This window comes from Streptomyces sp. NPDC050619 (genome assembly GCF_040654815.1).
In the GTDB taxonomy this organism is placed as follows: domain Bacteria; phylum Actinomycetota; class Actinomycetes; order Streptomycetales; family Streptomycetaceae; genus Streptomyces.
Genome location: NZ_JBFAIR010000005.1, coordinates 56,033 through 282,473 on the forward strand (window position 1 = coordinate 56,033; position 226,441 = coordinate 282,473).

The following is a 226,441-nucleotide window of genomic DNA, read 5'->3' on the forward strand; positions in this document are numbered from 1 at the left end:
TCGTGGCCGCCGCGACCACCTCGCTGCCCGAGGAGATCGGCGGGGTGCGCAACTGGGACTACCGCTACTGCTGGCTGCGCGACTCCACCCTCACCCTGGGCGCGCTGTTGTCGTGCGGCTATGACGAGGAGGCCGAGGCCTGGCGGAACTGGCTGGTGCGCGCGGTCGCCGGCGACCCGGCCGACCTCCAGATCATGTACGGCCTGGCGGGCGAGCGGCGGCTGCCCGAGTCCGAGGTGCCGTGGCTGTCCGGCTTCGCCGGCTCGACGCCCGTACGGATCGGCAACGCGGCGGTGAAACAGCTCCAACTGGACGTGTACGGCGAGGTCATGGACTCGCTGTCGCTGGCCCGGAAGGCGGGCCTGTCCGCCGAGCCGCACATCTGGGCGTTGCAGGTCGCTCTGATGAAGTTCCTGCGGTCGGCCTGGCGGCAACCGGACGAGGGACTGTGGGAGGTGCGCGGGGGCCGCCGGCACTTCGTCCACTCGAAGGTGATGGTGTGGGTGGCCGCCGACCGGGCCGTACGCACGCTGGAGACGCACCCGAAGCTGCGCGGCGACCTGGAGGGCTGGCGCGCGATGCGCGACGAGGTGCACCAGGAGGTGTGCGAGAAGGGCTACGACGCCGAGCGGAACACCTTCACGCAGTACTACGGCTCGCGCGAGCTCGACGCCTCGCTGCTGCTCATCCCCCGCGTCGGCTTCCTGCCGCCCGACGACCCGCGCGTGGTGGGCACCATCGACGCGGTCCGCGACGAGCTGGGCCACGGCGGCCTGGTGCACCGCTACAGCGCCGAGGAGACCGACGTCGACGGGCTGCCGGGCGGCGAGGGCACCTTCCTGGCGTGCTCGTTCTGGCTCGCGAACGCGCTGCACATGACGGGCCGTACGAAGGAGGCACGGGAGTTGTTCGAACGGCTGGTCGGCCTCGCCAACGACGTGGGGCTGCTGTCCGAGGAGTACGACCCCGGGGCGGGCGTCCAGCTGGGCAACGTCCCGCAGGCGTTCAGTCACATCGGTCTGGTGAACACGGCCCTCGCCCTGTTCGGGGACGACGAGGCAGGATAGGGGCCATGGATCTTGGACTGAGGGACCAGGTGTACGTCGTCACCGGCGCCACGCGCGGACTGGGCAACGCCGCCGCGCGTGAGCTCGTCGCCGACGGCGCGAAGGTGATCATCACGGGGCGGGACGAGAAGAGCGTCACCGAAGCGGCCTCCGCGCTGGGCGCGAACGCGGTCGGGGTGGCCGCGGACAACGCCGACGCCGCGTCGCCCGCGCGCCTGATCGCCGCCGCGCGAGAGCACTTCGGGGGTTTCGACGGCATCCTCGTCAGCGTCGGCGGGCCGACGCCCGGGTTCGTCGCCGACAACACGGACGAGCAGTGGCAGGCGGCGTTCGACTCGGTGTTCCTGGGTGCGGTTCGGCTCGCGCGGGCGGCGGCGGCCGAGCTGGAGGCGGGCGGGGTCATCGGGTTCGTGCTGTCCGGGTCGGTGCACGAGCCGATTCCGGGGCTGACCATCTCCAACGGGCTGCGCCCGGGGCTTGCCGGGTTCGCGAAGTCGCTGGCGGACGAGTTGGGGCCGCGGGGGATCCGGGTCGTGGGGCTGCTGCCGGCCCGGATCGACACGGATCGCGTGCGGGAGCTGGACCGGCTGTCCGCCGATCCTGAGGCGACTCGGGCCGCGTACGTGGCGCGGATTCCGTTGCGGCGGTATGGGCTGCCGGAGGAGTTCGGGCGAACGGCCGCGTTCTTGTTGTCGCCGGCGGCTTCTTATCTGACGGGGATCATGGTGCCGGTGGACGGTGGGATACGGCACGGGTTCTGACCTGCGGGCCGGGCGGATCGGCGGGGCGGTCGGGCTGACGGGGCGGTCGGGGCGGTTGGGCGGGGGCGGGCCGGGCGGTCGGGCGGATCGGGCGGTCGGACGGATCGGGCGGTCGGACGGATCGGGCGGTCGGGTAGACCAGCGGACCGGACGGACCAGGCGCACCGGCGCACCGGCGGACCGGGCGGTTGGGCGGACCAGGCAGACCAGCGGACCGGACGGTCGGGCGGTCGGACGGGCCGGGCGGGGGCAATTGGGCGGACCGGGCGGAGGGCGCTTGGGCGGACCGGGCAGGCCAGGCGGACCGGGCGGGGGCGGTCGGACGGGCCGAACGAATCGGGCGGTCGGACAGACCAGGCGCACCGGACGGACCAGGCGCACCGGCGCACCGGACGGACCAGCCGGCCCAGGCGGTCGGGCAGACCAGGCAGACCAGGCAGACCAGCGGACCGGACGGTCGGGCGGTCGGACGGGCCGGGCGGGGGCAATTGGGCGGACCGGGCGGGGGGGCGCTTGGGCGGACCGGGCAGGCCAGGCGGGCCGGGCGGGGCCGGTTGGCCGGGCCGAACGAATCGGGCGGTCGGTCAGACCAAGCGGGCCGGACGGACCAGGCGCACCGGCGGACCGGACGGACCAGGCGGCCGGACGGACCAGGGGCATCAGGCGGCCCGAACGCCTCAACTCACCCTCTCCGCGCGGTGCTTGACCTCGTGCAGTCGGACCTCCGCCGGAAGTGACGCCAGTCCCGCCGAATCGCGGGCGTGGGCCAGCGCCACCGTCGCGAGGTCGTGCAGCGCCGTTCCGGGATCCACGTGCGGTTGCAGCCGGAGCCGTACCCGGGTCTCGGGGGCGCCGGTCCGGCCGGTGAGCAGTACGTGAGCGTGGGCGACGCCGTCCAACTCGCCCGCCTGCCGGGCCAGTACGTCCTCCAGTGCCCGCCCCCGCAGCAGTGCGCCCGCGCCGTCGCCGGTGTCGACGAGTACCTCGGCGAGTCGGTGCCTGCGCAGGACCGCCGTCAGCCACCACAGGGCGAGCAGCACGAGGACCGCGAGCACGGCGAGCACGGTCGGCCACCACCAGCCGTCGTCCCGCCACCGGGTCCGCTCGGCATCGGAGAGCAGCACGTCGTGCCGTCCGTCGTGGATCCACCACGAGGGTGCCGCGGCGCCCAGCCCCACGGCGAGCACGGAGCCACCGAGGACGACGAGCACGAGGCCGACTGCTCCGAGAAGCACACGGTTGACGGTCCTGAGCATCGCAGTCACCCCTTCCGGTCGGGCCGTGCCACACGCACCGTGAGCGCGGGCGGCCGGGCCAGCCCCAGCCCGCTGACCGCCTCGGCGAGCGTGGCGTCCAGGTCGGCGCGTACGTCGTCCGGTGCGCGGAAGTGCGAGAGCGCGCGGACCTCGGCCCGCGCGCGGCCCATCCGCACCCGTACGGACTGCACGCCGGCCACCTCCATGGCCCGGTCGCGCAGCACCATGGCGGCCGCCTCCCGATGCAGCCCGGCGCGGACGTCGGCGTGGGTGCGCCGCATCGGCAGTACGGCCCGCAGGCCGGGCGTGACGGCCAGCACGATCAGCCACAGGCCGAGGGCCGCGGCTACGCCCGCGCCGACGAGCACCCAGATGTCGTCGAGGGGCCGCTCGGCGAGCTGCCGGGCCAGTTCCCGGCGCCAGGCCAGGGCGTCCCGGTCCGCGCGCACGGCGGCGACGTCGTACAGGAAGGCGCCCGCGACGAGCAGGAGCAGCAGCGCCACGATGCCCGCGGGGACGCGGCGCGCCGACCAGAAACGGCCGCTGCCGCCGGCCGCGTCTTCTTCGCCGGCCGGGACAGGTGGAGCCTCGTACGCCCCGCCTGTCTCCCCGGCTGTCTCACCGCCGGTGCCCCCGCCGGTGTCGGCCGCCTTCTCGATGACCGGCAGTCGCTGTGTGGTGCCCTCGGCGCGCTCGGCGCCCTCGGAATCCTGGGACTCGCTCATCGCGTCCTCCCCTGTGCCACACCGTGCGCCTGTGCCGGATGCAGCCGCTCCACCTGAACGGCGACCTCCAGCACCTCCATGCCCACCAACGCGCCTACCCGCTCGACGACATGACGACGCACCCGACGGCACCGGGCGCCGATGTCGCAGGGATAGTCGAGTTCCAGGTGCACGCGGACCCTGGCGGTCTCGTGGTGTACGACGACGGTGGCGTGCGGGGACGCGGCCTCGGCGGGCAGCTCACCGACGGCCTCGCGCGCCGCCTGTCCGGCGATCTTCGCGACGACCCGGTCGGCGATCCGCGTTGCGCCGCGCTCGCCCGGCGCAACGACAGGCGGCGGTCTGCGGAGCTCCTCGGCCCCGCTGCTCACGGACGTCATCGCCGCCGGTCACGCCGGTCGTCACGGGTACGGAAGAGGTCGCCGAGCTCCAGGTCCCCCTCCAGGAACCGGCCGACGACGAACCCGACGGCTCCCAGGGCGGCCACCAGCAGGAAGGCGCCGAACCCGCCGAAATACCCGGCGAAGCCCAGCGCCATTCCGGCGATCATGCCGACCACGGCCCTGCTCATGGTGCGCTCCTCAGCTCATCAGATCTTCGGTGTGGTGCGCGTCACTGGAGCCGGGTCTCCGGCTCCTCGTCCTCTTCCTCCGGCAGCTTCACATCACTCACCGCGATGTTGACCTCGACGACTTCGAGGCCGGTCATCCGCTCCACCGCCGCGATGACGTTCTCCCGCACAGCTTGGGCCACATCGGCGATCGCCACGCCGTAGTCGACGACGATCTCCAGGTCGAGCGCGGTCTGCACCTCACCGACCTCGACCTTGACCCCGCGCGTCACCGACTTCGCCCCGCCCGGGACGCGGTCCCGCACGGCTCCGAAGGTGCGGCTGAGCCCACTGCCCATCGCGTGCACGCCGACGACGTCCCGGGCGGCCATCCCGGCGATCTTCTCCACGACTCCGTCGGCAATGGTCGTCCGCCCCCGGCCGGCCGGGTCGCCGCTGCCGCGCTTGACGGCCTTGCGGGTCTGCACCGGCGTCTCGATCTCGCCCTCGGGGCTCCTCGTCCGGTTCCGATCCGTCACGTCGCTCATGGCTCTACGTCCCTTCGCATCGTCGTCCTTCGACCAAGGTAAGCGGGGTTGCGCGATCGCGCGCCCGCGATGCGGCAGGCTGGAGGAATGACGGTGGACCGGTGGACGCAGGCCGTACGGCATCAGCTGGGGCTCGGCAGATTCCTGCCGCTGGGCGGCGCGCGCGACGGGGCGTGGATCACGGAGGAGGCGGCCGGCTCGGTGCTGCGGCGCGCGGCCGGGGACATGCGGGGTGCGCGCCTGGGCCGGTTGCGGATCGGGCTCGCGGATCCTCAGGACGCGCACGACCCCGCCGTACCGCCTCCGCCGAGCGCCCTGCCCCCGGGCCCGCTGCGGGTGACGGCGGAGTTCGCCGCCACGGCGTCCGAGCCGCTGCCCACGACGGCGGAGCGACTGCGTGCGCTTGTGGCGACTGCGGCGGACGGCCTCGGACTGGCCGTGGCGGAGGTCGACCTGCGGGTGACGGCTCTGCTGGACGAAGAACCGGACGAAGACGAGGGGGAGCCGGGGTCCCTTCCCGTACGGCCCCCGGAGCCGGCCCCCGCCGAGCCGCGGGGCGACGGCGACAGCGACGAGGGCCGGGCGGCAGGCGCGGCGCTGAGCGTCCCGGGCGTGTCCCGTCTGACGGGCATCCTGGGCAGGCCGGTGCACATCGAGGAACGGCAGGACGCGACCGGCGCCCTGCCACGCCGGCACGTGCGCCTGGAGCTGGCGGTGGGCGCGGACCACCGGGCCTTGGATGTGGCCCGAGCGGTCCGCGTGAAGGTGGAGAAGGCGCTACCGGATCACCCGACGGTGGCGGTGCTGGTGACCGCGGTCGGCTGAGGGCTCATTGGGCTCATTCGCCGAGGCCGGCCAAGTCCCGCAACCGCCGCGCCTGGGCCGCCCGTTCGGCGCTGCGCTGCTCCTCGTAGGTACGGTCCTGCGCACCCTGCAGCAACGCCTTGGTCTCGATCACCGCGTCCCGGGGCGCGGCCAGGATCGCCGAGGCCAGGTCCCGTACCGCGTCCTCGAGCTGGTCCGAGGGCACCGCGAGGTTCGCCAGCCCCGTGCTCACCGCTTCCTCGGCCAGCACGAAGCGCCCGGTGGCGCAGATCTCCAGCGCCCGGGCATAGCCGACCAGCCCCGTCAGTGGATGGGTACCGGTCAGGTCCGGCACCAGTCCCAGGCTGGTCTCGCGCATGGCGAACTGCACGTCGTCAGCGACGACGCGCAGGTCACAGGCGAGTGCGAGCTGGAAGCCCGCCCCGACGGCATGCCCCTGCACCACGGCGATGGACACGATGTCGCTCCGCCGCCACCAGGTGAAGCCCTCCTGGTACTCGGCGATGGCCGCGTCCAGCTCGGCGTCGCTGCCACGCGCGAGGTCGATGAACGACGGCTCGCCGTCGAAACCCTCGGGCGTGAACGCCTGCCGGTCGAGCCCGGCCGAGAAGGACTTGCCCTCGGCACGCAGCACGACGACCCGGACCGACCCCGGAAGGAGCCTCCCGGCTTCGCCCAACGCGCGCCACAGAGCGGGGCTTTGCGCGTTGCGCTTGGCCGGGTTGGTCAGCGTCACCGTGGCGAGCGCGTCGTCCACGGTGAGCCGTACGCCGTCCTTGTCGAGTACCGGACCGAGGTCCTGGTCGGGCGAAGCCATGGAGTGCCTCCGATGCGTGCGGTCGACAGAGCGATGCTAAGTGACTGCACAGTAACCACCCGGCCGATCAACCGACCGACCGGGTGGTCACCATCGAAGAGACGGGCCGCCCGGGTTCAGGACGAGGCGGCCTTCTTGCCACGCGTCGCCCCGCCACGCCCACGAAGCGTGACGCCCGACTCGCTGAGCATCCGGTGGACGAAGCCATACGAGCGGCCGGTTTCCTCGGCCAGTGCCCGAATGCTCGCACCGGAGTCGTACTTCTTCTTCAGGTCTGCCGCGAGCTTGTCGCGCGCGGCGCCGGTTACCCGGCTGCCCTTCTTCAGAGTCTCGGCCACCCGTGCCTCCTCATGGGAAGTGCGCTCTGGTCTCCTCATGATCACCCCTCTCGGGCTTCATGGCCACCCATTCGGCAAGGTCCGTGAGAGACGGTTTTGACGACAGGGGCGCGTCCCCACATACGGAATCTGCAATTCCACGCGTTGGCGTTCGTACCGCCGAACGGGTTCTTCCGCGAAGTGCCAGGTCAGGGACGCGCGACGGCCGAGCCCCGGTGGGTAAAGGGCTCGGCCGTGAAATCGATGTAGGACACACCTCGGTACGAGGAGATCTCACACAGATGATGGATCACCGATGGGCCGAATGATCCATACGCAGTGGATCACGCCTTCGATCAAGCGGCGCTGACCCTCAGCTGACCCCCAGCCGACCCTCAGGCGAGGGCGACGAGGTCCGCGTAGTCCGCGCCCCACAGGTCCTCGACGCCGTCCGGCAGCAGGATGATCCGCTCCGGCTGGAGCGCCTCGACGGCGCCCTCGTCGTGGGTGACCAGGACGACCGCGCCCTTGTAGGTGCGCAGCGCGCCGAGGATCTCCTCACGGCTGGCGGGGTCGAGGTTGTTGGTCGGCTCGTCAAGGAGCAGGACGTTCGCCGACGACACCACCAGGGTCGCCAGCGCCAGGCGGGTCTTCTCGCCGCCGGAGAGGACACCGGCCGGCTTGTCGACGTCGTCGCCGGAGAACAGGAACGAGCCGAGCGTCTTGCGAACCTCGACCAGGTCCAGGTCGGGATTGGCGGAGCGCATGTTCTCCAGGACCGTGCGCTCCGGGTCGAGGGTCTCGTGCTCCTGCGCGTAGTAGCCGAGCTTGAGACCGTGGCCCTGCACGACCTCGCCGGTGTCGGGCGTCTCCACGCCGCCGAGGAGCCGCAGCAGGGTGGTCTTGCCGGCGCCGTTGAGACCGAGGATGACCACGCGGGAGCCCTTGTCGATGGCCAGGTCGACGCCGGTGAAGATCTCCAGCGACCCGTACGACTTCGACAGGCCCTCGGCCGTGAGCGGCGTCTTGCCGCAGGGCGCGGGCTCGGGGAAGCGCAGCTTGGCGACCTTGTCGGAGACCCGTACCGCTTCGAGGCCGGCGAGCAGCCGGTCGGCACGCTTGGCCATGTTCTGCGCGGCGACGGTCTTGGTGGCCTTGGCGCGCATCTTGTCGGCCTGCGTGTGCAGCGCGGCGGCCTTCTTCTCGGCGTTCTGGCGCTCGCGCTTGCGGCGCTTCTCGTCGGCCTCGCGCTGCTGCTGGTAGAGCTTCCAGCCCATGTTGTAGACGTCGATCTGGGAGCGGTTGGCGTCCAGGTAGAAGACCTTGTTGACGACCGTCTTGACGAGGTCTTCGTCGTGGGAGATCACGATGAAGCCGCCGCGGTAGGTCTTCAGGTAGTCGCGCAGCCAGACGATCGAGTCGGCGTCGAGGTGGTTCGTCGGCTCGTCCAGGAGCAGGGTGTCCGCGTCGGAGAACAGGATGCGGGCCAGCTCGATACGGCGGCGCTGACCGCCGGAGAGCGTATGGAGGGGCTGGCCGAGCACGCGGTCGGGCAGATTCAGCGCGGCGGCGATGGTGGCGGCCTCGGCCTCGGCGGAGTACCCGCCCTTGGTGAGGAACTCGGTCTCCTGGCGCTCGTACTGCCGCAGCGCCTTCTCCCGGGTGGCGCCCGAGCCGTTCGCGATGCGCTGCTCGTTCTCCCGCATCTTGCGGATGAGGGTGTCCAGTCCGCGCGCGGAGAGGATGCGGTCGCCGGCGAGCACGTCGAGGTCGCCGGTGCGGGGGTCCTGCGGGAGGTAGCCGACCTCGCCGGAGCGGGTGATGGTGCCGCCCGCGGGGATGCCCTCGCCGGCGAGGCATTTGGTGAGGGTGGTCTTGCCGGCGCCGTTGCGACCGACCAGGCCGATGCGGTCGCCCTTGGTGATGCGGAAGGTGGCGGACTCGATGAGGATGCGGGAACCGGCGCGCAGCTCGATACCGGAGGCGGAGATCACGGACAGACTCCAGGGCGGATGGGATGACGGGAAGGGGCGGCTGAGGACGTTCCCGCCGTCTAATGCGCGAGGAGAATGGCCATGGGGCCAGTCTAACGGGGCCGTGCAACCACTTTTTCTGCGTTCGGGTGTTCGGGACGCCTGGCGGGGATGTCGTTGCCGAGAGGCGTGCGGTGCCGGGTGCTCCGGGCCGGGCCGTCGAGGGCGATGAGCTGGGCGGTCGAGGCCGCTTCCGCTTCCGCCGGTGCGCGGGGCCGGGCGGGGAACGGTGCCGCGCCGTGACGTACGGCACTGCCCGGGCTCGAGGGCGCGGCCCTTGCGGTGTCGGTGACGAGGCCGTCGTCCGTGATCCCTCGTTCGGGTGAGCGGCCGGTGTTCCGCCCGGGTGCGGAATGGTGCGGGATCCAGAAGCGGTTCCGGGGGTGCGGCCCCTTCCGCCGCGGGGCGAGGCACGGTCCGCGGGCCGTTGTCAGTGGTCGCTGCGAGACTGGGCAGCAGGTGATATTTCCGGCGGTGATCACAAGGGAGTGATCGGTATGGCAGGCACGAGCGGCGGGCGTCCCAGCATCTTCCCGACCCTGGTGTACGCGGACGCGAAGACGGCGATCCGGCAGCTCACCGAGGCCTTCGGCTTCACGGAACTCTCGGTGTACGAGGGCGAGGACGGCGCGGTCCTGCACGCCGAGCTGGTGCAGGGCAACGGCGGGGTGATGCTCGGCTCCAAGGGCAGCGGCGGCGTCTTCGACACGGCGATGAAGGACGCGGGCCCGGCCGGGGTGTACGTGGTGGTGGACGACGTCGACGCACACCACCAGCGCGCCGTCGACCACGGCGCGGAGATCCTGATGCCCCCGACGGATCAGGACTACGGCTCCAGGGACTACATGGCCCGGGATGCCGAGGGCAACATCTGGAGCTTCGGCACCTACGCCCCCGAGATAGGAAGCTGAGGGCCGGGCGCTCAACTGCCCCCGGTGTGCACCTGGAAGGCGGCGCGGCGCACGGCCTTGGCCAGGGCCGGGTCCGGGTGCGCGGCGGCGAGCGCGACCAGGACCTGCACGGTGCGGGGGTGACCGACGGCGCGCACCTCGTCGAGCAGCGCGGGGACGGTCGGCTGCACGGCGGACTCCAGGTGCCGTACGAGCATCGGGGCCTCGCCGTGGTCGGCGACGGCGGCGGCGGTGTCGACCCACAGCCACGTGGCCTCTTCCCGGGTGAGGACCTCGTGGGCGTCCTCCGCGTCGTACCCGTCGTGCTCGGCGAGCCACAGCAGGGCGTACGGCCGCAGCGTCGGCTCGTCGGCCACGGAGCGGACGTCGGGCTCGGCGGGGGCGCCGACGACGCGCAGCGCCTCGAAGGCGAGGCCGCGCAGCAGGGCGTCCTCACCGCGGGCGGCGGCCAGGAGTTCGGTGACGGCGCTGCCGACGGGGCGGGCGGCGAGCCAGGCGCGGTACTCGGCGCGGGCCGCGTTCGGGCGCAGCTGCGCGCAGCCGCGGAGCATGTCCTCGGCCGCCTGCTCGATGTTCCCGGCGGGGCTCTGGGCGGCGACGCAGATCTGCTCCAGCTTGACCCAGACCGCCCAGCTGCCGAGCGGGGTGAGCGTGGCCTGTCCGCCGCCGTAGGTGAGCGCGCCGACGGACGCCACGGCACGCAGGGCCCATTCGAAGAGGGGGGCGAGGGGTGCGAGGGGGGCGTCTGCGGGGTCGGGCTGCGCCGGCTCGCGGCGTACCGGTTCGGGCTGCGGGCCGTACGGGATTTCGCAGCGCTCGGTGCGCAGTTCGGTGACCCGCTGTTCCAGGAGGTCGAGGAGCTGCTCGACGGGGACGGGTCCGGCGGACAGCTGGAGGAAGGAGAGCACCTGCGGCATGGCCGAGACGACCTCGGCGACGGCGGCCGGCTCGTGGTCGGCGGGCTCCGGGGAGGCGATCGACCAGGCGTCGAAGAGGGCGACCCAGCCGCGCAGTACGGCGCTGTCGTCGCGGTTCCAGGCGCGCAGCCGCCAGCCGGGGCGGGCGGTGTCGCCGTGCACCTCGATGAGTCCGGCGAGGCGGGCGGTGTCCCAGTCGGCGCGGATCTGAGCCGGGGTCAGGCCCAGGTCGGCGGCGGCCTGTTCGGCGGTTCCGTCGGAGAGGGCGCCCTTGCCGTCGGGGCTCGCGCCGTCCCGGCCGGGGCGGAGGGCGGCGTCGGCCCAGTGGGCGACGCGGGCCGCGGCGGCAAGACCGGAGCGCGCCATTCTGGCCAGCTCCGCGCGGGCCGGGGTGCCCTCCGGGGGGCGCGGTGCGGGGCGGGGCGGGCGGCGTTGGTTCACAGCTGTGGGGGCGGCGGCCAGGGGTCGCGGACGGACGAGTCGAAGCCTGGAGTCGCGCGGGATACGGGACGTCACGGGTGCAGTCTTCCGGTTGACGGTCCGAAAACCCAAACGGAATGGCACGGCGGGCGACGGGGGAACCGACGCCGGGCCCGCACGAAAGGCTGTTGGCCGAGATCAAGCCAGTGGTACGGCGTTAAACGGAATCTGTGGGACCGCAAGAGGAGGACGGGCATCGTGGCCGAGCACCGTTGCCACTGCGAGTGCCACAGTGCTTGCCACAGTGCTGAGGAGGTCGTGTCACATCAGCGGAGTCAGGAAGCGGCGCAGCTTTTCTTCGTAGTCCTTCGGGTCGGCGTTCCACATGGCCGCGTGGGGGGCGTGGCGGACCGTGTGCAGGGTCACCCGGCCGGGGTGGTCGGCGGCGAAGCGGCGGGAATGGTCCCAGGGGGCCACCCTGTCGTCCGGGCCGTGGAAGATCAGGGTCGGCGCCAGGGGCAGATCGGGGCCGGCGGTGCCGGCGGCGGCGAGGCGGTCGCCGTACATGCCGGTGCGGCCCTGCGCGGCGCGCACCGCGAGCGGCAGCAGGACGCCCGGTGTGCGGCGGGCCGAGACGAGGGCGCGCAGCGTGGTCTCCCAGCTGAGGACCGGGGAGTCCAGGACGAGTCCCGAGATCCGCTCGTGCAGCCCCGAGTGCTCGGCGGCGCGCAGCGCCATGGTGGCGCCGGTGGACCAGCCGTGCAGGATGACCTGCCGGGCGCCGTGGCGGACGGCATGGCGGATCGCCGCGTCCAGGTCGCGCCACTCGGTCTCGCCGAGGTGGTTCAGGCCGTCCGGCGGGCGCGGGGCGCCGTGGTCGCCGCGGTAGGCGAGGGCGAGCACCGGGAAGCGCTGGCGGTGCAGGAACTCCATGATGTTCAGGGGGTGTTCGCGGGTGGCGCCCAGGCCGTGCACCGTGATCACCCAGGTGTCGCGCGTGCCGGGCAGGAACCAGGCGGGCAGGGTGCCCAGTTCGCCGGGGATGTCCATGTCGGCGTGGTCCAGGCCGAGGGCGGTGCTGGGGTTGCCGGCGTGCACGTTCGGGGTGAGCCAGACCTTGTCGCCGGGTTTCAGGGTGCCGTGCGTGACGCGTTCCAGGCGGCGGACGACGGTGTCGGCGGAGTGGGGCTCCGTCCCGAGGACGGGGCCGACGACCGCGTGCGAGTCGTCACCGCGGAGGCCGTAGGTGCCGGGGCGCAGGGCGGCCAGGTCACGGCTGAGGGCGATGCGCCCGGCGGCCGTCGCGTGCACGGTGAGGCGGGGTTCGGTGGGCAGGGGCCGGCCCGGCGGTGCCTTGAGCGCGGCGTCGCTGGCGAGCCGGCCGACGGCGATACCGGCCGCGCCGGCGGCCAGGGCTGCGGTGGCGGCGGCGGCCGTTGCTTTGACAGTGCGCACGCGTCCAGTGTCCTGGCGGAACGGGGTGGCGGCCAGCGGGAGGACGGCCCGGAGTGACGCGCCCTGTCGACTACCCCCGCTTACTCCCGCTGCCCATACCCCCGCAGCCGCTCCGCCGCCTGCGCCAGCTGCTCTTCGGACAGCAGGGTCGGAGTCAGGCCCGGTACCGAGGACGCCGTCAGCCACAGGCGGCACATCCACTCCAGCTGGGCCGTGCGGTCGTAGGCCTGGTCCAGGGTGGCGCCGTAGGTGAGGGTGCCGTGGTTCTGGAGGAGGCAGCCGGAGCGGTCGGCGAGGGCGTGGAGCATGTTCTCGGCCAACTCGTCGGTGCCGTATGTGGCATACGGCGCAACTCGGACGGGGCCGCCGAGCGCGCCGGCCATGTAGTGGATCAACGGGAGCTCGGGGACGAGCGTCGAGACGGCCGTGGCGTGCACGGCGTGGGTGTGGACGACGGCGAGGGCGTCGGTGGTGCGGTAGACGGCGAGATGCATGGGCAGTTCGCTCGTGGGGCCGAGGGTGCCGAGGACCTGCCGGCCGTCGAGGTCGACGCCGGTCACGTCCTTCGGCGCGAGCCGGTCGTAGGGCACGCCCGACGGCGTGACCAGGACGGTGTCCCCGACGCGCACCGAGACGTTGCCGGAGGTGCCGACGACCAGTCCCTCGGACACGGTGCGGCGGGCCGTCGCGACGAGCGCCTCCCAGGCGTCCGCCTCCTCGGCGCGCACGCTCCTCCCCGACGGCTCGGGGCGCACCTGTGCGCCCTCCTGGTCACCCCGTGCGCCCCGTGGGTCCCGCTGCTGCTCGGTCATGCGGTGATCCTGCCAGGCATGGCGTCAACCCGCCCCCGGGCCGGGGCACTTTAGGCCGGAACCCCAGCTTCCGGAAGAGCGCATATGGGCATACATAGCCTTCTTCGATCGCTTGGCCGGAGATCGCCGAGGATTCGATGATCTTCCAGTAATCTCTGGTGGATTTGTCGTGCACGTCGCCATTCCGGGGGGACATATGGCCCGTGATCGCACACCGTCCCGTCGCCGCAGCCGCGCCCTGGCGGCCTCCGTGGCGGCGCTCTTTGTCGGGGGGCTGGCGCTCACCGAGACGCCGGCCTCGGCGGCGAGCCGGCCGAAAGGACACGACGTCTCTTCCCACCAGAAGAACGTCGACTGGCGCAAGGCCAAGTCCAAGGGCGCCAGGTTCGTCTACATCAAGGCGACCGAGTCCACCACCTACCGCAACCCGTACTTCGGCCAGCAGTACAACGGGGCGCGCGACGTGGGCATCATCCGCGGGGCGTACCACTTCGCGCTGCCGAACAGGTCGTCGGGCAAGGCCCAGGCCTCGCATTTCGTGCGCAACGGCGGCAGTTGGAGTGCCGACGGCTGGACGCTGCCGCCCGCGCTCGACATCGAGTACAACCCGTACGGCGAGAAGAAGTGCTACGGCCTGAGCAAGGCGAACATGGTCAGCTGGATCAAGTCGTTCAGCGACGAGGCCAAGCGGCTCACCGGCCGCAGACCGGTCATCTACACGACCGCCCACTGGTGGAACACCTGCACCGGCGGCAGCCGCGCCTTCGCCTCGAACCACGCGCTGTGGGTGGCCCGTTACGACTCGGCGGACGCGGGTGCGCTGCCGGCCGGGTGGTCGTTCTGGACGCTCTGGCAACACGACAACGGCAGCGGCAGTCTGCCGGGTGACCAGAATCTCTACAACGGGTCGATGACCCAGCTGAGGAAGTTCGCCAGGGGGCACTAGTCGTGCGGCGCCCGGGCCGCACGGAGCGGGCGGGGTACAGCGGTGCCAGAACCGTCGACTCCGGACACCGTGCGGCCTGCCCCAGTTCATCTTCCGTTCACTCAGGTTACCTACGTTCGTCCGGCCAATGACCTCGAACGATTGCCTGGGTAAATGGAAAACTTCTCGCTGATCCTCGCGATTGTGGTCGTAACCGCACTCGCGTTCGATTTCACGAACGGTTTCCACGACACCGCCAACGCGATGGCCACCACCATCTCGACCGGTGCCCTCAAGCCCAAGGTCGCGGTGGCCATGTCCGCCGTACTGAACCTTGTAGGCGCCTTCCTCTCCGTGGAGGTCGCCAACACGATCTCCAAGGGTCTCGTCGATGAGACCGGCATCCGTCCCGAGGTCATTTTCGCCGCCCTGGTCGGCGCGATCCTCTGGAACCTGCTGACCTGGCTGGTCGGGCTTCCGTCCAGTTCCTCGCACGCCCTCATGGGCGGTCTGATCGGCGCCACCATCGCCTCGGCCGGTATGGGCGCGGTGCACGGTGACGCCCTGGTCACCAAGGTGCTGATCCCGGCGATCGCGGCCCCGCTGGTCGCGGGCCTGGCGGCGATGTTCGCCACCCGCCTGTCCTACTCCCTCGGCAAGAAGGCCGACGGCAAGGCCGCCGCGAAGGGCTACCGCACCGGCCAGATCGCCTCCGCCGGACTGGTCTCCCTGGCCCACGGCACCAACGACGCGCAGAAGACGATGGGCATCATCACCCTCGCCCTGGTCGCCGGCGGCGCCGTCGCCCCCGACTCCGACCCGCCCACCTGGGTCATCCTCTCGGCGGGCCTGGCCATCGCGCTCGGCACCTACCTCGGCGGCTGGCGCATCATCCGCACCATGGGCAAGGGCCTGACCGAGCTCCAACCGCAGCAGGGCTTCGCCGCCCAGACCAGCGCGGCGACGGTCATCCTGGCCTCCTCCCACCTCGGCTTCTCCCTCTCCACCACGCACTCGGTCTCCGGTTCGGTGATGGGCGCGGGCCTGGGCCGCAAGGGCGGTGTGGTCCGCTGGTCCACGGCGACCCGCATGTTCGTGGCCTGGGGCCTGACCCTGCCCGCCGCGGCACTGGTCGGCGCGCTGGCGGAGTACGTGACGGGCTTCGGCACATGGGGCACGGCCCTGGTCGCCGTCTTCCTGATCGGCTCCAGCGTGGCCATCTGGAAGCTCTCCCGGCGCGAGGTCGTGGACGCCTCGAACGTCAACGAGCCGGGCGAGACCGCGGCGCCGGCCGGCGTGGTGACCGCGGCGATCGCCACCGTGACGCCGCCGCCGCCCGCCGGCACGGCGGCCGAGGACCTCATGGCCACGATCCCGGCCTCGTCGTCCGCGACCAACGACCCGACGCCTTCACAGGCCACCGTCTGAACCCCAGCACCCAGTTACTCAGCCACTCAGCCACTCAGCTACTCAGCCACTCAGCTACTCAAGGAAGAAGCGACATGAAGATCGACTGGGCAGCTCTCGGCTCCGTCTTCGGCGTCAGCCTCGTGGTCACCGTGGGCCTGGTGGCCGTGTTCACGCTCGGCATCGTGGGGCTGTCCCGCCAGGAGCGGGCGGCGGCGCGGGGCGGCTCCGCGGCCTTCGCGGTCACGGGCGCGTACGCGTGCTTCGCCGCGTGTGCGGCGGCGGTGGGGTACGGGATCTACTTGATCGTGGCCTGAGGGCTCGCGCGCATTTCCTCGCCCGTTCTGCTCGGCCGCCTCACGGGTGGTGCGGGCAGGGCGGGCTCTTTTCCGCGTCCGGTGGGAACTTGAGCGTGGTCAGGAGGGATGTCCAGGCGCCCGGAGGGAGCGGGGGAAGCAGCCCGCAGACCTCGGCGGCGGTGGTACGGCCTGCGACGTGGTCGAGGTCGTAGGTGACGGGGCCCAGGGGGGTCTCGCCCCGAAGGAGATGCCCGTCGAAGCCCCATGTCCAGGCGAAGTCGGAGGCGTAGAGCTTGACCGGGTCGCCTCCGCTGTCCTTCCAGAGCTGGGCCTTGCCGTCGTCCGAGGACAGTACGAGGAAGCCCTGCTCGTCGTAGGCATACACCCCCGCGATTTCGTTCGTGACGGGCGTGGGTTCCTTCTCTCCGATCCGCCACACTGAGACGCCTGCCTCGGTGGTCACCGCGACCGCGCGTCCGTCAGACCGGAACACCGCCGCTCGTCCTGTCGCCGTGTACTCCGCCAAGGGGCTGAAGACCTTCTCGTCGATCTTCTTCACGCTGCCGTCGCGCCGCAGTTCCCGCAGCTCCGCGGTTCCGTCGGCCCTCAACACGAGGAACTGCGCGGGATGGTCCGGGCGCCCCACAGCCGTGACGCACGCGCGGTAACTCGTCGCCGAGGTCCACGCGCAACTCCCGTTGTCCAAGCGCCGGACATCGCCTGTCGCACCGTCGATCCGGGCCAGTCCCTTGCCATCGAGCAACAGGAAATCCTTCTTTCCGAAGCGCTGTACGGACTTGATGCTCATGTCACTGTCGGGTCTCGGCGTGTCGCTCGCGGAAGACGGTGATTTCTCGTTCTTGGACGTGAAATCGGCCGTGGTGCGCAGATTCCAGCCGTATTCGCTCCACTCGACGAAGCTCAAGCCGTCCTCGCTGACGACAACGTCGCTCAACCGGTCTGAGTCCGCTTTGTGGATCCGGCGACCCCGCTCGTCGAGAACCGCCTCGTAGACGGCTTCCTCTTCCCCTTCTTCGATCTGGATGCTGGTCAGGGCCACAAGCATGGTGCCCCGGGCGAGACGGTCCACCGCAGAGGTGCCGGTGGATCCTCCCCACCCGAGCGGGTAGACCGTCCTACGCATATCGAACGCCAGCACGTCACGGCCGAGTACCGCATGGGCGAGAACTTTCTTGCCCACGTGTGTCATCACCGTGCCTTCGCCGTCGGCGGTGCCCCAGGGAAGGACCGCTGAACGGCGCAGGCCAGTAATCGGGTCCTGCATGACCAGCCGCAGCGCGTCGGGGTCACCGTCCATGTTGATGTTGCCGGCATCCATGGTCAGGTACCGACCGGTGGCGTCGGTACTGAATTCCTCGGACCACTGCCCCTTGGACTTCCGGTTGTCCGAAGCGGGCAGTCGGGACTGCCACAGCAGCCCGTTCCTCGCCTTCGTCCCCATGACTCGGCCACCGGCACCGAGCGTCGCGCCACCCAAGTCCCACTGCTCCTTGTCGATCCGTCCTGTCGACAGCTCCACCGAACGAACCGCGTAAGTCGTCTCCGTGTCGCCACTCCGATCCGTCGTCACGTTGTCGGCCACCACTGTCAGATGATCAGGCTCCGCGGATCGCAGGCCGATATCTGACAAGCATTCCCCCGCCTCCATCACCTCGTCGGGCGGCGACATTCCCTGTCCTTTCATGGCCTTCGGTTCGACCTTCACCGCGCGCACCCAGGGCTTCAGGTCGGTCCCCTCGCACACCGAGGGGACGATGGACGATTCGACGTGATGCAACAGCCAGGTCCCGTCCGCCGAGAAGTCCAGCTTGTCGGTGATATCCGCGAAGTCGCCCTTCCCCCACTTCCACGACAGGGGCTTCTTTTCCGGCTCCCCGTTCTCGATGTGCCATACCCGCACATCCCCGTATCCCGCCGCCGCGGCGACCTTCGTCCCGTCGTCACTGACGGCCACGGAGTCCATCGATACCGGGGGCCGGGGCAGTTCCCGGGCCTTCGGAGCTCCTCGGTCCAATCCCGTCACGACATACGCCCGCGTCCCGCGCGGGCGGGCTTTCAGCACCGCCATCACCCGACCGTCCGCGGCTGCGGCGACCCCCCTCACCTCCCCTTCCGGAAGGATCCGATGGACGGACACCAGCGAGCTCAACGGCCACGCATGCCGCATCAACGCCGCCTCCGTCTCCGGCAGATCACTCGTGTGATGCGCCGCCGCGGCCAACAGCGCGGCGTCGACGGGTTCGTCGAGCGCCCGGTCGGCGGCGTATTCGACCAGCGCCCTCGCGGCCTCGTTCTTCTTGTCCTGGTTCTCGTCGCGCTGCAGGCCGTACAGGAAATAGCCGAGTGAACCGGCCAGCAGCGCCAGACACGCGACCAGAGCGACCCCCGTACGGCCCCGCCGCACCGAGCGACGGCGGTGCTGTCGGCTGAGGCGGATGAACTCCGTTTCAGCGGTGGAGAGTTCGGCTGGCCGCAGCGCAGCCGACGTCCGCGCGGCCGACAGCTCCCGGCCGCGCAGCAGCAGGTCCGGGTGCTGGTCCGCCTCCTCCCACTCCCGCAGCCGCCCGCGCAGCTTCTCGTGCCAGGTCAGGAACGCCCGTGATGCGTCCAGCCAGTCCCGCAGGGTCGGCCACTGCCGCACCAGCGCCTCGTGTGCCAGCGCGACGGTCTCCTTCCCGGAACTGTCACGGGCGATGACGAGGAGCCGGGTGTTCGCCAACGCCTGGGCGGTGGTGCGGAGTTCCGGCGAAAGCTGGTCGAAGCCGCGAGCCGCGCGAGCGTACTCCCTGCCCTTCACCGGGCGCACCAGGCATTCGAAAAGGCGGCGGGCTACGGCCGGTTCCGGACCGCCGGGTGCCTTGCAGACCTGGGCCAGCTGGTGGTCGGCGTACCGGGCCAGCGCTCCTTCGACACCGCCGATCTCCCGGTACGCCGCATGGGTGAGACGGCTGTGCTCCTGTCGCTCCCACAGCTCCGCGAGCGCGAACTCCACCAGGGGCAGGGCGCCCGGTTCGCCGCCCGCTTCGGCCACGACCAGTTCGGCCAGGCCCGGTTCGAACTCCACTCCGGGAATGGCGTCGATCGGGCGCCGCACCACCTCGTCCAGTTGTCCGGACGTCATCGGCGCGATCATCTGGACCGTCCCGCTGAGCGCCTCCGCACGGCCTCCAGTGACGAGTTCCTCCAGGGAGGCCGAGCGCAGGGTCGCCAGTACGCACAGACGGCGGCCGGCCGGGTGGACGGCGCGGGCCATCGGGAGCAGCACATCCAGCAGCGCCCGGGCGTCGGCCGGGCGGGCACCCACCGTCTCCTCGAACTGGTCGAGGAGGATGACGTGGCCTGCCGTACCGGCGTGTTCGAGGATGCGGGCGCCGAGCAGGGTGGCCGCGTCCGGGTCGCCGCCGAGGTGTCGTGCGAGGTGCCGTACGGGAGGGAACTGGTCGCCGAGGGCCTCCGCCAGGGTGCGTACGGGGTCGGTGTCCGGCTGGCCGACGAAGTCCGTGACGGTGTGGCCCGCGGAGCGGAGCAGGGGCAGCACGCCGGCGCGCACCAGCGAGGACTTGCCCACTCCCGACGCCCCGGCCACCGGCACGAAGGGGTGGTCGCGGAGAGCGGCGGTGATGCGTTCGCTGTCCGCCCGGCGGGCGTAGAAGACCGCCGCGTCCTGCTCCCGGAAGGGTTCCAGGCCGCGGAACGGGCAGACCCGCAGCGACGGGTCGAGCCCGAGCAGCAGGGCGGCGGGGATCAGGTACGCAGTCGTCGCCCCGGTGCCGACGTCCGCGGCCACCGTCATGCCGACGACCCCGCCCTGCTCGGTGTCCCACACCGGCGCTCCGCTGAACCCCTGTTCGACGGCCGTCCCGTGGGACTCCATGGAGGTCCAGCCCTTGCCGACGGGCGCCCGGAGCCGGCCGTGCGCCCACACCCCGTGGTCCTCGGTCCGGGACGGGAAGCCCAGCACCCGGAACGGGTGGTCCCACACGGCCGTACCGCCCGCGAACCGGACCGGAGCGGTCCCCGGCACCGCCGCGTTCAGGGTCAGCAGAGCGATGTCGCCGCCGCCGTCTCCGGTCACCGGACGCCACTGGGTCACGGTGGCCCTCAGCCGGGAGGAGGGCGGGGTCAGCAGGGGGAAGTCGACGGCCACGGGAGCGGTGGGCGGCACCGGGTCCGCCTCGCCGGTGCCGAGCGCGTCCGCGACGACGTGCGCGCACGTGCACAGGGTGCGCTCCGCGATCAGAAAGCCGCAGCCGGCGACCTGCCCGTCCGCGCTCCAGAACCGTGCGATACCCCGCGGGAGTTCGTCATCAGGAGCGGTCGTCGCCATCACGCTGCCCCGGGATGACGGACTCGTCCGGATTCGCCCACTGCATACTCACCGTGAAGTGCGCCTCGGTCGCCCCCCGCGCCACCACGACCCCCGCCTCCGCGCTGAGCGTGATCCCGAACTCGACGGTCACCGATCCGGGCGGTCTCGGCAACGCGCGGGCGCCGTCGACCACCGCGCCGAGCGCGGGCCGCACTCGGGCGAGGGCCTGCTGGAGGGTCTCGGCCGCACCCGCGACCACTGCGCCGCGCGACACACGCCGCACCCCGGCCGGCCCGTCCCCGGCCACCTCCAGCAGCACGATCTGACCGTCGTCGAGGAGCATCTCGCCCACGTACGCCACCGTGCGTCCCCTCCCGCATCCACCGCGCCCCCGTATGAGGCATGGGTGATATTGCAGGCGCTCACGTTCCGCGTTCACAAGCGGGTTCGTCGAATGCCGCCCGTGGAGGGGAATTCCGTTCAAGCAGGTCCCGTCGGCCGCCCCGCCGTGCTAGCGATGTGGGCCTCAGCACACTCCGCTCTCGCAGGTCAACAGCAAGTTGACGGCCCTTCCAACCCCGTGGTGGACTGCCGGAGCCAATACGGCGGCAGGAGAGGAAGCCGGTGCGAATCCGGCGCGGTCCCGCCACTGTCACCGGGGTAGGAAGCCCCGGGAGCCAGGAACTCTCGCCGCCGGTCTCGTCGAACCAGGGCGTGGACACCCTGAGTGAGGACATATCGCCATGTGCGGCTGCCTGTTGAGGTTCACCACCAGCACCCTGTCTGTGACAGCGGTCGGCTGAGTCCATGCGTGCCGATCGCGTCTTCGCGTACGGCGCCGCCGCCGGCCTCCTCGGTGACCTGCTCCTCGGCGATCCACGCCGCGGGCATCCGGTCGCCGCGTTCGGGCGGGCCGCGGGTGCCGTGGAGCGGGTGTTGTGGCGGGACCACCGGGGGTGGGGCGCGCTGCATGCCCTCGTGTGCGCGGGTGGTGCCATGGCGCTCGGCGCCGTCGCCTCTCGTGCCGTACGGACGTCCCCTGCCGCCTCCGTCGCGCTGACCGGTGCCGCCACCTGGGCCGTCGTGGGCGGGACTTCGCTTGCCCGGGAGGCGCGTGGCATCGGGGGTGCGCTGGAGGCGGGGGACATCGAGGCCGCCCGGGCGCGGCTGCCGCGGTTGTGCGGGCGGGATCCGCAGGCCCTTGATGCCGATGGGATCGCTCGGGCTGTGGTGGAGTCCGTTGCTGAGAACACGTCCGATGCGGTGGTCGGGGCGCTGGTGTGGGGGGCCGTAGCCGGCGTACCCGGGCTGCTCGGGTTCCGGGCCGTGAACACCCTTGACGCCATGGTCGGGCACAAGTCGCCCCGGTATCGGCGGTACGGGTGGGCCTCCGCCCGGCTCGACGACCTCGCCGGGTGGCCGGGAGCGCGGCTGACCGCCGTACTGAGCGCGGTGGCGGGTCCGGATCCGCGCGGGGCCGTGCGGGCCTGGCGGGCGGACGCGGCGAAGCATCCGAGTCCCAACGCCGGGCCCGTGGAGGCGTCGTTCGCGGGGGCGCTCGGGGTACGGCTGGGCGGGACGTTGTCGTACGGCGGGCGGGTGGAGCATCGCCCGGTGCTGAACGGAGCGGGCCGCGCCGTCACCACAAAGGATGTCGAACGGGCCGTACGACTCTCGCAACGCGTCAGTTGGCTCGCTCTCGGCGGGTGCGTGGCCGCACGGCTTCTCACGAAGGGGCGTACCTCATGAACGGCGGTCTCCTCGTCGCCGGTACCACCTCCGACGCCGGCAAGAGTGTCGTCACCGCCGGGATCTGCCGGTGGCTGGTGCGGCAGGGGGTCAAGGTCGCTCCCTTCAAGGCGCAGAACATGTCCCTGAATTCGTTCGTGACGCGGGAGGGCGCCGAGATCGGGCGGGCGCAGGCCATGCAGGCGCAGGCCTGCCGGGTCGAGCCCACCGCGCTGATGAATCCCGTGCTGCTCAAGCCGGGGGGCGAGCAGAGCAGTCAGGTCGTGCTCATGGGGAAGCCCGTGGGTGAGATGAGTGCCCGTGGCTATCACGGCGGGCGGCAGCAGCGGCTGCTCGGGACCGTTCTCGACTGTCTCGCCGAATTGCGGGGCACGTATGACGCGGTGATCTGTGAGGGGGCCGGCAGTCCTGCCGAGATCAATCTGCGGCGGACCGACATCGTGAACATGGGCGTGGCGCGCAATGCGCGGCTGCCCGTGCTCGTGGTCGGTGACATCGACCGCGGCGGGGTGTTCGCCTCCTTCTTCGGGACCGTCGCGCTCTTGTCGCCCGAGGACCAGGAACTTGTCGCCGGGTTTCTGGTCAACAAGTTCCGCGGGGATGTCAGCCTGCTGGAACCAGGGTTGGAGATGCTGCACGGGCTCACCGGGCGGCGGACGTACGGCGTGCTGCCCTTCCGGCACGGGCTCGGCATCGACGAGGAGGACGGGCTGCGCGTGTCTCTGCGGGGGACGGTGCGGGAGTCGAACACCGCCCCGCCCGTCGGCGAGGACGTGCTGCGGGTCGCCGTCTGTGCCGTTCCCCTCATGTCCAACTTCACCGACGTGGACGCGCTGGCCGCCGAACCGGGTGTCGTCGTGCGGTTCGTGGACCGGCCGGAGGAACTGGCCGACGCCGATCTGGTGGTGATTCCGGGGACGCGGGGTACGGTCCGCGCACTGGAGTGGCTGCGGGAGCGGGGGCTGGCCGACGCCCTCGTCCGCAGAGCCGCCGAGCAAAGGCCCGTCCTCGGCGTCTGCGGTGGCTTCCAGATCCTCGGCGAGCACATCGAGGACGAGGTCGAGAGCCGGCAGGGTCGTGTGGAGGGGCTCGGGATCCTTCCCGTCCGGGTGCGGTTCGCCCGCGAGAAGACCCTCACCCGGCCCGTCGGCGAGGCCCTCGGCGAGCGCGTCGAGGGGTACGAGATTCATCACGGGGTCGCCGACATCAGCGGCGGACTTCCCTTCCTGGACGGCTGCCGGGTCGGGCAGAGTTGGGGCACCCACTGGCACGGCTCACTGGAGTCGGACGGGTTCCGGCGGGCGTTCCTGCGCGAGGTGGCCGCCGCCGCGGGCCGCCGTTTCGTGCCGGCCGCCGACACGTCGTTCGCCGCGCTGCGCGAGGAGCAACTCGACCGGCTCGGCGACCTGATCGAACAGCACGCGGACACGGACGCGCTGTGGCGGCTCATCGAGTCGGGCGCGCCGCAAGGACTGCCTTTCATTCCACCGGGAGCGCCCGCATGAGCACAGTGTTGTTGTTGTCGACCGCCGACACGGACCTGCTGGCGGCGCGTGCCGCCTCCGGTGCCTCGTTCCGGATCGGCAATCCGACCCGGGTGGACGTGGCGGCGGATCTGCCCGCGCTCCTCGAGGGCGCGGACATCGCCGTCGTACGGCTGCTGGGCGGCAAGCGCGCCTGGGAGGACGGGCTCGCCGCCCTCAAGGCGTCCGGGATTCCGACCGTGCTGCTCGGCGGGGAGAGCGTGCCCGACGCGGAGCTCATGGCCGAGTCGTCCGTGCCCGCGGGGGTCGTGGCAGAGGCGCTGCGGTATCTCGTCGAGGGCGGCCCGGAGAACCTGACTGAATTGTCCCGCTTCCTCTCGGACACCGTGCTGCTGACGGGCGAGGGGTTCGTCGAGCCGCGGAAGATGCCCGAGTACGGCGTCCATGGCTCGCCCGCGCCGCAAGAGGGGCGCCCGACCATCGGCGTGCTCTTCTACCGTGCGCACGAGCTGTCCGGCAACACCGCCTTCATCGACACGCTGTGCGACGCGATCGAGGCGCACGGCGCCAACGCCCTTCCCGTCTACTGCGGTTCGCTGCGCGGCGCCGAGGAAGGCCTGTACGACATCCTCGGCCGGGCCGACGCCCTGATCGCCACCGTCCTCGCCGCCGGCGGCACGCACGCCTCGCAGGCGTCGGCGGGCGGTGCCGAGGAGGCCTGGGACATCGGAGCGCTGGCCGACCTCGACATCCCCGTGCTGCAAGGGCTCTGCCTGACGTCGTCCAAGAGCGCCTGGGACGAGTCCAGCGCCGCCCTCTCCCCCATGGACGCGGCGATGCAGGTCGCCATCCCGGAGTTCGACGGGCGGCTCATCACGGTTCCCTTCTCCTTCAAGGAGCAGGGTCCGGACGATGTTCCGGTCTACGTCGCCGACCCGGAGCGGGCCGCGCGGGTCGCCGGGATCGCCGTACGGCACGCGCGGTTGAGGCACAAGCCGAACCACGACAAGAAGCTCGCGCTCGTCTTCACCGCCTACCCGACCAAGCACTCGCGCGTCGGCAACGCGGTGGGACTGGACACGCCCGCTTCGGCGGTACGGGTGCTGGACGCGCTGCTAGACGCCGGGTACGGCGTCACCGAATACCCCTCCGGCGGCGACGAGTTGATCCACCGGCTCATCAACGCCGGCGGTCACGACGTCGAGTGGCTGACGGAGGAGCAGCTGGCCTCCGCGCCCGCGCGCGTGCCGCTCTCCGACTACCGGGCCTGGTTCGACAAGCTCGACCCCGGGCTGCGGGACTCGATGCTGGAGGCATGGGGCGAACCGCCCGGCAGCCTGTACGTCGACGGGGACGACATCGTGCTCGCCTCCCTCCAGTTCGGGAACGTCGTCGTGATGATCCAGCCGCCGCGCGGCTTCGGGGAGAACCCGATCGCGATCTACCACGACCCCGACATGCCGCCGTCGCACCACTACATGGCGGCGTACCGGTGGCTGGAGCATTCGTTCGGCGCGGACGCCATCGTGCACATGGGCAAGCACGGCACGATGGAGTGGCTGCCGGGCAAGGGGCTCGGGCTCAGCGGCGGTTGTGCACCGGACGCCGTGCTGGGTGATCTGCCGCTCGTCTACCCCTTCATCGTCAACGATCCCGGTGAGGGCACCCAGGCCAAGCGGCGCGGGCACGCCACGGTCGTCGACCACCTCGTGCCGCCGATGGCCCGTGCCGACACCTACGGCGACCTGGCCAAGCTGGAGCAGCTCCTCGACGAGTACGCGCTCGTCTCCGACCTGGACCCGACCAAGGCGCCGGCCGTGCGCGCGCAGATCTGGACGCTGGTCAAGGCGGCCGAGCTGCACCACGACCTGCATGTGGACGACCAGCCGGATGACGACGCGTTCGACGAGTTCGTCATGCACATCGACGGCTATCTGTGCGAGATCAAGGACGTGCAGATCCGGGACGGGCTGCACATCCTGGGCGGCGGGCCGGTCGGCGAGCCGCGCGTCAACCTGGTGCTCGCCGTGCTGCGCGCCTCGCAGGTGTGGGGCGGGCAGGCGAACGCGTTGCCGGGGCTCAGGGCCTGTCTGGCGGGTCATTTCGGGCTCGTGGAGAAGGAGTTGCTCGCCGAGCCGGGGGCGCCGGCGAAGGTGCCGGTGGAGCTGACGGAGCTGGTCGAGGGTCCGGCCCGGACGGCCGCCGATGCCATCGACCTGCTGGAGCAGTTGTGCCGGCGGATCGCGGAGGGCATGGAGGAGCGCGGCTGGGCGGTCGCCGAGAGTGCGCCGCTGGTGAGTGAGGTGCTGGGGACCGAACTCCCCGATGCCGTCCGGGTGGTGGAGTTCGCCTGTGCCGAGGTCGTGCCGCGCCTGGAGAAGACCACCGACGAGATCGGGCACATCCTCAAGGCGCTGGACGGCGGTTACGTCCCGGCGGGTCCGTCCGGCTCGCCGACCCGTGGGCTGGTCAACGTCCTGCCGACCGGCCGCAACTTCTACTCCGTCGATCCCAAGGCCATTCCGTCCCGGCTGAGTTGGGAGGTCGGGCAGTCGCTCGCCGACTCGCTGGTGCAGCGGTACCTGGCCGACACCGGGGAGTATCCGAAGTCGGTCGGCCTGACGGTGTGGGGTACGTCCGCGATGCGCACCCAGGGCGACGACATCGCCGAGATCCTGGCGCTGCTGGGGTGCCGGCCGGTGTGGGACGACGCGTCGAGGCGGGTGACCGGGTTCGAGGTCGTGCCGGTGGAGGAGCTGGGCCGGCCTCGCATCGATGTCACGGTCCGGATCTCCGGGTTCTTCCGGGACGCGTTCCCGCACGTGGTCGGGCTGATCGACGACGCGGTGCGGGCGGTGGCCGCGCTGGATGAGCCGGCCGAGTCGAACTTCGTGCGGGCGCACGTGGACGAGGATGCCGCTGAGCACGGGGACCGGCGGCGGGCTACGGCTCGTATCTTCGGGTCCAAGCCGGGGGCTTACGGGGCGGGGTTGCTGCCGTTGATCGATGCGCGGAACTGGCGGTCGGATGCGGATCTGGCCGAGGTGTACGCGGTGTGGGGCGGCTATGCGTACGGGCGGGGGCTCGACGGGCGGGCGGCTCGGGGGGACATGGAGACGGCGTTCAAGCGGATCGCGGTGGCGGCGAAGAACGTCGACACGAGGGAACACGATCTTGTCGACGCGGACGACTATTTCCAGTACCACGGCGGCATGGTCGCGATGGTGCGGCATCTGACGGGGGCGAGCCCCGAGGCGTACGTGGGGGATTCGGCGACCCCGGATCAGGTGAAGACGCGGACGCTGGGCGAGGAGACGCACCGGGTTTTCCGCGCCCGCGTGGTCAACCCGCGCTGGATGGCGGCGATGCGGCGGCACGGCTACAAGGGTGCCTTCGAGATGGCGGCGACCGTGGACTACCTGTTCGGGTACGACGCCACGGCCGGGGTCGTGGACGACTGGATGTACGAGAAGCTCAGCGCGGAGTACGTCTTCGATCCGGAGAACCAGGACTTCATGAAGCGATCGAATCCCTGGGCGCTGAGGGGCATCACCGAGCGCCTGCTGGAGGCGGCTGACCGAGGGCTCTGGGCGGAGCCGGACCAGGAGACCCTGGACCGGCTCCGAGCGACCTACCTCGAGCTCGAGGGCGATCTGGAGGGAGACGCGTGATCTCCCTGGAAACCCCCGCAGCGGCGGGGAGCAAGTCATGCCGCGCAAAGCCCACGGGTTCGACTTCGGACCACCCCCGCGTCAGCGGGGATCACGGCAACAGCCTGGCACCCCTCAAAACCCGCGGTGCCTTGCCATCTCATCAGCCACTCGAAGGAGTGATCGCGGCATGAGTACCCCGTTCCCGTTCACGGCCGTCGTCGGCCAGGACGACCTGCGGCTCGCTCTGTTGCTCAACGCGGTTTCCTCGCGAGTCGGCGGCGTTCTCGTGCGCGGTGAGAAGGGCACCGCGAAGAGCACGGCCGTACGTGCCCTTTCGGCGCTCATGCCCGAGGTCGACGTCGTCGCCGGGTGCCGGTTCTCGTGCGACCCCGCCGCACCCGACCCGGCGTGTCCCGACGGACCGCACGAGGCCAGTACCGGCGGGTCGCGGCCCGCGCGCATGGTCGAACTCCCCGTCGGCGCATCCGAGGACCGGCTCGTCGGTGCCCTCGACATCGAGCGGGCCCTGTCCGAGGGCGTGAAGGCCTTCGAGCCGGGGCTGCTCGCCTCGGCGCACCGGGGAATCCTGTACGTCGACGAGGTCAACCTCCTCCACGACCACTTGGTCGACCTCTTGCTGGACGCCGCCGCCATGGGTGCCTCCTACGTCGAACGCGAAGGCGTCTCCGTACGGCATGCCGCCCGCTTCCTGCTCGTCGGCACCATGAACCCCGAAGAGGGCGAACTGCGGCCACAGCTCCTCGACCGTTTCGGGCTGACCGTCGAGGTCGCGGCCTCGCGGGAGCCCGATCAGCGGGTCGAGGTCGTACGCAGGCGGCTCGCGTACGACGACGATCCCGACGGGTTCGCGGCGCGGTGGGCGGACGAGGAGTCCGCCGTACGGGCGCGGATCGTGGCCGCGCGGGAGCTGTTGCCGTCGGTGCGGCTCGGGGACGGGGCGCTGCGGCAGATCGCGGCGACCTGTGCGGCGTTCGAGGTGGACGGGATGCGGGCCGACATCGTGATGGCGCGGACGGCCACCGCACTGGCCGCGTGGGCCGGGCGGACCGAGGTGCTCGCGGAGGACGTGCGGCAGGCCGCGCTGCTCGCGCTGCCGCACCGGAGGCGCCGTAACCCCTTTGACGCGCCGGGACTTGACGAGGACAAGCTCGACGAGACGCTCGAGGAGTTCGGGGGCGGGTCCGGCGACGAGGATCCGGATCCCGACGGGCCCGGTGGGGGCGGTGGGCAGCCGCCGTCGGAGGACGGTCCCCAGGAACCTCAGGAAGGTGACTCCGGTGCGCAGCCCGAGGCCGGGGAGGGCGGCGAGCCGCAGCCTTCCGGCGGTGGCTCGGGTGAGCAGCAGCCGGCGCGGGCCTCGGAGCCCTTCCGTACGAAGGTGCTGAGCGTGCCCGGTCTCGGTGAGGGTGCTGCCGGGCGGCGTTCGCGGGCGCGGACCGAGCACGGACGTACGACCGGGGCACGGCGGCCCCAAGGGGCGCTGACCAAGCTGCACCTGGCGGCGACCGTCCAGGCGGCGGCGCCGCATCAGCGGGCGCGGGGACGGTCCGGGCGGGGGCTGATCGTGCGGCGGGACGATCTGCGGCAGGCGACCAGGGAAGGGCGCGAGGGGAATCTCGTGCTGTTCGTGGTCGATGCCTCCGGCTCCATGGCGGCCCGGCAGCGGATGAGTGCCGTGAAGGGGGCTGTGCTGTCGCTGCTTCTTGACGCTTATCAGCGGCGGGACAAGGTGGGGCTGGTGACCTTCCGGGGGTCGGCCGCAGATCTCGCGCTGCCGCCGACCTCGTCGGTCGACGCGGCGGCGGTTCGGCTGGAGTCGCTTCCCACCGGGGGGCGGACTCCGCTTGCCGCCGGGCTGCTCAAGGCCCATGACGTGCTGCGGGTGGAGCGGCTGCGGGATCCGGCTCGACGGGCGCTCGTCGTGGTGGTGACCGACGGGCGCGCCACCGGTGGCCCGGAGCCGGTCGCGCTGGCCGGGCGTGCGGCTCGGCTGTTCGCCGCCGAGGGGGTGGCCTCCGTGGTCGTCGACTGTGAGTCGGGGCCCGTGCGGCTGGGGCTCGCTGGGCAGCTCGCGGGTGAGCTGGGCGGTACGGCTGTGACGCTGGACGAGTTGCGGGCGGACTCCATCGCCGGGCTGGTCAGGAATGTGCAGGGGACTTCTAGGAGGGCCGCGTAATGCCTCAGGGGCAGCCGAGTGTCGTGCCGGAGGACGGGCTGACGACACGGCAGAGGAGGAATCGACCGCTTCTCGTCGTGCACACCGGGGTCGGCAAGGGCAAGTCCACCGCCGCGTTCGGGCTCGCGCTGCGCGCCTGGAACCAGGGGTGGCCGATCGGGGTGTTCCAGTTCGTCAAGTCGGCCAAGTGGAAGGTCGGCGAGGAGCGGGCGCTGAGGGTGCTCGGGGACTCCGGCGAGGGCGGGTCCGTCGCCTGGCACAAGATGGGCGAGGGGTGGTCCTGGGTTCAGCGGGACTCCCAGATGGACAACGAGGAGAAGGCCCGGGAGGGCTGGGAGCAGGTCAAGCGGGACCTTGCTGCCGAGACGTACCAGCTGTACGTGCTGGACGAGTTCGCCTACCCCATGCACTGGGGATGGATCGACACCGATGAGGTCGTCTCCGTGCTGCGGGACCGGCCGGGGACCCAGCATGTCGTGATCACCGGGCGGAACGCGCCCGAGAAGCTGGTGGACTTCGCCGACCTGGTGACCGACATGTCCAAGGTCAAGCACCCCATGGACGCCGGGCAGAAGGGGCAGAGGGGTATCGAGTGGTGACTTCTGTGCCTCGGTTGATCATTGCGGCGCCCTCTTCGGGGAGTGGCAAGACGACCGTCGCTACGGGGCTGATGGCCGCGTTCGCCGCGCGGGGGCTCGCCGTGTCGCCGCACAAGGTCGGGCCGGACTACATCGATCCCGGGTATCACGCGCTCGCCACCGGGCGGGTGGGGCGGAACCTCGACGCGTATCTGTGCGGGCCGGAGTTGGTCGGGCCGTTGTTCGCGCATGGGTCGCGCGGGTGCGACATCGCCGTGGTCGAGGGTGTGATGGGGCTGTACGACGGGGCCGCCGGGGAGGGTGAACTGGCGTCCACCGCTCATGTGGCGAAGTTGCTGCGGGCGCCGGTGGTGCTGGTGGTCGACGCGTCGTCGCAGTCGCGGTCGGTGGCGGCGCTGGTGCACGGGTTCGCTTCGTGGGATCCGGAGGTGCGGGTCGGGGGCGTGATTCTGAACAAGGTCGCGTCGGATCGGCATGAGGAGTTGTTGCGGGAGGCGTTGGATCAGGCGGGGGTTTCTGTTCTCGGGGTGTTGCGGCGGGTGGGGCAGGTGTCGACGCCGTCGCGGCATTTGGGGCTGGTGCCGGTTGCCGAGCGGCATTCCTCGGCGGTGGAGGCTGTTGCGGCGATGGCTGCGCAGGTGCGGGTGGGGTGTGATCTGGAGGGGTTGGTGGGGCTGGCGCGTAGTGCGGGGGCGTTGTCTTGTGCGGGGTGGGATGCGGGGGAGGTCCTGGTTTCTTCGCCCCCTCCGCCCCTTCCCGTCCCGTCTCTGGGGGCTGCCGCCCCCAGACCCCCGCTTTCGGCCCTGAAGGGGCCTCGTCCTCAAACGCCGGACGGGCTGAGTGATGCGGGCCCGCGTTCGAAGGCGCCGGACAGGCTGAATACAGCAAGCCCCGAACGGAAGGTGGTCGCCGTCGCCGGTGGTGCCGCCTTCACCTTCTCCTATGCCGAGCACGTCGAACTTCTCACCGCCGCCGGTGCCGAAGTCGTCCCCTTCGATCCTCTGCGGGATGAGCAACTGCCCGCCGGTACGGGCGGGTTGGTCATCGGCGGCGGGTTTCCCGAGGTGTACGCCTCCGAGCTGTCCGCCAATGAGCCTCTGCGTAAGGCCGTTGCCGCGCTCGCGGAGAGCGGCGCTCCCGTCGCCGCCGAGTGTGCCGGGCTGCTCTACCTGTGCCGTGAGCTCGACGGGCAGCCCATGTGCGGGGTGCTCGACGCGACCGCCCGGATGGACGAGCGGCTCACCCTCGGCTACCGGGACGCCGTGGCCGTGAGCGACAGCGTGATCGCCGTGGCCGGGACGCGGATGCGCGGGCACGAGTTTCACCGGACGGTCGTCGAGCCCGGCTCTGGGGACGCTCCCGCCTGGGGTGTGCGTGCTCCGCGACGGCGGGTCGAAGGTTTCGTACAGCGAGGTGTGCACGCCAGTTATCTGCACACGCACTGGGCATCCGAGCCCGGTGTCGCCCGTCGGTTCGTGGAGAGGTGCCGGACGTCATGAGCAACAGGCTGATCGGAGTCGGGGTGGGGCCCGGGGATCCCGAGCTGGTGACCGTCAAGGGCGTCAACGCTCTGCGCGCCGCCGACGTGGTCGTCGTACCCGTCATGGACAGCGGTGAGCGGGGGCGGGCCGAAGCCACCGTCCTGCACTACGTGTCCCAGGAGAAGGTCGTCCGGGTGGTGTTCGCGCTCAACGAGCGCAGTGACCGGGCGCGGCGGGAGGCCGCGTGGGACGCGGCCGGGGAGCGGGTCGCCCAGCTGCTCACCCAGCACGGTTCGGTCGCCTTCGCGACCATCGGTGACCCGAACGTGTACTCCACGTTCACCTATCTCGCGCAGACCATCGTCGAGTCGGTACCGGGTGTCGTCATCGAGACCGTGCCAGGGATCACCGCCATGCAGGATCTGGCGGCGCGGTCGGGTGCGGTGCTGACGGAGGGGACCGAGCCGCTGACGCTCGTTCCCGTGACCGCGGGGGCCGCCGTGCTCAAGGACGCGCTGCACGGGCCCGGGACCGTCGTCGCCTACAAGTTCGGACGGCAGGCGCAGGAGGTGGCCGAGGCCCTGCGGGAGAGCGGGCGGCTCGACGACGCCGTATGGGGGTCGGCGCTCGGGCTGCCGGAGGAGTCCGTCAAGCCGGCCGCCGACCTCGACGGCGCTCCCCTGCCCTACCTGTCGACGCTCATCGCGCCTCCGCCGCGCGACGGCGGGCGGGGCGGCAAGCTGTGACCGGCCGGACCGCCGTCGGATCAGCCCGCCACTCCCACCACCAGCCAGATGAACGCGGCGCCCGCGATCGTGCACAGCAGGGTCGAGTGGGCGGGGTGTTCGTGGTGGGCCTCGGGGAGGATCTCGGCCGCCGCCAGATACAGCAGCACTCCGCCGAAGAGGCCGAGGTAACCGCCGAGTACCCCCTCCGGGATCGTGAAGAAGAGCGTGGAGGCCGCGCCCGCCACGGGGGCCACCGCGTCCGCGAACAGCATCGCGAGCGCCCTGCGGCGGGCGTTCCCGTACAGGCTCGTGATCGTGTAGGTGTTGAAGCCGTCCGCGAAGTCGTGGGCGACGACGGCCAGGGCCACGGCCGTTCCCATGCCGCCGCCCACTTGGAAGGCCGCGCCGATCGCCACGCCGTCCATGGCGCTGTGACCGACCATCGCGGCCGCCGTCGTCAGGCCGACCTCGGGAGTCCTGCCGTCGGCTTCCTCGGCGCCGTGCGCGGCCTGGCGGTGGGCCAGCAGACGTTCCACCAGATGGGCCAGCAGGAAGCCGGCCACGAAGAGCAGCAGCGCGGCCGGTACGCCGAAGACCTCCGTGCCCGCCGCCTCCAGTGCCTCCGGCAGCAGGTCCAGGCCGACCACGCCCAGCATCAGGCCACCGGCCAGGCCCAGCACCAGATGACGACGGTCGGTCACGCGCAGTGCCGTCCAGCCGCCGGCCAGCGTCATCAGGAACGCGCCGAGCGCGACGAGGACCGCCATGTGCCCTTCGTATCCGATCAGGCCCCGGTCACGCACATCCGGCGTCGGCACACGTACTACTCGTAAGACCTGGCACTCCCTCGCACCACCCGTGAGACCTCGCAAGACCTCGTACGACCGTGAAGAGAGGACCGTTCCCATGGCCGAAGCCCCCACCGGCAAAGTGACCTTCGTCGGTGCCGGCCCCGGCGCCGCCGATCTGCTGACGTTCCGTGCCGCGCGTGCCATCGCCGAGGCCGACGTCGTGATCTGGGCGGCCAGCCTGGTCCAGGCGGAGGTCCTCGAGCACGCGCGCGAGGGCGCTCAGATCCTCGACTCGGCGACGATGTCGCTGGAGGACGTGGTGGCCGTGTACGAGCGGGCCGCCGTCGAGGGCCTGCGCGTCGCCCGTATCCACTCCGGCGACCCCGCCCTGTGGGGCGGTACGCAGGAGCAGGTCGACCGGTGTGCCGGGATCGGCATCGAGACGGAGATCGTCCCCGGGGTCTCCGCCTTCTCGGCCGTCGCCGCGCTCGCGCAGCGTGAGCTGACCATCCCGGAGGTCGCGCAGTCCGTCGTGCTCACCCGGCTCGGCGGCGGCAAGACGCCGATGCCGCCCGGGGAGGAGGTGCGGGAGTTCGCCAAGCACGGCACCACCATGGCGATCTTCCTGTCCGCCGCCCGCAGCGGTCAGCTCGTGCGGGAGCTGCTGGAGGGTGGATATCCGACCTCCACTCCGGTCGTCGTGGCGTACCAGGCGACCTGGCCGGAGGAGCTGGTCGTGCGGTGCACGATCGAGACGCTGGAGGAGACGGTCAAGGAGCACAAGCTCTGGAAGCACACCCTGTTCCTCGTCGGCCCGGCCCTCGACGCGCGGGGCACGCGCTCGCACCTCTACCACCCCGGTCACTTCCACGGGTACCGCAAGGCCGACCCGGAGGCCCGCAAGGCCCTGCGCGCGCGGGGTGCCGGCACGTGATCACGGTGGTCGGTACGGGGACGGGGGCGCCGGTTCCTGCCGAGGTGCTGGCCGGGGCGCGGCTCGTCGTGGGCGGCCGGCGTCATCTGGCCGCCGCTCCGGTCCCCGAGGGCGCCGAGCAGGTCGTCCTCGGTGGGTTGGCGCCCGCGTTGGACGTCATCGAACGGCATCTGGACAAGCGGAGCCCGGTGGTCGTGCTGGCCTCCGGGGATCCCGGGTTCTTCGGGATCGTGCGGGCGCTGGCCGAGCGGTTCGGTGCCGGTCGGCTCGCTGTCCTGCCCGGTGTGTCCTCCGTGGCTACCGCCTTCGCGCGGCTCGGGCTGGCCTGGGACGACGCCGTGGTGGTCAGCGCGCACGGGCGGGATCCACGGACGGCCGTGAATGTGTGCCGGGCGCACCCGAAGGTCGCCGTCCTGACCGGGCCCGGCGCCGGGCCCGCCGAGCTGGGCGCCGCGCTCGCCCGCACCGCCCCGGAGCGGGTCCTCGTCGTCGCGTCCGCGCTGGGCTCGGCTCAGGAGCGCGTGGAGCGGGTGACGCCGGCCGAGGCCGCGGCCCGCGACTGGGGTACGGCGGTGAGCGTCGTGCTGTGCCTGGACGAGGCGCGGGCGCCCGGCGCCGTACGGACGCTCGCTGGGCCGGCCCAGCGGCCCGCCGGGTGGGCTCTGGACGAGGGCGACTTCGCCCACCGCGACTCGATGATCACCAAGTTCGAGGTGCGGGCGCTGGCCCTGGCCCGGCTCGGCCCGCGCCCCGGCGACCTGGTCTGGGACGTGGGCTCCGGCTCGGGTTCCGTGGCCGTGGAGTGCGCGCGGCTCGGCGCCGCCGTCAGCGCGGTCGAGAAGACCCCGGACGGGGTCGAGCGGATCCGCGCCAACGCCGGCGCGCACGGCGTCGACGTGCATGTGGTGCACGGCCTGGCGCCCGAGGCCCTGGCCGGACTCGACGATCCCGACGCCGTGTTCGTCGGGGGCGGCGGGCGCGAGCTGCCCGGCATCGTCACCGCCTGCGCGCGGCGGGCCCGGCGGACCGTGGTGGTCGCCATGGCCGCGCTCGACCGGGTCCCGGCGGTGCGCGCCGCGCTCGCGGACGCCGGGTTCGGCTGCGACGGGGTGCTGTTGCAGTCGTCCCGGCTGGCGCCGCTGCCGGGTGACGTGACCCGGCTCGCGGCGACCAATCCCGTATTCCTGCTGTGGGGCGTCAGGCCTCACGTACGTACCGAAGAAGGAGTCGCCCAGTGATCGGCCTCATTTCCGCCACCGCGGCGGGGGCGGCTGCCCGCGACCGGCTGGCTGCCGCGTGGCCGGACCGCACGCGGGTGTACGACGGCCCCGTCGCGGATGCCGTACGGCGGGCGTTCGCGGAGTGCGAGCAGCTCGTGTGTTTTCTGGCGACGGGGGCGGTCCTGCGGCTGATCGCGCCGCTGCTCGGGGACAAGGCGTCCGATCCGGGTGTGGTGTGCGTCGACGAGGGCGGGCGGTTCGCCGTGTCGCTGGTGGGCGGGCACGGCGGCGGTGCCAATGAACTCGCTTGTGAAGTGGGTGAGTTGCTGGGGGCCGAGCCGGTGGTGACGACGGCGACGGATGCCGTCGGGATCCCCGGTCTGGACACCCTGGGCCTGCCCGTGGAGGGTGACGTCGCCGGTGTGACGCGGGCCCTGCTGGACGGGGAGCCGGTCGCGCTGGACGCCGAGGTGCCGTGGCCGCTGCCGCCGGTGCCGTTCGCCGCCGAGGGTGCGTACACCGTCCGGCTGACGGACCGGGCGATCGCACCCGGCGAGGGTGAGGTCCTGCTCCGGCCGCCGTCCCTCGTCGTCGGCGTCGGCGCCTCCAAGGGCGCCCCGGTCGACGAGGTGCTGAAGCTGATCAAGACGGCGTTGGGCGATGCGGGCCTGTCCGTTCGCGGCATCGCCGAGCTCGCCACCGTCGACGCCAAGGCCGGGGAGCCGGGGATCGTCGAAGCGGCCGGGCGCCTCGGTGTGCCCCTGGTGACCTACTCCGCCGAGGAGTTGGCCGCCGTGGCCGTGCCGAACCCCTCCGACGCGCCGCTCGCCGCCGTCGGCACCCCTTCCGTCGCCGAGGCCGCCGCCCTGGTCCGTGGCGGCGAACTCCTCGTCCCCAAGCGGAAGTCGGACTCCCGTCCGGCGATGGCGACCTGTGCCGTCGTACGGCGTCCCGCGCGCGGGCGGCTCGCGGTGGTGGGGCTCGGGCCGGGCGCCCGGGACCTGCTGACGCCCCGCGCGAAGTCCGAACTCCAGCGTGCCTCCGTGCTCGTCGGGCTCGACCAGTACGTCGACCAGATCCGCGATCTGCTGCGGCCGGGCACGCGAGTCCTGGAGTCGGGGCTCGGGGCCGAGGAGGAGCGGGCCCGGACGGCCGTCGAGGAGGCGCGGAAGGGTCAGGCCGTCGCGCTGATCGGCAGCGGGGACGCGGGCGTGTACGCCATGGCCTCCCCCGCGCTCGCCGAGGCGTCCGACGACATCGACGTGATCGGCGTGCCCGGCGTCACCGCGGCGCTGGCCGCCGCCGCGATCCTCGGTGCGCCGCTGGGCCACGACCATGTGTCCATCAGCCTCTCCGACCTCCACACGCCCTGGGAGGTCATCGAGCGGCGGGTGCGGGCGGCGGCCGAGGCCGACATCGTCGTGACCTTCTACAACCCGCGCAGCCGGGGCCGGGACTGGCAGCTGCCGAAGGCCCTCGCGATCCTCGCCGGGCACCGGGAGCCGACCACGCCGGTCGGTGTCGTACGGAACGCGTCGCGGCCGGACGAGTCCGCTCGGCTGACGACACTGGCCGCGCTGGACGCGGCGACGGTCGACATGATGACGGTCGTGACCGTGGGCAACACGGCGACCCGCGAGATCGCGGGGCGCATGGTGACGCCGCGCGGCTATCGCTGGCAGGAGGAGCCCAAGTGAACCGCGTCGTCCATCCGATCGAGGAGGAGTCCTTCCGGCGGCTGCGTGCCCGCCTGGACACCTCGCACTTCCCGCCGCTGACCCGGGCGGTGGTGGAGCGGGTCATCCACTCCGCCGCGGATCTGGAGTACGCGCGCGATCTCGTCCTGGACGAGGGCGAGTTGGCGAAGGCGCATGCCGCCCTGCACGCCGGGGCGGCCGTCGTCGTGGATGTGGAGATGGTCGCCGCCGGCATCACGCGCCGCGAGACCGTCTGCCGTCTCAAGGAGGCCAAGGCCGGGCCGGGGCTGACCCGTTCAGCGCAGGCCGTTCGTCTGGCGTACGCGGAGGTCGGGCCCGGCGCGGTGTGGGTGATCGGCTGTGCGCCGACCGCCCTGGAGGAGTTGCTGACGCTCGACGCCTCCCCCGCGCTCGTCATCGGTCTGCCCGTCGGTTTCGTCGGCGCGGCCGAGTCCAAGGCCGCGTTGCGCGCGAGCGGGCTGCCCGCCGTGAGCAACGTGTCCGAGAAGGGCGGTTCGGCGGTCGCCGCCGCCGCGCTCAACGCCCTGCTGTATCACCCCACTTCGTCAGCTGACGCGCAATCCGAGGAGAAACAGTGACCACCCCGCCGCCCGCCCTGCTCATCGCCGGCCATGGCACCCGGGACGACGCCGGAGCCGAGGCGTTCCGCGACTTCGTACGGGAGCTGGGCAGCCGCCACCCCGAACTGCCCGTCGCGGGCGGCTTCATCGAGCTGTCCCCGCCGCCGCTGGGCGACGCGGTGGCCGAGCTGGTGGAGCGGGGGGTGCGCCGTTTCGCCGCCGTTCCGCTGATGCTGGTGTCCGCCGGGCACGCCAAGGGGGACATCCCGGCGGCGCTGGCCCGCGAGAAGGAACGGCACGCCGGGATCTCGTACACGTACGGGCGTCCGCTGGGCCCGCACCCCGCGCTGCTGTCCGTCCTCGAGCGGCGGCTGGACCAGGCCCTCGGCCAGACGGTGCGCACGCCCGCCGACCGGGCCGACGTGACCGTGCTGCTGGTGGGGCGCGGGTCGACCGACCCGGACGCCAACGCCGAGGTGCACAAGGCGGCCCGGCTGCTGTGGGAGGGGCGCGGGTACGCGGGTGTGGAGACGGCGTTCGTGTCGCTGGCGGCGCCGGACGTGCCGAGCGGGCTGGACCGGTGCGTGAAGCTGGGCGCCCGGCGGATCGTCGTCCTGCCCTACTTCCTGTTCACCGGCATCCTGCCCGACCGGGTCCGGGCGCAGACGGAGGGCTGGGCGGCGGCGCATCCCGACGTCGAGGTGCGGTCCGCGGACGTGATCGGCCCGGAGCCGGAGCTGCTCGACCTGGTGATGGAGCGGTACGCGGAGGCCGTCGAGGGCGATCTGCGGATGAACTGCGACTCGTGCGTGTACCGGATCGCGCTGCCCGGTTTCGAGGACAAGGTGGGGCTGCCGCAGCAGCCGCACTTCCACCCGGACGACGACGGCCACCATCACCACGGACACCACCATGGCGCACACACCCATGCCCGCTGAGGGGCACGACCTGCGGCACCACGGGGACGCCGAGGTGCGCGACGACGGTTCGCGACTGGTCGACCTGGCGGTGAACGTGCGCGCCGACACGCCCCCGGCGTGGCTGCGGGAGCGGATCGCCGGGTCGCTGAGCGGGCTGGCCGCCTATCCCGACGGGCGCGCGGCGCGGGACGCGGTGGCGGCGCGGCACGGGCTCCCGGCTCAGCGGGTGCTGCTGACGGCGGGCGCCGCGGAGGCCTTCGTGCTGCTGGCGCGCGCCCTGAAGGTCCTCCGGCCGGTCGTGGTGCACCCGCAGTTCACGGAGCCGGAGGCGGCCCTGCGGGACGCGGGCCACTCGGTCGACCGGGTGCTGCTGCGGGCGCGGGACGGCTTCCGGCTGGATCCGGCGGCCGTACCGGAGGACGCGGACCTGGTGGTGATCGGCAATCCGACGAACCCGACGTCCGTGCTGCACCCGGCCGCCACGATCGCCCGGCTCGCCCGGCCCGGGCGGACGTTGGTCGTGGACGAGGCGTTCATGGACGCGGTGCCGGGCGAGCGGGAGGCGCTGGCCGGGCGGACGGACGTGCCCGGGCTCGTCGTGCTGCGCAGCCTGACCAAGACCTGGGGGCTGGCCGGGCTGCGGATCGGGTACGTGCTGGCCGCCCCGGAGACGATCACGGACCTGGAGCGGGCCCAGCCCTTGTGGCCGGTGTCCACGCCCGCGCTGGCGGCGGCACAGGCGTGCGTGGAGCCGCGGGCACTGGCGGAGGCGAACCGGGCGGCCCACCGCATCGCCGTCGACCGGGCCCATCTGGTCGCGGGCCTGGAGGAGTTCACCGCCGACGGGCTGCGGGTGGCGACGCCGGCCGAGGGCCCCTTCGTCCTCGTACGGCTGCCGCGGGCCGCCGCCGTACGACGGCACCTGCGCGACCTCGGTTTCGCGGTCCGGCGCGGGGACACGTTCCCGGGGCTGGGCGAGGAGTGGCTGCGGCTGGCGGTGCGGGACCGGGCGACGGTCAACTCCTTCCTCCAGGCTCTGGACCAGGCGGTGACATCGGCGCGTCGCTGAGCCCGGGCACCCGCTCCAGGGTGCCGTCCGGGAAGCGGATCGTGACGGTGCCGTCGGCGTCGGCCGAGGCGGTCGTGCCCGTGCGCAGGGTGTGCGGGTCGCCGTACACCGCCGGGTCGGCGCTGAGCACCACGAGGGTGACCAACAGCGGTACTCCGTCGCCCAGTTCGAGGTAGGGCGTCGCCGAGTGGTGGCCGACGGCGTTGGTGTCGAGGGCCTTGGCGACCGTGCCCTCGGCGTCGCTCCAGCCGTACAGGCCGACGACCGCGCTGGTCAGGCCGTCCGTGCGGCGGGCCAGCGCCCAGCCGGGGCCGGTGCGGATGAGGGGCGGTGCGGTGTCGTCGGCGACGGCCCAGCCGCCTTCGCGTACCGGAGTGCCGAACGGCGGGTCGAGGCGGTGCACCCGCACCTCCCAGGGGCCCTGCACCACGCTCACCGTCTCGATGCGCCGCCCCCGCGCCCGGTGCCAGGAGGCGGCCCGGCGGCCCGACGCGCCCAGCGGATGGATGCGGCCGCGCGGGGACGGAGTGCCGTCGGGGGCGAGCAGGGCGAGGTGGTTGTCGGGGCCCGCGTCCGGGGCTTGCGGTGTCTGCGGGGCGGCGGCGCTGGAGTAGGCGAACCGGGCGTAGTGGGGGCTGTCGTCGGCGGTCGCGGGCGGGGGCGGGAGCCGGTCGCTGCCGTGGTTGACGAGCCGTACGATCCCGTCGGCCGCGGTGGAGTGCAGCAGCCACCCGGGCGCGGGCAGGGCGAGGCGGACGTCGGCCGTGTCGACGGGTGCGGGTTCCTCGGGTGCCGTCCACACCGGGTGGTCCTCGGGCAGGAGCAGCCCGAGGAAGGCCTTGCTCGCCCAGTACGGGGAGGCGGGGCCCGAGTAGCGCTGGGTGACGGGGAGGAAGGGCCGGTACCAGCCGAGGCTGAGCAGCCCCCGCTCGTCGGGCGCGCCGCGCTCGGCGAAGTGCTTCAGGGCGCCCGAGGCCAGGCGGCGGGTGCGGCCGGGCGGCAGCGGGCTGGCGTCGGCGAGGGCGCCGGCCCACAGCGGGGCGGTGGTCCCGAAGCGGTAGGTGAGGGAGCGGCCCTGGTGGACGGGGGCGCCGTCGGAGCCGAAGAAGTGCTGGTGGGTGGTGAGGAACTCGGACAGGCGGTCGCGGTGACGGGTCACCGTGTCCGGGTCGGCGCGCGGTCCGGCGATGCGGGCCCACAGGACCGGGTACAGGTGCAGGGCCCAGGCGTTGTAGTAGTCGAACTTGCGGCCGTCGCCGTCGGTGTACCAGCCGCCGCCCCGGTACCAGTCGTCCAGGCGGGCGAGCCCGGCGTCGATCTCACCGCGGCTGTGCGGGGCGCCGACGGAGGCCAGGAACTCCTCCGTGATGACCTGGAACAGCCGCCAGTTGGAGTCGTTGACGTCCGCGCCGACGAAACCGCCCAGCCAGTGCGCGACGTGCTCGCGTACCCGGTCGTCGAGGTGGTCCCACAGCCAGCGGCGCGACTCGTGCAGCGCGATGGAGATCGACGCGGCCTCGACCATGGGCTGGGCCCGGTCGGTGATGGGCGGCCAGCGCTCCTCGCCGCGCGGGTCGGTACCGGCGGCGAGTCCGGCCGCGTACCGCTCGATGAGCGCGGGTCCGACCCGGCCGTCCGAGCCCGCGACCCGGAAGGCGGCGAGAAGGAAGGAGCGCGCGAACCCCTCCAGTCCGTCCGACCAGGGCCCGGAGTGACTGGGCGGCCCGGGCAGCCGGTACTGGGCGAAGCCCGGGGAGGCGTACGGCAGCAGCCCGTCCAGCAGACGGTCGGCCATCGCCTCCCAGTGGGCGCGGGTCCAGCCGGTGATCGGCGAGAGGAGGGGGTCGAGCTCGGGCAGATGCGTCGGGTGGTCGGGAAGCGACACGTGCGGCGCGGTCATACGGGGTTCGGTCCTCCTAAAATCGGGGGCAGCCATAGCGCCCCTTCAGGGGCGCGGGGAACTGCGCGACCAGCCACGAATCACCCGCAGATTCAGGACGGCCTTTCCAGCGGAGCAACACTCCGGCGCACGACGATGTGCGTGCCCAGCAGATGGTGGCTCCCGGCAGCATGCTCGGGATCACGCAAAGCGATCCGCACAGCCGCACGCCCCAGTTCCTCGGCAGGCGTCCGCACAGTGGTGAGCGGCGGATTGAAGTCCTCGGCAAGCGGAATGTCGTTGTACCCGACGACCGAGATGTCGTCAGGCACGCTCAACCCCGCATCGGCGATAGCCCGCAACGCACCCGCCGCGACCATGTCGTCCCCCGCGAACACAGCAGTGAACTCCCGCTCCTCCTTGAGCAGTTCACCCATCGCCCGCAAGCCGGCCGCACGGCCCAACCCACAGTCGACAACCCGCGCAGCCGCCGCGGGCAACCCATGCTCCGCGAGCGCCGCCCGATACCCGGCGACACGTGCGTCCAGCGCGGTGTTCCCAGGCAGCCCCCCGAGGAAGACGATCCGGCGGTGACCGGCCGACAGCAGATGCCCGGTGATCGCCCGCGCCCCCGCCTCGTTGTCGAACTCGACGACCAGCGCGGGGATGTCGGGATCCGGCGCGGGCCGCCCGCACAGCACCAACCGGGCGCCGGTGGCGTCCAGGGCCTGCGCGTAATGGGCGACGCGGGAGCGGTACGCGTCGTCCTCGACGACCCCGCCGACCAGGATCACCAGCCGCGCGCCCTCCTCCCGCATGAGCTGCACGAACTCCATCTCGCGCTGCGGATCTGAGCCGGTGGCGCCGACCACGCACAGCCAGCCCCGGTCGGCGGCCTCCGCCTCCACGCCCTCGGCGACCTGGGCGTAGAAGGGGCTGGTGACCTGGCGGACGACGACGGCGGCCATCTTGCGGCCGCCGCCGACCAGGGCGCGGGCGTGCGCGTTGGCGACGTAGTCGAGGTCGCGCGCGGCACGCAGAACGCGGGCCCGGGTCGCGGCGGGCACCGGATGGTTACCGCTCAGCGCACGTGACGCCGTGGCCGTCGACACGCCCGCCCGCTCGGCGACCTCCCGGATCGTGACCCGCCGCTTGGACTCCATGCCGTTTCCCATCCCCCGCGCCTCCTCTTTCACCGGCAGCCTCTACCGGCAGCCGTTCACGTGTTGGCCGCGTAGTCCTTCGCGAACTCCTCGGCCATTGTGTCGCCGCCCCGGGACCGCCATGTCTTCACCACCCCGTCCCACTCCGACAGCGGCAGGCGGCCGGCGATGATTCCGGTGACGGCGTCCTCGAGGAGCGCCTTGAGCGTGGTGCCCTGGGAGTTCTTCGTCCGGGACTGCAGGCCCCAGGAGGCGTTGCGGATGGCGTGCGGGACCGTCTTCTGCTGCCAGGCGTGCAGCGCCCGTACGGCGTCGGGCATGCCCGGCACGAACAGCACCTGGGGGCCTTCGGCGAGGTACTTCAGCGGCAGGTTGGTGTTGTTCTCGATCTCGCCGAGTTTGGTGGGCGTCGGGGAACCGTCCTTGCCGCGGGTGAAGTGGGTGCCCTCGACGCCGTAGTGGACGAGTTCCCACTCCTCGCTGCCGAAGGGGGCGGCGAGGTAGTCGAGGATGCGCAGCAGCAGTTCGATCCGTTCCTTCTTCGCCTTCTTCAGCACGGTGTAGCCGAAGGAGCGGCGGGCGGCGATGATGCCGCCCGCCTCGCCGCCGACGCTGTACGGCAGGGCGGCGGCCGGGGTCAGCTTGCCCTGGGATTCGCGGTACTTGGGCAGGTAGGCGCCGAAGCCGTCCTGCATGGAGCCGACGGTGCCGTTGTAGTAGAGGGTGGTCAGGTCGATCTGGGAGATGGACGTGGCGTCGGGGTGGTACGAGCCGTTCTTGCGCAGCTGGGCCTGGAAGGCGATCGTCGCCTTGAAGCGTTCGTCGGCCCAGCCCGGCAGGAAGGTTCCGTCTTCGGTGACGGCCCACTCGTTGGGCGCTCGGTGGGAGGCGGCGTGCATGCCGTTGCCGAACAGGGAGCCCTGGGCGGCACCGAGTGCGTAAGTACGGCCGCTGGTGGCCTTCTTGGCGACGGCCGCGAAGTCCTCGGAGGTCCAGCCCTCCTTCATGCCCGCGTCGGTGAACATGTCCTGGTTGAGCCAGAGGGTGGAGCCGGGCAGCGGGCGCTCCAGCGGGATGCCGTAGAGACGGCCGCCGATGCGGCCCATGTCCTGCCAGGCGTGCGTGGGGATGTTCGCGAGGTTGGGGTAGTCGGCGATCGCCTCGCCGGAGAGGAACGGTGTGAGGTCCTCGGCGCGGCGCTGCACGAACTCGCCCTCGCGGGGCAGGACGAATCCGGAGAAGAGGTTGATGATGTCCGGCAGGGTGTCGGTGTCGCCGGCCATCACCGTGGCCATCTTCTTCTGGTAGTCGGCCTGGGAGATGATCGTGTACTCGATCTTGACGCCGAGGGCCTTCTCCACGGCCGCCCAGAACCGGTTGGCGGAGGCGGGCTTGGGCGGGGTGCCGAAGGACACCGACATGACCTTGACGGTGGATCCGTCGCCCGGGGTGCGCGAGACGGACTTGACCAGGTCGGCGGGGTAGCTGGTGTATCCGGCCTGGACGCCTGCCTCGGTGGGGGCGAGGTCCGGCTGAGGACCCTTCCCCGGACGGTAGGCGGGCCAGGGGGCGAGCTTCTTCCCCGCGTTGGAGACGTCGCTGTCGCCGGAGCTGGTGGAGCAGGCGGTCAGCAGACCGGGGACGGAGACCGCGGCGCCACCCGCGGCCATGGAACGCAGCAGGGTACGGCGGGACATGCTGGGCATGGGCAAGTCACCTTTCTACACACGGCTCTTGATGACGTGTCGGCCGGCAACGGGCCGGTCAGCTCTTGATGGCGCCGGTGAGCACGCCCTTCGTGAAGTACTTCTGGAGGAACGGGTAGACGAGCAGGATCGGCACGGTGGCGATCACCAGCACCGCCATCTGCACGGTCTGCGGGGCGGTGATCGTGCCCTCGCCGGTCGTCGCGTCGGTGAGTCCGGAACCGGCCACCACGTAGGTGCGCAGGACCTGTTGGAGGGGCCAGTGGTCGCTCTCCAGGTAGAGCGAGGCGTAGAACCAGGAGTTCCAGTACGCCACCGCGTAGAAGAGGCCTACGACGGCGAGCGCGGCCTTCGACAGGGGCAGGACGACCGACCACAGCACCCGCCAGTCCCCCGCCCCGTCCAGCCGGGCCGCCTCGTACAGCTCCTCGGGGATGCCCTGGAAGAAGCCGCGCAGGACGACGAGGTTGAAGACGTTCACCAGGACGGGCAGGACGATCGAGGCGTAGTTGTCCAGCAGGCCCAGTTCCTTGACCAGCAGGAAGCTGGGGATCATGCCGGGCGGGAAGAGGAAGGTGAACAGGATCAGCAGCAGCGCCGGCTTGCCGCCGAAGACGCCGGGGCGGGACAGCGCGTAGGCGAGGGTCACCGTGCAGGCGAGGCTGAGCAGGGTGCCGACGATCGTGACGCCCGCGCTGACGCCGAGGGCGTGGGTGACGATGCCGCCGTCGAGGATGTCGCGGTAGGCGTCGAGGGTCGGCTCGGTCGGCCACAGCACCCAGCCGCCGTTGTCGACGACCTCGTCGGTGGAGGCCAGCGAGGTCGACACGATGACGAGGAACGGCACGCAGACCAGCAGGACGACGGCGACCAGCGCGAGGGCTTTGGCGGCCTGGGTGAGCGGCTTCGGCTTCTCCATCCAGCCGGGCCGAACAGCGGTGCGGGTGCGGGCACTCACTTGTAGACCCCCTGTTCGCCGAGGCGGTGGGCGACCTTGTTGGCGGCGTAGACGAGGAGGGCGCCGATGACGCCCTTGAACAGGCCGGCGGCGGCCGCGAATCCGTAGTCGCCGCCGACGATGCCCTGGTAGTAGACGAAGGTGTCGATGATCTCGGAGGCCTCCGGGCCGACCGCGTCGCGCTGGAGCAGCATCTGCTCGAAGCCGACGGAGAGGATGTCCCCGAGCCGCATGATCAGCAGCAGGATGACCACCGGGCGGATGGCGGGCAGGGTGACGTGCCAGAAGCGCCGCCAGGGGCCCGCGCCGTCGATCGCGGCGGCCTCGTACTGCTGCTCGTCGACCTGGGCGAGTGCGGCGAGGAAGATGATCGTGCCCCAGCCGGCGTCCTTCCAGATGACCTGGGCGACGACGAGCGGCTTGAAGGCGTCGGGGTTGCCGATGATGTCGGCGGTGCGCAGTCCCATGCCGTCCAGCGAGGAGTTGAGCAGCCCGGTGTCGCCCAGCACCTGCTGGAAGAGGGCGACGACGATCACCCACGAGATGAAGTGCGGCAGGTAGGCCACCGACTGCACGAAGCGGCGCACCGAGCTCCAGGTCAGGCTGTGCAGGAGCAGGGCGAGGCCGAGCGGCACCGGGAAGTAGAAGGCCAGTTGCAGGACGGCGATCCAGACGGTGTTGAGCACCGCGTCCCAGAAGGCGCCGTCCTCGAACATCCGCTGGAAGTTGCCCATGGCGACCCAGGGGCTGCCCCAGAGGCCGTCGAAGGGGACGTACTCCTTGAAGGCGATGACGTTGCCGACCAGGGCGCCGTAGTGGAACAGCAGGAAGTAGGCGAGGCCGGGCAGCATGAGCAGAAAGAGCGTGCGCCCACCACGTCTCTGAAAACGTTTTCGCTCCGGACGTAAGCCACCTGTTCGGCGAGGAGTTGCGTCAACCTCCTCTGTACCTGCGTGTTCCCGTAGTACAGCGGCCACGGGTCCCCCTCAATCTCGAAGTCTGAGTGAGGGGAAGTTAAAACGTTTTCATTGGTCAGTCAACAGCCCTGACACACAAGGCTGCTGACTGTCGAAAACGTTGGGTGCCCGGGCGGGTCAGCTCCTGCGGCGCCTCGCCAGCGTCAGCGCTCCGCCGCCCGCGACGAGGAGCGCGATCGCGCCGCCCGCGATGTACGGCGTCGTCGAGCTGCCACCGGTATCGGCCAACCCTGCGTCGGCCGGGGTGACTTGGCCGCTCTGGGGCTTCACATCGCCCGCCGGATCTTCACTCGGCGCGGCCGACGACCGCGCCGGCGCCGCCGGGGCCTCGCAGGTGGCCTCGGCCAGGGTCAGCGTCCCCTCCACTTCGGCCACGTTGAGCTTCAACGGGTTGATGGAGACCTTGAGTTCGAGGGCGGTCGCGGCGGCCGTACGCGAGGCGGTCTGCTCCTTCGACAGGTCCAGGCGCACCTCGCCGACTCCGGGCACCTTCACGTCGGTCGTGGCGCCGGCCGTCAGCGTGACCTTCTTGCCGAGTACGGTCACCGCCCCCAGCAGGTTCGACGAGGCGACCGGGGTCTTCCCGGCCTCGCAGGTGGCCTTGGAGGTGACCTGGTCGAGCTCGATGAGCGAGAGCAGCGGCAGGCCGGGCACGTGGAGCCTGGCCTGGGCCAGGCTGGTGGAGGCCTCGGCCCCGGTCGCGGAGACCGTCGCCTTCGCATCCGCCACGTTCGCGCGCAGCACGCTGAAGGGCTGTCCGCCGTCGACCCCGTCCAGCTGTGCCGTCAGCGCGGTCCGCTGAGCGCTCTGCGGCGCCTGGACCGCGTTGAGCGAGAGGGCGAGCGGGACGTTCACGGTCTTGTTGAGCAGGGACACATCGAGCCCGGCGCGCAGGACGACGGCGTTCGCGCTGCCTTCGTCATCGGTCGCGTGGGCGGAGCCCGCGGTGGCCAGGACCGCGGGACCGGTGGCCAGGGCGGTGGCCGTCGCGATGACGGCGAGGCGGCGGGCGGGCATACGGAAGGTATTGCGGTTCAAGGGTGGGACTCCCAAAGAGAACAAGCGTCGGGACCCGGAAAGGATGTCGCATCGGGGGGCAACCGGCAGTAACCCCAGGGGAGTTCACACGAACGTGGCGCATCCGTGCACGTTTTCGAGATGTCCTCCACAGGCCGGAACTCGCCCTTTCAATTTGGCATGTCGTTGACACGCCTTTGCGGGACCTTGGTACAAGAGTGTGCCCGTCGATTCCTGTGCGACTCCTGTGCCCATGGGGGCAGGAGCCCTCCCGAGGAGCCATCCATGGCAGCCTTCGGCCACACCCGTGTCCGTGTCCCTCTCCGACGCCTGCGCCGACTCCGCCTCCGCGCCGCCGTGGTCACCGCCGTAGCCACGGCGTTGATCATGAGCAACGCGCCGGCGACCCCCGCCCGCCCGGGAGAAGACAGACCCGCGGCCGCCTCCAGACCCGATACCAGCGACCCGCGCGAGGGCTGGCGTCCCAACAGCGAACGCGCGAAGGACGACGACGGCTTCTGGAGCGACCTGCTCGGCGACGACGAAGCCAAGGACCTCAACCAGCGCGACGACGACAGCCGGCCGCCCCGCCTCACCCTCGACCGCGCCCACGGCGCCGCCTCCCTCACCCACCCGCGCCCGGCGGGCGAGGCCGACGGCGTCCGCATCGGCGCGCCCCGCGCCGCGCACGCCACCGGCGCCGACCTCTCCTGGAGCGCGTACGAGGGCAAGGACCTGCTGGAGTACGAGGTCCACCGCTCCACGAAGAAGGACTTCACCCCGACCGCCGAGACCCTCGTCGCCCCGGTCGACCGCGGCACCCGCACCTTCACCGACCGCAGCGCGCGCCCCGCGCTCAAGGGGGACGGCCCCGCCTACCACTACCGGATCGCCGTACGCACCAAGCAGGGCAAGCTGCTGACCGGTCCCGAGCGCACGGTCGGCCTGCCCGCCGTCGGCCAGGTCTCCGAGGGCGCCAAGCTGCTCGCGGCACCCGAGGGCGAGACGTACTTCCTGCCGTACACGCCGGCCCGGATGATCCCGGGCGAGACGGCCACCGTCGAGGCCACCCTCACCAACACCACCGCCACGGCGTGGAAGAAGGGCGAGCGCGTCCTGTCGTACCGCTGGACGCTGGACGGCAAGGACGTCACCAACCTCCTCAACAAGGACGCCACCCCGCTGCCCGAGGACGTGCCGCCCGGCGGCACCGTCACCTTCGACGCGCAGCTGAAGGCGCCGGTGCTGATCGACCCGCTCGACAAGCGGCTGACCTTCGGCCTGGAGTGGGACCTGCGGGAGAAGGCCACCGGCAAGTGGCTGTCCGAGACCGACGGCGTGCCGCCGTCGAAGCATGAGGTGACCGCCGAGTACCCGACCTCCGACCAGCTGGGCCTGGAGGACTTCTACTCCTACGCGGGCAAGAACACCGGCGCGAACTCGGCGCTGATGAGCAACCTGTACGCCGGCAACGCGGTCTGGTCGTACAACGCCTTCAGCAACCCGTCCCTCGGCTTCTCGACCTTCCTGCGCCTGGCCTACAACTCGCAGGACGCCTCCAGCTCTCCGGCCGGTCCCGGCTGGTCGTTGCAGGCCTCCTCGCCGGTACGGCTCGGCACGCCGCTGGACTTCCATCCGGCCCAGCTGCTGCCGAAGCAGATCACGCTGACCGACGGCGACGGCACGAGCCACACCTTCTCCAAGAACAAGAAGGGCGAGTGGGACTCCCCGGCCGGCGTCCACTTCCGGGTCAGGCAGTTGGAGAAGCTCTGCCTGCTGAACCCGCACGAACGGGAGGCCTGGGAGTTCCTGCGCCCGGACCGCACCCGGTTCCTCTTCGACTGCCAGGGCTATCCCAGCGCCATGGTGGACAAGAACGGCAACCGGATGGAGTTCACCTACGAGGACCGGCTGCTCGGGCCCAAGCTGCTGAAGTACGTCACCGACGCCGAGGGCCGGCGCACGCTCACCATCGACTACTTCGAGAAGCTCAAGCCGTACACGTACGTCGACAAGGACGGTGAGGTCCGCGAGGGCGAGCACCTCCTCAACCCGTTCATCATCGACAAGGTCCGCTCGGTCACCGACGTCTCCGGACGGCGGATCGACTTCACCTTCGCCGAGAAGGGCCAGCTGGCGCGGCTGACGGACGGCGCGAACGCGCCGGCGGAGCTGCGCAAGGTCTTCACGTTCGGCTACGGCAAGGAGCTCGACCTCCCGAGCATGAAGCTGGCCGAGGTCACCGACCCGCGCGGCAACACCACCAAGCTGGACTACGTCGGCCCGCACGACGACAAGGACCAGCTGCACTACCTGGGCTACACCAAGTCGGTCACGGACCGGCTCGGCGGCCTCACCCGCTACCGCTACGAGGACGCCGACGGCCACGACGGCAAGGCGGTCCAGACCGTCGTCACGGACGCCGAGGACAACCCGGCCACCCAGCTGATGGACGGCTACGGCCGCCCGGTGAAGCTCACCGACGCCAAGAAACAGACCACCAAGCTCGGTTGGGACGCGGACAACAACGTCACGCGCCTGGAGGAGAACAACGGCGCCGCCCGCACCTGGAAGTACGACCCGAAGACCGGCTATCCGCTGGAGACGAAGGACGCGGAGTCGGTCGAGAACGACCGGCCCGCCGCCACCTTCGCGTACGCCACCGGCGAGGACGGCTACATCGCCGACCTGTCCCGGCGCGTCAGCCCGGAGGGTCGCGCCTGGTCCTTCGGCTACGACGACCGCGGCAACCTGACCTCCATCGTCGACCCCAAGGGCGTCGAGAGCGAGCCCGAGGGCGACTACACCTCCACCAGCACCTACGACGACCGGGGCCGGCTCACCGCCGCCACGGACGCCAATGAACACACCACGAAGTTCGAGGACTACGACCCCTCCGGCTATCCGCGGGCCATCGTCGACCCGCTGGGCAACCGCACGGTGACGACGTACGACGTGCGCGGCAACGTCACCGAGGTGGAGGAGGCCGACGGGGCGACGACCACGCAGACGTACGACGTGTTCGGGCGTCCGCTGGAGAACCGCAGGCCGAAGGACCAGGAGGCGGGTGACTTCATCGTCACCCCCGCACCGGAGTACGACAAGAACGACAACACCCTCGAGTTCACCGCCCCGAACGAGGTGACGAGCACCAGCGAGTTCGACGCGGCGGACCAGCTGCTGAAGTCCACCCAGCCGGGCGACGAGGAGGGCTCACCGGCCCGGGTGTCGTCCTTCACCTACGACAAGGTCGGCAACCAGCTCACCTCGACCGAGCCGAAGGGCAACCTGACCGAGGAACCCGGCGACTTCACCTCGACGACGAAGTACGACGAGATCTACCAGCCGATCGAGGCGGTCAACGCGGCGGGCAAGCGGGCCACCGCCGTCTACAACGACGTCGGTGACCTGGTGAAGGTCGTCGACGCCCGCAAGAACGACACCGAGGACCCGGACGACTACACCTCCCGGTTCCGCTACGACCTCGACCACCGGTTGCTTCAGACCACCGACGCGGCCGGCAAGTCGACGACGAGCACCTACGACTGGGACGGTCAGACCACCGCCACCACCGACGCCGAGGGCAACCGCACCGAACTGGTCCTGGACGCCCGCGCCGCCCTGGTGGAGGCGCGCGTCCCGCACGACGGGGACGGCGACGACGCGGTCGTGCGCACCACCCGCTTCGAGTACGACGAGGTCGGCAACCAGACCCGCGTCATCACCCCGCGCGGCGTGGAGACCGGCGACGACCCGCGGGACTTCGCCTCCGAGACCGTCTACGACGAGCTGAACCGGGTCAAGGAGACCCTGAGCCCCTACGACCCGGACGACGGCCGCTACAACACGCCGGACCGGACGACCTACGAGTACGACGCACTGAGCCGGGTGACGAAGGTCAGTGCCCCGCCGTCGGAGGGCCAGAGCGTCCGCAACGACACGGAGTACACCTACTTCGACACCGGTCTGATCAGGACGTCCACCGACGCCTACGACATCAAGAACACCTACGAGTACAACGAGCTCGGCCAGCAGATCCAGAACACCCTGAGCAGCGCGGGCGGTTCGGTCACCCGGACCCTCAACTCCTCGTTCTACCCGAGCGGCGCCCTCAAGTCCCGCTCGGACGACGGGGTCCCGGTCGGCCTCCAGGTCGCGCTCGTCGACAACTCGGACATCAACAACACGGCGACGCAGGGCACTTGGGACGCGGCGAACGTCGCGGGCTCGTACGGCTACAACACGCACACGCACGCGGCCGGTTCCGGCGAGGCCCGTTTCGCCTGGCAGCTGACGATCCCCCAGGAGGGCGACTACACCGTCTACGTCCGCTATCCGAAGGTCGACGGGGCGGCGAAGGACGCCACCTACGAGATCAAGCACAAGGACGGCACCGAGACCAGGACCCTGGACCAGACCGAACTCCCGGGCGAATGGCGGTCCTTGGGCAAGTACGCCTTCACCGAGGACACCGGCCAGGCCGTCACCCTCACCGACAAGGCGACCGGCACGGTCGTCGCGGACGCGGTCCGGCTGGTCCGTGACAACTCCCAGGACACCGACAACGAGGAGAAGGACTTCTCCTACCGCTACGACGCCAACGGCAACCAGATCGAGGTCACCGACCGCAGCCCCGGCGTCGAGGTCGACCGCTACAGCCTGGAGTACGACGAGCTCAACCAGCTCGGCAAGGTCGTGGAGCACGACGGTGACGCCGTGCGCAACACCACCGAGCTGACGTACGACGCCAACGGCAACACGCTCACCACGAAGCACGACCTGACCTGGAGCAAGCTGGACTACGACGCCCTGGACCGGGTCGAGCGCATCACCAACGCGGCCTCGCCGACGGCGGACGACCAGCAGATCACCGCGCTGGAGTACACGGCTCGCGGCGAACTGGCCAAGCAGACCAAGCCCAACGGCAACGTCCTGTCCGTGGACTACTACCGCGACGGTGCGACGAAGAAGACCACCGAGAAACAGTCCGACGACACGCTCGTCGCCGAGCACGCCCTGAAGTACAGCGCCAACGGGCACAAGGTCGAGGACGTCCTGAAGCTGATGGACGCCGACGACCACGGCGACACCGTCGACAACACCTACGCCTACACCTACGACCCGCAGGACCGCATCGCCAAGGTCGCCAAGACCGGCGACGACGACACGACGGAGGAGTACCGGCACGACGCGGCCGGCAACGTGGTCTGGCAGAACGTCGACGACACGACCACGACCCACCGCTACGACCGCAACCGCCTGCTGACCTCCACGGCGGACGGCGCCTCCTCGACGTACAACTACGACCCGCTGGGCCGCCTCGACACCGTCTCCTTCGGCGGCGAGACGATCCAGAAGTCCCGCTACGACGGGTTCGACCGCCCGGTGTCGATCACGGCGGGTGCCGGGGACGCGGCGAAGACGACGCGGACGACGTACGACGCCTTCGACCGGACCGTCCGGGAGGTCAAGGGCAGCGGCGACGACGCGAAGACGACGCTGTTCACCTACCTCGGCATCACGTCGAACTCCCTGCGGGAGGAGGTGACGGACGAAGGGGTCACGTCCTTCCAGTACGCCTCCTGGGGCCAGAAGCTGACCCAGATCAAGGACGAGGAGGACGAAGCCCCGGAGACCACGCAGTACCTGTACCACCCGCACGGTGACGTCGAGGCGCTGACCGACAAGGACGGCGACACCAAGACGACGTACGGGTACACGGCGTACGGCAAGAACGACCCGGCGCAGTTCACGGGTACGGACAAGCCGGGCGAGAACGGCGAGGAGTCCGAGGACCCGTACAACTCCTACCGCTTCAACGGCAAGCGCTACGACACCGCGTCCGGCACCTACGACATGGGCTTCCGGAACTACGACCCGGGCCTGAACCGCTTCCTGACCCGTGACATGTACGGCGGCGCGCTCGCCGACATGGGTCTGACCACCGACCCCTTCACCGGCAACCGCTACGCCTTCGCGGGCGGCAACCCGGTCTCGTTCATCGAGATCGACGGCCACCTGTTCGGCCTGTCCTGGTCCGACATCGGCCACGCGGCCCTCGATGTGGCCGGCCTCATCCCGGTCGTCGGCGAGGCCGCCGACCTCGCCAACTGCGGCTGGTACGCGGCCGAGGGCAACGCCGTGGACGCGGCCCTGTCCTGCGCCTCGGCCATCCCGTTCGCGGGGTACGGGGCGACGGCGGCGAAGGCCGCCCGCTACGGCGACCGCGCCCTGGACGCCATCGACACGGCGGGCGACACCGCACGCGCGGCGGACAACGCGACGGACGCGGGGCGCGCGGCGGACAACGCCACACCGCCGAGCGCGGGCGGCAACCCGCCGTCCTCGGGAGGCAACCCGCCGTCCGCAGGCGGCAACCCGCCCTCGTCGGGCGGCAACCCGCCGTCCGCCGGGGGCAACCCGCCCGCCGCACCGGCGGCACCCGCACCGGCCCCGCCGAAGCCTCCGGAGGCCCCGCCGAGCAGCGGCGCGACCTGCAAGCTCGGCAACAGCTTCGTGCCGGGTACGAAGGTCCTGATGGCCGACGGCAGCACGAAGCCGATCGAGGACATCAAGGCCGGGGACAAGGTCGCCGCGTCCGACGTGGAAACGGACGACGCCCAGACCCGCACGGTCACCCGCACGATCAAGGGCGAGGGCACCAAGCACCTGGTCAAGATCACCATCGACACGGACGGCAGGGCAGGCGCCAAGACCTCCACACTCACGGCCACCGAGGGCCATCCGTTCTGGCTGCCGGACGTGGGCCAGTGGGTGGAGGCCGGCGATCTGGAGCCGGGCCAGTGGCTGAGCACGGGTAGCGGCAGCTGGATCCGGGTCACGGCGGTCGAGGCACGGACGGCCGAGGCGACGGTCCACAACCTCACGGTCGCGGGTCTGAACACCTACTCCGTGCTGGCCGGCGATACGCCAGTACTCGTACACAATTGCGGTACCACGTACGTGACCTACACAAAGACCCATCCGACGACCGGAGCGGTGTACACCGGGCGGTCACGAGGCGTGGGTACGCCTGAACAAATCGTGGCCGCCCGGGAATCGGGCCACCATATGAATGACCAGGGCTTCGGTCCGGCGGTCCTGGACCAGTTCGCGGAAGGCACTCTGCCGGTGGCGCAGCGCCACAGCGACCCCGCCTACCAAGCCATCCGCGGACGCGAACAGCAATTGATCGACAACTTCGGTGGCGCTCAACGCCAAGGCGGAACCTCGGGTAACGATATTCGCGGCGTCGCCGAGGACAACCCGTTGCTCGGAACCTTCCTCAACGCGGCGACGCGCAGGTTCGGCAGTCCTTCCTGATCGGTGATCTCCTGGACGGCCCGTCGGTTTCACCGGCGGGCCGTCCGAGTGTGGTACGAGTTGACAGCGGCCGAGAAACGCGGTGGAAGGGGTAGGGAAATGACGGTCCGGTTTTCTCCGGGTGGGGTGCTTCGTGTGCCCGTCATGGAGGGGCGGTCGGCCTGTGCAGTGATGCTCGGAGTGCGTCCGTACGTCGCCTTCTTCTCCGATGAGCAGGAGGATCGTCTTACTGACGCCGGAATTCCCGAGGGTGATCCCCTGTTTGTCGTCGCGGTGCACAACAAGGCCTATTCACGCGACAGGTGGGGCTCCGTCCTTCGTCGCGTCGCCCCCGATGCGCTGCCCGAAATTCCGCATTTCTTCCGTCAGAACGTTCTGAATCCGGAGGACTGTCAGATCACCGACGCCATCGGGGGCGTGCGAAAGGCTACGCCCGAGGAGTGCGTCGGGCTGGAACGCAGCGCGGTCTGGGACGCCGAGCACATCGAGCAAAGGATCAGTGACCTCTACGCGGGGCGCCCCAACCCCTTCGTGGAGTCGATGAAGGTCACACTCTGACCCTCCCGTCCAGCACCACCCGCAACGGGACCCCCAGCACACGCACATCCGTGCGGGGGTCCCGTTCGTACACCACCAGGTCCGCCGGCGCCCCCTCCTCCAGCCCAGGCCGCCCCAGCCACTTCCGGGCGCCCCACGTCGTCGCCGACAGGGCGTCCACCGGTGGGATCCCCGCCGTCACCAGCTCCGCCACCTCCGCCGCCACCAGCCCGTGCGGAAGCGTGCCGCCCGCGTCCGTGCCGACGTACACCGGGATGCCGGCGTCGTAGGCGTCGCGGACCGTGTCGTAGCGGTGTTCGTGCAGGCGGCGCATGTGGGCCGACCAGCGGGGGAACTTCTCCTCGCCGCCGGCGGCCAGCTGCGGAAACGTCGCGATGTTCACGAGCGTCGGGACAATCGCCACCCCGCGGGACGCGAACAGCGGGATCAGGTCCTGCGTCAGGCCCGTCGCGTGTTCGACGCAGTCGATGCCCGACTCGACCAGGTCCCGCAGCGAGTTCTCGGCGAAGCAGTGGGCCGTCACCCTCGCACCCAGGCGGTGGGCCTCCGTGATCGCCGCCTCGGCGGCCTCCCGGGGCCAACTGGGTGCCAGGTCGCCCACCTCACGGTCTATCCAGTCGCCCACCAGCTTCACCCAGCCGTCCCCGCGCCGGGCCTCCTGGGCGACGTACGCGACGAGGTCCTCCGGTTCGATCTCCCACGCGAAGTTGCGGATGTAGCGGCGGGTGCGCGCGATGTGCCGGCCCGCCCGGATGATCTTCGGGAGGTCCTCGCGGTCGTCGATCCAGCGGGTGTCGGAGGGCGAGCCCGCGTCGCGGAGAAGCAGGGCGCCCGCCTCCCGGTCGGTCAGCGCCTGCTTCTCCGCGACGTCCTGGTCGACCGGGCCGTGCGGGCCCAGGCCCACATGGCAGTGCGCGTCGACCAGGCCGGGCAGCGCCCAGCCCTCCACCCTGCGGACGTCGCGGGCGCCGACGGGACGGTCGTAGGAGATCCGGCCGTCGACGATCCACAGCTCGTCGCGGACGTCGTCGGGCCCGACCAGGACCCGCCCCTTCACATGCAGCACCGCGCGATCTCTCATGGACGGCACCCTAACCAGCCCGGGATCACTGCTCCCAGGGCGGTGGTCCCTCGAAGGCCAGCCAGTACACGTCGAAGAGGGCCGCGGCCTCGACGCCGAGGGCGGCTCCCGCCTGTCGGGCCACCCAGGTCAGGAAGGCGCGGGGCTCGAAGCCCGCCGCCCCGAGGCCCTTGGTGTACTCGGCGTGCGCGGCCAGTGAGGCGATGCCCCGCTCCAGCGGTTCGCCCGACACGTCCACGCCGTGGGTGGGGCGCTCGGCGCCGTTGAAGCACACGAAGCGGACTCCGCCCCAGGGTTCGAGGCCCTCGTCGGCGAGTTCCGGGAAGATCCACCGGTTGCCGGCGTCCCGTGCCGCGTCGAGCGCGGCGAGTCCCACCGCGCGGTGGTCGGCCTGGTTGACCACTCCGGAGACCATGCGCACCGTGTACGCCCCGGTCACCACGATCTCGGGCCGGTACCGCCGGATCGCCCGCACGATGTCGCGGCGCAGGGCCGGCCCGTACTCGACGGCCCCGTCCCGGTGGTCGAGGAACTCCACGCTCTCCACGCCCACTTCGCGGGCCCCGGCCCGCTCCTCGGCCTCCCGCAGCGGGCCCGCCCGGTCCGGGTGGAGTCCGTCGATACCGGCCTCGCCCCGGGTGGCCAGCAGGTAGGTGATCCGCTTGCCCTGAGCCGTCCACCGGGCGACGGCGGCCGCCGTCCCGTACTCGATGTCGTCCGGGTGCGCCGCGACGGCCAGGCAGCGTTCCCAGTCCTCCGGCAGCGGGGGCAGCGGAGGCGGCGGGGTGCCGGCTCCGAGGCCGCCCGCGTCGTCGTGAGTCGTCATGCCCGAATGATGACGGTTACGGCGCCTTGAACGACAGAGGTGCGTATGTCCCGTTTCTCAGGCGCTGCTCAGGCGTCGCTCAGGCGCCGTCGCCCACCTGGTCCGACGTCTCCTCCTCCACGTCCGCCATCGCGGGGTCGAGGAGGCGGGAGAGGAAGTGGCGGGTGCGTTCGTGGCGGGGGTTGCCGATGACCTGCTCGGGGGTGCCGTCCTCGACGATCACCCCGCCGTCCATGAAGACGACCCGGTCGGCGACCTCGCGGGCGAAGGTCATCTCGTGGGTCACGACCATCATCGTCATGCCCTCGTTCGCCAGCATGCGCATCACCGCCAGCACGTCCCCCACCAGCTCCGGGTCGAGCGCCGACGTCGGCTCGTCGAACAGCATCACCTCGGGGCCCATCGCCAGCGCGCGGGCGATCGCGACCCGCTGCTGCTGGCCGCCGGAGAGGGAGGCGGGGTAGGCGTCCGCCTTCTCCGCGAGGCCCACCCGCTCCAGGTTCTCGGCGGCGATCCGGGCAGCCTCCACCTTGCCGCGCCGCAGCACCCGGCGCTGCGGAAGCGAGAGGTTCTCCGTCACCGACAGGTGCGGGAAGAGGTTGAACTGCTGGAAGACCATGCCGATCCGGCGGCGTACGGCGTCGATGTCCACGTCGGGGTCCGTCAACTCGATGCCTCCGACGAAGACTTGGCCCTTCGTCGGGTCTGCCAGCAGGTTCACGCACCGGAGCAACGTCGACTTGCCCGAGCCCGACGGGCCGATCACGCACACGACCTCACCCTGGTTGATCTCCAAGTCGATGCCGCGCAGCACCTCGTTGTCGCCGAACGACTTGTGCAGGCCGCGAACTTCGATCTCCGGACGGCTCATTTCACGGCCTCCTGGGCCTTCGCCTCCATACGGCGTACGACGAAGCCGAGCGGGATCGTGACCAGCAGGTAGCACAGGCCGGCGACCAGGATCGGTGTGGAGTTGGCGGTCGTACTGGCCAGGTCGCGGCCGTACTTGGACAGTTCGCGCTCCTCCAGGGTGACGCCGAGGAACAGCACCAGAGAGGAGTCCTTGAAGAGGAGCACCAGTTCGTTGGTGAGCGGCGGCAGGATGATGCGGAACGCCTGCGGGATGATGATCGAGGCCATGGCCCGGGCGGGCGAGAAGCCCAGCGAACGGGCCGCCTCCATCTGCCCCTTGGGCACGGCCTGGATGCCCGCGCGGATCGTCTCGGCCATGTAGGCCGCCGCCACCAGACCGAGCGCGAGGGCGACCTTGCCGTAGGTGCCGCCGATGATCTCCGTGCCGGGGAAGGCCAGCGGGACCGCCACGCCGATGAAGATGAAGATCAGCAGGGCGGGCAGCCCGCGGAAGATCTCGATGTAGATGCCGGCGAGCCAGCGGTACGGCCCGACGGACGACAGCCGCATCAGCGCGATGACCATGCCGAGGCCCAGACCGACGAGGAAGCCGGACAGGGTGTAGAGCACGGTGTTCTTCAGCGCCAGCGTGATGACGTCCGGGAACATCTGCTCGGCGATGTCGGCCTGCGCGAACTGGTTCTTCAGCCGGTCCCAGTCGGCCGAGACCGCGAAGGCGATCAACGCGGCGACGAAGACGGCGTACTGGACGCTCCGCGAGAGCCTGCGCTTCTGACGCCGTGTCAGGCCCTTTTTCTTCGGCGGGACTTGTACGTCTGTATCGGTCATGAGGCGGACGGGGAAGCGGATGCCGCCGACTCGTCGTACGGGCCGATCCACTGCTCGTAGAGCTCCTTGTACGTGCCGTCGGCCTTGGCGTCCGCGATGGCCTTGTTGAGGGCGGCGAGGAGCTTGGTGTTGCCCTTCTTCACCGTGAAGCCGTACTGCTCGCCGGTGTTGAGGTTGTCGACCACCTTGAAGGCGTCGGCGTTGGCCTTGTCCTTGAGCCAGCCCTGGACGACCGGGTAGTCGATGACGACGGCCTTGACCTGGCCGGAGCGCAGGCCGTTGAGGACGGCGTCGGAGGACTCGAAGGAGACCGGGTCGAAGCCCTGCTTCGTGACGTAGTCCTCGCCGGTGGTCTGCGCCTGGGCGCCGAGCTTGGCGCCCTTGGACTTCGCGTCGGCCAGGGAGCCGAGCCCGCTGTCCTTGTCGACCAGGACGGCCTGGGTGGCGTCGAAGTACGGGTCCGAGAAGTCGACGTTCTTCTTGCGCTCCTCGGTGATGGTCATGCCGGCCGCGGCGAGGTCGCACTGGCCGGCGTTGAGGGAGCCGCCGGTCTTGAAGTTCTCGAAGGGCTGGTCGACGACCACCTGCCGCACGCCCAGGTCCTCGGCGGCCAGGTCGATCAGCGAGACGTCGAAGCCCTGCACCTTGCCGTCGATCTCCGACTGGAAGGGCGGGTACGGCAGGTGCGTGCACGTGGTGAGCTGTCCGGCCTTGACCAGCTCGACCCCGCCGGCGGCGGTCTTCGAGCCACTGCCGCCGTCGTCGCTGGAGGTACAGCCGGAGACAGCGACGAGCATCAGCCCGGCCGTCGCGGTGGTCGCGGCCAGGACGCGGGTCCGGCGCCCAAGGAGCGTGTTCACGGCGGGCCTTCCTGTGGGAGAGCTGTGGATTCTGGTGATGGGTTCTGATTATAAGGAGAAGTTTGACCCTCTCAAACCAAACCGATGGCTGCGGAGCCGTCCGGCCTAAGAAGTCGCCGGTCAGTGGTGCGAGTCGATGGCCGGTTACTCTCGATCCCGTCTACCCCAGTGAGCGAAGAGAGCACCCTCGTGACCCATCCCTTCCTGGATCTCGCCCCGCTGAGCGCCGCCCGCTTCGCCTCGATCGAGGACCGGGTGGCGCGGCTGCTCGACACCCGGCAGGACATCGTGACCATGCAGGGCGAGGCGCTGCTGCCGCTGGAGGGCGCGATTCGCTCCGCCGCCGGACCGGGCACGACGGCTCTCAATGTCATCACCGGTCCATACGGGCAGACCTTCGGGGACTGGCTGCGGGACTGCGGCGCGACGGTGATCGATCTGGCGGTGCCCTTCCATACGGCGGTGACGGCCGAGCAAGTCCGTGAGGCCTTCGCCGAGCACCCCGGGATCGACTTCGTGTCACTGGTCCACGCGGAGGCGGCGACCGGCAACACCAACCCGGTCGCGGAGATCGGCGAGGTCGTACGGGAGCGGGGCGCGCTGCTGTATCTGGACGCCGTCGCCTCCATCGGGGCCGAGCCGGTGCTGCCGGACGCGTGGGGCGTGGACCTGTGCGTGATCGGGGCGCAGAAGGCGATGGGCGGGCCGGCCGGTGTGTCGGCGGTGTCGGTGAGCGAGCGGGCGTGGGCGCGGATGGCGGCGAATCCGGGGGCGCCGCGCCGGTCGTATCTGTCGCTCCTCGACTGGAAGCAGCGGTGGATCGACGGCGGCCGCAAGTCGCTGCCGCACGCGCCGGCGCAGCTGGAGATGCTGGCGCTGGAGGCGTGCGTCGAGCGGATCGAGGCGGACGGGCTGAACGCCGTGATGGCACGGCACCGCTCGGCCGCCGAGGCCGCGCGGGCCGGGGCGCGGGCCCTGGGCGGAGGCCTGGAGCCGTATGTGTACGAGGACCGGGACGCCGCGCCGGTCGCCACGACGCTGCGGGCGCCGTCGGGGGTCGTCGCGTCGGAGCTGGTGGCCCAGGCTCTGGAGTCGGACCCCGCGGTGCCGCTGGCCGCGGGCGGGGGCGCGTTGGCCAAGGAGATGATCCGGGTCAACCACTACGGGGTGGACGCGACGCGGGGAGCGGTGCGGGCGAGCCTCGCGGCGTTGGGGGCGGCGTTGACCTCGAAGGGGCTGACGGTGGATGTGGAGGGGGCGTTGCGGGCGGTGGACGACAACCGGCGGTCCCGGCGCGCAGGGTGACGAGACGTCATTGTCAGACCCCCGTGGCATCCTCCCCGCATGACGACGAACACACCTCTCACCCTCCCCGACGGCCGCCCCATCCCCCACCTGGCCGGCGATGAACGCCCCATGCTCGAAAGCTGGCTCGCGTTCCACCGGGCCACGCTGGAACTCAAGTGTGCGGAGTTGGACGACGCTCAGGTGCGGGCCGCGTCGGCCGAGCCGTCCTCGCTCTCGTTACTCGGCCTGGTGCAGCACCTCACCGAGGTGGAGCGGAACTGGTTCCAGCGGGTGGCCGCGCGCCTCGACGTACCGCCGGTGTACGGCAAGGGGAACGGATACGTCCTCGATCCCGAGCGCGGACTCGACGAGGCGCTGGCCGCCTGGAAGCGGGAGATCGCCCGGGGCGAGGAGCTGTGCGCGGGGCGGTCGCTGGACGACTTGGGGCGGATCGCCGACGGACCGATGGCCGGCCTCGAGGTCAGTCTGCGGTGGGTGTACGTCCACATGATCGAGGAGTACGCGCGGCACAACGGGCACGCGGACATCTTGCGCGAGCGGATCGACGGAGTAACCGGAGCCTAATTCCAGCGGAATTCTGGAGTTTATCCGAGAGCAGCTTCCCGTTTTCTTCTTCCCGCTTTCTCCGGACCTAAACACAAAGATTTAGCGAACGTCCAGCGGTGTAATTCGGGGGGATCTCGTGGCGATTACATGGCTGTGACGCGTTACACATCGGGGTCGATTTGCCCCATATTTACCATACAAACCGGTAGATTTCGCCCCCTCACCACGTGTCCGGACGCGCCCGCGCGATAACACATAGCCCACCCGTACGTAACCCCGACCGGCGATGCAATTTTGAATTTCTCTCGGTAAATTTAATCCGCATGACTGCCGCACAAGCAGACCTGCAAATCGACCGTCCGTCGGTGGCGGACGGAGCCGCGCTGTGGCGGATGGCCAAGGACTCCAAGGTCCTCGACCTGAACTCGTCCTACAGCTATCTGCTGTGGTGTCGTGACTTCGCCGCCACCTCGGCCGTCGCACGCGACGAGCGCGGCGAGCCGGTCGGCTTCGTCACCGGTTACGTCCGGCCGGACCGCCCCGACACCCTGCTCGTCTGGCAGGTGGCGGTGGACGCCGCCCATCGCGGGCGCGGCCTCGCCGCCGCCCTGCTGGACGGGCTCGTCGCACGGACCTCGGCGCAGCACGCGCTGACCACCGTCGAGACGACCATCACGCCGGGCAACACCGCCTCCGAGCGCCTGTTCACCTCCTTCGCGGGGCGGCACGGCGCCCGCCTGGAGCGCGAGGTGCTGTTCGACGCGGGGCTGTTCCCCGACGGCCCGCACGATCCCGAGGTCCTGTACCGCATCGGTCCCCTTTCCTTCACTCCCTCTGCCTGACCCCCCGCGGAACATCCCACGGAACTCCCACGGAACTCCCACGCAATGAGGAGCGATTCGTCGTGACCATCACCCAGCCCGACCTCAGCGTCTTCGAGACCCTCGAGTCCGAGGTGCGCAGCTACTGCCGCGGCTGGCCCACCGTCTTCGACCGTGCGCAGGGCAGCCGTATGTACGACGAGGACGGCCACGAGTACCTCGACTTCTTCGCCGGAGCGGGGTCACTGAACTACGGCCACAACAACCCCGTCCTCAAACGCGCGTTGATCGACTACCTCGAGCGCGACGGCGTCACGCACGGGCTCGACATGTCGACCACCGCCAAGCGCGCCTTCCTGGAATCCCTCCAGAACCTGGTGCTCCGGCCGCGCGACCTGCCGTACAAGGTCATGTTCCCGGGGCCGACCGGCACCAACGCCGTGGAGTCCGCGCTGAAGCTGGCGCGGAAGGTGAAGGGGCGCGAGGCGATCGTGTCGTTCACCAACGCCTTCCACGGCATGTCGCTCGGCTCGCTCGCCGTGACCGGCAACGCCTTCAAGCGGGCCGGCGCGGGCATCCCGCTCGTCCACGGGACGCCGATGCCGTTCGACAACTACTTCGACGGCAAGGTCCCGGACTTCCTGTGGTTCGAGCGGCTGCTCGAGGACCAGGGATCCGGGCTCAACAAGCCCGCCGCCGTGATCGTCGAGACCGTGCAGGGCGAGGGCGGCATCAACGTCGCGCGCCCGGAGTGGATGCGTGCGCTCGCCGAGCTGTGCGAGCGCCAGGACATGCTGCTCATCGTCGACGACATCCAGATGGGCTGCGGGCGCACCGGTGCCTTCTTCTCGTTCGAGGAGGCGGGCATCACCCCCGACATCGTCACCGTCTCCAAGTCCATCAGCGGCTACGGCCTGCCCATGTCGCTGTGCCTGTTCAAGCCCGAGCTGGACATCTGGGAGCCGGGCGAGCACAACGGCACCTTCCGCGGCAACAACCCGGCCTTCGTCACGGCCACCGCCGCCCTGGAGGCGTACTGGGCGGACGGTTCCGCGATGGAGAAGCAGACCCAGGCGCGGGGCGAGCAGGTCGAGCAGGCCCTCATCTCCATCACCGAGGAGAACCTCGCCGACGTGAAGGAGTACCGGGGGCGCGGGCTCGTGTGGGGCATGGAGTTCCACGACAAGGAGCGCGCCGGGCGCATCGCGAAGCGAGCCTTCGAACTCGGGCTGCTCATCGAGACGTCGGGGCCGGAGAGCGAGGTCGTGAAGCTGCTGCCGGCGCTCACCATCACGCCCGAGGAACTGGACGAGGGGCTCAGCGTCCTCGCCCGCTCGGTCCGCGAAACGGCCTGACCACCTGACCACCTGACCACCTGACCACCTGACCACCTGACCCAATCAGCACATCCACCTAGGAGGCGTCGCAGCACCGTGATCGTCCGTTCGTTCAAGGAGATCGAAGGCACCGACCGGCACGTGAAAGCGGAGTCCGGCACGTGGGAGAGCAAACGCATCGTCCTCGCCAAGGAGAAGGTCGGTTTCTCGCTCCACGAGACCGTCCTGTACGCGGGTACGGAGACGTCGATGTGGTACGCGAACCACATCGAGGCCGTCGTCTGCGTCGAGGGCGAGGCCGAGCTCACCGACGACGAGACCGGGCAGAAGTACACGATCACGCCCGGGACCATGTACCTCCTCGACGGCCACGAGCGGCACACGATGCGGATCAAGGAGGACTTCCGCTGCATCTGTGTGTTCAACCCGCCCGTGACCGGACGGGAGGACCACGACGAGAACGGCGTCTACCCGCTGCTCACCGAGGAGGTGTGACATCACCATGACCACCGCGACCAGGATTCCCGATCTCTACCCCAGCCGTGGCGCCACCGAGGTGTCGATCCCGCGCAAGGACCCGGTCGTCTGGTCGGCGCCCGGTACGCCCGGGCCGATCGCCGGCGCCGAGCTCCAGTCGCTCGAGCGGGATGGCTTCCTCGCCGTCGACCAGCTCGTCGGCGCGGACGAGATCGGCGTCTACCAGCGGGAGTTGGAGCGTCTCGTCACCGACCCCGCGATCCGCGAGGACGAGCGCTCGATCGTCGAGCCGAAGTCCAAGGAGATCCGCTCGGTCTTCGAAGTGCACAAGATCAGCGAAGTGTTCGCGCGGCTCGTGCGGGACGAGCGGGTCGTCGGACGGGCGCGGCAGATCCTCGGCTCGGACGTCTACGTCCACCAGTCGCGGATCAACGTCAAGCCGGGCTTCGGGGCGAGCGGCTTCTACTGGCACTCCGACTTCGAGACCTGGCACGCCGAGGACGGCCTGCCGAACATGCGGACGGTGTCGGTCTCGATCGCACTCACCGAGAACTACGACACCAACGGCGGTCTCATGATCATGCCGGGGTCGCATCGGACGTTCCTCGGGTGTGCGGGGGCCACGCCGAAGGACAACTACAAGCAGTCCCTCCAGATGCAGGACGCGGGCACGCCGTCCGACGAGGCGCTGACCGCCCTGGCGAGCGAGTACGGCATCAAGTTGTTCACGGGGAGGGCCGGTTCGGCGACCTGGTTCGACTGCAACTGCATGCACGGCTCGGGCGACAACATCACGCCCTTCCCGCGCAGCAACGTCTTCATCGTGTTCAACAGCGTGGAGAACGCGGCGGTCGAGCCGTTCGCGGCGCCGGTGCGGCGGCCGGAGTTCATCGGGGCGCGGGACTTCACGCCGGTGAAGTGAGCCCAGGGCCCGGTGGAGCGGGCGGTGTCACAGGCCTGGCCAGTGACACCGCCCGCTCCCATTGGTCAGCGGCGGGCCGTTGACGCCGACAGGACGTCCAGCAAACGGTCGACGTCCGCCGGGGTGTTGTAGAGGTGGAAGGCGGCCCGCAGGTTGCCCGCGCGGTCGGAGAGCTCGATTCCGGCGTCGCTCAACTCGCCCTGCCGGTGGCCGAGTCCGGGCACCGACACGATCGGCGAGCCGGGCGAGGGGATCGGGGTGTGTCCGAGGTCGTGCAGGCCGGCGCGGAAGCGGTCGGCGAGGGCGAGGTCGTGGGCGCGTACGGCGTCCACGCCCAGCTCCTCCAGCAGGGCGAGGGAGTGGCGGGCTCCGGCGTAGGAGAAGAGGGCGGGGCTCTCGTCGAACCGGCGTGCGGAGTGGGCGAGTTCCTCGACGGGGCCGTAGCAGGCGTCCCAGGGATGCTCCCCCGCCACCCATCCGGCGAACAGCGGCGACAGGTCGCCGAGGTCCTCCGGAACGACCAGGAAGGCCACTCCGCGCGGGCAGACGAGCCACTTGAAGGCGACGGAGGCGGAGTAGTCGTAGGCGTCCGCGTCGAAGTCCAGCCAGCCGGTGGCCTGGGATACGTCGATGTAGGTACGCGCCCCGTGCGCGTTCGCTGCCTCGCGGATCGCCGGCAGGTCGGCGATCCGGCCGTCCGCCGACTGCGCGGCGCTGACCGCGACGAGTGCGGTGCCGGGCCGCACGGACTCGGCGATCCGCTCCAGCGGCACGCTGCGCACCTTGAGGTCGGTGCGGATGTGGAAGGGGTTCACGACGGAGCTGAAGTCGTCCTCGGCGGTGAGGACTTCGGCGCCTTCGGGGAGCGAGGCGGCGATCAGGCCGCTGTAGACGGCGACCGAGGCTCCGGCCGCCACCCGGCCGGCGGGAACCCCCGTCAGCCGGGCGAAGGAGGCTCGGCTCGCCTCGACGTCCGCGAACATGTCGGTCGGCTGCCCGGCCGCGGCGGCCTCCACGGCCGTGTGCATGGCGGCCACGGTGCGGGCCGGGACGAGGCCGGTGCTCGCGGTGTTCAGATAGGTGTTCTTCGGGGCGAACTCGGTTCGGACGCGGCTCTCGAAGGTCTCCATGCAACCACTGTGAGCCCCGGACATCTCCCCGTCCATTGCGGATTTCTACGTGATTCCGCCAAGGAACGCTTATACGTCCGCCCCGACCTGCGGGTTTCCGCGGGCCCGCCGCCGCTCAGTGCTGCGGCACCTCGCACCCGTCCGGGCCGCACGCCTGTGCGTCGCTCTGGTCGATCAGCTTCAGCGGCGAGCGTTCGCCCCAGGCCTGGGTCAGGGCCTGGGTGAAGACCTCGGCGGGCTGGGCGCCGGAGATGCCGTACTTGCGGTCGAGGACGAAGAAGGGCACGCCGTTGGCGCCGAGTTCGGCGGCCTCGCGCTCGTCGGCGCGGACCTCTTCGGCGTAGGCGGTGGGGTCGGTGAGTACCTTGCGGGCGTCGTCGGCGGGGAGGCCGGCGGCGACGGCCAGCTCCAGCAGCCGTTCCTCGCCCTCGGTGAAGACGGACCGCTCCTCGGCGAAGTTCGCCTGGTACAGCGCGTCCAGCAGCTTGTCCTGCTTGCCGTGTTCCTTGGCGAGGTGGAGCAGGCGGTGCATGTCGAAGGTGCTGCCGTGGTCGCGGCCCCGGGTGCGGTACTCCAGGCCCTCGGCGGCGGCCAGCTCGCCCAGGTTGTCCTCGCCGGCGTGGGCCTGCGCCTCGCTCATGCCGTACTTCTTGGTGAGCATCGTGATCACGGACAGGGTGTCGTCCTTGGCGCGGCCGGGGTCCAGCTCGAAGGAGCGGTGCACCACCTCGACGTCGTCGCTGTGCGGGAAGGTCGCCAGGGCCTTCTCGAAGCGGGCCTTTCCGACATAGCACCAGGGGCAGGCGATGTCCGTCCAGATCTCGACGCGCATGGTGGTGGCTCTCCAGGTCATGTGGGTGCGGAGGCTTCCGCCGGGTGATGGATGAACGTTCAAGCAACGGGTTTCATTCCTGGGTGCACCTGCGGATGCGGTTGGCGGCCTCGTAGCGGTCCCACAGCCGGCGGGCCGGGCACGATCCGCCGGACAGGGTCGAGACACGCGTGGTGCGCCCCCGGCCGTGGCCGAGGGCGCACTGGGGGCCCTACGCCCCGCCTTCGGCAGTCCAGATCCGGCTGCGTAAATCCCTTCCGCGCAGCACCTGCACCCGCCACGGCTCGATGCGCAACACGTGGTACTCCGGGTCCGTCGGTCCGCCGCGCCAGTAGCCGCGGGGGTCGTAGCCGACCCCGGGTGGGCTGCCCTTGCGGTAGAGCTCCCACGCGTGGCGTTTGGTGGGCTCGTCCTCGACCCACCTGGAGACGCTGTCGATGAACACGGCGTTCTGCCGTGCGTTCCAGTAGGAGTAGGTGGTGTGCGGATTGTTCGCCAGGTGCGCCGACTTCACCGGTGTCTTGTAGGCGGCGAGCCAGCCGACGGGGCGCCCGTCGATGACCTCCCAGATGGGGAGGAGTATGCGCGCCCGGGGGCGGCCCTGCTTGTCGACGGTGATCATGGTCGCGTATGCGATGTCGCCGATGTACTGGAAGAACTCGCTCTCCACGTCGGAGAAGGAGCGCGCTTTCAGTGCCACGTCGCCACCTCCGTCCCTGCGGGGCTCATCGCGCCGCCTCTGCTGTCTCGGCGCTTTCGGCGCTTTCGGCGGGGGCCGGCGCGGCCCGCGGGACATCGTCATCCGTCGCGCGGGGGCGATCGCGGAGGCCGAACGCGCTGATGAGCGCGGCGACGGCGGCTGCGACGAGTGGGACGAGCAGGGCGGCGTGGTAGCCGTCGAGCAGGGCCTTGGGGGATCCGTCGTCAGCGGTGGAGGCGACATTGACGGCGGTGACGGTGGACAGACCGAGGGCGGCGCCGAACTGGAAGGAGGTGTAGAGGAGGCCTCCCGCGAGTCCCTGTTCCTCCTCGTCAATACCCTCGGTGGCTGCGATGGTGAGTGGGCCGTAGGCCAGGGAGAACGCCAGGCCGAGGGTGATGAAGCTGGGGAACATCGCCGCATACGTCCAGTCGTCGCCGACCGGCAGGAACAGGGCGTACGACAGCACGGCCAGCACCAGGCCGCCGAAGATGACCCGGGCGTTGCCGAAGCGGTTGACGAGTTTGGGGGTGAGGGTGGGGGAGAGTGCGGCGTCGATGCCGATCACCAGGAGCGCGAGGCTGGTCTGAACCGTGGACCAGCCGCGCAGCTCCTGTAGATACAGCACGGCGATGAACTGGAAGCCGAAGAAGCCACCGGAGAAGAGCAGCGCGGCGAGGTTGGCGCGCACCAGGGCGCCGCTGCGGAAGATACCCAGCCGCACAAGCGGGGCAGCCGCCCGGCGTTCGGCCAGTACGAAGACGGTGAGGAGCGCGAAGCCCGCGGCGAGAGTTCCCAGTGTCTGACCCACACCGGTATGGGCGGCGCGTTCGACGGCGAAGACGAGGAGCACGATCGCGCCGGTCACGGTGAGCGCCCCAAGCACATCGACACGCTGCCCGGCGCGGTCGGGCCGCTCGGACTTGGGGATGAGGGCGAGGGCGGCGATCAGGATGAGGAACGACAGGACGACGGGGGCGAAGAACACCCAGCGCCAGTCGGCCGAGGTCAGCAGCCCTCCGACGACCAGGCCGATGGAGAAACCTCCGGCCGCGGTGCCGGAGTAGACCAGGAGGGCCTTGTCACGCTGCGGCCCCTCCGCGAAGCCGGTCGTGATGATGGACAGCCCGGCCGGAGTCATGAACGCGGCGGCGACCCCCGTCACGAAGCGGGCGACGATGAGCGTGCGTCCATCGTCGGCGAAGCCGCCCAGGCCGGAGAAGAGCAGGAACACGGTGAGCCAGAACAGAAACATCTGTCGGCGGCCGAAGAGGTCAGCCGCTCGTCCGCCCAGCAGCATGAACCCGCCGTAACCAACGACGTACGCGCTCATCACATACTGAAGCTCACCGGTGGACAACCCCAGGTCTGCACGGATCGATGGCAGGGCCACATTGAGCATGGCCACATCGATGCCCTCCAGGAAGATCGCTCCACACAGTACGAAGAGCACTCCCCAGGCACGCCCGGTCAGGGGGGCGGCGCCGGGCTCCGGCGGTGGTGACATGGACGGCGTGGACACAGGACGGCTCCTTGAAGCAATCAGGGAAGGAAGAGGAGAAAGGGAGACAAGAGAGAACGAAGACGTCCAGGCGGTTACCGAACCGCCTGTCGGTTCCCTCTTGTTACCGCCTCGATCCTGGTGCACCCTGAACGACCATGGAAGAAGGCACTTTGAAGTCACCGAGTCACTGCACGGGAACCGATGACGACCAGGCCCGCCAGTGGGACACCCGAGAGGGCTGCGAGGTCCGTCAGATTCTCGACCGCGTGGCCGACAAGTGGTCGCTGCTCGTCATCGCCCTGCTCGACCGACGTACCCTGCGCTTCACCCAACTGCGGCGCGAGATCGACGGAATCAGCCAGCGCATGCTGACTGTGACACTGCGCCAGCTGGAGCGCGACGGGCTGGTGCGCCGCACGGTGCATCCGGTCGTCCCGCCGCGCGTGGACTACCAGCTCACTCCGATGGGCGCGACGCTGCACGACACCATCCAGGCGCTCGTTGCCTGGACCGAGGACCACCAGGACGCGATCGCCGCAGCGCGAGCCGATTACGACCACCAGCGCGAGGCCGAGCTCGAGAGCGTGCAGATGGCGATGGACGGGGTCTGAGCCGGGCTTGGCGACGCGGCCGGCGCACGACCGCCCGTGGTCGCCTGCGCGCCGTGGGCGGATCGAGGGCGGAGCCCTCAGGGGTGTGTGGGCCTGCGCAGGTAGAGGTGGTGATCCCCCGCGGCGGGCGGGTTCTCCGGGTCGGGGGTCCAGCCCTGGCGGGCGTAGAAGGCCTGCGCCCGGCGGTTGTCGACGTGCACGTCGAGCACAGCGGTGCGCTTGCCGTCGGCCCGCCACTCCTCCACGCAGGCAGCGTGCAGGGCCGTACCGACGCCGGAGCGCCAGTGGTCGGGGTCGACGTGGAACTGGAACAGCTTGACCGTGTCCGCGGGGGCGCCTTCCGGGGTCCGGAAGGAAGCGAGGCCGATGATCCGGCCGTGCTCGACGACGCACAGCACATGGCCGTCCGGCCGGGCGACGGCGCCCCGCCAGGCGGCGAGCCAGTCGGTGTCGTCGTCCGGGATCCCGTCCGGGTAGTACGTCGCCCGGGCCCGCGCGTGCAGGGCGGTCAGGGTCTCCGTCTCGGCGGGCACGGCGGTGCGGATCACCCGGGTGGCGAGGGTCGCGACGGCTGCGTCACTGGTCATGCCGCCGAGGACGTGATCGCCATCGGCCCGGTTCCCAGGCGGCTGAACTGCGTCCGGTACGCGCTCGGGGTCAGTCCGGTTCGGCGGACCAGGTGACCGCGCAGTGAGTCGGCCGTGCCGAGGCCGCAGGCGCGGGCCACCTGGTCCATGGGCAGGGCGCTGGTCTCCAGGAGTTCCTTGGCTCGCTCGATGCGCTGGTGGAGCAGCCACTGAAGTGGGCTCACCCCGCTCTCGGCGTGGAAGCGGCGGGTGAGGGTGCGGACGGAGACTCCCGCGTGCCGGGACAGATCGGTGAGGGTGAGCGGCTTGTCGAGGTTGCGCATGGCCCAGCCGCGGACGTCGGCACAGGCGTTGCCGCGCTCGGGCGGCAGCGGGGTCTGGGTGAACTGGGTCTGGCCGCCGGGGCGGACGGGGGCGACCAGGGCGAGGCGGGCGACCTGGTTGGCGATGGCGGCGCCGTAGTCGGTGCGGATGATGTGCAGGCAGAGGTCGATGCCGGCGGCGTAGCCGGACGCGGTCAGGATCTGGCCGTCCTGTACGTACAGCACGTCTCCGCGCAGGTCGACCTGTGGATAGCGGCGGCGCAGCGCCTCGCTGTGCACCCAGTACGTCGTGGCCTTGCGCCCCTGGAGCAGGCCCGCCTCGGCGAGTTGGAAGGCGCCGCTGCACAGGGAGGCGATCCGCTTGCCGTCGGCGGCCGCCTCGCGGACGGCGGCCACGATCCGCGACTCCGGCTCGTACGGCGCCCCGGTCCCCGCGACGAGCACCGTGTCCGCCTCCCGCACGGCGTCGAGGCCGCGCCGTACGTGCAGGTCGAGGCCGCTGGTGGTGGGCAGCGGTCCCGGCTCGGCGGTGCAGATGACCACCTCGTATCCCGGCCGCCCGTCCACCTCGACCTTCTCGAACAGCATCTCCGGGATGGCGAGGTTGAACATCGAGACGGGCGAGGGCGCGATGACGGCGATGCGGTGCGGGGTCAGCCGCTGGGACATGGCCAGAACCTCCGGGAGCGTGGCATTCGGGCCAGTAGTGTACGACGGCGGCGGTCCGCAGCATGGAGACATGCCAACGAAACCGACCGTTCGGGGCGGCCAACTCGCCGCCGGTGGAAGTGTCTTGAAGCCCTCGCCGTCACCGTCCTCCGCACTTACTCTCACCGCCGCCCTGCTCGGCTTCGCGCTGATCTGCCTCGACGCGTCCGTGGTGAACGTGGCCCTGCCCGCGATCGGTTCCTCCCTCAGCAGCGGGATGTCCGGACTCCAGTGGGTGGTGGACTCCTACACCCTGGCCTTCGCCGCCCTGATGCTGTCCACCGGTGCCTTCTCGGACCGAGTGGGGGCGAGCCGCGCGTACGCGCTGGGCACCACCGTGTTCACGCTCGCCTCGGTGGCCTGCGGACTGGCGCCGAACCTGCCGGTCCTGCTCGGCGCACGGGTGGTGCAGGGCGTGGCGGCGGCCGTCGTGCTCCCGGCCTCGCTGGCCCTGGTGCGGCAGGCGTACGCCGATCCGGCCCGGCGGGCCCGCGCCGTGGCCCTGTGGGCGGCGGGCGGTTCGGCGGCGGTGGCGCTGGGTCCGGTGGTGGGCGGGGCGCTGACCACGGCCTGGGACTGGCGCGGGATCTTCTTCGTCAACCTGCCGGTGGGCCTGCTGATCCTGGCCCTGCTGGTCCGGGCCCCGCGCTCCGAGCGCCGACCGGCACCGCTGGACCTGCCCGGCCAGGTGACGGCGGTGGTGGCGCTCGCGGCCCTGGCGTTCGCGGTGATCGAGGGCGGCAGGGCAGGCTGGGTGGCGCTGGCGGTGGCCGTCGCGGCTGCCGTCGCCTTCCTCCGGTTCGAGGCGCGCAGCCCGCATCCGGTCGTTCCGCTCGGTCTCTTCCGCAACCGGACAGTGACCGCGACGGTCGCTTCGGGAGCGGCGGTCAGCGTCGCCTTCTACAGCATGGTGTTCGTCTTCTCGCTCTTCTTCCAGCAGGTCAAGGGGCTTTCCCCGCTGTCCGCCGGGCTGATGTTCCTGCCGATGACCTGCCTGATCGGGGTGACGAACCTGGTGGCGGGCAAGCTCGCGGGCCGCTACGGCCCGCGGCTGCCCATGCTGGTGGGGCAGGGGCTCGCCGTTCCGGGACTGCTCGTCCTGCTGTACGTCGACTCCGGCACGCCCGCGGCCCTGGTGGCCGTGCTTCTCGTCCCCATGGCGCTGGGCTGTGCGCTGACGGTGCCGCCGCTGACCGCGGCGATGATGGACGCCGTACCGGCGGAGCGAGCGGGTCTGGCGGCCGGGGTCCTCAACGCGGCACGCCAGGTGGCGGGCGGTCTGGGGATCGCCGTCTTCGGGGCGTTGGTCTCCGACGGTTTCGAGGCCGGGATGCGCCTGAGCCTGGTCATCGGCGCGGCCCTGCTCGCGGTGACCTTCGCCCTCAGCTTCCGTCTCTCAGGTCCTTCGGCCAAGTAGGCCGGAACTCTATGTGGTCGTACGTCACCACGCACCCCTCCCCTATCGGCGACTGCGTCATGAAGCCGACCAGCGCGGCGCCGGTCTCCTTCTCCTCGCCCAGGGTGAACAGACGCACGAAGGTCCAGCGCTCGCCGTCGCGGGAGGCGTGGAAGGCGAACGCACGGCCGGTGCGGCTCACCCGCAGCCAGACGGAACTGCCGTCCACGGTGAAGGAGTTGGCGTCGTCGGAGTGCCCCCGGGTGACCACCGTGCAGACGGTGGCCACATCCGGGGAGTACTCCAGACACAACTTCGCCCAGGCCCGCTCGCCGACATGCACGTACAGCACCCCGGCATCGAAGGCCGCCCCGAACCCGACGGTGACCCGCGCGACCAGCTGAAAGTCCCCTTCGGGCGCCCCCAGCAACCTAGGCGCGTCCGAGGCGGGGTCCACCTCTTCACCGGTAGGCGTCACGAACCGGTCCTGCCGGGGCCCGGCCCATCCGGTAAGGACGCCGTCCTCGTAGGACCAGTGCCCGTCAGGCCCGTAATCACGGAGCGGGAAGGGCAGTTCGGTGAATCGGACGTCCATTGCCTCTTCATTCCAGGGATCAGTGCACGTGCTCAGGGGCGCGGGGCTGTATCAATATGCGGCTCCGCCGCGTGGGCGCGACCAGCCACAACGGACCCGCAGCCGGCAGATAACCCGCACCCCTACGGCGCTACCCCGCGGAGCGCTACCGCTCCAGCCGCCCATTGAACCGCCGAGGCAACCCCAGCGAATTCTCATCCCGCAACTCCACCGGCAGCAGCGCCGCAGGCGCATTCTGATACGCGACCGGCCGCAACCACCGCTCGATCGCCGTCCCACCAACAGACGTGGACGTCGACGTCGTAGCCGGGTACGGCCCGCCGTGATGCTGGGCCGGCGCCACAGCAACCCCCGTCGGCCACCCGTTCACCAGCACCCGCCCGGCCAGCGGCGTCAGCTCGGCCAGGATCTCCGCCCCGCGCCCCTGCCCCGCGGCCTCCTCCGCCGACAGCTGAACCGTCGCCGTAAGGTTCCCCGGCAGCCGGGACAGCACGGCCCGCGCCTCGGAGTCGTCCTCGTAGCGGACGACCACGGTCACCGGACCGAAGCACTCCTCCAGCAGCAGATCGTGCTCCCCCTCGGCCGCCAGCCGGTTCGCCGGCACCGTCAGGAAGCCGGGGCTCACGGTGTGCTCGCTGCCCGCGCCCGGCGTCACCGGGGACTCCACGCCGGGCAGCTCAACCCGCTCGGCGACCCCCGCGACGAAGTTGGCGCGCATCCGGTGGTCGAGCAGGACGCCCGCGTCGGTGTCGCTGACGGCGTCCGTGAGCGACTTGACCAGGCCGTCGCCCGCGGCGCCGGACGGCACCAGCACCAGGCCCGGCTTCACGCAGAACTGGCCGACACCCAGCGTCATGGATCCGGCGAGCCCCGCGCCGATCGCCTCGGCCCGCTCGGCCGCGGCCGCCTCGGTCACGACGACGGGGTTCAGCGACCCCAGCTCACCGTGGAACGGAATCGGCACGGGCCGCGCGGCGGCGGCGTCGAAGAGGGCGCGTCCGCCCCGGATGGAGCCGGTGAAGCCCGCGGCGGTGATCAGCGGGTGCTTGATCAGCTCGACGCCCGCCTCCAGGCCGTGGACGAGACCCACGACGCCCTCGGGGATGTCGTGCCCGGCGGCGGCCCGGCGCAGCACGGACGCGACCAGCTCGGACAGGGCCGGGTGGTCGGGGTGGGCCTTGACGACCACCGGGCAGCCCGCGGCCAGCGCGCTCGCGGTGTCACCGCCGGCGACCGAGAAGGCGAAGGGGAAGTTGGAGGCCGAGTAGACGGCGACGACACCCAGCGGCACCTTGTAGCGGCGCAGGTCCGGGATCGGCGGGGTCGCGGTGTCGTCGGGGTGGTTGATCACGACGTCGAGGAAGGCGCCCTCGTCGACAATGTCCGCGAAGGCCCGCAACTGGTAGCAGGTGCGGGCGAGTTCGCCGGTCAGCCGGACCGGGCCGAGCGCGGTCTCGGCGTCGGCGGCCTCGACGAGGTGGTCCTTGGCCGCCTCGAGGCCGTCGGCGGCGGAGCGCAGGAAGGCCGAGCGGACCGTGCGGTCGGCGAGGGCGCCGCGCGCCTCGTGCGCGGCGCGGACGGTGGCGTCCACCTCCTGGGCTGTGGCCTCCACCGCAACCTGCTCACGCTGCTTCCCGGTTCGGGGGTCGACACTCCAGACTGGTGCTGCTGCCACGGCGGGTCCCTCCACATATGTATCGCCGTATGTATTGCCGTATGTATTGCCATGTACTGCTGCTTGCATTGCCGGTGTATCGCGCAGTATCGCCGCAGTATCCAGGTCGTCACTACTCAGGTCATCCACCAGGGTCGTTCGATATGCTGAACGCTGTCTCTGATGGTGAATATGCTGTCGGAGACTATTTCCCGTCGAACGAAGGGGTCAAGGGCGATGTCGGCAGCCGAGACAGGCGGCGGGGCGCAGGTCAAATCCGCGGTACGGACCGTTGAACTGCTCGAATACTTCGCCGGACGCCCCGGTATGCACTCTCTGGCGGCGGTCCAGGAGGCCGTCGGGTACCCCAAATCCAGCCTCTACATGCTGCTGCGCACGCTCGTGGAGCTGGGCTGGGTGGAGACGGACGCGACGGGCACGCGGTACGGCATCGGCGTCCGGGCGCTGCTGGTGGGCACGTCGTACATCGACGGCGACGAGGTGGTGGCGGCGGCGCGTCCGACGCTGGACCGCCTGTCGGACGACACCACGGAGACGATCCACCTGGCCCGCCTGGACGGCACGAACGTGGTCTATCTGGCCACCCGCCAGTCGCAGCACTACCTGCGGCCCTTCACCCGGGTCGGCCGCCGCCTGCCCGCGCACTCGACCTCGCTGGGCAAGGCGCTGCTGAGCACGTACAGCGACGAGCAGGTCCGCAAGATGCTGCCCGAGACCCTGCCCGCGCTGACCGAGAACACCATCACCGACCGGGAGAAGCTCATCGAGGAGCTGCACCAGGTGCGGGAGCAGGGCTTCGCCGTGGACCGCGAGGAGAACACGCTGGGGCTGCGCTGCTTCGGCGTGGCGATCCCCTACCGCACTCCGGCGCGCGACGCGATCAGCTGCTCGGTGCCGGTGGCGCGGCTGACGCCCGCCCACGAGCAGATGGTGAAGGACGCGTTGTTCGACGCCCGGGACCGGCTGACCCTCGCCACCCGGAGGCTCTGATCGATGGAGGTCGTACTCCGCCCGGTGCACGACAGCGACCTGCCGGTGTTCTACCGGCAGATGAACGACCCGGAGTCCCTGCGGATGGCGGCCTTCACCGCCGAGGATCCCGCCGACCGGGACGCCTTCGACGCCCTCTGGGAACGGATCCGGTCGTCGAAGGACGTCGCCCGGACGGTCCTGGCGGACGGTGACGTGGTGGGCAGCGCGGTGGTGTACGGGGAGCCGGGCGAGCGCGAGGTCACGTACTGGGTGGATCGCGCTTACTGGGGGCGGGGAATTGCCACGGCCGCGCTCGGGCGGCTGCTGGCCGAGGTGACGGAGCGGCCGCTGTACGCGCGGGCCGCGGCGGACAACGCCGGTTCGCGGCGCGTGCTGGAGAAGTGCGGATTCCGGGAGACGGCCCAGGCCCGGGGGTACGCGAACGCGCGCGGCGAGGAGATCGACGAGGTCGTGCTGACGTTGGTGGGGTGAGGGCCCTCTCCCTCGCCCGGCGGAGCCGGATCGTCGTGGCGCAAGAGGTGTCCGCCTCAGGCGGCGCGGCAGCGTGGACGCTCCCCCACTCTCGGCTCCGCTCGAGCGGGGGCACCCCCATCGCCGTCACTCGCACCCGCCACCGCTGACCCCGCTCGGCCCCTCGCCCTCGCCTGGGTCGGCTCCGGCGCCGTCGCCTGCTGGGGCGGCTGGATGTCGGTGGCCTGTCTGGTCGGGGTGGACGGTATCGCCGACCGTCCGACACAGCGGATGAACCTCGCACGCTGGCCGGATGATCGTCGGCATCCTGTTCGCCACCGTCGGCGCATACTTCCTCGCGGAGCGCTCGGCGGGGACGGCTCCGCAGCGGTCGGCGTGAGCGGGTTCGCCCGGTTCCTGTTCGGGCGGCGGGCGCGGTTGCGGTGGGTCCATCTGATCCTCGGCGGGGCGCTGGCGATGCCGTACGTCCTGGTCGGTGGGGTGGTCATCGGACCGGCCACGGGCGCCACGAACGGCAGCGGGCTTCGGGTGACGGCCACGGTCGCCGTCGCCTGCGAAGCCCTGCCGCCGGTTGCGGCACACAGCGAAAGGCATCAGTTCGCAACCCCCGCTCATGAACAACCCATGAGAATCCCGACGGAAGGGAACGTTCCGCCCATCCCCGCTCGTCAGTCCCAGCGAGATGAACAAGACGATCAGGCGCGCCTCCGTCTTCACGCTGCTGCTGGTGTTCGCTCTGCTGATCAGGGCGACCTGGGTGCAGTTCTACGAGGGCCAGGCGCTGGCAGACGACAAGGACAACCGGCGCAACGTGATCGAGACGTACGCGAAGCCGCTGGGGAACATCATCGTGGCCGGCGATTCGATCACCGGTTCCGCGCGGACGAAGGGCAGCGACCTCGAGTACAAGCGCACGTACACGAACGGCCCGCTGTATGCGGCGGTGACGGGCTACGCCTCGCAGGCGTACGCGCCCACGCAGTTGGAGGGTATTTACCAGAGCCTCCTCAACGGCACGGACAACCGTCTGAAGACCGTCATGGACACGGTCACCAACGAGCGGGCCGAGCCCGGCAACGTGGTGACGACGATCGAGCCCGATGTGCAGAAGGCGGCGTATGACGCGCTCGGTGACAAGAAGGGCGCGGCCGTCGCGATCGACCCGAGCACCGGCAAGATCCTGGCGGTCGTCTCGACCCCGTCGTACAACCCTTCGTCGCTCACCGACGCCAACACCGCCGGGTCGGCCTGGAAGCAGCTCAACGCGGACCCGGACAAGCCGCTGACCAACCGCGCGCTGCGCCAGCCGCTGCCGCCGGGCTCGACGTTCAAGCTGGTGGTGGCGGCGGCCGCGCTGGAGGACGGCCTGTACTCGTCGGTGGACGAGAAGACGGACAGCCCCAACCCGTACAAGCTGCCGCAGTCGACCGACGTGCTGGCGAACGAGAACGCCTCGGCCCCCTGCGCGAACGCCTCGATCCGCGTGGCCCTGGAGTACTCCTGCAACAACGTCTTCGCGAAGATGGCCGTCGACCTGGGCCAGGACAAGGTCCGGGCGATGGCGGAGAAGTTCGGCTTCAACGACGCGACGCAGGACGTGCCGGTGCGGGCGTACGAGAGCGTGTACCCGAAGGACATGGACCAGGCGCAGACGGCCCTGACAGGCATCGGCCAGTTCGATGTGACGGCGACACCGTTGCAGATGGCCATGGTGTCGGCCGCCATAGCCAACGGCGGCAAGCTGGTCTCGCCGCACATGGTGTCCGAGATCACCAATAGCGGTGACGACGTCCTGAAGAACTACGACGACGAGGCGAGCAGCAAGGAGATCGTCAGCTCCTCGACCGCCGAGCAGTTGCAGTCGGCGATGCAGACGGTCGTCGACGAGGGCACGGGCACGAACGCGCAGATCTCCGGCGTGACGGTGGGCGGCAAGACGGGCACCGCCCAGCACGGCGAGAACAACAGCCAGACGCCGTATGCCTGGTTCACGTCCTACGGCAAGGCCGACGGCAAGGAGGTCGCCGTGGCGGTGCTCGTGGAGCAGTCGGACGCGGCCCGCTCGGAGGTCAGCGGCAACGGGCTGGCGGCTCCGGTGGCCAAGGCGATGATGGAAGCGGCTCTGAAGAGCTGAAGAACCAGGCCCTTGGGGGCAGCCTCCGGCGAGGCTGCCCCCGGACCTCACTTCGCGCCGAGGATCTGCTCGATCGGGTCGATCGCGAAGTACACCAGGAACAGCGCGGCCGTCCCCCACAGCAGCCAGTGGATCTCCTTGGCCTTGCCGAGGACCGTCTTGATCAGGACGTAGGACAGGAAGCCGGCGCCGATGCCGTTGGTGATGGAGTACGTGAACGGCATCACGGCGATGGTCAGGAACGCCGGGATGGCGATCTCGTACTTGTCCCAGTCGATGTGCTTGACCTGGGTCATCATCAGGAAGCCGACGGCGACCAGGGCCGGGGCGGCTGCCTGGAGCGGGACGATGGTCAGCAGCGGGGTCATGAACAGGGCGAGGGCGAACATGCCGCCGGTGACCAGGTTCGAGAAGCCCGTGCGCGAGCCCTCGCCGACACCCGCCGCCGACTCGATGTAGGAGGTGGCGGAGGAGGACGAGGCCGCGCCGCCCGCGACCGCCGCGGCACCGTCGATGAGCAGCACCCGGCCGAGGTTGGGCACCTTGCCCTCCTCGTCCAGCAGTCCGGCCTCCGCGCTGATGCCGACGACGGTGCCCATGGTGTCGAAGAAGTCGGACAGGATCAGCGTGAAGATCAGCAGGACGACGGTGATGATGCCGACGCCGGACGCGTCGAAGGCGCCGAACAGGCTGAAGTGACCGATCAGTCCGAAGTCGGGGGTGTCGACGATCTTGTCGGGCCACTCGGGCGTGGTCAGGCCCCAGGCCTTGATGTCGGCGGCCGAGTTGATGATCATCGCGATGATCGTCATGGTCACGATGCTGATCAGGATGGCGCCCTTGACCTTGCGGGCGAGCAGTCCGATCGTCAGCAGCACGCCGAGGCAGAAGACGAGGATCGGCCACCCGGTGAGGTTGCCGGTGGCGCCGAGCTGGACCGGGACCGTGGTGTTCGCGATGTCGGGGATGCGGCTGACGAACCCGGCGTCGACGAAGCCGATGAAGGCGATGAACAGGCCGATACCGACGCTGATCGCCTGCTTGAGCGGTTGCGGAATGGCCCGCATGACGGCCTCGCGCAGACCGGTCACGACCAGCACGCAGATCAGCAGGCCCTCGATGACGATCAGGCCCATCGCGTCGTCCCAGCTCATCAGCGGGGCGATCTGGAAGGCGACGACCGCGTTCAGGCCGAGGCCGGCGGCGAGCGCGAGCGGCAGATTGCCGCCTATGCCCATGATGACCGTCATGACCGCGGCCACCAGGGCGGTGGCGGTGGTCAGTTGGACGGCATCCAGCTGGTGACCGAACTTGTCCTTCGCGCTGCCGAGGATGATGGGATTCAGGACAAGGATGTAGGCCATCGTGAAGAACGTGGCGAAGCCGCCGCGTATCTCACGACTGAAGGTGGACCCCCGCTCGGAGATCTTGAAGAACCGGTCGACGCTGTTCGCCCCTGGTGGCGGGGCACTCGACCGGTCGGCCACCTTCTGCGATTCGGACATGACTGCTGCTCCTTGGTGCCTGAATGATCGGTGTGCGGATGCTGGCTGGATTGTTCCTGCGATGAACTCGTTTCAGGTTTTCCCCGTGTTACGGAATCGGCTTCGGCCTCAGGCTGTATCCAAGGCCACATCACGGTCGGCCGACCATACGGCGTTCGAAGGACCGTACGAACCAGGCGCTCGATCGCTGCTACGCTTCCGGATCTCCGCCGGGACACCCCCGGATGATCACATGTCAGCCACATGACACACACAGGCGCCCTGAGGGTGCCCGAGCCGCCGTGAGGAGAGGTCGCCCGTGGGCACAGTCGTCGACGACGCCGCCTCCGTGGAGTTCCACGCCTTCTTCGAGCGCCACTACGCCGAACTGTCACGTCTCGCCCATCTGCTGACGGGTGAGGCGGACGCCGCCGACGATCTGGCGGCGGACGCGTTGCTGGCGCTGTGGCACCGCTGGGACCGGGTCCGCGCGGCCGACCATCCGGCGGCGTACGCGCGCGGGGTCGTGGCCAATCTGGCCCGCACCCGGATCCGCAGCGCGGTCCGCGAACGGCGGCGCGTCTCGCTGTTCTGGTCGCAGCGCGAGGAGAAGACCGAGAACCCGGACGTGGCGGGCGTGATCGACGTACAGGAGGCGCTGCGTAGACTTCCGTTCCGCAAACGCGCCTGCGTGGTGCTGCGGCACGCCTTCGACCTCTCCGAGAAGGACACCGCGCTCACCCTGGGCGTCTCGGTCGGTACGGTGAAGAGCCAGACCTCCAAGGGAATGGCCGAACTGCAGCGGCTGCTGGGTACAGAGGCGGCTGTTCCGCAGAAGGTGCACGCCGCGATGGCGCGCACCGGCGACGCCGGAAAGGACCGATGACGATGCGGCGGGACGTGCACGATGAGCTGCGCGCCCGGCTGCACGAGGCGGCCGGTGGGCACGAGCCGGACCGCGCGCGCATCCTGGCGCGGATCGAGCGCGGCATGACCGAACAGACCCGCCCCGACCACCGGGCGACCCGCCCGCCGGTGTTCGGCTGGGTGCGGGTCATCGCCGCCACCACCGCGGTCGCGGGCGTGCTCGGGGTCGGCGGCTACGCGGTCGCGTCCGCGGTGAAGGACGAGGCTCCCCCTCAGCAGGCGGTCGAGGTCTCCCCGACGCCCACACCCTCGCCGGACGCGACGAGCCGCGCGCCCCTCCCCCCGGTGGATCCGGCACCGAGCACTTCGCGGGAGCCGGGCGAGCCGAGCTCCCCACCCTCGAAAACGCCGGCCGTGCCCGCGCTGCCGTCCGGGGCGGGCACCGAGGACGGCCCGCTGTGGTCGGACGGTTCCGTGGACCCGCACAGCAACGACTTCTGGGCGCAGAGCGATGTGACCGTGAAGACGAGCGAGAAACTCACCGCGCTCACCGTCCAGTTGAGGATCAAGCAGACCGGCGGGGTCACCTCGGCGGGCTCCTGGCGGTCCGCACCCGAGGACGACTTCACGACGACGGTCGTCGAGCAGGACGGCTTCCTCGTCTACACCTGGGTGCTCAAGCCGGGCCGTTCGGTGTGGGCGGGCGAGTGGGTCTTCGCGGGCCAGTACGACCACGACCGCGGCGGCCGGGACGCGAAGGACGACCGCTACGCGATGACGGCCACCGCGGGCGGCGAACAGCACGCCGTGGCAGGCACCTTCGCGGCGAACGAAGACGACGAGGGCGACTCGTAAGAAATTCTTGAAGGGGCGGCAACCCTTTTCCTCACCCGTGGCGACCAGGAAGCGCAAACTTCCTCCCACGCAAGGAAATGGGCATGACTGCACCAGCCGAACAGCACGTCCGCCACCGTCGCCGGGTCACCAAACGGCGCGCGATGATCGCCGGTACCGCCGCGTTAGGTATCACGGGTGCGGCGATCGTGACCACGACGATGCTGTCCTCCGCCGGCGCCGCCTCGGCCTGGCCGACGCCCGCGGGCAACAAGTCCGTGTCCTCGACGATCAAGGTCTCGGGCACGTACGACGGCAAGCTCACGAAGTTCTCCGGCTCCGGCGACCTGGGCGGTGGCGACCAGGAAGAAGGCCAGGACCCGATCTTCCAGCTGGCCGACGGCGCCGTCCTCAAGAACGTGATCATCGGCACCCCGGCCGCGGACGGCGTCCACTGCACGGGCAGCTGCACGCTGCAGAACGTGTGGTGGCTGGACGTCGGCGAGGACGCGGCGAGCTTCAAGGGCAAGTCGTCCTCGGCCGTGTACTCGGTCACCGGCGGCGGCGCGAGGAACGCCGACGACAAGGTCCTCCAGTTCAACGGCGCGGGCAAGCTCGTCGTCAGCAAGTTCCAGGTGGAGAACGCCGGCAAGCTGGTCCGCAGCTGCGGCAACTGCTCCACGCAGTACAAGCGCACGATCAGCATCGACGACGTGGACGTCACCGCGCCGATGAACTCGATCGTCGGGATCAACACCAACTACGGGGACACCGCCACCCTGCGCAAGGTGCGCATCCACGGCGACAGCAAGAAGAAGATCAAGACGTGTGTCCGCTTCCAGGGCAACAACACCGGCAAGGAGCCCAAGGAACTGGGCACCGGCCCCGACGGAACGTCCTGCAAGTTCTCGGCATCCGACATCACGTACCAGTGAGTCGGCGTTAAACCAACGGAGCACGACAGGAACGCCCCGCCGGTAACAACCGGCCGGGGCGTTTCGCGCCCCAAAGGGGCGCGGGGCTGTGACATATGCGGCTCCGCCGCGTGGGCGCGACCAGCCACAACGAACCCGCAGCCGCCACCCGTCAGTTCATAGCAGTACCAATCGCGCTGGACCCCGTCACCAGGAACCTCGTCGAAGGCAACGACCCGTCCGCCTTTCGACCCCCATACGCCGTCGCCGCATCCACCGACTTGAAGGACGGAGTCGAAACCCCGCTGTCCCAGTTGTTCGCCGCAGAAACACCAGACGCCCCCAACTCGGACACCCCACCCTTATTACCCACAGCAAGATTCCGAGCCAACCGAGCCTTCCCCCCAGCAAAGTAAAACCCCACCCCGCCATTGGCATACGCGGTGTTCCGGTTCAACGCACTCGCCCCCGGGTTCGAGTTCTGAGTGAACCCGTTCCGCACATTGCCCCAAGCCGCGTTGCCCTTGACGAGATGCGCGACCGTAACTCCCCCGCCCCCCAGCTTGAACCCGTTGCCGTCGCCCTCAAAAGAAGAGTCCCCCCACCGGTTCACCCCGTTGCCGAAGGCCCAACCTCCCTCGACAGTGACCGGCGAGGAGAACTGCCACAGGTCGAGCCCGTCGTCCGAGTTGTTGTACAGCCGGGCGCCCGTGATCCGGTTCCCGGTGCCGGAGCCGAACTTCACGGCGATGCCGTCGGCGTTCTGCCCGTGCCCGGCCGCGTCGTAGTTGCCGTAACTGTCCAGGTTCTGCACGAGGTTGTCCCTCGTACCGTCGCCGCGCAGGGTGAAGCCGGAATCACCGTTGCCGGCCGTGACCAGGTTCTTGAAGACGCCGCCGGCCGATGAGGTGGCGACGAAGCCCTGGGCCGGGGAGTTCTGGAAGGTGAGGTTCTGGACGGTCCAGTGGTCGCCGTAGATCCCGGCGAGCCAGGAGCCGTCGGCCAGCTTGGAACCGTCGATCCGTACCTTCTCACCGCCGTACGCCTGGAGCGTGATCCGGGCCGAACCGGTGCCGTCGGCCGTGGACTTGAGGGTGGCCGTCGGATAGTAGGTGCCGCCGCGGACCTGGATGACGGTGCCGGCGGTGGCGTTCCTGACGGCCGACTCCAGCTGAGCGGTGGTGGACACGGTGACCGTGGTCGAGGGGACGGCCTGGGCTCCGTCCTCGGAGAGGCCGAGGTAGACGCCGCTTGCGCACGCGGCCATGGCCACCGCCGCGGCGATCGAGAGGGTCCGCGTCCTGCGGTGCCGTCCGGTGCCAAGACGCACAGGGCGTTCCTTTCCTGGGGGGCTTGAGGTGCTTGAGGGGCTTGGGTGACTACAGGGTGGAGGCGAAGCGGGCCGGAGGGGGCGCCCCGGCCCGCCTCTCACATCCGGTCGCCGCCCTGCCCGAAAAGGTTGCCGCCGGCCGCGAAAAGCGATCGAAACTTTCGCTCCGCCCGGCCCCGTCCGCACCGATTGACGCCCTGTCCCCCTCCTATGACACTCCCAAGGCGAACCGATCCAACAGAAAGCCCCACACTCCCACAGGATGTGTCATGCGACGCCCGAGACTCCGTACCTCCCGCACGCTCGTGGCCCCCCTCCTGGCCCTTGCGCTCTCCCTCCTCGCCATAGCCCCCAGCACCGCGCGCACCGGAGCACCACCCGTGAAGCAGCCCAAGTACGCCGGTTACCTCTTCGCGTACTTCACCGGCGAGGGCACCGCCGACGGCGAGCAGATCCGCTACGCCCTCAGCCGCGGCAACGACCCTTTGCACTGGCGGGAGTTGAATGCGGGCAAGCCGGTTCTCACGTCCACCATCGGTGAGAAGGGGCTGCGGGACCCGTTCGTGATCCGCTCCCCCAAGGGCGACAAGTTCTACCTGATCGCCACCGACCTGAGGATGTATCGGAACAGCAGCGGCAGCTGGGACGACGTCCAGCGGCACGGCAGCAAGTCCATCATGATCTGGGAGTCCACCGACCTGGTCCACTGGACCGACCAGCGCCTGGTGAAGGTCGCCCCCGACAACGCGGGCAACACCTGGGCGCCGGAGGCCTATTGGGACGACTCGCTCGGCAGGTACGTCGTCTTCTGGGCGTCCAAGCTGTACGCCGACGACGACCCCGGCCACACCGGATCGACGTACAACAAGATGCTCTACGCGACCACGAGGGACTTCCGCACCTTCAGCGCGCCGAAGGTCTGGGACGACCCCGGTTACTCGGTCATCGACTCGACGGTCGTCAAGCACAAGGACACGTACTACCGCTACACCAAGGACGAGCGGGACCCGTCCTCCAGCTCGCCCTGCTCGAAGTTCATCACCGGCGAGAAGTCGACGAGCCTGACGGACACGTCGTACGACTTCGTCTCCGACTGCATCGGCAGCGGCTCGATCGATCGCGGCGAGGGGCCGACGGTGTTCAAGTCCAACACCGCCGAGAAGTGGTACCTGTTCATCGACGAGTACGGCGGCCGCGGCTACGTCCCCTTCGAGACCACCGACCTCGCCTCCGGCAAGTGGACGATGTCCACCGACTACCAGCTGCCCGCGAGCCCGCGGCACGGCACGGTGATGCCGGTCACCGGGGCCGAGTACGCCCGGCTGCTCGCCGCGTACGGGCGATGAGCCTCAGCTGACGAAGTACGTCGGGTTCGGCAGCTTGTACGTCTGGTCGGCGTAGCCGCCGTCGAGGTCCGAGTACTGGTCGCCGAAGTTGGCGATGACCTCGTACCCGAGGTCCTTCTCGATGTGCGCCCGGGTGCCGGACTTGTACTGCACGGTCGTGCAGGTCCAGGCGCCCGGCGTGGCGCAACCGCTCAGGTAGGACGGCGGGTTGGCTGTGTCCTTGAGGAACATGTGGTCGGCGTCGAGGTTCACATCGGCGCCGATCTTCTTCAGGTTCTCGACGGCGGCCGAGCGCTGCGCCTCGCTCAGGCCGGAGTTGTAGAAGACCTCGACGCCCTTCTTCTCGGCGTACTGGACGAGTTCGGGGCTGCCGAAGACGGCCGGGCGGTCGGCCTTGTTGACGTAGGCCGCCCACGTGGCGGAGTTGTAGCCGTAGTTGTTGCGCTTCTCGTAGTCGAGGCTGAGCAGCAGGGTGTCGTCGATGTCGAAGACGACCGCGGGCTTCTCCCCCTTGTGCAGCGCCTTGCGGGCCGCCTGGTCGATGTACTTCCGCGCGGCGGAGTCGATGCGCGCGAGGTCCTTGGCGTACGGGCTGTCCACGGACGCCTGGTAGACGCCGTTCGCGTCGAGCGTGGTGCCGTAGTAGGCGTCGATGTCCTTGGCCAGGAGCCCGATGTTGTAGGGCTCGTGCGTGGAGTTCGCCGTGGACTGGCCGGCGGTGGCCGCACCGGCGCCGTACAGGGCACCGCCGGCGAGCGCACAGGCAGCGGTGGCGGCTGCGATGCGTAGTGATTTATGCATGACACAGTGTTCTACGCGCGTCACCCTGGCGGGCGCGAGAGCCGTTGCCTGATCGAGACCTCCCTCGCGGCAAAAAATGGGTCAAGCGCCCGGCTGGGTCACAGGACGCGGTCCAGCCAGGCGAACACCTCGTCCTGCATGCGGGCGACGAAGGCATGGCCGAGGTCGGGCCAGGTCTTCAGGTGCAACCGCTCCTCGGCGTGGCACGAGCGCCAGACGGCGCGCAGCTTGTCGTGGGCCACCCGTACGCCGTCGGCGGGGAAGAGGGTGTCCAGGGCGCCGTCGAAGAAGAGCATCGGTCTGGGGGCGGCGATGCTCGCCACGTCCGGGATGTCGAGGTGCCGGGCGAGCCCGGGGTGGAGCATGTAGTACGCCGACTGCCCGCGCAGCGTGTTGTTGCCGGGCACCATCATTTCCTTCAGCCCGGTCATCCAGCACACGCTCGCCGCGGCGGCGATGTCGTCGCTGAGCGCGGCCGTCTGCCAGGCGCGGTAGCCGCCCATGGAGAAGCCGACGGCCGCGACCCGGCGTGCGTCGACGCGGTCGAGGCCGGCCAGGAATCCGGCGGCGCGGGCGTCCTCGCGGGCCATGAGTCCGGCGAGCGAGGAGCCGAGGTTGTAGAAGTTGGCGGCCAGGGCCTGTTGCTGGTCGTAGGTGAGGGGGCCACGGTCGCCCCAGCCCAGCGCGTCCAGGCAGAGGACCACATAGCCGCGCCGGGCCAGCTCGTCGCCCACGAACCGCCCGCTGAAGTGCGCCTGAGCCCAGGCCTGCGCGGAGGCGAGCCGGGTCTCGTCGTACCAGGGTTGGACGAGTTTCTCCTTCCCGATGTCGAACATGGACCCGTGGTCGTGGAGGAGGAGTACGGCGGGGAAGGGTCCGGTGCCGTGCGGGGTGAGCAGGGTGCCGCGGACGCGTTCGTGGCGGGTGAGGGAGACGGTCACCAACTCCCTTGTGTATCCCTCGCCTTGGGAGCGCAGGGTGAACTCGGGGGCGTACGGCGTCCCGTTCTGCCGGTCGACGAGGAGGTGCTCCTCGACCTTGGAACGGGCGGCGCGGCGCCAGGACGTGAAGTCGCGGACCGGTGAAGTGCCCCAGGCGAGCGGGAAGTCCAGCTCGCCTTTGAGGGCGCCCAACGGCTCACGCATACGGCCTCCCGGCACCCGCGTGACGCAGGACGTGGTGCTCGACCGCCGAACGGGAGGTGAGGGCCCGGTAGTCGTAGACGCCGGCGGGATCCCAGCCGACCGCATCCGTCAGGCCGAGCCCGTTCGCCACCGCGTCGAGGCGGGCGGGGCGGCCGTTGAACCAGGAGCCGGTGTCCCGGAAGTGCTCGCCCCCGTAGTCGGCGACCGCCAGGGACGGGTTGCCGCGCGGGTACGTGAAGACGTTCCGCTCGGAGAAGATCGCGGACTCCAGGCCGACGCCGAGCGCGTACAGGGTGCCGTCCGCGCGGCCCCGGTAGACGTTGTTGACGACGTGCACCTGCCCGAAGCGGACGCGGGGGCCGCGCTGCACGATGTCGGTGAAGAGGTTGCGGGCGAAGGTGACCTTGAGGTGGCCGCGGTCACGGTCGCCGCGCCCGTCGCCCGATCCGATGAGGATCGCCTTGTCGTGGTCGGTGAACCGGCTGTCGGAGACCGTGACGAAGTCGGAGCCGTCCTCGATGTCGAGCAGCCCGTCGTGCCGCTGGACGCGTTCGCCGTGGAAGCCGAGGGGTGCCGCGCGGTCCGGGAAGCGGCCGTCGGTGAAGGTGCAGTGGTCGACCCAGATGTTCTTGCCGGTGATCACGGTCATCGCGTCGAAGCGGGCGTTCCAGCTGCCCTGGGTGCCGTCCCCCGGGGACCAGGTGGTGAAGTGGTCGACGGGAGCTTCGAGGTGGAGGTTCCGGACGATGATGTTCGTGCCGGTGTTGACGGTCAGGAACACCCCGAGCAGGCGGGCCTTGTCACCGACGCCCACGAGCGTGGTGTTGCTCGGCACGGTCAGCTGGATCTGCGCCTTCTCCCTGTTCGACCCCGACTGGCGGAGCTGGCGCTGCTGCTTGCAGTAGCCGTAGCGAGTGTCGGACCAGACGCCGCCGTCCTCGCCGAAGCAGGACATGTACTTGGCGAGGTCGTATCCGGGCGCGTAGTCCTGCTCGCCGAGCAGCGAACCATCATCCGTCTCATGGCCGTTGACGTCGCCGACGACCCGGATCACCTTGGGCGCGGTGGGGTCGCCCTGGTTGGCGAGGGCCTCCTTGAGCTGGGCGCGTGTGTGCACGGTCCAGGCCGTGCCGCCCGCGCCGCCGGTGGTGCCGGTGCCGGTCGAGGCCCAGCCGACGGGGGCGCGCTCGGCGGCGGAGGCCTGAGCCGGCCAGAGCAGGCTCAGGCACGCGGAGATCAGCACAACGGCGGCCCTACGCATGGGGCCGCCAGTCCCCGAGGTACGCCGCCTTGGTGTGCGACCCGGCTTCGGCGCGCGTCAGTCGAGGCCGGTTCTCCGGCACCGAGACGACCGCACCCGGCCCCGTGTTGCGGTACTCCCTGAACCGCATGGTCTGCCAGGGGTACGCCTCCCGCATGTTGATGTACGGCGCCACCGCGTCGATCCCGGGCCCGATCCTGGTGTCCCGGACGACCAGGGACGGCCAGGCGGTCGTCTCGTACGTCGGCACCCAGGGCCGGGCCAGTTTGTACGCGCCGTCCTCGGCGGCGGAGCTGATCCGGGAGCGGACCGCCAGGATGCCGCGGGGGTTGGCGCGGGCCGTGGACGGGGCGAAGACCATGCCCTTGGGGGTGAAGGTGACGTCCCGGCGCAGCGTGCGGAAGTGGCAGTCCTCGAAGACCGCGGTCGCCCGGCCGAAGACGAAGTCGACGTCACCCTCGATGTAACAGCGGTGGAAGTACTGCCGGTCGAAGGCGTCGAGCGCGGTCGTCTCGACGAAGAGGGTGTCCTGGTGGGCCAGGAGGCGGACGTTCTCGAAGTGGGTGCGGTCGCCGTACGTGTACGCCGCCACCGCCTGCGTTCCGGTGATCTCGGGGTGGTCGGCGCGCAGCCAGTCGTTGGCGAGGGTGAGGTCGCGGACGGTCAGACCGGGTGCCGCCGAGGTGAAGGTGGCGGAGCCCGCCGTGCCGTACGTGCCCGAACCGTCGGGCTTCTGGGTGCCGTTGGCGTTGTCGTAGACGATGACGACGTCACGCGGGTCGCGGGTGGCCCCGCGCAGGGTCAACTCACCTTTGTCGGCAGGCACTTTGACGACCTCGCGGTATGTGCCCGGGTGCACGACGATCGTCCAGCCGGGGCCGGTCACCGCGTCCACGGCCGCCTGGACCAGGTCGCCGGGGCGGACGTGCAGGACGCGGCGGCGGCCGTCGGCCAAGGCGGGCGAGGCTCCGGTGGCCACGAGTCCTCCGGCGATTCCCGTCAGGAGGGTGCGCCTGCGCATCTCAGCGCACCCCCTGCCACGGTGTCCAGTCGCCGAGATAGGCCGCACGGGTCGCCGACTTCGCCTGTTCGTCGGTGAGTTGGGGGCGGTTGGCCGGGACGGTGATCCGGGCGCCGTCGCCCGTGTTGCGGTACTCGGCGAACCGCTGGTTCTGCCACGGGAAGGCGTCCGACATGTTGGTGTAGGGCGCGACCGCGTCGATGCCGGGGCCCATCCAGGTGTCCCGGACGGTGAGCATCGGGCGGGCGGTGGTGTCGGAGCTGGGGACCCAGGGGCGGGCCAGCTTGTAGTGGCTGTCGGGGGCCTCGCTCGTGATACGGCCGCGCGCCACCAGGTAGCCGAGCGGGTTGGCGCCCGCCGTGGAGGGCGCGAAGACGAAGCCGTAGGGGGCGGCTGCCAGGTCGGTGCGGTTCACGGTGCGGAAGTGGCAGTTCTCGTAGACCGCCCTCGCCCGGCCGAAGACGAAGTCCACGTCGCCCTCGACATAGCAGTGCGCGTAGTACTGGCGCGCGAAGACGGTCAGGGCCATCGAGTCGGCGTACAGGGTGTCCTGGTGGCCGAGGAAGCGGCAGTGGTGGAAGGCGGACCGGTCGCCCTGCACCTTGATGGCGACCGCCTGGGTGCCGGTGATCTCGGGGTGGTCGGCGCGCAGCCAGTCGTTGGCGAAGGTGATCCAGCGGGCGGTGAAGCCGTCGGCCTGCACGGTCGTGGTGGCGGAGCCGGTGGTGCCGTAGGTGCCGCCGCCGGGCTTGGGCGTGCCGGCCGCGTTGTCGTAGACGACCACGACGTCACGGGGGTCCTCCGAGGCGCCGATCCAGGTCGCCTGTGTGCGGGTGGCGTCGACGGCGACCGTCTCCCGGTAGGTGCCCGGCGCGAGGACCAGGGTCCAGCCGCTGCCGGTGGTGGCGGCGACGGCGGCCCGGACGGAGGTGAAGTCGCCGCTGCCGTGCGGGTCGACGTACAGGGTCTTCGGGGTGAGACGGGCGGCCGGGGAACCGTGGCGGCCGAACGGGCGCTTGCCACCTGCGGCCCGGGCGGGGACCGACGCGAGGGCGAGGGCGGCGCCCGCTGTGACGCTCGCCGTGAGGAACCCCCGGCGGGACAGCGGAAGTTGAGGATGCGAGGGCATACGGGTGGGCTCCTTCGCGGTACGGCTCGGGTGGGCCGGGGCAGCGCGCCCCGGCCCCTCTCACGGTGCGGGTGTCAGCGCAGGCGGCCCACGCCCGCGCCGCGGTCGACGATGCCCGGGACGGCCTGGGGCGAGTCGACCTTGGTGCGCAGGGCCGGCGTCCAGCCGGCGCCGGACTGGAGGGTCTCGGCGGGGATCTCCGCGTTGTGGACGGCGATCAGGTCGGTGAGCTTGCCGTTGACGTAGTTCTTGTCGGCGGTGAGCGGCGCCTCGTTCCACTTCTTCAGCGTCTTGGCCGCGCTGACGCCGGCCGGCAGCGAGAACGCGTTGTGCGTGGCGTACAGCTGCGAGGAGGCGCCGATGCCGAAGGTGTAGCCGAACTTCTGGTCGCCGGTCACCTTGAAGTGGTTGTTGTACGAGTCGACCTGCCCGAACCGCACGCGCGGCGCCCGCTCGACGATGCCCTCGAAGCGGTTGTGGTGGAGCGTGACCTTGAGCTTGCCGGCGTCGGTCGCCCCGGCGCTGTCGCTGTTGCCGATCAGCATGGTCTTGTCGTGGTCCTCGAAGGAGTTCCACGACGCGGTCACGTAGTTGGAGCCGCGCACGACGTCGAGCAGGCCGTCGTGCTGCTGGAAGGTCTTGCCGAAGTAGGCCGGCAGGGCGCTGTCGGGGTAGCGGCCGTCGGTGAGCGTGTTGTGGTCGACCCACACATGGGTGGAGCCGTAGACGACGACGCCGTCGTACTCGGAGTTCCAGGCGCCGGTCTTGTTGTCGTCGGTCGGGTCCCACTGCGGGAAGCAGTCGATCGGGGCCTCGATGGTGAGGTTGCGCAGGATGACGTTGTCCACGGCCTTGATCTGGAGGCTGCCGCCGAGGATCCCGGAGTTCTTGCCGACGCCGACGATGGTGGTGTTGGCGGGGACGATCGCCTTGATCGCCGAGTCCTGGCTGGCGGCGGACGCGGCCCGCAGGTCCTCCTGCTCGCCGCTGACCGGGGTGTCGTGCCCCCAGACAGCCGGGTCGTAGTCGGCGAGGTACTGCTGGAAGTCGTATCCCTCGGCCGCGAAGGCCTCGCAGCCCTCGGACACGGCGTCGATCATGCCCTTGACCTTGATGATCCTGGGCGCCGTGCCGCCTGCCTCGAGCGCGGCCCGGAACTCCGCCCAGGTGGTGACCGTGTAGACGTGCTCGGCGTCGGCGGCCGAACCGCCGGTCGTGCCCGCGCCCTCGGAGGCCCAGCCGTCCTTCGCGGCGAGGACCTCACGCCCGAGGTCGCGGGAGTGCGCCTGGGCGCTGGTGCCGATGACACCGACGACGAGCGCGGTGCAGCCGACTAACGCGGCGGCCTTCACTGTCGCCCGCTTTGTGGCATGCCCATGCCATGTCTGTGCGTTCATGGTGCGGCTCTCTTTTCTGCGGGTCGGGATGGTTACGCGGCGGCCTGCGGCCAGGTGATCCAGGACGTGGGGATCTCGTCGTCGAGCCGACGTACGTCCCGCGGGGTCAGCACCCGTTCACGCAGCAGTTCCTGGGCCGCGAGCCGCGCCACGGCGATCGCGCCCGGCGGGTTGAAGTGCGTGTTGTCCTGCTCCGTCGCGGTCCAGTTGAAGTACGTCTTCGTCCCCTCGACCCCGAGCTCCTGCCACAGCGCGAGCGACAGGGCCTGGAGGTCGAGCAGCGCCACGCGCTCCTCCTGGGCGAGCGCACGCATCGCCGCCGGATAGTCGCCGTGGCTCGGCACGGCGTTGCCGCTCGCGTCGAACCTCCTGCGCTCCACGGGCGTGGCGAGCACCGGCCGGGCACCACGGGCCCGGGCACCGTCGACGTACTGGCGCAGATAGTCCTGGTACGTCGTCCACGGCTCGGTGTAACGAGTCGGGTCTTCCGCCTTCTCGTCGTTGTGCGCGAACTGAATGAGCAGGAAGTCGCCCGGCTGGATCGCGGCGAGGACGACGTCGAGGCGCCCCTCGTCGACAAAGCTCTTGGAACTACGCCCGTTCACAGCGTGGTTGGCGACCGGCCGGCCCTTCTGGAGAAAGAAGGGGAGCGCCATGCCCCACCCGGTCTCGGGGGCGGCGGCGGCGTACTTCTGGGCGGCGGTGGAATCACCGGCGATATACAGAGTGCGAGACCTTCCCGACGAGGCGAAGGCGGGCGCCGTCGAACCGACGGCGAGAGGAACGGCGGCGAAAGCCGCGGTGGTTACCTGTCTGCGGGTGAGCGACACGACGATGTGCCTTTCTGGACAGTCTTACGAAATACGGTGCCTTTCAAGTGGGGGGAACACCCCGCGCCCCAAAGGGGCGCGGGGCAGTGCCCGATATGCGGCTCCGCCGCGTGGGCGCGACCAGCCACAACAAACCCGCAGCCGGCCAAAAACCAGACACGACCGAGCTCTCAGCCGTTCTGTTCGCTCCACTCAGCCTGAGCGGTGTTCAACTGCTCGGCCAACGTGTCCAGAAATTCCTTCGCACTCATCTTCCCGAGCAGCACCTTCTGGAAGTTCGGCTCATTGTCCGACTTCGAGATCGTGCCCCAGTCCGGCAGGTAGTACGGCAGCTGCACAATGGTCGTAGAGCCATCGCTCAGCGCGGCCGCGGCCAACTTCGTCGGCTCCGCCTCGGACACCCACGGGTCCTTCGCCGCATCGGTGTTCGCCGGAACCTGCCCCGCCGACTCGTTGAACTTCGAGTTCTCCGCGTGCGAGGTGGCGAACTCGATGAACTTCCAGGCGGCTTCCTTGTTCTTCGAGCTCTGGAACAACCCGAGCCCGTCAACGGGGTTGGAGACCTGGACCCGCTTGCCGGAGGGACCGACCGGCTGCGGAATTCCCCGGAACTTGTCCGCCCCGAACGCCTTCACGTGGTCCTGGTACGACCCCAGGTTGTGGTTCAGCATTCCGATCGTGCCGGAGTCCCACTGGGCGACCATCTTGGTGAAGTCGTTGTTCAGGTCGGCGGCCGGAGTGACCTTCTTGAAGAGGGCCGCGTACTTCTCCAGGGCTTCGACGTTCTTCGGGTCGTTGACCGTGGTCTTCTCGCCGCTCGCGTCCCAGAACGACGTGATGCCGGACTGCCCGTACATCGCGTCCAGCGCCTGGGCGATGGAACCGGCGCCACCGCGGATGGTGTAGCCGAACTCGTTCTTGCCCGCGTTGGTGAGCTTGTCCGCGGCCTTGTAGAAGTTGTCCCAGGTCGTCGGCTCCGCCAGGCCCGCCTTCTCGAACAGGTCGGTGCGGTAGTAGAGGACGCCGTTGTTGGCGGAGGTCGGGATCGAGTACAGCGTGTCGTCCGCGCCGCCGGCCGCCTTCAGCGACTTGACCATGTCCTCGTTGAGCTTGCCGTTGAGGGAGGACTTGGCCAGACGGTCGTCCAGCGGCTCCAGCGCGTTCTGCGCGGCGATCGCCGCGATCATCGCCGCGCCGACACCGCCGACGTCCGGCAGACCGCCGCCCTGGATGGCGGTGTCGACCTTGGACTGGTACTCGGTGGAGGCGATCCCGACGTACTCGACGTCGATGGACGGGTTCGCCTTCTCGAAGTCGGCGATGACCTCCTTCCAGATGTCGGTGCGGACACCGCCGTTGTTGTCCCAGAAGACGATCTTGCCCTTGCCGCTTCCCTCGTCGCCCTTGTCGCCCCCCGAGCCGCTGCCGTCGTCGCCGCAGGCGGTGGCGGTCAGGGCGAGCACGGAACCCAGGGCGACGGCTATGGCAGCGCGCCTGCTTCTGCGGATGCTGATCTTCATTGGTCGGCTCTCTTTTCTGGATCCAGCGGAGATATGAAGTTGTGGGGGGTTTCAGTGGCGGGCATGGGGCGCCCAGCCGTCCGTGCCCTTGAGGTAGTTCGCGACGGTGTGTTCCCGGGCCTGGTCAGCGCTCATCTGCGGCCGGTCCGCCGTCACGGCCGCCCCCGGCCCGTAAGTCCGGTACTCGGCGAACCGCGCGTCCTTCCACGAGAAGCCGCCCATGTCGGTCCACGGGGAGGACTTGATCGCGGCGGGCAGCTCGGTGTTCTTGAACAGCACCTGGGCGACGGCGTTCGGCTCCCCGCCCGGGTGCCACGGCCGCCCCAGGTGGAAGGACCCCGCGGGCGCGTCGCTCACCACCTTCGACCCGGTGATCAGGAACCCGTACGGGTTGCCCGTCCAGGTCGAAGCGGCCGTGATGTAGCCGTTGTTGGTGCTGGAGCCCCGGCTCAGGGCGCGGATGACGGACCGCTCGATCACGGTCGTCGCCCGCCCGTAGACGAAGTCGACATCGCCCTCGATGTACGAGTCGCGGATATAGACCCGGCTGATCACGTCCAGCTTGGGGCTGTCGGTCATCAGGGTGTCCTGGTTGCCCAGGAAGGCGGTGTTCTCGAAGACGATCCGGTCGCCGGTCGTCTTCATGGCGAGGGCCTGCTCGCCGCTGAGTTCGACCGCGGCCTCGTCGAAGTCGTTGCTGAAGGTGAGGTTGCGGGCCGTGACGTCGTTCGCCGCGATCCGTACGGTCGCGCTCCCGGTGGAGCCGCCGTACGCGGCGGGCGTGTCGTAGACGATGACGGTGTCGGAGCGATCGTGTCCAGTCCCCTGCAGCACGATGTTCGGCTTGGTCGCGGGGATGAGGACCTTCGCCCGGTACGTGCCCGGCGCGACGGCGATCGTCACCGGGACGGTGTTGCCTTCGGGCACGGCGTCCACGGCGGCCTGGACGGTGGGGTAGTCGGCCGGGACGTTCAGCGTCACCGCTTCGCCGATCCGCTTCTGCGGTCCGGAGAACTTGGTCACCAACGCGGGCACGGCCGCCGCCGGGTCCAGCCGGTAGTCGTAGAAGTCACGCGGATCGAAGGCCGTACCCCACTCGTCGTGCCGGCCCGTCGTGTTCTTCAGGATCGACCCGCGCTGTACCAACTCCGCGGTGGCGTCGGCCTGGTAGGGGTGCTGGACGTCACGGTAGTAGCTGTTCTCGATGACCATCCTGGTCCGGCCGCGCGACCAGTTGCCGTACGTCCACACGGGGTCGCCAGGATCCACCTGGGCCGTCAGGTAGTTGTTGTACAGGTGCGCGTAGGCGGCGTTGTCCACGGACGGGTTGCGCTGCTTGGTGCCGGAGAACAGGTTGTGGTCGATCGTGATCTGTGTCTTGACGTTGGTCGTCCAACCCAGTCCGAAGGTCTTGTTGTTGTTCTCGAAGCGGTTGTAGGAGACGGTCACGTACTCGCTGTCCTTGCGGACGTCCAGCTGCCCGTCGCAGATGTTCGAGAAGCGGTTGTGGTCGACCCACACGTGGTGGACGGTGTCCATCTGGATGCCGTCGAAGTCGGTGTCCTTGCAGTCCCAGTTGCCCTCGACCGCCGAGTCACGGATCGTCAGATTGCGGATGATCACGTTGCTCGTACCGGGGTTGAGATGCAGCTCCCCGTGGACGATCTCGCCTCTGTCGCCGACACCGATGACGGTCTTGTCCGAGGCCACGACGATATCCGCGCCGAACGGCTCGACGGCGATCGAGCCCGCCACCCGTATGACGTACGGCTCCTCGGCCGCCGCGTACTTCGCCAGTGAGGCCTGGTCGGTGACGGTGACGACCTTGCCGCCCGCGCCGCCGGTGGTGCCGCCGGCGAGGGAGGCGAAACCGTGCGGCTGGTCGCTCCAGCGGTCCGCGGTGGCCGAGGCGGGGCCGGGGACGGCGGCCTTCGCCTCCCCGATCGCCCCGAGGCCCAGCGCGGCCACGAGGCCGACCACGGCGGCCACGATCTTGCCGTGCCCAGGTCTCGGCAAGCGCTTGCTATGGAGGTGCGTCATTGCGGCTCCCAACAGGCGTACAACTGGCGTAGGGGTGCGGTGGGTTACAGGTCGGTGATCCGGAACTGCGTGAACGTCGCCGCGCCGGCGTGCCCCGGGCCGACGGGCGCGAGGGCGAACAAGCCGAGCAGGGCACCGACCCAGCGCCAGGGGGTGGCGGCGAACACCTGGCCGGAGGGGCGCAGGCCGTCTCCGACGTCGTAGAAGAAGCGGCAGCGGGCCCCCGCGCCGATCTCGATCCGCAGGCGTGCGCGTCCCTCGGGCGCGAGCCGCGGGTGGTCGGCGTCCCGTTCCTTCTCCGCGACCTGCTCCGCGAACCGGTGCACGAGGTGGACCGGGCCGTCGGCCCCCCGCTGGAGTCCGATCCAGCTGAAGGCGTCCCCGAGGACCGCGAGTCCGGCCCGCGCCCCCGGATCCTCGCCGTGCAGCTTCAGCTCCACCTCGACGGCGCACGGGGTGCCGGGCAGCCGCTGGGTGAGCACGCTGGGCAGTTTGCGCAGGTCGTGCACGTCGGCCGAGCGGACGCAGGCCAGCCTGAGGCCGTCCCCGGAGTGCTGGGTGGCCCAGCCGTCCTGCGGGTTGGCGGTCCACTCCCACTGACGGCCGAAGCGTCCGCCGGGGAAGTCGTCGTCGGTGGCGGGCACGGCGGCCGGCTGCGGCGGCAGGTCCGGTCGCCGGTGTACGGCGACGGGGGCGCCGTCCTCGCCCAGCACCGGCCAGCCGTCCGCGCCCCAGCGCATCGGCTGGAGGTGGACGACCCGGCCGTAAGGGCCGCGCTGCTGGAAGTGCAGGAACCAGTCCTCGCCGGACGGGGTGCGCACCCAGCCGCCCTGGTGGGGGCCGTTGACGTCGGTGTCCTTCTGTTCCAGGACGACCTTCTCCTCGTACGGCCCGAAGAAGTGGCGTGAGCGGAAGGCGCCCTGCCAGCCGGTCTCCACGCTCCCGGCGGGGGCGAGGATCCAGAACCAGCCGTCGTGCCGGTAGAGCTTGGGGCCTTCGAGGGTGAACCAACCGGGGATGCGGTCGCCGTCGACGATCACCTTGCCCTCATCGAGGAGGGAGGTGCCGTCGGGGTGCATACGGTGGCCGGTCAGGCGGTTCTTGATGCCCGACCGGGACTTGGCCCAGGCGTGCACGAGGTAGGCCTCGCCGGTCTCCTCGTCCCACAGGGGGCAGGGGTCGATGAGCCCCTTGCCCTCCTTGAGGAGATGCGGGCGGGTCCAGGGGCCGCGTATCCCGGGGGCGTTGACCTGGAAGATGCCCTGGTCGGGGTCGCCCCAGAAGATCCAGAAGCGCTCGTCGTGGTACCGCAACGCCGGTGCCCAGACCCCGCAGTCGTGGCGCGGGGACCTGAACTCGCTCGCCGGTTCCAGGCGTTCGACGGCGTGGCCGACCAGGGTCCAGTTGACCAGGTCGCGGGAGTGCAGCAGCGGCAGTCCGGGGGCGCGGCCGAAGCTGGACGCGGTGAGGTAGAAGTCGTCGCCGACGCGGACGACGTCCGGGTCGGACCAGTCGGCGTTCAGGACGGGATTCGTATACGTCTCGGCGCTCACAGGCTCACCGCCTTGCGGACGAGGGCCGCGGCCCCGTCCCGGTCGAGGCGCCCGTCGGCGACCACGGTGATGATCCGCCGTACGACGGTGTCGCCGGGCTCGATCGGCAGCCGCTCCTCGCACGCCAGCGACGAGCCGACGCCCGGGTACTCGGCGGTGCGCACGAACCACGGGTCCCGGCGGGTCTGTTCGGTGGCCCCGGCGAAGACCAGGGTCCAGCCGGCGCCGGCCAGGGCGAGCCAGTCGGCGCGGGTGCCGTGGATCCGGTCCTCGCCCTCGGTGGTGGCGGTGAACACGTCCGGGGCCTCGGATTCCTTGCGGGCCCGCCAGAAGAAGCCGCCGTAGGCCGCTCCCGGCCGCCCGTTGGTGGCGGGGCTGCCGATCGACAGCGGGCGCGGGGTGACATTGGTGAGGGAGAAGGTGAAGTCCAACGCCCAGGCCGTGTCGGTGAGTTCGGTGGCCGCGACGGTACGGCGCTCGCGCAGCAGCTCGGCCGCGGCGGCCACCCAGCGCAGCTCCTCCACGAAGCCGTCGGGATCGCGCAGCTGGAACGTGGCGTGGCGCTGGGCGCCGTGGTTGTCCAGCTCGGTCGGGCCCTGGTCGCGGACGTAGGTGCGTCCGCCCCAGAAGTTGGCCCCCTCGACGTCGGGAACGGCGACACCGACGCCGAGGTGGTGGATGTGGTCGGCGGGGCTGAGTTCGGTGACCGCCGTGCCGGCCAGGGTGGTGACGGGGTGCAGATACGGGCGTGGGGAGAGCCGTTCCGGCAGCTCGGGCCGGGTGACGTACCGGCCGACCGGGCGGCCCGCGACGCGCAGCACCGGCGTGTCGTTGGCGGTCGTCATCAGGTGCTCACCTCTTTGCGTGGGGCGTTGGGGAGCGCCCAGGGGGCGCCCAGCTCTGAGTAGAGGGCGAGGGAGTCGGCGGCGGCCGCGACGAGTCCGTCGATGCCGGGGACGACCCGGCGCCCCTCGTCGGGCAGCAGGTGCCAGGCCCCGTCCGGCAGCGCGAGCGGTTCGGGGGCCGTCCGGATCGCTTCGACGACCTTCATGAAGGCGCCCGTGGCGTCCGGGGTGACCAGCAGGCCGGTGCCGTCGGCGAGGTGCTCGACGAGGTTTTCCAGCAGGTCGGTGCGGCCGTACTCGTACTCCTCGGGCCCGTGGTCGGCCCGCTGGAGCAGGACGCGGTCCTGCTTGTACCAGAAGGTGATCCGGCCGTGGTCGCCGTGCACCACGACGTAGGGCTCGTCCGGGTCCTCGGCGCACAGCGTCGCGGCGACGACGACCGGGAGGCCGCCGGCGGTCGTGACGCGGACGCACGAGCTGTCGTCGGACTCGATGTCGTTGGCGCGCAACAGCTCGGTCTCGATCTCGGTGACGTCCTCGGCGTGCCGGGCGCCGGCCAGCGCGAGGGCGGTGGCGACGGCGTGCGCGAGCGGGTTGGTCAGCACCCCGTCGATCACGTCGACGCCGTTCATCCGCCGCTTGCCCGCCCAGGGCGCCCGCCGGTAGTACGCCTCCGGCCGGGCCCAGGCGCCGGCCCCGCCGACGCCCTCCAGCTCGCCGATCGCGCCCTCGGCGATCAGTTCCCGGATCGCGGGCACCGCGTGCGAGCCCAGCGACTGGAAGCCGATCTGGCAGGCGACACCGGCCGCGGCGACCCCGTCGGCCATCCGGCGGAACTCGGCGTACGAGGGGGCGGGCGGCTTCTCCAGGAGGAGGTGCACACCCTTGTCCGCGGCCGTCAGCGCGAGGTCCGTGTGCGTCGGGATCGGGGTGCAGATCACGGCGATCCGGGCGCCGGTGGCCTCCAGCAGCTCGCCGAAGTCGGCGGACTGCTCGGGCGTGCCCAGGCCCTCGGGGATCTCGTCCGCGGTCAGCGGGGTCAGCTCGCAGATCCCCGCCAGCCGGACGATCCCCTTGTCCTGGAGCCGGCGGATGTTGTCGAGGTGCCAGCGGCCGTGGCCACGTGCCCCGGCCAGGACTACGGGTACGTTCATCTCGGTCACGGAATCCTCCCTGCGCCCGCGCCGCGTGCCACCTCACGGTCGGCCGTGGCGGCGCTGTCGATCTTTGTGTGCAGGGTAGGTGTCCAGCCGACGTCGGCCGTGAGGTCACGCTCACTGGCCGAGTTGTAGGCGTTGTAGATGGTGAGAAGATCCACCGGATAGCCGTTGAAGACGTTGCCGCTCGTGTGCAGGGCGGTGCCGTTCCAGCTCTTGACCAGGTCGGCGGCCTCGACGTGACCGGGGGTGGTGAAGGCGTTGTTCTGGGCGTGGATCGCCGATTCGGTGGAGACACCGACGGAGTAGCGGTAGTCGTGGGCGTCTTCCGGGACGACGTACCGGTTGTTGTAGAGATGCACCTGGCCGAAGCGGACGCGCGGGGCGCGCTGGACGACCGACTCGAACTCGTTGTGGTGCAGGGTCACCCGGAGCTTGCCGCGGTCGCCGACGGCCGTGTCGCCGTTGCCGATCAGCATCGCCTTGTCGTGGTCGGCGAACCGGCTCCAGGAGACGGTGACCAGGTCGGAGCCGCCTGTGATGTCCAGCAGACCGTCGTGGCGCAGGTAGTTGCGGCCGAAGTAGGTGGGTTCCTTCTCGTCCGGGTGGCCCTTGTCGGAGGCCGTGACGTGGTCGACCCAGACGTGGGTGGCGCCGCGCAGCCAGAGGGTGTCGTACGCCGTCTTCCAGTCGCCGAGGCCGCCGGTGTTGGGCTGCCAGACGGGGAAGCAGTCGTAGGCGTCACGGAGTTCGAGGTTGCGGATGATCACGTTGTCCGCGTCGCTGACCTGGAGGCTGCCGCCCTTGAGGACGGCCTTGGAGCCGAGGCCGACGATCGTGGTGTTGGAGCCGACCGGGAGGACGACCCGCTCGGCCTGCTTGGCCGCCGACGCCTGGCGGGCCTCCTCCTGCGGGCCGCTGGGCTTGGCCGCGCCCCAGGTGCGGGGATCGTAGGCGGCCAGGTACTTCTTGGTGCTGTAGCCGCCGGTGGTGTAGTCGGCGCAGTCGAGGCGGTCGCCGTCGTCGTCGGTGTTGGCGTCGATCGTCCCGGCGATCTTGATGATCTTCGGGGTGTCGCTGCCGCCGTCGAGGGCGCGGACCAGTTCGGCCCGGTCGGTGACCGTGTACACGTGGGCGTCGTCGGCCGCCGCGCCTCCGGTGGTGCCGGTGCCATACGCCGCCCAGCCGTCGTTCGCGGGCAGGGTGTCGCGGCCGAGGTCGCGGGTCTCGGCGCCCGCGGGCGTACCCAGTACGGCCAACAGGCCGACGCCAGCGGTGAGTTGAAGGACTCTGTGCATCGTCATCCCTTCACCGCCCCCGCGCTGAAGCCCGTGATCAGCCACTTCTGGATGAAGGCGAACACGATCACGACGGGCACCGCGGCGATGATGCCGCCCGCGGCGAGCGCGCCGAGGTCGACGCTGTCCGCGCTCATCAGGGTGTTGAGGCCGACGGGGATGGTCTGCTTGCTCTGGTTGTTCAGGAACATCAGGGCGAACAGGAAGTGGTTCCAGGAGTGCACGAAGGCGAAGGAGCCGACGGCGATCAGCCCGGGCCGCAGCAGCGGCAGGACCACGATCCGGAAGGCGGTGAACCGGTTGCAGCCGTCGACCCAGGCCGCCTCTTCCAGCGAGTACGGCACGTTCTTGATGAAGTTGCTGATCAGGATCATCGACAGCGGCAGCTGGAAGACCGTCTCCGCGATGATGACGCTGCCCAGCGAGTTGATCATGTTGAGCTCGGCGAAGATCTCGAACAGCGGCACCAGGAGCAGCGCGCCCGGCACGAACTGGGAGCACAGCAGGGCCAGCATGAACGCCTGCTTGATCTTGAAGTTGAACCGGGCGAGGGCATAGCCGCCGGCCAGCGCGACCAGGGTCGTCATCACCAGGGTGGCGAGGCCGACGAGCAGGCTGTTCTCGAAGTAGGTCGCGAAGCTCCGCTCCGTCCACACCTTCTCGAAGTGGTCGAAGGTCATCGGCCAGGGCACCAGCGAGGTCGAGCCGGCCGGGCGCAGCGCGAAGAGCACGATCCAGTAGAAGGGGATCAGGGTGAAGACGAGGTAGATCGACAGGGGCAGATAGATCTGCCAGCGCGGGGCCTCGTCCCAGGCGGGGCGCTTCTTGGCCGGGCGGCGCGGTTCGGGGCCCGCGCGCCGGGGAGCCGGTGCGACCGCGATGGCCTCCTTGGTGCTCACTTGTCCCCACCTCCGAACTTGCTCAGGCGCAGATAGACCATCGAGCAGAAGAGCAGGATCACGAACGCGACCGTGGTCAGGGCGGACGCGTAGCCGAAGTTGTGGGCGTCGACGCTGGTGTTGGCGATGTAGAGCGGGAGGGTCGTCGTCTCGCCCGCGGGTCCGCCGCCGGTGAGGGTGTAGAGCAGGTCGACGTTGTTGAACTCCCACACCGCGCGCAGCAGGGTGGACAGGATGATGGCGTCCTTCAGGTGCGGCAGCGTGATGTGCCAGAACTGCTTGACGCGGCTCGCCCCGTCGACCTCGGCGGCCTCGTACAGGTCCTTCGACACGGACTGGAGGTCGGCGAGGATGAGGATCGCGAAGAAGGGGACACCGCGCCACAGGTCGGCGATGACCGCCGCCGGGAACACGGTCGAGGTGTCCGACAGCCAGCTCGTGCCGTAGCTGCCGATGCCCATGTCCGCGAGGTAACGGGTGATGCCCGTCTGGGAGTTGTAGAGCAGCACCCAGATCGCCGAGGTCAGCACGCCGGAGACGGCCCAGGGCGAGAAGACCATGGCGCGTCCCAGCCCCCGGCCCACGAAGGTCTGGTTGACGATGAGGGCCAGCGCCAGACCGAACAGCAGCTGGAGCCCGACCTCGACGACGACCCACTTGGCGCTGAAGACCAGCGTGTCCCAGAACACCGGGTCTTCGGTGAAGGCGTGGACGAAGTTGTCGAAGCCCGCGTAGCCGTTGCGCCACGGTTTGGTGGGGTTGTAGTTCTGCAGGCTGTAGTAGAAGACGCTGATCACCGGGTAGGCGATGAAGCCCATCATGAGCAGGGCCGCCGGGGCGATCAGCAGGTAGGGCAGCCTGCGCGGCGTGGCGGAGGCACGGCGCCGCCGGGGTGGCGCGGGCGGTTTCGCCACGGCTGCGGCTTGGGCCATGACAGTTCTCCGTTCTGGTACGTCGTGCGTGCTTCGTGCGGGTGGTGCGGATGGTGCAGTTGTGTTGCTTGTGGTGCAGGTGGTCCGAGTTGGGCGGGTAGTGCGGGTGATACGTCCGTCGTGCGTCCGTCATGCGTTCCCGTGGAGGAAGCGCTTTCTCCCTGTACAGGGGTGTGCCAGGTCGTGCCCTGCTGCGGTGGTTCAGCCCGCGTACGGGTCCTGCACCTTGCCCGGACGGGCCAGGAACTCGAAGTCACAGCCGGTGTCGGCCTGCGTGATCTGTTCGTTGTAGAGCGCGCCGTAGCCGCGCTCGTAACGGACGGGCGGCGGTGTCCACTGCGCCCGGCGCCGCTCCAACTCCTCGTCGTCCACGAGGAGTTGGAGGGTGCGCGCCTCGACGTCGAGGGCGATCGTGTCCCCGGTGCGGACCAGGGCCAGCGGACCGCCGACGTACGACTCCGGGGCGACGTGCAGGACGCACGTGCCGTAACTCGTGCCGCTCATCCGGGCGTCGGAGATCCGCACCATGTCCCGCACGCCCTGCTTGAGCAGGTGGTCGGGCAGGGGCAGCATCCCGTACTCGGGCATGCCCGGGCCGCCCTTGGGTCCCGCGTTGCGCAGGACCAGCACACTGTCGGCGGTGATGTTCAGCGACGGGTCGTTGATGGTGCGCTGCATCGTCCGGTAGTCGTCGAAGACGACGGCGGTACCGGTGTGCTTGAGCAGGTGCGGTTCCGCGGCGATGTGCTTGATGACGGCGCCGTCCGGGCAGAGGTTGCCGCGCAGGACGGCGACCCCGCCCTCGCTCGCGACCGGGTTGTCCCGGGGGCGGATGACGTCGTCGTTGTGCACCTGCGCGCCGGCGATCTGCTCGCGCATCGTGTCGTACGCGACGGTCGGCCGGTCCAGGTGGAGCAGGTCCGGGATCCGGGAGAGGAACCCGGGCAGACCGCCGGCGAAGTGGAAGTCCTCCATCAGGTACGTCTGTCCGCCGGGCCGGACGTTGGCGAGCACCGGGACCGTGCGGGCGATGCGGTCGAAGTCGTCGAGGGTGAGCGTGACACCCGCGCGACCCGCCATGGCGATGAGGTGGATGACGGCGTTGGTGGAGCCGCCGAGGCCCAGGACGGTGGTGACCGCGTCCTCGAAGGCGTCACGGGTGAGTAAGTGGGAGAGCTTGCGGTCCTTGTGGACCAGTTCGACGATCCGCAGGCCCGCCGCCGCCGCCATCCGGTCGTGTCCGGAGTCGACGGCGGGGATGCTGGAGGCGCCCGGGACCGTGACGCCGAGGGCCTCGGCGGCGGCGGTCAGGGTGGACGCCGTACCCATCGTCATGCAGTGCCCGGGCGAGCGCGCGAGGCCGCTCTCCAGCTCGGTCATCTCGCAGTCGCTGATGAGACCGGCCCGCTTGTCGTCCCAGTACTTCCACATGTCGGTGCCGGAGCCGAGGACCTCGTTGCGCCAGTGGCCCGGCAGCATCGGCCCGGCGGGCACGAAGACGGCGGGCAGGTCGACGCTCGCGGCGCCCATCAGGAGGGCGGGCGTGGACTTGTCGCAGCCGCCCATCAGGACGGCGCCGTCGACCGGGTAGGACCGCAGCAGCTCCTCGGTCTCCATCGCGAGCATGTTGCGGTAGAGCATCGGAGTCGGCTTCTGGAAGGTCTCGGAGAGGGTGGAGACCGGGAATTCCAGGGGGAAGCCGCCTGCCTGCCACACCCCGCGCTTCACGGCCTGGGCCCGGTCCCGCAGATGCACATGGCAGGGGTTGATGTCCGACCAGGTGTTGAGGATCGCGATGACGGGCTTGCCGAGGTGCTCCTCGGGCAGGTAGCCGAGCTGGCGGGTGCGGGCGCGGTGGCTGAAGGAGCGCAGGCCCTCGGTGCCGTACCACTGGTGGCTTCTGAGCTCTTCGGGGCGCTTGCTGATCTGCTCGTTCATATGGACCACCCGGCTGCTATGGCGGCGACTTCCGCCCGCTCGTCCTCGGGCAACTGCCTGCTCGGCGGCCGGACGTCGCGACGGCACAGGCCGAGGGAGGCGAGGGCCTCCTTGACGACGGTGACGTTGTTGGCCGAGCCGTTGGCGGCGCGCAGTTCCTCGAAGCGGCGGATCTGCTCCCAGACCTTCATGGCGGCCGGATAGTCACCGGATCGAAGCGCCTCGATCATGTTCAGCGAAACGGACGGGGCGACGTTCACGAGCCCCGAGGTGAACCCGGTGGCGCCCGCGGAGAAGTACGAGGGCGCGTAGGGCTCGGCGAGACCGGCCACCCACACGAAGCGGTCGAGGCCGGCGTCGCGGGCGAACGCCGCGAACCTGGCCGCGTCCGGGACGGCGTACTTCACGCCGATCACATTGGGGCAGGCGTCGGCGAGTTCGGCGAGGCGGACACCGTGCAGCTGCGCGTTGCGGATGTACGGGACGACGCCCAGCTCGGGCACGGCCTCGGCGATGGCGCGGTGGTAGTCGACCCAGCCGCTCTGCGAGACGTACGGGTGGACGGGCTGGTGCACCATCACCATCCCGGCCCCGCGCTCGCGGGCGTGCCGGGCGGAGGCGACGGCGGTGGGGACGTCATGCCCGACGCCGACGAGGATCATGGCCCGCTCCCCCGCCTCGTCGATGGTCAACTCGGTGACGAGCTGCCGCTCTTGAGGGGTGAGGGCGTAGAACTCGCCGGTGTTGCCGTTGGGGGTCAGGGTCCTGACCCCGCCGTCGAGCAGACGACGCAACAGGGCCCGGTGGGCGGCCGGGTCGACGGAGCCGTCCTCGGCGAACGGGGTCACCGGGATCGCGACCACGTCGGCCAGGGCCGTCCGCTGGGTCTCGAACGTCGTGGTCATGCCGGACCGTCCTCTCCCTGGGCCTCGGACTCCGCGTGCGGAAAGGCCCGCTCGACGAACGACGCGATGTGGGCGTGCAGGGCGCGCCCCGCGCCGTCGGCGTCACCGGCCAGGGCGAGCCGCAGGATCTCCCGGTGCTCGCCGGCCTCCCGCTCCCAGGAGGGCGAGGCCGCCCAGGCGACGGCGGAGACGAGGGCGGCCTGGTCGCGGACCTCGTCGAGCATCCGGCCGAGCAGCGGGTTGCCGCACGGCAGGTACAGGGCGCGGTGGAACTCCCGGTTGGCCAGGGACCGCTCGGCGGTGTCGGTCGCCGCGTCGGCCCTGGTCAGCGCAGTGCGGGCGGCGTCGAGGGAGGCCCCGCGCCGGACGGCGCGCTTGAGTGCCTCCGGCTCCAGGAGCACCCGCACGTCGTAGACCTCGCGCGCCATGTCCGCGTCCACCATGCGCACCGTGACGCCCTTGTACTGGCTCATCACGACGAGCCCTGTGCCGGCCAGGGTCTTGAGCGCCTCGCGCACAGGGGTCTTGGACACCCCGAACTGTGCGGCGAGTTCGGTCTCGACCAGGGCCTGACCGGGCGTCAACTGCCCGGTGAGGATGCGGTGTTTGATCCCTTCCTGCACGTACTGCGTGCGGGAGGGGATCGGCGTGGGCACAGAGGTCATGCGCGCCTCTCGGATCTCGCGTATCGGATCTCACGTATCGCGTCTCATATATGACGTACGAAGTACGACGCGTTGAACCTAGGAGCGGGCCTGTGTTTCGTCAATGCTTCCGACAAAGGAAGTTGAGGTTGCGCTGAGGAACCGTCAGACGGTGGGGTCAGGGCCGCCTGTTCGCCATCGCGACGCGCGTCGATCGGAGCGAGCCCTCCATGGCGGGCCGGTACAGGGCGGACAGCAGGTCGGCGCTGCGGTCGGCATGCGGACGGGAGATCCGGATCGCGCTCAGCCGTGTGAGACGAGTGTTGCCGCTGCAACTCGCGAGGCTCCCGGGACGGGGGATCACGGTTTCGGCGTAACGGCCGGCGGGGGTTCGGCTTCGGCGTACGGGTGATTACGGCGTCGGGGTACGGGTGATCACGGCTTCGGCGCCCAGCCCGGGTCCCGCCCGCTCAACCCCACCGCACGGTCGAGCAGCGGAGCCTGTGACGGGACCGGGACGACGGGGCCGAAGATGCCGCCGCCGCGGGTCGGGTCGTCCGCCGACTCGAGGAGGAAGTCGTACGCCGCCCGCAACGCGGCGGGGTCGGGGTCGTACGGCCGGCCGGTCGCCCGGGCCAGGTCCCAGCCGTGGATCACGATCTCGTCGGCCGCGATGGCACCGGCGACCGCGCCGGGCAGGTCCACGCCGCCCGCGCGGGTCATGCCGGTCCAGGCGGCCGGGTCCCGCCAGGCCTCGGCCAGCTCGTCGAGCACCTGAGGAAGGGCCGCACGCCAGCCGGGCCCGATGTCCGGCAGGGAGTCGGTCGGGCTGGTGTCGGTCGTGACGCCCAGGTTCTTCCGCCCGGCGTCCCGGAAGGCGGTGGCGAGTCCGAGCAGATGCCCCAGCATGTGGTGCACGGCGTACTCCGGACACGGCGTCGGGGCGTCCAGCTGGTTCTCGGCCACCCCTTCGACGAGGCGTGCCACGATCAGGGCCTGCTGCCCCAGGTCGAGCGTCGTCGGTGTCGTAGCGCCCATGGTCGGCTCCTCTGCTGGTCACGGCGTCGTCAGTGGGTAGACCGTCGGCCGTACGAAAACTCATCGCACCCGCCCCCAAGATCATGCTCGAGAGTGCTGGTCAGGCGTTCGAGCCACCGGGATGCTCGGTATATCCGGGACATTCGGTGTCCGGGACCGCGAAGGGGAGCCAAAGCCATGAAGGCGATCGTTCAGGATGCCTACGGATCAGCGGACCTCCTGGAACTGCGCGACATCGACCGCCCCGTACCCGGCGACGACGAGGTGCTCGTCGAGGTGCGCGCGGCCGGTGTCGGCCCCGAGGTCTGGCACCTCATGACGGGCCGGCCCTATGTGGCCCGCGCCGTCCTGGGACTGCGCAAACCCAAGAACCCCGTCAAGGGCTGGGACGGCGCCGGACGCGTCGAGGCGGTCGGCGCGAAGGTGACCGACTTCAAGCCGGGCGACGAGGTCTTCGGCAACTGCGAGGGCTCGTTCGCCGAGTACGCCCGCGCCAAGGCCGCCAAGATCGCGCTCAAGCCCGACAACCTCACCTTCGAACAGGCCGCCGCCCTCCCCGTCTCGGGCATGACCGCCCTCCAGGCCCTGAGCGGCAAGGGCCGCCCGCGGCCCGGCCAGAAGGTCCTGGTCATCGGCGCCTCAGGCGGAGTGGGGTCCTACGTCATCCAGCTCGCCACGATGTACGGCGCCGAAGTCACCGGCGTCTGCGGCCCCACGGGCGCGGACTTCGTCCGCTCGCAGGGAGCCGCCCACGTCATCGACTACACCCGCGAGAACATCACCGACGGCCCGCACCGCTACGACGTCGTCGTCGACAACGCGGGCCTTCGCCCCCTGCCCGTCCTGCGCCGCGCCCTCACCCCGCGCGGCACCCTCGTCATCGTCGGCGGCGAGGGCGGCACGGCCTTCTTCGGCGGTATGAGCCGCGGCCTGCGGGCCGTCGCGCTCTCCCCCTTCATCGCGCAGAACCTCGGCAACCTCGTCTCCGTGGCCCGCCACGAGGACCTGCTGACCCTCAAGGACCTCGCGGAGAAGGGCAGGATCACGCCGGCCATCGACCGCACGTACCCGCTCGCCGAGGCGGCTGCGGCGGTGCGCCATCTGGAGAAGGGGCATCCTCGGGGGAAGCTGGTCGTCACGATCTGACGGGGTGGCCGCGCATGGCCAGGAGGAGCTAACTCACCAGTTCGGACGGCGCGATGGTGCGTGCGCGGTCGTACAGGTCGCGAGCCGATGCGTTCTTCAGGTGGGGGCGCAGGAGGCCGAACATCGTCCTGACCCGATCGTCGGCGCGGCCCGACTGGACCATGGGGTAGTCGTCGAGCGCGAGATGCCAGGTAGCACAGGCCGTTTCCAGGTGGCCGATCTCCAGCTGTCGTTCGGCCAGCAAGCCACGCCGGTGCACGCGCGTACGGCGATAAACGCTGGGGCGGAGGCTCGTCCGCCCGCTGCATGGCCTCGACGGCCCCGTCCTTGTCGCCGAGTTCGTACCGGACCTGGCTGACGTGGTAGCTGAGCGAAGACGGATCGTACGAGCCGAATGCCCTCCCGCGTGACTCCGCGCGGTCCATGGCCGCTTCAGCCTCACGGATGTACCGCAGTGCGGTCGTGCGGTCTCCAGTCTGAGCGCAGGCGTGGGCCCGCTGGCCGACGAGGAAGGCGAGCATGCGTGGCCCCGCTTTCGGCGAGGCAGCGGCAGCCGCGTCGGCCAGTTCGACGGCCTTGGTCAGGTGGTCCTCGGCCGCGCCGGCCAGTTCCAGCGCCTTCACGTAGTAGCGCTGCGCGAGCCCGTGCAGTCCCTCGTCCACGGCCATGTAGCCGGGCGGCCACCGTGTTGACCATGAACGAGGCGGCCATGGGGCGCGCATGGCGTCCGCCGAACTGATCGTCCAGTTCGGACACACGCTCGGTCATGGCAACAACCATGTTCACTTCGTTGTCGCCGATACGTGAGGCACGGCCGGACTGGACAGCCTCCGCGCGGCCGATCACATCGGGCCAGCCGGGGATCGTGAGGGCGACGGAGAAAAGACCGGCTCCCAGGACACCTCGGCGAGACGGGTCCATGTCCTGCCTCCCCAGATCGATCAGCCCTTCCACGGTATCCCTGGACGTGACGGAGTGATCGCGGGGAACAGGCAGACCCGCATCAGCATGGGTGACGGGGCGGCCGAGCCGACAGGAGAGAGCTTCGAGGATGCAACTACGCACAGGACGGCGTGGGACTGTGCCGCCGAGCCAATGACTCACCGCCGACTCGTCGGAGCGAAGCGGTGTTCCCGTTTCGGTACCGACACGGTTCACGGCGCGGGCGAACTGGCGGTGCGTCCAACGGCTCTCGGTCAGCAGACGGCTGAGCGACGTGTTCGGATCGCGCTTCGCCATTGCCCTCAACTCCCCGGTGTACCTGCCCTGCCAGTGCCCGCAGCACCGAACGGAAGCCGGAGCTACGAGCGTCGAAGAGCCGACTGAACTCCTCCCCGCCACATGAGAGGGCTCCCCACCTGTGGCATGGGAGGGCCCGCCGTCGTGACAAGGCGGGCAACCCCGTCCGGCTGCCCCGTGCAAGGGCGGTCGGCAGCAGGACAGGTCCAGCTCCGCAGCATCCGCCGCGGAGTCCGCTTCACCTAGAAGGAGACGCAATGCACGTGGACGAGCTGTTCACCGGTGACCTGGTCACCGGAGTCCCCCCCATGGAGACCGCGCTGATGGACAAGATGCCGGGCGGCGGCGACAACAACGGCGATCACTGCGCCACCAAGTGATCCATGGCTGACGTACGGCGGAGCGGGGCTGATCGGGCCCTGCTCCGTCGTACCTCGTGTGAAGGGTGATCACGTGCTTTCGATGTGCCTGCACCTGCCAGATCTCCAGACCCCTGACTGGCAGTTACGAGAGGGTCGTTGGGTGAGCGGTGCGAGCTGGATCAAGCCCGCGAGGGTGTCGGCTCTTGCAGCGGTGTTCGACGACAACCGCGCGCCGTGCATCAGTCTCACCGTGAGGGAGTACAAGCAGGGGGAAGCGGACTTCGTGGCACTCGCCATGAAACCCGGAGAAGCCCGCCTGACAGCAGGTGTGTTCGGCACCGCGCCGCTCTACCTCGTACCGGTCGGCGCCGTGCTGTACGCCTCCTGGGACCTTGCCGAGCTGCATCCGCGCCTGCGGGCCGACCGGCTCGTTCCCCGCACGGTGGCCCGGACCCTGACCAGACAGCACCGGTACACCGCAGACACGCTGTTCGAGGGGGTGTACCGGCTGACCGAACGCGCAACCGCGGTATTCACGTCGTCGGGCCTTGTCATGCAGTACCCCGAGCCTGCGGAGCATGTACTGGCGCCACGTGCTCTGCGACCCGACGTCGACCCGCTGGACGCGCGCCCTGGTCGGCGACCGTCGGCTTGCCTTCTCACGGCTCGCCGAAACCGAGACTGCCCTGTCGAAGGCGGACAACCGGCGTAACGCCGTGGGCGGTTACGACCACTCAGCGTTCGAATTCCATCGGTCGAGCGTGTTATACACCCTCGGCCCGGCATCTGTCATGATCACGACCGAGCGCACTCCGTAGTCGAGACCTGACGGTCGCGAGGTGCCCGGCTCAAATTCCCGCGCCCGACGGCCGCCCCGGTACGGAGGTCAGTCCGGCATGTCCAGTTCGGCGAGCCGGGCGCGCAACAGTTCGTTCTCCCGCTGGAGTTCGGCCATGCGCTCCCGTACCGGCCCTAGGCTCTCAGCCAGTTCCGCCTCCGAGTAGCGCGGGGTGATGTGCTGGGAACAGTTCCAGTTGAGGCCCTCGGCGGCGACCACCACCAGGCGTTCGACCCGGCCGTCGGTGCGGGTCTCGCCGAGGCGGCGTGCGAGACCGGCGTCCTCGTCGAGCGGCACGGTCCGCGCACGGCCGAAGAGCTTCAGGCGCGCCTGCCCCGCATAGTCCATGAAGAAGAGGGCCACCCGCCCGTCCGCGCGCACGTTGCCGGTGGTGATGTACTGGCGGTTGCCGCGTACGTCGGCCCAGGCCAGCGTCCGCTCGCCGACCACGTGCACGAAGCCGGGCGGGCCGCCGCGGTACTGCACATAGGGCCAGCCGGTCTCACTGACGCTGGCGAGATAGAAGCCATCCCGCTCGCCGATGAACGCCGCCTCGTCGGGGCCCAGCCGGTCCGGCCCCAGGTCCGCCTGGGCGAGGGCGCGCAGGCCGACCTGGGAGCTACCGTGCTCCTCCTGCGTCCGGCGGACGCTGTCGGTGTACGCGAGTCGCGCGTAGCGCCCCATCTAGCGCCCTCCGCCGGTGCGGGCGTCGTCGGCTTCCGTGGGCGTGGCACCGGCGGCCGGCGCGGCGTCCAGGATCGAGGCGAGCAGCCCCGGGAAGCGTCGGTCCAGTTCCTCCCGACGGATCCGGCTGACCCGGGTGTTGCCCTGCAGATGCGTCTCCAGCAGGCCGCTCTCGCGCAGGGCCCGCAGGTGATGGGAGACGGTGGACCGCTTGACAGGCAGGTCGAGCCCGCCACAGGGCGCCTGCCCCAGCTCGCTGAGCAGCCGCACGATCTGCAGCCTGACCGGGTCCGCCAGAGCCTGTAGCACGGTCCCGATCTCCACCCCGCCCAGATCCGGCTGCGGCAGCCGCACCTGCTCCAACGTTCCCATCGCCTCTCCAGTCCAGTCTCGCCGGCAACTCGGTTTCGTAGATGCCGATCGACATCTACGATACACATCGAACATCTATTGCGATGTTCATCGACATAACTGACGCTCATCGAAATGCGAGGGCATCCATGACTCCAACCGCGCAGACCACCGGCACGCAGCGGCACCCCTGGCGGGGACACGCCGCGGTACTGGCGCTGGGAACCTTCGCCGTCGGCACCGACGCCTTCGTCATCGCGGGCCTGCTGCCCGACATCAGCGACTCCCTGGACGTGTCCGTGGGCGCGGCCGGCCAACTCGTGAGCGTGTTCTCGCTGACGTACGCCCTACTGTCACCCATGCTCGCGGCCCTCACCTCCCGCTGGTCCCGGCGCACGGTGCTGATCACGGCGCTCATGGTGTTCGCCGTCGGCAACGTCGTGACCGCACTGGCACCCGACTACCCGCTGGTACTGGCCTCCCGGGTGGTCGCGGCGGCGGGCGCGGCGATGTTCACGCCGAACGCGGGCGCGACCGCGGCCACCCTGGCGGGGGCCGAGCAGCGCGGGCGGGCAATCGCGATCGTGACCGTGGGCCTGACCGGATCTCTCGCCCTGGGCGCTCCGCTCGGCACCGCCATCGGCAACGCGTGGGGTTGGCAGGCGACCATGTGGTTCGTCACCGCCCTGGCCCTGGCGGTGGCCCCGGTCATCGCCCTGCGACTGCCCGATGTCACCGTCGGCGGCCCGACCGGGCTGAGGCGGCGGCTCACCCCGCTCACCGACCGCAGGGTCGTCGGGGTGCTGGCCGGCACCTTGATCGCGTTCGTCGGCATCTACCTGCCGTACACCTACATCAGCGCCGTCTTCGAGCCCGCCACGGGTGACGACGGCGGCAAGGTGGCCGCCTTGCTGCTGACCTTCGGCCTGGCGGGCACGGTCGGGAACCTCACCGCGGGCCGACTGGCCGACCGCAAGGGGCCCCGCGCAGTGGTCGTCGGAGCGACGCTGCTACTCACCGTGGTGTTCGCCCTGACGGCCGTCTCGCACTCCTCCTACGCCACGGCCGTCGTCCTGACCGCGGTCAGCGGCATTGGATCATGGTCGGTGACCGCGCCGCAGCAGCAGCGCATCATGGCGCTGGCCGCGCCCGGCACGGAACCACTGGCCGTCTCCCTCAACGCGGCCGTGATGTACCTGGCGATCTCGCTGTCCAGCATGCTCGGCGCCGGCATCCTCGACGCGACGGACGCCGCCTACATCGCCTGGGCCGGAGCCGCGTTCGTCCTCGCCGCGGCGGCGGTCACCGCGCTCATCGGGCGCGCCGAGCGCTCGGCGAACGCCCCGACGTCCGCGCCCACACCCCAGGAGGCCACGCCCCGCCCCCGGTGATCCCGGGTTATCGCCTCGGATATTCGGCGCCATTTCGGCCGGATCCTTTCGCCACATTCCCATCACATCTGACGCATCATCAGATCCTGTCAATATCTCTTAACGGAACAACCGTTGACACTCTTCGGAGTCGACAGTAGCGTTCCGTTCGAATGCCCTATACATGGATCTCCCCCACTAGGCATTGCGGGCTATGCACGGAAGGCGCGATGGAGAGCCAAGAGACTGCAAAAAAGAGCCCATGGATACGGAAACTCGCCCCCCGCACGAACCCCTTTGTCCGCCTGGTCTGCTGCCCCTACGCGGGCGCCTCGGCCACGGCCTACCGCACATTGTCGGCCGCATTACCGGAGTCCATTGAGACACTGTCCGTCCAATACCCGGGCCGCCCGGGCAACCGGGATGAGCCGCCGCTCTCGGACATCGGACAACTCGCCGACCGGATCGTCGAGGAGCTCACGGAATGGCGCGGGGCAGCACCCCTGGCCGTGTTCGGCCACAGCTTCGGTTCGGTCGTGGCCTTCGAGGTCACCCGGCGTCTGGAGGCGGCGGGCAGCAGGCCTGTCCACCTCATCGTCTCCGGACGCCGCGCGCCTTCCGACGGGCTGGGCGCGCACACCCCGGACAGCGACGAGGAGATCGTGGCCGAACTCAGGGAACTCGGCTCGATCCCGGCCAGGCTGTTCGAGAAACCCAAGTTCCTCGAGCCCGTCCTGGCAGTGGTGAAGAACGACTACCACGCCAACTCGCACTATCTCAGCACTCCCGAGACGACAGTCGAATGTCCCGTGTCGTTCCTGCTGGCCGAATCCGACCCCTACGTGTCGGGCGGCGGCGAGCAGGGCTGGCGCCGTCACACCACTGCGGAGTTCCGCGTCATACACTTCCCGGGCGGTCATTTCTTTCTCAACGACCAAGTGTCCGCCGTAACCGAGGAAATCACGGAAATGCTTCGGGTAGAGACTCACTGATTGTCGAAAATAACAGGACGGGAAGCAGTGAAAAAGGAACTCTTACCGGCGAATCCCTCCCAAGCGCTCAGCGACGACATGGACGCGTTATGCACCGCTCCGGTGCCACGACACGACGAGATCGACGACGAACTCGCAGTCCGTGCATACGAACACGCCCTCTCGCGCCATTCGGTGACCGTGCGGGAGACGGCAGCGGCCGTCGGGGTGTCCGTCGCGACGGCCGCCTGGATCATGGACCGGCTGCGGTGCCTCAAGCTCGTCAGGTACTGCGAGGAGGGACAGACCTACACGGCCGCGGATCCGGACTCCGCTCAGGTCGAACTCGTCCTGCCGGTGGAGGCGCTGATCCATGAGAAACGGCGCGAACTTGCCTCCATCCACCGGCGGCTGGGCCGCTTCCTCAACTCCTACCAGCTGCATCAGCGCTCCCAGGGGCGCGGCGAACTGGTCGTGACTCTGGAGGAGCAGCGCGAACTGATGCTGCGGCTGGCCGACTCCATCCGCCGCAGTTCGGGCGAGATCCTGACCATGTGGCCGGTCAACAGCCACGAGACCGACCTGCTGGACCAGACCGAGGTGCTGTCGCAGGAGGTGGCCCAGCACGGTGTGCGGCTGCGCACCCTCTTCCCGCACACCGCCCGCTCCCACCCCGCCTTCCGCGCCAACCTGCACAAGAACCAGAACGCGGGGGCCGAGGTCCGCACCTCGGACGAGATCGCGCACTTCCTCGTCATCGTCGACCAGCAGACGGCGTTCCTGCCGACCGACTCGGCGGCGGAGCGCGCGCCCATGGTCACCGCCGTCTACGAGCCGGTGATCGTGAACCTCCTGCGCGGCATCTTCGAGAACGTCTGGCAGTCCGCGTGCTCCTTCAACGGCAGCACCGCCCCCGAATCGGCCCTCGACAACGTCAAGGGCTCGATCCTCAAGATGCTCGCGTCCGGCCTCAAGGACGACGTGATCGCCCGCCGGGTGGGCATCTCCTCGCGGACCCTGCGGCGCTACATCGCCGCCATCATGGAGGAACTGCGCGCAGACAGCCGCTTCCAGGCCGGAGTCGCCGCGGCCAACGCCGGCCTGGTCGACAGCCTTTCGGCCTGACCGCCCCACCCCGCGCGCCATCCCCCCGCCGGACCACGGCGGGGGGATGGCGCGTGCCTTTCACGCCCAGTCCGGCCGCAGCGCCCCGGACAGCCGAGGGCGCATCGTGGCCGCAGTGGGCTCTCCGTAGGTCTTGCCCATACGGATCGCGAGGTCGGCGGCGGACAGCTTGTACTCCTGCGTGCCCACCGACTCCAGTACGACGGTGGCCAGGGCGCAGCCGAGCCGGGCCGCGTCCTCCGGCGTCCAGTCCCAGGCCACACCCGCGAGAAATCCGGCGCGGAACGCGTCGCCGACGCCCGTGGGATCGGCCGCGCGGTCGGTCGCGACGGCGTCGATCCGCACTTCGGGCCGCCCCCGCCGGGCGATGACGACCCCGTCCGCACCGAGGGTGCTGATCCAGGTGCCGACCCGGTCGAGGACCTCGCCCCTTCCCCAGCCCGTCCGGCGCTGAATCAACGCCGCCTCATAGGCATTGGTGAACAGGTACCGGGCGCCGTCCACCAGTTCGCGGACCGCACCGCTCTCCAGGCGGGCCAACTGCTGCGAGGGATCGGCCGCGAAGGGCAGCCCCAGGCGACGGCATGCGTGGGTGTGCCGCACCATCGCCTCCGGATCGTCAGCGCCGATCAGCACCAGCTCCAGCCCGCGTCGGGCGGCCGGTGCGAGCGTGATGAGCCGGGCCTCGGTCATCGCGCCCGGGTAGAAGGTGGCGATCTGGTTCTGGTCGGCGTCCGTGGTGCACACGAAGCGCGCGGTGTGAAGGGTGTCGCTCACCCGCACCAGGCGCGTGTCCACGCCCTGCGCCTCCAGCAGGCGCCGGCGGTCGGCGAAGTCGGTGCCCACGGCGGCAGCCAGCACCGGCGTGAGGCCCAGCCGCGCCAGGCCGACGGCGATGTTGGCGGCCACCCCGCCGTGCCGGATGTCGAGGCTGTCGGCGAGGAAGGACAGCGAGACCCGGTCAAGCCGGTCCGGCACCAGTTGTTCGGTGAAACGGCCGGGATAGACCATCAGGTGATCGGTGGCGACGGAGCCGGTGACGGCGATGCGCACGGTCAGCTCTCCCCAGCCCTGCGCAGGGCATCGGGGCTCGCGTCGAGACGGCCTTCGGTCACGGATTCCGAGGTGAAAGGAGGGTGGGGCACGACTCTCCCTGGGCTGTGGCCGGTGACACCGGCGGTGACGGGGGGAAGCGTGGAGCGCCGATCGCGGCCGCCACGACCAGGCCCCGTTTGTGGGTGATGGAGACGTTGAGGTTGTCGATGCCGCGGGCGCGCGCATGCCGGGCGGCGGCCTGCGACAGCCGTACAACGGGAGCGCCGGACTCGTCGCGCAGAACGGCTACCTGACGGGGCGTCACTCCGGCGCCGACACCCGTGCCGATGACCTTCAGCGCGGCCTCCTTCGCGGCGAACCGGCCGGTGAGGAACTCGCGCGCGCGGCTCTCGCCGAGGTTGTCGGCAAGAGCCAGTTCGTCGGCGTCGTAGACATAGGCGCGGAACCAGGGCCGGCTGAGCAACCCGTCCAGTTCGTCCTCGGCGAGGACGTCGATACCGATCCACACGGCCGGCTCCCGTTCTTTGTCACTGGAGGAACGTCCCTTTCGCCACGCCCTGGAAGACCGCCAGCCGTTGGATGTGGCCGGTGCCCTCCATGAACTCGAAGGCGCGCGCGTCCCGGTACACCTTCTCCAACCACGGGTCGTCCAGGAGAGCGCCCGGCCCGAGCAGGTCAGCCGCGGCCAGCGTGACGGTCTCGGCGAGTTCGGCGGCGCGCGTCTTGATCCCCGCGATGCGGTCCGCCCGTACCGTGCCGGCGTCGATCGCGGCCGCGATCGTGTAGTTGTGCCGTCGGGCGGCGTCGAGCCGGTCCTGGATGTCCTCCAGCCGGTGCCGGGCGTCCCCCGCCAGGGTCGGCCGCCGGGCGCGCACATGGTCGAGGACCGCGCGGGTGAGTCCCAGCGCGGTGCCGGCGAGCACAGGCCGGAAGCGCTGCAGCGTACGGATGGCGCCGACCAGTCCGCGACGACTCGGCTTGAGCGTGTCGTAGCCGAGGATCTGCTCGCGCTCGACGCGTACGCCGTCGAGGGTCATGGCGGAAATGCGCGCGCCGCGCATGCCGACGGTCGGGATCAGCTCGGCGCGGTATCCGGGGTCGCTGGTGTCCACGAGGACGGCCTCGATGCCCAGCGGACCAGGCGCGCGGCGGCAGAAGACGACGCCGAGCTGGGCGAACGCGGCGTTGCCCACGTACCGTTTGGCGCCGCTGAGCCGGAAGCCATCGCCGTCGGAGGTGAGTTCGGTCAGTAGTTCGGCGGCGGCCGATCCCTTGTCGGGTTCGGTCAGGCCGAAGAAGGTCCACACGGGTTCAGGGCCCGAGAGCCGCTCGTAGTAGGCATGCCGCTGCTTGTCGTCACCGAGCGCGCCGACCGCGACGCCCGACATCAGCGGGCCCGGGCAGGCCAGCATGAACCCGGCGTCCCCGTAGCTCAGTTCCTCGATGGTGATCGTGTGCTCCAGGCACGAGCTCATGTCGTACGTGTACGGGCCGATGCGCAGCGGCGACGACAGGTACTCCATCGGGATGGTGCAGCGGCGCATGAGGCCGACGGCGGCCAGGTCGAGCCGGCGGTCGACGGCCGTGGGGTCACGGTCGAGTTCCAGGCCGAGAGGGCGCAGTTCCGCGGCGGCCTCCCGCACGTGGTCGCGCAGGAGGACGGCGCGCCGGGGCAGGGACTCAGTCATGGGCGGCCTCGGCGTGCAGGTAGGTGTTGCCCAGCAGTTCGGTCATATGGAGCAGGGTCCCGGCGCCGTCGGCGGTGAAGCCGTGGGCACCGTGCAGCCTGAGCGCGGTGCGTCCGGCGGCCACCAGGTCCCGGTGCGCGCGGTGGCGGCGTTCGGGCGTCTGTGCGGGCAGGTCCAGCAGGTCGCGCGTCCCGGAGAGTGCCAGCGCCACGTCGGCCACGGCGCCCCGGACGAGCTGGCGGCCGAGCAGCGAGGTGCCCTCGGACTCCCGCTCATCGAGGCGTCCGACCGCCGTGTCGAGCGCGTCGCGAAGGGTCTGCCAGTGCAGCCGCAGCAGCGCCGCGCAGAACACGTCCAACGCCCGCGCGTCGGCGGTCGCCGCGTTACGGCGCGCGGTGAGCAAGCCGGCCGCGCCGGGGACCGGGCTGCCGTCGGCGAGCCGCTCGGCGGAGGCGACGGTCCAGCCGGTGCGTGAGGCCACCGCGCCGCCGGGCACGGCGCGTTCGTGGCAGTCGTCGAGAGCCGACGCGAACGCGGCGAGCCGGGCCTGCCCGGTGGTCGCGGGGGCGGTCGTCATCGCTGCTCCTCCAGCACGAGGTCGGAGCGCAGTACGGCAATGCAGGTCTCGCCGGATCGCGGGTCGGTGTCGCACAGCACCACGGTGCGGTAACGCTCCCGCCAGGCCCGCCACTGACGGGCCAGGGCCAGCCACAGGCCGGTGGCGTAGGTGCCGGGGCTGACCTGGTACGACGTCGTCGTCCCGGCTGCGGCGTCGAGGGCTTCGCGGTCCGTCCAGGGGCCGGTGACGAGCAGGGTGCCGTCCGGGTCGGCGGCGGTCAGTTCCGCGAGCCGCCGGGCGGGCCGCCCGGTGGCGGAGACTGTCTCGACACCGGCCAGGTGCGGTCCGTCGTCGGTGCCGAGCACCAGGGCGACCCCGGAGTCGACGAGCCGGTTGTCGTGGACCAGGGGATGGCGGGTGGGCAGGGTGGTCTGTTCCAGTACGGCGAGGACCGCCCGTCCGGCGCGGCCGGCCCGCTGGAACGCGGTGATGGCGCGCAGCGCGGTGAACGGCGCCGCCAGCCCCTGCTGGTGGATGCCGAAGTTGACGGACCGGCCCCCGAGCAGATGGTCCAGGTGGGGGGCAACGGCGGTGAACGGGGTGAGGTCGGGCAGGGCATGAGCGACGACCACCAGGTCGGGGTCGCTGCCCTGGACGCCGTCGGCCTCGGCGAGGCGGTCCACGAGGTCCCGGTGGCTGACGTTCGGGCCGCCGCGCAGCAGGGTCTCGTCCACGGCGAGGCCGAACGGCTCGACCAGGTCGCGGTAGTGGGCGAGGTTCTCGGCGGAGTCGTCGAAGGGCTTGCGCGGCGGGGCGACCACCCCGGAGGCGGCGAGAAGGGTCGGCATGGCGAGGTGCCTCACACTCCGCTCGGGGCCTGCTGGGTCAGGACATAGTCGGTGAGGGTGCCGACCGACGCGAAGTCCTCCATGTCGAGGTTCTCCGGGTCGACGGAGATGTCGATGGCGTCCTCCAGGGCCATCAGCATCTCCAGGATCGAGGTGGAGTCCAGGTGCAGGTCCTCGAGGAGCCGGGTGTCCTCGGTGAGTCCGCTGACGGTGCGCTCCAGCACCTCGCTGAGGGCCGCCTCGACGGCGGCGACCACGGTGTGGCGTTCCATGTGCTTGTCTCCTTCGACGGCTGATGGGTGCGGGGTCAGGCGTGGCGGCCCCGGCCGAAGTCCACGGTGTGCTGCTTGGCGAGCAGGTCCTCAGCACGGTCCCGTTCGCGCACGAGGTGGGCGGTGCCCCGGTGCACCAGCACCTCCGCCGGGAAGCCGTGACTCAAGAACAGCCCGGGTGAGGCCGAGGGACCGTAGGCGCCGGAGCGTTCGACGCCGATGAGGTCGCCGGGTTCGACACGGGGCAGCCGGACCTTCTTGCCGACGACGTCGTTGGGGGTGCACAGCGGGCCGGTGACGGTGTAGATGTGCGCGGGCTGCTCGTCATGGCGGCTGAGCGAGCGGATCGGGAAGTTGCGCTTGACGAAGCTTCCGATGCCGACGGCGGCCATGTGGTGGTTGGTGCCGCCGTCGGCGATCACGAACGTCTCGCCCAGGGACTCCTTGACGTACCGGGCCTGTACGACGTACGTGCCACAGGCCGCGGCGAGATAGCGGCCGAGTTCGTTGATCAGACGGCAGCCGGGGTGGGCCTTGGCGAACGGCTCGACGACGTCGTTGATGCCTGCGACCGCGGTGTCGAGGTCGAGGTCCTTTTCGTTCTCGAAGTAGGCGACCCCGAAGCCGCCGCCGAAGTCCACCGTGTCCAGGTCGATGCCGAGGGTCCGCGCGAGTTCAGCCGACAGGGCGAGTATCTCGCGGGTGTTGTGCACGATGTCGTCCGCATTGAGAAACCGGGTGCCCATGTACGCGTGGAAGCCCCGGACCCGGACCCGGCGCAGGCCGGCGAGCTGAGCTGCCGAGCGGCGGAGCACTTCCGCGTCGATGCCGAACTGCCGCGGTTTGCCGCTCATCGCGAGACCCGAGCCCTTGGTGTGGAAGTCGGGGTTGACCCGCAGCAGGACGGGCAGGTCGGCCACGTTCCGCTCGGCGGCGATCCGCTCCAGCTCGGCGACCTCGTCGAGGGACTCACAGACCACGGCGTACAAACCGGCGGTGGCGCACGCCTCCAGTTCCGCGCGGGTCTTGCCCGGGCCGAGGAAGATGACGTCCTGCGCCGCGATGCCGGCCCTGCGGACCGTCATCAGCTCCACCAGCGAGGAGATCTCGGCGCCCGCGCCCAGCGAGCCGAGCCGGCCGCAGACGGCGACGTTGGGGTTGGCCTTGAGGGAGTAGAAGATGTCGACGGCCGGGTGCAGCCGTTCCCGCAAGCCGGAGTACACGTCGTCCAGGACGTCGGCGTCGTAGACGTAGAGCGGGGTGCCGAACCGCTCGGCGAGCTCGGTGATGTCGATGCCCTGGATACGGTACGGGCTGCTCATGAGGTCCTCCCGGTGGGGCTGATGCCGCCGAGCGCGGTGGTGACACGGCGGTCGAGTGCGTCCAGGCCCGCCCGGTCGGCCGCGAACAGCACGGTGTACAGGCGCCCGTCGAAGGAGGCGTCGGCGCCGGCCGCCTGCGCGTTGACCGTGCCGAAGCAGGTGATGACGAGGCCGTCCTGGTCCAGCGGCGGGTCGGCGAGGGGACCGAGCGCTTCGGTGATCTCCTCGAAGGGGACCGGCTCGGTCAGCCGCAGCGGGTAGTGCCGTGCCAGGGCGGCGCCGTGCTCCCGGCCAAAGCGCTCGGTGACGCGGCCCTGGTAACTGGCCATGTTCAACCGGGCGTTGATCTCCAGCACCGGGTACACCAGACCGTCCGCGCCGAGCAGCGCGTCCACGCCGACGACGCCGGTGAACCCGTCCGTGTGCAGCCGCTTGCCCAGGGCCTCGGCCGCTCCCGCGAGTTCGTCACGCTGGGCGGAGTCGAGGTCCGCGGGCATGACGTGGCCGAGGTGCACTCCGCCAGAGGTCAGCGCCTGCTTGACGAAGTCCTGCCGCACCCGGCCGTGCCGGTCGATGGTGAACTGGTGGTTCAGGTCGAACCGCTTGGGCAGGAAGGCCTCCACCACGACGTGCAGCCGGTCGTCGCCGCTTCGGCGGGCCCGGCGGTCGACCATGCGCAGCAGCCGGTCGGCCTTCTTGCGGCTGTCGAGGACGACCAGGCCGCGGCCGGAGACGCCGTAGGCGTCCTTGACGATGACCGGCCCGCCGTCGCACAGTCGCTCGTCGAGCGCGCGGTGCAGTTCGCCCACGGTCTGGCAGCAGTGGCCGGGGATGGTGCGCAGCCCCAGCTCCTCCGAGATCCGGCGGCTGTAGATCTTGCTGTTGACGTGCTCGTACGTGGCTGCGTCCGGCACCGCGAGCCGCAGGCCTGTGAGCCGGGTGATGCGCTCCTCCTGGTCCGACACTCCCATGGGCATCAACCAGGCTCCCTGCCGGGCGAGTTCGCGCAGCCTGCCGAGGAGCTCCGGCGATTCCGGCACGGCCCCGGCGGTGCCCGAGTCGCCTGCCGGTGCCCGGGTGACCAGCTCTGCGGGGGTGCCGAGACCGATGGCCTCGGCGTAGCGCCGGTAGCCGCCGTCCAGGGGCCGGTCCAGCAGCAGGTGGTCGCCCGGCTCGGCCAGCAGGGCGCCCAGCTCTTCCATACGCTGTACGGTGGCGGCCGTCGCGGAACCCTGCACGGCGGGCAGACCGGCGTACGAACGGGCCCACCGGCGCTCCACCTCGAAGTTGCACAGCCAGACGAATCGGGCGTCGCGGTCGCCGGTGAGGGCTTCCTTGAGGTCCTTGGTGTAGATGAGATCCGCGTGGTCTGTCATCCAACGTCACCGCTCCCTGTGAGTGATGACCATGGCGCCGAAGGTGGCGCCCAGGCCCACGGAGACCAGGACATAGTGCCGGCCGTCGGTCAGGCGGCCCGCCTCGCGCAGGGTCGTGTAGTTGACGAACACGTCCGAGGCATAGGTGTGGCTGTAGTGCGGGATGTTGTCGAGGAAGAACCTCGCGGGGTCGGCGCTCATCTCCTTGATCGTCTGCCGCCAGGACACCATGTTCACGTTGTGCGGGATCACGAGGTCGATGTCGTCGAACGTCAGCCCCGCCCGGGCGGCCGCCTCGTGGATGACCTCGCCGAGCACGGTGCCGTAGACCTGCCCGAAGCGCTGGATCTGCTCCTTGGCCATCTCCAGGCCCGCGGCGAACTCGCCGAGGGTACGCGTGGCGAAGGACCGCACCTCGTCCCCGCCGCCGCCGACGGTGACGAGACAGGCCGCCGCGGCGTCGGCCATGATCGCGCTGTTGGGGATCAGCTGGACCTTCGGCGAGTACGCCCTCTCACCGGTGACCATCAGCGCGTACGCCCCCTCCGGCGCCTCGGCACGCAGCAGTTCCCCCACCAGGTCGATGGCGCCGAGGCTGCTCACGCACGCCTGGTGGCTCAGGGCGAACGCCTCGGCGTCGGGCAGGCCGAGGTCCTCCCGGATCACCTGTGCGGCGTCGATGTGCGACGGGGTGACGGTCTGCACGGTGTGTGCGTAGACAACATAGGCGACGCGGTGTCCCTCGGGCAGCGCCTTGAGTGCCCGGCGAGCCGCGGGGAGCACCAGGTCGAACAGGCCGGTGTCCGGGTCGAAGCGCAGTCGGTCCAGGCCGTAGATCTTGCGGAAGACGCCGATCTCGGGGCGCCTGAGCCCGAGGCTGCCGGCGACGTCGTCGATCCGTACGCTGCGATCGGGGAGGAAGGACTCGATCCGCTCCAGCGTGGTGGCGGCTGTCATATGGACTCACTCCCCGACATACTCGGCGCGCACGAGCCAGCTTCGAGAGGCGCCCCGGCGGTCGCGCGGCTGCACCTTGTAGGGCCAGCGCCCCGCCCCGGCACCGGGTTCGCCGGGCTCTTTCACGTCCCGGGCCTTCCAGCCCGTGGCCGCGAGGAAGTCCTCGGGCTCGTCTGTGCCGAATCGCCAGGGTGTGCCGTCCTCGCGCAGCCCCTTGAGGAAGGTCTGGGAGAACGGGCTGCGCAGCAGCGCCGTGCTCACGAAGTCGACGACGAGTCGGCTGCCGGGCGCGGAGGCCGAGCCCAGGGTGCGCAGCAGCCCGGCGGCCTGATCCTCGGCGAGGAAGAACATCAGCCCCTCGGTGACCCACAGGGTCGGCCGGGCCGCGTCGAAACCGGCGGCGGTCAGCGCGGGCAGCCAGTCGCCCGCCAGGTCGGCCTTCACCTCCCGGCGCTCGGCCCGTGCGGTGGCGTTCAGCCGTCCGAGCCGGGCTCGCTTCTCGTCGATGAGCGCGTCGTGGTCCACCTCATGGACGGTGGCGTGCTCCGGCCAGGTGAGCCGGAACGCGCGGGTGTCCATGCCTGCGGCGACGAGGACGATCTGGTCGACGGCGGTGTCCCGCAGGACGGACTCGATGGCGTCGTCGAAGTATTTGGTGCGGATTGCGATGAACGGCAGCAGCCCGCCGCCGCCGTACCGGTCGAGCAGTTCGAATCCGCGCGGAGCCGCGAGCTCCCGGGCGAACGGGTCGGTGAACAGCGCGTCACCGTCGCGCTCTGACTCCACGGCCCGGGCGGCCGCGGTCCACTGGGCCGTGTAGGAAACGGCTTCCATGCTTACTGCCTCCTGGGGTCAGGCCGCCGCGAAGAACGCCTTCTCGATCGCCGAGAGCGTCTGGAAGTCCTGGATGTCGATAGTGTCGAAGTCGATCTCGACGCCGCTTGCGCCCTCGATCGTGTAGACGAGTTCGACGAAGGAGAGCGAGTCGACGAGCCTGCTCTCGATGAGGTTCTCGTCGGCGGCCACGGACGTGCGGTCCGGGTGCCGGTCCAGGATCCACGTACGTACTTCATCGATTCCTGCCGAAGCCATGTCCACTCCTCGGTTACGTCCGTTCTCGGTTCCCGTGCTGCTGTGCGCCGCAGTAGGCGACCGCGACGGCACAGGGTTCGTCGTGCGCGATGCTCACGGCGATGTGCTCGACGAGGGATGCGGCCGCCAGCCGGGCGGCGCGTCCGCGAAGGCGCACCACGGGCCAGCCACCGTCCTCCTTGAGGATTTCGATGTCCTGCCACGGCAGGGTCTGTCCGGCCGTCCGGAACAGCTTGAAGACGGCTTCCTTGGCGGCCAGTCGACCGGCGATCCCGGGGATGTCCGGTCCGTCGTCGGTGCGGGTGATCCGGAGCTCTTCCGCGGAGAGCATCCGCTTCAGCGCCGGCTGCCCGTCGACGGCCAGCAACTGGCGGACCCTGCCGTAGGGGACCAGATCGATACCGATCCGCCCCTCGTCCATGTCAGGAGGCCTGTCCGGCCGCCCGGTCCACGGCTTGCAGGGCGCGTTCGGCGTCCTGCCCGTGGTGCTCCAGCAGCACCGCCAGCCAGCGTTCGAGCCCGAAGGCGACGCAACTGGTGAAGGCGTGTTCGCCGTCCTGCGCACGGCGGATACCGCATCGCTCGCCGAAGAAGTTGCGGTGGGTGTTGACGGAGGCGATCGCCAGGTCGCCGACCTGGAACTCGTACTTCACCGGGCTGAGTTTCGCCAGCAGCGCCCGGGCGCCGTCGTTCTCGAAGAACGGGTCGCTCGCGGCCTGCTTGTCCATCCGCAGTGACAGGGCGTCCGCGAAGGCCAGGATCCGCTCCGTGAACCGGGAGACGACCTGCTGTGTGTGCTCGTACGTGCCGAGCGCGACGATCTCGCGCATCTGGAAGCTCAGCAGCCGACGCAGTCCGCTGTAGTGGTCCTCGTGCCGGAAGCAGCGGTTGACGAGGGTGACCAGGGTGTCGTCCGGTAAGCGCGTGTTCTCGTAGTACAGATAGGCGCCGTAGCAGGTGGCGTGCGGCAGCCCGAGCTGTGGGGCCTGGAGGTCGCCGGGCCGGAACCGGCCCTCGTCGGGCTTTCCGGTGCCGTGCTCCAGGTCCAGCGGGGCAGCAGCGAAGGCGAGGTGCGGGAAGTTGGTGTAGACGTCGAACTTCTCCAGGTCGCGCAAGGGGTAGACGGGCGGCGGGAGGATCTCGCTCGCGCCTGCCGCCCGACCCCATCCGGTGAAAGTGCGGTCCAGCGCGCGCAGCAGGTCGGTCTGCCCGGGCCCCAGGATCACCAGGGCGTCCGTGCCTCCGTCGCCGCGCCCGCGGGTGAAGCCCTCGGTGTGGTGCGGGGCGGCCGTCATCGGATGATCCCGGTCTTCTGCAGGTACTTGGCCGTCTTACGGAACACGGTCGCCTCGAACTCGGCGCGGGCGGGCCCTTGAAGCAGTTCCCGGCGCAGCTCCTGCGGCCTGTCGATGTCAGCGTCGCGATAGACCTGCGGGTTGTACAGCGACTCGAAGCTGAATGTCATGTAGCGCTTGAGGTAGGTGGATATGTCGTCCAGTTCCTGCTGGGTGCAGGTGCGTTGCACATCGACGAAGAGCGCGGCGACCAGTTCCCGGCCGAAGGCGATGTGCCGGGACTCGTCCTGGTGGTGGATGCGATTGATGGCCCGGATGGTCTCGTGCAGCCGATTGTCCAGCGCCATCTTGGAATTGAAGTGGTCGACCAGTTCCTCGAATATGAGGATGCGCGCGAACACCAGTAGGCTCTCGACATTCGACTGTGGAATCTCGGCGGCGACTCCGCCCGGCTGCCGATATATCTTCTTCCCGTATCGCAGGCAGAACTCCGCGAAGAACCACATGTGTTCGTTCTCCTCACCGATGAAGTGGTGGAAGAACTCCGACGGGGTTTCGAAACCTGATGTGTGAATGCGCTTGGTCACCTCGATGAGCAGTTCGCGGATGCCGTGCACATTGAGGCTGTAGAAGTTGATGCTCTCATAGCGTGAGAGAGCGTGGAGCTGCTCCTCGCTCAGCCGCTCGGCCGCCTCGGTCCGGTAGGTGGTGGTGAGTTCGGGACTCATCCACCACATGTGCTCCGGCAGGCTCTCCGGCCATTCGAACAGCTGGTACGGGTTGTAGTAATCCTCGACCGACTTCGAGCTCAGCCGGTCCAGGATCGTCAAGAACCGCTCATTCTGCTGAATGAGAGCACTGACCATTACTCACTCCTCTCGCGTCGTCGCGCCGACCGGAAGTTCGACTCCTTCGACCGTTTCCGGAAGTCGGCACGGTCAACGACGATAGAGAGAGATAGATGAAGGTGACAACAACCGAAAGCGGACTGTCCTGGACCGGCCAGCCCCAAAAACCAAACAGTCGGCTGCATCCGGTCGACGTTTCGGAGGAGGGAACTTCAAATCTCCGGAATAGGACGGGCCTGCCAGGTCAGCGCAGGGCCGCCCGGACCGCGTCGAGATCCGCGTCTGACGCCAACCCGGCGTGATACAGCCGCAGTTCGGTGGCCCCCAGCTGTCGTGCCCGAGCCGCGTCCGCCGCCAGCGTGCCCGGGCTGCCGCCCATGCCCGAGACCACGCCGAAGTTGGCGGCGATGACGGCACCGTCCCGTCGACTCGGCCGCTGTTCCGCGAAGGGTGTCAGCAGACCGGTGCCGCCCGCGCACGGCACGACCACACCGTCCGCGACGGACAGGATGTGCGCGGGGTCGACGCCCGGGTTGGCGCCGACGTGGTGGGTCACGGGGTCGGCGTGCAGCAGCACCTGGAAGCCCTCGGGAGCGGCGGCGCGGACCGCGGCCACCGCCGCCTCCTGAAGGGTGCGGGCGGTCTCGTCGCGCCACGCGCGCGTGGCGTTCGCCAAGGACGCGCCCAGGAGCTTCTCGACCCCCGCCCAGCCTCCGTCGTCGGGCGCGCCCTGCCACAGCGGCTCCAGGGCGGCCCGTACGGCGGCCGCCAGCTCGTCGGCGTCCAGGCCCTGGCCGCCGTATCCCTCCCGGCAGGCGGGGCAGAAGCAGAGCGCCATCAGGTACTGCCCGGCGTCCCCGAGGCCGACCCCGCCGGTCTTGTCGTGGGCGTGCAGGTGCTGGAGTCCGTACCAGCCGAGGGACTCCAGTTCGGTGCCGCGCGCCCCGGGCCGGACCGCCGCCTCGGCGGCCAGGTCGACGAGGTACGCGCGCGTGGCGGGCTGTGCGATGCACGGGGCCCACGGGTAGCGGTCGCCGTAGGCGTTGACGACCGAGGTGTCCGGGTGCTCGGCGCCCAGGCGGGAGTTGTGCGCGAGGACCACCCAGGTGTGCACCTCCAGGCCCGCCTCCGCGAGCGCCGTCGCCGCCTCGCCGAACGCGTCCCCGGGGGCCCAGTCCCCGGCCGCGTACGGGCGCAGCTCCCGCCCCTGCCACCGGTCGTCCATGGGATAGAGCACGGCCGCGTGCTCGGCGGTGACGATGCGGTGGCGCGGGTGGCGGGGGGTCAGGGCGCGCGTGGAGTGGTAGGCGGCGGCCAGGGTCACCTGCCGCACGCCGAGGGAGGCGATCCTCGCGGGCGCCTCCGGGTCCCCGGTGACATCCCAGGGGTAGACGAAGGTCGACGCCTTCACTTGTCCTCCTCCAGCAGCGCATACCCGCGCTCGATCAGCTGAGCGAGCTGCTTGACATGATCCTCGCTCGGCTCGTGCAGCGGCGGCCGGACCTCCCCCACGTCGAGCCCGCGCAGCCGTACCCCGGCCTTGACGAGGGCGACGGCGTACCCGCGACCCTGGGCGCGCAGTTCGACGAAGGGCCGGTAGAAGCCGTCCAGGAGGCGGTTCACCGTCGCGTCGTCGCCGGATTCCAGCGCCTGGTAGAAGGCGAGGGCGATCTCGGGGGCGAAGCAGAACACGGCGGAGGAGTAGAGCGTGATGCCGACGGCGCGGTAGGCGAGCTGGGTCTGCTCGGCGGTGGGCAGGCCGTTGAAGTAGAGGAAGTCGCCGGGCGCCTCGGTGCGTACGGCGCTCACGATCCGCTGCATCAGGTCGAGGTCGCCGACCCCGTCCTTGAAGCCGATGATCCCGTCCGTGCGGGCCAGCTCGACGACGCTCTCGGGGGTGAAGACGGCGTTGTCGCGCTGGTAGACGATCACCGGCAGCGAGCTCGCCGCGGCCACCTCCCGGTAGTGCCGCAGCAGCCCCTCCTGTCCTGCGACCACGAGATACGGCGGCATGGCGAGCAGCCCGTCGGCCCCGGCCCCCTCGGCGAGCCGCGCGTACCGCACGGCGAGCGCGGTGCCGTATCCGGCGCCCGCGACGACCGGCACCCGGCCCGCCGTCTCCTCGACGGCCGCCCTCACGCACGCCTCGAACTCCTCGGGCACGAGGGCGTGGAACTCCCCGGTGCCGCAGCACGCGAAGACGGCGGCGGCCCCGGACTCGACCCCGCGGCGCACATGCGCGCGGTAGGCGTCGAGGTCGACGGAGCCGTCGGGGCCGTAGGCGGTGACGGGGAAGAACAGCGGCCCGCCGGGGATGCCCAGTCGAGCGGCGAGGGGGGCTGACGTCACGGGCTCTCCCTTTACAACAGACGCGTGCATTCTTCTGATCCACGTCCACATTTCTGAACGCGTCCACCCTAAGGAGCCGCTCCGGGCCGGTCAAGCGCGCGGATCCCCAACTCAGGAGCAGATTTCCCCTGTCCGCGCGACACTTGACGAGCAGGTCGAGAGATCCTTAGCTTGTCCAGAAATGTGAACGCCGTCCATGCATGGGGCGGACGATGCGTGAGGCCGACCATGCACAAGGCCGACTCAAGGAGACCCGAGGATGCCCGCTCCCCGCACCGTTCTGCTCACCGGCGCCGCCGGCGGGCTCGGCACCCTGATGCGGGACCTGCTCCCCGACTACGGCTACGAACTGCGGCTGCTCGATCTGCGCCCCATCGAGGGCGAGCCGGAGGCGATCGTCGCGGACCTCGCCGACAAGGACGCCGTGCGCGAGGCCGTCCGGGGCGTCGACGCGATCATCCACCTCGCGGGCATCTCCCTGGAATCCTCCTTCGAGAAGATCCTCAGGGCGAACATCGAGGGCACGTACAACCTGTACGAGGCCGCCCGCGAGGAGGGCGTGGAGCGGATCGTCTTCGCCTCCTCCAACCACGCCGTCGGCTTCACCCCGCGCCCTCAGGGCGACGATCCCCTGATCCCCATCGACACCCCGCGCCGCCCGGACACCTTCTACGGCCTGTCCAAGTCCTTCGGCGAGGACCTCGCGCAGTTCTACTGGGACAAGCACGGCATGGAGACCGTCTCCGTCCGCATCGGCTCCTGCTTCCCCGAGCCGACCGGCGTGCGCATGCTCTCGGTGTGGATGAGCCCCGCCGACGGCGCCCGCCTCTTCCACGCGGCCCTGACCGCCGAGAAGGTCCAGCACACCGTCGTCTACGGCTCCTCCGCCAACACCCGGCTGTGGTGGGACCTGACCACCGCGCGGGCGCTCGGCTACGAGCCGCAGGACGACTCCGAGCCCTACGCCGAGAAGCTGATCGCCGAGCAGGGCGAGCTGGACCCGGAGAACGTGGCGCACGCCTACCTGGGCGGCCATTTCGTCAGCGACCCGCCGATCTGGCCGTACTGACATCAGGCCGTCCTGACACGGCGGGAAACAGACGTTCGCGGCGGCGGGCGGGCACCGAACGGGCCCGCCCGCCGCCGCATTCGGGCACCCGCGCTGCCCGTTCTCACGCGCCTGCACACAGTCGCGCAGGTCCGAGACGGACACGACTCACTGTAAACGGGCGCACCCGGGCAGTATCGGGCCCGCAACAGACCTGGTCAGTGCCGCGCGCCCGCTGTAGAACTTTCCCCCAGGGCCTCACCCGGCCCGAACGGGCAGCACAGCAAGGGAGCAGGTGTCGGCCATGAGCACGCGGACGGCAGAAGAGCGCCAGCGGGAGATCGTGCGGGCCTCGCGCGCCACCGGCTCGGTCGACGTCACCGCGCTCGCCTCCGAACTGGGCGTGGCCAAGGAGACCGTACGGCGGGATCTGCGCGCCCTGGAGGACCACGGCCTGGTCCGCCGCACCCATGGCGGGGCCTATCCCGTGGAGAGCGCCGGTTTCGAGACGACGCTCGCCTTCCGCGCCACCAGTCACGTCCCCGAGAAGCGCCGGATCGCGTCCGCCGCGGCCGAGCTGCTCGGGGACGCCGAGACGGTCTTCGTCGACGAGGGCTTCACCCCCCAGCTCATCGCCGAGGCCCTGCCCACGGACCGCCCGCTGACCGTGGTCACCGCGTCCCTGCCGGTCGCGGGCGCGCTCGCCGAGGCCGACGCCGTCTCGGTACTGCTGCTGGGCGGCCGGGTCCGCTCCGGCACCCTCGCCACGGTGGACCACTGGACGACGAAGATGCTGGCCGGCTTCGTCGTCGACCTGGCGTTCATCGGCGCCAACGGCATCTCCCGCGAACACGGTCTGACCACCCCCGACCCCGCGGTCAGCGAGGTCAAGGCGCAGGCGATCCGGGCCGCGCGCCGCACGGTGTTCGCCGGCGTGCACACCAAGTTCGGAGCGGTCAGCTTCTGCCGGTTCGCCGAGATCGGCACGCTGGAGACGATCGTGACGAGCACCCTGCTTCCGACGTCCGAGGCCCATCGCTACTCATTGCTGGGGCCCCAGGTCATCCGCGTCTGACACCACTGTTCATCCGCGTCCGACAAACGAACACACCCTCCCTACAGGGTGCCCCCACACCCCCAAGACGCCCCTTATCTCCATATACGTCCAGGAGCGATCCATGCGAACCCAGAGCCGACGACGGCCACCGCGAGCCACGCTCGCCATGGCTGCCGTAGGGACGCTGCTCGCCCCGCTGCTCTCCGGCTGCTGGGTCGGAGCGGGCGGGGCCGGAGCGGGCGGCAACGCCATCAATGTCCTGATGGTCAACAACCCGCAGATGGTGGAGTTGCAGAAGCTCACCGCCTCGCACTTCACCAAAGAGACCGGCATCAAGGTCAACTTCACCGTCCTGCCGGAGAACGACGTCCGCGACAAGATCAGCCAGGACTTCGCCAACCAGGCGGGCCAGTACGACGTGGCCACCCTCAGCAACTACGAGATCCCGATCTACGCCCGCAACGGCTGGCTGCACGAGATGAACTCCTACGTCGCCAAGGACCCGGCGTACGACGAACAGGACATCCTCAAGCCGATGCGCCAGTCGCTGACCGCCGACGACGGGAAGCTCTACGGCCAGCCCTTCTACGGCGAGTCCTCCTTCCTCATGTACCGCAAGGACGTGTTCGCGAAGAAGGGCCTGACGATGCCCGCGCACCCCACCTGGACCCAGGTGGCCGACCTGGCCGCGAAGGTCGACGGGGCCGAGCCGGGCATGAAGGGCATCTGCCTGCGCGGCCTGCCGGGCTGGGGCGAGCTGATGGCGCCGCTCACGACGGTCGTGAACACCTTCGGCGGCACCTGGTTCGACAAGGACTGGAAGGCCCGGCTGAACTCCCCCGGCTTCGAGAAGGCGACGAAGTTCTATGTCGACCTGGTCCGCAAGCACGGCGAGTCCGGCGCCGCCCAGTCCGGCTTCGCCGAGTGCCTCAACAACCTGACCCAGGGCAAGGTCGCCATGTGGTACGACGCCACCTCCGCGGCCGGTTCTCTGGAGGCGGCGAACTCCCCGGTCAAGGGCAAGCTCGGCTACGCCCCCGCCCCCGTCGAGGAGACCAAGTCCGCCGGCTGGCTCTACACCTGGGCCTGGGGCATCCAGGACGCCTCACGCAACCCCGACAAGGCCTGGAAGTTCGTCTCCTGGGCGTCCAGCAAACAGTACGAGCAACTGGTCGGCGACCAGATCGGCTGGTCCAACGTGCCCGCCGGCAAGCGCGCCTCGACGTACACGAACCCCGCGTACGTCAAGGAGGCCGCCGCCTTCCAGGAGATGACCAAGCAGGCCATCGAGGGCGCCAAGCCCAACGACCCCGGCGTGCAGCCGCGCCCCGCGCCCGGCATCCAGTTCGTCGGCATCCCCGAGTTCACCGATCTCGGCACCAAGGTCTCCCAGGAGATCAGCGCGGCCATCGCCGGACGCCAGTCCGTCGAGTCGGCCCTGAACAAGTCCCAGCAACTCGCCGAGCGGATCTCCGAGGAGTACGAGGGACGATGACCGCGACGACCATGGCCCCTGTGCCCACCACGCCCGCGCCCACAGCGCCACAGCCCCCCGCCCGCCTGCGCAACTGGGCCACCCGCGCCCCGCTCCTCCCCGCCCTGATCTTCATGATCGCCGTGACCCAACTCCCGTTCGTGGCCACGCTGGTGATCTCCTTCTTCGACTGGAACGCCCTCTATCCCAAGGCCCGCCACTTCACCGGCTTCGACAACTACCAGCAGGTGCTGACCGACGCCGACCTGCGCCAGTCCGTGTGGACGACGGTCCTGCTGACGGTCGCGGTGGTGCTGGCCAGCCTGATCCTGGGCCTGGCCCTGGCACTGCTCCTGGACCGGAAGTTCAAGGGCCGGGGCGTGGTCCGCACGCTCCTGATCGCCCCCTTCCTGGTGGTGCCGGTGGCGGCGGCCCTGCTCTGGAAGCATGTGCTCTACAACCCCGAATACGGCCTGTTCAATGGGTTGTTGCACTATGTGGGCGGCCCACAGCCGGACTGGATCTCCAACACCCCGCTGCTCGCGGTCGAGGCATCGCTGATCTGGCAGTGGACCCCGTTCATGATGCTGATCCTGCTGGCCGGCCTCCAGAGCCGCGACCAGCAGCAGATGGAGGCCGCGCGGGTGGACGGCGCGAGCGACTGGCAGATCTTCCGCTACCTGACGCTCCCGCATCTGCGCCGCTACCTGGAGCTGGGCGCGTTGCTGGGCTCGATCTACATCGTCCAGAACTTCGACGCGGTCTTCACGATCACCTCCGGCGGCCTGGGCACCGCGAACCTCCCCTACACCGTCTACCAGAGCTTCTACCAGGCCCATGAGAACGGCCTCGCCTCGGCCGCCGGCGTCCTGGTGGTCATCGGCTCGATCATCATCGCGACCTTCGCCCTGCGTGTGGTGTCGTCGCTGTTCCGCGAGGAGGTGTCGCGCGCATGAGCGCAGTGACCGTAGGTGTCCGCCGTAAGGGAGCGGGCCTGGGCCTGGTGGCCTGGCTGGCGGGAATCGTCTTCTTCCTGCCCATCGCCTGGATGGCCCTGACGTCCTTCCACTCCGAGTCGGACGCGGCCACCAACCCGCCGTCCTTCACCGCCGCCCTGACCCTGGACGGCTACCGCGAGTTCTTCGGCACCGGCGGCGGCGCGAGCCCCTGGCCGGCGCTGATCAACTCGGTGGTGGCGTCGGTGGCGTCGACGCTCTTCGTTCTTCTCCTGGCCCTTCCGGCGGCGTACGCGCTGTCGATCCGCCCGGTGAAGAAGTGGACGGACGTCCTGTTCTTCTTCCTGTCGACGAAGATGCTGCCGGTGGTGGCGGGTCTGCTGCCGATCTACCTGTTCGCGAAGAACACCGGGATGCTCGACAACATCTGGCTCCTGGTCATCCTCTACACCTCCATGAACCTGCCGATCGCGGTGTGGATGATGCAGTCCTTCCTGGCCGAGGTCCCGGTGGCGATCATCGAGGCCGCGCGGGTGGACGGAGCGCGCCTGCCGACGATCCTCGCGCGCGTGGTGGCGCCGATCGCGCTGCCCGGCATCGCGGCGACGGCCCTGATCTGCTTCATCTTCAGCTGGAACGAACTGCTCTTCGCGAGGGTGCTGACGGGTGTGGTGGCCGAGACCGCGCCCGTCTTCCTGACCGGCTTCATCACCAGCCAGGGCCTGTTCCTGGCCAAGGTGTGCGCCGCGTCGCTCGTGATCTCCCTGCCGGTGCTCGCCGCGGGGTTCGCCGCCCAGGACAAACTGGTCCAGGGCCTGTCATTGGGAGCCGTGAAATGAAGGCCGCCGTCATCGAGTCCGTGGGCCGTGCCGTCGTCGCCGAGGTCCCGGACCCGACGCCCGGGCCGCGCCAGGTCGTCGTCGAGGTCGCCGCCTGCGGCCTGTGCGGCACCGACCTGCACATCCTCCAGGGCGAGTTCGCGCCGAAGCTGCCGATCGTGCCCGGGCACGAGTTCGCGGGCGAGGTGGTCGCGGTGGGCACCCAGGTCACGGAGCTGTCGACCGGCGACCGGGTCGCGGTGGACCCGTCCCTCTACTGCTACGAGTGCCGGTACTGCCGTACGGGCCACAACAACCTCTGCGAACGGTGGGCCGCGATCGGCGTGACCACGGCGGGAGGCGCGGCGCGGTACGCGGTGGCACCGGTGGCGAACTGCGTGAAGCTGCCCGAGCACGTACGCACGCAGGACGCGGCACTGGTGGAACCGCTGTCGTGCGCGGTCCGGGGTTACGACGTCCTCCAGTCCCGCCTCGGCGCCCACGTCCTGATCTACGGCTCCGGGACGATGGGCCTGATGATGCTGGAGCTCGCCAAGCGCACCGGAGCGGCGAGCGTGGACATGGTGGACCTGAACCCGACGCGACTGGAGACGGCGCAGCGGCTGGGCGTCTCCGGGTCAGCGGCGAACGCCGACGAGCTGGAACGGCCGCAGGGCTGGGACGTCGTGGTCGACGCGACGGGCAACGCGGCGGCGATCCAGGACGGTCTGGAGCGGGTGGCGAAGGCGGGCACGTTCCTCCAGTTCGGCGTCGCCGACTACGCGACCCGCGTGACGATCGACCCGTACCGCATCTACAACCAGGAGATCACCATCACCGGCTCGATGGCGGTCCTGCACAGCTTCGAACGAGCGGCGGAGCTGTTCGCGAACGGGGTCCTGGACCCCGAGATCTTCATCAGCGACCGCATCCCGCTGGACCGGTACCCCGAGGCGCTGGAGCAGTTCGCGGCGGGGGTGGGACGGAAGATCGTGGTGGTGCCGTGAGCTTCGCGCTCTTCCATGCGGGGGGTGTGGGGGGCGGCGGCCCCCACACCCCCCGCAACAGCCGCTGAGCGGAACCGACCCGATTGGCCGCCAGGTAAGGGAACGGTAAAACGGCCTCGCTCGTTCAATGAGGCATGACAGCTATGACCCCCGGCTCGAACATCCCTCTCTCCGCCGCCCGCGTGACGGTGGACGTCGCCGCCCCGGTGCGGCTCGACGTATCGGGCCTGCTGCTCACCGCCGACGGCAAGGTGCGCTCCGACGACGACTTCATCTTCTACAACCAGCCGGCGGGCCCGGGCGTGGCCTACCGCTCCGGCGGCGGCACAGCCCCCGACGCGATCACGGTCGACACCGCCGCCGTCCCCCCGGGCATCGAGAAGATCGTGGTCACGGCCAGCCCGGACGCCGCCGGCCAGACCTTCCAGGGCATCGAACCGACGGCCACCATCCGCAACGGGAACGACAACTCCGTCCTGGCCACGTTCACGCCCCCGCAACTCGGCTCCGAGACGGCGCTGGTGATCGTCGAGATCTACCTGCGCAACGGCGTCTGGAAGGCCCGCGCGGTCGGCCAGGGCTACTCGAACGGCCTCGCGGGCATCGCCACCGACTTCGGCGTGAGCGTGGAGGAGCCGGCCCCGGCCCCCGCCGCCGCCCAGCCGGTGGCACCGCCCCCGCCGGCCATGCAGCCCCCGGTGGCGCCGCCGGCCCCGCCCCTGGACCCGCGCCTGGCCGCGCCCCCGGCGCCCGCCGCTCCCCCGCCCCCGCCCGCCGCCGCTCCCGGCACCGGGAAGATCAACCTCGACAAGGGCCGGGTCAGCCTCCAGAAGAACCAGACCGTCTCCCTGGTCAAGGGCGGCGCACCCCTGCTGTCCCAGGTCAAGATGGGCCTCGGCTGGGAGCCGGCGTACGGCGGCAAGGACATCGACCTGGACGCCTCGGTCATCGCCTACGGCCCGCAGCGCAACCACATCGACAGCTGCTACTTCGGCAAGCTGTCCATCGTGAACGGCGCGATCAAGCACTCCGGCGACAACCTCACCGGCGAGGGCGGCGGTGACGACGAGGTGATCGTCGTGGACCTCGGCCGTCTCCCCCAGGAGGTCACCGGCCTGGTCTTCACGGTGAACTCGTTCACCGGCCAGAAGTTCACCCAGGTCGCCAAGGCCTACTGCCGTCTCCTCGACGCGGCCACCGGCGAGGAACTCGTCCGCTTCGACCTCACCAGCGCCGAGGCACAGACGGGCGTCCTGATGGCCAAGATGATCAAGCAGTTCTCCGGCGAGTGGGAGATGACGGCCCTGGGCAACTTCGTCAAGGCCCGCACGGTGCGGAACATGGTGAAGCCGGGGGCCCAGGCGCTGTAACGACCGCTTGTCACGACCCGTACGGCTTCAAGGGCGCCCCGCACCGGGGCGCCCGCCGCTCTCACTCCCCCGGCCCGGGCCGCAGCCCTTCCGTCAGCAGTGACAGATACCGGCGGATGTACTTCCCCTCCCCGTCCGCCAGCTCCGAGGCCGTCGCCACCCCGTGCGCGAGGCGCAGGATCTCGACCGGCTCGACGTCCTGCCGCAGCGTCCCCTCCCGCTGCGCCGCCTCCACCAGCCGCGCCGCCGCGCCCCTCACAGAGTTGCCGCAGGCCGTGACCACGTCCGAGCTCCCGTCCGTGACGGCCGATCTCAGCAGCGCCTTCAGCCCGCGCACCTGGATCATCCCCGCGCTGAGTTCGTTCAGCCACTCCACCAGCGCCTCACCCGGCGGCAGCTCCCGCGCGATCTCCTCGGCACGCGCCGCGATCGCCTCGATGCGGTCGACGTACGCCGCCTCCAGCAGCGCCTGACGGGTCGGGAAGTGCCGGTACAGCGTGCCGGATCCGACCCCCGCCCGCTTGGCGATGTCGTCGAGCGAGGCGCCTTCCCCATGCTCGGCGAACGCCTCGGTCGCCGCCGCCAGCAACCGCTCGTAGTTGCGACGGGCGTCCGCGCGCATGGACCTGACCTGCGTCATCCAGATACTCCTTGCAAACCGGGGACCCTCTCCGTATCTTACTGAAAGCTAATCGGAGATAGTCCCCGCTTATTTCGGCGGGCAGTCCGCGCTGCCCGCACGCTCCTCCTCGGGGACGCCAGACCGGGAGAACTCCATGTCCGTCCCGTCCGCACCGTCCACCACCACCGACCCGCTCTCCGCACCGCACCCGCCTGCCAGGCTGGGCGCCGTCCTGTTCGTCATCGTGACCGCCTACCTGATGGTCGGCGTCGATTCCACCGTCGTCAACGTCGCTCTGCCGGACATGCAAAAGGACCTCGACTTCAGCCCCACCGGACTGTCCTGGGTCCTCAACGCCTACACGCTCGCCTTCGGCGGCCTGCTGCTGCTCGGCGGCCGGGTCGGCGACATCGCGGGCCGCCGCCGGACCCTCACCCTCGGCGTCCTCCTCTTCGCCGCCGCCTCGCTGCTCGGCGGGCTCGCCACCGACAGCGCCTGGCTGCTCGCGGCCCGCGCGCTGCAAGGCGTCGGCGCCGCCCTCACCGCCCCCAGCACCCTCGCCCTGATCACCACCAACTTCCCCGACGGCCCGCGCCGCCACCACGCCCTGGGCATCTACGCCTCCATGGCGGGCATCGGCGCCTCTATCGGCCTGGTCCTCGGCGGCATGCTCACCTCCTGGGCGTCCTGGCGCTGGGCCCTGCTGATCAACGTACCGATCGGCGCGGCGGTGGCTGTCGCCCTGCCCCGCTTCGTCGCCGAGACCCCGCGCCACGCGGGCCGGTTCGACGCGGCCGGCGCGCTCACCGGCACCACCGGCATGACCGCGCTCGTGTACGCGTTCATCCGGGTCTCGGAAGCGGGCTGGAGCGACACCCAGGCGCTGCTCGCCTTCGGCGCGGCGGCGGCCCTGCTGGCGGCCTTCGCCTTCGTCGAGTCCCGCGCGGCCCAGCCGATCCTGCCCCTGCGGCTCTTCGCCGACCGCGACCGGGCGGGCGGCTACGCCGGCATTCTGCTGCTGCCCGCCGGCATGTTCGGCGCGTTCTACTTCCTCAGCCTGATCGGCCAACAGGTCCTGGACTACAGCCCGTTGCGCGCGGGCTTCGCCTTCCTGCCGCTGACCCTGGCGATGTTCACCACGGTCCGTTTCGTGCCCCGCCTGCTGGCCCGCCTCGGCGCCAAGCCGGTACTGCTCACCGGCATGACCCTGCTCGCCGCGTCGGGCGCGTGGCTGTGGCGGCTCGAACCCGGTGACGGCTACACCGTCGGTCTGCTCGGCCCGCTCCTGCTGATGGGCGTGGGCACCGGCCTCAGCTTCATGCCGCTCAACGCGACGATCCTCGCCCGCGTCGAACCGCGCGAGGCGGGCGCCGCCTCCGGGCTGCTCCAGACCCTTCAGTGGCTCGGCGGCACGCTCGGACTGTCGATCCTGGTCACGGTCTTCGGCACGGCGACCCGGCACGCCACCGGGTCACCGTCCGAGATCCTCACGGAGGGAGCAGCACGCGCGTTCGGCGTGGGGGCGCTGATCGCGCTCGGCGCGCTGCTGGTGTGCGCGTTCGTGATCACGAGCCGCAGGCCGAGGGCCACCGCCTAGCACGAACGGCCCGCCGTCACATCTTCGTCGCCCCCGCGGCAAGGTCCCGCAGGAAGTGCCGCGCCCCGAGCAGGAAGACGACGATCAGCGGGATGACGCTCATCAGCGCTCCGGCCATGACGAGGGAGTAGTCGGTCTGGTACAGGACGTTGAGGTTCGCCAGGGCGACCTGGAGGGTGACCTTGTCGGGGTCGATCATGACGACCAGCGGCCAGATGTAGTCGTTCCAGAGGCCGATGAACGTGAAGATGCCGAGGAAGGCGAGGGCGGGGCGGAACAGCGGCAGCGCCACCGTCCAGTACAGCCGGAAGAAGCCGGCACCGTCGATCCGCCCGGCGTCCAGCAGCTCGTCGGGCAGCGAGTTCTGGGCGTACTGGCGCATCCAGAAGATGCCGAAGGCGTTGGCCGCACCGGGAATGATCAGCGCCTTCAGCGAACCGGCCCAGCCGAACTCGGCCATGGTGACGAACTGCGGCACCAGGGAGAGCTGTGCGGGGATCATGTACGTGACCAGCAGCGAGCCGAAGAGGAACCTCTTGCCCGGGAACTCGTACTTGGCGAAGGCGAACGCGGCCAGCGAGTCGAAGAACAGCACCAGCGCGGTCCCGAGCACGGCCACGACGACGGTGTTGAACAGCGAGCCGAAGAAGTCGACGCTGTCGAGCACCCGCCGCATGTTGTCCAGGAGATGCGGTCCCGGTACCAGCTTGGGCGGGTAGCGGTAGATGTCCTGAGTGGTGCCGGAGGCCATCACCACCAGCCAGTAGAAGGGGAACAGCGAGACCAGCACACCGAGCAGCAGCACCGCCCGGACACCGACCCGGGTGAGCCTGCTGCCGGCGCCGATGGCGAGGCCCGCGCTGCCGGTCGTCCTCTCGTCAGCGGCCATCGCGGGCCCCCTTGCGGCGCAGTGACCGGGCGAGACCGGCGATACCGCGGCGGTCCTCGCGGTCGGAGCCGGAGACCAGCCGCCAGTTGATGACGGTGAAGACCGCGATGATCGCGAAGAGGACCCAGCCCATCGCGGCCCCGTAGCCGAACTGGTGGTCCTTGAAGGCCTTCTGCCACAGATAGAGCACGATGGTCATACCTTCCTGGCCCGGTCCGCCCGTGGTTCCGACGTCGCCCGACTGGAACAGCACCTGGGACTCGGTGAAGATCTGAAGGCCGTTGATGGTGGACGTGACGGCGGCGAAGAGGACCACCGGCCGCAGTTGCGGCAACACGACCCGGAAGAGGGTCTGCCAGCTGTTCGCGCCGTCGACGCGGGCGGCCTCGAAGTGCTCGGTGGGAATGGCCTGGAGGCCCGCCAGGAAGATCAGGGCGTTGTAACCGACCCACCGCCAGATGATCATGAGGGAGAGCGACGATTTGATCCCCCACTCGGAGGACAGCCAGCCGACCCCGTCCAACCCGACCATCCTCAGCGCCGAGTTGGCGAGGCCCGTCTGCGCGAAGACCGAGCCGAAGACGACGGTCATGGCGACCATCGAGGTGACATTGGGGATGAAGTACGCCACCCGGTAGGCGCCGGTGAACCGGACCTGCGAGTGCAGCAGGAACGCGAGCACCAGGGCCAGGAACAGCATCGGCACCGTGGACAGGAACCAGATCTCGAAGGTGTTGAGCACCGAGTGCCAGAACACCGAGTCCTCGAGCAGCCAGCCGTACTGCTTGAGGCCGACGTACCGCATGTCGCCGATGCCGTCCCAGTCCTGGAAGGACAGGTACAGGGAGAAGACGACGGGGAAGGCGCCGAAGACGGCGAACAGCACATAGAACGGGGAGATGGCGAGGAGGGCCGGGATGTGGCGGCGCCGTCCGCCCGGGGCGGTGGATCGCGTACGGCGGACAAGTGGCCGCTTTTCGGTCGGCGGGTCGAGAACTGTGGCCATGTCAGCTCACTCCCAGCCGGGACAGCGCCGTCTCGGCGGTGTTCACCGCGTCCCGCCAGGCCCTGTCGGGTTTCTTGCCGAGCGTTTCCACGTTGGTCAGCTCCTGGAAGAACGGGGTGTTGGCGGTCTCCTCGTACGGGCTGAAGTAGATGACCGGAGCCTTCTGGGCGGCCGGGCCGAAGACGTCGATGGGCCGCTGACCGCCGAAGAAGGGGTCGGGCGTGCGCATCGCGGGGTCGGCGTAGACGGCCGGAGTGGTGGGGAACAGGGCCATCTCCTGATAGCTCCCCAGCTGGTTCGCCGGCCCGAGCAGCCACTTCACAAAGGCGAAGGCGCCCTCGGGGTCGCGGCAGTAGCGGGTCATGGTGACGTACGACCCGCCGTAGTTGGCCGGGCCGTCCGGCATAGTGGTCAGCCGCCAGGCACCGGACGTCTTCGGCGCGCTGTCCTTCAGCCCGTTGATGGCCCACACCGCGGTGGTCATCGTGGTGACCCGGCCCCCGCTCATGGCCGCGTTGAAGTCCGGCGTGCCGTCCGTGATCCGGGCGCTGAGGCCCTCGCGGAACATCTCCACGGACAGGTCCCAGGCGCGTCTGATGTGTGGCTGGTCGCCGATGAAGCGGTTGTCGGCGTCCACGAACTGCTGGGGGCTCTGGAGCAGGATCTGCTGGAAGACGTTGCCGACGTTGCTCACCAGGTACGGCTTGCCGGGCCCCTTCGCCCGGAGCGTCCGGCCGGCGGCGAGGAACTTCTCCCAGGAGGAGGTCGCCGCGGCGACCTCCCGCGGCTCGTCGGGCAGTCCGGCCCGACGGAAGAGGTCCGCGCGGTAGTAGAGCGCGGTGGGGCCGGCGTCGAGCGGGAAGCCGATCATCCGGCCCGACGGGGTGAAGCAGCTCTTCCACTTCCAGTCGAGGTACTGGTCGCGGACGGCTTGCGCGCCCAGCGTCCGCAGGTCCAGGAACTCGTTCTCGTCCGGGAAGAACGTGGCGAGGTTGTCGGAGTTCACGACGGTCAGGTCCGGCACGTAGGCGCGGGCGGCGAGACTCGTGCGCACCTTCGAGTCGATGTCGCCGTCGGGGATCTGGGAACCCTTCACCTTCAGCCCCGGCACGCCGGGTACGGCACGCCTGGCGGTGGCGAGCAGTGTGTCGCTCAGCGAGCCCTTCCAGTACCACAGACTCAGGTGATCGGTTCCGGCCGAGGCCGAGCCACTGGCCGCCCCGCATCCCGACAGGCCCAGCAGGGCTCCGCCGGCGCCGGCGAGGGAGGCCCCCAGCAGACGTCGGCGGGACAGCGTTCGGTGTGGCATGGGCGCGCACTCGCTTTCGGAGAGACAACGATGTCAGGGGCTCCGTGAACGTTCACGTGAACGTTGCCGACGAGTATTGGGGTGGCTGAAAACAGGAGTCAAGACATGTGCGAGCGCTATCTGTTGACGCGTTTTCAGAGGCCGGGGGGGGCGCCGTCAGGCCGAGGCCCGTACCACCAGCTCGGGGCTCACCCACGCGTCCGCGCCGCTCAGCGGTTCCTCGCCCGTGCGCAGGCGGGCCACCTGCTCGACGGCCAGCCGTCCCAGCCGGCGTTTGTCGAGGTGCAGGGTGGTGAGGGCGGGCTCCACCAGTTCGCCGAGCGAGAGTCCGTCGAAGCCCATCACGGCCAGGTCGTCGGGCACCCTCCGGCCCAGGCGGCGGGCGGCACGCATCGCGCCGACGGCGATCAGATCGTTGAAGCCGAAGACCGCGCTCATCTCGGGCCGGATGTCCAGGAGTCGCTCCATGCCCGCCTCGCCGCCGACGACGCTGTGCTCGGGACACATCACGACCCAGCTGTCGTCGACGGGCAGGCCGTGCCGCCGGGCCTCGGCCAGGAAGGCCTCGCGCCGGGGGCCGGGGGCGTCGAGCCGGTCGCCGTCCAGCATGCCTATCCTGCGGTGCCCCGCGCCGACCAGATGGGCGATGCCCTGCTCCAGGCCGGCCGCCGCGTCGATACCCACGGCCGCGAACCGGGTCTGCTGCGGGCCGCGTTCCAGCAGCACCAGCGGCACCCCGCCGAGGTGGCGGGCGAGGACGTCATCCTGATTCTTGAAGTAGCCGACGACCGCGTCCGCCTGGTGGGACAGCACGTCGAGCGCCTCCCGCTCCCGGACGTCGTCCGTGCGGGAGTCCCACACCACCACCTGCCAGCCGCGCTGCTCGGCGGCCTCCAGCACCCCGGCGGCCACCTCGGGGAAGAACGGGTTCATCAGGTCCGGGATCACCAGACCCGCCGTCACCGCCCCCTTGCGGACGAGGCCCCGCGCGAACCGGCTCGGCCGGTAGTCCAGCAGACGGGCCGCTTCGAGCACCCGTTCCTTCGTGGCCGGGTCTATCTCACCCTTGTCGTTGACCGCCCGGGAGACGGTCTGGCGGGACACTCCGGCCAGCTGGGCGACGTCGTTGATCGTGGCCCGGCGGCGGGGGCCGTCGGGCACGTGGATACGCGGCTCCCGCTGCTGATTGTCGGCCCACACGCTGTGCACTGTATCCGGCCACCGCGAGAAGGCGACCGGGACAGGCGATCCGGGATCGGCTAGAACAGCGCGCTGTACGCGTTGAGCGCGGGCTGCCCGCCCAGGTGGGCGTAGAGCACGGTGGAGTCCCGGCCGATCTCGCCGCGCGCGACCAGGTCGATCATCCCGGCCATCGACTTCCCCTCGTACACGGGGTCGGTGACCATCCCCTCGGTGCGGGCCGCGAGGCGCATCGCCTCCAGGGTCGTCTCGTCCGGGATGCCGTACGTCCCCGCGTGGTAGCGCTCGTCCAGCTCGACGTCGGCCTCGGTCAACTCCTTCTTGACGCCGATGAGTTGCCCGGTGTTGTGGGCGATCCGGGCGATCTGCTCCCGGGTGCGGGCGGGTGCCGCCGACCCGTCGATGCCGATCACGCGCCGTGTCCGCCCGCCCGCCTCCTCAAGGGCACGGAACCCGGCGACCATGCCCCCCTGCGTCGACCCGGTCACCGAGCACACCACGACGGTGTCGAAGAAGACGCCCAAGTCCCTTTCCTGCTCGGCGACTTCAAACGCCCATCCGGCGAACCCCAGACCGCCGAGCGGATGGTCGGAGGCACCGGCCGGGATGGCGTACGGCTTCCCGCCGCCCTCCTCGACCTCCCGGAGCGCCAGCTCCCAGCTCTCCTTGAACCCGATACCGAAGCCGGCCCGCACCAGCCGCACATCCGCGCCCGCGAGCCGGCTGATCAGGATGTTGCCGACCTTGTCGTACACGGCGTCCGGCCACTCCACCCAGCTCTCCTGCACCAGCACGCACTTGAGCCCGGCGCGGGCGGCGCAGGCCGCGACCTGGCGGGTGTGGTTCGACTGCACGCCGCCGATGGAGACGAGCGTGTCGCAGCCCTGCGCGAGGGCGTCGGCGACCAGGTACTCCAGCTTGCGCGTCTTGTTCCCGCCGTACGCGACACCGGAGTTGCAGTCCTCGCGCTTGGCCCACAGGGCCGCGCCGCCGAGGTGCGCGGTGAGCCGCTCCAGGGGGTGCACGGGCGAGGGCCCGAAGAGGAGGGGGTAACGGTCGTAGGAAGAAAGGGACATGGATCCTCCCGGGATCGGGATCAGTCGCTGTCGGCGAGTTCGGCCAGTCCTCGCCAGATCTCCGCGGTGACACGGACCGCTTCGTCCACGTCTGAGGCCGCACAGGACTCGATCAGCCGGTCGTGCAGGCCGGCCGAACGACAGTTGCCGCCCTCGCCGAAGCGTCGTCGCTCCAGGCGGCGGATGAGGGGGGTGTAGCGGGCCGCGGTGGCGGCGGCGGCGCGATTGCCGCTGACGCGGACGAGGACGTCGTGCAGTTCGTCGTCGGCCCGCAGGGCGGTGTCCACGTCACCGGCGCGGACGGCGGCCGCGAACCGTTCGTTGGCCGCGCGCATCGCCTCGATGTCCGCGGCGAACAGCCGGGGCACGGCGACCCGCGTGACCAGTTCGTGCATGGCGCCGACCACGGCGGCGGCGTCCCGTACGTCGGAGGCGATCACCGGGGTCACCCGCGTGTAGCTCTGCGGCTTGCTCTCCAGCAGCCCCTCGTCGACCAGCCGCGCGAAGGCCTCGCGCACCGGCGCCCGGGACAGCCCGAGCCGCTCGGCGAGTTCGGCGTCGCGGACGACCGCGCCCGGTTCGATGTCACCGGCCACGATGGCGTCCCTGATCGCTTCGTAGGCGCGGTCCCTGAGGAGGGTCCGGCGCACGGGTTGCATCGCTTCCACAACTGAAATGTTAGATATCAGATCTCCTCAGCACAAGGGTGTGGCCCGCACCGAAGTGCGGGCCACACCCTCACAGCCCTCAGGCAGCCCACGGCCAGTCGGCGTCCCGGGCCCCCTCGAGCAGCGGAACCATCCGGAAAGCCGCGTCCGACAGGCCGCCGAACGTGTGCCGGTTCCCCGTCCCCGAGGGACCGTGGCCCGCCCGGTACCCCGCGAGGTTCCAGGTGTACACCGGGACCTGCGCCGGAACCTGCGCGGTCGGGTCGCCGTAGTGGCTGTACGCGGCCTGCTCGTCCGTGACGATCAGCACGCGGTCGTGCTTCTTGTAGTGCTTGCGTACCGCCTCGCTCGTGTTGGTGCCGCCCAGGTCGCCGAAGCGCTCCAGGACCTTCAGCACCGACTCGCCCTTGCGGAACTTCAGGCGGTTGCTCGACGTCCCGAACTCGACGAGATCCGCGTCCGCCGCCCGCAGCGCGAGCGCCGTGCCGAAGATCGCCGCCGCGTCGGCCCGGTTGAGCTCCGAGCGCTCGGACAGCCGCGAGAAGAACATCGAGCCCGAACGGTCGACGAGCACGAGGGTGCGGCCGGGCAGCGCGGGCACGTTGGCCAGCGAGTGGCCGAGTGCCTGCTCCAGCGGGTACGACCAGCGCAGCGACGGCGCGTGCTGGTACGCGGCCAGGTACCGGAAGGGGAACTGCCGCGAGCGCGCGACCTGCGCCGGGTCGCTGATCTTCGCCGCGACCTGGGCGGCGACCTCGTCCGAGACACCGGCCTCGTCGAAGTTCCGCAGGTTGCGAACGAGGGCCGTCGCCCCCATGGACGGAATCACAGCCTCCCAGGCCGACTTGTCCATCGGCCCCTGTAGCCAGCCGGCCAGCGACTCCCAGGTGATGCCCGCGTCCGCGAGGCGCTGCGCGCCGCCCGCACCCATCACGACCCTGCGCCGCTTGGCGGGCCGCAGTGCCATCAGGTCACGGTGGGCCGCCAGAACGGGCAGCGACCTGGGCACCACAGCCGTGTCCGGGTGGTGCCGGCGGTCGAGGGCGTACTGGAACAGCTCGCCCTGCCACGGCTTGTCCGGGTCCGGGGCCGCGTGCACGAGGTTGAGGATGTCGCCGAAGCGGTAGCCCTTGGACGCCGTGTCGTACTTCAGGAGCGACCTGGCGCTGTAGAGGCGGCGTACGGCATCGGCGATGCCGCGCTTGACCGGCTTGGGGACGTTGCGGCCGTACATCGCGGTCCAGTACGCGAGGAGCTCGCCGGGCTCGTCGGGACGCTGGAGTACGCAGGCGACGACCTGTCGGTTCGACGGGCCGTCGGCCGCGTCCGCGTCCGCGTCGAGGCGGGCCTTGACGTACTCGGCGGCGCCCACGATCGACGCGGTCCGCAGGTTGCCCTCGCCGCGCAGCCAGCCGAGCAGGCCGGCGGTCCACTCCGGGTCGGTGACGGCGAGTTCGCGCACGAGGCGCGCGAACCGGTCGTCGCGGTCGGCGCCGGTCTCGTAGAAGGTCTGCTGCGAAACCAGGTTGGAGACCGACAGCAGGAAGAGTTCCGAGCGCGCGTCGCGCTCACGGCCTCGGCCGCCCTCGTAGGTACGGAGCACCTGGCCCGTCGAAGTGACGCGCGAGGTGGGCCGCGCCCGGGCCGCCTTGTTGTTGAAGCGTGCCATGGTGAATTCCCCCGAATTCGTTTGCGTTTCGGAGGGAGGCGCAGCAAAAGGAGTGTGCCCGAGGTCGAAGTCGGCGACGGCCTTATCACCAGGCGCGTCTGCCAGTTCCGCCACATCGCCCGAAGCGATGACGGGATTCGAACCCGCACGGTTTCCCACCAGGTCCCGAAGTAGCCGCTGCCTGCGCACCGGGCACACACCATGTGCTGCGCCTCCCGAGATCAAGTCGGCGGCGGCGTGGATTCTTTGAAAGAGAAGTAGCCGCAGCCCGCGCACCGGGAGGTGCATGAAGTTGTGGTGTCCAGAGTTCAAGGCCGGCGGAACCGACGTAGGTGCTCTAACCCCTGAGCTACACCGGCGCGTTGTACCGGTGGCGGGACTCGAACCCGCGGCCGCCCCATTATCAGTGGAAGTAGGTCCTGCCTTCGCACCTGGACATTCATCACTGTAGGAGGCGTACCGCGGGACGGGCGAGTGAATTAATTCCCGGCGTATGGAAAAGAGAGGGTCAGCCGCGCTTCTGGCGCTTCCACGGCCCAGTGATCGCGACCAGGATGCCCGGCGTCTGAATGTTGGCGAACAGCGTCGTGCCGTCGGGCGAGAAGGTGACGCCGGCGAACTCGCTGTATTCCGGCTCCTCCTCGGTGCCGACGTTCAGGTCGTTGCGGGCGATGGGGTAGGTGCGGCCGCTGTCCGTCGCGCCGAAGAGGTGGGAGATTCCCTCGCCGTCCTCGGCGAGAATCAGGCCGCCGTACGGGGAGACGGTGATGTTGTCGGGGCCGTCGAAGGCGCCGTCGACAGACGGGTCGGGGTTGACGCCGAGCAGGACCTTCAACGTCAGCGTCCGGCGCGTGGGGTCGTAGAACCAGACCTGGCCGTCGTGCTGGACGGGGCTCTCCTCACGGGCGTAGGAGGAGACGATGTAGGCGCCGCCGTCGCCCCACCACATGCCTTCCAGCTTGCGGGCGCGGGTGATCTCGCCGTCGGCGAACTGCTTGCGTACGGGGACGGTCTGCGCGTCCCGGTCGGGGACGTCCACCCAGTCGACGCCGTACACGGTGCCGGTCTTCGTGGCGCGGGAGAGGTCGTCGACGAACTTGCCGCCGGAGTCGTAGCACTTGGGCGCCTGGAGGACGCCGGCGTCGTCGGCGAGGGTGCGGAGCTTGCCGTGACCGTACTCGAAGCCCTTCGGCGGGGTCCAGCGGAAGAAGAGGCCGTTGGGCTTCGAGGCGTCCTCGGTGAGGTAGGCGTGGCCGCGCCGGGGGTCGATGACGACGGCCTCGTGGTCGTAGCGGCCGAAGAACTTCAGGGGCTTGGGGTTCTTGTTGGCACGACGATCGCGGGGGTCGACCTCGAAGACGTAGCCGTGGTCCTTGGTCATGCCGTTGGTGCCGGCCCGGTCGGAGTTCTCCTCGCAGGTGAGCCAGGTGCCCCAGGGGGTGCTGCCGCCCGCGCAGTTGGTGGAGGTGCCGGCGATGCCGACCCATTCGGCGACCTGTCCGTCGGGGCGCACCTCGACGACCGTGCAGCCGCCGGAGGCGGCCGGGTCGTAGACGAGGCCCTCGGTCAGCGGCACCGGGTACGTCCAGTTGGCGCGCGGGCCCTTCAGCTCGTGGTTGTTGACGAGGAGGGTGGTGCCGCGCGGGCCGGCGAAGGCGGCCGTGCCGTCGTGGTTGGACGGGGTGATCTCGCCCGACTCCAGCTTGGTCTTCCCGCTGTAGGTGATGACGCGGTAGGAGAATCCGGCGGGCAGCGCGAGGATGCCCTTCGGGTCGGTGAGCAGCGGTCCGTAACCGACACTGCCGTACGCGGCCGCCGATTCCTCTCCGGTGCCCTCGGTCCCGGTGGAGGTCTCCTTGGACGCGAGGGCGTTCGGTGCGGTGGCGAGGGCGCCGACGCTGCCCGCCAGTGCGACACCGGCTCCGGTGATCGCGGATTTTCTGGCGAAGGCCCTGCGGGTGAGCGACATGGTGTCTCCTGTGACAAGGGGTGTGCCGTGGAGGGTGGCGGACCTCGGTCCGCGTCACGGTCCCGTCCGGGTCTGAACAGCGGTTGAACACCGGGCGACTTCACCGGGCCCGCTTCCATGAATCCGTATGGGCTGCCCCAGTAGAACCAAAGGACTGTCCCAGGGGAACCAAAAAGAGACCGCGCTCGCTCCCCCGCGCAGGACCCCCTCACCCTCCGCGCAGAACCCCCTCACCCCCCGTGCTGCGACCGCGCCTTGAACGCCGCCTTCCGGGCCTCCTTCGCGATCTTCTTGTCCGGATGCAGTCGCCCCATCGCCTCCAGCACATCCGCCGTGGCCGGGTGCTCGACCCGCCAGGCCGCCGCGAAGAACCCGCTGTGCTGCTGCGCCAGGCCCTCCACCAGGCCCCGCAGCTCGTCGGAGTTCCCTTCGGCGGCCAGTTGTGCGGCGATCGTGTCGACGGTCAGCCAGAACACCAGGTCCTCGGACGGCGCCGGCACGCCGGAGGCGCCTCGTTCGGTCAGCCAGACCCGGGCCAGCCCGCCGAGCTCCGGGTCGTCGAGGACCTCCCGCAGCGCCGGCTCGGCCTGCGCGCCCACCAGGGACAGGGCCTGCTGGCAGAGCAGTCGCCTGAGCGGCGCACCGGAGTCCGAGCCGCGTGCCGCCGCCAGCAACTCGCGTGCCGCGGCGAGGGGTTCACGACGGGTCAGCCACTGCTCGGTCTCGGCCTGGGCCGCCGTCGGCGGGAACGTCGCCGTCGCGTCGAGCAGCGCGTCGGCCCCCTTGTCCGCGAGGTCGCCGACCGCGGGCGCCGCGAACCCGGCCTCCAGCAGGCGCGACCGCAGCCCGTACAGGCCGAGCGGGGTGAGCCGGACCATGCCGTAGCGGGAGACGTCGGTGTCGTCGAGGGGGGCCGCGGGTTCCTCCTCGGTGTCCGCCATGAGTGTCTCGTCGACCGGCTGGTACTCCACGAGCCCGACCGGCTCCAGCAGCCGGAACTGGTCGTCGAGCCGCATCATCGCGTCGGACACCTGCTCCAGCATGTCGTTGGTGGGCTCGCCCATGTCGCCCGGCACGATCACCGAGGCGGCCAGCGCCGGCAGCGGCACGGGCCCCTCGCCCGGGCCGTCCTCGCTGACGGTGAGGAGGTACAGGTTCCCGAGTACGCCGTCCAGGAGCTCCGCCTCGGCCTCGGGATCCCAGTCCAGCGACGAGAGGTCGACCTCGCCGCCCGCCTCCGCCGCGTCGGCCAGGTCGTCGAGGTCGGGCACGCTCGCGTCGGCCAGCACCGTCTCCAGGGCCGCCAGCCACACCCCGAGCACGTCCTGCGGGGCGCCGCCGGTGAGCAGCGCCAGGTCCTCGCCGGTCGCGACGGTGCCCGCCGCCTCGTCGACGATCTCGACGAGCCCGGTGTCGAGGGCGACCCGCCAGGCCTCGCTCGCGTACGCCGCGGCGTCGTCCCCGCTCAGCCCGAGGACCTCGGCAGCCGCGGGCAGTTGCTCGTCGACGAGCCCGCCCCCGGCGTCGACCCGCGTGTCCGGTCCGGCCCAGCGGGCGAGCCGCGCGGCCCGGGAGAGCAACGGCGTGGACAGCGCGTCCCGCGCCAGCTCCGCTTCGGGACGCAGCCGCACCGGCGGCAGGGGGGAGCTGTCTGACATCGGATGGTTCTCCTAGGGGGCGTCGTACCACTCGATTGCTCAGCCTAGACGGATTTCCACCCATGCCGCCTGGTTCATGTCCCGGTCAGGGCCCGTACATGGCTGAAACCTTGACAACTCGTGTGACCAGGCAGGAGATTGACGCGCGTAGAAGGAGAGGGGGCAGCTGTTCACTCTGTTCTACGCGCGTCACCCGCGGTCCCATGCTCCACACCCTCATCCCGGCACCCACGTACATCCCCGGAGGGATCCCGTTGCCGAGCAAGTCTTCCGCGCGTCTCGCCGCGCTCACCGTCGCCGCCGTCTGTTCCGCGGCGTCCACCGTCGTTCTCACCTCGCCCGCACACGCGGATTCCGTGCGTATCCATGACATCCAGGGCACGACCCGCATGTCGCCGTACGCCGGACAGCAGGTCACGGACGTGACCGGAATCGTCACCGGCGTGCGCACGTACGGATCGTCCAGAGGCTTCTGGATGCAGGATCCGAAACCGGACGCCGACCCGGCCACCAGCGAGGGCGTCTTCGTCTTCACCAGCTCCGCCCCGAAGGTCGCGGTCGGCGACGCGGTGACCGTCTCCGGCACGGTCTCGGAGTACGTCCCGGGCGGCACGTCCTCCGGCAACCAGGCGCTGACCGAGATCGTCCGCCCGACGGTCACCGTGGTCTCCGGCGGCAACGCGGTCCCGGCCGCCACCGTCATCAGCGCCAGGTCCGTGCCGAGCACCTACGCCCCGGCCGGCGACAGCGCCGCGAACGGCTCGGTCAACGCCCTGCCCCTGCGGCCGTCGCAGTACGCCCTGGACTACTACGAGTCCCTGGAGGGCATGAACGTCCAGGTCGCCGACGCCCGCGTGGTCGGCGCCACCGACCCGTTCACCGAGCTGTGGGTCACGGTGAAGCCGCGCGAGAACGCCAGCCGCGGCGGCGGCACGGTCTACGGCTCCTACGACTCCCAGAACACGGGCCGGCTCCAGATCCAGTCCCTCGGCGCGGTCGCCGACTTCCCGGCCGCGAACGTCGGCGACACCCTCACCGGCACCACCGCCGGCCCGCTGGACTACAACCAGTTCGGCGGCTACACACTCGTGGCGAACGAGATCGGCACGCTGAAGAGCGGCGGTCTCGAGCGCGAGACGACGCAGAAGCAGCACAGCGGCGAGCTGGCGGTCGCGACGTACAACGTCGAGAACCTCGACCCGACCGACGCGAGCTTCGAGGAGCACGCCGCCGCGATCACGCACAACCTCCAGTCCCCCGACATCGTGTCCCTGGAGGAGATCCAGGACAACAACGGCGCGAAGAACGACGGCACGGTCGCCGCCGACCAGACGGTGACCAAGCTGATCGACGCGATCGTCGCGGCCGGCGGCCCGAAGTACGACTGGCGCTCCATCGACCCGGTCAACAACGCCGACGGCGGCGAGCCGGGCGGCAACATCCGCCAGGTGTTCCTGTTCAACCCTCAGCGGGTCTCCTTCACCGACCGCGCGGGCGGCGACGCCACGACCGCCGTCGAGGTCACCAAGGACCACGGCAAGGCGGCCCTGACGGCCTCCCCCGGCCGTATCGACCCGGCGAACACCGCCTGGGCCAGCAGCCGCAAGCCGCTGGCCGGCGAGTTCGTCTTCCGCGGCCGCACGGTCTTCGTGATCGCGAACCACTTCAACTCCAAGGGCGGCGACCAGGGGCTGACCGCGCAGTACCAGCCCCCGGTGCGCAGCTCGGAGACCCAGCGGCACCTCCAGGCGACGGCCGTCAACACCTTCGTCAAGCAGATCCTGGCCGCCCAGAAGAACGCGGACGTCCTCACGCTCGGCGACATCAACGACTTCGAGTTCTCCGGCACCACCAAGATCCTGGAGGACGACGGCGCGCTCTGGTCGGCGATCAAGTCCCTGCCGAAGAGCGAGCGTTACACCTACGACTACCAGGGCAACAGCCAGGTCCTCGACCAGATCCTGATCAGCCCGTCGATCCGGCGCGAGTGCGACTTCGAGTACGACAGCGTGCACATCAACGCGGAGTTCAACGACCAGATCAGCGACCACGACCCGCAGGTCCTGCGGTTCAGGCCGTAGCCGCTGACCGGTTCGCGGTGCTCAGGGCTGGCTGAACACTCCGTTCAGCCAGCCCTTCCACGCGGCCTCGTCCGCGTCCGCGTCGGCGCCGGGCGCGAAGTCGTGGACGCTGATCCCGACCGGGTAGCTCCAGTGGTTGCGCCCGAAGAAGCGGATCAGGGCGTCCTCGGTGCGCAGCCCGATGAAGTACGGGTTGCGGAAGTCCACTACGGCGTCCAGCGGTTGCCCCTCGGGGCCGCGCACCTGGACGCGCGCACCCTCGGCGGTGTCGTCCGCGAGGCCGAGCGCCCGGCCGACGGCGGCGAGGGCATCCGGTGTCTTGGACGCGTCCGGGCCGTCGAAGGTGGTGAAGGCGGCCGTGCGGGGCGCGAAGTGGAGCAGGTACTGGCGCAGGGTCGCCAGGTAGAAGTCGGTGTGCTTGGCGGCGCCGTCGTACTGGTTGTCCCAGTCGTCGACGAAGATCCCGCTGTGCACGTACCGCACCCAGGCACGCCGGCCCTCGTCGCGCGGTTCGATGGTGTAGTCGAGCTGGTTGAGGGTCTGTTCGGAGATGCCCTCGACGTTCTCGACACGGTTGGTGTAGCGGTGCGGCGGATCCCAGGCGGTGACCGTGGAGCCGAAGGGGCCCTTGCCGCCCTCGCGCGGCTCGGGGGGCTCCATCGGCCACAGCCAGCCGTCGGTCCCGGCGGTGACGGCCTCCCACACCTGCTCGGGCGAGGCGTCGACCTCGAACTCACGGGCGATCTCGAATTCCTTGGACATGGCGGGCTCCTGCTTACTGAGACTCGAGTTCCGGGGTGGTCTGGTCCTTGACCGTGGGATGGACGGCCACCACGATCCGGTGATCGCGGCCGTCCTCGGTGTCCGGGGCGTCGTACTTGCGGATCAGTGCGCCGACCCCGGCCGTCAGCTCCTGGATGAACGCGGCCCGGTCGGCGGCCGAGGCGAACCGCACCTCGCCGTCCAGCGCGAACGTCGCCAGCCGCTTGCGGGCCTTCGCCGCGCCGGTGATCAGCGAGCCGACGTCGCGCACCAGGCGGGCGCCGACCGCGAGCAGCCAGCGGGCGGAGAGCTGGTCCCGGAAGCGGTCCGGGTCCGGTTGTACGGCGGCGAGCGCGAGCGGCGAGATGACGTACGACGCGGCGGTCGCGCGCATCAGCCGCTCGGTGACGTTGCCCTTGCGGCGCTCGCCGACCAGTTCGACCAGGCCGTGCCGCTCCAGCGCCTTGAGGTGGTAGTTCACCTTCTGCCGAGGCAGTCCGACCTTGCCGGCCAGCATGGTGGCCGACGCGGGTCCGGCGGCCAGCTCGGCGAGCAGCCGGGCCCTTATGGGGTCCAGGGAGACGGCTGCGGCCTCGGGGTCCTCGATCACGGTGACGTCCAGCATGTCTCCACCGTCTCACCGAACACTTTTTTTGTCCAGACGGATCGAGTTTTCGGTATACCCGTCTGTCTCAGGTACTGCCCGGGGCTACTCGGGCACGAGGCCGAGCGCGTGGCCGTACCGGGCGACGGTGAAGCCCTTCAGGCCGGGGTACGCCCGCAGCCGCTCCCACTCCGGGCCGGCGGCCATACCGATGGCCTCCTCGTAGGACTGCTCGCTCTCCCACTCCGCGTAGTTCAGGACGTGGGTGCCGTCGCCGCTGATGTGGAAGTGCGCCGAGATGAGTCCGCGCTCGTTCTCCGCGGGCACCTCGGCGCCCAGGATCAGGTCCACCCAGTCGCGCCGCCGCCCGGACGCCTCCTCCTCGAAGTCGATCCGTACGGCCACGATCAGACCCGGCACCCGCGAGTCCCCGGCGGCACGCTCCCGGCTGCGATACCGCCGGTAGCGGTCGAGCCGCACCCGCTCGATCCCGGGCACGGCGGTGTCGATCTCATCGTTGCGCTCCTGGCGGTGGACCTTCACGAAGGCCTCGTAAGCCTGCTCCCGCGTCCACTGCGAGTGGTGCAGCAGCGTCTCGCCGTCGTGCCCGGTGTAGACGTGGTAGCCGAGCAGGCCGCCGGCGGGCCAGGGCCGGCGCTCCCAGGTGCGCCCGATCGCCTCGACCGCCTGCCGCTGCCGCTCGGGCGTCCCGACCCGCCACGTACTGAAGAACGGCGCCCCCGCCTCCGGGCGGGTGAGGTCGGGGTGGGTGTCGGTGCGGCGCGTCATGGCGGCCTCCAGGATGCGGTGGTCGGTGTGTGCCGACCACCCTCCAACCTCAACCGAGATTCAGGTCAAGTCCGCGATTCGGGGCCGCCCGACGAGCTGAGATCACTACCTCCGGGGATACCGCCACCCCACCACCACGACCACGGCCACCACCGCGCCGATGACAAGCGCCGGCCGCGGATGCCGAACCGCCGCCTTGACGACGGGCCGGGCCGGCCACGGCAAGTTGTGCTCCGCCCTGTCCTCCAACGCGTGCCCCGCGTGCGTCGTCTTGTCCTGGGCGGTGTGCCCGGCGTGCGCGGCCCGGTCGTGGACCGCGTGCCCGGCGTGCGCGGCCCGGTCCTGCACCGCGTGCCCGGCGTGTGCGGCCCGCTCGTGCACCGTATGCCCCGCCTGCGCGGCGTTGCTGCGCAGCTGGATCGTCATCGCGCCCGCCTTGTCCCTGAGGTCGGCCGCCCGGGCCCGGGCGCGCCCCTTCACGTCCGCCTTGCCCGCCAACTCCTCGACGGTGTCGCCCAGTTGGCCGCGAGTCAGCTCGATCTGGCGCCGCAGCTCGTCGGGCCCCTTGGCACCCGTACCCTGTGCCCCTGTCCTGTCCGTCATCGGTGCGCCCTTCCCCTGATCTCCTCGACGTCGGCCCTGACGCTGCCGAGGGCCTCCTCGGGCGTGGGCGGTGTGGCGCGGCGCAGCTGGGCGCGGCCGGTCACCGCGAGCACGCCCGCGAGCGCGAACAGTACGCCCGTCACGATGAGCGCCGAGGCCCAGACGGGCAGCGTCAGCGAGAGCGCGGCGGCGGCCGTGCCGGCCAGGGCGAGCAGACCGGCGTAGCCGACGGCGCCCGCGGCGCCGAGCAGCCCGCCGCCGCGTCCGGCACGGCGGCCCTTCGCGGCGAGCTCCTCCTTGGCGAGGGCCACTTCCTGTCGTACGAGCCGGGAGAGCTGTTCGGTGGCCTGTCCGACGAGTTCGCCGACCGAGTGCTGTGCTGCGTGATGTGCGTCGTGATGTGCGTCGTGTGCCGGCCTGGTGGCCATGGTCCCGGTCACGGTGTCCGCCTCCTCTCGGTTTCGGACCACCCGGGTACCCCTGACCACCCCCGATACCCCTGCGGCCCGCCCCCGCTGTCCCCGCGGCCCTCCGCCCCGCTACCCCTGCACCCCGCCCCCGCCCTCGCCCCCGCCGAGCCGGGCCAGCTGGGCCTGGAACCAGTCGAGCCGGGCCTGCAACAGGGCGGCCTCCGCGGTGAGTTCGGGCACGCCGAGGCCGTCGGACGGGCCCAGGTCGCCGGCGGGCAGTTCCAGGCCCTTGCCGGCCACCACCCGCAGCCCGTCCCCGGCCAGCCGGGCGAAGCCGGCTGGCGAGACGGACGTACGGCCGCGCAGGCACCCCGCGCAGGAGGCGACCAGGGCCCGCCAGCCGGGTCTGCCCCAGCCGGCGTCGGCCAGCGCCGCCGCGACCTTGCCGCAGGCGCACGGGCCGACGGTGGCGGTCCGCACCCGCTGGCGGGCACTGCGGAAGCCGCGCTCGAAGCGGATGTAGCGGCCGAGCACGGAGACCTCCAGCAGGACGGCCGTACGGTGCTCGGCCGTGCACAGCAGCGCCTCGGCCGTCGTACGGTCGTGCACGCAGTGGAAGCCGCAGTCGCAGCGGCGGTGCGGTGCCCGGTGCCGCAGGCCGTAGACGCAGGACGCCTCGGCCACGACTCCGTACGGCAGCGCGCCGCCCAGCGACACACCGGTGAACCCGGCCCGGGTCCCGTCCTGGGAGAGCACCGGGTGGGCGATCTTGTATCCGGTCGGCGGCTCCGTCGGGCGTTCCTCGGGAAGCCGCAGCCTCATCGGGCGGCCGGGGCCTCTTCTGGCGCCCGCAGTTCCCTGATCTCCTCGGCGAGGATCTCTTCGGAGAGTTCGCGTTCTTCCTCGTGGGCCTGAGGCCGTTCTTCCGCGACGCCGGTGGCGAGTGCCTTGCCGAGCTTCATGACGCCTCCCATGAGCAGGGGTCGATGACCGTCCTCGCCATGGTGACCCATGAAGGCCCGGGTTGGACATAGGGCCTTGGCGCGCTCCTCGCAGCATCCCTTAGCGATATCTCGTAGAAGAATTAAGTGGAGCTTCACGATGGTGGTGCCGAAACTACTCCCATGACCACAGCCCGCTCCTCCGCCGCCCCCTCCGCCGCCCCCTTCGGCCGCACCCTCTGCGCCATGATCACGCCCTTCACCGAGGAGGGCGCGCTCGATCTCGACGGCGCGCGGCGCCTGGCCGACCGGCTGGTGACGGAGGGCTGCGACGGTCTCGTCCTGTCCGGTACGACGGGCGAGTCGCCGACCACGACGGACGCGGAGAAGGCCGCGCTCGTCACGGCCGTCCGGGACGCGGTGGGTGAGCGGGCGTCGATCGTGGCGGGCGTGGGCACCTTCGACACCCGGCACACCGTCGAACTGGCCCTGGCGGCCGAAAAGGCGGGCGCGGACGGCCTGTTGGTGGTCAGCCCGTACTACAGCAGGCCCCCGCAGGACGCGCTGGAGGCGCACTTCCGGGAGGTCGCGGACGCGTCCGGGCTGCCCCTCGTCCTGTACGACATCCCGGGGCGCACCGGCACCCGCATCGAGCCCGAGACCGTGATCCGGCTCGCCGAGCACCCCCGGATCGTGGCGGTCAAGGACTGTTCCTACGACTTCCTCGGCACCCAGAAGGTGCTCTCCCGAACGGAGTTGGCGTACTACGCGGGCTGCGACGAGCACAATCTCGCCCTGTACGCGGTGGGCGCCGCCGGTTACGTCAGCACGGTCGCGAACGTGGTCCCGGGCCAACTCCGCGCGGTCCTGGACGCGTTCGACGCGGGCGAGCCGGCCGGGGCGGCCCGTCTCCAGCAACGCGCCACGTCTCTCATCGAGTTGACGATGTCGTCCGGCCTGCCCGGCGCGGTCACCGTCAAGGGTCTCCTCAACGCCCTGGGCCTGCCCGCGGGGCCGGTCCGCGCACCGCTGCGGCCCGCCGGCCGCGAGGCGGTCGACGGGCTGCTGGCGGCCTACGAACAGCTCGTGGCCGTCTGATCAGCGGCGCGCGAAGACCGGCTCCCACCCCTGCCGGTCGAGATTCCTGTCCTGCTCCCGGACGCCGCTCAGCGGCACGACCTTGTCGCTGCCGATCGTGACCAGCACGAGCTGGGGCCGGTACGCCTCCTCCAGACTCGTGACCCGCTCCCAGCCGATGAGCCGCTTGTCGTCGACCCAGGCGAGCAGCCGGTCTCCGCGCACCTTGGTGATCTCCTTGCCCGTACGGGGATCACGGATCGAGGAGTACGACTTGCCGGGGGAGCCGGCGACCTCCTTCGTCAGGCCGAGAGCGGCGAGCCTGCCGTTCGGGGACAGCCGCGCACCGACGTCCGACCGCAGGTACTTCTCGTTCGCGGGCGCGGCGGTCTTGTCGCCCTTGAGGTCGTAGAACTGCTGCATGCCGTCCCGGCCGCCGATGACCTGCGCGTACACCAGGTCGCCGGTGCGGCTGAACGAGAAGTCCTGGCGGGCGTTGATATCGCGGTCGGGTGCGACCGGGCTCCAGGAGCCCTTGCCGGAAGCCACGTCGAGGTCGTAGAAACCGGACCGGCTCGAGTCGCCGTACGCGGACATCCACGCCTCCCCGCCGCCGTCGGCCGACTTCACCCTGGTGCGCAGATCGGGGTCCTCGTCGTATGTCGTCGCGACAAGCCTGCTCCCGTCGTACGAGAACGCGAGCCCGCCGACTCCGTGCCCGACCGGGATCCACCGCTCGACCTCCCCCGTCGCGAGGTCGAGCAGGCCGATCCGGCGCGCGGGCAGGCTCTGCTCCAGCACGGCGGCGGTCTTCAGGCCGGGGGCGACGGCGACGAAGGACCACCGGGGGTCCTTCTCGTACGTCCCGGTCTTCGGGTCGAGCAGCCAGTAGGTGCGCACGAAGGCGCCCTGGCTGCCGGACCGCGGGCGGACCTTGGCCGTGTAGTACGCGGCCAGCGCCGTGTCCCCGGCCGCGATGAGGTCACGCGGCGGCGACTGGTCCGGGTGGGCGCTGATCCCGTTCTGCCGCACCACGTCCGCGGGGCGTACGTCGGTCCTGCCGGAGTCGCCGGATTCCAGCATCGGTACGGTCACCACGACGGCGACCACGGCGGCGGTGACGGCGACGATCCTGCGGGTGCGGCGACGCCGGCGGAACGCGAGCACCCGGTCGGCGAACCCCGGCCGGGCCGGGGTCTGTGCGGCGGCCTGTTCCCGCAGTGCGTCGCGCACGAGTTCCTCGACGTTCATGGACGCACCTCCACGGGCGAGTAGTCACGGGACGGCAGCCCCTCGGCGTCGGACGAACCCAGGGCGGCCAGTTCGGGGGCGAGCGAGCGCAGCCGGGCCAGGGAGCGGTGGGTGGTGGACCGGACGGTGCCGACGGAGCAGCCGAGGAGGCGGGCCACGTCGGCCTCGGGGAGGTCCTCGAAGTAGCGCAGCACGAGCACGGTGCGCTGGCGTGCGGTGAGCCGGGACAGCGCCTCGCGCATCACGACGCGCAGTTCGGCGGCGGCCGCGGCGTCCGCGCCGGGCGGGCCCGCCTCGGGCGGCTCGGCGACGCTGACCTCCCGTCTGCGCCACTTCAGCCGCCAGCGGCTGACCTGCTGGCGGTAGAGGATCCGCCGTACGTAGGCCTCGGGCTCGTCGATCCGCTCCCACTTGTCGGCCGCCTTGACGAGGGCGCTCTGGAGCAGGTCCTCCCCGGCGTGCCGGTCTCCCCCGCACAGCAGCACGGCCGTCTTCAGCAGTGCCGACGACCTGCTGTCCACGAACTCCCGGAAACTCTCGAGCCCTTCGGCATTCATCGTCACCTTCTCTTCCCCGGCGGCACCTGTGCCCCGCCCCTGTGCTCCTTGTGACGCGCGCGGCGGGCCGCCGCTATGCCACCCGGGGAGAACTCCTTACGGAAAGGGCCGGGGCCCGTACCGCGTTCGGTGTGCGGTACGGGCCCCGGCCTCACGGCGGGCGCTGCGCGATCAGCCCCAGGTGTATCCGTCGCCGATCAGCAGTACGTGCTCCAGTACGTCCTCCATCGGATCATCCACCTGGCCGACGTTGACCAGTCCGATGCGCGGGCCGTTGTGCGAGCCCGTGTTGGTCTCGTCGGCGTGCGCGGCCCCCACCGGCAGCCAGCACACCGTCGCCAGGGTCAGCGTCCCGGTCAGCCAGCGCGCCACGGTCCTGGCTCGCTCGTTCGTCATTGCTCGGTCCTCATTTCGTCGGTTCGGCCTCTGATCGGACTCCGCGTCCACCCGTTCATCTGCCAAAACCATGAGGAGGTCACGCCGGGTACCTCGTACGTGACCTTGAGTGTCAGTTGTGGCTGTGCAGGATCTCGTTCAGGCCGCTCCAGACCGCGTTGTTCGGGCGGGCCTCGACCGTGCCGGTGACCGAGTTGCGGCGGAACAGGACGTTCGACGCCCCGGACAGCTCGCGGGCCTTGACGATCCGGCCGTCGGGCATGGTCACGCGGGTGCCGGAGGTGATGTAGAGACCCGCCTCGACCACGCACTCGTCGCCGAGCGCGATGCCGACGCCCGCCTCGGCGCCGATCAGGCAGCGCTCGCCGATGGAGATGATCACGTTGCCGCCGCCGGACAGCGTGCCCATGGTGGAGGCGCCGCCGCCGATGTCCGAGCCGTCGCCGACCACGACGCCCGCGGAGATACGGCCCTCGACCATCGACGTGCCGAGCGTGCCCGCGTTGAAGTTGACGAAGCCCTCGTGCATGACGGTGGTGCCCTCGGCGAGGTGTGCGCCGAGCCGCACCCGGTCGGCGTCGGCGATGCGGACGCCCTTCGGGGCGACGTAGTCCGTCATACGCGGGAACTTGTCGACGGACGTGACCTGGAGGTGCAGGCCCTCGGCGCGGGCGCCCAGCCGCACCTTCTCGATGTCGTCGACCGCGACCGGGCCGAGCGAGGTCCAGGCGACGTTGGCGAGGAAGCCGAAGATGCCGTCCAGGCTCTGGCCGTGCGGCTTGACCAGGCGGTGCGAGAGCAGGTGCAGGCGCAGATAGACGTCGTGCGCGTCGATCGGCTTGTCGTCGAGGGAGCCGATGACCGTGCGGACCGCGACCACCTCCACGCCCCGACGGGCGTCCGGTCCGATCGCCTTCGCGGCGCCCTCGCCGAGCAGGGCCACGGCCTGCTCGGCGGACAGCCGCTCGCTGCCGGACGGGCCGGGCTCGCCGGACAGTTCGGGAGCGGGGAACCAGGTGTCGAGAACGGTGCCGTCGGCGGCGACGGTGGCAAGCCCGGCGGCAACGGCGCCGGTGGTACGAGGAGCAGTCGTGTCGGTCATGAGGGCAACCTAACCGGCCGGGCGGGGTGAGGGCGAACCGGTGCGCACGGCATCTCAGGTGCCGGGCACACGGGCTCAGGTGCCCGGCACACCGGCTCAGGTGCCCGGCACACCGGCTCAGGTGCCCGGCACACCGGCTCAGGTGCCCGGCACACCGGCTCAGGTGCCGGGCACACCGGCTGAGGTTCAGGCCACACCGGCCGGGATCAGGGCCGCTCCCCCTTCTTGTCCACCACCGCCACCGCGAGCCGCGCCGAGCTGATCACGACGTCTGCCTTGCCCCACTCCTCGTTGCCGCTCCGCTCCACCGACCGGCGCCCCGCGAAGAGGTAGGTGGCCGGGTCGAGGAGCACTTCGTCGCGGAAGCCGGTCGCGCCGCCCTTCAGGTACAGCGCGTAGGCGCTGCGCCCCGCCTCGTCCTGGACCTCCGCGAGCCGCACCCCGGGGAGCGTGGCGAGGGCTCGGTAGACCTTGGCGAGGCCGACGGGGTCGTACGCGTACGCCCGGCTGAGGACGGCCACGAGGGCCCGGTACTCGTGCTGCGTACGGGTCTCGGACGCGTCGGTGGCGTAGAAGAACGCGCGCGCCTTCGCCCGCACCTTCGCCGGGTCGTCCGGGAGGCTCTTGAGGAACGCGTACTCCTCCCTGGGGGAGTGGTCGTCGCCGGCCCGCCCGCCCTCCATCTTCGGATCGGCGTACGGCATCCAGTCCTCGCCGGTCTCCGGGTCGGGCTCGTCGTCCGTCACGTTCGTCTCGACGGACTTCACGTAGATCCACTGACCGTCGCGCGCGGTGAGCCCGGGACGGGCGGCGATCGCGTCGGCGGCGGCGTTCAGGAAGTCCTTGGCGCTGCCCAGTTCGAGGGTGTAGCCGGGACTGGCTCCCGGCCGCGCACCGTCCGAGCCGCGATCGGCCACCTGGGTCCCGATCACGGCCACGACTGTGATCAGGGCCGCCGTCCCCGCGGCCACAAGCCGCCAGTCGCCGCGCAGCCGGCGGGTGCGGGTGCGGCCGGAGGCCTCCAGCAGCAGCCGGTCACGTCCGGCGACGAGCTGTGCGCGCTCGGGCTCCGGGGCCTCGGCCCGCAGGTCGCGGACAGCTGTCATCTCGTCCATGGTCAGACCACCTCCGTGGCGTCGAGCGTGAATGCGGGATCGGCACCCAGCGTCGAACGGACCTTGCGGCGGGCGCGGTTGAGCCGGGAGCGGACGGTGCCGACGGGGATGCCGAGAGCCTCACCGACCTCCGCGTACGTCAGGTCCGCCCAGGCCACCAGCAGCAGAACGTGCCGGTCCCCCACGGACAGCGCGGCCAGCGCCCCGGCGAGCGGGGCCTGCGCCGCCTGTGCGGTCACACGGGCGTCGGCACGCTCGGCCCAGGTCTCGGCGACCGGGTCGTGCCCGGTGCGGGCCAGCGCCCGCAGGCCCCGCACCTCGGCGCGCCGCTGCTTGCCGATGAGATTGCCCGCGATGCCGTAGAGCCAAGGGCGGGCGCTGGGCCGGCTGGTGTCGTAGCGGGACCGGATACGGAAGGCGGTCAGGAAGGTCTCCGCCGTGATGTCGTCGGCGGCACCCACACCCAGTCGCCGTGCCGCATAGCGGTGGATGTCGGGGGCATAGCGGTCGTAGAGCCTGGCGAAGAGCTCCGGTTCCTCCAGGGACTGAGCGACGACCTGGGCGTCCTCGAGCGAAGCCGGATCCGGCGGTCCGGTCACGTGGCGGCCTCCGTAGGGGTGGTCGGGGCGAGCATGTCATCCCCTGTTCCCCGACGGCGGCGAAAGGGTTCACGGCGCAACTGGCGGGCGGGGGTCCGGGCAGTGGCCACGGGTTTCCGCGACTGCGGCCGACCGCGGGAGCGGCCCGTGGCCACCGGCTCCACGACCGCGGTCGTCCGGAGTTACGGGCAATGGGCACGGGCACCACGACTGCGCCTGTCCGGGGGGCCGGCCAGCGGCCACGGGGTCCCCGGCCGCGGCCGTCCGGAGTTACGGGCAATGGGCACCGGCACCACGACTGCGGCCGACCGGGGGTCCGGCCAGCGGCCACGGGTTCGACCGCGGCGGACCAGAAGTCCGGCCAACAGCCACAGGTTCCACGACGTCGGTCGTCCAGGAGTTTGACCAGCAGCCGACCAGGACTTCCCCGACTTCAGCCGACCGCAGCTCCGCGCAGCGGCCGACCAGAGCCTTCCGGCCCACGACCGACCAGAGCTCTGTCACAGCTCCGTGCCGAAGCCGACCTGGACTTCCCCCCGACCGCAACCGAGGCCAGTGGCCACGGGTTCCACGACCGCACACGACCAGGGTTCCGGCCCGCAGCCACGGGTTCGACCACAGCCGACCAGGAGTCCGGCCAACAGCCACGAGTTCCACGAGTTCCACGAGTTCCACGACCACAGCCGACCAGGACTTCCCCGACTTCAGCCGACCAGAGCTCAGCGCAGCGGCCGACCAAAGCCCTCCGCCCCACGACCGACCGGGAATTCCCCCGACCGCAACCGACCAAAGCTCCAGCCCGCGGCCGACCGAAACGCCCCCCACACCAACCGACCCCACAACTCCAGTCCACGCCCACCGAATTCACCCCGCCGCGCCAATAACCCGCCCCAGCGCCTCGCGCGCGTACTCCTCGTCATAGGGATCGTCCGTCAGCAGCACCTGAAGACAGATCCCGTCCACCAGCGCGACCACCGCCCGTGCGGTGACCGGGTCCGTGCGGTGGGCGAGGCGGTCGGCGAGGTCCTCGGCGCATTCGGCGGCGACCGGGCGCAGGGCGGGGCGGCGTAGGGCGGCGAGGTAGAGCTCGTACTCCAGCTCGACGCCGGTGCGTTCGCCGCCGAGCCACTCGCCCAGCAGGGCGGCGAGTTCGGCGGCCAGGTCGGCGTGCGGGTCAGCCAGCCCGCCGCGCGAGGAGATCACCTTGGCGAAGCCCTCGTTCGCCTGCCGCATCGCCGCGACCATCAGCTCGTCGAGGGTCTTGAAGTGGTACGTCGTCGAGCCGAGCGGGACATCCGCCTCGGCGGCGACCGAGCGGTGGCTCAGGCCCGCCAGGCCCTTCTCCCCCACGACCCGGATCGCCGCGTCGATGATCCGCTGACGTCGCTCGGGGTCGTAACGCCGGGCCATCAGTGCGCACCTCCCAGGTTCAGCACGACCACGCCGACGATGATCAGCGCGATGCCGGCGGCCTTCACGACACTCATCCCCTCCCCGAGGAACACCATCCCGATCGCGGCGACGACCGCGGTGCCGACACCGGACCAGATCGCGTACGCGGTGCCCACCGACAGGGACTTCAGCGTCTGGGCGAGCAGCGCGAAGGAGACGACGTAGCCGAGGACGGTCAGCAGCGAGGGCAGCAGCCTACTGAAGCCGTCGGAGTACTTCATGGCCGTCGTCGCGGCGATCTCGGAAGCGATGGCTCCGGCAAGCAACAGGTATCCCATGTGTACGAGCGTACACAGTGATGCGTACGAGCGTACACATCAGTGCGACGGCCCCATGGAAGCTGATGTGGACACCGCTCGGTCAAACAGCTCCCGGGAGCTCACCCGCTCCACTAGTGTTTCACCGTTCACCTACTTGATGATCACGGCCGCAGCCGTCGCCCCCGGCGCCGCTGGAGGAACCGCGCATGCCACGAAGCAAGTCCCGGCCCCCTCAGGATCAGCCCTGGGAGAGCGGCTGGACTCCGAACACCACCCGCATTCCGGGAACTCGACGGCTGTATCTGGCCGGCGCACTGGCGATAGCCACCGTAGCCACCTGCGTGACGGCGATAGTCCTGACGGACAAGCACACCGACGAGCGGTCGAAGACGCGGGACGGGGCAGCCGCCGCGGACCCGACCGGCCCCGGCCTGATCTCCTACGCCACCCCCTCCACGAGCGGCGCCACGACACCGGGCAAGAAGAGGGACACCCCCTCCGCCCCGACCCCGACGACCCCACCCGCCCGGCACGACCCCACCTCCGCGTCTCCGCCCGCCGCCGACCCGCCCAAGTCCCCCACACCACCCGCGAGTTCGTCCGCCGCGAAGCCACAGTCCAGCTGGCGGTCGGTCCGCTCGGTCAACTACCCCGACCGCTACTGGCACGTCAACGGCAGCTATGTCGGGCTCGACCGGATCAGCTCCGCCTCGGCCCGCCAGGACGCCACCTTCACACTGGTCAAGGGCCTGGCCAACGCGTCCTGCTACTCCTTCGCCACGACCGACGGCACCTACCTCCGCCACCGCGACTTCGTCCTGCGCGCGGAACGCGACGACGGCTCGTCCCTCTTCAAGCAGGACGCCACGTTCTGCGCCCGCACCTCGACGATGTCCGGCGCGATCATGCTGGAGTCGGTCAACTACCCCGGCCGCTTCCTGCGCCACAAGGACTTCAGCCTCCGCCTGGAGTCGTACCAGTACAGCGGCCTGTATCGGTCGGACTCGGCGTTCCGGCTCGTGGGGGGACTCGCCTGAGCACGGAAAACGGCGACGCCCGAAGGACGTCGCCGTTTGATCCAGTGATCCAGCCAGTCAGTCTCAGACGTTGAACCCGAGCGCCCGCAGCTGCTCCCGACCATCGTCCGTGATCTTGTCGGGGCCCCACGGCGGCATCCAGACCCAGTTGATGCGCAGCTCGTTGACCAGGCCGTCCGTGGCGGACTTGGCCTGGTCCTCGATGACGTCCGTCAGCGGACAGGCCGCCGAGGTCAGGGTCATGTCGATGGTCGCGATGTTCGCGTCGTCGATGGTGATGCCGTAGATAAGGCCCAGGTTGACGACGTCGATGCCCAGTTCGGGGTCGACGACGTCGTACAGCGCCTCGCGGACTTCCTCTTCCGAGGCGGGCTTGATCTCAATGGTCTCGCTCATGCCGTCTTCCTTTCGGCGTCGGCTCCGCCCAGGGCCTGGGCCGTCGCGTCCTTCCACGCCATCCAGCTCAGGAGGGCGCACTTCACCCGCGCCGGGTACTTGGAGACACCGGCGAACGCGACCGCGTCCTCCAGCACCTCCTCCATCGCGTCGTCGGGTTCGATCCGGCCCTTGGACTGCATCAGCTCCAGGAAGGTCTCCTGGATCTTCTGCGCCTCGGCCAGGTCCTTGCCGACGAGGAGGTCGTTCAGTACGGAGGCGGAGGCCTGACTGATCGAGCAGCCCTGGCCCTCGTACGAGACGTCACTGATCGTCGTGCCGTCGTACTTCACGCGCAGCGTGATCTCGTCGCCGCACGTCGGGTTGACGTGGTGCACCTCGGCGTCGCCATCCCGCAGACCACGCCCGTGCGGGTGCTTGTAGTGGTCCAGGATGACTTCCTGGTACATGGAGTCCAGTTTCACCGTTCAGCACGCCCCTCAGCCGAAGAAGTTCCGTACGTGCTCCAGGCCGTCGACCAGAGCGTCGATCTCGGTCGGCGTGGAGTACAGATAGAACGACGCTCGCGTGGTCGCAGGAATTCCGTACCTCAGGCAGACCGGCCGTGCGCAGTGGTGTCCGACCCGGACGGCGATGCCCTGCTCGTCGAGGACCTGGCCCACGTCGTGCGGGTGGATGTCACCGAGCGTGAAGGAGATCGCCGCGCCCCGGTCCTCGGCCGTGGTGGGGCCGATGATCCGCAGGTCGGGCACCTCGCCGAGCCGCTTCACCGCGTACTCGGTGAGCGCGTGCTCATGGGCGAGGATCTTGTCCATGCCGATCGCCGACAGATAGTCGATGGCCGCGCCCAGACCGACCGCCTGCGCGATCGGCGGGGTGCCCGCCTCGAACTTGTGGGGCGCCGGGGCGTACGTCGACGAGTGCATCGACACCGTCTCGATCATCTCGCCGCCGCCGAGGAACGGAGGCAGGTCCTCGAGCAGTTCCTGGCGGCCCCAGAGGACGCCGATGCCCGTCGGGCCGCACATCTTGTGGCCGGTGAAGGCCACGAAGTCGGCCTGGAGGGCCTGTACGTCCAGCGGCATGTGCGGCGCGGCCTGCGAGGCGTCGATGCAGACCAGCGCGCCGACCTCCTGCGCCCGGCGCACTATCGCCTCGACGGGGTTGACCGTGCCGAGGATGTTCGACACGAGCACGAAGGAGACGATCTTCGTCTTCTCCGTGATGATCTCGTTGATGTTCGAGAGGTCGAGGCGGCCGTCGTCGGTGAGGCCGAACCACTTCAGCTTCGCGCCCGTGCGCTGCGCGAGCAGCTGCCACGGCACGATGTTGGAGTGGTGCTCCATCTCCGTGATGACGATCTCGGTCTCGTGGTCCACCCGGTAGGGCTCGTCGGCCCAGCCCAGCATGTTGGCCACGAGGTTGAGCGACTCGGAGGCGTTCTTGGTGAAGATCACCTCGTCGCGGCTCGGCGCGTTGATGAACGCCGCGACCTTGTCGCGCGCGCCCTCGTACAGCGCCGTGGCCTCCTCGGCGAGCACATGCACACCGCGATGGACGTTGGCGTTGTAGCGCTCGTAGTACTCGTTCAGGGCGTCCAGCACCTGGCGCGGCTTCTGCGAGGTCGCCGCGTTGTCCAGGTACACGAGCTTCTGACCGTCGTGGACCGTGCGGTCCAGGATGGGGAAGTCCTTGCGGATCGCCTCGGTGTCGAGGAGGAGGCCCGGCGACTGCGTCACGCTGATACGCCACCCTTCGTGTAAGCCTCGTAGCCCTCGTCCTCCAGCTTGTCGGCGAGCTCGGCGCCGCCGGACTCGACGATCCGGCCCGCGGAGAAGACGTGGACGTAGTCGGGCTTGATGTAGCGCAGGATGCGGGTGTAGTGCGTAATGAGCATGGTGCCCACCTCGCCGCTCTCGCGGACGCGGTTGACGCCCTCGGAGACGACGCGCAGGGCGTCGACGTCCAGGCCGGAGTCCGTCTCGTCGAGGATCGCGACCTTCGGCTTGAGCAGCTCCAGCTGAAGGATCTCGTGGCGCTTCTTCTCACCGCCGGAGAAGCCCTCGTTGACGTTGCGCTCGGCGAAGGCCGGGTCCATGTTGAGCCGCTCCATGGTCTCCTTGACCTCCTTCACCCACGTCCGCAGCTTGGGGGCCTCGCCGCGGATCGCGGTGGCGGACGTACGGAGGAAGTTGGAGACCGAGACGCCGGGGACCTCGACCGGGTACTGCATCGCCAGGAACAGGCCGGCGCGGGCGCGCTCGTCGACGGACATCGCCAGGACGTCTTCGCCGTCGAGGGTGACGGTGCCGCTGGTGATGGTGTACTTCGGGTGCCCCGCGAGCGAGTAGGCGAGGGTCGACTTGCCGGAGCCGTTCGGGCCCATGATGGCGTGCGTCTCGCCCTGCTTCACGGTGAGGTCGACACCCTTGAGGATTTCCTTCGTGCCGTTCTCGACCTCGACGGTGACGTGCAGGTCTCGGATTTCAAGCGTTGCCATGGGTGCCTCAGGACTCCTGGGAAAGGGAGACGAGCACATCGTCCCCTTCGATCTTTACGGGGTATACGGGGACGGGGCGCGTCGCGGGAAGGCCGGACGGTTTGCCGGTGCGGAGGTCGAAGCTGGAGCCGTGCAGCCAGCACTCGATCTGGCAGTCCTCCACCTCGCCCTCGGAGAGCGAGACGTTCGCGTGCGAGCAGATGTCGTGGATCGCGAACACCTCCCCCTCGGTCTGCACGACCGAGACCGGCGTGCCGTCGAGTTCCACCCGCTTCGGGGTGTCCTCCTCCAGCTCGCTCAGCCCACAGACGCGTACGAACGTCGAAGAGGCAGCCATCAGACCGACGCCTCCAGCTCCTCGTCGATCTTCACGAGAAGGCGCTCTTCGATGTCGTCGACGCCGATCTGCTGGACCAGTTCGGCGAAGAAGCCGCGGACCACCAGACGCCGGGCCTCGTCGGCCGGGATGCCGCGGGCCATCAGGTAGAAGAGCTGCTCGTCGTCGAAGCGGCCGGTCGCGCTCGCGTGCCCGGCGCCGACGATCTCGCCGGTCTCGATCTCCAGGTTCGGCACGGAGTCGACCCGGGCGCCGTCGGTCAGCACCAGGTTGCGGTTCATCTCGTACGTGTCCGTGCCCTCGGCCTTGGCCTCGATCAGCACGTCACCGATCCACACCGCGTGCGCGTCGTCGCCCTGGAGCGCGCCCTTGTAGGCGACGTTCGACTTGCAGTGCGGCATGTTGTGGTCGACCAGGAGGCGGTGCTCCTGGTGCTGGCCCGCGTCGGTGAAGTACAGGCCGAACAGCTCGGCCTCGCCGCCGGGGCCGGCGTAGGCGACACGCGGGTGCAGGCGTACGAGGTCGCCGCCGAAGGTGACCACGAACGACTTGAAGGTGGCGTCCCGGCCGATCAGCGCGTTGTGCTGGGCCACGTGCACGGCCTTGTCGTCCCAGTCCTGGATGGAGACGACCGTCAGCTTGGCGCCGTCGCCCAGGATGTAGTCGACATTGGTGGCGACCACCGCGTCACCGGTGTGGTCGAGGACGACGACGGCCTCGGCGAAGGCTCCCAGTTCGATGACCTGGTGGCCGTAGGAGATCCCGCCCTCGCCGTGCACGGCGATGCGGATCGGCTCGGTGAGCACCGTCTCCTTGGGGACGGTGACCACGCCGGCCTTCTCGAACGCCGAGTACGCCTGGGCGGCGACGCGGTCCACCGGGGTGCCCGCCTTGCCGATCCGGGCGTCGTCACGGCCGACGGTCTCGACGACGACTCCCGCGGGGGCGTCGATGCCGACCCTCACGCCGCCGCCGGCGGCGACCGCGGTGCCGTCGTGCAGCCCGCGCAGCCGCTCCAGCGGCGTGAAGCGCCACTCCTCCTCGCGGCCGTGCGGGACCGGGAAGTCCGCCACGTCGAAGGACGGGGGCGCGCTCATGCGCGTGGCGACGGTCGACTCGGCGGCCACCGCGATCTGGCCGGCGGTGGTGGACCCCACCGGGATGTTCTGAGCCTCAGCCATGGCTGTCGGTCTGCTCTCTTTCCTGCGTCAGTGATTCGCTAGCTGTCTTGGGAGACGGGCCTTAACCGACCGCGCCTTCCATCTGCAGCTCGATCAGCCGGTTGAGCTCAAGGGCGTACTCCATCGGCAGCTCCTTCGCGATGGGCTCGACGAAGCCGCGCACGATCATGGCCATCGCCTCGAACTCGCTCAGACCACGGCTCATCAGGTAGAAGAGCTGGTCCTCGGAGACCTTGGAGACGGTCGCCTCGTGGCCCATGGACACGTCGTCCTCGCGGACGTCCACGTAGGGGTACGTGTCGGAGCGGGAGATGGTGTCGACAAGCAGCGCGTCGCACAGCACGTTGGACTTCGAGCCGTGGGCTCCCTCGCCGATCTCCACCAGACCACGGTAGGAGGTACGGCCGCCACCGCGCGCGACGGACTTCGACACGATGTTGGACGAGGTGTTCGGCGCCATGTGGACCATCTTGGAGCCGGCGTCCTGGTGCTGGCCCTCGCCCGCGAAGGCGATGGACAGGGTCTCGCCCTTGGCGTGCTCGCCCATCAGGTAGACGGCCGGGTACTTCATCGTCACCTTGGAGCCGATGTTGCCGTCGATCCACTCCATGGTCGCGCCCTCGTACGCCACGGCGCGCTTGGTGACCAGGTTGTAGACGTTGTTCGACCAGTTCTGGATGGTCGTGTACCGGCAGCGGGCGTTCTTCTTGACGATGATCTCGACGACCGCGGAGTGCAGCGAGTCCGACTTGTAGATCGGAGCCGTGCAGCCCTCGACGTAGTGCACGTAGGCACCCTCGTCGACGATGATCAGGGTCCGCTCGAACTGGCCCATGTTCTCCGTGTTGATACGGAAGTAGGCCTGGAGCGGGATCTCCACGTGCACGCCCTTCGGCACGTAGATGAAGGAGCCGCCGGACCACACGGCGCTGTTCAGCGACGCGAACTTGTTGTCGCCGACCGGGATGACGGTCCCGAAGTACTCCTTGAAGAGCTCCGGGTGCTGCTTCAGCGCGGTGTCGGTGTCCAGGAAGATGACGCCCTGCTCCTCCAGGTCCTCGCGGATCTGGTGGTAGACGACCTCGGACTCGTACTGGGCCGCGACACCGGCGACGAGGCGCTGCTTCTCCGCCTCGGGGATGCCGAGCTTGTCGTACGTGTTCTTGATGTCCTCGGGCAGGTCCTCCCAGGACTCCGCCTGCTTCTCCGTGGAGCGCACGAAGTACTTGATGTTGTCGAAGTCGATGCCCGACAGGTCCGAGCCCCAGTTCGGCATGGGCTTCTTCTCGAACAGGCGCAGGCCCTTGAGACGGAGCTTGGTCATCCACTCCGGCTCGTTCTTCTTGGTGGAGATGTCGCGGACGACGTCCTCGTTGATGCCTCGCTTCGCAGAGGCACCGGCCACGTCGGAGTCGGCCCAGCCGTATTCGTACGTACCCAGACCCTCGAGCTCGGGGTGGGCAGTCTCCTCGATGGGGAGCGTCATGCGGGGTTCCTCCCGGCGGTACTTGCAGATGCGTGATCAGTGGTCTTGGGGGGCGTGGAAATCTTGGGGATGAACGTCGTGCAGACGCCGTCGCCGTGCGCGATGGTCGCCAGGCGCTGGACATGTGTGCCGAGCAGCTGGGAGAAGATCTCGGTCTCCGCCTCGCACAGCTGCGGGAACTTCTCGGCGACGTGGGCGACAGGGCAGTGGTGCTGGCAGAGCTGCTCGCCGACCGGTGCGCTTCGCGCCGTAGCAGCGTACCCGTCCGCGCTCAGGGCCTTGGCCAGCGCTTCGGTGCGCTTCTCCGGGGCGGCGGCCTCGATCGCCTCGCGGTACGCGGTGGCCTGCTCGGCGATCCTCGCGCGGGCGAAGGCGACGACCGCCTCGTCCCCGCCGAACCGTTCCTGGATCCAGCGCAGGGCGTCCGCGGCGAGCTTGTCGTAGGACTGGTCGAAGGCGTCGCGGCCGCAGTCGGTGAGCGCGAAGACCTTGGCGGGACGGCCGCGCGTACGCGCTCCGTACACCCGCTGCTCCCGCGCCTCGACGACGTCGTCGGCGACCAGCGCGTCCAGATGCCGTCGTACGGCCGCCTGGGTGAGCCCCAGCCGTCCGGCCAGTTCGGTGGCGGTCGACGGCCCGTGGTCCAGGATGGATCGCGCGACCCGGTTGCGCGTGGAGCGCTCACCGGTCGCGAGTTCCTCCTGAGGGGGCCCCGTGGGGGTCTCCCGAGCCTCGCCGACGTTTTTCACAACGCCATTGTTGCGTAATTCCTCTGGGCCAGGCAAGCCGCGCCCTCGCCGTCGGGTGGTGCCCTGCGTCACTTAGGTTCACCTAAGCTGACCTGCGCAAACGATCTCTGATCGATCAAACGGGTGGCGCGGGCGGACGGCTTCGGGGACACTCCCGAACCATGCCCACACCCCCTCCCACCGGCCCTCTTGTCACCCGGGACTCCCTCGCCGGCCAGCTGCGCGAGCTGGGCGTCGAGGCCGGTGAGACCCTGCTCGTCCATTCCTCCCTCAGCTCGCTCGGCTGGGTCTGCGGAGGTGCCGTGGCGGTCGTCCAGGGACTGCTCGACGCACTCGGCCCGGACGGCACGCTCGTGGTGCCCACCCAGACCGGCGACCTCTCGGACCCGGCCCTGTGGGGCAATCCGCCGGTACCCGAGGAGTGGTGGGAGACGATCCGGGCCACGATGCCCGCGTACGACCCCCTCGTCACGCCCGCGCGCGGGGTCGGCGTGATCCCCGAGACCGTGCGCAAGTGGCCGGGCGCGTCGCGCAGCGCGCATCCGCAGACGTCGTTCGCGGCGCTCGGCTCTCGTGCTGCGGCGGTCACGGAAGGGCACGCGCCCGACTGCCGGCTCGGTGAGCGCAGCCCGCTGGCCCGGCTGGAGGAGCTGAGCGCCCGGGTGCTGCTGCTCGGTGCCGGCTACGACACGTGCACCAGCTTCCACCTCGCCGAATACCGCATACCCTCGCCGCTCGTGAGAGTGGGCCGGCCCGGCCCGGCCGGCTGGGAGGTCGTGACCGAGGTGTCCATCTCCTCGGACCGGTTCGACGAACTGGGCCACGACTTCGAGCGGGACCGTACCGTCGTCCGCGGGAAGGTGGGCGCTGCCGACGTACGGCTGTTCCCCCTGGCGGACGCGGTCGCGTACGCGCGGCGGTGGCTGGCGCTGCACCGGTCCCGCGAGGAGGAGATCCCGTACCCCCCGGTCTGATGCGCCCTTCGCGTACCTAGACTCTGGCCCATGCGAAGTGAGCCCGTGGTCCAGGTCCAGGCCCTGGTGAAGCGGTACGGCACGAAGACCGCGGTGGACGGCCTCGACCTGGTGGCCGAGGCAGGTGTCACCGCCGTACTCGGACCCAACGGCGCGGGCAAGACGACCACGGTCGAGACCTGCGAGGGGTACCGGAAACCGGACTCCGGCACGGTGCGCGTCCTGGGCCTCGACCCGGTGCGACAGGCCCGCGAACTGCGTCCCCGCATCGGCGTGATGCTCCAGTCCGGGGGCGTCTACTCGAGCGCGCGGGCGGACGAGATGCTCCGCCATGTCGCCAGGCTGCACGCCGATCCGCTGGACGTGGACGCCCTCATCGAGCGGCTGGGACTGGAGGGTTGCGGCCGGACGACGTACCGGCGGCTGTCGGGCGGCCAGCAGCAGCGGCTCGCGCTGGCGATGGCCGTGGTGGGGCGCCCGGAGCTGGTGTTCCTGGACGAGCCGACCGCCGGTCTCGACCCGCAGGCCCGCCGCGCCACCTGGGACCTCGTCCGTGATCTGCGGACCGACGGCGTCTCCGTGATCCTCACCACCCACTACATGGACGAGGCCGAGCAGCTCGCCGACGACGTCGCGATCATCGACGCCGGCCGGGTCATCGCCCATGGCTCACCCGAGGAGCTGTGCCGCGGCGGCGCCGAGAACACCCTGCGCTTCATAGGCCGCCCGGGACTGGACGTCGGCTCCCTGCTGAAGGCGCTCCCCGCCGACTGCACGGCCGCGGAGCTGACGCCGGGCTCGTACCGGGTCGTCGGCAAGGTCGACCCGCAACTGCTCGCGACGGTCACCTCCTGGTGCGCGCAGCACGGGGTGATGCCGGAGAAGATCTCGGTCGAACGGCACACCCTCGAAGACGTGTTCTTGGAACTGACCGGCAAGGAGCTGCGTTCATGACCACCGGCATCACCACGGGCACTGCCTCCGGCGTCTACGCACCGCGGCCGGGTGCGGCCCCGCTGCCCCGCATGATCGCGGCCCAGGCGGCGCTGGAGACGAAGATGCTGCTGCGCAACGGCGAGCAGCTGCTACTGACCGTGGTCATCCCCACGCTGCTGCTCGCCCTCTTCAGCTCCGTGGACATCGTCGACACCGGTGCCGGCAAGGCGGTGGACTTCCTCGCCCCCGGCATCCTCGCGCTCGCCGTGATGTCGACGGCGTTCACCGGGCAGGCCATCGCGACGGGCTTCGAGCGCCGGTACGGCGTCCTGAAGCGGCTCGCCTCCTCCCCCCTCCCCCGCTGGGGACTGATGACCGCGAAAACGGTGTCCGTGCTGGTCACGGAGGTCCTCCAGGTGATCCTGCTCACGGTGATCGCCTTCGCCCTGGGCTGGTCCCCGCACGGCAACCCCTTCGCCGTGCTGCTTCTGCTGGTCCTGGGCACGGCCGCCTTCTCAGGGCTCGGCCTGCTGATGGCGGGCACGCTGAAGGCCGAGGCGACGCTGGCCGCCGCCAACCTGGTCTTCCTGCTGCTGCTCGTCGGCGGCGGCGTGATCGTCCCGCTGGACAAGTTCCCGCCCGGCGCGCAGGACGTGCTGGGCCTCCTGCCGATCTCGGCACTGTCGGACGGCCTGCGCGACGTGCTCCAGCACGGGGCCGGGATGCCCTGGGGCGACCTGGGGATTCTCGCCGTGTGGGCGGTCGTGGGGCTGGCTGCCGCCGGGCGGTTCTTCCGGTGGGAGTAGGCCCGGAGCAGGCCGGTGTCCGTGGGGAGTAGGCCCGGCGCAGGCCGGCGAGGGACCCTCGTGAAAGCGTGCACAAGCGGGCCCCTACGATGGAACTCGTGCTCAATGTGACCCGTGCCGACGCCGTAGCGGCCGTCCGCAATCCCCTCGCCTTCATCGCCGAACGCTGGACCCCGGACCCCCGGACGGTCCAGCGCGCGGCACTCACCGCGCTCGTCATGTCGGTGGTCATCGTGGTCACCGGCGGTGCGGTCCGGCTCACCGGTTCCGGGCTCGGCTGCCCGACCTGGCCCAAGTGCACCGACAACTCGCTGACCGCGACCAGCGCGATGGGCTTCCACGGCGCCATCGAGTTCGGCAACCGCATGCTGACCTACGTGCTGTGCGCGGCGGTCGGCTGGGCGATCATCGCCGCGCGCTCCCAGAAGCCGTACCGGCGCAGCCTGACCCGGCTGGGCTGGGCGCAGTTCTGGGTCGTGATGAGCAACGCGATCCTCGGCGGCATCGTGGTGCTCGTCGGTCTCAACCCGTACACGGTCGCGGCGCACTTCGTGGCGACATCGGCCCTGATCGCGATCGCCGCGGTGATGTGGCAGCGCACCCGGGAGGGCGACGCAGCGCCCCGTCCGCTGGTCGGCAAGGCCGTGCAACAGCTGGTCTGGTTCCTGGTCGCCGCCGCCGTCCTGCTGATCCTGGTCGGCACGATCGTGACCGGCGCGGGTCCGCACGCGGGCGACTCCCGCGAGGTCGAGCGGATGCCCCTCGACTGGGAGACCGTCGCCAAGGTGCACGCCGTGCTCGCCTGGATCGTGGTGTCGCTGACGTTCGCCCTGTGGTTCGTCCTCAAGGCGGTCGACGCACCCAAGAACACCCTGCGGCGCACGCGCGAACTGTTCCTGATCCTGCTGAGCCAGGGCGCGATCGGCTACATCCAGTACTTCACCAACCTGCCCGAAGCCCTGGTGGGCCTCCACATGCTGGGCTCCGCCCTGATGTGGATCTGGGTGCTGCGGGTGCTCCTGTCACTGCGGGAGCGGCAGGAGGCGGTCGCCGACCTGCCGGGTCAGCCGACCGAGGCGACGCTGACGAAGGCCTGAGGCCGGGTCACTGCCGGCACGGACCTGCCGGTCACGGACCCGCCGACCACCGACCTCCCGGCCACGGACCCGCCGGCACGGACCCACCGGTCACGGACCTCCCGACCACGGACCCGCCGGCACGAATCCGCCGACCACCCGGCCACGGACCTCCCGACCACGAACCTGCCGGCACGAATCCGCCGACCCACCGACCCGCCGGCACGGACCCGCCGACACGGACCTCACGGCCACGGCCCCGCCGGTCACTCCAAGCCGTACACCCGCCGCGCGTTCCCCGCCGCGATCAGCCCCGCCACCCGCTGCGCGTCCGGCAGCGACCACGCGCCCTCGGCGACCCAGCCGCCCAGCACCCGCGCCAGCGCCTCGCGGAACAGCCGGGCTCCCACCACGTGCAGCTCGGGCAGCCCCTGGGCGCCGCTGGAGAAGAGGATCTTGCCGAAGGGGGCCAGCTCCAGGATCTCCGCGAGGACGGTGGCGGCCCGGGCGCCGGTGCGGACCAGGGCGGCCCCGGAGTCGGCGTACACATGCGGAAAGACCCCGGCGAGATGGGCGGCGTGCCGGTGGTAGGGGTAGCCGTGCAGCAGGACGAGGTCGGTGCCCAGTCCCGCCGTGGCCCGGACGAAGTCCGTCAGCAGCACCGGATCGGTGCGGTCGATGCGCAGGCCCGGTTCGCCGAGCCCGGCGTGCAGTTGGAGGGGCAGTCCGGAGGCGACGGCGATCCACAGCAGGTGCCGTAGCAGCACCGGATCGCTCAGCTCCCCGCCCACCCGGCGTCCGGCCAGCCAGCGCCCGGCGGCGCCCCGCACCTCTCCCGGCCCCGGCGGCTCGGGCGCGAGCGCGAGTCCGTGCCGTACGCCCGCCACGGAGGTGAAGGCGACGGCGTTCGCGGCGGCCCCGTGCACCGACTCGGCGAGGTTGGCGAGAAAGGACTCGACGGTGCCGGAGGTGTCGGCGACCTGTTCGGCGAGGAGTTCCAGGCGCACGATCTCGCGCGTCCCGGCGTCCGCGGCGGAGGCCATCTCGACAGGGCCGGTGAGGTCGCCGGGCAGCCCGGTGTCGACCAGGTACGTCGTGATCCCGCTGCCGCGCAGCAGCCGGCGGCCCGATTCCAGTACGCCGAGTTCACGGCGCCGGGCGAGATAGCGGGCGGGCGCGCAGTGCGGTTCGAGCCCGAGGAGCGGGGGGCACCAACGCCGTACGGCGAACCCCGTCTGGGTGTCGAAGAGCGTCGTACCCGGCGCGGGCGGACCCTCGGTACGGGCCAACTGGGCCTCGAAGGTGCCGAGGCCCAGCTCCGTTCTCAGCACGCCGTGGCAGTACTGGTCCACGAGGGACGGCGTTTCGATCATCCGGGCTCCCCGCGGCTGGACCTCTTTCTTCAAAGGTCCTAACGGGTGAACCAGGCATCAGGTGTTGCGATCACGCACACCCGGTGCGAACAGCGGACGGATCTCAGGCGTTGCTCGGACCGCCCACCTGGATCCCCGCCATGCGGCTCCACTCGTACGGGCCCGTCTTGACCTTCGCCGCGAACTCGCCGTCGAACGCCTCGTGGACGGTGATGCCGGACTTCTCGACGGCCTTCTCGGCGATCTCGTACGAGGGGGCCACCAGGTCGCCCCAGGCGCCGTCCTCACCGACGAGCACGATGCGGGCGCCGCGCTGTCCGAGGTAGGCGATCTGGCCCTCGGCCCCGCCGTGCGCCTTGGAGAAGCCGCTGATCCGGTGGGCGAGCCGCGTCACCCTGCGTGCGGTCTTCGGGTCGACCTGCTGCGTGTCTGCCATGGTCAGGATGCTACCGACGGGTAGATCAAACGGCGACGGGCGGGGTGAGTGGCCTTGGCCACGCACCCCGCCCGCCACCGGGACTCAGCGCAAGAAACCGGGACTCATCGCAGGAAAGGATCCACCGCGACCGCCACGAACAGGAGCGACACATAGGTGATCGACCAGTGGAACAGCCGCATCTCCTTGAGCTTGCCACCGGTGACCTCGGCCTTGGCGCGGCTGAGCAGCCCGTGCGCCTCCCACAGCCAGAAGCCGCCGGCCAGCAGCGCGACCGCCGTGTAGAACCAGCCCGTGTAGCCGAGCGGGGTCAGCAGCAGCGAGACCGCCACCATCACCCAGCTGTAGATCACGATCTGCTTGGCGACGACCTTGTTGGAGGCGATCACCGGCAGCATCGGCACGCCCACGCGCGCGTAGTCCGCCCTCACCTTCATGGACAGCGGCCAGTAGTGCGGCGGCGTCCAGAAGAACATGACGAGGAAGAGGATGACCGGCGCCCACGACATCGAGTTCGTCACGGCGGACCAGCCGATGAGCACCGGGAGACAGCCGGCGATGCCGCCCCACACGATGTTCTGCGACGTACGGCGCTTGAGGATCATCGTGTAGACGACGACATAGAAGAGGAGCGCCCCGAGGGCGAGCCAGGCCGACAGCCAGTTGACGGTCAGGCCGAACAGCAGGGTGGAGACGATCGCCAGGGTGATGCCGAAGGTCAGGCACTCGCGCGGGCTGACCATGCCGGTGACCAGCGGGCGCTGCGCGGTGCGGTCCATGAGCGCGTCGATGTCGCGGTCGATGTACATGTTCAGCGCGTTGGCGCCGCCCGCGGAGAGGTAGCCGCCGACGCAGGTGAGCAGCACCAGCTTCAGGTCAGGCACGCCCCGCTGCGCCAGGAACATCACCGGAACCGTGGTGATCAGCAGCAGTTCGATGATCCGCGGCTTGGTCAACGCCACGAACGCCTTGACACGGGCCCCGAACGGCCGGTGGCTCGGGCTCTGGCTCGTCCCGATAATCCCCGCTGGACGGGATTCAACGGCCGTCACGCACACCCCTGACAGAGAACATTTCAGCAAGCCTCCCGTGTGAAGTCCCGGTAAAGGCTCGCGCGTACCACGCCACTGTAGACGTTGCCCATACCCCGACATTCGCGGGGGTCGGGTCGTGTTGAGCGGCGCTCCGGAAGAGCCGACAGGCACTCGATTGAGCACTCGGACGAGCGGCCCCGTATTCACCTGCCGAACGCGGAACGGCCCAGTCGGGAGGCGGATTCCGACGAGGCCCGGCAGTCTGGAATGACTCGAAAAAATGGACGTTCTTACAGGGGTAGGCTCGACAGCGGCCGGTGTGCTCCCAGATGCACCGGCAGCCGGTGGGCGCGCGCCCAGAACACCCGGCATTCGACCTTGTGGAGAGGAGCCCTGACTCAGGGTGAGCACCAAGCCGACCACCACAGACCTCGAGTGGACCGAGTTGGACCAGCGGGCCGTCGACACCGCCCGCGTCCTGGCCGCCGACGCCGTACAGAAGGTCGGTAACGGCCATCCCGGTACGGCGATGAGCCTGGCGCCCGCCGCCTACACCCTCTTCCAGAAGGTGATGCGGCACGACCCGGCGGACGCCGACTGGACCGGGCGTGACCGGTTCGTGCTGTCCGCGGGACACTCGTCCCTGACCCTCTACACCCAGCTGTACCTGGCCGGCTTCGGCCTGGAGCTGGACGACCTGAAGGCCTTCCGCACCTGGGGCTCCAAGACTCCCGGCCACCCGGAGTACGGGCACACCACCGGTGTGGAGACGACGACCGGCCCGCTCGGGCAGGGCGTGGCCAACGCGGTGGGCATGGCGATGGCCGCCCGCTACGAGCGCGGTCTGTTCGACCCGGATGCCCCCGAGGGCACCTCCCCCTTCGACCACTTCATCTTCGCGATCGCCGGTGACGGCTGCCTCCAGGAGGGCATCTCCGCCGAGGCGTCCTCGCTGGCCGGCCACCAGAAGCTCGGCAACCTCGTCCTCCTGTGGGACGACAACCACATCTCCATCGAGGGCGACACCGAGACGGCCGTCTCCGAGGACACCGTCAAGCGCTACGAGGCCTACGGCTGGCATGTGCAGCGCGTGGCCCCGAAGCCGGACGGCGACCTCGACCCGCACGCCCTCTACAACGCGATCGAGGCGGCCAAGCAGGTCACCGACCGGCCCTCCTTCATCGCGATGCGCTCGATCATCGCCTGGCCCGCCCCGAACGCGCAGAACACCGAGGCGGCGCACGGCTCCGCGCTGGGTGACGACGAGGTCGCGGCCACCAAGCGCGTGCTGGGCTTCGACCCCGAGCAGTCCTTCGAGGTCGCCGACGAGGTCCTGGGCCACGCCCGGGCGCTGGGTGAGCGGGGCCGGCAGGCGAAGGCCGAGTGGGAGAAGTCCTTCCAGGAGTGGCGCAACAACAACCCGGAGCGGGCCGCCGAGTTCGACCGGATCGCCGCGGGCGAACTGCCGGCCGGCTGGGAGGAGAAGATCCCGGTCTTCGAGACGGGCAAGGGTGTCGCCACCCGTGCCGCCTCCGGCAAGGTGCTCCAGGCGCTCGGCGCGGTCATTCCCGAACTGTGGGGCGGCTCGGCCGACCTGGCCGGCTCGAACAACACCACCATCGACAAGACGTCGTCCTTCCTGCCGGCGGACAACCCGCTGCCGGAGGCGCAGCCGTACGGCCGCACGGTCCACTTCGGCATCCGCGAGCACTCGATGGCCGCGGAGATGAACGGCATCGCGCTGCACGGCAACACCCGTATCTACGGCGGCACCTTCCTGGTGTTCTCCGACTACATGCGCAACGCGGTGCGGCTGTCCGCCCTGATGCACCTGCCGGTGACGTACGTGTGGACGCACGACTCCATCGGTCTCGGTGAGGACGGCCCGACCCACCAGCCGGTCGAGCACATCGCGTCGCTGCGTGCGATCCCGGGCCTGAACGTGGTGCGCCCGGCCGACGCGAACGAGACCGCGATCGCCTGGCGCGAGATCTTCAAGCGCTACACCAAGGAGTTCGGCAAGGGCGCCCCGCACGGCCTCGCGCTGACCCGCCAGGGCGTGCCGACGTACGCGCCCAACGAGGATGCGGGCAAGGGCGGTTACGTACTGTTCGAGGCCTCCACGGGGACGCCGGACGTGGTCCTCCTCGCCACCGGTTCCGAGGTGCACGTGGCCGTCGAGGCGCGCGAGCAGCTGGAAGCCGACGGCGTGCCGACGCGGGTCGTGTCGATGCCGTGCGTGGAGTGGTTCGAGCAGCAGGACCAGGGGTACCGGGACAGCGTCCTGCCGCCGGCGGTGAAGGCGCGTGTCGCGGTGGAGGCCGGGATCGGTCTCACCTGGCACAAGTACGTGGGGGATGCCGGTCGCATCGTTTCCCTGGAGCACTTCGGTGCTTCGGCCGACGGCAAGGTCCTCTTCCGCGAGTTCGGCTTCACTGCCGAGAATGTGGCTGCCAAGGCCCGGGAATCCCTCACCGCCGCCCAGCGCTGACGCTCATATACGACACGTAGGAGATGCAATTTCCATGACAGACGCACTCAAGCGCCTCTCCGAGGAAGGCGTGGCGATCTGGCTGGACGACCTGTCGCGCAAGCGCATCACGTCCGGCAACCTCGCCGAGCTGATCGACCAGCAGCACGTCGTGGGCGTCACCACCAACCCGTCGATCTTCCAGAAGGCGATCTCCAGCGGTGAGGGCTACGAGCAGCAGGTCTCCGACCTCGCCGCCCGCAAGGTCACCGTCGAAGAGGCCATCCGCATGATCACCACGGCGGACGTCCGCGACGCCGCCGACATCCTGCGCCCGGTCTTCGACGCCACCGGAGGCCAGGACGGCCGCGTGTCGATCGAGGTCGACCCGCGCCTGGCGCACAACACCCAGGCGACGGTCGCCGAGGCCAAGCAGCTGGCCTGGCTGGTGGACCGGCCGAACACCCTCATCAAGATCCCGGCCACCAGGGCGGGCCTGCCGGCGATCACCGAGACCATCGGCCGCGGCATCAGCGTCAACGTCACGCTGATCTTCTCCCTGGAGCGCTACCGCGAGGTCATGGACGCGTACCTGTCCGGCCTGGAGAAGGCCAAGGCAGCGGGCCTCGACCTCTCGAAGATCCACTCCGTGGCGTCCTTCTTCGTGTCCCGGGTGGACACCGAGATCGACAAGCGGATCGACGCGCTCGGCACCCCCGAGGCCAAGGCCGCCCGCGGCAAGGCCGCCGTCGCCAACGCGCGGCTGGCCTACCAGGCCTACGAGGAAGTCTTCTCGTCCGAGCGCTGGAGCCCGCTGGAGAACGCCGGCGCCAACAAGCAGCGTCCGCTGTGGGCGTCGACCGGTGTGAAGGACAAGGCGTACAAGGACACGATGTACGTCGACGACCTGGTGGCGCCGAACACCGTCAACACCATGCCGGAGGCGACCCTGTTCGCCACCGAGGACCACGGCCAGATCACCGGCGACACCATCGCCGGCACCTACGAGCAGGCCCGCGCCGACCTCGACGCGGTCGAGAAGCTCGGGATCTCGTACGACGAAGTGGTCCAGCTCCTGGAGGACGAGGGCGTCGAGAAGTTCGAGGCGTCCTGGATCGACCTCCTCAAGTCGACCGAGGCGGAGCTCAAGCGCCTCGCTCCCTCGGAGGGCTGACATCTTGGCGCCTTTCACCGGTTCCGGAGCGAACCCGCTTCGTGACCCCGCCGACCGACGGCTCCCGCGTATCGCGGGGCCGTCGGGCCTGGTCATCTTCGGCGTCACGGGTGATTTGTCCCGGAAGAAGCTCATGCCCGCCGTGTACGACCTCGCGAACCGGGGCCTGTTGCCGCCGGGCTTCTCGCTGGTCGGCTTCGCACGGCGCGAATGGCAGCACGAGGACTTCGCTCAGGAGGTCCACGACGCCGTCAAGGAGCACGCCCGTACGCCGTTCCGCGAGGAGGTCTGGCAGCAGCTCATCCAGGGGATGCGCTTCGTCCAGGGCACCTTCGACGACGACGCGGCCTTCGAGCGGCTGCGCGACACCATCGACGAGCTGGACAAGGCACAGGGCACGGGCGGCAACTTCGCCTTCTACCTGTCCGTGCCGCCGGGCGCCTTCCCGGTGGTCATCCAGCAGCTGAAGAAGCACGGTCTGGCCGACCAGTCGAGCGGTTCCTGGCGGCGCGCGGTCATCGAGAAGCCCTTCGGCCACGACCTGAAGTCGGCCGAGGAACTCAACACGACGGTCGAAGAGGTCTTCGCCCCGGACCAGGTCTTCCGCATCGACCACTACCTGGGCAAGGAGACCGTCCAGAACATCCTGGCGCTGCGTTTCGCCAACACGATGTTCGAGCCGATCTGGAACCGGTCCTTCGTGGACCACGTCCAGATCACCATGGCCGAGGACATCGGCATCGGCGGCCGGGCCGGCTACTACGACGGCATCGGCGCCGCCCGTGACGTCATCCAGAACCACCTGCTCCAGCTGATGGCCCTCACGGCCATGGAGGAGCCCGCCTCCTTCGACGCGGACGCGCTGGCGGCGGAGAAGACCAAGGTGCTCGGCGCGGTGAAGCTGCCTCAGGACCTGGGCCGGGACACCGTGCGCGGGCAGTACGCGGCGGGCTGGCAGGGCGGCGAGAAGGCGGTCGGCTACCTCCAGGAGGAGGGCATCGACGCCCAGTCGAAGACCGACACGTACGCCGCGATCAAGCTGGCGATCGACAACCGGCGGTGGGCCGGGGTGCCGTTCTTCCTGCGCACCGGCAAGCGGCTCGGCCGTCGCGTCACCGAGATCGCGGTCGTCTTCCAGCGGGCCCCGCACTCCCCCTTCGACCACACGGCGACGGAGGAGCTGGGCAAGAACGCGATCGTCATCCGCGTTCAGCCCGACGAGGGCGTCACCGTGCGCTTCGGCTCCAAGGTGCCCGGCACCTCGATGGAGATCCGGGACGTCTCCATGGACTTCGCCTACGGCGAGTCCTTCACGGAGTCGAGCCCGGAGGCGTACGAGCGCCTGATCCTCGACGTGCTGCTCGGCGACTCGAACCTCTTCCCGCGCACCGAGGAGGTCGAGCTGTCCTGGAAGATCCTCGACCCGATCGAGGAGTACTGGGACAGGCACGGCAAGCCCGCGCAGTACCCCTCCGGCACCTGGGGCCCCGTCGAGGCGGACGAGATGCTGGAGCGAGACGGACGGAGCTGGCGCCGGCCATGAAGACAGACCTCACGGACACCACGGCCAGCAAGATAAACAAGGCACTGGTGCAGGGCCGCCGGGCCATCGGCACACCCGCCGTCGGCCTGGTCCTCACCCTGGTCATCGTCACGGACGAGGAGAACGCGTACGACGCCCTGAAGGCCGCCAACGACGCCTCGCACGAGCATCCCTCGCGCACGCTCGTGGTCATCAGGCGCGTCTCGCGCTCGCCCCGCGACCGTACGCAGTCCCGGCTGGACGCCGAGGTGCGGCTGGGCGCGGACGCGGGCACCGGCGAGACGGTGGTGCTGCGGCTGTACGGCGAGGTGACCAACCACGCCCAGTCGGTCGTCCTGCCTCTGCTGCTGCCGGACGCCCCGGTGGTGGTCTGGTGGCCGGTGAACGCGCCGCTGGATCCGGCGCAGGATCCGCTGGGCGCCCTCGCCCAGCGCCGGGTCACCGACACGTACGCCTCCGAGCAGCCGGTACGGGAGCTCGGCATCCGCGCCGACGCCTACACACCGGGCGACACCGACCTCTCCTGGACCCGCATCACGCCCTGGCGTTCGATGCTGGCCGCGGCGCTCGACCAGGTCACCTGCGAGGTCAAGGCCGTCGAGGTGGAGGGCGAGGAGTTCAACCCGAGCTGCGAGCTGCTGGCGATGTGGCTCGCGGACCGGCTGGACGTGCCGGTGAAGCGTTCGCTGTCCTCGGGCCCCGGGCTGACGGCGGTCCGCATGAACACCGATCACGGTCCGATCGTGCTGGACCGGGCGGACGGCTCTCTGGCGACCCTGTCCATCCAGGGCCAGCCGGACCGTGCGGTGGCGCTCAAGCGGCGCGAGACGGCCGAGCTGATCGCGGAGGAGCTGCGGCGACTGGACCCGGACGACACGTACGCGTCCGCGCTGCGCTTCGGCGTGGACCGGCTGAGCACCTCGAACGGCAAGGGGGGCAAGGCGCCCGCCGGGAAGCCGGCCCCGGAACCGGACACCGACGCCCAGGGTCCGGTCGCCAAAGGAGAACCAGGAGAACCGGTCGGCACAGGGGAACCGGCCGCGGTCCCCGCTCCCGTCGAAACGGCTGCGAAAGCTCCCGCGAAGGAAGCGGCGGCGCAGGCCCCGGTGAAGAAGGCGGCGGCGAAGTGAGCACTCCGCAGCTGGTCGTGCATCACGACAAGGAGCTGATGGCCCAGGCCGCCGCGGCCCGCCTGATCACGAAGATCGTGGACGCGCAGGCCTCGCGCGGCGCGGCCTCCGTGGTCCTGACGGGCGGCCGCAACGGCAACGGGCTGCTCGCGGCCCTGGCCGCCGCCCCCGCCCGGGACGCCATCGACTGGGGCCGCCTGGACCTGTGGTGGGGCGACGAGCGGTTCCTGCCGGAGGGCGACCCGGAGCGCAACGTCACACAGGCCCGCGAGGCCCTGCTGGACTCCGTGCCCCTGGACCCGAAGCGGGTGCACGCCATGCCCGCGTCGGACGGACCGTACGGCCCGGACGCGGACGCGGCGGCAGCTGCCTACGCGGAGGAACTGGCCCAGGCGGTGGTCCCCGAGAACCATGCCGCGGTGCCCTCGTTCGACGTCCTGATGCTGGGCGTCGGCCCGGACACGCACGTGGCGTCCCTGTTCCCCGAACTGCCCGCGGCACGGGAGACCGAGCGCACGGTGGTCGGCGTCCACGGCGCCCCGAAGCCCCCGCCGACCCGCGTGACCCTCACCCTCCCGGCGATCCGTGCCGCCCGCGAGGTGTGGCTCCTGGCGGCGGGCGCGGACAAGGCACAAGCCGCGGCGATCGCCCTCTCGGGCGCGGGCGAGGTCCAGGCCCCGGCGGCGGGAGCCCGCGGCCGGGCCCGCACGCTGTGGCTGCTGGACACCGCGGCGGCCTCGCAGCTGCCGCGGTCGCTGTATCCGCCGGCGTCGGCCTGAGACCTGCCGCGTTCGGAAAGCCCCAGGTGATCGGCCTGGGGCTTTCCGCTGCCCGCCCCGGTCCGAGGACAGCCGTGCCCCTTCCGCTTCCGCGCCCGCGCTCACTGTCGGTCGCGCAGCTCCCGGTACGTCGCCACGAGGGCCTTGGTGGAAGCGTCCAGGCCCGGCACGTCAGCGCCCTCGGTGAGCGCCGGCTCGACACGCTTGGCGAGGACCTTGCCGAGTTCGACACCCCACTGGTCGAAGGAGTCGATGTTCCAGACGGCGCCCTGGACGAACACCTTGTGTTCGTAGAGGGCGATCAGCTGGCCGAGGACCGACGGGGTCAGCTCGCGGGCCAGGATGGTGGTCGTGGGGTGGTTGCCCTTGAAGGTCTTGTGCGGGACCAGTTCCTCGGGCACGCCCTCCGCGCGCACCTCGTCGGGCGTCTTGCCGAAGGCCAGCGCCTGCGTCTGGGCGAAGAAGTTCGCCATCAGCAGGTCGTGCTGCGCCGCCAACCCGGGCCGCAGGTCGGCGACCGGCGCGGCGAAGCCGATGAAGTCCGCCGGGATCAGCTTCGTGCCCTGGTGGATCAACTGGTAGTACGCGTGCTGCCCGTTGGTGCCGGGTGTGCCCCACACGACCGGCCCGGTCTGCCAGTCGACCTCCTGCCCGTCCCGGCCGACGTACTTGCCGTTGGACTCCATGTCCAGCTGCTGCAAGTAGGCGGTGAACTTGGACAGATAGTGGCTGTAGGGCAGCACCGCGTGCGACTGGGCGTCGTGGAAGTTGCCGTACCAGATGCCCAACAGGCCGAGCAGCAAAGGCACGTTGGACTCGGCGGGCGCGGTGCGGAAGTGCTCGTCGACGATCCGGAAACCGTCGAGCATCTCCCGGAAGCGGTCCGGGCCGATGGCGACCATCAGGGACAGGCCGATCGCCGAGTCGTAGGAGTAGCGTCCGCCGACCCAGTCCCAGAACTCGAACATGTTCGCCGTGTCGATGCCGAACTCGCTGACCTTGCCGGCGTTCGTCGACAACGCCACGAAGTGCCTCGCGACGGCCTCCTGGCCCGCCTTCAGCTCGGTCAGCAGCCAGTCGCGCGCCGACGTCGCGTTGGTGATCGTCTCGATCGTGGTGAAGGTCTTGGAGGCGATGACGAACAGCGTCTCGGCCGCGTCCAGGTCGCGGATGGCCTCGTGCAGGTCGGCGCCGTCGACGTTCGACACGAAGCGGACCGTGAGGTCGCGGTCGGTGTACGCGCGCAGCGCCTCGTACGCCATCGCGGGGCCCAGATCGGAGCCGCCGATACCGACATTGACCACGTTCTTGATGGGCTTGCCGGTGTGGCCGGTCCAGGCACCCGAACGGACCCGCTCGGCGAAGTCGGCCATCCGGTCGAGGACGGCGTGCACGCCGGGCACGACGTTCTCCCCCTCGACCTCCACCACCGTGTCGCGCGGCGCCCGCAGCGCGGTGTGCAGCACGGCGCGGTGCTCGGTCGTGTTGATCTTCTCGCCGCGGAACATGGCGTCCCTGAGGCCGAAGACACCGGTCCCGGCGGCCAGTTCGCGCAGCAGCCGCAGGGTCTCGTCGGTGACGAGATGCTTGGAGTAGTCGATGTACAGGTCGCCGACCCGCAGCGTGTAGCCGGCACCGCGGCCGGGGTCCGCGGCGAACAGCTCGCGCAGCCGCACCTCGCCGAGTTCCTCGCGGTGCTTGGCCAGAGCGGTCCACTCGGGCGTCTGATTGAGCCTGGTACGGCCGTCAGCGTTCATGTCGGACTTCAGCCTTCTTTCGTCCCTGTCCCAGTTGCCCCAACCTAATTGATCAGCGCGGAGCGTGAGCTGTCGTGGCGTCGTCGTCCGGCGCGACAACGGATACGTCCGCCTTGAGCGTGGGTATCAGCGCGGTGACGGACAGGACGAAGAAGGCCGCCGCGAGCAGGGGCGGAGTGTTCAGGCCCCAGGCGGTGGCCACGACGCCGCCCAGCAGAGCGCCCAAGGGGGCACCCGCCACAGCCAGGGTCCGAAAGGCGGAGGAGACCCGGCCCAGCATCTCGGCGGGGCTGCGCTCCTGCATCACGGTCTGGGTGTTCACGTTCCACACCATGCCCATGAACCCGAAGGCGGCCATGGCGGCCACCAGAGCGACCAGGCTGCGCACCGAGCCCATGACGATCAACGCACCGATCTGCACCGTCCCCGCGAGCAGCACCGCACCCACCCGCCCGAGGCGGGCGACGAGCCGACCGCTCACCACTCCCCCGCTCAGGGCGCCGATCGTGTACGCCGTCATGGCCGCCGCGTATCCCGCCGTGCCGGCGTCCAGCCAGCCCGTCACCAGGAGCACCATGCCGGCGATGAGGGCGCCCACGCCGATGTTGCACAGCGCCGTGGCGGCGCACAGCCCGCGTAGCGCCCGGTCGCGGCCCAGGCTGCGCAGCCCTTCGGCGATCTCGCGGCGCAGGGTGCTGCCCGCCGGTCTCGGCTTCCGCTCGGGCGCGGCGGTCCGCAGCGAGGCGACCAGCGCCGCGGCCACCAGGAAGGTCACGGCGTCGGCCGCGAAGGGCACGGCGGCACCGGCCACCAGGAGCAGTGGCACGACCGGGGCGCCCAGCAGGCCGCCGGCCGTCCGCTGCCCGGTCATCAGGCGCGCGTTCGCGCTGCCCAGCGCCGCGCGGTCCACGAGGGACGGCAGCAGGGCCGTGGACGCGTTGTCGAAGAGTGTCTGGAGGGTGGTCAGGGCGAAGGCCAGCGCGACCAGCAGGCCGATCGAGGCGTGCCCGAGAGCGACGGCCACCGCGAAACAGGCGACCAGCAGGCCTCGTACCGCATCCACCGTCCACATGGCGCGCCGCTGGTCCACGCGGTCGGCGACGGCTCCGCCGAGCAGCCCGAAGACGATCCAGGGCAGATAGCCGCAGGCGGTGACCATCGCGATGAGCAGGGGCCGGTCCGTCAGCGTGGCGGCCAGCAGGGGCAGCGCGGCCCCGCGCAGCGCGTCACCGAAGCTCGAGAGCACGGCGGCGCTCCACAGCCGCCCGAATCCCCCGCGCCACGCGGGCACATGCCTGTCAGCCACCTCGACCGTCGCCACGATTCCCCCTCACGGTTTGCCGATTTACAAACCGTAGAGGGCAGCACTGACAATCGGTCCGCGGACGGGCGGGAAACGGATCCGGGCAGGCCCTGACGCCTGAATCCCCAACCCCTAGATCTCACCCCGCAGTTTGGCGAGCGCCTCGGCGAGGATCGCCTCGCCGTCCGCGTCGCTGCGCCGTTCCCGCACGTAGGCGAGGTGTGTCTTGTAGGGCTCGGTGCGTGGCGGGTCCGGCGGGTTTTCCCGGTCCTGACCTGCCGGAAAGCCGCAGCGCGGGCAGTCCCAGGTATCGGGAACCTGCGCGTCGCTGGCGAAGCTGGGCTGCGTTTCGTGCCCGTTGGAGCACCAGAAGGAGATGCGCAGCCGGGGCGCGGACTCGCCCCGCTCGGCCTCGCCCATCGGCCCCGCCCCGACCCGGCTTCCTCGGATCGCGTTGCCACTTGCCACGGTCGTAACTCCCTGCGTGATGGTGCCGCGAAGCGAGTCGGCGTTTCGCTTCGCTGCGAGCGCCTCAGTCTACGTAAGGCCCAACGCGCGTCCAGTGATTGGAGTTACAACCCCCACACAGACGCAAGCCCCATGATAGGCCGCGCTCAGCTGCGCGTACCGAACATGGGGCTTACGTGTGGAATGTGCGTACTGCGTGGGCAGCCGATCAGTTGTTCACCTTCATCAGGATGCCGAGCACGACAATGCACGCGAACCACAGCAGACCGACCACCACGGTGATGCGGTCGAGGTTGCGCTCGGCGACCGAGGAGCCGCCGACGGACGACTGCATGCCGCCACCGAACATGTCGGAGAGGCCGCCGCCCTTGCCCTTGTGCATCAGCACCAGCAGCATCATCAGCAGGCTGAAGACGATCAGGGCAATCGAGAACCCCATAACCACGGCTGGACCAACTTCCTCGGATCTGGACAGACGACGGGGTCCAGCAAGCACTGCCGGACCCCGCAAGAGTACGACGGATCCCGCTTACCGCATACTCACTGGTCGCGGAACCGCGCGATCTTGACGAACTCGTCGGCGTCCAGCGAGGCACCGCCGACCAGGGCACCGTCGATGTCGGCCTTGGCCATGATCTCGGCGACGTTGCCGGACTTCACGGAGCCGCCGTACTGGATGCGGACCTTGTCGGCCAGCTCCTGCGTGTACAGCTCGGCGATCTTGCCGCGGATGGCCGCGCAGACCTCCTGCGCGTCATCGGCGCCGCAGACCTTGCCGGTGCCGATGGCCCACACGGGCTCGTAGGCGATCACCACGGACTCGGCCTGCTCGGCCGGGAGGTCCTTGAGGCCGCCCTCGACCTGGGCGAGCGTGTGCGTGACGTGGTTGCCCGCCTCGCGGACGTCCAGTTCCTCGCCGACGCACAGGATCGGGGTCAGACCGTGCTTGTAGGCGGCCTTGACCTTGGCGTTGACCAGCTCGTCGGTCTCGTTGTGGTACTGGCGGCGCTCGGAGTGGCCGATCGCCACGTACGTGCACTTCAGCTTGGCCAGCATCGCACCGGAGATCTCGCCGGTGTAGGCACCGGAGTCGTGCGCCGAGATGTCCTGGGCGCCGTACTTGATCTTCAGCTTGTCGCCGTCGACCAGGGTCTGCACGGAGCGCAGGTCGGTGAAGGGCGGCAGGACGGCGACCTCGACGGCGTCGTAGTCCTTGTCGGCCAGGGCGAAGGCGAGCTTCTGGACGTGGGCGATGGCCTCGAGGTGGTTGAGGTTCATCTTCCAGTTGCCCGCCATCAGCGGCGTGCGCCCCGAAGAAGTAGATGCAGCCATTAAGGGTCAGTCCTCCAGTGCGGCGAGGCCGGGGAGCGTCTTGCCCTCGAGGTATTCGAGGGAGGCGCCACCGCCGGTCGAGATGTGGCCGAATGCGTTCTCGTCGAAGCCCAGGATGCGGACGGCCGCGGCGGAGTCGCCACCGCCGACGACCGTGAAGCCCGGGGAGTCGAGGAGGGCCTGGGCGACCGCCTTGGTGCCCTCGGCGTAGTCGGGGTGTTCGAAGACGCCCATGGGGCCGTTCCAGAAGACGGTGGCGGCGTCGGCGAGCTTCGAGGCGTACAGCTTGCGGGACTCGGGCCCGATGTCGAGACCCATCTGGTCGGCCGGGACGGCGTCCGCGGCGACGGTGGACGGCTTGGCCGGGGCCTTGGTCTTCAGGTCCGGGAACTGGGGGGCGGCCAGCACGTCGACGGGGAGGACCAGTTCGACACCGCTCTTCTCCGCGCGCTCGATGTACTCCTGGACGACCGCGATCTGGTCCTCCTGGAGGAGGGAGCTGCCGACCTCGTACCCCTTGGCCTTGAGGAAGGTGTACGCCATACCGCCGCCGATGAGCAGGCGGTCGGCCTTGCCGAGCAGCTGGTCGATGACGGCGAGCTTGTCGGAGACCTTGGCGCCGCCGAGCGCGACCACGTAGGGGCGCTTGACGTCCTCGGTGAGCTGCTTCAGGACGGCGACCTCGGTGGCGATGAGGTGGCCGGCGTAGTGCGGCAGGCGGGCCGGGAGGTCGAAGACCGAGGCGTGCTGCCGGTGCACCGCGCCGAAGCCGTCGCCCACGTATACGTCCGCGAGGGCGGCGAGCCGGTCGGCGAAGGCGCCGCGCTCGGCGTCGTCCTTGCTCGTCTCGCCGGCGTTGAAGCGCAGGTTCTCGATGACGGCGACCTGGCCGTCGGCGAGGCCCGCGACGGTGGAGGTGGCCGACTCGCCGACGGTGTCCGTCGCGAACGCCACGGAGACGCCGAGGAGTTCACCCAGGCGGGCGGCGGCCGGTCCGAGTGAGAAGGCCGGGTCCGGGGCGCCCTTGGGGCGGCCCAGGTGCGAGGCGACGACCACCCGGGCGCCCGCCTCGGCGAGCGCCTTGACGGTGGGCAGAACGGCGCGGATACGGCCGTCGTCGGTGATGGTGGTGCCGTCCAGCGGCACGTTCAGGTCGGCGCGGACGAAGACCCGCCGGCCGGCCACGCCTTCGGCGAGAAGTTCGTCGATCGTCTTCATGGAGGGAACTCCTGAGGAGGGCTCGTGATGCTCGTGGTGCTGGTGATCGTAAGCGGGCTGGTCCGCACGTGAGTCAGGGCTCGGCCAGCGCGTCCCTGCGCTGCCCGAGCCCTGCTCTCACATCAAGGTGCCTGCTCTGGTGATCAGAGCTGGTTGCCGACGAAGACCGTGAGGTCGACGAGGCGGTTGGAGTAGCCCCACTCGTTGTCGTACCAGCCGAGGATCTTCACCGACTTGCCCTCCTGGACCATGGTCAGGGAGGAGTCGAAGGTGCAGGACGCCGGGTCGCCGACGATGTCGGAGGAGACGATCGCGTCCTCCGTGTAGGACAGGTAGCCCTGGAGCTCGCCTTCGGAGGCCTTCTTGAACGCGGCGTTGACCTCGTCCTTGGTGACCTCGCGCTCCAGCTCCACGACCAGGTCGGTGGCCGAGCCGGTCGGGACCGGGACGCGCATCGCGATGCCGTCGAGCTTGCCCTTGAGCTGCGGGAGGACCAGGGCGGTGGCCTTGGCGGCACCGGTCGTGGTCGGGATGATGTTCTCCGCGGCGGCGCGGGCGCGGCGCAGGTCGGAGTGCGGGAAGTCCAGGATGCGCTGGTCGTTCGTGTAGGCGTGGACCGTCGTCATCAGGCCCTTGACGATGCCGAAGTTCTCGTCGAGAACCTTGGCCATCGGCGCCACACAGTTGGTGGTGCAGGAGGCGTTCGAGATGACGTGGTGGCTCGCCGGGTCGTACTTGTTCTCGTTGACGCCCATCACGATCGTGATGTCCTCTTCCTTGGCCGGAGCCGAGATGAGGACCTTCTTGGCGCCGCCCGCGATGTGCTTCTCGGCGTCGGCCTTCTTCGTGAAGATGCCGGTCGACTCGATGACGATGTCGACGCCCAGCTCACCCCACGGGATGTCGGCGGGGTTGCGCTCGGAGAGAACCTTGATCGTCTTGCCGTCGACGGTGATCGTGTCGGCTGTGTGCGACACCTCGGCCTTGAGCCGGCCCAGGATGGTGTCGTACTTCAGCAGGTGAGCGGTGGTCGCGGTGTCACCCAGGTCGTTGACAGCCACGATCTCGATGTCTGCACCCTGCTCCAGCAGCGCGCGGAAGTAGTTACGACCGATGCGGCCAAAGCCGTTGATGCCTACGCGGATCGTCACGAACCGATCTCCTCGTTGGTAGCCGGTTTCGAGACCGGCGAGCTGTATGGGATGTCCCCGACCGCCTACGACCCTACCTCCCTGAGGGCGCCGCAGTGACATCGAGACGCCCCATACACGGCAGGGCGGTCCGTACCCGCCAGTAGGGGTACGGACCGCCCGGGCCGAAAGACCCGATCACACGTTTTGACTACTTCGAGTCACGCGAGGTTGACCTGGTGGGTCACCCTTCCAGTGCCGCGAGCGCCTTCTTGACCAGAGTCGTCCGCTCGGCCGCCGAGGCGACGTGCTCCAGGCCGAAGCCCAGCAGCACGGTGTCGTCCGTGGTGACCGCTCCGTACGTCTGGAACAGGGCCCCGGTGCGTGCCCAGTCCTTGAGGACGGCCGGGCTGCCCGCGGGCGGTCCGGCGACCTTCCAGGCGCCCAGCGACGTCTCGAAACCCTCGGTCTCGGTGGCCGTGCCGCCGACGACCAGTGAGGCGTCGTCGGCGAGGACGCCGTGGCCGCCGGAGCCGGGGTCGCTGACATAGCTGATCGAGATCTCGACGGACTTGCCCGCGTAGGCGCTCAGGTCGAAGCCGACCTGCCGCCAGCCGCTGGAGGCGCCGGTGAGGGCGTTCCACGAGCCGCTGGTGCCCCTCGCGGCGCAGCCGTCGGCCGCGACGGTCAGGTAGTGCTCGAGCCAGGGGTGCTCGCCCACGTAGAAGCCGCCCTCGCACTCCGTCGGCACCGCGGCGCTGGTGGCGCCGCCCGTCTCCGGGAGTGTCGTCCAGTCGTCGGCCCCGGTCGTGTGGGCCTCGACCAGCACGTTGTCGTAGCCGGGCTCGGTGTCCCACAGCAGTTGGGTGCGCAGGGTGGGCGTGTCGGCCGCGCTCACCGAGGTGAGGTCGACGGTGCGGGTGAGCCGCTTGTAGGCGTCGTCGGTGTGGACGGTGGCGGCCATGCCGGAGCCCGCGTACGGCCCGTATGGGTTGACGGTGCCGGCGAACTGGCCCGCGCCCGCGCTGGCGAACTGGGGGAACTTGTCCACGGGCAGTTCGTCGGAGGTCACCCCGTAGGTTCCGGCCCGGTCCAGCGGGTTGCCACTCGCGCCGGTGAGCGCGCCCGTGAAGCCGCCGAGCTTGCCGGAGCCGGTGAAACCGGTGGCCCCGGGGGTCGACGTACGGGAGAAGGCGCCCAGGTAGTACTGGCTGAAGTCGTTCGACAGGGTGCCGCCGCCGAGGTCGACATTGCCGCCGGCCTGCTCGCCCGCCTCGACCAGCTTGCCGCCCTCGTTGAGGAAGGCGCGCAGCTGTAGCTGGGTGGCGATGCCGGGGACGCCCGCGCCGGTGTAGTGGACCACGGTGTCGAAGTGCTTCAGCACGCCGAGCGCGTCGGGCGCGCCCTGGGTGGCGACGTCCCAGACGAGCGCCTTGCGGCCGTTCGCCTTCAGCGCGTCGACGTAGGTCTGCGCCTGCGTGGCGGCCGCGCCCTCCTCGGCGACGACGAGGACGTCCGCGCGCGGCCGTTCGGCCACGGTGTACGTGAAGTGCTTGCTGGAGACGTCCTTGCCGCTCTTCGTCTCGCCGGTGAACCAGACCTCGACCTTGTCGCCCGGGTCGCCGCCGTGGACCTCTGCCCGGTACTCGTCGAAGTGGAGGTTGTCCTCACCGCCGTAGGTCTCGCCGCCCTTCCAGGGCCTGAGTGCCGAGTCGTGCGTACGGCCGCCGTTGACGCGGTACTTGAGTTCCTTGTCGTGCACGGACTTCCGTACGACGACCGAGACCTCCTGGTCGGCGCCGCGCGAGTACGACGTGGAGAAGGCGGCCGGGGTGAAGTCGGCGGCGCTCGCGCCCACCGCGGACTTCGGCTGGTCGGGGCGGGCGGCGGACTCGGCGAGGGAGAGCGCGAAGGGGATGTTCTTGGCGAACTCCTGCTGGATCAGCTTCTCGTCGTCCGGGAAGGTGAAGATCGACTGGCAGTCGGCCGGGTTCCAGGCGTCGTTCGGGTCGACGGTCGAGGCGGTCTGGCAGGTCGACATCTCGGGGGTGAACATCGCCATGCCGTTGACGTTCGCCGCGTGGCCGTCGGCCTCGCCGTTGGTGGTGTACAGCTCCGAGGAGACCTGCGGGTGGTAGCCGGGGATCGCGGAGTTCTCCGGCGTACCGGCGAGTGCCTCGTAGAGCACGTCGTCCGGGGTGGGCGTGGCGACCTGCCAGCCGACTCCGTAGAGGAGGAGTTCGGCGGCGGAGTGGTAGTTGATGCCGTACTCGAAGCCGATGCGCCGCTCGAAGGCGTCCAGCGCCTGGGTCTCCGGCTCGGAGCCGGGGGCCGCGCCGCGGTAGGTCTGGCTGGTGGGGTTGGGGGACGAGCCCTCGTCGTCGTAGCCCCACTTGTAGGCGAAGTTGCGGTTGAGGTCGACGCCGTCGCCGGTGGTGATGGCGCCGTCGCCGTTGACGTCCCGCAGGTTCTTGCGCCACAGGCGGTTGTCGGTGTTCTCGAAGGTGTAGTCGTAGCCGTCGGGGTTGGCCGAGAGTACGAACCACAGTTCGGTGGAGTCGACGATCTTCTTGATGCGTCGGTCCGTCTTGTAGTTGTCCAGGTAGTGGTGCATCAGCCGGCGGGTCATCTCCGGTGTGATCCACTCGCGCGCGTGCTGGTTGGACAGGTAGAGCACCGAGGGCTTGGAGCCGTCCTTGGACTTCTTGGCGCCCTTGGTCATCTTGAGGGCGAGGATGTCCTGGCCGCCCACCGTCTTGCCGATGGAGACGACCTTGGTGAGGTCGGGATGCTCCTGGCCGGTCTTGACGATGTCCTCTTTGAGGCCGCCGGTTCCGCTGTACGGGCGGAACACCCCCTCGGCGGCGTCCTCGACGCGGTTCTCGGCCTTGGCGGAGAGCTTGTGTTCGGCGAGGTCGACGCCCTGCTTCTCCAGCTTCTCGGCCTGCTGGTCGGTGAGATAGACCTCGACGGTGGCCGTGCCCTTCTCGGGCACCTGCTCGCCGAGCTCGTGGCCGTCCTGCCCGGCCGCCAGCAGCAGGGGTACCTGCTTCTGGGTGACGTCGGCGCGGAAGACCTTGACCTCGTTCGGATCGGAAGAGGCGGGGCTTTCCGCGGCCTGTGCGATGGGTGCGATGCCCGCACCGCCCAGCAGGAGCGCGCCAACAGCGAGGATCGGTCTCGCTTTTCGTCTCATGAACCCCCCTAGCAGTGGTTCGCCACAGTGGCGACCCGAAGCCAGGCTCATGTCAGTTCATGATCGAGTCAAGGGCGCCTCAAGGACAGACAAACACCGACGCCGACGGCCCAAGTGGGCGTCGGCACCGGCTTTTTGACGGGGGCTCGGATCAGCCCGCGAGGTTGTCGGCCAGTTCCTCGGAGAGGTTGGCGTCGGTGCCCGGAATGCCGAGGTCGGAGGCGCGCTTGTCGGCCATCGCCAGCAGGCGGCGGATACGGCCGGCGACGGCGTCCTTGGTCAGCGGCGGGTCGGCGAGCGCGCCCAGCTCCTCCAGGGAGGCCTGCTTGTGGTCCATGCGCAGGCGCCCGGCGGCGGCGAGGTGCTCGGGGACGTCGTCGCCGAGGATCTCCAGGGCGCGCTGGACGCGGGCGCCGGCGGCGACGGCCGCGCGCGCGGAGCGGCGCAGGTTGGCGTCGTCGAAGTTGGCGAGACGGTTCGCCGTGGCCCGGACCTCGCGGCGCATCCGGCGCTCCTCCCAGGCCAGCACCGACTCGTGGGCGCCGAGGCGGGTGAGGAGGGCGCCGATGGCGTCGCCGTCGCGGACGACGACCCGGTCGACCCCGCGGACCTCTCGGGCCTTGGCGGCGATCGACAGGCGGCGGGCGGCGCCGACCAGGGCGAGCGCGGCCTCCGGGCCCGGGCACGTCACCTCCAGGGAGGAGGAGCGGCCCGGCTCGGTGAGTGAGCCGTGCGCGAGGAAGGCCCCACGCCAGGCCGCCTCCGCGTCGCAGGTGGCTCCGGAGACCACCTGCGGGGGCAGTCCGCGGATCGGCCGGCCGCGGCCGTCCACCAGTCCGGTCTGCCGGGCCAGCTGATCGCCGCCGGCGACCACCCGCACGACGTAGCGCGAGCCGCGGCGCAGTCCGCCCGGCGCCATCACGATCAGTTCGGAGCTGTGCCCGAAGATCTCCAGGATGTCCCGCTTGAGGCGGCGGGCCGCCATCGCGGTGTCCAGCTCCGCCTCGATCACGATGCGCCCGCTCACCAGGTGAAGGCCGCCGGCGAACCGCAGAATGGCGGAGACCTCCGCCTTCCTGCAGCAGGTCCGGGTGACGGGGAGCCGGGAGATCTCATCCTTCACCGCTGCCGTCATCGCCATGGGCCGATCCTTCCATGCATCCGAAAAATACGGTCGTACGCGGCGGCAAGCAGCTCCGGGTCATGTCTTGGGGTCCCGTCACTCCGGGCCACCGGGGCCAGCTCGACCGCGGCACCGAGCCGCTTGGCGGCTTCGGTGAGCACATCGCGGTCGGGCACAGCGGCCTCGTCGGCCAGCACCACGTCCAGGGCGAGTTTAGGGGCGTGTCGTCCCAAAACCTCCAAATGACGCTGCGGGGAAAAGCCTTCGGTTTCTCCCGGCTGCGGGGCGAGGTTCAGCGAGAGTACCCGGCGGGCCTTCGTCTGGGTGAGGGCGTCCAGGAGTTCGGGCACGAGCAGGTGCGGGATGACGGAGGAGAACCAGGAGCCGGGGCCCAGCACCACCCAGTCCGCGTCGAGGACGGCCTCCACCGCCTCCGGGACCGCGGGCGGGTCGTTCGGCACGAGGTGCACGGACTGCACCTCGCCGGGCGTGAGGGCCACGTTCGCCTGTCCCCGTACGGTCTCCACCTCCTCGGGCCGGTCCGCGTCGTGGCCCTTGACCAGGGCCTGGAGCTCCAGGGGTACGGCGGACATGGGCAGCACGCGCCCGTGCGCGCCGAGCAGCTTGCCGACCAGGTCGAGGGCCTGGACGTGGTCGCCCAGTTGCTCCCAGAGGGCGACGATCAGCAGGTTGCCGACCGCGTGTTCGTGCAGCTCGCCCTGGGACTGGAAGCGGTGCTGGATGACGCGGGCCCAGGTCTGACCCCAGTCGTCGTCGCCGCACAGCGCGGCCAGCGCCTTGCGCAGGTCGCCGGGCGGCAGCACGCCCAGTTCGTCGCGCAGGCGCCCGCTGGAGCCGCCGTCGTCGGCCACGGTGACGACGGCGGTGAGGTCGCCGGTGATCCGGCGCAGCGCGGCGAGCGAGGCGGACAGGCCCATGCCGCCGCCGAGGGCGACCACCTTGGGCTGGGCGCCACGGCGGCGGGGTTTGGCGCCGCGGGCCTCGACGGGCCTGCTGGCGCGCCCCTCGGGGACCGCCCGGCGCAGCCTGCTCAGCCGCGGAGTACGTCCCGTCATTCCCGTCCCATGTCCCGGTGCACGACCACCGTCTCCACGCCCTCGGCCGCGAGGCGCGCGGCGAGTTTCTCCGACGTGGCGACCGAGCGGTGCTTGCCGCCGGTGCAGCCGATGGCGATGGTCACGTACCGCTTGCCCTCACGCCGGTATCCGGCCGCGATGAGTCTGAGCAGTTCGGCGTACCGGTCGAGGAACTCCTTGGCGCCGGGCTGGTTGAAGACGTACGCGGCCACCTCCTCGTTGAGGCCGGTGAAGGGGCGCAGCTCCGGGACCCAGTGCGGGTTGGGCAGGAAGCGCATGTCCGCGACCAGGTCGGCGTCGACCGGGAGGCCGTACTTGAAGCCGAAGGACATGACCGTGGCCCGCAGCTCGGGCTCCTCGTCGCCGGCGAACTGGGCGTCCATCTTGGCGCGCAGCTCGTGCACGTTCAGGCTGGAGGTGTCGATCACCAGGTCGGCGTCGCCGCGCAGCTCGCGCAGCAGTTCGCGCTCCGCTGCGATGCCGTCGACGATGCGGCCGTCGCCCTGGAGGGGGTGCGGGCGGCGCACCGACTCGAAGCGGCGCACCAGGGCGTCGTCGGAGGACTCCAGGAAGACGATCCGCCGGGTCACGCCCCGGGTGTCGAGGTCGGCGAGGGACTCGCGGAGGTTGTCGAAGAAGCGCCGGCCGCGGACGTCGACGACGACCGCGATCCGCGCCACGTTGCCCTGGGAGCGGGCGCCGAGCTCCACCATGGTGGGGATCAGCGCGGGCGGGAGGTTGTCGACGACGAACCAGCCGAGGTCTTCCAGACACTTGGCGGCCGTCGAGCGGCCGGCCCCGGACATGCCGGAGATGATCACCAGTTCGGGGATGGCCACGTCCGGGACCGCGGCCGTGTCGTTGGGCGTGCCCGTACTCACCTGTGCTCCGTCTCCGGCCTGGCCTTGTTGCCCGTCGTGCTCGTTCACATTCATGTCTCCTGCCCCCGTCGTTCGTCCGGGGCGCCCATCGTCACGGACTCCCCACTGGAACCCATGGTGCCGGGTTCCTCCTCCATGATCTCGCCAGTCGCCGTGTTCACCGCAGGCGCGGCCGGGGCCGCCTGGGCGAGGGCCACGGCGATCGTCTCGGCCGTCTTGCGGCCTATGCCGGGAACCTCGCAGATCTGGTCGATGGTGGCGGATCGTAGTTTCTTCAATGAACCGAAATGCTTCAGCAGTGCCTGCTTGCGCGTGTCCCCGAGCCCCGGCACGTCGTCCAAGGGGCTCGACCGGAAGCGTTTGGCCCTCTTCGAGCGCTGGTAGGTGATCGCGAAGCGGTGGGCCTCGTCCCGGACCCGCTGGAGCAGGTAGAGGCCCTCGCTGGTGCGGGGCAGGACGACCGGGTCGTCCTCGTCCGGCAGCCAGACCTCCTCCAGTCGCTTGGCGAGGCCGCATACGGCGACGTCATCGATGCCGAGCTCGTCCAGCGCCTTCTTGGCGGCCGCGACCTGTGGCCGGCCGCCGTCGACGACGACGAGCTGGGGCGGGTAGGCGAAGCGCTTGGGCCGGCCGTCCTCCTCGGTGAGGGTGTTCTCGCCGTCGGCCCACTCCCCCGTTCGCTCCTTCTCCGCGAGGTAGCGCTTGAAGCGGCGGGCGATCACCTCGTGCATGGAGCGGACGTCGTCCTGGCCCTCGCCGTGCCAGACCTGCGTGTCTCCGACGCGACCCTTGATCTGGAAGCGGCGGTACTCGCCCTTGCGCTGGAGCCCGTCCTCGAAGACGACCATGGAGGCCACCACGTCGTCACCCTGGAGGTGCGAGATGTCGTAGCACTCGATCCGGAGCGGGGCGCTGTCCAGGTCGAGGGCCTCGGCGATCTCCTCCAGCGCGCGTGAGCGCGTGGTCAGGTCGGAGGCGCGCTTGGTCTTGTGCAGGACGAGCGCCTGCTGGGCGTTGCGCTCCACGGTCTCCATGAGGGCCTTCTTGTCGCCGCGCTGCGGGATGCGCAGCGAGACGTTGGACCCGCGCCGCTCGGTGAGCCACTCCTGGACGGGCTCCACCGGGTCGGGCAGGGCCGGGACGAGGACCTCCTTGGGGACCGCGTCGCCCTTCTCCTCGCCGTAGAGCTGCTGGAGCGCGTGCTCGACGAGGGCGCCCGTGGTGATCTCCTCGACCTTGTCGGTCACCCAGCCGCGCTGGCCGCGCACGCGCCCGCCGCGGACGTGGAAGATCTGCACGGCCGCTTCCAGCTCGTCCTCGGCGACCGCGATGAGGTCAGCGTCGGTCGCGTCGGCGAGCACGACCGCGCTCTTCTCCATCGCCTTCTTCAGGGCCCCGATGTCGTCGCGCAGGCGGGCCGCACGCTCGTACTCCATCTCCTCGGCCGCCTCCGTCATCCGCGTCTCCAGACGGCGGAGGTACGTGCCCGTGCGGCCGGCCATGAAGTCGCAGAATTCATCGGCGAGTTCGCGGTGTTCGTCGGGAGACACCCGGCCGACGCAGGGCGCGCTGCACTTGCCGATGTAGCCGAGCAGGCAGGGGCGGCCGGTGCGGGCGGCGTTCTTGAAGACGCCGGCCGAGCAGGTGCGGACCGGGAAGACGCGGAGCAGGAGGTCGACGGTGTCGCGGATCGCCCACGCTTGCCCGTACGGCCCGAAGTAGCGCACGCCCTTGCGCTTCTGACCGCGCATCACCTGTACGCGCGGGAACTCCTCGTTCATCGTGACCGCGAGGTACGGGTAGCTCTTGTCGTCGCGGTACTTGACGTTGAACCGGGGGTCGTACTCCTTGATCCAGGAGTACTCCAGCTGCAGGGCCTCGACCTCCGTGGACACCACCGTCCATTCCACGGACGCGGCCGTGGTGACCATGGTGCGGGTGCGGGGGTGGAGTCCTGCCAGGTCCTGGAAGTAGTTCGCCAGGCGTTGGCGCAGGCTCTTCGCCTTTCCGACGTAGATCACCCGGCGGTGCTCGTCACGGAACCTGTACACCCCGGGAGAGTCCGGGATCTGTCCCGGCTTGGGGCGGTAGCTGGAGGGATCGGCCATGTCTCACACCCTACTGGCGGGGACCGACAGCGCGGCGAGCCTGTGGACAACGTCGGCCGGGTCCGGCGGCCTCCCTGTGGACAACCGGCTGACGCGGATCAAGCTGTCGTCTGCTGACCGACGGCGGGCCGGCGGTCAGCCTCGTCCCGACCCACTCCCAGGACGACTTCCAGGAGCTGGGCGGCAGGTGTTGTCGGGACTTGGTCAACACGCTTCAATGCGGGGGAACTCGGGGCGCTGAATGACGGCGTACGGATGTGAAGGCCCCTCGACGCCCCGCCCGGCGGCCCCGGTATGCCCCGCGAACGGCCTGACCAGCCGTTGTGACCGCCCACAGAAAGGTCCCTGCATGCCGCACGTCACACAGCACGCGGACGTCGCCACCGTCGCCACCGCGGAACTGGACTCGGCCCTGCGGTGCGGCCCCTTCCACGTCGCACTGCGAGCCGCGATCGCCGCCCGTGGACTGCCGCTGCAGCGCGTGCAGCACCATCTGTCTCGCTACGGGGTCAAGGTCGGCGTCACGAGCCTGAGTTACTGGCAGCAGGGCGCCCGCCGCCCGCAGCGTCCCGAGTCGTTGCGGGCCGTGCGGGCACTGGAGGAGATCCTCCAGTTGCCGGAGGAGTCGCTGATCCGGCTGCTCGCCCGGGCCGACGAGGACCCGGCCGCCGAACGGCCCGCGGCCCGCTCCTACCGCTCGCTCGTGGAGGCCTCGGACACCCTGCGACAACTGCTGGCCGAGCTGGACTCGCCGCTCGACGGCGGACTGCACACCCTCGGGCACCACGAACAGGTCCGGATCGGCGCGCGCCGCGAGTTGACGGGGCGCGAGTCGCACCACATCGTGCGCGCGCACCGGGACGGCGTCGACCGCTTCGTGGCCGTCCACCACGGCGACCCGGGGTGCGCGCCCGAACGCATGACCGTCCACGCCCTGGAGAACTGCCGAATCGGACGCGTCCGTTCGCATCACGACACCGGGGTGCTCGTGGCCGAGCTGCTCTTCGACACCCGGCTGCGGGCCGGCGACACGTTCCTGTTCCGCTACGGCGTCGAGGACGGCACGGGGGGCTTGTCGCGCGAGTACCTCCGCGGATTCGGGCCGGCCGGCGGCCAGTACGCGCTCCAGGTGCGGTTCGACGAGGACGCGCTGCCCGTGCGCTGTCACCGGTTCACCCAGCACTCGGCGGCGGCGCCGCGCAGCGACCGCGAGGAGCTGCCCCTGAGCGGGCGGCACCACTCGGTGCACCTCGTCGAGCCACGGGTGCGGTCGGGGATCGTGGGGATCGGGTGGGACTGGGAGTGAGTCTCCGCTCCCGAGCGAACGAGGCGACGTAAACGCTTGCGCAAGCGTTTACGTCTGGCGCCGAATGGGATAAGTTCCCGGTCGGAGGGCCCGCGTCGATCAGGGAGGGGAACTCGATGCCGACCATGGCCGACGTCGCGCGCAGCGCCGGTGTGTCGGTGGCGACCGTCTCGCACGTGCTGAACGACACCCGGCCCGTGCTGCCCCACACCCGCCAGGCCGTGCTGGACGCCATCGACGAACTCGGCTACACGCCCAACACCCTCGCCCGCTCCCTGGTGACCTCCCGCACCCGGTCCATCGGGCTCGCGGTGTCGGCGATCAGCAATCCGTACTTCACGGAGATCCTCCAGGGCGTCGAGGCCGCCGCCCTGGAGCACGGCTACAGCCTGCTCATCGCCGATCCGCACGACGACCCCGAGCACGAGCGCAAGGTCGTCCAGCTGCTGCACGAACGGCGCGTGGACGGCATGATCGTCGCGCCCTCCGCACAGCCGCGCGAGCTCGTCTCCTACCTGAGACGTCACGAAGTGCCGGCCGTGTTCCTCGACCGGTTGGTCGACGCGCCGGAGGACGGCACACCGCGCTTCGACCAGGTCTGCGCCGACAGCGCCGAACCGACGGCCCGGCTGGTCACCCATCTCGCCGAGCTCGGCCACCGGCGGATCGCCCTGGTCGCGGGCCTGCCCGGGCTGAGCACCACCAGGGAACGGATCACCGGATACCGGCACGGCCTCGCCGCCGCCGGGTTCCCCTACGACGAACGCCTGATCGTGCACGGCGACTCCGAGTCGGCCGGCGGCGAACGGGCCACCGCGGCCCTGCTGTCCCTCGCCGCGCCGCCCACCGGGCTGGTCACCGCCAACAACGCGATGACCATCGGCGCCCTGCGTGCGCTGCGCGAGCGCGGCCTGTCCGTGCCGGACGACATCGCGCTGTGCTGCTTCGACGACTTCGCCTGGGCAGACCTGTTCAGCCCCCGGCTCACCGCGATCGCCCAGCCCAGCAGGGACATCGGTGCCCAGGCGGTCCGCGTGCTCCTGGAACGACTCGCCGCTCCGGACCGGCCCGCCCGGATCGTGCGGCTCACCTGCACCTTCGTCCACCGCACCTCGTGCGGCTGCTCCGGTCGGCCGGAGCAGCCCTCGCAGACCCAGCAGCCCGAGAGAGGAACCGTCTCGTGATCGTCGTCGCCGGTGAAGCCCTGATCGACCTGGTGCCGCAGGGCCCGGGCGCCCTCGCGGACCTGAAGCCCGCGCTCGGCGGCGGCCCCTACAACACGGCCCTGGCCCTCGGCCGCCTCGGCTCCCGCACGGCCTTCTGCTCCCGCACTTCCTCCGACGCCTTCGGCGAGGCCCTGCTCGACGGGCTGCGGCAGGCCGGCGTGGACGTGTCGGCCGTACAGCGCGGTGCGGAACCCACCACCCTCGCCGTCGCCACGATCGACACGAACGGCTCGGCCGCCTACTCCTTCTACGTCGAGGGCACCGCCGACCGGCTGTTCACCGCGCCCGTGGAGCTTCCCTCGGGGACCCGCGCAGTGTCCTTCGGCACCTGTTCCCTCGTCCTGGAGCCGGGGGCGAGCGCCTACGAGGAGCTGATGCGGACCGCGGCCGCGCAGGGCGTGTTCACCGTGCTGGACCCGAACATCCGGGCGGGGCTGATCCCCGACGCGGACGCCTACCGGGCCCGGTTCAAGAGCTGGCTGCCATCGGTGTCGCTGCTCAAGCTCTCCGAGGAGGACGCGCTGTGGCTGGGCGGCACCCCGCGTGAGTGGCTGGCCGCGGGGCCCTCGGCCGTCGTGATCACCCAGGGCGGTGACGGGCTGACCGTCTTCACCCGGGACGGCGCGGTGCACTCCGTGCCGGGCGAGAAGGTCGACGTCGTGGACACGATCGGTGCGGGCGACACCGTGAACGCGGCCCTGCTGCACGGCCTGTCCGCCCGGGACGCCCTGTCGCCGACGGCCCTTGGCGGCCTGCGCGCCGACGGCTGGACACGGTTGCTGCGGTTCGCCGCGCGCGCGGCGGCGATCACCTGCTCGCGCGCGGGCGCCGAGCCGCCGTACGCCGCTGAACTGGGCGAGCTGTAGGGGACGTCGGGCGCCGGCCCTCCAGGTCCCGCTCCTGCGGAATCCGGTCGGTCCGGCGCAGCCGCAGCACGGCCGCTCGGAGTCAACCGCTCACCGCTCGCAGCGCGCCCGGCTTACGGCCGTTGAGACGGTCGAGCGCCGTGGCCGTGGCCTCGTCGGCCGGGAGGTGGACCACCAGGCGCTGGCCGTCGTCCGGGAGGGCGAGCGTCTCGAACGACAGGCGCAGCCGGCCTGCCTCGGGGTGCTCGACGAGGTCGGTGCCGGTCCGCGCGGGCAGGCTCGGGACGGCGGCGAGCCGGTCGGCGAACGCGGCTCCCGCGGTGACCGTCATCTCGTCGGCGAGGGCTGCGGCATGAGGCTCGTGCAGTGAGGTCTCGTGGCGTAGATGGGCGACCTGCTCGTCGGCGAGCCGGTCCCAGCCGGGGTACACGGCACGGGCCCGCTCGTCGGTGAACAGATACCGCAGCATGTTGGGCGGGCTGCCGTCGAGCACTCCGAGCGGGCGGGCGTACCGCTCGTAGGCGCTGGTGTGGTCCATGATGTCGCCGATCCAGTTGATCAGCACGGCCGGTGCGGGTTCGAGGCGGTCGAGGAGAGCCCGCACCGTGGGGCGCACGGTGCGGGTCAGTGTCGCGGCGGCGGCCGTACAGAACACCTTGTCGGCGCCGTTCTCCTTGGCCAGCCGGCGCAGCAGCATCCGGTCCGTCACCGGCAGGCGCAGGCCGTCGCCGAGAGCGCCGAGCACCTGGGTCGAGGGGTTGCGGTCGCGGCCCTGTTCGAGCCGGGTGAGGTACTCGACGCTGATGCCGGCGAGCGTGGCCAGCTCGGAGCGGCGCAGCCCGGGGGTGCGGCGGCGGGGGCCCACGGGCAGGCCCACCTCCGCGGGTGAGGTGGCTTCGCGGCGGGTGCGCAGAAAGGTGCCCAACTCGTTGTCGCTCACCTTCCGAACGTACATCGCACGGCGCCGCGGAGGGTGTCCCTGTCACTACCATCCTCGGCCCGGCCTCCCTCCCGTGCTTTGGTTCGCACAGGGTGGAGCCATGACTCAGGACATCGCTTCGAACACGCCGACCGCTTCCGCTGTCCCCTTGTCGCCCGGCGACTGGGAGCTCGACCCCCTTCACTCGGCCGTCAACTTCACCATCCGCCACCTCGGGATCGCCAAGGTGCGCGGCCGGTTCCGCGAGGTGAAGGCCGGGTTGTACGTCGGCGGGACGGCCGACGACGTGAAAGTGAGCGCCGAGATCGCTCTTGCCTCTATCGACACCGGGAACCCCGACCGGGACGCCCACACGCGCGCGGCCGACCTGCTCGACGTGGAGAAGCGTCCGACGATGACCTTCCACTCCACGCGGGTGTACGGCAAGGGGGAGGACTGGTCGATGGAAGGGGACTTGACCATCGGGGACGTGACCCGTGCGGTGACGCTCGCCGTGGAGTTCGGCGGGGTGGTGGACTCCCCCACCGACGGGAGGAGGCACGCCGGGTTCGAGGCGACAGGTGAGATCCGACGCAGCGACTTCGGACTGGACTTCGGGACCGGGTTCCTCGGTGATGTTGTCAAGGTGCAGCTGGACATGCAGTTCGTCGAACCGCAGGGCCAGGGCCGCTGATCGTTGAACGAGCGGCGCCCCGCTGGGAGTTCCCGCGGGGCGCCGCCTTTTCTGGATTTGTCAGAGCTTGTCGCTCACGCGTCTCAGGCCTTGCGGGCCCGCGCCGTCTTCTTCGCGGGTGCCGCCTTCTTCACGGCTCCGGCCGCCTTCTTGCCGGCCGTGTCGTCCGCGGCCGTCACTGTCTTGGCCGTCGCTGTCTTGGCCGTCGCCGTCTTCTTCGCCGTCGACTTGGCCGCCACCGTCTTCCTGACCGCCGTCCGGCGTGGCGCCTTCACCGATGTCGCGTCGCTGATCCGCTCGGGGTCGAGGATCTCCCGCAGGAACTTGCCGGTGTGGCTGGCCGGGACCCCGGCGACCTGCTCGGGCGTGCCCTCGGCGACGACGAGGCCGCCGCCGGCTCCGCCTTCCGGACCCATGTCGACGACCCAGTCGGCCGTCTTGATCACGTCGAGGTTGTGCTCGATGACGATGACCGTGTTGCCCTTGTCGACCAGTCCGGACAGCACCGTCAACAGCTTGCTGATGTCCTCGAAGTGCAGACCGGTGGTCGGCTCGTCCAGGACGTAGACCGTGCGTCCGGTGGACCGCTTCTGGAGCTCGCTGGCGAGCTTCACCCGCTGGGCCTCGCCGCCGGACAGGGTGGTCGCGGACTGGCCGAGGCGGACGTAGCCGAGACCGACGTCGTTCAGTGTCCTGAGGTGGCGGGAGATACCCGGAACGGCCTCGAAGAAGTGCATGGCTTCCTCGATCGGCATGTTCAGGACGTCGGCGATGGACTTGCCCTTGAAGTGGACTTCCAGGGTCTCCCGGTTGTAGCGGGCGCCGTGGCAGACCTCGCACGGGACGTACACGTCCGGGAGGAAGTTCATCTCGATCTTGATCGTGCCGTCGCCCGCGCAGTTCTCGCAGCGGCCGCCCTTGACGTTGAAGGAGAAGCGGCCGGGCATGTAGCCGCGGACCTTCGCCTCGGTGGTCTCGGCGAACAGCTTGCGGACGTGGTCGAAGACGCCGGTGTACGTCGCCGGATTGGACCGGGGGGTGCGGCCGATGGGCGACTGGTCGACGTGCACGACCTTGTCGACGAGGTCGTCGCCGTCCACGCGCGTGTGCCGCCCCGGAACGTTCCGGGCGCCGTTGAGCTCGCGGGCCAGGTGCGTGTACAGGATGTCGTTGACCAGGGTCGACTTGCCGGAGCCGGACACGCCCGTGACCGCGGTGAACACGCCCAGCGGGAAGGACACGTCGATGTCCTGGAGGTTGTTCTCGCGGGCGCCGTGCACCGTGAGCTGCCGGGACGGGTCGAGGGGCCGCCTGATGTCGGGCAGCGGGATGGCCTTCTTGCCCGACAGGTACTGCCCGGTCATCGACTCGGCGTTGTCGAGCAGCTCCTTCAGGGAGCCGCTGTGCACGACCTTGCCGCCGTGCTCGCCCGCGCCGGGGCCGATGTCGACGATCCAGTCGGCGACCTTGATGGTGTCCTCGTCGTGCTCGACGACGATGAGCGTGTTGCCCATGTCGCGCAGCCGGACCAGGGTCTCGATGAGCCGGTGGTTGTCGCGCTGGTGCAGGCCGATGGACGGCTCGTCGAGGACGTACAGGACGCCGACGAGGCCTGAGCCGATCTGGGTGGCGAGGCGGATGCGCTGGGCCTCGCCACCGGAGAGGGTGCCTGCCGCGCGGTTCAGCGAGAGATAGTCCAGGCCGACGTCGACCAGGAACCGCAGCCGCTCGTTGACCTCCTTCAGGACCCGCTCGGCGATCTTCTTGTCGCGGGCGTTGAGCTTCAGCTCACCCAGGAAGTCCGCGCAGTCGCTGATGGACATCGCGGAGACCTCGGCGATCGACTTCTCCATGACCGTGACCGCGAGGACGATCGGCTTCAGGCGGGTGCCGTCACAGGTGGGGCAGGGCACCTCGCGCATATAGCCCTCGAAGCGCTCACGGCTGGCGTCGCTCTCGGCCTCGCTGTGCCGGCGCTTGACGAAGGGAACGGCACCTTCGAACGGCGTGGTGTACACGCGCTCGCGGCCGTACCTGTTGCGGTACCTGACCTCGATCTGCGTCTTGTGGCCCTGGAGCAGGGCCTTCTTGGCGCGCTGCGGCAGGCCCGCGAAGGGGATGTCCGTCCGGAATCCCAGCGCGTCCGCGAGAGCGCCGATGAGGCGCCCGAAGTAGTCCTTGGTGTGGCCGTGCGACCAGGGGTGGATGGCGCCTTCGTCGAGGGACTTGTCCTCGTCCGGGACGATCAGCTCGGGGTCGACCTCCATGCGCGTGCCGATGCCGGTGCACTCGGGGCAGGCGCCGAAGGGCGAGTTGAAGGAGAAGGAGCGGGGCTCCAGCTCCTCGAAGGACAGATCGTCGTACGCGCAGTACAGGTGCTCCGAGTACATGCGCTCGCGCTCGGGGTCGCCCTCGGGGAGGTCGACGAAGTCGAGCACCACCATCCCGCCGGACAGGCCGAGCGCGGTCTCCACGGAGTCGGTGAGGCGGCGCTTGGCGGTGTCCTTCACGGTGAGGCGGTCGACGACCACCTCGATGGTGTGCTTCTCCTGCTTCTTCAGGGTGGGCGGGCTGGAGAGCTGGACGGTCTCGCCGTCCACGCGCGCGCGGCTGTATCCCTTGGTCTGGAGATCGGCGAAGAGGTCGACGAACTCGCCCTTGCGCTCGCGCACCAGCGGCGAGAGCACCTGGAAGCGGCTCCCCTCCGGCAGCTCCAGGACCCTGTCGACGATGGCCTGCGGCGACTGGCGCGAGATCGGCCGGCCGCATTCGGGGCAGTGCGGCTTGCCGATGCGGGCGAAGAGCAGGCGCAGGTAGTCGTAGACCTCGGTGATCGTGCCGACCGTCGAGCGCGGATTGCGCGAGGTCGACTTCTGGTCGATGGAGACCGCGGGCGAGAGGCCCTCGATGAAGTCGACATCCGGCTTGTCCATCTGGCCGAGGAACTGGCGCGCGTACGAGGAGAGCGACTCCACGTAGCGCCGCTGGCCCTCGGCGAAGATGGTGTCGAAGGCCAGGGAGGACTTGCCCGACCCGGACAGGCCCGTGAAGACGATGAGCGAGTCGCGAGGCAGGTCGAGCGAGACATTCTTCAGGTTGTGCTCGCGCGCGCCACGGACGATGAGACGGTCGGCCACGCCGGTCCGCACCTTTCTTGAGAGAAGTGACAGGGGCGAGGCCCCCGTGCTTTCTCAGAGTAGGGGGAGCCACTGACAACGCCGGTCGGATTCCGGAATGGACAACACTCCCCGGCCATCCAGCATGCCCGACGTCGCTCCCGACCCTATAGCACGTGCATTCGATTTACGGCACTCGTTCACCACCTTCACCCAAAGGTGTGGCGAGGCTAGGGTCAGCACCATGATTGATCACGCTCATGACCTGGCGTCTGTACGTGACGCGACCGAACGGCTGCTCACCGCTGTCGCCAAGCTGGACAACAAGTCGGTGGCCGATCCGTCACGGCTCCCCGGCTGGACCCGCGGACACATCCTCGCGCACCTCGCCCGCAATGCGGACGCTCTCGTGAACGTCCTCGAAGGGCGTCCGATGTACGCCTCCGCCGACGCCCGGGACGCCGACATCGAGAGGGACGCACCGCGCCCCCTCGACGTCCAGCTCGCCGATCTGCGCGAGAGCGCGGCCCGCTTCCAGGAGGCGGGGGTCGCACCGGCGGACTGGTCGCGCACGGTCGAGCTGCGCAATGGAGTCACCGACTCGGCGGCCCGGGTGCCGTTCCGGCGCTGGATCGAGGTGGAGCTGCACCACGTGGACCTCGGGATCGGGTACGAGCTGGAGGACCTCTCGGAGGAATTCACCCAGCGCGAGATCAACTTCCTCGCCGCGCGGTTCCGGGGCCACCCCGACGTACCCGCCCTGCTGATCGAGGAGGACGACGGCCGGCGGATCCCGACCGGCCGCGAGGCAGGGGCGGCGATCACCGTCACCGGCCGCCGGGCCGACCTCCTCGGCTGGCTCTGCGGCCGCCGCGACGGTTCCGGGCTGACGGCGGACGGCGGCGTCCTGCCGGCACTCCCCCCGCTATAGGCTGGCGGTCATGACGTACAGCGGAGCGGTGAAGGTCGGCGGCCCGGCCGATGTGCACGAGCTGCGGGACCTGATGATCACCAAGATCGCGGTCGGCCCGATGGACAACAACGCCTATCTGCTGCGCTGCCGCGCCACGGACGAGCAGTTGCTGATCGACGCGGCCAATGACGCACACACCCTGCTCGGCATGATCGGCGACGACGGCATCGCGTCGGTCGTCACCACACATCAGCACGGCGACCACTGGCAGGCGCTCGCCGAGGTCGTCGCGGCCACGCGCGCGCGTACGTACGCGGGCCGGGACGACACCGACGGCATCCCCGTGCCGACGGACGTCCCGGTCGACGACGGCGACGTCATCCGCGTGGGGCACGTGGAGCTCACCGCGCGCCATCTGGTCGGGCACACGCCGGGTTCGATCGCCCTCGTCTACGACGACCCGCACGGACACCCCCATGTGTTCACCGGGGACTGCCTCTTCCCGGGCGGCGTGGGCAACACCCGTAAGGATCCGAAGGCGTTCGCGAGTCTGATCCACGACGTAGAGACGAAGATCTTCGACGTACTCCCCGACGAGACGTGGGTCTACCCGGGACACGGCAACGACACGACGCTGGGCGCGGAGCGGCCGCATCTGCCGGAGTGGCACGCGCGCGGGTGGTGAGCACCGGCGCGGACGTGGTGAGTTACGCCCCGCGCACGCGCCCCGTGTGAACGGTTCACGCACGCCGGTGCCATACGCGCGCTCCCGGCGCACGTGGTTGCGCGGTCAACTGGAGGCAGCCCCGCACAGGATGACGGCTCCTGCGCGGCACGGGCCGCCGGCCTTCTATCCCCGCCCTCGGCCGGCGGCCCCGGCGGCTCTCGTCAGGATCGCGCGGGAAGTGTTCACAAGAACGCAACACGCTTTCCCACCATGCGGACAATTCCCGCTGTGACCTGGACAGACGAGACGGTGGACTGTCAATCTCCCGCCATGCATCCTGCCCCGCGCGCGCTGCACCGCGCCGTCGCCGCCGCGACCATAGCTCTCCTCGCCACCGCCGTCGGCTGTGCTCCGCAGCCGGAGGAGAAGGCGGCCGGCACGCCTTCGGGGTCGGCCGGGACGACCTGCGCCAAGGGCAAGTTGGCCACCGAGACCTCCGGCAAGCTGACCATCGCCACCGACGAGCCCGCGTACGAGCCGTGGTTCAAGGACGACAAGCCGGCGAGCGGCGAGGGCTTCGAGTCAGCGGTCGCGTACGCCGTGGCGAAGCAACTCGGCTACGACAAGAGCGCCGTGGTCTGGCAGAGCGTGCCCTTCAACAAGGCCTTCGCGCCCGGCGAGAAGACGTTCGACTTCGACATCAACCAGGTGTCGATCAGCGCCGAGCGCAAGAAGGCCGTGGACTTCTCGTCCGGCTACTACGACGTGCGCCAGGCCGTCATCGCACTCAAGGGCTCCAAGGCCGCGAAGGCGACGAGCCTCGCGGCCCTGAAGGACCTCAAGCTGGGCGCCCAGGTCGGCACGACCAGTCTCGACTACATCGACGACGTGGTGCGGCCGAAGCAGGACGCGGCCGTCTACGCCAAGAACGACCAGGCCAAGTCCGCGCTGAAGAACGGCCAGGTCGACGCCATCGTCACCGACCTGCCGACCGCCTTCTACATCACCGCGGCCGAGGTGACGGACGCGAAGATCGTTGGGCAGTTCGAGAACCAGGGCGGTACCCCGGAGCAGTTCGGGCTCGTGCTCGACAAGGGCAGCGCGCTCACCTCGTGCGTGACGGACGCGGTGGACGCGCTGCGAGAGGACGGCACGCTGGCGAAGCTCGAAAAGCAGTGGCTGTCGGACGCCGTCGACGCCCCGGTGCTCAAGTGACCCTCACGAAGGCGGAGTCCGGCGAGGAGGACGCGGACGGCAAGGGCGACCCGGCCGCCGCGAACGGTGACGGATACGTCCCGTCGCAGCGGCGGATCGAACGCGAGGCCTACAAGCGCGCCCGGTCCCGCCGTGCCACGGCGATCGCCGCGCTCTCCACCCTGGCCACGGGCGTCGTCCTCTACCTGGTCGTCGTCAACGCGCCCGGCTGGGAGCGCACCAAGGGGACGTTCTTCGACTGGGGGTACGCGCGCGAGGCGTTTCCCAAGGTCCTCGAAGGACTGTGGCTCAACGTCCGGCTGCTGCTGATCTGCGGCGTGGCCGTGCTGGTCCTCGGGATGCTCATCGCCGTCGCCCGCACGCTGCGCGGCCCGGTGTTCTTCCCGCTGCGGTTCCTGGCCGCCGCCTACACCGACTTCTTCCGCGGGCTTCCGCTCATCATCAACCTGATGATCGTCGTCCTTGGGGTTCCGGCGCTGCGGCTCCAGGGCGTGACCGTCGACCCGGTGCTGCTGGGCGGTACGGCGCTGACGCTGACGTACTCGGCGTACGTCGCCGAGGTGTTCCGCGCCGGCATCGAATCGATCCACCCCTCGCAGCGCGCCGCGGCCCGCTCGCTCGGCCTGACCAACCGGCAGGCGCTGCGCCACGTGGTCCTGCCGCAGGCGGTACGCCGCCAGGTGCCGCCCCTGCTGAACGACCTGGTGTCGCTCCAGAAGGACACCGGGCTCGTGTCGATCGGCGGCGCGGTGGACGCCGTACGGGCCGCTGACATCATCGTGGGCCGCAGCCTCAACTACACGCCGTACATCGTCGCGGGCCTGGTCTTCGTGGCGCTGACCATTCCGATGACCCGGTTCACGGACTGGGTGACGGCCCGGATGGACCGTCAGCGGGCCCAGGGAGGATCACTGTGAGCGACGCTCCCGTGCTGCGCATGGAATCCGTCCGCAAGGCCTTCGGCGACTCGGTCGTGCTGCGAGGCGTCGACCTGGAGGTCGCCCCGCACACGGTGACCGCGCTGATCGGCGCCTCCGGCTCCGGCAAGTCCACGCTGCTGCGGTGCGCGAACCTCCTTGAGGAGATCGACGACGGCGCGATCTGGCTGGACGACGAGGAGATCACCGATCCGCGCGCCGACCAGGACGCGGTACGCCGCCGTATCGGCGTGGTCTTCCAGGCGTACAACCTCTTTCCGCACATGACGGTCCTGGAGAACATCACGCTGGCTCCGCGCCGGGTGCACGGCGTGTCACGTACGGAGGCCGAGGCACGCGCGCGTGAGCTGCTGGAGCGGCTCGGGCTCGCCGAGAAGGCGGGCGAGTACCCGGACCGGCTGAGCGGCGGCCAGCAGCAACGGGCCGCGATCGTCCGGGCTCTGGCGGTACGCCCCCGGCTGCTGCTGCTCGACGAGATCACGGCCGCCCTCGATCCGGAACTCGTGGGCGAGGTCCTCGCCGTCGTCCGTGACCTGAAGGACGACGGCATGACCATGGTGCTGGCCACGCACGAGATGGGCTTCGCCCGCGACGTGGCCGACCAGGTCTGCTTCCTGGACTCGGGTGTGGTGCTGGAGCGCGGCACCGCCGAGCAGATCTTCGGCGACCCGCAGCAGGAGCGCACGCGGCGCTTCCTGCGACGGATCGTGGAGGCGGGGCGGCTGTAGGGGGTGCGGCTGCCCGGGGGGGGCGGCTGTAGCGGGTGCGACTGTAGAGGGGCGTAAGCGTTTACGACCCCGCCAGCGCCGCGACCCGCTCCACACCGAACACGTATCCCTGCACACCGCATCCCGCGATGACGCCGTCGGCGCGCAGCGAGACGTAGGAGTGGTGCCGGAACGCTTCGCGCTGGTGGATGTTGGAGATGTGGACCTCCAACACGGGCATGCCGTCGCAGGTGTTGAGCGCGTCCAGGATGGCGACGGACGTGTGCGAGTAGGCACCCGGGTTGATCACGATGCCGCAGTGGTTGAGCCGCGCCTCGTGGATCCAGTCGACCAACTCGCCCTCGTGGTTGGACTGGCGGAAGTCCACCGTGCCGCCGTGCCCGGCCGCCGCCTTGACGCACAGGGCCTCGACGTCGGCGAGCGTGTCGGAGCCGTAGATCTCCGGCTGGCGCTGGCCGAGCAGGTTCAGGTTGGGGCCGTTGAGGATCATGATCGGGGTGTTGGCCAGGGTGCGGGGCACGGTTCCTCCGGTCCGTTGGGGTGGGGCGATCCGTCGGGGACCGCTGCTCAGCCCGGTCTATCACGGTGCGCGCGCAGGAGGACGGCCCCTCCCCTCGCGGGATGCGACGCCCGGCGCATCCCGGTCATGTACGGATGACGACCGGCCGCTCCCACGCGCCCCCGTAACCCGCCGTCACCGTGGGTAGTTGACGCAGCATGCACGACGTACGCACCGTAAGGGCACCCTCCATGCTGCGGCTCGCGGTCGCCTCGCTCGCCGGGACGGCCATCGAGTTCTATGACTTCTTCGTCTACGGGACCGCGGCCGCGCTGGTCCTGGGGCCCCTGTTCTTCCCGACGTTCTCGCCGTTGGCGGGGACGCTGGCCGCCTTCGCAACCTTCGGCGTGGGCTTTGTCGCGCGGCCGCTGGGGTCCGTGCTGTTCGGGCACATCGGGGACCGGCACGGGCGCCGGCCGGTCCTGGTCGCCTCGCTGCTGCTGACCGGCGCGTCCACGGTGGCGGTCGGCTGCGTGCCGACGTACGACACGATCGGGGTGGCCGCCCCGGTGCTGCTCCTGGTCCTGCGTTTTCTGCAAGGCCTGGGGCTCGGCGGGGAGTGGGGCGGGGCCGTGCTGCTCACCGCGGAGCACGCGCCCGCGCATCGGCGTGGGCTGTGGACGAGCTTCCCGCAGGTGGGGCCCTCGTTGGGCTTCCTGCTCGCCAACGGCGTGGTGCTGACACTGTCGGCGACGCTGTCCGAGGCACAGTTCGCCCAGTGGGGATGGCGGGTGCCGTTCTGGGCGGCGGGGGTGCTGGCCGCGGTGGGTCTGTGGCTCCGGTCCTCGCTCGTCGAGAGCCCCAGCTTTCTCGGCATCGACGACCACGCGCGCGTGCCGCTCGCCGAGGTGGTGCGCGACCACTGGCGGCTCGTGCTGCTGACGGCCGGAGCTCTCGCCGTCGGGTACGCGATCTTCTACGCCGTCACGACCTGGTCCCTCGCATACGGGACGGAGCGGCTCGGAGTGAGCCGTGGCGTCATGCTGACCTGCATCATGGCCGCGGTGGTGGTGAAGGGCTCACTGACGCCCGTGGCCGCGCTCCTCGGCGACCGTTACGGTCGGCGGCCCCTGTGTCTGGCCGGGTGCGCGGCCGCCGCCGTATGGATGTTCCCGATGGTCGCGCTCCTCGCCACGGGCGCGCCGCTGCTGATGTTCCTCGGCTTCCTGGGCGCGATGCTCGCGTTCATCACGATGTTCGGCGTCATCGCCGCCTATCTGCCGGAGTTGTACGAGCCCCGGGTGCGCTGCACGGGTGCCGCGGTCGGCTACAACCTCGGCGGGGTCGTCGGCGGCGCTCTCACTCCGATCGTGGCGACCGCGCTCGTCGAACAGGGTGGCCGGGTGCCATGGGGCGTGGGCGCGTATCTGACGGGGGTCGCGCTGCTCAGCCTGGGATGCTTCGCACTGCTGCCCGAGACGCGGCCGGTGCCGATGGTGGTGGCGGAGCCGGCCACCGGGTGAGGTGACCTCGGGACGATCGCGACGGCGACGGCGAACGGGCCCCGCACTCCTGGAGTGCGGGGCCCGTCGGCGGATGGTTGTCTCTACGTCCGACGTGGTCAGGCTTCGATGCTGTCCTTCGGAGCGCCATCGCTCCGCTTCTGCGCCGCCTCGGCCGCCGCCTGCTTCTTGGAGGCCATGAGGCTGGTGATCGTGGTGACGATCAAGACCGCGCAGATCACGCCGAGCGAGACCGGAATGCTGATCTCCGGGACGTGGACCCCGGACTCGTGCAGCGCGTGCAGGACCAGCTTGACACCGATGAAGCCCAGGATGATCGACAGGCCGTAGCTGAGGTGGACCAGCTTCCTGAGCAGGCCGCCGATGAGGAAGTACAGCTGCCTCAGGCCCATCAGCGCGAACGCGTTGGCCGTGAAGACGATGTACGGGTCCTGGGTCAGACCGAAGATCGCGGGGATCGAGTCGAGCGCGAACAGGACGTCCGTGGAGCCGATCGCGAGCATCACGACCAGCATCGGGGTCATGACCCGCTTGCCGTTCTTCTGGATCCACAGCTTGGTGCCGTGGTAGCGGTCGGCCACGCCGAAGCGGCGCTCGGCCGCCTTGAGCAGCTTGTTCTCCTCCCAGTCCTCGTCCTCCTCGTCGGCCCGGGCCTCCTGTATGAGCTTCCAGGCGGTCCAGATCAGGAAGGCGCCGAAGATGTAGAACACCCACGCGAAGCTGGCGATGATCGCGGCGCCCGCGGCGATGAAGATCGCCCGCAGGACCAGGGCTATGAGGACACCGACCAGCAGTACCCGCTGCTGGTACTGCGAGGGCACTGCGAACTTCGCCATGATCAGGACGAAGACGAAGAGGTTGTCGACGCTCAGCGACTTCTCGGTGATGAAGCCCGCGAAGAACTCGCCGGCGGGCTGGCCGCCGCTGAAGAGGAGCAGGCCGAGCCCGAAGAGGCCGGCCAGGACGATCCAGACGACCGTCCAGATTCCGGCTTCCTTGATCGATACGTCGTGCGGCTTGCGGCCGATGAAGAAGTCGACCGCGATGAGGGCGGCGAGGCCCAAGATCGTCAGGACCCACAGGGTCAGGGAAACATCCACTGCGCCTCCGGCAGTACGTAACGGCAAATGTCAGCGTCGTCGCTGCCGGAGGTCTCTTCCACCCAGGATGGGCCGACGCCCCGGGATCTGGCCTGATCCGTATTGACGGGTACGCCGCAGTCGACAGGGAGTACTCCCCTCCGTGAGAAAGACGGTACCCCAACCACCAAGGAAAGGTAAAGCGATTGGCAAAAAAGGGGTCAAGTTCCCTGGTCAGCTCGTTTTACCTGCGCTTGGTACGGGCCGTCGCGACCTGGCTGAGCACATGCTGGAGCACCTGACTGCCGGACGGCACGAGCGAGGGCTCGAACGTCCAGGCATGCCCGACCCAGGGGTCGGCGAGGTGGTCGTCGGGCACCGGAGGAAGTCGCAGCAGCGAACGCCACAGCGGGTCGAGCAACGGGCCGTAGCCGGCGGCCTCCTCGCGGTCCGCGACCATCATCAGGTGGACGCCGACGGCCGGGCCCTCATCCGCGAGGTAGCGCAGCTGGGTCACGGCGCGGTCGTCGAAGCCGTGCGGGAAGTCGTTGACGATCAGCAGTTGCTCGGCGGTGTCGAGGCCGGGCGGGAGCGAGTCGGCCGCACCGGCACGTAGCGCCATCTGCACCAGGTCGACGCGCTCGGTGAGCCGGGTGAGGACGTCCGCCACCCCCGCCGCTCCGAGCGCGGGCGGGGCCGCGAGGACGCCGGCCTGCACCAGCGGTGCGAGCGCCTTCGCTGCCGAGCCGGCGGGGTCGATGACATGCACGGTGAACTCATCCGCCGGGTGGACGGCGAGCAGCCGGGCCGCGTGCGCCACCGCGGTCTCCATGGCGAGGCGCCGCAGGTCGTGGGAGTCGGCGAACGAGCCGTCGAGCGATCCGGCCGATCCGCTGTCGATCCACAGACCGCGTTCCAGCGGCAGGCGGACGAGCAACGGTATGCGCAGCTGAGGCGCCTCGGGCAGGTGGAGGTCGCCGAAGCGCACGGCCATGGGGATCTCCGTCGGCACACGGTAGGCATGCCACACGGGGTTGTCCCAGCGCGCGTAGGCCGCCGGCAGCGCGGGCTCGACGACCTGGGTCTCGGCCGCGAGCTGGGTGAGGTCCCGGTCGAGGGCCTCCCTGGCCTGGTCGACCAGCTGGGTGCGCCTGGCGCGGGCCGCCTCGCGCGCGGCGTCGCCCTGTCCGCCGATCCGGCTGCGCGGGTCGGACAGGGCCTGGTCGAGCTCCTTCTCCATGCGTGAGTCGGCGAAGTCGACGGCGCTGCGGTACGCGGCCATCGTGCGGGCCAGGTCCTCGAACATGCCCCACACCTGGTTGTAGAGCCGCTCGTCCATGGACCAGCCGGTCGCGTCGCCCGCGACCGGACGCGCCGGCTGTCCGTGCGGGGTGGGAGGCGCGGTCGGCGGAGGCGGCGGGGCCGCGCTCTGCCGACGCGGGTGGCGGTAGTCGACCGGGCCGCCGGTGGTCGGGCCGGAGGGCTGAGTGGCAGAGGGCTGGGTGACTGAGGGTTGGGTGACCGCGGCCGGGTCCACCGCGGGCCCTTGGGAGTAGCCGGGCTGCGAGGCACCGGCCGCCGGGGTGCCCTGGGCGCCGTCGTACGGAGACGTCGGCTGCGGTGGTGTACCGGCTGCCGGAGCGCCCTGTGCGTCGTAGGGGGAGGTGGGCCGTGTCGGTACGCCGGGTGCCTGGGTCCCGTGGGGAGCCATCGGCTGCTGCGGTACGGGGCCGGGGGCGGCCTGGGGCGCGGGGCCGGCCCGTTCGGCGCCGCGCGCCGGTGTGGCCGCCTGGCGGGAGCGGTCGCCGTCCGCCGGGTGCGGCTGAGGTGCCGGAATCGAGCGGGTCAGGCCCTGGGCCACCGCCTCGTTGATGCCGCTCGCGAGTTGCCTGGCCTGGGGCAGTCCCTGGTCGGCGAGGAGTTCGGCGAGGCCGCCCGCGTACCCCTGACCGACCGCACGCACCTTCCAGGCGCCCTGGCGGCGGTAGATCTCCAGGGCGACGACGGCCGACTCGGCGTCCAGGCCGATGATCGTGTAGCTGGCGACCTCGGTGCCGTCGAGGTCGGTGACCGCGACGAACGGAGCGGCGACGGCGCCGAAGCACACGGGGCCTCCCGCGCCGGGTGCGGGCAGCGCGAGCAGCACGCTGACCCGGTGCACGGCCTCGGGCAGGGCGCCGAGGTCGACCGCGAGACGATGGTCGGCGGCTGCCTGCCGGGAGACCTCCAGTCCCGGAAGGGTGGGTGCGCCGGGATGGGCGACCCACTCGGCGCCGTGCACCCTGCCGTGCTCGTCGCCGATCGTGGCCCCCGCCACGATCGGCGTGCCGGCCGAGACCCGGATCTCCAGACGGACCTGGGAGAGCGGGTGGTTCTGTCCCCGCGCCAGCTCGGCCGTCATCGACTCGTCCCCCTGTGTCGCTGTGTCGTGTCGGTGCCGCTCGCCTGCCGCCTTACAGGTGCGGCAGGATCGCGGGCATCAGGTCCTGGAAGGTACGGCCGTTGGCCGGAGTGCCGAGCGCCGTCATCGTCCAGCCCGGGCCCGTGCGGTGCACCTTCGCCATGATCTGGGCCGTGTAGCCGCCACCGCCCGCGAGCGTGTAGCGCGCGAGCTCCTGGCCGTTGGTCTCGTCGACCAGGCGGCAGAACGCGTTCTGCACCTCCTGGAACGTCTGGCCCGTGAAGGAGTTCACGGTGAAGACGATCTGGTCGATGTGGACCGGCACGCGTCCCAGGTCGACCAGGATCGCCTCGTCGTCGCCGCCCTGGCCGACGCCGCCGACGAGGTTGTCGCCGGTGTGGCGCACCGAGCCGTCGTCGCTCACCAGATGGCGGAAGAAGACGACGTCCACCGGCTGCTTGTCCGCGAACAGCACGGCGGAGGCGTCGAGGTCGATCTCCCGGGTGCGCGTGCCGAAGAGGCCGCGCCGGGGAGCCGCCTGCCAGCCGAGACCCATGCGCACGGCGGTGAGGCTGCCCCCGTCTCGCTTCTGCAGGCTGATGGCCTGACCCTTGGTCAGATTCACGCCGCCACCGGGCGTGCCGCCCTTGGATACGTCCACCACGCGCTGGTCCCTTCTCGTGTTTCCCCTGTTTCCGCGGGATCCGCGGATGACCCGAACCCTACGCAGGGCCACTGACAGTGCCGCACCCCGGTCCACACTTTGTGTCGGTCTTGCAACACAGCGCGTACACCTGAGGTTCCGGGACCCTTCAGTGACGCCCGTCCGGTTCGTGACCGGCGCCCGAACGGCCGTCAGACCAGGCCCGCCTCCTTCATCTGGCGCAGTTCCTTCTTCATTTCGTGGACCTCGTCGCGCAGCCGGGCGGCGATCTCGAACTGGAGGTCGGCGGCGGCTGCGCGCATGCGCTCCGTCATCTCCTCGATCTGCTCGGCGAGTTCGGCCGCGGGGCGGTCGGTCGGGACCGTCTCCTTGGCCTTGCCCTTGGCGGCCTTGGTGCCCTTGGCCGCCTTGCCGCCGAGGGCGGGGACGGGGGCCTTGGCGCCCTTGCCGTCCTTCGACTTGCGGTAGCCCGAGCCGAGCAGTTGCTCCGTGTCGACGTCCTCGCGGGCGATCTGCGCCACGATGTCGTTGATCTTCTTGCGGAGCGGCTGGGGGTCGAGTCCCCTCTCGGTGTTGTAGGCGACCTGCTTCTCCCGGCGGCGGTTGGTCTCCTCGATGGCCTTCTCCATCGCCGGGGTGATCTTGTCGGCGTACATGTGGACCTGGCCGGAGACATTGCGCGCCGCGCGGCCGATGGTCTGGATCAGGGAGGTGCCCGAGCGCAGGAAGCCCTCCTTGTCGGCGTCGAGGATCGCCACCAGGGACACCTCGGGCAGGTCGAGGCCCTCACGGAGGAGGTTGATGCCGACGAGCACGTCGAACTCGCCGGAGCGCAGTTCGCGCAGCAGTTCCACGCGGCGCAGGGTGTCGACGTCGCTGTGTAGATAGCGGACCTGGATGCCGAGTTCCAGGAAGTAGTCGGTGAGGTCCTCGGCCATCTTCTTGGTGAGTGTGGTGACCAGGACGCGCTCGTCCTTCTCGGTGCGCATGCGGATCTCGTGCACCAGGTCGTCGATCTGGCCCTCGGTGGGCTTGACGACGACCTCCGGGTCGATGAGGCCGGTCGGGCGGATGATCTGCTCGACGACGCCGTCCCCGCGGGAGAGCTCGTACTTGCCGGGGGTCGCCGACAGGTAGACCGTCTGCCCGATGCGCTTCTGGAACTCCTCCCACTTCAGGGGGCGGTTGTCCAGGGCGGAAGGGAGCCGGAAACCGTGGTCGACGAGGGTGCGCTTGCGGGAGGCGTCGCCCTCGTACATCGCGCCGATCTGCGGGACCGTGTTGTGGGACTCGTCGATGACGAGCAGGAAGTCGTCCGGGAAGTAGTCCAGCAGGGTGTTCGGCGGGGAGCCGGGCTGGCGGCCGTCGAAGTGCATCGAGTAGTTCTCGACGCCGGAGCAGGAGCCGATCTGGCGGAGCATCTCGAGGTCGTACGTGGTGCGCATGCGCAGGCGCTGGGCCTCCAGGAGCTTGCCCTGCTTCTCCATCTCGGCCAGGCGCTCCCCCAGCTCCTTCTCGATGTCGTTGACGGCCCGCTCCAGGCGCTCGGGGCCCGCGATGTAGTGGGAGGCCGGGAAGACGTACAGCTGTTCGTCGTCGCTGATGATCTCGCCGGTGAGCGGGTGAAGGGTGGACAGGGCCTCGATCTCGTCCCCGAACATCTCGATGCGGACCGCGAGCTCCTCGTAGACCGGGAAGATCTCGATGGTGTCGCCGCGGACGCGGAAGGTGCCGCGGCTGAACGCCATGTCGTTGCGCGTGTACTGGATGTCCACGAAGCGGCGCAGCAGCTGGTCCCGGTCGATCTCCTCGCCGACCTTGAGGGGGACCATGCGGTCCACGTATTCCTGCGGAGTACCGAGGCCGTAGATGCAGGAGACCGAGGCGACCACGATGACGTCGCGGCGGGTGAGCAGCGAGTTGGTCGCGGAGTGGCGCAGGCGCTCGACCTCCTCGTTGACCGAGGAGTCCTTCTCGATGTAGGTGTCCGACTGCGGGACGTACGCCTCGGGCTGGTAGTAGTCGTAGTACGAGACGAAGTACTCAACGGCGTTGTTCGGCAGCAGCTCGCGGAACTCGTTCGCCAGCTGGGCGGCCAGCGTCTTGTTCGGCGCCATCACGAGTGTGGGGCGCTGGAGCTTCTCGATCATCCACGCGGTGGTGGCCGACTTGCCGGTGCCGGTCGCGCCGAGGAGAACGACGTCCTTCTCACCGGCCTCGATGCGCCGGGACAGCTCGGCGATGGCCGCCGGCTGGTCGCCGCTGGGCTGGTAGGGGCTGACGACCTCGAAGGGCGCCACCGTACGTTCGATGCTGGAAACGGGCCGCATGTGTTCCACCGTACGACCCCCCACTGACAACGCGGCCGGATCAGCGGTTTCGCCGTAGCGGGAAAGCCTCGGTGCCGGGCGGATCAGCGGTTCTGCGGGGTGCGGGAGTCGCGGTGTGCCGAGTGGCGGCGGGTGCGGAGCACCGGGCGGCGACCGCTGGGGTGGGAGACGAGTTCGCGCGCGGGGATGCCCGGCTTGTTCTCGACGGGCGTCCAGACGGGCTTGCCCATGACCATCAACGGGTCGAACAGCACGACCACGGCGGCGAGGAGCAGGAAGGCGAGCGGGCCGATCATCAAGGGCGCCAGCAGGGACGCGGGCGAGTCGCCCGCGGTGGGGGCCGCCGTGTCGTGGAGATGGACACTGAGGGCGGCCATGCCCGTGTAGTGCATGCCGGTGACGGCGAGTCCCATGATGAGGCTCGCGCCCACGCTCCACAGGAACCCTCTGACCTGGCCTGCGGCCCACAGGGCGACCGTGGCGGCGGCGACCGCTATGACGACGGAGGCGGCCACGGTGAGCGTGTTGTACTCCAGCTTGCCGTTGAGGCGCATGCCGGCCATGCCCAGGTAGTGCATGGAGGCGATGCCCAGGCCGGTGATGGCACCCCCGGTCATCAGGGCCGTCCCCCTCGCCCCCTTGTAGCCGACGATGAAGATCCCGATGCCCACCATGACGATGGCGACGCCCAGGCTCGCGAACGTCATCGCCTTGTCGTAGTGGATCGGCGCCTGATCGACCTTGAACCCCATCATCGCGATGAAGTGCATGGTCCAGATGCCGGAGCCGATCGCGGCCGAGCCGAGGGCGAGCCAGCCCGGGCGCCAGGAGTTGCCGACGAGCATGGACCGGGTGGTGCAGCGCAGGCCGAGGGCACCGCCCAGGCACGCCATGAGGTAGGCCACCAGCGGTGTGACGAGTCCGTAGCTGAATCCGTCGACCGTGCCTTGCATGCGCGGCTGCCCTTCCGCCCTCTTACATTCCGGAATGTCCCGATGTGCACCCCTCCCCCGGACCGCCCGAGCGGTCAGGGCCGAGGCAGAGAGTATGACTCCCACCGGAATGGTCGAACGATTTTCCGGCAAAGAAACACGCCCTTGCCCCAGTTGTGCGGCACCGGTGAGCGGACTTGGGGTCACTCCATTCAAGTTGTGGCCGTCCTGTATCCTCCGCCCTTGACCCTCCGCTGTCACAGTGGCGCCCTCTGTGATCACTCGACGCCAGGAGCATGCCGCATTGCCGGTGAGCTGAGTCCCCGCGCCGCCCGGGGCCGGCGCGGGCCGGTGTCCGCCGCTCCCCGGGCGTTGTCAGTGGCGAGCCGTACGGTGGGTGGCATGAACAGCGATGGGCAGTACGAGCAGCAGGTCGTGTGGACCGTCGTCGCCACCGACATCGGTCCGCTGCTGCTGGCCGCGACGCGGGAGGGCCTGGTCAACGTCGTGTTCCACGCCACGGACGCGGTCCGCGACAAGGCGCTCGACCGGCTCGCGTCCCGGCTCGGCAGCGAGCCCGTCGAGGCTCCCGACTCCCCGCTGCTGGCCGAGGCGATACATCAGGTGGAGGCGTACTTCGCGGGCGAGCGGCATGACTTCGAGCTGCCGCTGGACTGGTCGTTGATCTCGGGCTTCAACCGGCAGGTGCTGCGCGAGCTGGCGTCCGGCGTCCGGTACGGCGCGGTCGTCGGGTACGGCGATCTTGCCGGGCGGGTCGGTCAGCCGGGCGCGGCCCAGGCGGTTGGGATGGCGATGGGTGCCAATCCGCTGCCGGTCGTCGTGCCCTGCCATCGGGTGGTCGAGAGCGACGGCGGCATCGGCGGCTTCGGCGGCGGACTGGAGACCAAGCGGAAGCTGCTGGCCCTGGAGGGCGTGCTGCCCGAACCGCTGTTCTGAGCCTTGTCCCGAACCCGGTTCCGAAGCCTTGGGAAACGGTCCTCACGCGACGGCTGGCCGTCAGGCCGGGGCGGTAGCAGACTCGGCCGTGCGTACCGTCGCCGGCATCCGACTGGCATCCGCAGGACACGGAGCCGAAGAGACGGCGATCACGCATGACCGGCATCTGTCTGAACGTCAACCCGGCCGGCCCGGGGGCGGCCTACGGCTATGTCGACATGGGCGGCTGGGTGGGCGGCCAGGCCGAATACGCCAGGGTCCCGTACGCGAACTTCAACCTGTTGAGGTTCCCCGACCGGGACGAGTCCCGACCGGTTTCCACGGCGCCGTCACCGCCGGGGCGGACCCGGTCGGTCTGGCGTCGGCCGCTTCGGCGCAGCTCCTGGGCGCTGCCGCGGTCGTCGTCGGCGACCTCAACGCCGAACGCCTCGCCCAGGCGCGCAGCTTCGGCTGCGAGACCGTAGACGTGTCGCGCGGCAGCGTGGAGGAGCAGATCGCCGAGATCCTGGGGGAGCCCGAGGTGGACGTCGCGGTGACGCGGTCGGCTTCGAGGCGCGAGCCCACGGTGCGGACGCCCCGGAGGCGCCCGCGACCGTCCTCAACTCGCTGAGGGGCGTCAAGCGCGCGGGCGGTGCCCTGGGCATCCCCGGCCTGTACGTCACGGACGACCCGGGAGGTGTCGACCAGGACGCGCGCAGCGGCACGTTGAAGGTGCGGCTCGGCCTCGGCTGGGCCAAGAGCCACCGCTTCACGACCGGCCAGTGCCCGGTGATGCGGTACAACCGGAGCCTGATGATGGCGATCCTGCACGGACGCGTCCACATCGCCAAGGCCGTCAACGCGACCGTCATCGGGCTGGAGGACGCACCGCGCGACTATGCCGAGTTCGACCAGGGCGCGAGCCGCAAGTACGTGCTCGATCCGCACGGGGCGCTGGATGGCGTACGCCCGGTCTGAGTCCCTGGTGGGGGTGCCCACGCGCGCGGGCACCCCCTTCACCTCGCGCTAGTCGTAGTGCCTCGCCTCGAAGACGTTCCCGTCCGGGTCGCGGAAGTAGAAGCTGCGCTTGGCCATTCCACGGGCACCGAAGGAGTCCTCGGAAATGTCGGAGACCGGGACCGACCGTTCCTCCAGGCGGGAGCGCAGCGTGTCGAAGTCGGCGCCGGGCAGGGCCAGGCAGACGTGGTTGACCGGGTGGCCCGAGCTGTCGGCGGCGCCGGGGACCATCTTCATGCCCGCCGCCATGGTGAGCGGCATGAGGTCGAGGATGGTCTCTTCGTTGAGCCGTACAGAGGGGAAGGACACGGTCCCCGCGGCGAACTCGGCGAGCCTCACCGGTGCCATGCCGACCGCCTTCTCGTAGAAGTCGGCCGAGGCCACCGGGTCACGCACCCAGAGAACGACATGGTCAAGACGTGCGGTGTTGTCCGTCATGCACCCCAGGCTGGTGTCGTCCCCCACAGGCCGCAAGTGTTTGGCCGGGTCTGCCGCCCGCCAGAGATGAGGGAAGACCGACCGACAGGAGGCAGACCCGTGGTGCTGGTGGTGTCCGAAGAAGTACGCGACGCGGTCG

204 protein-coding genes, 3 pseudogenes and 1 riboswitch (2 of these 208 cut by a window edge) are annotated in these 226,441 nt (G+C 70.3%); of the genes and pseudogenes, 76 read left to right on the plus strand and 131 right to left on the minus strand.

Translation table 11 applies throughout. The features are described 5' to 3' along the window. Both AB0I77_RS11040 and AB0I77_RS11045 read left to right on the plus strand, forming a co-directional pair. Positions 1–1,067, plus strand: the 3' portion of a protein-coding gene (locus AB0I77_RS11040; protein ID WP_363282145.1) for a glycoside hydrolase family 15 protein. 721 nt of this gene lie to the left of the window's left edge; 1,067 of the gene's 1,788 nt are visible here — the last part of the coding sequence; the start codon falls outside the window, past its left edge; it ends in the stop codon at positions 1,065–1,067. Between the two features lie 5 nt (positions 1,068–1,072). Next, complete coding sequence (locus tag AB0I77_RS11045; RefSeq protein ID WP_363282147.1) at positions 1,073–1,828, plus strand: SDR family oxidoreductase; 756 nt, start codon at positions 1,073–1,075, stop codon at positions 1,826–1,828. Positions 1,829–2,505: 677 nt separating this feature from the next. On the opposite strand, the gene amaP is transcribed toward AB0I77_RS11045, so the two are convergent. The 5 genes from amaP to AB0I77_RS11070 are packed head-to-tail and all read right to left on the minus strand — an operon-like array spanning position 2,506 to position 4,907. Next, entirely contained in the window at positions 2,506–3,093 is a 588-nt protein-coding gene (amaP, locus tag AB0I77_RS11050) for an alkaline shock response membrane anchor protein AmaP (RefSeq protein WP_363282148.1), read from the minus strand. Next, complete coding sequence (locus AB0I77_RS11055) at positions 3,090–3,809, minus strand: DUF6286 domain-containing protein (protein WP_363282149.1); 720 nt, start codon at positions 3,807–3,809, stop codon at positions 3,090–3,092. Before AB0I77_RS11055 ends, amaP begins: the two co-directional genes overlap by 4 nt. Continuing rightward, on the minus strand, positions 3,806–4,189 hold the full coding sequence (locus AB0I77_RS11060; protein ID WP_363282150.1) for an Asp23/Gls24 family envelope stress response protein: 384 nt from the start codon (positions 4,187–4,189) through the stop codon (positions 3,806–3,808). Before AB0I77_RS11060 ends, AB0I77_RS11055 begins: the two co-directional genes overlap by 4 nt. Then, entirely contained in the window at positions 4,186–4,380 is a 195-nt protein-coding gene (locus tag AB0I77_RS11065; RefSeq protein WP_363282151.1) for a hypothetical protein, read from the minus strand. Before AB0I77_RS11065 ends, AB0I77_RS11060 begins: the two co-directional genes overlap by 4 nt. 41 nt (positions 4,381–4,421) lie before the next feature. Continuing rightward, a complete protein-coding gene (locus AB0I77_RS11070) occupies positions 4,422–4,907 on the minus strand; it encodes an Asp23/Gls24 family envelope stress response protein (protein ID WP_363282152.1) in 486 nt (161 codons plus the stop codon). 87 nt (positions 4,908–4,994) lie between these two features. Here AB0I77_RS11070 and AB0I77_RS11075 point away from each other — a divergent pair, with 87 nt between their 5' ends. After that, on the plus strand, positions 4,995–5,732 hold the full coding sequence (locus AB0I77_RS11075) for a nucleopolyhedrovirus P10 family protein (protein WP_363282153.1): 738 nt from the start codon (positions 4,995–4,997) through the stop codon (positions 5,730–5,732). Between the two features lie 13 nt (positions 5,733–5,745). On the opposite strand, the gene AB0I77_RS11080 is transcribed toward AB0I77_RS11075, so the two are convergent. The 3 genes from AB0I77_RS11080 to AB0I77_RS11090 form a co-directional block, all read right to left on the minus strand. Then, positions 5,746–6,549, minus strand: coding sequence for an enoyl-CoA hydratase/isomerase family protein (locus tag AB0I77_RS11080; RefSeq protein WP_363282154.1), 804 nt, complete (start codon positions 6,547–6,549; stop codon positions 5,746–5,748). A gap of 116 nt (positions 6,550–6,665) precedes the next feature. Further along, positions 6,666–6,887, minus strand: coding sequence for a helix-turn-helix domain-containing protein (locus tag AB0I77_RS11085; protein WP_004002281.1), 222 nt, complete (start codon positions 6,885–6,887; stop codon positions 6,666–6,668). A gap of 374 nt (positions 6,888–7,261) precedes the next feature. Then, positions 7,262–8,860, minus strand: coding sequence for an ABC-F family ATP-binding cassette domain-containing protein (locus tag AB0I77_RS11090; RefSeq protein ID WP_363282155.1), 1,599 nt, complete (start codon positions 8,858–8,860; stop codon positions 7,262–7,264). A 536-nt stretch (positions 8,861–9,396) separates the two neighbouring features. On the opposite strand from AB0I77_RS11090, the gene AB0I77_RS11095 reads away from it, so the two are divergent. Continuing rightward, positions 9,397–9,810, plus strand: a complete 414-nt coding sequence (locus tag AB0I77_RS11095) for a VOC family protein (protein WP_363282156.1) — start codon at positions 9,397–9,399, stop codon at positions 9,808–9,810. An 11-nt stretch (positions 9,811–9,821) separates the two neighbouring features. On the opposite strand, the gene AB0I77_RS11100 is transcribed toward AB0I77_RS11095, so the two are convergent. The 3 genes from AB0I77_RS11100 to AB0I77_RS11110 form a co-directional block, all read right to left on the minus strand. Beyond that, positions 9,822–11,243 (minus strand): hypothetical protein, encoded by a 1,422-nt coding sequence (locus AB0I77_RS11100; RefSeq protein WP_363282157.1) that lies wholly within the window; start codon positions 11,241–11,243, stop codon positions 9,822–9,824. 225 nt (positions 11,244–11,468) lie between these two features. Beyond that, a complete protein-coding gene (locus tag AB0I77_RS11105; protein WP_363282159.1) occupies positions 11,469–12,602 on the minus strand; it encodes an alpha/beta fold hydrolase in 1,134 nt (377 codons plus the stop codon). An 80-nt stretch (positions 12,603–12,682) separates the two neighbouring features. Then, entirely contained in the window at positions 12,683–13,414 is a 732-nt protein-coding gene (locus AB0I77_RS11110; protein WP_363282161.1) for a class II aldolase/adducin family protein, read from the minus strand. A gap of 196 nt (positions 13,415–13,610) precedes the next feature. On the opposite strand from AB0I77_RS11110, the gene AB0I77_RS11115 reads away from it, so the two are divergent. The 3 genes from AB0I77_RS11115 (at position 13,611) to AB0I77_RS11125 (ending at position 16,063) form a co-directional block, all read left to right on the plus strand. After that, on the plus strand, positions 13,611–14,360 hold the full coding sequence (locus tag AB0I77_RS11115) for a lysozyme (protein ID WP_363282162.1): 750 nt from the start codon (positions 13,611–13,613) through the stop codon (positions 14,358–14,360). Between the two features lie 153 nt (positions 14,361–14,513). Further along, positions 14,514–15,767 (plus strand): inorganic phosphate transporter, encoded by a 1,254-nt coding sequence (locus AB0I77_RS11120; protein ID WP_363282164.1) that lies wholly within the window; start codon positions 14,514–14,516, stop codon positions 15,765–15,767. Positions 15,768–15,841: 74 nt separating this feature from the next. Next, on the plus strand, positions 15,842–16,063 hold the full coding sequence (locus AB0I77_RS11125) for a hypothetical protein (protein WP_363282165.1): 222 nt from the start codon (positions 15,842–15,844) through the stop codon (positions 16,061–16,063). Between the two features lie 40 nt (positions 16,064–16,103). Here AB0I77_RS11125 and AB0I77_RS11130 read toward each other — a convergent pair whose 3' ends face one another. Together AB0I77_RS11130 and AB0I77_RS11135 are read right to left on the minus strand one after the other, a co-directional pair. Continuing rightward, a complete protein-coding gene (locus AB0I77_RS11130; protein WP_363282166.1) occupies positions 16,104–20,393 on the minus strand; it encodes a serine protease in 4,290 nt (1,429 codons plus the stop codon). Next, positions 20,374–20,718: a CU044_2847 family protein gene (locus AB0I77_RS11135; RefSeq protein WP_363282398.1), complete on the minus strand. Its 345-nt coding sequence runs from the start codon at positions 20,716–20,718 to the stop codon at positions 20,374–20,376. Before AB0I77_RS11135 ends, AB0I77_RS11130 begins: the two co-directional genes overlap by 20 nt. 224 nt (positions 20,719–20,942) lie before the next feature. Further along, positions 20,943–21,085, plus strand: a riboswitch (cobalamin riboswitch). 97 nt (positions 21,086–21,182) lie between these two features. On the opposite strand from AB0I77_RS11135, the gene AB0I77_RS11140 reads away from it, so the two are divergent. The 7 genes from AB0I77_RS11140 (at position 21,183) to cobI (ending at position 32,284) form a co-directional block, all read left to right on the plus strand. Then, positions 21,183–22,124 carry a cobalamin biosynthesis protein gene (locus AB0I77_RS11140; RefSeq protein WP_363282167.1) on the plus strand — a complete coding sequence of 314 codons (942 nt, stop codon included), beginning with the start codon at positions 21,183–21,185 and terminating at the stop codon, positions 22,122–22,124. Beyond that, positions 22,121–23,629 carry a cobyric acid synthase gene (locus tag AB0I77_RS11145; RefSeq protein WP_363282168.1) on the plus strand — a complete coding sequence of 503 codons (1,509 nt, stop codon included), beginning with the start codon at positions 22,121–22,123 and terminating at the stop codon, positions 23,627–23,629. The genes AB0I77_RS11140 and AB0I77_RS11145 overlap by 4 nt, the downstream gene beginning before the upstream one ends. Further along, on the plus strand, positions 23,626–27,279 hold the full coding sequence (cobN, locus tag AB0I77_RS11150; protein ID WP_363282169.1) for a cobaltochelatase subunit CobN: 3,654 nt from the start codon (positions 23,626–23,628) through the stop codon (positions 27,277–27,279). The genes AB0I77_RS11145 and cobN overlap by 4 nt, the downstream gene beginning before the upstream one ends. Positions 27,280–27,448: 169 nt before the next feature. Beyond that, positions 27,449–29,458 (plus strand): putative cobaltochelatase, encoded by a 2,010-nt coding sequence (locus AB0I77_RS11155; protein ID WP_363282170.1) that lies wholly within the window; start codon positions 27,449–27,451, stop codon positions 29,456–29,458. Beyond that, positions 29,458–30,057, plus strand: coding sequence for a cob(I)yrinic acid a,c-diamide adenosyltransferase (gene cobO, locus AB0I77_RS11160; protein ID WP_363282171.1), 600 nt, complete (start codon positions 29,458–29,460; stop codon positions 30,055–30,057). The genes AB0I77_RS11155 and cobO overlap by 1 nt, the downstream gene beginning before the upstream one ends. Beyond that, on the plus strand, positions 30,051–31,556 hold the full coding sequence (locus AB0I77_RS11165; protein ID WP_363282172.1) for a cobyrinate a,c-diamide synthase: 1,506 nt from the start codon (positions 30,051–30,053) through the stop codon (positions 31,554–31,556). The genes cobO and AB0I77_RS11165 overlap by 7 nt, the downstream gene beginning before the upstream one ends. Next, the gene (gene cobI, locus AB0I77_RS11170) at positions 31,553–32,284 is read left to right on the plus strand and encodes a precorrin-2 C(20)-methyltransferase (protein WP_363282173.1); all 732 of its coding nucleotides are present in this window, start codon (positions 31,553–31,555) and stop codon (positions 32,282–32,284) included. The genes AB0I77_RS11165 and cobI overlap by 4 nt, the downstream gene beginning before the upstream one ends. Positions 32,285–32,304: 20 nt before the next feature. On the opposite strand, the gene AB0I77_RS11175 is transcribed toward cobI, so the two are convergent. After that, the gene (locus AB0I77_RS11175) at positions 32,305–33,033 is read right to left on the minus strand and encodes a ZIP family metal transporter (protein WP_363282174.1); all 729 of its coding nucleotides are present in this window, start codon (positions 33,031–33,033) and stop codon (positions 32,305–32,307) included. A gap of 139 nt (positions 33,034–33,172) precedes the next feature. On the opposite strand from AB0I77_RS11175, the gene cobM reads away from it, so the two are divergent. From cobM to cobC, 6 genes are read left to right on the plus strand one after another with little or no spacing between them, the layout of a single operon-like run. After that, on the plus strand, positions 33,173–33,991 hold the full coding sequence (gene cobM / locus AB0I77_RS11180) for a precorrin-4 C(11)-methyltransferase (RefSeq protein ID WP_363282175.1): 819 nt from the start codon (positions 33,173–33,175) through the stop codon (positions 33,989–33,991). Beyond that, positions 33,988–35,229, plus strand: a complete 1,242-nt coding sequence (cbiE, locus tag AB0I77_RS11185) for a precorrin-6y C5,15-methyltransferase (decarboxylating) subunit CbiE (protein ID WP_363282176.1) — start codon at positions 33,988–33,990, stop codon at positions 35,227–35,229. Before cobM ends, cbiE begins: the two co-directional genes overlap by 4 nt. Continuing rightward, positions 35,226–36,908 carry a precorrin-3B C(17)-methyltransferase gene (gene cobJ / locus AB0I77_RS11190; RefSeq protein WP_363282177.1) on the plus strand — a complete coding sequence of 561 codons (1,683 nt, stop codon included), beginning with the start codon at positions 35,226–35,228 and terminating at the stop codon, positions 36,906–36,908. Before cbiE ends, cobJ begins: the two co-directional genes overlap by 4 nt. Then, positions 36,905–37,507 carry a precorrin-8X methylmutase gene (locus tag AB0I77_RS11195; protein WP_363282178.1) on the plus strand — a complete coding sequence of 201 codons (603 nt, stop codon included), beginning with the start codon at positions 36,905–36,907 and terminating at the stop codon, positions 37,505–37,507. Before cobJ ends, AB0I77_RS11195 begins: the two co-directional genes overlap by 4 nt. Further along, the gene (locus AB0I77_RS11200) at positions 37,504–38,427 is read left to right on the plus strand and encodes a sirohydrochlorin chelatase (protein ID WP_363282179.1); all 924 of its coding nucleotides are present in this window, start codon (positions 37,504–37,506) and stop codon (positions 38,425–38,427) included. The genes AB0I77_RS11195 and AB0I77_RS11200 overlap by 4 nt, the downstream gene beginning before the upstream one ends. After that, positions 38,402–39,478, plus strand: a complete 1,077-nt coding sequence (gene cobC / locus AB0I77_RS11205; RefSeq protein ID WP_363282180.1) for an Rv2231c family pyridoxal phosphate-dependent protein CobC — start codon at positions 38,402–38,404, stop codon at positions 39,476–39,478. The genes AB0I77_RS11200 and cobC overlap by 26 nt, the downstream gene beginning before the upstream one ends. Here cobC and AB0I77_RS11210 read toward each other — a convergent pair. The 6 genes from AB0I77_RS11210 to AB0I77_RS11235 form a co-directional block, all read right to left on the minus strand. Then, positions 39,426–41,378 carry a DUF2264 domain-containing protein gene (locus tag AB0I77_RS11210; protein WP_363282181.1) on the minus strand — a complete coding sequence of 651 codons (1,953 nt, stop codon included), beginning with the start codon at positions 41,376–41,378 and terminating at the stop codon, positions 39,426–39,428. The two genes, cobC and AB0I77_RS11210, sit on opposite strands and share 53 nt — an antisense overlap. Before the next feature lie 92 nt (positions 41,379–41,470). Then, entirely contained in the window at positions 41,471–42,520 is a 1,050-nt protein-coding gene (locus tag AB0I77_RS11215) for a LacI family DNA-binding transcriptional regulator (RefSeq protein ID WP_363282400.1), read from the minus strand. 56 nt (positions 42,521–42,576) lie between these two features. Beyond that, positions 42,577–44,226, minus strand: a complete 1,650-nt coding sequence (locus tag AB0I77_RS11220; RefSeq protein WP_363282182.1) for an extracellular solute-binding protein — start codon at positions 44,224–44,226, stop codon at positions 42,577–42,579. Positions 44,227–44,284: 58 nt separating this feature from the next. Next, a complete protein-coding gene (locus AB0I77_RS11225; protein WP_363282401.1) occupies positions 44,285–45,145 on the minus strand; it encodes a carbohydrate ABC transporter permease in 861 nt (286 codons plus the stop codon). A 35-nt stretch (positions 45,146–45,180) separates the two neighbouring features. Then, positions 45,181–46,035, minus strand: a complete 855-nt coding sequence (locus tag AB0I77_RS11230; RefSeq protein WP_363282183.1) for an ABC transporter permease subunit — start codon at positions 46,033–46,035, stop codon at positions 45,181–45,183. Positions 46,036–46,278: 243 nt separating this feature from the next. After that, a complete protein-coding gene (locus AB0I77_RS11235) occupies positions 46,279–47,199 on the minus strand; it encodes an SCO1860 family LAETG-anchored protein (protein WP_363282184.1) in 921 nt (306 codons plus the stop codon). A gap of 264 nt (positions 47,200–47,463) precedes the next feature. On the opposite strand from AB0I77_RS11235, the gene AB0I77_RS11240 reads away from it, so the two are divergent. Together AB0I77_RS11240 and AB0I77_RS11245 are read left to right on the plus strand one after the other, a co-directional pair. Continuing rightward, positions 47,464–54,501 (plus strand): polymorphic toxin-type HINT domain-containing protein, encoded by a 7,038-nt coding sequence (locus AB0I77_RS11240; protein WP_363282185.1) that lies wholly within the window; start codon positions 47,464–47,466, stop codon positions 54,499–54,501. Positions 54,502–54,645: 144 nt separating this feature from the next. Then, a complete protein-coding gene (locus AB0I77_RS11245; RefSeq protein WP_363282402.1) occupies positions 54,646–55,059 on the plus strand; it encodes a hypothetical protein in 414 nt (137 codons plus the stop codon). On the opposite strand, the gene AB0I77_RS11250 is transcribed toward AB0I77_RS11245, so the two are convergent. From AB0I77_RS11250 to AB0I77_RS11270, 5 genes are all read right to left on the minus strand, one after another. Then, positions 55,049–56,140, minus strand: coding sequence for an amidohydrolase family protein (locus AB0I77_RS11250; protein ID WP_363282186.1), 1,092 nt, complete (start codon positions 56,138–56,140; stop codon positions 55,049–55,051). The genes AB0I77_RS11245 and AB0I77_RS11250 overlap by 11 nt on opposite strands. Before the next feature lie 25 nt (positions 56,141–56,165). After that, positions 56,166–56,966 (minus strand): PIG-L deacetylase family protein, encoded by an 801-nt coding sequence (locus AB0I77_RS11255; RefSeq protein WP_363282187.1) that lies wholly within the window; start codon positions 56,964–56,966, stop codon positions 56,166–56,168. A 79-nt stretch (positions 56,967–57,045) separates the two neighbouring features. Next, a complete protein-coding gene (locus AB0I77_RS11260) occupies positions 57,046–57,837 on the minus strand; it encodes an amino acid ABC transporter ATP-binding protein (RefSeq protein WP_363282188.1) in 792 nt (263 codons plus the stop codon). Beyond that, complete coding sequence (locus AB0I77_RS11265; RefSeq protein ID WP_363282189.1) at positions 57,834–58,667, minus strand: amino acid ABC transporter permease; 834 nt, start codon at positions 58,665–58,667, stop codon at positions 57,834–57,836. Before AB0I77_RS11265 ends, AB0I77_RS11260 begins: the two co-directional genes overlap by 4 nt. Next, positions 58,664–59,527 (minus strand): transporter substrate-binding domain-containing protein, encoded by an 864-nt coding sequence (locus tag AB0I77_RS11270; RefSeq protein ID WP_363282190.1) that lies wholly within the window; start codon positions 59,525–59,527, stop codon positions 58,664–58,666. Before AB0I77_RS11270 ends, AB0I77_RS11265 begins: the two co-directional genes overlap by 4 nt. Positions 59,528–59,716: 189 nt before the next feature. Between AB0I77_RS11270 and AB0I77_RS11275 the strand changes: the two genes are divergently transcribed. The 6 genes from AB0I77_RS11275 to thpD all read left to right on the plus strand — a co-directional run bounded on the left by AB0I77_RS11275 (position 59,717) and on the right by thpD (position 64,938). Next, a complete protein-coding gene (locus AB0I77_RS11275; protein WP_363282403.1) occupies positions 59,717–60,832 on the plus strand; it encodes an aminotransferase class V-fold PLP-dependent enzyme in 1,116 nt (371 codons plus the stop codon). Positions 60,833–60,871: 39 nt separating this feature from the next. Beyond that, positions 60,872–61,399: a DinB family protein gene (locus tag AB0I77_RS11280; RefSeq protein ID WP_363282191.1), complete on the plus strand. Its 528-nt coding sequence runs from the start codon at positions 60,872–60,874 to the stop codon at positions 61,397–61,399. 305 nt (positions 61,400–61,704) lie between these two features. Next, positions 61,705–62,223, plus strand: coding sequence for a diaminobutyrate acetyltransferase (gene ectA, locus AB0I77_RS11285; protein WP_363282192.1), 519 nt, complete (start codon positions 61,705–61,707; stop codon positions 62,221–62,223). A gap of 62 nt (positions 62,224–62,285) precedes the next feature. Beyond that, positions 62,286–63,557, plus strand: a complete 1,272-nt coding sequence (ectB, locus tag AB0I77_RS11290) for a diaminobutyrate--2-oxoglutarate transaminase (protein WP_363282193.1) — start codon at positions 62,286–62,288, stop codon at positions 63,555–63,557. Between the two features lie 78 nt (positions 63,558–63,635). Then, a complete protein-coding gene (locus AB0I77_RS11295; RefSeq protein WP_363282194.1) occupies positions 63,636–64,034 on the plus strand; it encodes an ectoine synthase in 399 nt (132 codons plus the stop codon). A 7-nt stretch (positions 64,035–64,041) separates the two neighbouring features. Further along, positions 64,042–64,938, plus strand: coding sequence for an ectoine hydroxylase (gene thpD, locus AB0I77_RS11300; RefSeq protein WP_363282195.1), 897 nt, complete (start codon positions 64,042–64,044; stop codon positions 64,936–64,938). Between the two features lie 65 nt (positions 64,939–65,003). On the opposite strand, the gene AB0I77_RS11305 is transcribed toward thpD, so the two are convergent. The 4 genes from AB0I77_RS11305 to AB0I77_RS11320 all read right to left on the minus strand — a co-directional run bounded on the left by AB0I77_RS11305 (position 65,004) and on the right by AB0I77_RS11320 (position 69,107). Next, positions 65,004–66,104, minus strand: coding sequence for an aminotransferase class V-fold PLP-dependent enzyme (locus tag AB0I77_RS11305; protein WP_363282196.1), 1,101 nt, complete (start codon positions 66,102–66,104; stop codon positions 65,004–65,006). A gap of 79 nt (positions 66,105–66,183) precedes the next feature. Further along, a complete protein-coding gene (locus tag AB0I77_RS11310) occupies positions 66,184–66,900 on the minus strand; it encodes a DsbA family oxidoreductase (protein ID WP_363282404.1) in 717 nt (238 codons plus the stop codon). 211 nt (positions 66,901–67,111) lie between these two features. Beyond that, positions 67,112–67,600, minus strand: coding sequence for a pyridoxamine 5'-phosphate oxidase family protein (locus tag AB0I77_RS11315; protein WP_363282197.1), 489 nt, complete (start codon positions 67,598–67,600; stop codon positions 67,112–67,114). A 25-nt stretch (positions 67,601–67,625) separates the two neighbouring features. Then, the gene (locus AB0I77_RS11320) at positions 67,626–69,107 is read right to left on the minus strand and encodes an MFS transporter (RefSeq protein ID WP_363282405.1); all 1,482 of its coding nucleotides are present in this window, start codon (positions 69,105–69,107) and stop codon (positions 67,626–67,628) included. A gap of 152 nt (positions 69,108–69,259) precedes the next feature. Here AB0I77_RS11320 and AB0I77_RS11325 point away from each other — a divergent pair, with 152 nt between their 5' ends. Further along, positions 69,260–69,715, plus strand: a complete 456-nt coding sequence (locus AB0I77_RS11325; protein WP_363282198.1) for a helix-turn-helix domain-containing protein — start codon at positions 69,260–69,262, stop codon at positions 69,713–69,715. Positions 69,716–69,792: 77 nt separating this feature from the next. Here AB0I77_RS11325 and AB0I77_RS11330 read toward each other — a convergent pair whose 3' ends face one another. After that, on the minus strand, positions 69,793–70,302 hold the full coding sequence (locus tag AB0I77_RS11330; RefSeq protein ID WP_363282199.1) for a GNAT family N-acetyltransferase: 510 nt from the start codon (positions 70,300–70,302) through the stop codon (positions 69,793–69,795). After that, on the minus strand, positions 70,299–71,294 hold the full coding sequence (locus AB0I77_RS11335; RefSeq protein ID WP_363282200.1) for a helix-turn-helix domain-containing protein: 996 nt from the start codon (positions 71,292–71,294) through the stop codon (positions 70,299–70,301). Before AB0I77_RS11335 ends, AB0I77_RS11330 begins: the two co-directional genes overlap by 4 nt. Positions 71,295–71,364: 70 nt before the next feature. Between AB0I77_RS11335 and AB0I77_RS11340 the strand changes: the two genes are divergently transcribed. Then, the gene (locus AB0I77_RS11340) at positions 71,365–72,750 is read left to right on the plus strand and encodes an MFS transporter (protein ID WP_363282201.1); all 1,386 of its coding nucleotides are present in this window, start codon (positions 71,365–71,367) and stop codon (positions 72,748–72,750) included. Here the strand turns inward: AB0I77_RS11340 and AB0I77_RS11345 are convergent. Together AB0I77_RS11345 and AB0I77_RS11350 are read right to left on the minus strand one after the other, a co-directional pair. Next, a complete protein-coding gene (locus AB0I77_RS11345; protein ID WP_363282202.1) occupies positions 72,716–73,324 on the minus strand; it encodes a DUF1349 domain-containing protein in 609 nt (202 codons plus the stop codon). The genes AB0I77_RS11340 and AB0I77_RS11345 overlap by 35 nt on opposite strands. A 145-nt stretch (positions 73,325–73,469) precedes the next feature. Next, the gene (locus AB0I77_RS11350; protein WP_363282203.1) at positions 73,470–74,999 is read right to left on the minus strand and encodes an aldehyde dehydrogenase (NADP(+)); all 1,530 of its coding nucleotides are present in this window, start codon (positions 74,997–74,999) and stop codon (positions 73,470–73,472) included. 216 nt (positions 75,000–75,215) lie between these two features. On the opposite strand from AB0I77_RS11350, the gene AB0I77_RS11355 reads away from it, so the two are divergent. The 3 genes from AB0I77_RS11355 (at position 75,216) to AB0I77_RS11365 (ending at position 78,597) form a co-directional block, all read left to right on the plus strand. Next, positions 75,216–75,989: an IclR family transcriptional regulator gene (locus tag AB0I77_RS11355; protein WP_363282204.1), complete on the plus strand. Its 774-nt coding sequence runs from the start codon at positions 75,216–75,218 to the stop codon at positions 75,987–75,989. Positions 75,990–75,992: 3 nt separating this feature from the next. Next, complete coding sequence (locus tag AB0I77_RS11360; protein ID WP_363282205.1) at positions 75,993–76,463, plus strand: GNAT family N-acetyltransferase; 471 nt, start codon at positions 75,993–75,995, stop codon at positions 76,461–76,463. Positions 76,464–77,145: 682 nt separating this feature from the next. Next, on the plus strand, positions 77,146–78,597 hold the full coding sequence (locus tag AB0I77_RS11365; RefSeq protein WP_363282206.1) for a penicillin-binding transpeptidase domain-containing protein: 1,452 nt from the start codon (positions 77,146–77,148) through the stop codon (positions 78,595–78,597). Between the two features lie 47 nt (positions 78,598–78,644). Here AB0I77_RS11365 and AB0I77_RS11370 read toward each other — a convergent pair whose 3' ends face one another. Next, positions 78,645–80,102: an NCS2 family permease gene (locus tag AB0I77_RS11370; RefSeq protein ID WP_363282207.1), complete on the minus strand. Its 1,458-nt coding sequence runs from the start codon at positions 80,100–80,102 to the stop codon at positions 78,645–78,647. Between the two features lie 298 nt (positions 80,103–80,400). Between AB0I77_RS11370 and AB0I77_RS11375 the strand changes: the two genes are divergently transcribed. The 3 genes from AB0I77_RS11375 to AB0I77_RS11385 all read left to right on the plus strand — a co-directional run bounded on the left by AB0I77_RS11375 (position 80,401) and on the right by AB0I77_RS11385 (position 82,717). Next, positions 80,401–80,967 carry a SigE family RNA polymerase sigma factor gene (locus AB0I77_RS11375; RefSeq protein WP_363282208.1) on the plus strand — a complete coding sequence of 189 codons (567 nt, stop codon included), beginning with the start codon at positions 80,401–80,403 and terminating at the stop codon, positions 80,965–80,967. Next, on the plus strand, positions 80,964–81,803 hold the full coding sequence (locus AB0I77_RS11380) for a hypothetical protein (RefSeq protein ID WP_363282209.1): 840 nt from the start codon (positions 80,964–80,966) through the stop codon (positions 81,801–81,803). The genes AB0I77_RS11375 and AB0I77_RS11380 overlap by 4 nt, the downstream gene beginning before the upstream one ends. Before the next feature lie 83 nt (positions 81,804–81,886). After that, on the plus strand, positions 81,887–82,717 hold the full coding sequence (locus tag AB0I77_RS11385) for a pectate lyase (RefSeq protein ID WP_363282210.1): 831 nt from the start codon (positions 81,887–81,889) through the stop codon (positions 82,715–82,717). 151 nt (positions 82,718–82,868) lie between these two features. Here AB0I77_RS11385 and AB0I77_RS11390 read toward each other — a convergent pair whose 3' ends face one another. After that, a complete protein-coding gene (locus tag AB0I77_RS11390) occupies positions 82,869–84,026 on the minus strand; it encodes a right-handed parallel beta-helix repeat-containing protein (RefSeq protein ID WP_363282211.1) in 1,158 nt (385 codons plus the stop codon). A gap of 269 nt (positions 84,027–84,295) precedes the next feature. Here AB0I77_RS11390 and AB0I77_RS11395 point away from each other — a divergent pair. Further along, a pseudogene (locus tag AB0I77_RS11395) lies at positions 84,296–85,363 on the plus strand (glycoside hydrolase family 43 protein); the annotation flags it as partial. 12 nt (positions 85,364–85,375) lie between these two features. Here AB0I77_RS11395 and AB0I77_RS11400 read toward each other — a convergent pair. The 20 genes from AB0I77_RS11400 to AB0I77_RS11495 all read right to left on the minus strand — a co-directional run bounded on the left by AB0I77_RS11400 (position 85,376) and on the right by AB0I77_RS11495 (position 107,725). Then, positions 85,376–86,173, minus strand: coding sequence for an HAD family acid phosphatase (locus AB0I77_RS11400; RefSeq protein WP_363282212.1), 798 nt, complete (start codon positions 86,171–86,173; stop codon positions 85,376–85,378). Between the two features lie 98 nt (positions 86,174–86,271). Further along, complete coding sequence (locus AB0I77_RS11405) at positions 86,272–87,318, minus strand: dienelactone hydrolase family protein (RefSeq protein ID WP_363282213.1); 1,047 nt, start codon at positions 87,316–87,318, stop codon at positions 86,272–86,274. Continuing rightward, positions 87,311–88,579 (minus strand): pectate lyase, encoded by a 1,269-nt coding sequence (locus AB0I77_RS11410; protein WP_363282214.1) that lies wholly within the window; start codon positions 88,577–88,579, stop codon positions 87,311–87,313. Before AB0I77_RS11410 ends, AB0I77_RS11405 begins: the two co-directional genes overlap by 8 nt. Continuing rightward, entirely contained in the window at positions 88,572–89,600 is a 1,029-nt protein-coding gene (locus tag AB0I77_RS11415; protein ID WP_363282215.1) for a pectinesterase family protein, read from the minus strand. The genes AB0I77_RS11410 and AB0I77_RS11415 overlap by 8 nt, the downstream gene beginning before the upstream one ends. Before the next feature lies 1 nt (position 89,601). Beyond that, the gene (locus AB0I77_RS11420) at positions 89,602–90,729 is read right to left on the minus strand and encodes a pectinesterase family protein (protein ID WP_363282216.1); all 1,128 of its coding nucleotides are present in this window, start codon (positions 90,727–90,729) and stop codon (positions 89,602–89,604) included. 74 nt (positions 90,730–90,803) lie between these two features. Further along, complete coding sequence (locus AB0I77_RS11425) at positions 90,804–92,126, minus strand: pectate lyase (RefSeq protein WP_363282217.1); 1,323 nt, start codon at positions 92,124–92,126, stop codon at positions 90,804–90,806. 32 nt (positions 92,127–92,158) lie between these two features. Then, positions 92,159–92,956, minus strand: a complete 798-nt coding sequence (locus AB0I77_RS11430) for a rhamnogalacturonan acetylesterase (protein WP_363282218.1) — start codon at positions 92,954–92,956, stop codon at positions 92,159–92,161. Positions 92,957–93,126: 170 nt separating this feature from the next. Then, complete coding sequence (locus AB0I77_RS11435) at positions 93,127–94,476, minus strand: sugar ABC transporter substrate-binding protein (RefSeq protein ID WP_363282219.1); 1,350 nt, start codon at positions 94,474–94,476, stop codon at positions 93,127–93,129. A gap of 51 nt (positions 94,477–94,527) precedes the next feature. Continuing rightward, positions 94,528–96,516, minus strand: a complete 1,989-nt coding sequence (locus AB0I77_RS11440; RefSeq protein ID WP_363282220.1) for a pectinesterase family protein — start codon at positions 96,514–96,516, stop codon at positions 94,528–94,530. Positions 96,517–96,560: 44 nt separating this feature from the next. Further along, on the minus strand, positions 96,561–98,069 hold the full coding sequence (locus AB0I77_RS11445; RefSeq protein ID WP_363282221.1) for a family 43 glycosylhydrolase: 1,509 nt from the start codon (positions 98,067–98,069) through the stop codon (positions 96,561–96,563). Then, on the minus strand, positions 98,066–98,914 hold the full coding sequence (locus tag AB0I77_RS11450; RefSeq protein ID WP_363282222.1) for a PmoA family protein: 849 nt from the start codon (positions 98,912–98,914) through the stop codon (positions 98,066–98,068). The genes AB0I77_RS11445 and AB0I77_RS11450 overlap by 4 nt, the downstream gene beginning before the upstream one ends. Beyond that, positions 98,914–100,068 (minus strand): Gfo/Idh/MocA family oxidoreductase, encoded by a 1,155-nt coding sequence (locus AB0I77_RS11455; protein WP_363282406.1) that lies wholly within the window; start codon positions 100,066–100,068, stop codon positions 98,914–98,916. The genes AB0I77_RS11450 and AB0I77_RS11455 overlap by 1 nt, the downstream gene beginning before the upstream one ends. Positions 100,069–100,073: 5 nt before the next feature. After that, entirely contained in the window at positions 100,074–101,375 is a 1,302-nt protein-coding gene (locus AB0I77_RS11460) for a pectate lyase (RefSeq protein ID WP_363282223.1), read from the minus strand. Next, positions 101,372–102,268, minus strand: coding sequence for a carbohydrate ABC transporter permease (locus AB0I77_RS11465; protein ID WP_363282224.1), 897 nt, complete (start codon positions 102,266–102,268; stop codon positions 101,372–101,374). The genes AB0I77_RS11460 and AB0I77_RS11465 overlap by 4 nt, the downstream gene beginning before the upstream one ends. Beyond that, entirely contained in the window at positions 102,265–103,200 is a 936-nt protein-coding gene (locus AB0I77_RS11470; RefSeq protein WP_363282225.1) for a sugar ABC transporter permease, read from the minus strand. The genes AB0I77_RS11465 and AB0I77_RS11470 overlap by 4 nt, the downstream gene beginning before the upstream one ends. A gap of 201 nt (positions 103,201–103,401) precedes the next feature. Then, positions 103,402–105,138 carry an L-arabinonate dehydratase gene (gene araD, locus AB0I77_RS11475; RefSeq protein ID WP_363282226.1) on the minus strand — a complete coding sequence of 579 codons (1,737 nt, stop codon included), beginning with the start codon at positions 105,136–105,138 and terminating at the stop codon, positions 103,402–103,404. Next, positions 105,135–106,043 carry a dihydrodipicolinate synthase family protein gene (locus AB0I77_RS11480; RefSeq protein ID WP_363282227.1) on the minus strand — a complete coding sequence of 303 codons (909 nt, stop codon included), beginning with the start codon at positions 106,041–106,043 and terminating at the stop codon, positions 105,135–105,137. The genes araD and AB0I77_RS11480 overlap by 4 nt, the downstream gene beginning before the upstream one ends. After that, a complete protein-coding gene (locus AB0I77_RS11485) occupies positions 106,040–106,708 on the minus strand; it encodes a GntR family transcriptional regulator (RefSeq protein ID WP_363282228.1) in 669 nt (222 codons plus the stop codon). The genes AB0I77_RS11480 and AB0I77_RS11485 overlap by 4 nt, the downstream gene beginning before the upstream one ends. A 157-nt stretch (positions 106,709–106,865) precedes the next feature. Continuing rightward, complete coding sequence (locus AB0I77_RS11490) at positions 106,866–107,051, minus strand: hypothetical protein (RefSeq protein WP_363282229.1); 186 nt, start codon at positions 107,049–107,051, stop codon at positions 106,866–106,868. A 71-nt stretch (positions 107,052–107,122) separates the two neighbouring features. After that, entirely contained in the window at positions 107,123–107,725 is a 603-nt protein-coding gene (locus AB0I77_RS11495; protein ID WP_363282230.1) for a TIGR03086 family metal-binding protein, read from the minus strand. 177 nt (positions 107,726–107,902) lie between these two features. Here AB0I77_RS11495 and AB0I77_RS11500 point away from each other — a divergent pair, with 177 nt between their 5' ends. Further along, positions 107,903–108,871: an NAD(P)-dependent alcohol dehydrogenase gene (locus tag AB0I77_RS11500; RefSeq protein ID WP_363282231.1), complete on the plus strand. Its 969-nt coding sequence runs from the start codon at positions 107,903–107,905 to the stop codon at positions 108,869–108,871. Between the two features lie 28 nt (positions 108,872–108,899). Here AB0I77_RS11500 and AB0I77_RS11505 read toward each other — a convergent pair. Then, positions 108,900–109,825 (minus strand): annotated as a pseudogene (locus AB0I77_RS11505) (transcriptional regulator). Positions 109,826–110,367: 542 nt separating this feature from the next. Here AB0I77_RS11505 and AB0I77_RS11510 point away from each other — a divergent pair. Further along, on the plus strand, positions 110,368–110,490 hold the full coding sequence (locus AB0I77_RS11510) for a hypothetical protein (protein WP_363282232.1): 123 nt from the start codon (positions 110,368–110,370) through the stop codon (positions 110,488–110,490). Positions 110,491–110,632: 142 nt separating this feature from the next. Further along, on the plus strand, positions 110,633–111,184 hold the full coding sequence (locus AB0I77_RS11515) for a hypothetical protein (protein WP_363282233.1): 552 nt from the start codon (positions 110,633–110,635) through the stop codon (positions 111,182–111,184). 174 nt (positions 111,185–111,358) lie between these two features. Here the strand turns inward: AB0I77_RS11515 and AB0I77_RS11520 are convergent, their stop codons facing one another. Continuing rightward, positions 111,359–111,994 (minus strand): pyridoxamine 5'-phosphate oxidase family protein, encoded by a 636-nt coding sequence (locus tag AB0I77_RS11520; protein ID WP_363282234.1) that lies wholly within the window; start codon positions 111,992–111,994, stop codon positions 111,359–111,361. Beyond that, entirely contained in the window at positions 111,995–112,366 is a 372-nt protein-coding gene (locus tag AB0I77_RS11525) for a metalloregulator ArsR/SmtB family transcription factor (RefSeq protein WP_363282235.1), read from the minus strand. A gap of 128 nt (positions 112,367–112,494) precedes the next feature. Here AB0I77_RS11525 and AB0I77_RS11530 point away from each other — a divergent pair, with 128 nt between their 5' ends. The 3 genes from AB0I77_RS11530 (at position 112,495) to AB0I77_RS11540 (ending at position 115,811) form a co-directional block, all read left to right on the plus strand. Further along, positions 112,495–113,736, plus strand: coding sequence for an MFS transporter (locus AB0I77_RS11530; protein ID WP_363282236.1), 1,242 nt, complete (start codon positions 112,495–112,497; stop codon positions 113,734–113,736). Between the two features lie 152 nt (positions 113,737–113,888). Further along, positions 113,889–114,707 (plus strand): alpha/beta fold hydrolase, encoded by an 819-nt coding sequence (locus tag AB0I77_RS11535; protein WP_363282237.1) that lies wholly within the window; start codon positions 113,889–113,891, stop codon positions 114,705–114,707. Positions 114,708–114,809: 102 nt separating this feature from the next. After that, positions 114,810–115,811, plus strand: coding sequence for a LuxR C-terminal-related transcriptional regulator (locus tag AB0I77_RS11540; protein WP_363282238.1), 1,002 nt, complete (start codon positions 114,810–114,812; stop codon positions 115,809–115,811). A gap of 60 nt (positions 115,812–115,871) precedes the next feature. Here the strand turns inward: AB0I77_RS11540 and AB0I77_RS11545 are convergent, their stop codons facing one another. The 16 genes from AB0I77_RS11545 to AB0I77_RS11620 form a co-directional block, all read right to left on the minus strand. Further along, entirely contained in the window at positions 115,872–116,864 is a 993-nt protein-coding gene (locus AB0I77_RS11545) for a carbohydrate kinase family protein (protein WP_363282239.1), read from the minus strand. A 58-nt stretch (positions 116,865–116,922) separates the two neighbouring features. Further along, positions 116,923–117,375 (minus strand): holo-ACP synthase, encoded by a 453-nt coding sequence (locus AB0I77_RS11550; protein ID WP_363282240.1) that lies wholly within the window; start codon positions 117,373–117,375, stop codon positions 116,923–116,925. A 19-nt stretch (positions 117,376–117,394) separates the two neighbouring features. Beyond that, on the minus strand, positions 117,395–118,555 hold the full coding sequence (locus AB0I77_RS11555; protein WP_363282241.1) for an acyl-CoA dehydrogenase family protein: 1,161 nt from the start codon (positions 118,553–118,555) through the stop codon (positions 117,395–117,397). Further along, positions 118,548–119,132 (minus strand): hypothetical protein, encoded by a 585-nt coding sequence (locus AB0I77_RS11560; RefSeq protein WP_363282242.1) that lies wholly within the window; start codon positions 119,130–119,132, stop codon positions 118,548–118,550. The genes AB0I77_RS11555 and AB0I77_RS11560 overlap by 8 nt, the downstream gene beginning before the upstream one ends. Beyond that, positions 119,129–119,962, minus strand: coding sequence for a hypothetical protein (locus AB0I77_RS11565; protein WP_363282243.1), 834 nt, complete (start codon positions 119,960–119,962; stop codon positions 119,129–119,131). Before AB0I77_RS11565 ends, AB0I77_RS11560 begins: the two co-directional genes overlap by 4 nt. Positions 119,963–119,973: 11 nt before the next feature. Then, positions 119,974–120,234: an acyl carrier protein gene (locus AB0I77_RS11570; RefSeq protein ID WP_363282244.1), complete on the minus strand. Its 261-nt coding sequence runs from the start codon at positions 120,232–120,234 to the stop codon at positions 119,974–119,976. 35 nt (positions 120,235–120,269) lie between these two features. Beyond that, on the minus strand, positions 120,270–121,556 hold the full coding sequence (locus AB0I77_RS11575) for a diaminopimelate decarboxylase (RefSeq protein ID WP_363282245.1): 1,287 nt from the start codon (positions 121,554–121,556) through the stop codon (positions 120,270–120,272). Further along, positions 121,553–122,932, minus strand: a complete 1,380-nt coding sequence (locus tag AB0I77_RS11580; protein WP_363282246.1) for a hypothetical protein — start codon at positions 122,930–122,932, stop codon at positions 121,553–121,555. Before AB0I77_RS11580 ends, AB0I77_RS11575 begins: the two co-directional genes overlap by 4 nt. A gap of 6 nt (positions 122,933–122,938) precedes the next feature. Next, entirely contained in the window at positions 122,939–123,889 is a 951-nt protein-coding gene (locus AB0I77_RS11585; protein ID WP_363282247.1) for a 3-oxoacyl-[acyl-carrier-protein] synthase III C-terminal domain-containing protein, read from the minus strand. Between the two features lie 6 nt (positions 123,890–123,895). Further along, entirely contained in the window at positions 123,896–124,723 is an 828-nt protein-coding gene (locus AB0I77_RS11590) for an SAM-dependent methyltransferase (RefSeq protein WP_363282248.1), read from the minus strand. Between the two features lie 18 nt (positions 124,724–124,741). After that, on the minus strand, positions 124,742–124,981 hold the full coding sequence (locus tag AB0I77_RS11595; protein ID WP_363282249.1) for a phosphopantetheine-binding protein: 240 nt from the start codon (positions 124,979–124,981) through the stop codon (positions 124,742–124,744). Positions 124,982–124,994: 13 nt separating this feature from the next. Continuing rightward, complete coding sequence (locus tag AB0I77_RS11600) at positions 124,995–125,402, minus strand: 4'-phosphopantetheinyl transferase superfamily protein (RefSeq protein WP_363282250.1); 408 nt, start codon at positions 125,400–125,402, stop codon at positions 124,995–124,997. 1 nt (position 125,403) lies between these two features. Further along, a complete protein-coding gene (locus AB0I77_RS11605) occupies positions 125,404–126,276 on the minus strand; it encodes a hypothetical protein (protein WP_363282251.1) in 873 nt (290 codons plus the stop codon). Continuing rightward, the gene (locus tag AB0I77_RS11610; protein ID WP_363282252.1) at positions 126,273–127,142 is read right to left on the minus strand and encodes a diiron oxygenase; all 870 of its coding nucleotides are present in this window, start codon (positions 127,140–127,142) and stop codon (positions 126,273–126,275) included. Before AB0I77_RS11610 ends, AB0I77_RS11605 begins: the two co-directional genes overlap by 4 nt. Before the next feature lie 226 nt (positions 127,143–127,368). Next, positions 127,369–128,535, minus strand: a complete 1,167-nt coding sequence (locus AB0I77_RS11615) for a hypothetical protein (protein ID WP_363282254.1) — start codon at positions 128,533–128,535, stop codon at positions 127,369–127,371. After that, positions 128,532–129,473, minus strand: a complete 942-nt coding sequence (locus AB0I77_RS11620; protein ID WP_363282255.1) for a 5-dehydro-4-deoxyglucarate dehydratase — start codon at positions 129,471–129,473, stop codon at positions 128,532–128,534. The genes AB0I77_RS11615 and AB0I77_RS11620 overlap by 4 nt, the downstream gene beginning before the upstream one ends. 259 nt (positions 129,474–129,732) lie before the next feature. On the opposite strand from AB0I77_RS11620, the gene AB0I77_RS11625 reads away from it, so the two are divergent. The 7 genes from AB0I77_RS11625 (at position 129,733) to AB0I77_RS11655 (ending at position 137,203) form a co-directional block, all read left to right on the plus strand. Next, positions 129,733–130,542: an NAD(P)-dependent oxidoreductase gene (locus AB0I77_RS11625; RefSeq protein ID WP_363282256.1), complete on the plus strand. Its 810-nt coding sequence runs from the start codon at positions 129,733–129,735 to the stop codon at positions 130,540–130,542. Positions 130,543–130,825: 283 nt separating this feature from the next. Further along, the gene (locus AB0I77_RS11630) at positions 130,826–131,596 is read left to right on the plus strand and encodes a DeoR/GlpR family DNA-binding transcription regulator (protein ID WP_363282257.1); all 771 of its coding nucleotides are present in this window, start codon (positions 130,826–130,828) and stop codon (positions 131,594–131,596) included. Between the two features lie 103 nt (positions 131,597–131,699). Continuing rightward, a complete protein-coding gene (locus AB0I77_RS11635; protein WP_363282258.1) occupies positions 131,700–133,073 on the plus strand; it encodes a sugar ABC transporter substrate-binding protein in 1,374 nt (457 codons plus the stop codon). Further along, positions 133,070–134,008, plus strand: coding sequence for a sugar ABC transporter permease (locus tag AB0I77_RS11640; protein WP_363282259.1), 939 nt, complete (start codon positions 133,070–133,072; stop codon positions 134,006–134,008). Before AB0I77_RS11635 ends, AB0I77_RS11640 begins: the two co-directional genes overlap by 4 nt. Continuing rightward, complete coding sequence (locus AB0I77_RS11645; protein WP_363282260.1) at positions 134,005–134,847, plus strand: carbohydrate ABC transporter permease; 843 nt, start codon at positions 134,005–134,007, stop codon at positions 134,845–134,847. The genes AB0I77_RS11640 and AB0I77_RS11645 overlap by 4 nt, the downstream gene beginning before the upstream one ends. Beyond that, positions 134,844–135,833, plus strand: a complete 990-nt coding sequence (locus AB0I77_RS11650) for a zinc-dependent alcohol dehydrogenase family protein (RefSeq protein WP_363282261.1) — start codon at positions 134,844–134,846, stop codon at positions 135,831–135,833. The genes AB0I77_RS11645 and AB0I77_RS11650 overlap by 4 nt, the downstream gene beginning before the upstream one ends. A 143-nt stretch (positions 135,834–135,976) precedes the next feature. Next, complete coding sequence (locus tag AB0I77_RS11655) at positions 135,977–137,203, plus strand: TerD family protein (protein ID WP_363282408.1); 1,227 nt, start codon at positions 135,977–135,979, stop codon at positions 137,201–137,203. Positions 137,204–137,264: 61 nt separating this feature from the next. Here AB0I77_RS11655 and AB0I77_RS11660 read toward each other — a convergent pair whose 3' ends face one another. Continuing rightward, positions 137,265–137,843, minus strand: coding sequence for a helix-turn-helix domain-containing protein (locus AB0I77_RS11660; RefSeq protein ID WP_363282262.1), 579 nt, complete (start codon positions 137,841–137,843; stop codon positions 137,265–137,267). A gap of 136 nt (positions 137,844–137,979) precedes the next feature. Here AB0I77_RS11660 and AB0I77_RS11665 point away from each other — a divergent pair, with 136 nt between their 5' ends. Beyond that, positions 137,980–139,422: an MFS transporter gene (locus AB0I77_RS11665; protein ID WP_363282263.1), complete on the plus strand. Its 1,443-nt coding sequence runs from the start codon at positions 137,980–137,982 to the stop codon at positions 139,420–139,422. Between the two features lie 16 nt (positions 139,423–139,438). Here the strand turns inward: AB0I77_RS11665 and AB0I77_RS11670 are convergent, their stop codons facing one another. From AB0I77_RS11670 to AB0I77_RS11710, 9 genes are all read right to left on the minus strand, one after another. Then, positions 139,439–140,311: a carbohydrate ABC transporter permease gene (locus tag AB0I77_RS11670; protein ID WP_363282264.1), complete on the minus strand. Its 873-nt coding sequence runs from the start codon at positions 140,309–140,311 to the stop codon at positions 139,439–139,441. Continuing rightward, complete coding sequence (locus AB0I77_RS11675; protein ID WP_363282265.1) at positions 140,301–141,317, minus strand: sugar ABC transporter permease; 1,017 nt, start codon at positions 141,315–141,317, stop codon at positions 140,301–140,303. Before AB0I77_RS11675 ends, AB0I77_RS11670 begins: the two co-directional genes overlap by 11 nt. Position 141,318: 1 nt before the next feature. After that, on the minus strand, positions 141,319–142,626 hold the full coding sequence (locus tag AB0I77_RS11680; protein ID WP_363282266.1) for an ABC transporter substrate-binding protein: 1,308 nt from the start codon (positions 142,624–142,626) through the stop codon (positions 141,319–141,321). 156 nt (positions 142,627–142,782) lie between these two features. Beyond that, positions 142,783–143,826: a LacI family DNA-binding transcriptional regulator gene (locus AB0I77_RS11685; RefSeq protein ID WP_363282267.1), complete on the minus strand. Its 1,044-nt coding sequence runs from the start codon at positions 143,824–143,826 to the stop codon at positions 142,783–142,785. Positions 143,827–143,885: 59 nt separating this feature from the next. Continuing rightward, positions 143,886–144,902, minus strand: coding sequence for a 1-aminocyclopropane-1-carboxylate deaminase (locus tag AB0I77_RS11690; protein WP_363282268.1), 1,017 nt, complete (start codon positions 144,900–144,902; stop codon positions 143,886–143,888). 20 nt (positions 144,903–144,922) lie between these two features. Further along, positions 144,923–145,570, minus strand: a complete 648-nt coding sequence (locus AB0I77_RS11695) for a GntR family transcriptional regulator (RefSeq protein ID WP_363282269.1) — start codon at positions 145,568–145,570, stop codon at positions 144,923–144,925. A gap of 79 nt (positions 145,571–145,649) precedes the next feature. Continuing rightward, positions 145,650–147,239, minus strand: coding sequence for a TROVE domain-containing protein (locus AB0I77_RS11700; RefSeq protein ID WP_363282270.1), 1,590 nt, complete (start codon positions 147,237–147,239; stop codon positions 145,650–145,652). Between the two features lie 508 nt (positions 147,240–147,747). Then, on the minus strand, positions 147,748–149,208 hold the full coding sequence (locus AB0I77_RS11705; RefSeq protein WP_363282271.1) for an alkaline phosphatase PhoX: 1,461 nt from the start codon (positions 149,206–149,208) through the stop codon (positions 147,748–147,750). A gap of 230 nt (positions 149,209–149,438) precedes the next feature. Next, on the minus strand, positions 149,439–150,866 hold the full coding sequence (locus AB0I77_RS11710) for a hypothetical protein (RefSeq protein ID WP_363282272.1): 1,428 nt from the start codon (positions 150,864–150,866) through the stop codon (positions 149,439–149,441). Positions 150,867–151,120: 254 nt separating this feature from the next. Between AB0I77_RS11710 and AB0I77_RS11715 the strand changes: the two genes are divergently transcribed. Next, positions 151,121–152,947, plus strand: coding sequence for an endonuclease/exonuclease/phosphatase family protein (locus tag AB0I77_RS11715; RefSeq protein ID WP_363282409.1), 1,827 nt, complete (start codon positions 151,121–151,123; stop codon positions 152,945–152,947). 21 nt (positions 152,948–152,968) lie between these two features. Here the strand turns inward: AB0I77_RS11715 and AB0I77_RS11720 are convergent, their stop codons facing one another. From AB0I77_RS11720 to AB0I77_RS11750, 7 genes are all read right to left on the minus strand, one after another. Next, on the minus strand, positions 152,969–153,709 hold the full coding sequence (locus AB0I77_RS11720; protein ID WP_363282273.1) for an SRPBCC domain-containing protein: 741 nt from the start codon (positions 153,707–153,709) through the stop codon (positions 152,969–152,971). 13 nt (positions 153,710–153,722) lie between these two features. Further along, the gene (locus AB0I77_RS11725; protein ID WP_363282274.1) at positions 153,723–154,334 is read right to left on the minus strand and encodes a helix-turn-helix domain-containing protein; all 612 of its coding nucleotides are present in this window, start codon (positions 154,332–154,334) and stop codon (positions 153,723–153,725) included. Between the two features lie 84 nt (positions 154,335–154,418). Continuing rightward, complete coding sequence (locus AB0I77_RS11730) at positions 154,419–155,102, minus strand: hypothetical protein (RefSeq protein ID WP_363282275.1); 684 nt, start codon at positions 155,100–155,102, stop codon at positions 154,419–154,421. A gap of 105 nt (positions 155,103–155,207) precedes the next feature. Beyond that, a complete protein-coding gene (locus tag AB0I77_RS11735; RefSeq protein ID WP_363282276.1) occupies positions 155,208–155,705 on the minus strand; it encodes a DUF3618 domain-containing protein in 498 nt (165 codons plus the stop codon). After that, positions 155,702–156,133, minus strand: coding sequence for a phage holin family protein (locus tag AB0I77_RS11740; protein WP_363282410.1), 432 nt, complete (start codon positions 156,131–156,133; stop codon positions 155,702–155,704). Before AB0I77_RS11740 ends, AB0I77_RS11735 begins: the two co-directional genes overlap by 4 nt. A 111-nt stretch (positions 156,134–156,244) precedes the next feature. Next, on the minus strand, positions 156,245–156,937 hold the full coding sequence (locus tag AB0I77_RS11745) for a hypothetical protein (RefSeq protein ID WP_363282277.1): 693 nt from the start codon (positions 156,935–156,937) through the stop codon (positions 156,245–156,247). Further along, positions 156,934–157,077, minus strand: coding sequence for a hypothetical protein (locus AB0I77_RS11750; RefSeq protein WP_363282278.1), 144 nt, complete (start codon positions 157,075–157,077; stop codon positions 156,934–156,936). The genes AB0I77_RS11745 and AB0I77_RS11750 overlap by 4 nt, the downstream gene beginning before the upstream one ends. Before the next feature lie 162 nt (positions 157,078–157,239). Here AB0I77_RS11750 and dapA point away from each other — a divergent pair, with 162 nt between their 5' ends. Next, a complete protein-coding gene (gene dapA / locus AB0I77_RS11755) occupies positions 157,240–158,154 on the plus strand; it encodes a 4-hydroxy-tetrahydrodipicolinate synthase (protein WP_363282279.1) in 915 nt (304 codons plus the stop codon). Here dapA and AB0I77_RS11760 read toward each other — a convergent pair whose 3' ends face one another. The 8 genes from AB0I77_RS11760 to AB0I77_RS11795 form a co-directional block, all read right to left on the minus strand. Continuing rightward, the gene (locus AB0I77_RS11760; RefSeq protein WP_363282280.1) at positions 158,155–159,384 is read right to left on the minus strand and encodes a WD40 repeat domain-containing protein; all 1,230 of its coding nucleotides are present in this window, start codon (positions 159,382–159,384) and stop codon (positions 158,155–158,157) included. After that, positions 159,381–159,941, minus strand: coding sequence for a SigE family RNA polymerase sigma factor (locus AB0I77_RS11765; RefSeq protein ID WP_363282281.1), 561 nt, complete (start codon positions 159,939–159,941; stop codon positions 159,381–159,383). The genes AB0I77_RS11760 and AB0I77_RS11765 overlap by 4 nt, the downstream gene beginning before the upstream one ends. Before the next feature lie 171 nt (positions 159,942–160,112). Further along, positions 160,113–160,337 carry a hypothetical protein gene (locus AB0I77_RS11770; protein WP_363282282.1) on the minus strand — a complete coding sequence of 75 codons (225 nt, stop codon included), beginning with the start codon at positions 160,335–160,337 and terminating at the stop codon, positions 160,113–160,115. 112 nt (positions 160,338–160,449) lie between these two features. Next, positions 160,450–161,439 carry a 2,3,4,5-tetrahydropyridine-2,6-dicarboxylate N-succinyltransferase gene (dapD, locus tag AB0I77_RS11775; protein WP_363282283.1) on the minus strand — a complete coding sequence of 330 codons (990 nt, stop codon included), beginning with the start codon at positions 161,437–161,439 and terminating at the stop codon, positions 160,450–160,452. Between the two features lie 206 nt (positions 161,440–161,645). Next, positions 161,646–162,554: a CU044_5270 family protein gene (locus AB0I77_RS11780; RefSeq protein ID WP_363282284.1), complete on the minus strand. Its 909-nt coding sequence runs from the start codon at positions 162,552–162,554 to the stop codon at positions 161,646–161,648. Positions 162,555–162,556: 2 nt separating this feature from the next. Further along, positions 162,557–163,153, minus strand: a complete 597-nt coding sequence (locus tag AB0I77_RS11785; RefSeq protein ID WP_363282285.1) for an RNA polymerase sigma factor — start codon at positions 163,151–163,153, stop codon at positions 162,557–162,559. Between the two features lie 864 nt (positions 163,154–164,017). Next, a complete protein-coding gene (locus AB0I77_RS11790) occupies positions 164,018–164,563 on the minus strand; it encodes a TetR family transcriptional regulator (protein ID WP_363282286.1) in 546 nt (181 codons plus the stop codon). Further along, the gene (locus AB0I77_RS11795; RefSeq protein WP_363282288.1) at positions 164,563–164,883 is read right to left on the minus strand and encodes a multidrug efflux SMR transporter; all 321 of its coding nucleotides are present in this window, start codon (positions 164,881–164,883) and stop codon (positions 164,563–164,565) included. The genes AB0I77_RS11790 and AB0I77_RS11795 overlap by 1 nt, the downstream gene beginning before the upstream one ends. Positions 164,884–165,071: 188 nt before the next feature. On the opposite strand from AB0I77_RS11795, the gene AB0I77_RS11800 reads away from it, so the two are divergent. Then, positions 165,072–165,902 carry an AbfB domain-containing protein gene (locus tag AB0I77_RS11800; RefSeq protein ID WP_363282289.1) on the plus strand — a complete coding sequence of 277 codons (831 nt, stop codon included), beginning with the start codon at positions 165,072–165,074 and terminating at the stop codon, positions 165,900–165,902. Between the two features lie 63 nt (positions 165,903–165,965). Here AB0I77_RS11800 and AB0I77_RS11805 read toward each other — a convergent pair whose 3' ends face one another. From AB0I77_RS11805 to AB0I77_RS11840, 8 genes are all read right to left on the minus strand, one after another. Further along, complete coding sequence (locus AB0I77_RS11805) at positions 165,966–166,298, minus strand: metal-sulfur cluster assembly factor (protein ID WP_124443153.1); 333 nt, start codon at positions 166,296–166,298, stop codon at positions 165,966–165,968. After that, positions 166,295–166,762, minus strand: a complete 468-nt coding sequence (gene sufU, locus AB0I77_RS11810; RefSeq protein WP_363282290.1) for a Fe-S cluster assembly sulfur transfer protein SufU — start codon at positions 166,760–166,762, stop codon at positions 166,295–166,297. Before sufU ends, AB0I77_RS11805 begins: the two co-directional genes overlap by 4 nt. A gap of 15 nt (positions 166,763–166,777) precedes the next feature. Continuing rightward, positions 166,778–168,037, minus strand: a complete 1,260-nt coding sequence (locus AB0I77_RS11815) for a cysteine desulfurase (RefSeq protein WP_363282291.1) — start codon at positions 168,035–168,037, stop codon at positions 166,778–166,780. Continuing rightward, positions 168,034–168,798, minus strand: coding sequence for a Fe-S cluster assembly ATPase SufC (sufC, locus tag AB0I77_RS11820; protein WP_363282292.1), 765 nt, complete (start codon positions 168,796–168,798; stop codon positions 168,034–168,036). Before sufC ends, AB0I77_RS11815 begins: the two co-directional genes overlap by 4 nt. Before the next feature lie 7 nt (positions 168,799–168,805). Continuing rightward, the gene (locus AB0I77_RS11825) at positions 168,806–169,135 is read right to left on the minus strand and encodes a non-heme iron oxygenase ferredoxin subunit (protein ID WP_363282293.1); all 330 of its coding nucleotides are present in this window, start codon (positions 169,133–169,135) and stop codon (positions 168,806–168,808) included. Continuing rightward, positions 169,135–170,316 (minus strand): Fe-S cluster assembly protein SufD, encoded by a 1,182-nt coding sequence (sufD, locus tag AB0I77_RS11830; RefSeq protein ID WP_363282294.1) that lies wholly within the window; start codon positions 170,314–170,316, stop codon positions 169,135–169,137. Before sufD ends, AB0I77_RS11825 begins: the two co-directional genes overlap by 1 nt. 61 nt (positions 170,317–170,377) lie before the next feature. After that, positions 170,378–171,802: a Fe-S cluster assembly protein SufB gene (gene sufB, locus AB0I77_RS11835; RefSeq protein WP_363282295.1), complete on the minus strand. Its 1,425-nt coding sequence runs from the start codon at positions 171,800–171,802 to the stop codon at positions 170,378–170,380. Beyond that, positions 171,799–172,551, minus strand: coding sequence for a metalloregulator ArsR/SmtB family transcription factor (locus AB0I77_RS11840; protein ID WP_363282296.1), 753 nt, complete (start codon positions 172,549–172,551; stop codon positions 171,799–171,801). Before AB0I77_RS11840 ends, sufB begins: the two co-directional genes overlap by 4 nt. Positions 172,552–172,712: 161 nt before the next feature. Between AB0I77_RS11840 and AB0I77_RS11845 the strand changes: the two genes are divergently transcribed. The 4 genes from AB0I77_RS11845 to AB0I77_RS11860 all read left to right on the plus strand — a co-directional run bounded on the left by AB0I77_RS11845 (position 172,713) and on the right by AB0I77_RS11860 (position 176,364). Next, positions 172,713–173,525 carry an AAC(3) family N-acetyltransferase gene (locus AB0I77_RS11845; RefSeq protein WP_363282297.1) on the plus strand — a complete coding sequence of 271 codons (813 nt, stop codon included), beginning with the start codon at positions 172,713–172,715 and terminating at the stop codon, positions 173,523–173,525. Between the two features lie 30 nt (positions 173,526–173,555). Continuing rightward, positions 173,556–174,479, plus strand: a complete 924-nt coding sequence (locus tag AB0I77_RS11850; protein WP_363282298.1) for an ABC transporter ATP-binding protein — start codon at positions 173,556–173,558, stop codon at positions 174,477–174,479. Then, positions 174,476–175,267, plus strand: a complete 792-nt coding sequence (locus AB0I77_RS11855) for an ABC transporter permease (RefSeq protein WP_363282299.1) — start codon at positions 174,476–174,478, stop codon at positions 175,265–175,267. The genes AB0I77_RS11850 and AB0I77_RS11855 overlap by 4 nt, the downstream gene beginning before the upstream one ends. 89 nt (positions 175,268–175,356) lie before the next feature. Beyond that, the gene (locus tag AB0I77_RS11860; protein WP_363282300.1) at positions 175,357–176,364 is read left to right on the plus strand and encodes a COX15/CtaA family protein; all 1,008 of its coding nucleotides are present in this window, start codon (positions 175,357–175,359) and stop codon (positions 176,362–176,364) included. Positions 176,365–176,609: 245 nt separating this feature from the next. Here AB0I77_RS11860 and AB0I77_RS11865 read toward each other — a convergent pair whose 3' ends face one another. From AB0I77_RS11865 to AB0I77_RS11875, 3 genes are all read right to left on the minus strand, one after another. Beyond that, positions 176,610–177,716 (minus strand): amidohydrolase family protein, encoded by a 1,107-nt coding sequence (locus AB0I77_RS11865; RefSeq protein WP_363282301.1) that lies wholly within the window; start codon positions 177,714–177,716, stop codon positions 176,610–176,612. A gap of 103 nt (positions 177,717–177,819) precedes the next feature. Next, a complete protein-coding gene (locus tag AB0I77_RS11870; protein WP_363282302.1) occupies positions 177,820–178,152 on the minus strand; it encodes a hypothetical protein in 333 nt (110 codons plus the stop codon). 104 nt (positions 178,153–178,256) lie between these two features. After that, positions 178,257–179,210, minus strand: a complete 954-nt coding sequence (locus tag AB0I77_RS11875; RefSeq protein WP_363282303.1) for a heme o synthase — start codon at positions 179,208–179,210, stop codon at positions 178,257–178,259. Positions 179,211–179,589: 379 nt separating this feature from the next. On the opposite strand from AB0I77_RS11875, the gene tkt reads away from it, so the two are divergent. Genes tkt through pgl form a run of 5 tightly spaced genes read left to right on the plus strand, consistent with a single transcriptional unit; the run spans position 179,590 to position 186,282 of the window. Then, on the plus strand, positions 179,590–181,677 hold the full coding sequence (gene tkt, locus AB0I77_RS11880) for a transketolase (protein WP_363282304.1): 2,088 nt from the start codon (positions 179,590–179,592) through the stop codon (positions 181,675–181,677). 34 nt (positions 181,678–181,711) lie between these two features. After that, entirely contained in the window at positions 181,712–182,830 is a 1,119-nt protein-coding gene (gene tal, locus AB0I77_RS11885; protein WP_363282305.1) for a transaldolase, read from the plus strand. Between the two features lie 4 nt (positions 182,831–182,834). Continuing rightward, positions 182,835–184,373 carry a glucose-6-phosphate dehydrogenase gene (gene zwf, locus AB0I77_RS11890; protein WP_363282307.1) on the plus strand — a complete coding sequence of 513 codons (1,539 nt, stop codon included), beginning with the start codon at positions 182,835–182,837 and terminating at the stop codon, positions 184,371–184,373. Continuing rightward, positions 184,370–185,503 (plus strand): glucose-6-phosphate dehydrogenase assembly protein OpcA, encoded by a 1,134-nt coding sequence (gene opcA / locus AB0I77_RS11895; protein WP_363282308.1) that lies wholly within the window; start codon positions 184,370–184,372, stop codon positions 185,501–185,503. Before zwf ends, opcA begins: the two co-directional genes overlap by 4 nt. Next, positions 185,500–186,282, plus strand: a complete 783-nt coding sequence (gene pgl / locus AB0I77_RS11900) for a 6-phosphogluconolactonase (protein ID WP_363282309.1) — start codon at positions 185,500–185,502, stop codon at positions 186,280–186,282. The genes opcA and pgl overlap by 4 nt, the downstream gene beginning before the upstream one ends. A gap of 101 nt (positions 186,283–186,383) precedes the next feature. Here the strand turns inward: pgl and pgi are convergent, their stop codons facing one another. The 12 genes from pgi to uvrC form a co-directional block, all read right to left on the minus strand. After that, entirely contained in the window at positions 186,384–188,039 is a 1,656-nt protein-coding gene (gene pgi / locus AB0I77_RS11905; RefSeq protein ID WP_363282310.1) for a glucose-6-phosphate isomerase, read from the minus strand. A gap of 52 nt (positions 188,040–188,091) precedes the next feature. Further along, positions 188,092–189,360 (minus strand): MFS transporter, encoded by a 1,269-nt coding sequence (locus AB0I77_RS11910; protein ID WP_363282312.1) that lies wholly within the window; start codon positions 189,358–189,360, stop codon positions 188,092–188,094. 114 nt (positions 189,361–189,474) lie between these two features. Continuing rightward, complete coding sequence (locus AB0I77_RS11915; RefSeq protein ID WP_078649359.1) at positions 189,475–189,810, minus strand: RNA polymerase-binding protein RbpA; 336 nt, start codon at positions 189,808–189,810, stop codon at positions 189,475–189,477. Between the two features lie 208 nt (positions 189,811–190,018). Continuing rightward, positions 190,019–190,249, minus strand: coding sequence for a preprotein translocase subunit SecG (gene secG, locus AB0I77_RS11920; protein ID WP_029181151.1), 231 nt, complete (start codon positions 190,247–190,249; stop codon positions 190,019–190,021). A 101-nt stretch (positions 190,250–190,350) separates the two neighbouring features. Then, the gene (gene tpiA, locus AB0I77_RS11925; RefSeq protein ID WP_363282411.1) at positions 190,351–191,106 is read right to left on the minus strand and encodes a triose-phosphate isomerase; all 756 of its coding nucleotides are present in this window, start codon (positions 191,104–191,106) and stop codon (positions 190,351–190,353) included. A gap of 42 nt (positions 191,107–191,148) precedes the next feature. Then, positions 191,149–192,360, minus strand: coding sequence for a phosphoglycerate kinase (locus tag AB0I77_RS11930; protein WP_363282313.1), 1,212 nt, complete (start codon positions 192,358–192,360; stop codon positions 191,149–191,151). Positions 192,361–192,503: 143 nt separating this feature from the next. Then, positions 192,504–193,511 carry a type I glyceraldehyde-3-phosphate dehydrogenase gene (gene gap, locus AB0I77_RS11935; RefSeq protein WP_363282314.1) on the minus strand — a complete coding sequence of 336 codons (1,008 nt, stop codon included), beginning with the start codon at positions 193,509–193,511 and terminating at the stop codon, positions 192,504–192,506. A 223-nt stretch (positions 193,512–193,734) separates the two neighbouring features. Further along, complete coding sequence (locus AB0I77_RS11940; protein WP_363282315.1) at positions 193,735–196,686, minus strand: M14 family zinc carboxypeptidase; 2,952 nt, start codon at positions 196,684–196,686, stop codon at positions 193,735–193,737. Positions 196,687–196,837: 151 nt separating this feature from the next. Next, the gene (whiA, locus tag AB0I77_RS11945; RefSeq protein WP_363282316.1) at positions 196,838–197,827 is read right to left on the minus strand and encodes a DNA-binding protein WhiA; all 990 of its coding nucleotides are present in this window, start codon (positions 197,825–197,827) and stop codon (positions 196,838–196,840) included. Next, a complete protein-coding gene (yvcK, locus tag AB0I77_RS11950) occupies positions 197,818–198,885 on the minus strand; it encodes a uridine diphosphate-N-acetylglucosamine-binding protein YvcK (RefSeq protein WP_363282317.1) in 1,068 nt (355 codons plus the stop codon). The genes whiA and yvcK overlap by 10 nt, the downstream gene beginning before the upstream one ends. After that, entirely contained in the window at positions 198,882–199,841 is a 960-nt protein-coding gene (gene rapZ / locus AB0I77_RS11955) for an RNase adapter RapZ (protein ID WP_363282318.1), read from the minus strand. Before rapZ ends, yvcK begins: the two co-directional genes overlap by 4 nt. Further along, the gene (uvrC, locus tag AB0I77_RS11960) at positions 199,838–201,895 is read right to left on the minus strand and encodes an excinuclease ABC subunit UvrC (RefSeq protein WP_363282319.1); all 2,058 of its coding nucleotides are present in this window, start codon (positions 201,893–201,895) and stop codon (positions 199,838–199,840) included. The genes rapZ and uvrC overlap by 4 nt, the downstream gene beginning before the upstream one ends. A gap of 349 nt (positions 201,896–202,244) precedes the next feature. Here uvrC and AB0I77_RS11965 point away from each other — a divergent pair, with 349 nt between their 5' ends. From AB0I77_RS11965 to AB0I77_RS11975, 3 genes are all read left to right on the plus strand, one after another. Continuing rightward, entirely contained in the window at positions 202,245–203,201 is a 957-nt protein-coding gene (locus AB0I77_RS11965) for a hypothetical protein (RefSeq protein ID WP_363282320.1), read from the plus strand. A gap of 116 nt (positions 203,202–203,317) precedes the next feature. Then, positions 203,318–204,385, plus strand: coding sequence for a LacI family DNA-binding transcriptional regulator (locus tag AB0I77_RS11970; RefSeq protein WP_363282321.1), 1,068 nt, complete (start codon positions 203,318–203,320; stop codon positions 204,383–204,385). After that, positions 204,382–205,293, plus strand: a complete 912-nt coding sequence (locus AB0I77_RS11975) for a carbohydrate kinase (protein WP_363282322.1) — start codon at positions 204,382–204,384, stop codon at positions 205,291–205,293. Before AB0I77_RS11970 ends, AB0I77_RS11975 begins: the two co-directional genes overlap by 4 nt. 82 nt (positions 205,294–205,375) lie before the next feature. Here the strand turns inward: AB0I77_RS11975 and AB0I77_RS11980 are convergent, their stop codons facing one another. Then, on the minus strand, positions 205,376–206,233 hold the full coding sequence (locus AB0I77_RS11980; RefSeq protein WP_363282323.1) for a helix-turn-helix transcriptional regulator: 858 nt from the start codon (positions 206,231–206,233) through the stop codon (positions 205,376–205,378). A gap of 100 nt (positions 206,234–206,333) precedes the next feature. Here AB0I77_RS11980 and AB0I77_RS11985 point away from each other — a divergent pair, with 100 nt between their 5' ends. After that, positions 206,334–206,906, plus strand: coding sequence for a YceI family protein (locus AB0I77_RS11985; protein WP_363282324.1), 573 nt, complete (start codon positions 206,334–206,336; stop codon positions 206,904–206,906). Between the two features lie 83 nt (positions 206,907–206,989). Here the strand turns inward: AB0I77_RS11985 and uvrA are convergent, their stop codons facing one another. Then, positions 206,990–210,043, minus strand: coding sequence for an excinuclease ABC subunit UvrA (uvrA, locus tag AB0I77_RS11990; protein WP_363282325.1), 3,054 nt, complete (start codon positions 210,041–210,043; stop codon positions 206,990–206,992). Between the two features lie 223 nt (positions 210,044–210,266). On the opposite strand from uvrA, the gene AB0I77_RS11995 reads away from it, so the two are divergent. The 5 genes from AB0I77_RS11995 to AB0I77_RS12015 all read left to right on the plus strand — a co-directional run bounded on the left by AB0I77_RS11995 (position 210,267) and on the right by AB0I77_RS12015 (position 214,483). Further along, positions 210,267–210,953, plus strand: a complete 687-nt coding sequence (locus AB0I77_RS11995) for a maleylpyruvate isomerase family mycothiol-dependent enzyme (protein WP_363282326.1) — start codon at positions 210,267–210,269, stop codon at positions 210,951–210,953. Between the two features lie 10 nt (positions 210,954–210,963). Then, positions 210,964–211,620 (plus strand): MBL fold metallo-hydrolase, encoded by a 657-nt coding sequence (locus AB0I77_RS12000; RefSeq protein WP_363282327.1) that lies wholly within the window; start codon positions 210,964–210,966, stop codon positions 211,618–211,620. A gap of 312 nt (positions 211,621–211,932) precedes the next feature. Then, entirely contained in the window at positions 211,933–212,817 is an 885-nt protein-coding gene (locus AB0I77_RS12005) for an ABC transporter substrate-binding protein (RefSeq protein ID WP_363282328.1), read from the plus strand. Further along, positions 212,814–213,734: an amino acid ABC transporter permease gene (locus AB0I77_RS12010; RefSeq protein ID WP_363282329.1), complete on the plus strand. Its 921-nt coding sequence runs from the start codon at positions 212,814–212,816 to the stop codon at positions 213,732–213,734. Before AB0I77_RS12005 ends, AB0I77_RS12010 begins: the two co-directional genes overlap by 4 nt. 20 nt (positions 213,735–213,754) lie before the next feature. Continuing rightward, complete coding sequence (locus tag AB0I77_RS12015; protein WP_363282412.1) at positions 213,755–214,483, plus strand: amino acid ABC transporter ATP-binding protein; 729 nt, start codon at positions 213,755–213,757, stop codon at positions 214,481–214,483. Positions 214,484–214,544: 61 nt separating this feature from the next. On the opposite strand, the gene aroQ is transcribed toward AB0I77_RS12015, so the two are convergent. Then, positions 214,545–215,003: a type II 3-dehydroquinate dehydratase gene (gene aroQ / locus AB0I77_RS12020; protein WP_363282330.1), complete on the minus strand. Its 459-nt coding sequence runs from the start codon at positions 215,001–215,003 to the stop codon at positions 214,545–214,547. Positions 215,004–215,200: 197 nt separating this feature from the next. Here aroQ and AB0I77_RS12025 point away from each other — a divergent pair, with 197 nt between their 5' ends. Next, positions 215,201–216,505 carry an MFS transporter gene (locus tag AB0I77_RS12025; protein WP_363282332.1) on the plus strand — a complete coding sequence of 435 codons (1,305 nt, stop codon included), beginning with the start codon at positions 215,201–215,203 and terminating at the stop codon, positions 216,503–216,505. Between the two features lie 98 nt (positions 216,506–216,603). On the opposite strand, the gene AB0I77_RS12030 is transcribed toward AB0I77_RS12025, so the two are convergent. From AB0I77_RS12030 to AB0I77_RS12050, 5 genes are all read right to left on the minus strand, one after another. Continuing rightward, positions 216,604–217,605, minus strand: coding sequence for a TerC/Alx family metal homeostasis membrane protein (locus AB0I77_RS12030; RefSeq protein ID WP_363282333.1), 1,002 nt, complete (start codon positions 217,603–217,605; stop codon positions 216,604–216,606). Positions 217,606–217,828: 223 nt separating this feature from the next. Further along, a complete protein-coding gene (locus AB0I77_RS12035) occupies positions 217,829–219,985 on the minus strand; it encodes a TerD family protein (protein ID WP_363282335.1) in 2,157 nt (718 codons plus the stop codon). 52 nt (positions 219,986–220,037) lie between these two features. Further along, positions 220,038–220,604, minus strand: coding sequence for a TerD family protein (locus AB0I77_RS12040; protein ID WP_363282413.1), 567 nt, complete (start codon positions 220,602–220,604; stop codon positions 220,038–220,040). A gap of 236 nt (positions 220,605–220,840) precedes the next feature. Then, positions 220,841–222,979: an excinuclease ABC subunit UvrB gene (gene uvrB, locus AB0I77_RS12045; protein WP_363282336.1), complete on the minus strand. Its 2,139-nt coding sequence runs from the start codon at positions 222,977–222,979 to the stop codon at positions 220,841–220,843. Between the two features lie 83 nt (positions 222,980–223,062). Next, on the minus strand, positions 223,063–223,932 hold the full coding sequence (locus tag AB0I77_RS12050) for an MHYT domain-containing protein (protein WP_363282337.1): 870 nt from the start codon (positions 223,930–223,932) through the stop codon (positions 223,063–223,065). A gap of 381 nt (positions 223,933–224,313) precedes the next feature. Between AB0I77_RS12050 and AB0I77_RS12055 the strand changes: the two genes are divergently transcribed. Further along, the gene (locus AB0I77_RS12055) at positions 224,314–224,868 is read left to right on the plus strand and encodes a methylated-DNA--[protein]-cysteine S-methyltransferase (protein WP_363282338.1); all 555 of its coding nucleotides are present in this window, start codon (positions 224,314–224,316) and stop codon (positions 224,866–224,868) included. Positions 224,869–225,026: 158 nt separating this feature from the next. Then, positions 225,027–225,825, plus strand: a pseudogene (locus AB0I77_RS12060) (zinc-binding dehydrogenase); the annotation flags it as partial. Positions 225,826–225,873: 48 nt separating this feature from the next. Here the strand turns inward: AB0I77_RS12060 and AB0I77_RS12065 are convergent. Next, complete coding sequence (locus AB0I77_RS12065; protein ID WP_363282339.1) at positions 225,874–226,302, minus strand: VOC family protein; 429 nt, start codon at positions 226,300–226,302, stop codon at positions 225,874–225,876. A gap of 99 nt (positions 226,303–226,401) precedes the next feature. Between AB0I77_RS12065 and AB0I77_RS12070 the strand changes: the two genes are divergently transcribed. Continuing rightward, positions 226,402–226,441 carry the 5' portion of a pseudouridine-5'-phosphate glycosidase gene (locus tag AB0I77_RS12070; RefSeq protein WP_363282340.1) on the plus strand. It continues 869 nt past the right edge of the window, so only the first 40 of its 909 coding nucleotides appear in the window; the start codon lies at positions 226,402–226,404; the stop codon falls past the right edge of the window.

What these genes read in the sequence shown, in the direction of transcription:
- AB0I77_RS11055 (WP_363282149.1), bottom strand. Translation starts at nt 3,809, where the DNA reads ATGAGCGAGTCCCAGGATTCCGAGGGCGCCGAGCGCGCCGAGGGCACC.
- AB0I77_RS11510 (WP_363282232.1), top strand. Translation starts at nt 110,368, where the DNA reads ATGCACGTGGACGAGCTGTTCACCGGTGACCTGGTCACCGGAGTCCCC.
- cobO (WP_363282171.1), top strand. Translation starts at nt 29,458, where the DNA reads ATGCCTCAGGGGCAGCCGAGTGTCGTGCCGGAGGACGGGCTGACGACA.
- AB0I77_RS11175 (WP_363282174.1), bottom strand. Translation starts at nt 33,033, where the DNA reads ATGGCGGTCCTCGTCGCGCTCGGCGCGTTCCTGATGACGCTGGCCGGC.
- AB0I77_RS11210 (WP_363282181.1), bottom strand. Translation starts at nt 41,378, where the DNA reads ATGACCGCGCCGCACGTGTCGCTTCCCGACCACCCGACGCATCTGCCC.
- AB0I77_RS11145 (WP_363282168.1), top strand. Translation starts at nt 22,121, where the DNA reads ATGAACGGCGGTCTCCTCGTCGCCGGTACCACCTCCGACGCCGGCAAG.
- AB0I77_RS11705 (WP_363282271.1), bottom strand. Translation starts at nt 149,208, where the DNA reads ATGTCGCTCACCCGCAGGGCCTTCGCCAGAAAATCCGCGATCACCGGA.
- AB0I77_RS11585 (WP_363282247.1), bottom strand. Translation starts at nt 123,889, where the DNA reads ATGACAGCCGCCACCACGCTGGAGCGGATCGAGTCCTTCCTCCCCGAT.
- AB0I77_RS11080 (WP_363282154.1), bottom strand. Translation starts at nt 6,549, where the DNA reads ATGGCTTCGCCCGACCAGGACCTCGGTCCGGTACTCGACAAGGACGGC.
- AB0I77_RS11240 (WP_363282185.1), top strand. Translation starts at nt 47,464, where the DNA reads ATGGCAGCCTTCGGCCACACCCGTGTCCGTGTCCCTCTCCGACGCCTG.
- AB0I77_RS11720 (WP_363282273.1), bottom strand. Translation starts at nt 153,709, where the DNA reads ATGTCCAAGGAATTCGAGATCGCCCGTGAGTTCGAGGTCGACGCCTCG.
- AB0I77_RS11970 (WP_363282321.1), top strand. Translation starts at nt 203,318, where the DNA reads ATGCCGACCATGGCCGACGTCGCGCGCAGCGCCGGTGTGTCGGTGGCG.
- AB0I77_RS11125 (WP_363282165.1), top strand. Translation starts at nt 15,842, where the DNA reads ATGAAGATCGACTGGGCAGCTCTCGGCTCCGTCTTCGGCGTCAGCCTC.
- AB0I77_RS11400 (WP_363282212.1), bottom strand. Translation starts at nt 86,173, where the DNA reads ATGCATAAATCACTACGCATCGCAGCCGCCACCGCTGCCTGTGCGCTC.
- AB0I77_RS11435 (WP_363282219.1), bottom strand. Translation starts at nt 94,476, where the DNA reads ATGAAGATCAGCATCCGCAGAAGCAGGCGCGCTGCCATAGCCGTCGCC.
- AB0I77_RS11330 (WP_363282199.1), bottom strand. Translation starts at nt 70,302, where the DNA reads ATGACCAGTGACGCAGCCGTCGCGACCCTCGCCACCCGGGTGATCCGC.
- pgi (WP_363282310.1), bottom strand. Translation starts at nt 188,039, where the DNA reads ATGAACGCTGACGGCCGTACCAGGCTCAATCAGACGCCCGAGTGGACC.
- AB0I77_RS11355 (WP_363282204.1), top strand. Translation starts at nt 75,216, where the DNA reads ATGTCGGCAGCCGAGACAGGCGGCGGGGCGCAGGTCAAATCCGCGGTA.
- dapA (WP_363282279.1), top strand. Translation starts at nt 157,240, where the DNA reads ATGACCACAGCCCGCTCCTCCGCCGCCCCCTCCGCCGCCCCCTTCGGC.
- cobN (WP_363282169.1), top strand. Translation starts at nt 23,626, where the DNA reads ATGAGCACAGTGTTGTTGTTGTCGACCGCCGACACGGACCTGCTGGCG.
- AB0I77_RS11130 (WP_363282166.1), bottom strand. Translation starts at nt 20,393, where the DNA reads ATGGCGACGACCGCTCCTGATGACGAACTCCCGCGGGGTATCGCACGG.
- AB0I77_RS11260 (WP_363282188.1), bottom strand. Translation starts at nt 57,837, where the DNA reads ATGAGCCGTCCGGAGATCGAAGTTCGCGGCCTGCACAAGTCGTTCGGC.
- AB0I77_RS11760 (WP_363282280.1), bottom strand. Translation starts at nt 159,384, where the DNA reads ATGAACGTCGAGGAACTCGTGCGCGACGCACTGCGGGAACAGGCCGCC.
- AB0I77_RS12000 (WP_363282327.1), top strand. Translation starts at nt 210,964, where the DNA reads ATGACGTACAGCGGAGCGGTGAAGGTCGGCGGCCCGGCCGATGTGCAC.
- AB0I77_RS11575 (WP_363282245.1), bottom strand. Translation starts at nt 121,556, where the DNA reads ATGAGCAGCCCGTACCGTATCCAGGGCATCGACATCACCGAGCTCGCC.
- AB0I77_RS11335 (WP_363282200.1), bottom strand. Translation starts at nt 71,294, where the DNA reads ATGTCCCAGCGGCTGACCCCGCACCGCATCGCCGTCATCGCGCCCTCG.
- opcA (WP_363282308.1), top strand. Translation starts at nt 184,370, where the DNA reads ATGAAGACAGACCTCACGGACACCACGGCCAGCAAGATAAACAAGGCA.
- AB0I77_RS11650 (WP_363282261.1), top strand. Translation starts at nt 134,844, where the DNA reads ATGAAGGCCGCCGTCATCGAGTCCGTGGGCCGTGCCGTCGTCGCCGAG.
- AB0I77_RS11735 (WP_363282276.1), bottom strand. Translation starts at nt 155,705, where the DNA reads ATGACGGACAGGACAGGGGCACAGGGTACGGGTGCCAAGGGGCCCGAC.
- AB0I77_RS11700 (WP_363282270.1), bottom strand. Translation starts at nt 147,239, where the DNA reads ATGGCACGCTTCAACAACAAGGCGGCCCGGGCGCGGCCCACCTCGCGC.
- AB0I77_RS11845 (WP_363282297.1), top strand. Translation starts at nt 172,713, where the DNA reads ATGCCCACACCCCCTCCCACCGGCCCTCTTGTCACCCGGGACTCCCTC.
- AB0I77_RS11380 (WP_363282209.1), top strand. Translation starts at nt 80,964, where the DNA reads ATGACGATGCGGCGGGACGTGCACGATGAGCTGCGCGCCCGGCTGCAC.
- AB0I77_RS11370 (WP_363282207.1), bottom strand. Translation starts at nt 80,102, where the DNA reads ATGTCCGAATCGCAGAAGGTGGCCGACCGGTCGAGTGCCCCGCCACCA.
- rapZ (WP_363282318.1), bottom strand. Translation starts at nt 199,841, where the DNA reads ATGAATGTGAACGAGCACGACGGGCAACAAGGCCAGGCCGGAGACGGA.
- AB0I77_RS11360 (WP_363282205.1), top strand. Translation starts at nt 75,993, where the DNA reads ATGGAGGTCGTACTCCGCCCGGTGCACGACAGCGACCTGCCGGTGTTC.
- AB0I77_RS12050 (WP_363282337.1), bottom strand. Translation starts at nt 223,932, where the DNA reads ATGCAAGGCACGGTCGACGGATTCAGCTACGGACTCGTCACACCGCTG.
- AB0I77_RS11690 (WP_363282268.1), bottom strand. Translation starts at nt 144,902, where the DNA reads ATGTCCCTTTCTTCCTACGACCGTTACCCCCTCCTCTTCGGGCCCTCG.
- AB0I77_RS11635 (WP_363282258.1), top strand. Translation starts at nt 131,700, where the DNA reads ATGCGAACCCAGAGCCGACGACGGCCACCGCGAGCCACGCTCGCCATG.
- cobC (WP_363282180.1), top strand. Translation starts at nt 38,402, where the DNA reads ATGGCGCACACACCCATGCCCGCTGAGGGGCACGACCTGCGGCACCAC.
- AB0I77_RS11780 (WP_363282284.1), bottom strand. Translation starts at nt 162,554, where the DNA reads ATGGACGAGATGACAGCTGTCCGCGACCTGCGGGCCGAGGCCCCGGAG.
- AB0I77_RS11385 (WP_363282210.1), top strand. Translation starts at nt 81,887, where the DNA reads ATGACTGCACCAGCCGAACAGCACGTCCGCCACCGTCGCCGGGTCACC.
- AB0I77_RS11415 (WP_363282215.1), bottom strand. Translation starts at nt 89,600, where the DNA reads ATGCGCAGGCGCACCCTCCTGACGGGAATCGCCGGAGGACTCGTGGCC.
- AB0I77_RS11075 (WP_363282153.1), top strand. Translation starts at nt 4,995, where the DNA reads ATGACGGTGGACCGGTGGACGCAGGCCGTACGGCATCAGCTGGGGCTC.
- AB0I77_RS11770 (WP_363282282.1), bottom strand. Translation starts at nt 160,337, where the DNA reads ATGACGAACGAGCGAGCCAGGACCGTGGCGCGCTGGCTGACCGGGACG.
- AB0I77_RS11535 (WP_363282237.1), top strand. Translation starts at nt 113,889, where the DNA reads ATGCCCTATACATGGATCTCCCCCACTAGGCATTGCGGGCTATGCACG.
- AB0I77_RS11120 (WP_363282164.1), top strand. Translation starts at nt 14,514, where the DNA reads ATGGAAAACTTCTCGCTGATCCTCGCGATTGTGGTCGTAACCGCACTC.
- AB0I77_RS11065 (WP_363282151.1), bottom strand. Translation starts at nt 4,380, where the DNA reads ATGAGCAGGGCCGTGGTCGGCATGATCGCCGGAATGGCGCTGGGCTTC.
- AB0I77_RS11855 (WP_363282299.1), top strand. Translation starts at nt 174,476, where the DNA reads ATGACCACCGGCATCACCACGGGCACTGCCTCCGGCGTCTACGCACCG.
- AB0I77_RS11985 (WP_363282324.1), top strand. Translation starts at nt 206,334, where the DNA reads ATGACTCAGGACATCGCTTCGAACACGCCGACCGCTTCCGCTGTCCCC.
- AB0I77_RS11480 (WP_363282227.1), bottom strand. Translation starts at nt 106,043, where the DNA reads ATGACCACGACGTTCGAGACCCAGCGGACGGCCCTGGCCGACGTGGTC.
- AB0I77_RS11590 (WP_363282248.1), bottom strand. Translation starts at nt 124,723, where the DNA reads ATGGAAGCCGTTTCCTACACGGCCCAGTGGACCGCGGCCGCCCGGGCC.
- AB0I77_RS11495 (WP_363282230.1), bottom strand. Translation starts at nt 107,725, where the DNA reads ATGGGCGCTACGACACCGACGACGCTCGACCTGGGGCAGCAGGCCCTG.
- AB0I77_RS11570 (WP_363282244.1), bottom strand. Translation starts at nt 120,234, where the DNA reads ATGGAACGCCACACCGTGGTCGCCGCCGTCGAGGCGGCCCTCAGCGAG.
- AB0I77_RS11870 (WP_363282302.1), bottom strand. Translation starts at nt 178,152, where the DNA reads ATGGCAGACACGCAGCAGGTCGACCCGAAGACCGCACGCAGGGTGACG.
- AB0I77_RS11580 (WP_363282246.1), bottom strand. Translation starts at nt 122,932, where the DNA reads ATGACAGACCACGCGGATCTCATCTACACCAAGGACCTCAAGGAAGCC.
- secG (WP_029181151.1), bottom strand. Translation starts at nt 190,249, where the DNA reads ATGGGGTTCTCGATTGCCCTGATCGTCTTCAGCCTGCTGATGATGCTG.
- AB0I77_RS11730 (WP_363282275.1), bottom strand. Translation starts at nt 155,102, where the DNA reads ATGACGCGCCGCACCGACACCCACCCCGACCTCACCCGCCCGGAGGCG.
- AB0I77_RS11670 (WP_363282264.1), bottom strand. Translation starts at nt 140,311, where the DNA reads ATGGCCGCTGACGAGAGGACGACCGGCAGCGCGGGCCTCGCCATCGGC.
- AB0I77_RS11940 (WP_363282315.1), bottom strand. Translation starts at nt 196,686, where the DNA reads ATGAGACGAAAAGCGAGACCGATCCTCGCTGTTGGCGCGCTCCTGCTG.
- AB0I77_RS11675 (WP_363282265.1), bottom strand. Translation starts at nt 141,317, where the DNA reads ATGGCCACAGTTCTCGACCCGCCGACCGAAAAGCGGCCACTTGTCCGC.
- AB0I77_RS11745 (WP_363282277.1), bottom strand. Translation starts at nt 156,937, where the DNA reads ATGAGGCTGCGGCTTCCCGAGGAACGCCCGACGGAGCCGCCGACCGGA.
- AB0I77_RS11485 (WP_363282228.1), bottom strand. Translation starts at nt 106,708, where the DNA reads ATGACCTCTGTGCCCACGCCGATCCCCTCCCGCACGCAGTACGTGCAG.
- AB0I77_RS11305 (WP_363282196.1), bottom strand. Translation starts at nt 66,104, where the DNA reads ATGGACGGGGAGATGTCCGGGGCTCACAGTGGTTGCATGGAGACCTTC.
- AB0I77_RS11225 (WP_363282401.1), bottom strand. Translation starts at nt 45,145, where the DNA reads ATGGAGAAGCCGAAGCCGCTCACCCAGGCCGCCAAAGCCCTCGCGCTG.
- araD (WP_363282226.1), bottom strand. Translation starts at nt 105,138, where the DNA reads ATGAACGAGCAGATCAGCAAGCGCCCCGAAGAGCTCAGAAGCCACCAG.
- AB0I77_RS11865 (WP_363282301.1), bottom strand. Translation starts at nt 177,716, where the DNA reads ATGATCGAAACGCCGTCCCTCGTGGACCAGTACTGCCACGGCGTGCTG.
- AB0I77_RS11525 (WP_363282235.1), bottom strand. Translation starts at nt 112,366, where the DNA reads ATGGGAACGTTGGAGCAGGTGCGGCTGCCGCAGCCGGATCTGGGCGGG.
- AB0I77_RS11710 (WP_363282272.1), bottom strand. Translation starts at nt 150,866, where the DNA reads ATGTCAGACAGCTCCCCCCTGCCGCCGGTGCGGCTGCGTCCCGAAGCG.
- cobI (WP_363282173.1), top strand. Translation starts at nt 31,553, where the DNA reads ATGAGCAACAGGCTGATCGGAGTCGGGGTGGGGCCCGGGGATCCCGAG.
- AB0I77_RS11135 (WP_363282398.1), bottom strand. Translation starts at nt 20,718, where the DNA reads ATGCTCCTCGACGACGGTCAGATCGTGCTGCTGGAGGTGGCCGGGGAC.
- AB0I77_RS11805 (WP_124443153.1), bottom strand. Translation starts at nt 166,298, where the DNA reads ATGAGCGAGACCATTGAGATCAAGCCCGCCTCGGAAGAGGAAGTCCGC.
- AB0I77_RS11250 (WP_363282186.1), bottom strand. Translation starts at nt 56,140, where the DNA reads ATGAGAGATCGCGCGGTGCTGCATGTGAAGGGGCGGGTCCTGGTCGGG.
- sufB (WP_363282295.1), bottom strand. Translation starts at nt 171,802, where the DNA reads ATGACGCTCCCCATCGAGGAGACTGCCCACCCCGAGCTCGAGGGTCTG.
- AB0I77_RS11255 (WP_363282187.1), bottom strand. Translation starts at nt 56,966, where the DNA reads ATGACGACTCACGACGACGCGGGCGGCCTCGGAGCCGGCACCCCGCCG.
- AB0I77_RS11860 (WP_363282300.1), top strand. Translation starts at nt 175,357, where the DNA reads ATGGAACTCGTGCTCAATGTGACCCGTGCCGACGCCGTAGCGGCCGTC.
- AB0I77_RS11665 (WP_363282263.1), top strand. Translation starts at nt 137,980, where the DNA reads ATGTCCGTCCCGTCCGCACCGTCCACCACCACCGACCCGCTCTCCGCA.
- AB0I77_RS11965 (WP_363282320.1), top strand. Translation starts at nt 202,245, where the DNA reads ATGCCGCACGTCACACAGCACGCGGACGTCGCCACCGTCGCCACCGCG.
- dapD (WP_363282283.1), bottom strand. Translation starts at nt 161,439, where the DNA reads ATGACCGACACGACTGCTCCTCGTACCACCGGCGCCGTTGCCGCCGGG.
- AB0I77_RS12005 (WP_363282328.1), top strand. Translation starts at nt 211,933, where the DNA reads ATGCATCCTGCCCCGCGCGCGCTGCACCGCGCCGTCGCCGCCGCGACC.
- AB0I77_RS11245 (WP_363282402.1), top strand. Translation starts at nt 54,646, where the DNA reads ATGGAGGGGCGGTCGGCCTGTGCAGTGATGCTCGGAGTGCGTCCGTAC.
- AB0I77_RS11280 (WP_363282191.1), top strand. Translation starts at nt 60,872, where the DNA reads ATGACGACGAACACACCTCTCACCCTCCCCGACGGCCGCCCCATCCCC.
- AB0I77_RS11470 (WP_363282225.1), bottom strand. Translation starts at nt 103,200, where the DNA reads ATGGCCCAAGCCGCAGCCGTGGCGAAACCGCCCGCGCCACCCCGGCGG.
- AB0I77_RS11930 (WP_363282313.1), bottom strand. Translation starts at nt 192,360, where the DNA reads ATGAAGACGATCGACGAACTTCTCGCCGAAGGCGTGGCCGGCCGGCGG.
- AB0I77_RS11795 (WP_363282288.1), bottom strand. Translation starts at nt 164,883, where the DNA reads ATGGGATACCTGTTGCTTGCCGGAGCCATCGCTTCCGAGATCGCCGCG.
- AB0I77_RS11325 (WP_363282198.1), top strand. Translation starts at nt 69,260, where the DNA reads ATGGAAGAAGGCACTTTGAAGTCACCGAGTCACTGCACGGGAACCGAT.
- AB0I77_RS11750 (WP_363282278.1), bottom strand. Translation starts at nt 157,077, where the DNA reads ATGAAGCTCGGCAAGGCACTCGCCACCGGCGTCGCGGAAGAACGGCCT.
- AB0I77_RS11825 (WP_363282293.1), bottom strand. Translation starts at nt 169,135, where the DNA reads ATGGCTGCCTCTTCGACGTTCGTACGCGTCTGTGGGCTGAGCGAGCTG.
- AB0I77_RS11070 (WP_363282152.1), bottom strand. Translation starts at nt 4,907, where the DNA reads ATGAGCGACGTGACGGATCGGAACCGGACGAGGAGCCCCGAGGGCGAG.
- AB0I77_RS11345 (WP_363282202.1), bottom strand. Translation starts at nt 73,324, where the DNA reads ATGGACGTCCGATTCACCGAACTGCCCTTCCCGCTCCGTGATTACGGG.
- AB0I77_RS11455 (WP_363282406.1), bottom strand. Translation starts at nt 100,068, where the DNA reads ATGAACGTACCCGTAGTCCTGGCCGGGGCACGTGGCCACGGCCGCTGG.
- AB0I77_RS12015 (WP_363282412.1), top strand. Translation starts at nt 213,755, where the DNA reads ATGGAATCCGTCCGCAAGGCCTTCGGCGACTCGGTCGTGCTGCGAGGC.
- AB0I77_RS11500 (WP_363282231.1), top strand. Translation starts at nt 107,903, where the DNA reads ATGAAGGCGATCGTTCAGGATGCCTACGGATCAGCGGACCTCCTGGAA.
- AB0I77_RS11640 (WP_363282259.1), top strand. Translation starts at nt 133,070, where the DNA reads ATGACCGCGACGACCATGGCCCCTGTGCCCACCACGCCCGCGCCCACA.
- AB0I77_RS11220 (WP_363282182.1), bottom strand. Translation starts at nt 44,226, where the DNA reads ATGCCCAGCATGTCCCGCCGTACCCTGCTGCGTTCCATGGCCGCGGGT.
- AB0I77_RS11530 (WP_363282236.1), top strand. Translation starts at nt 112,495, where the DNA reads ATGACTCCAACCGCGCAGACCACCGGCACGCAGCGGCACCCCTGGCGG.
- AB0I77_RS11600 (WP_363282250.1), bottom strand. Translation starts at nt 125,402, where the DNA reads ATGGACGAGGGGCGGATCGGTATCGATCTGGTCCCCTACGGCAGGGTC.
- AB0I77_RS11450 (WP_363282222.1), bottom strand. Translation starts at nt 98,914, where the DNA reads ATGACGACCGCCAACGACACGCCGGTGCTGCGCGTCGCGGGCCGCCCG.
- AB0I77_RS11850 (WP_363282298.1), top strand. Translation starts at nt 173,556, where the DNA reads ATGCGAAGTGAGCCCGTGGTCCAGGTCCAGGCCCTGGTGAAGCGGTAC.
- tal (WP_363282305.1), top strand. Translation starts at nt 181,712, where the DNA reads ATGACAGACGCACTCAAGCGCCTCTCCGAGGAAGGCGTGGCGATCTGG.
- AB0I77_RS11765 (WP_363282281.1), bottom strand. Translation starts at nt 159,941, where the DNA reads ATGAATGCCGAAGGGCTCGAGAGTTTCCGGGAGTTCGTGGACAGCAGG.
- AB0I77_RS11555 (WP_363282241.1), bottom strand. Translation starts at nt 118,555, where the DNA reads ATGACTGAGTCCCTGCCCCGGCGCGCCGTCCTCCTGCGCGACCACGTG.
- whiA (WP_363282316.1), bottom strand. Translation starts at nt 197,827, where the DNA reads ATGGCGATGACGGCAGCGGTGAAGGATGAGATCTCCCGGCTCCCCGTC.
- AB0I77_RS11520 (WP_363282234.1), bottom strand. Translation starts at nt 111,994, where the DNA reads ATGGGGCGCTACGCGCGACTCGCGTACACCGACAGCGTCCGCCGGACG.
- AB0I77_RS12065 (WP_363282339.1), bottom strand. Translation starts at nt 226,302, where the DNA reads ATGACGGACAACACCGCACGTCTTGACCATGTCGTTCTCTGGGTGCGT.
- AB0I77_RS11215 (WP_363282400.1), bottom strand. Translation starts at nt 42,520, where the DNA reads ATGGAGTCCAAGCGGCGGGTCACGATCCGGGAGGTCGCCGAGCGGGCG.
- AB0I77_RS12025 (WP_363282332.1), top strand. Translation starts at nt 215,201, where the DNA reads ATGCACGACGTACGCACCGTAAGGGCACCCTCCATGCTGCGGCTCGCG.
- yvcK (WP_363282317.1), bottom strand. Translation starts at nt 198,885, where the DNA reads ATGACGGGACGTACTCCGCGGCTGAGCAGGCTGCGCCGGGCGGTCCCC.
- tpiA (WP_363282411.1), bottom strand. Translation starts at nt 191,106, where the DNA reads ATGGCGGGCAACTGGAAGATGAACCTCAACCACCTCGAGGCCATCGCC.
- AB0I77_RS11800 (WP_363282289.1), top strand. Translation starts at nt 165,072, where the DNA reads ATGCCACGAAGCAAGTCCCGGCCCCCTCAGGATCAGCCCTGGGAGAGC.
- AB0I77_RS11110 (WP_363282161.1), bottom strand. Translation starts at nt 13,414, where the DNA reads ATGACCGAGCAGCAGCGGGACCCACGGGGCGCACGGGGTGACCAGGAG.
- AB0I77_RS11230 (WP_363282183.1), bottom strand. Translation starts at nt 46,035, where the DNA reads ATGCTGCCCGGCCTCGCCTACTTCCTGCTGTTCCACTACGGCGCCCTG.
- AB0I77_RS11115 (WP_363282162.1), top strand. Translation starts at nt 13,611, where the DNA reads ATGGCCCGTGATCGCACACCGTCCCGTCGCCGCAGCCGCGCCCTGGCG.
- uvrB (WP_363282336.1), bottom strand. Translation starts at nt 222,979, where the DNA reads ATGCGGCCCGTTTCCAGCATCGAACGTACGGTGGCGCCCTTCGAGGTC.
- uvrC (WP_363282319.1), bottom strand. Translation starts at nt 201,895, where the DNA reads ATGGCCGATCCCTCCAGCTACCGCCCCAAGCCGGGACAGATCCCGGAC.
- AB0I77_RS11560 (WP_363282242.1), bottom strand. Translation starts at nt 119,132, where the DNA reads ATGACGACCGCCCCCGCGACCACCGGGCAGGCCCGGCTCGCCGCGTTC.
- AB0I77_RS11425 (WP_363282217.1), bottom strand. Translation starts at nt 92,126, where the DNA reads ATGAACGCACAGACATGGCATGGGCATGCCACAAAGCGGGCGACAGTG.
- AB0I77_RS11740 (WP_363282410.1), bottom strand. Translation starts at nt 156,133, where the DNA reads ATGGCCACCAGGCCGGCACACGACGCACATCACGACGCACATCACGCA.
- AB0I77_RS11365 (WP_363282206.1), top strand. Translation starts at nt 77,146, where the DNA reads ATGAACAAGACGATCAGGCGCGCCTCCGTCTTCACGCTGCTGCTGGTG.
- AB0I77_RS11320 (WP_363282405.1), bottom strand. Translation starts at nt 69,107, where the DNA reads ATGTCACCACCGCCGGAGCCCGGCGCCGCCCCCCTGACCGGGCGTGCC.
- AB0I77_RS11405 (WP_363282213.1), bottom strand. Translation starts at nt 87,318, where the DNA reads ATGCGTGAGCCGTTGGGCGCCCTCAAAGGCGAGCTGGACTTCCCGCTC.
- AB0I77_RS11460 (WP_363282223.1), bottom strand. Translation starts at nt 101,375, where the DNA reads ATGACGATGCACAGAGTCCTTCAACTCACCGCTGGCGTCGGCCTGTTG.
- AB0I77_RS11420 (WP_363282216.1), bottom strand. Translation starts at nt 90,729, where the DNA reads ATGCCCTCGCATCCTCAACTTCCGCTGTCCCGCCGGGGGTTCCTCACG.
- AB0I77_RS11155 (WP_363282170.1), top strand. Translation starts at nt 27,449, where the DNA reads ATGAGTACCCCGTTCCCGTTCACGGCCGTCGTCGGCCAGGACGACCTG.
- AB0I77_RS11095 (WP_363282156.1), top strand. Translation starts at nt 9,397, where the DNA reads ATGGCAGGCACGAGCGGCGGGCGTCCCAGCATCTTCCCGACCCTGGTG.
- thpD (WP_363282195.1), top strand. Translation starts at nt 64,042, where the DNA reads ATGACCACCGCGACCAGGATTCCCGATCTCTACCCCAGCCGTGGCGCC.
- AB0I77_RS11265 (WP_363282189.1), bottom strand. Translation starts at nt 58,667, where the DNA reads ATGACCGATACAGACGTACAAGTCCCGCCGAAGAAAAAGGGCCTGACA.
- AB0I77_RS11645 (WP_363282260.1), top strand. Translation starts at nt 134,005, where the DNA reads ATGAGCGCAGTGACCGTAGGTGTCCGCCGTAAGGGAGCGGGCCTGGGC.
- AB0I77_RS12055 (WP_363282338.1), top strand. Translation starts at nt 224,314, where the DNA reads ATGAACAGCGATGGGCAGTACGAGCAGCAGGTCGTGTGGACCGTCGTC.
- AB0I77_RS11410 (WP_363282214.1), bottom strand. Translation starts at nt 88,579, where the DNA reads ATGCGTAGGGCCGCCGTTGTGCTGATCTCCGCGTGCCTGAGCCTGCTC.
- AB0I77_RS11310 (WP_363282404.1), bottom strand. Translation starts at nt 66,900, where the DNA reads ATGCGCGTCGAGATCTGGACGGACATCGCCTGCCCCTGGTGCTATGTC.
- sufD (WP_363282294.1), bottom strand. Translation starts at nt 170,316, where the DNA reads ATGGCTGAGGCTCAGAACATCCCGGTGGGGTCCACCACCGCCGGCCAG.
- AB0I77_RS11440 (WP_363282220.1), bottom strand. Translation starts at nt 96,516, where the DNA reads ATGACGCACCTCCATAGCAAGCGCTTGCCGAGACCTGGGCACGGCAAG.
- AB0I77_RS11340 (WP_363282201.1), top strand. Translation starts at nt 71,365, where the DNA reads ATGCCAACGAAACCGACCGTTCGGGGCGGCCAACTCGCCGCCGGTGGA.
- ectA (WP_363282192.1), top strand. Translation starts at nt 61,705, where the DNA reads ATGACTGCCGCACAAGCAGACCTGCAAATCGACCGTCCGTCGGTGGCG.
- AB0I77_RS11565 (WP_363282243.1), bottom strand. Translation starts at nt 119,962, where the DNA reads ATGCCGACCCTTCTCGCCGCCTCCGGGGTGGTCGCCCCGCCGCGCAAG.
- AB0I77_RS11680 (WP_363282266.1), bottom strand. Translation starts at nt 142,626, where the DNA reads ATGCCACACCGAACGCTGTCCCGCCGACGTCTGCTGGGGGCCTCCCTC.
- AB0I77_RS11625 (WP_363282256.1), top strand. Translation starts at nt 129,733, where the DNA reads ATGCCCGCTCCCCGCACCGTTCTGCTCACCGGCGCCGCCGGCGGGCTC.
- AB0I77_RS11060 (WP_363282150.1), bottom strand. Translation starts at nt 4,189, where the DNA reads ATGACGTCCGTGAGCAGCGGGGCCGAGGAGCTCCGCAGACCGCCGCCT.
- AB0I77_RS11610 (WP_363282252.1), bottom strand. Translation starts at nt 127,142, where the DNA reads ATGGTCAGTGCTCTCATTCAGCAGAATGAGCGGTTCTTGACGATCCTG.
- AB0I77_RS11660 (WP_363282262.1), bottom strand. Translation starts at nt 137,843, where the DNA reads ATGACGCAGGTCAGGTCCATGCGCGCGGACGCCCGTCGCAACTACGAG.
- AB0I77_RS11790 (WP_363282286.1), bottom strand. Translation starts at nt 164,563, where the DNA reads ATGGCCCGGCGTTACGACCCCGAGCGACGTCAGCGGATCATCGACGCG.
- AB0I77_RS11655 (WP_363282408.1), top strand. Translation starts at nt 135,977, where the DNA reads ATGACCCCCGGCTCGAACATCCCTCTCTCCGCCGCCCGCGTGACGGTG.
- AB0I77_RS11630 (WP_363282257.1), top strand. Translation starts at nt 130,826, where the DNA reads ATGAGCACGCGGACGGCAGAAGAGCGCCAGCGGGAGATCGTGCGGGCC.
- AB0I77_RS11140 (WP_363282167.1), top strand. Translation starts at nt 21,183, where the DNA reads ATGCGTGCCGATCGCGTCTTCGCGTACGGCGCCGCCGCCGGCCTCCTC.
- AB0I77_RS12035 (WP_363282335.1), bottom strand. Translation starts at nt 219,985, where the DNA reads ATGACGGCCGAGCTGGCGCGGGGACAGAACCACCCGCTCTCCCAGGTC.
- AB0I77_RS11995 (WP_363282326.1), top strand. Translation starts at nt 210,267, where the DNA reads ATGATTGATCACGCTCATGACCTGGCGTCTGTACGTGACGCGACCGAA.
- cobM (WP_363282175.1), top strand. Translation starts at nt 33,173, where the DNA reads ATGGCCGAAGCCCCCACCGGCAAAGTGACCTTCGTCGGTGCCGGCCCC.
- AB0I77_RS11605 (WP_363282251.1), bottom strand. Translation starts at nt 126,276, where the DNA reads ATGACGGCCGCCCCGCACCACACCGAGGGCTTCACCCGCGGGCGCGGC.
- sufC (WP_363282292.1), bottom strand. Translation starts at nt 168,798, where the DNA reads ATGGCAACGCTTGAAATCCGAGACCTGCACGTCACCGTCGAGGTCGAG.
- AB0I77_RS11725 (WP_363282274.1), bottom strand. Translation starts at nt 154,334, where the DNA reads ATGCTGGACGTCACCGTGATCGAGGACCCCGAGGCCGCAGCCGTCTCC.
- AB0I77_RS11595 (WP_363282249.1), bottom strand. Translation starts at nt 124,981, where the DNA reads ATGGCTTCGGCAGGAATCGATGAAGTACGTACGTGGATCCTGGACCGG.
- AB0I77_RS11045 (WP_363282147.1), top strand. Translation starts at nt 1,073, where the DNA reads ATGGATCTTGGACTGAGGGACCAGGTGTACGTCGTCACCGGCGCCACG.